The sequence below is a fragment of the Ruegeria arenilitoris genome, assembly GCF_013035425.1.
Taxonomy (GTDB): domain Bacteria; phylum Pseudomonadota; class Alphaproteobacteria; order Rhodobacterales; family Rhodobacteraceae; genus Ruegeria; species Ruegeria arenilitoris_A.
In genome coordinates, this window is the sequence record NZ_WQHX01000007.1 from 115,344 (window position 1) to 282,487 (window position 167,144).

The following is a 167,144-nucleotide window of genomic DNA, read 5'->3' on the forward strand; positions in this document are numbered from 1 at the left end:
TTGCATATGCTGGTTCAGGCCATTCTCACATCAAAGGCTACCGATGGGGTGGTGACGATTGAGCCGTCGGCAACAATTTCCGAAGCCGCCAAAATTCTCGCTGAAAAGAGGATTGGCACGGTCGTAGTCTCAGAAGACGGCGGACAAACGGCAATCGGAATTTTATCCGAACGGGATATAGTACGGGAATTGGCTGCAAGCGGCAGTGGCTGTCTGAATAAAACTGTCAGCACCTACATGACCAAGAAGCTTGTGACAGCCAGTCGTCAAGATTCGGTTCAGGATGTCCTCGCGCAAATGACCGAGGGTCGGTTCCGCCACATGCCAATCGTTGAGGACGGTCAACTCCTGGGCATCGTTACCCTTGGCGACGCCGTTAAGGCGCAATTAACCGAGTTGGCCATGGAGAAAGATGCGCTCGAAGGCATGATAATGGGTCACTGACGCTCGCCCGGCTCATGCCGAACCCTTGCACCTATGACAAAGTTGTGTTTGCTTGCGCCGAAATTTTGCTGCGCTGGAGTGTTTGATGCGCGTTGGATTATACCCCGGAACTTTCGACCCGATCACGTTGGGGCATATTGACATAATTCGGCGCGCAACAGCGTTGGTTGATAAATTGGTGATCGGGGTCGCGATCAATCGAGACAAAGGACCTTTGTTTTCTCTGGAAGAACGCGTGGCGATGATCGAGGCTGAATGCGCATTTCTAACAGAACAGACCGGCACCGAAATTGTTGCATATCCGTTTGAAAACCTTCTGATCGACTGTGCGCGGGACGTAGGAGCACAGATCATCGTACGCGGTTTGCGCGCCGTGGCGGATTTTGAGTATGAGTTTCAGATGGTTGGTATGAATCGGGCATTGGATAACTCGATTGAGACTGTCTTTCTAATGGCCGAGGCCCGGCATCAGGCGATTGCATCAAAGCTGGTTAAGGAAATCGCGAGGCTGGACGGTGACGTTTCAAAGTTCGTTACCCCGCGAGTGAATGATGCATTGCGCGAACGGCTTGGCTAAAACTCCGATCGAGCCTGTAAACGTGGGTGAAAGGTCCGTTAGGTTATTCTCAGCGCCAAAAGGCTAGCCAATCAAGAAAGTCGTACAGTTTTTTGCCCAGAAACAACAAATGTTCGGTTCCTACCAGGGCCACATCCACTACGACGCCCCCAAGAATGAGAACACCTAGCCAGATAGCGATTTGATTGGTCATAGCGGCCCCGAACGAAAACGCCCGCCCAGATAACCTGAGCGGGCAAATAGGTTCAAGCAAAGTCCTTAATTTCAGTTAAGGCGTCCCATTGTAACAGCGACGTCGGCCATTCTTACGGAGAATCCCCACTCATTATCGTACCAAGCCAACACGCGCACCATGCGGTTGTCGACAACACGAGTCTGGTCCGGGGCAAAAATCGAGCTTTCCTCGGTGTGATTGAAATCCGTCGAAACAAGCGGCGCTGGTTCAAAACCTAATACGCGCTGCATGGGCCCTTTGGCGGCTTCTTCGACGATCGCGTTCACTTCTTCAACCGTCACATCGCACGCGGCGCGAAAGCTGAGGTCGACCGCCGAAACATTTGGCGTAGGGACGCGAATTGCGGAACCGTCCAAGCGACCTTTGAGATTGGGGAGAACTTCACCCAGCGCCTTCGCGGCTCCTGTACTCGTAGGGATCATTGACATCGCTGCAGCACGCGCGCGGTAAAGGTCGCTGTGTCTACGGTCCAGCGTCGGTTGGTCACCGGTATAGGCGTGGATCGTGGTCATAATACCGTGTTCGATTCCTATTCCCTCGTCCAGAACCTTGGCAAGCGGAGCAAGGCAATTCGTGGTGCAGGATCCGTTGGACACCATTCTGTCCTCTGTAGAAAGGCTATTGTGATTGACGCCAAACACTATTGTCTTGTCGACATTCTTTCCGGGGGCTGACAGCAAAACCCTTTGAGCGCCCCGCTCAAGATGCGTCTTGGCCTTATGGCCATCGTTGAATTGGCCAGTGCATTCCAGAACGACGTCACAGCCTTCCCAGTCCAGTTCGTTCAATTCGTATGTCGAAAACATCTCCATAGGGCCGCGGCCAAGGTCCATGGTGCTACCGCTGATGGAAATGTCACGAGGAAAGCGCCCGTGTATGCTGTCGTATTTCAAGAGGTGCGCAGATGTTTCAAGGGGGCCGGTTGCGTTGACCTTGATCACTTCAATGTCGTTGCGGGCCGAAGCCGCGATGTGGGAGAGAGTACAACGGCCAATCCGGCCAAAACCATTTATACCGACCTTAATGGTCATACGACGCCTCCAAATTCGCTTGCGTTAATGGCCATATAGCGACGAAACCAATTTCCCAAAAGAGTAAAAACGTCATATTTCTAAGGTGTTAGCGCAAACTTGCGCCGATTGCGCTAACGCTTGCGCTAATCTTTGAATCAGTTAGGGTCCAGATGCGACGGATGAGACGAGGGAAAGCGCAATGAGTGGTCTTTTGGCCCTGTTAGACGACGTGGCAGGAATTGCAAAAGTAGCCGCGTCTTCGGTTGACGACGTAGTAGCGGCGGCAGGTAAGGCAGGGGCCAAGACTGCAGGTGTCATTATTGATGACGCGGCTGTTACACCAAAGTACGTTCAGGGATTTGCTCCGGCACGGGAATTACCGATCATCTGGCGTATCGCTCGGGGCTCTGTCTTCAACAAAATAGTTCTCTTGCTTCCGGTCGCTTTGTTACTTGCTAATTTTGCTCCTTGGATGATCACGCCATTGCTGATGATAGGGGGGTCATATCTATGTTTCGAAGGCGCGGAAAAGATTTTCCACGTCCTATTTCCAAATGGCAGCCATGAAATTGACGAAGATATGAAAGTCCGCGACCCAGGACATCTTGAAGAGCAAAAGGTCAAAGGAGCCATCAAAACAGACTTTATTCTGTCCGCTGAAATTATGACGATAGCACTGGCAGCTATCGAAGCGCCGAATCTATGGATGCAGGCAGCCACCCTCGCGGTAGTGGGAATTGGTGTCACGGTTGCCGTTTATGGATCCGTCGCGCTGATCGTGAAGATGGATGATGTGGGGCTGTTTTTGGCAAAGTCCGCGCATACACCAATTGGCCGCGGCATGGGGCGCGGACTTGTCAAGGCGATGCCTGTCGTAATGAAGGTTCTTTCGGTCGTTGGGACCGCCGCCATGCTATGGGTTGGCGGGTCAATAATAATCCATGGGCTTGAGGTTTTGGGTTTTGGGTGGCTGGGCCACCTTATCCATGACTTGGCTCATGCAATTGGCCATTCGGTCACGGATCAGTGGACCAGGGTTGTCGAGTGGGTTTCCAAGGCGACAATGGACGGTATTTTTGGCCTAGCTTGGGGTTTTGTCCTGATCCCAATCGCGACCAAAGTGGTCGGACCCATGCTGTCCAAGAGGTCCGAGACGCATTGAAAACGGGCGGCCAAAGCCGCCCGTGACCAGTTGAAACTGCTCGTCACAACTTACAGTCCTAGAAGACCCTTTACTTTGGCAACCGCAGACGCAGCTGTAATGCCGAAATGTTTGTATAAATCCCCGGCAGGGGCGGAGGCTCCGAAACTTGACATGCCGATGAAGCCTGCTTTGGCCTCTCGTCCGCGCTCTCCAAGCAGCCATCGGTCCCAGCCTCCGGCCCGAACAGCCGCTTCGATGCCTACTCGCACTGGGCCACCGGGCAGAACGCGCTTTCGGTAGGCTTCCTCCTGCTGAGCGAACAGCTCCATGCATGGCATAGAAACAACGCGGGTGCCGATACCTTCGGCTTCAAGCATCGCCTTAGCTTCTATCGCCAGCGAAACTTCGGAACCAGTGGCGATAAGAATTGCCTGCCGTTTACCTTCGGCTTCAGCCAGAACATAAGCGCCTTGCGCGGTCAGGTTCTTGGCCTTGTGCTGGGTTCTTACCGTTGGAACACCTTGACGCGTCAGTGAAAGAACCGACGGACTTGTTTTGAAGGTTAGCGCCAACTCCCAAGCTTCGGCAGTTTCAACAGTATCCGCTGGCCGGAAAACGTAAGTATTCGGTGTCGCGCGGGAAATTGCCAGATGTTCGACCGGTTGGTGGGTAGGACCGTCCTCGCCCAAACCAATCGAGTCATGCGTCATTACAAAAACAGTGGGCACTTTCATAAGCGCCGCAAGTCTCATTGATGGGCGAGCATAGTCAGTGAACGCCATAAATGTACCGCCGTACGGGCGTATTCCACCGTGCAAGGCCATTCCGTTCATCGCGGCGGCCATGCCGTGTTCGCGTATTCCGTAGTGGATGTATCGACCCTTACGGTTTTCCGGCAGGAAAACGCTCATATCAGCAGACTTAGTGTTATTGGATCCTGTCAGGTCTGCAGACCCACCGATGGTTTCAGGCATGATAGGGTTAACGACATTCAGAACCTTTTCAGAGGATGCTCTTGTGGCCAGTTTAGGCTGTTCCTCAGAAATCTGTTTTTTGAAAGACCGAATAGCCGCAGACAGCTTTTTCGGTGCTTCGAAACTGTAGGCCCGATAAAACTCTTCCTGCTTACGTTCTGACAAAGTGGCAAATCGTTCTTCCCACGCTGCACGTTCAGTCGCGCCCCGGGCTCCAATTGCTTCCCACGCGGTTTTGACGCTTGCCGGAATTTCGAAAGCATCGTGAGGCCAGCCATAGCCCTCTTTCGCAGCTTTCAACTGATCTTGATCCGTCAGCGCGCCGTGGCCTTTTGACGTATCTTGCGCAGCGTGGCCTAAGGCGATGTGACTTTCGCACGCAATCATGGTGGGCTTGCTTGATTTTTTCGCCGCGACGATGGCTGCGTCGATCGCTTGAGGATTGTGACCATCAATTTCGATTACATGCCAACCTGAAGCCTCAAAGCGTTTAACCTGGTCCGTGCGGTCCGCCATATCCACAGTACCGTCGATGGTGATATTGTTGTTATCCCAAAACACAATAAGCTTGCTCAGCTCATGCCGACCAGCCAGAGTAATTGCTTCTTGGCTAACGCCCTCCATCAGGCAGCCGTCCCCGGCGATCACGTAGGTGTAGTGATCCACGACCTTTTTTCCGTAATGCGCGCGCTGAATTTCTTCGGCCATGGCAAACCCAACAGCGTTCGCAATCCCCTGACCAAGTGGTCCGGTTGTCGTCTCGACGCCATCGATCAGAAAATTCTCAGGATGACCGGCGGTTTTGGCGCCCAACTGCCGAAAGTTTTTAATTTCTTCTATCGTCACATCCGCATGACCGGTGAGATACAGCAGAGAGTATACCAGCATCGATCCGTGCCCCGCGGACAGGATGAAACGGTCGCGATCGGGCCAGTTCGGCACCGACGCATCAAATTTCAAGTGCTTTTCAAACAGTACAGTTGCTACGTCGGCCATGCCCATGGGCATACCGGAATGGCCTGAATTGGCAGCAGCGACGGCATCAAGGGTTAAGGTGCGAATAGCCGCAGCTTTGTTCCAATGTTCGGGGTTGGCATTTCGCAGCGCAGTAAGGTCCACGGGCGTTGTTCCTTTGGATTACAAGCAGATCGGGCGCTGAATACCACTCACCCTCCAAAGTGCAAGTGGAACTGGTCGTTCCAAACCGCGAACGCTTGAAGAGTGCAATCCAAACCCTTGAAAGCAAACAGTAGGTATTTTCCAACACATTCAGTTAGACTAGGTCAAATTATCGCCACCCGTGATTCGGTCTGGCGCTAAACAGAACGAACCTTGGTTAAGAGGTGACAGGCGTATGAGCCAAATTGAGGAATTACAACGACGTATCATGGCGGCAATGGAGCGCATTGGCTCTGGAGTTGAGGCGTTGGACAAACCGATCTCACCCAGCGGTGATTATGATCAGGATCTAAAGTCTGCATTGGAGGAAGAGCGTCTCGCTAATGCGCAGTTGGAAGAGCGGTTAAAAGCTCTCAAGGATCGTCACGATCAAGAAACTGACGCTATGCGTGCTGATATCGAAAAGTTACGCGGTCAATCCAACTTAGATGGTGAGAACGCTCAATTGCGTGCTCAACTCGAGGAAGCCACATCCAAGCTGGCAACCGTTGAAGCCGCTCGCGAAGACTTGGCCGAAGCCAAAGCAGCACTGGAAAATACAACAAAAATAGAAGAGTTGACGGCAGAAATTGAATCTTTGCGTTCTCTGAAAGGCGCAGCAGAGGAGGCGGCGGCGCTGAGAAAAGAACTTGAAGAACTGACCCCGCTAGCAGATCGCGCTGAAGAGTTGCAGGCCGAAGTGAAAGCCTTACGTGCGTCTACGGCTGACACGGAGCGGTTAGGCGATTTGAACGCCGAGCTTGCGATGTTGCGCGCAGAACGCACAAGCCATGGCGCCGCCATGTCCCGTTTGGACGACGACCTGCAGCGGCTGCGCAAGGCAAATGAGGAGTTACGAGGCACTGTGGAAGAGTTGCGGTCTGCTGCTCAACAGGGTGTTACAGACGCGGCGCTTTTGAATCGTGCGACGGCTGCGGAGTTGGAAGCGACCAGAGCTGCCCGCGCGTCGGACGCAGCTGAGGCCCATGCTGTTCTGGCGCGACTTGAACCGCTGCTGAACCAGGCCAACTTGGCGGAAGGAGAAGTTGAGTGATGCCCGAAGTGACAATTCATATCGGTGGCCGAGGTTTTGAGGTGTCTTGTAGGGACGGCGAAGAAGCGTTTTTACAAGCGGCAGCAAAGTTGCTGGATGACGAAGCTCAAGTTCTGTCGGACCAAATTGGGCGTATGCCTGAATCGCGCATGTTGCTAATGGCAGGTCTTATGCTTGCCGACAAATCGGCCAGTCAGGAAGATCGCGTTAAAGCGGCTGAAGCCAAGTTGACTGAAGTAGAGGCGGAACTGAACAAAATGCGTAATGTGCCCAAGCCGGAACCCGAACGCATCGAGGTGGCAGTGGTACCACCATCTGTCACTGATACGTTGGCCGAAATGGCGGCACGTGCTGAAGCTTTGGCAGCCGTCATAGAAGAAAAATCTCAAGTATGACGCTCGTGCGCTCGATCGCGGCAAGCTTAATTTTGGCCTCGCTCGGATTTGCGGCCACGGCCCAAATCGACATCTTGTCAGTCACGTTTTCCTGTGAAGACAACACAGAAATCCCAGTTTCATACTTCAATGCCACCGACGGATCTGGTGCTGCGGCCATGGTGATTGACGGTGAACTAATAGCAATGCGCCAAGCCGAAAGCGGCTCAGGCGTTCGCTATATCTCGGAAGGTGCAGAGGGCACCTATACCCTACGTTCGAAAGGCTGGGACGCTTTGATCTCGTATCAGGCGTCCGGCAACACTGCACCAGAACAGCTGTTACTGGCGAACTGCACAAGCCGATAAAGAGGTATCAGGCGTTGGCCTCGCGAATTTTGTCAGCGGCGTCCTTGTTGTAGCTAACGCCATTGTCATCAAACAATGTGTCCAACTCACCCGACAGGGTCATCTCTGTGATGATATCACAGCCACCGACGAATTCGCCCTTTACATAAAGCTGGGGAACGGTCGGCCAGTCGGCATAGTCCTTGATGCCTTGACGTACCTCTTCATCAGCCAGGACGTTAACGTCCGTGTATGCCACACCCATATAGTTCAGCACGCCAGCAACACGTGAGGAAAACCCGCATTGCGGCATTTCTTTAGTGCCTTTCATATAAAGGACAACGTCGTTGGCTTTGACGGTTTCGTCGATCTGGTTTTTCACGTCGGTCATGTCGCGTTTCCTTCATGTCTAGCGTCTGGCGTTGGTGTTTCTAAAATCCCGCCAAGTGTTTTTCGTTTGGGTTCTTTAATAAGGTCAAGCTTGGGCGCCTACATTCCTAACTGCGGGTTCCATCTGTCCCAATGCTTTGCGACCTCATTGGAAAACTTCTTCATTCCGGCACTTTCGTCGTCAGCGCCAATGCATGCAGCTCACCATCTGGGCCATCCATTTTGCCTTTCAAGGCTGCATAGACGGCACGTTGTTGCTGAACCCTGTTCTTGCCGCGAAAGCTTTCATCCACGACCATCGCAGACATATGCACGCCATCATTGCCACCAACCTGAATTTCCGCATCAGGAAAAGCTTCGCGCAGCAGGTGTTCGATTTCGTGGGCGCTCATCGGCATGTAGGTGTCTCCTGAAAAATCTTTTCAAAGATGTAGAGCGATGTGCATGGGCGTGCAAGGTGCGGTTAATGTTCTGAAACAACAGGAGCCGCGACGTGAGAAAGCGCGCGGTCCACTTTCAAACGAGAAACCTATATGCCCTTAGATCAAGCTACCGCTGCAGCAAAACTGGAGCGAAATGTCTGTGCCAGCTCGGACAGCGGTGCCTCGGACGACCCTATCTTCACGCTGTCGCCTGTAAAACGTCCAACTGAAACCATCGGTACACCAGCTTGTCCTGCTGCGATCATTAACGCCTCAGCCTGATCGAAATTGCAGGCGATAAGATAACGAGCCTGATCTTCGCCGAAAAGGAACTCGGCCGGCGCATCGTCCAAGTTTACACCTACACCAGAATTTTCCGCCAATTCAAAGGCCGCTAAGGCAAGGCCTCCGTCGCTTAGATCTGTGCACGCTTTGATCATCTCGCGGTTGGCTCGGATGAAATCGCCATTACGTTTTTCGGCTTCCAAGTCGACGTGCGGGGCGTCACCGTCCTCGCGGTTGAAAACCTCGACCAAAAGGGCTGATTGGCCGAGATGGCCTTCAGTTTCGCCGACGACCAGCGCAACATGACCGTCACGTACTTCGTTGCCAATGATATCATCTGCGTGGTCAAGCAACCCAACTGCACCGATCGTGGGCGTCGGTAAGATCGCCTGACCATCGGTTTCGTTGTAAAGCGACACGTTCCCCGAGACGACCGGCATGTCCAGAGCCGCTACAGCTTCTCCAATTCCTTGAATCGCGCCGACGAATTGACCCATAATTTCAGGTTTTTCAGGATTGCCGAAGTTCAGGTTATCTGTGGTAGCCAATGGTTTTGCGCCCACGGCTGTTAAATTGCGATATGCTTCGGCTACAGCTTGTTTTCCGCCTTCAATTGGATTTGCGCGCACGTATCTAGGTGTCACATCACTGGTAAATGCCAACACTTTGTTTGTGCCATGAACGCGTACCATTCCAGCGCCCAATCCAGGCGTCCGCGAAGAGTCTGCCATTACCATCGTGTCATATTGCTCATAGACCCATTGTTTGGCGGCATAATTTGGCGAGTTGAGCAGGGCGCGAAGCCCATCGATCGGATCAATCTGCGGGACTTCGGCGAGTTCTTCCGCCTTAGGTGTAGGTTGCCATGGGCGGTCATATTCAGGCGCCGTAGAAGCCAGCTTAGATAGGGGTAAATCTGCTTTGATCTCGTCGTTGTGCATGATCAAAAAACGATCTTGGGATATAGTCTCTCCGACGATTGCAAAGTCCAAGTCCCACTTTTCGAACACCGCCCGGGCTTCGGTCTCAAGTTCGGGTTTAAGAACCATCAACATGCGTTCTTGCGACTCAGAGAGCATCATTTCATACGCAGTCATGTTTTCTTCGCGCTGGGGAACGGTTTCGAGGTTCAGACGAACGCCGAGTCCCCCCTTGTCGCCCATTTCGACGGCAGAACAAGTCAGACCAGCGGCTCCCATATCTTGAATCGAGATCACGGCGCCTGTTTGCATCAATTCCAGCGTTGCCTCCATCAGACGCTTTTCTGTGAAAGGGTCGCCGACTTGAACGGTTGGGCGCTTTTCTTCGATAGTGTCATCGAATTCGGCCGAAGCCATAGTAGCACCACCGACACCGTCGCGACCTGTTTTTGCGCCCAAATAGACGACAGGCATACCGACGCCGGAGGCCGCGGAATAAAATATCTTGTCACTATCGGCCAAACCAGCAGCGAAAGCGTTCACAAGACAGTTGCCATTGTATGCCGGATGAAACCGGACCTCTCCACCAACGCAAGGAACACCGAAACAGTTGCCATAGCCGCCGATTCCTTCAACGACCCCGTTGACCAGTTGGCGCGTCTTGTGATGATCAGGCTCGCCGAAAGACAGAGCATTCATTGAGGCGATAGGCCGAGCACCCATAGTGAATACGTCACGGAGGATCCCACCCACACCTGTCGCGGCCCCTTGGTATGGTTCGATATATGAAGGGTGATTGTGGCTTTCCATTTTGAAAACCACTGCCTGACCGTCACCAATGTCAACGACGCCGGCATTTTCACCTGGTCCACAAATCACTTGCGGACCCGAAGTCGGCAGGGTGCGCAACCATTTTTTTGAAGATTTGTACGAGCAATGCTCATTCCACATTGCCGAAAATATCCCAAGCTCTGTAAAGGTTGGCTCACGCCCGATAATTTCGAGGATCATGTCGTATTCTTCGGGTTTTAACCCGTGTGCGGCGATCAGATCCGGGGTAATGGCGGGCTCGTGCATCGTATGTCCTTATCCAGAGTGGCCGGGATTGCGCGCCTTTTAAGCCAAGGGCGCGTCGGTGGAAAGGGTATTGAAGACGCGGTCAGTTCAGAACCGTTGACCGACATAAATATACAGCTGATCTTCGTCCAGATCGTTTCGAGCCCAATCAACTGAAAAGTCCACCGGGAACTTTTTCGAAACACGATAACGCGCACCAAGACCAACTGCTGAGTGGGTGCCCCCGTCGGATAGATCGGAAAAGCTGTCTCCGGTTTGGCCGACACCTCCAAAGGCAACAGCGCCAATCCTTTTTGTGAATTGATGGCGGTATTCAATTTGAAGGGAAGCCGACCTGAAGTCTAAAAACTGGGTTACAGGAAAACCACGGAACGCGTCGGTCCCGCCAAGAGAGCATTGATCGAAAAATGGTGTATCCTGCGAAGCCCCACAGATCGACGCGCGAGCAGCAATTACACCCTTTGCAGTAGGGTTCAGGTAATGCGTGTAATTGACAAACGCTTTCGAGTAGTCCCCGGTTACTCCTTTGAGCGTGTAGCTATGTGAAATTTCGGCCTGAAGGTTCGATCCTCTGGTAGGGTAAATCGTGTCATCCCGCCGATCCCATGCGGCTACCAAAGCTGGAGTAATGATGCGCATGTTCAAAAACTGGTCAAACGGAGGTGGGATTGGCGGCAGCCCAAGACCATCCAAACTGACCGAGGTATCCAGATATCGAACCGAAAGTCCCGCAGAAATTTCCGGCGTAATTCCGTAAGAAAACTCAATCCGAGCCAAGTCGCCGTCCTGTGTCACAGGCAGTTACCCGGTTGTAGTAAACAGGTCGTAGTTGATCGTGGCCTTGGCATACAAAGTCTCGATTTGCCATCGATTGCTGTCAAAGGCAAAATTAGCAGCACCGCCATAAGCCCGTGTACCGTTACTGGAGCCAAGAACGGCTATACCGAACAAGGACGGCTTGGACTCTTCGTCCATTTGATAAAGATACCCAGCACCGAGCGTCAGACCCGACCCAATAGTGGGATTGGAAAACGGGATGGGTACCGCGATGAAGGAACCGTTACGAAATCCGATAGACGCCTCGGACTGTGCTTGGTCGAAACCGTCCACATTTGTTTCCACCGTCACGGAACCCGAAAAGGCAGCGTTCGGCAAGACGCTTAATAATAGTGTTTTTAACGTGATTCCAGATAGTCTCACGACAACAATCTCATGAACAGTAGAACCGGATTTTACCCGGTTCTATTAATGTCAAAGTCAGGCTGGTCCTTGCTCTTTGTTTACCGCATCGCTCGCCGCCGCGCCAATGGCCGCTTTTTGTGGTTCCGAAAGGTGTTCGGCCTCATCCAGTCCTGGGATCGCAACACGAACTTCGCGGCGCGCAAAATCAATTCCGTTTTCTTTGAAAGCGGCTTTTACCCGATTGAAAATTTCCTTACGCAAGGTGAATTGCTTGCCCGGTTTGGCCATGAACTTGCCGCGGATAATCATGCCCACATCGTCAAAGTCAAAAACACCTTGGGATTTGAATGGTTGGAGGAAACCATCCTTGTGAGTCTCGTCCTCCATCATCTCGGCACCGATCTTCTTAAAAATCTTTTTCACTTTGTTCGGGTCCGTGTCGAATGGCACAGTGAATTTAAGCTTCATTATTACCCAGTCGCGGCTGTAGTTGGTCAGCTTTTGGATTTCGCCGTAAGGAATGGTGTGAACTGGCCCTCGGTGATGGCGCAATTGCATCGATCGGATCGATATCTTTTCGACTGTCCCGGTCGTGCCTCCAACATCCACATATTCACCTACACGGAACGCGTCATCGATCAGGAAGAAAATTCCACCAACGATGTCCGAAACCAGTTTCTGGGCACCAAATCCGATAGCAAGACCAAGAATACCGGCACCTGCCAGCAATGGCGTGATATCAAGCCCCAGAGCGCCTAACGCCAACAGCGCGAAGATTACGGCTATCGCGACCTGCGCTGTCACTCGCAATAATGGCAATACGGTCGCTAAACGCGAGCCTCCGGTACCGCCACCTTCGCCAGCTTCTTCGTCAGGGCTTTGTTCGGCAGCGGTTTGTTCTTTGGCCAGACGTCGGTTGATCCACAAAGACACAACCTCGTTTAGGATATAGCCGACAGCGATTATGATGAAAAATTGTATTACTTCACTGCCAGAATCAGATGAGCCACCAGCAATTTCCTGAAGGTCTAAGTCCCAGGCACCTGCAATCATCAGAATCACAAGAATGCCTGCCAAAACGCGTCCGATGCGGATGTAACTACGCTTGGTGGATTTATAAGCTCTTTCCGCCACTGGACCGTCTCCGATCATTGGTGGCTGCAGATGCCGCACCAATCCTCTGATCAAGGTGTCCAAAGCTGGCGCGATAAGCAGCCAGAACATGGTGGTGAAGTGGGCACCATGGGCAAGTAGGGCAAAGACTGTTGGGTTTCTCTGTGATGCCAGATACTCAACAAGCAGCCAGATGCCCGCCGAAACTCCGATTGCGAAATAGGGGTATATCCGCGCTACGTCTTCATCGAACTTTGTACGGTCAGGATCTGTACCGAGCATCATGTCCGACAAACCATCGCGAGCTGTCCATGCGATAACGCCAATGTAGATGTGGATCGCAGTATTGAGCCAGAACCCCAAACGGGATTCACCCGGAGGAACGCCATTGGTTGAGTTGAAGTCCAGGATGAACATTGTGAAACCGATCAGTAGGAACAGACCGATCAGGTTGCGATGCAGATATTTGGCCCAATGGTCATCTACGTTTACCAAGCGCAAGTTGTGCTGTTTCGGGGCCAGAATAAAACGCGAAATAGCCGCGCCCAAGCGGGGAAACCAGATCAGATAAAAGACAAACGGACCGGCCTGAGCGATCTGCTGTTCGTCCAACAATTGCCTGCCCACAAAGACCAGCGTGTAGTAAAAGACGAGAAGGCCCAGAAATTCGAAACAGAAACGCTTGAACAGAAAGGTGACTGCACCGAGCAGGTCGGTCGAGGAGTCGCCATCTACGACCTTCATCCAGCGCCGTGTCCACAAACCAACGATGTTTTCGGCCGCGTAGCCAACGGCCAGGGCAAGGAAAGTAAATCCAAAAAGCGTCATTAAACCACTGGCGCCAAATGAGTTGCCAAAGTTGGAAAATGCCTCGATCTGGGCTGTAATCAGCAATGGAATTTTTCGAATGACGTCCAACCATGAAGCGGTCATGCTGCTGACGGTATCCGATATGGCCTGTACCACGCTACGACTGGTCGGAGCGGCTTCTTCCTGTTTCGCAGCCACAGCGTCCAGCCGTTCTAGCAAAATCGCGCGCACCTGATCGTCAGACATCCTTGCAACGAGGTCGTCGACCTGATCCGGTGTCAGATCTTCGGGGATGGTGACAGGTGCGGTGGAGGTCGTACTTTCCTGAGCCAAGACTGGCAGTGACAGAAAGATTACTGATATGAACGCCAGCAAAAGGCGGAGTGGGTGGAACATTAAATTACCCTCGAAGCCGAATTTTTGGTCTGTTTTTCCGGATCATAGGGGTAGGTGGCTCAATTTGACAGCATGTTGTGATGTAAACGGTGAAAAACCAAAAAAAAAGGCCGAGCACTAAGCTCGGCCGTAGTCCAACAGGGAGGTATGAAAATGATGAGCGTTTCAGCATCACCGCCTTCGAATGCTCATTTAGGGATCACATTGTTGACTATCAAGGGATTTTCCTTTTCTTTGGATCATGTCCGCTATGACGTTACTGCATAGCTAGAGTTTTCCCATTTGTCTCAATTGCTTACGATGCGAAATGATTTCGTCCTGAACAAAATCGCGGAAGGCAGAAATCCTCTTGGAATGGCGCAGTTCCTCGGGGTATGCGAGGTAAACAGGTACTTCGGCACCTTGTATATCAGCTGGAACATGCACCAAATCGGGAAAATCTTGCGTGACATAGTCTGGCAAAACGCCAATACCCAGATCATTTAGAACGCCTTGTAAAACACCAAAGTAGTTGTTGACCGTCAGTAATGAGCCCGGATTGTGGGTCATTAATTGGCGAACCATCGCTGCACTCGCGCCGACTTGCGGGGCAGCTGGTGTCTGACAAATCAACCTGTGTTTTGAAATATCCTCGACCTTTTGGGGTGGCCCGCCATGGGAATCCAGATATCTGCGTGTAGCATACAGTTGCATCTGAACAGTCATTAGACGCTTTCGCACGAGATCCGCCTGGCTGGGTTCCTTCATTCGAATGGCGACATCAGCTTCACGCATGGGCAGATCCAGAACACGCTCTTCCAACATCAAGTCGACATTGAGGTCTGGATATTGTTCGTAGAGTTTTGGTAACCGCGGCGCCAACCATAAAGTGCCAAACCCAAAGGTGGTCGTGACCCGCAAGACGCCAAAAACTTCGTCTTCGCTATCGCGGATACGGGCGGCTGTGGCATCCAGGCGTTTGGACATCGCCGACGTAGCGTCGAATAGCAGTTCCCCTTGTTCGGTGAGAATCAACCCACGAGCGTGACGGTGGAACAGGGTGGCATCCAGCGATTCCTCAAGAGCGCGAATCTGTCGACTAACAGCGGATTGAGACAAATTTAGCTTGTCTCCCGCATGAGTAAGGCTGCCTGCGTCGGCGACCGCGTGAAATATTCTAAGCTTGTCCCAATCCATCGACGCAACTTTCGTTATTCAAGCGCACGCCTATATGAAAGACGTAACAAATTCCACAATCAAACGGGGAAATCGTTACATCTAAGGGGAATTAAGCTATGCAGGTCAGTAATTATGACCTAATATAACAGATATTGGAGCACACTAATCGGACCTGGGAGGCGTCAGATGAGTCAGCCAAAAGTTTCGCTTAATGACAGGTTCGATCTGTCGAAATCACCAGTTTTACTGAACGGGACTCAAGCGCTTGTCCGTCTAATGCTAATGCAAAAAGCCCGCGACGTTGCCGCAGGTTTGAACACAGCTGGCCTGGTAACTGGGTATCGGGGTTCTCCACTTGGCGCAGTAGATCAGCAAATGAGCCGAGCCCAAAAACAGTTGGCCGAAAACGACGTCACATTCCAATACGGCCTAAACGAGGATTTAGCTGCAACGGCGCTGTGGGGAAGCCAGCAAGCCGGCCTGCGAGGAGACGGCAAGTTTGATGGCGTTTTTGGCCTGTGGTACGGGAAAGGCCCCGGTGTTGATCGTTCGGGCGACGTTATGCGCCATTCAAACATGGCGGGAACGGCAAAGTATGGCGGCGTGTTGATGGCCATGGGGGACGATCACACGGGCGAAAGTTCGACCGTTCTACACCAGTCCGAATGGTCGTTGGTCGATATGTATATGCCAGTTGTTAGCCCGGCCGGTGTGCAAGAGATACTAGATTACGGAATTTATGGATTTGCTCTCAGCCGGTTTGCAGGTGTCTGGGTGGGCTTGAAAACCATGAAAGACACGATCGAAGTCACGTCAGTAGTTGATGGATCGCCCGACCGGATGCAACTGGTTACGCCCGAATTCGACATGCCAGAAGGCGGCCTGAACATTCGATTGGGAGACACACCGCACCTGCAGGAGGCTCGGGTAATCGACTATAAACGGTTTGCAGCTGAAACCTTTTCCCATGCTAACAAATTGGACAAAAGGGTCTGGGGCAAACCCGGAGCGAAGATTGGCATCGTCGCTGCTGGCAAGAATTGGCTCGATTTGGTTCATGCAATGTCTTTGCTGAATATCGATGCCAACGAAGCCGAACGGTTAGGCATTACAACCTACAAAGTTGGTCAAACTTTTCCGTTAGATATGAAAGGGTTCCATGACTGGGCTGAAGGTCTTGATCTGATTATTATCATAGAGGAAAAGCGAAAGCTTATCGAAGTTCAGGTCAAGGAAGCAATTTTCGATGATCGTCGTGGGCGACGTGTCTACGGATGGTACAAGGGCGGTGCAGGTACTTTGCATCGAGAAGAATTATTCCCGACCCGAGGGGCCTTGGACCCAATCATGATTGCTGAAAAACTTGGCGGCATCCTGGTCGAAGAAGGTCGAGATACTGACGGAGTCCAAGCCGGGCTTGCTGCTTTGTCCGAAGCCCGCCGCGCAGACAACGCCCAAGAAATCGCTGCACGCCTTCCATATTTTTGTTCAGGATGTCCTCATAACAGCTCAACAAAACTGCCCGAAGGCAGCCGGGCTTATGCAGGCATCGGGTGTCATTACATGGTTCAGTGGATGGATCGTGAAACAACGGGTTTTACACAGATGGGCGGTGAAGGCACCAACTGGATTGGTGAGGCACCATTTTCTACGACTAAACATGTTTTCCAAAATCTCGGCGACGGAACCTACAACCATTCCGGTGTTCAGGCCATACGGGCCGCTTTGGCCGCTGGAACGAATATTACTTTCAAAATCCTATTTAATGATGCGGTTGCCATGACGGGCGGACAGGATAATGAGGGCGGACTGAGCGCGGAACGTATTGTTGCTGAAGTGAAAGCGATGGGCGTTGAACATGTGGCAGTCGTATACGACGAGAAAGAAGACTTAGATATTAAGTCGTTACCAGCCAACGTTGAAACTCATGAACGAGCCGAATTGATCAATGTTCAGGAAAAATTCAGGGAAATTGAAGGTGTCTCTGTCATTGTGTATGTGCAAACTTGCGCTGCCGAAAAACGCCGACGCCGGAAACGCGGCACCTTTCCTGACCCTGACAAACGAGTTTTCATCAACACCGATATTTGCGAAGGCTGCGGAGACTGCGGCGTCCAATCAAACTGTGTTTCAATCGTACCAAAGGATACCGAATTGGGGCGCAAACGCGCGATTGATCAATCAAGTTGCAACAAGGATTTCTCTTGCCTGAACGGGTTTTGCCCGTCTTTTGTCACGTTAGAAGGTGCCATGATCCGCAAAGAAGCGACGACAGACGTTGATTTACCGGATTTGCCTGACCCCGAATTACCACAGATCCAAGGTACTCATAACATCGTGATAACAGGTGTTGGAGGCACCGGTGTCGTGACAATAGGTGCCGTGCTTGCTCAGGCAGCCCAGATTGATGGTAAGGGGGCTGGTATGATGGAAATGGCTGGCTTAGCGCAGAAAGGCGGCGCGGTACACATCCATTGCCGCCTGGCTAACGCACCCGAGGACATTAGTGCGATTCGAGTGGCAACGGGCGAGGCCCACGCGTTAATCGGTGGCGATCTGGTTGTATCAGCCGGCGCCAAGACTCTCGGGTTAACCCGGGCGGGCCATACTGGAGCGGTAGTCAACAAGCACGAAATAATTACTGGTGACTTCACCCGCGACACAGAATTCAAGATCCCAAGCGACCAGTTGGAGTTGGCCTTGCAGGCTCGACTAAAAGAACGGGTCGACCTGTTTGACGCAAGTGAACTTTCACGTGCAGTAATGGGTGACTCCATCTATTCAAACATGATGGTTTTTGGAGCGGCTTGGCAACGCGGGCTTGTACCAATTCACCTCTCTTCGATTTTTCAAGCTATCGAGTTGAATGGAACTGCTATCGAGCGAAACAAACGGGCGTTTCAGGTCGGGCGTTGGGCTGTGCTGTTCCCTGAGGCTGTCTCGGGAATCCTTGGCCAGAATGTGACCGAAATTCCCAAAACATTGGAACAAACTATCGACTTCCGGGCCAGTCACCTGATTCAGTATCAAGGGAAAGGGTTGGCTAATCGATACCGAAAACTGGTTGATTCGATTTCGGATGAAACAGTTCGCGAATCTGTGGCCAAGGGGTATCATAAGGTTCTGTCTTACAAAGACGAATACGAAGTCGCCCGTTTGCTGCTGCAGACACGGGAAAATGCCGTGGCCGAGTTTGACGGCGATTTCAAAATGACTTTCCATCTGGCACCTCCGATACTAGGAGGGAAATCCGCCAGCGGACGACCTAAAAAGCGGGCTTTCAGCGAAAAACTAATAGGACTGCTTAGACTTCTAGCGCGGTTCAAGTCATTGCGTGGTACGCCTTTGGACCCATTTGGTTATAGCAGCGAACGCAGGATGGAGCGCGCGTTGATACGGCAATATGAAAAAGACATGAAAGAGGTGTTACCGAAACTGACACCCGAAACGCGGGAAGCGATTGCAGCGTTGGCAAGGTTGCCCTTAGATATTCGTGGTTTTGGTCCTGTCCTTTCGGAAAACGAGGCAAAGGCGGCCAAACGCCGCGAGGAATTGCTGTCCGTGATCCGCGATGGAGGCCCTGATATTCGGGCTGCGGCAGAGTAAATCGTCACGAGACTGTCATGTTGTCTGGGCAAAATTATTACCTGCAGTAGGTTAACAGACCATAGTCCGGAGTTTCCAATGCCCTCGCGCCGTCATGTCGCCCGTGACATTTCCTATTCCTATTCCGCCGAGACAAAAAGCGGTCGGATGATCATTAAACTGATGGAAAACACGACGGGTCGACTGCGTTTGATAAAACGCGCCGACGGGTACGAGCAGGAGGTGGCAAACGGGCGGAACTTTTGGTCTGTAATGGTCGAACGATATGGTTTGTCATTGGATGTGGTTGGGGGATCCTTGGCCAACATTCCGAAGGAAGGACCGCTGGTTCTCATCGCGAACCACCCCTACGGTATTCTTGACGGGTTGATGATGGGGCACATCCTGTCACAAACGCGTTGCGATTTTAGGATTTTGGCTCACAGAGTTTTTCGAAAAGCCGGCGACCTAAACAGCATCATTCTTCCAATTTCGTTTGACGAGACGAAAGACGCGATCAAGCTGAACCTCCAGACCCGAAAGGCATCACTCGATTATCTTGACCAAGGTGGTGCGATCGGAGTTTTTCCGGGTGGAACAGTCAGTACCGGGGTCAAACCATTCTCTCATCCGATGGACCCGGGTTGGCGCGGATTCACCGCTCGAATGGTTGCAAAATCAAACGCGACAGTCGTTCCGGTTTTTTTTGAAGGCCATACATCGCGCCTTTTCCAGATCGCCAGTCATATGCATTCGACGTTGCGTATGGGTCTATTGATCAAAGAGTTCAAAAAAAGGGTCGATACTCCCGTTGAAGTAGTCATAGGAGAACCGATCGGGCGCGATGTTCTGGACCCGTTGGGAAAGGATACGCGCAAGATGATGGATTTCCTGCGCAAAGCCACGTATGAGCTGTCCCCGAAGCCGCTTAAGTCTTATGACTACGGCTATGAATTCGAGGAACGGCATCGCGCCTGAAGGGGCAAATGGCAGTAGGAATATTTGATTCTGGATTGGGCGGGCTTACCGTCCTGGACGTCGCGCAGAAACGCCTGCCTGACGTTGATTTCCTTTATTTTGCCGACAGCGCGCACGCGCCGTATGGCGTTCGCGATGCCGACAACATCTATGACCTTACCCATAACGCGGTGCACGACCTATGGGCGCGCGGCTGCGATTTGGTGATTCTCGCGTGTAACACTGCCAGCGCCGCCGCACTGCGCCGGATGCAAGAAGCTGGAGTTCCGGATGGCAAGCGTGTGCTCGGTGTATTCGTGCCTTTGATCGAGGCGCTGACAGAGCGGCAGTGGGGTGATAATTCTCCTCCCAGAGAAGTCGAAGTCCAACACGTGGCACTTTTTGCAACACCGGCAACAGTTTCCAGTCGCGCTTTTCAGCGGGAACTGGCGTTTCGCGCGATAGGCGTGGATGTAGAAGCGCAGGCATGTGGCGGTGTAGTGGATGCTATTGAAGACGGGGATATGATTCTTGCCGAGGCGTTGGTTCGGTCACATGTTGATGCGCTAAAGCGCAAAATGCCCACACCGCAGGCGGCTATTTTAGGATGTACCCATTATCCGTTGCTGTCTGAGACATTTCAGCAAGCGCTTGGATCAGAAGTTAAAGTCTACAGCCAAGGTGATTTGGTTGCAGAAAGTCTTGCTGACTATCTAATCCGTCATCCCAACATGCTGGGCAAAGGCGAGGGCGGTTTCCTGACTACTGGAAAACCTAGCGTCGTCAGTGACCGCGCAACTCAATTTCTCCGACGAAAAATCAACTTTGAGGCGGCCTGACCTAGGTCAAGGAAGGCTCTGCGCGAACAATTAAATTATCGGCCGTCTCGTTGGTCGACAAAACACCTGACGTTTAAGTGAAAGAGGTCTGACATGACCCACAAAATCGCAATTCTTGGTTCATCCGGCTATACCGGAGCGGAACTTGTACGGCTGATAGCCGAACACCCGAACATGCAAATCGTTGCCTTGTCGGCCGAACGCAAAGCCGGACAATCCATGGCACAAGTCTTTCCGCACCTCCGCCATTTGGATTTACCGGACTTGTGCAAAATCTCCGAGATCGATTTTTCGCAAGTTGATCTGTGTTTTTGCGCTCTGCCGCATAAAACGAGTCAGGCAGTCATTAGGAACTTACCCAAGACGCTAAAGATTATTGATCTGTCTGCGGACTTTCGGCTTCAAGACCCGCAGGAATACGAGAAGTGGTACGGTAATCCGCATTCCGCTCTTGAGCATCAGAAAGAGGCCATTTACGGCCTTACTGAGTTTTATCGTGACGAAATTCGCGCTGCGCGACTTGTTGCAGGTACAGGATGTAACGCTGCGACTGGCCAGTATGTTCTGCGGCCTTTGATCTCTGCCGGAGTTATCGATCTGGATGACATCATTTTGGACCTGAAGTGTGCTGTGTCTGGAGCGGGTCGGGCGCTAAAGGAAAACCTTCTGCATGCGGAGCTTAGTGAAGGTTCCAACGCTTATGCGGTCGGTGGTTCGCATCGGCACCTTGGTGAGTTTGATCAGGAGTTGTCAAAGCTGGCGGGCCGTACGGTTCACGTTCAATTCACCCCGCATCTGATCCCCGCAAACCGCGGAATTCTTGCAACTTCTTACGTCAAAGGTGACCCACAGTCTGTTTACGAAACCCTGGCAGCCACCTATCAGCATGAAACCTTCATAAGGATGTTGCCTTATGGAGAAACGCCGTCAACGCATCATGTTCGCGGGTCCAACTTTTGCCATATCGGTGTTGTGGGCGACCGGATTGAGCGCCGTGTAATCGTAGTTGCAGCGTTGGACAACCTTACGAAAGGCAGCAGTGGCCAAGCCTTGCAGAATGCAAACCTGATGTTAGGTGAAGATGAGACTACGGGCCTGATGATGGCTCCTTTGTTCCCATGAGGCACCAATGAAAACGCTAAAGAAACGCCGTCGTGTTCAGATCATTCTGGTAGCCATAGTGGCGCTTGCCTTGTCGACCGTGCTCATTGGATATGCGATGCGCGACGGAATTAATTACTTCCGCTCACCCAGTGAGGTGATTGCTGAACCGCCTCAACCTTCGGTCGTATTTCGCATCGGTGGTCTGGTAGAGGAAGGCTCGATTGAACGCGGACAGGGTGAAACTGTGCGCTTTGTCGTGACGGATGGTGGTGAAAGTGTTCCCGTCGCCTTTAAAGGAGTGCTGCCGGACCTGTTTGCTGAAAATCAAGGCATGGTCGGTACAGGAAGTTACGTAAACGGCGTCTTTGAAGCCACTGAAATTCTTGCGAAACACGACGAGACTTATATGCCAAAAGAAGTTGTGGACGCGCTAAAGGAGCAGGGCGTCTATAAGGAAAGTGGCGGCAGCTAAGGAAAAACTCAAAGAAAAGATTTCTGATTAGGCGTTGCGAGGGGAAGCCGCGCAGCGACCTTTGCGTTGTTAATGATTAAATAGATTTTAGGGACAGTTTGTGCAGCAAATGCAGCGGAGAAACGATGCAGACTGTACATCAAATAGCCAAAGAAATTGTCGAGCGTGAAGGTGGTTTCGTGGAAGACCCGGATGATCCTGGCGGGGCTACAAAATTTGGTGTGACCATTCATACCTTACGCCGCCTAGGAATGGACGTAACCGGAGACGGTAAGATCGACCGCTCGGATGTCAAAGCTTTGAGCAAATGGCAGGTGGTTGAAATTTTTGTAACCCACTACTTCGAAAAACCAAAAATAGGGCTGGTTCCTAAAGGACTACAACCTTCCTTATTTGATATGTATGTCAACGCCGGAGGTGAGGCGGTTAAAACTTTGCAGGCGTTGCTCAATCAAATGGGCTTCTATGTCGATGTGGACGGGATCATTGGCCCACAAACGAGTAAAGCCGCCCATACAGCCGCAGACCCCGATCCTCAGATGTTACGAGATGCCTACGGGGTGGCGCGGCGTAACTACTATTTTAGGTTGGCAGATCGTCGGTCTACACTCAGAAAGTTCGCACGCACGCGTTCCGGCGCCAAAGGTGGTTGGATAAAACGGGCCGAGGAATTTCTATCGCCCAAATACCACCTCAGTGACGAAGAATTTCAAAACAGGGTTTCTAAATGGGATTGATTTCTGGACTTTTGAGCTTGTTGTTTGGCGGTGAGCGGAATGTTGTGCGCGAAACAGCTGAAGTTTTTCTTGAAAATGCGGAATCTGCAGCAGCGCGGTCGGCCGCACTGCGCGAGCAGGCTTTAATGCAATTCGGTGCAGAATTCCAGTTGCAGCCCAAAAGTGGCTTCGATCGTTTTATGGATGGAATAAATCGTTTGCCGCGACCCGCGCTTGCATTGGGGACGTTGGGATTATTCGCCATTGCGATGATCGATCCGCTTTGGTTTGCAGAACGAATGCACGGAATTGCATTAGTCCCCGAGCCCCTGTGGTGGTTATTGGGTGTGATCGTTTCATTTTACTTCGGTGCGCGCCACCAAACCAAAGCTCAGGAGTTCCAACGTGAAGTTGGGGTGACATTGGCGCAAGCCCCGAAAGTTATGGAAAATTTGGAGGCCTTAGAGCGCTTGCAAAATCGCAGTTCTAGAGATGCCCGTAAGGAGCCAAGCAAACAACGCGCCAGAGAGGACCGCAACCCAGCATTGGATGATTGGCGACGACTTCGAACCGTTGAATAGGCCGCGACACTATGTGCGCGCCGCATCGATAAATGTTAATGGCGCGCCACTGATGCGAGCGGTATATATGTTTCATGATTACAGAGCTCGGCCATTTTGCACTGATCCTGGCTTTCCTTGTTGCCATCGTACAAAGCGTAGTGCCACTGATCGGGGCCGCCAAAAGGTGGAGCGGATGGATGACCTTCGCAGAACCTGCCGCAATCGCGCAGTTTCTGCTTACAGGGTTTTCATTTGGCGCGCTTACATGGGCGTTTGCGTCATCTGATTTTTCACTACGAATTGTTGTTGAAAACAGCCATTCCCTAAAGCCGATGATTTACAAGATCAGCGGCACTTGGGGAAACCACGAAGGGTCAATGTTGCTGTGGGTATTGATTGTCACGATTTTCGGTGCGATGGCTGCAGCCTTTGGCGCAGGCCTGCCACCGACGCTAAAAGCGCGCGTTTTGGCGGTTCAAGGCGCGATTGGAGTGGCGTTTTTCGCGTTTATTCTGTTCACGTCCAACCCCTTTGACCGCATGGTGGTTCCACCTTTTGACGGGCGCGATCTAAATCCACTGTTGCAGGATCCCGGTCTCGCGTTTCATCCCCCATTTTTGTACTTGGGCTATGTCGGGTTAAGCATGGCGTTCAGCTTTGCCGTTGCTGCCCTTATCGAGGGGCGCGTGGACGCGGCTTGGGGCCGCTGGGTGCGACCCTGGACGTTGGCGGCGTGGGTGTTTTTAACCATTGGAATCGCTTTGGGATCTTGGTGGGCCTATTACGAATTGGGTTGGGGCGGCTTCTGGTTTTGGGATCCGGTTGAAAATGCGTCGTTTATGCCATGGCTGCTGGCTGCCGCCTTGCTTCACTCTGCAATTGTCGTAGAGAAGCGCGAGGCTTTGAAAAGTTGGACAATCCTTTTGGCGATCATCGCTTTTGGCTTCTCGTTGATCGGTACATTTATTGTTCGCTCGGGTTTGCTGACATCGGTACACGCTTTCGCAAATGACCCGGAACGCGGTGTATTCATATTGATCATCTTGGTTATCTTTATTGGCGGGGCGTTGACTCTTTTTGCCGCGAGAGCACAAGCAATGGAGGCAAAAGGCGTGTTTGGCGTTGTCAGTCGAGAAAGTGCGCTGGTGCTAAACAACGTTCTCCTCGCAGTCAGTTGCTTTGTGGTATTCTTCGGAACCATGTGGCCGATGGTGGCTGAAATGGCTTTTGACCGAAAACTCTCGGTTGGTCCGCCGTTTTTTAATGCAGCATTCACACCCTTTATGATTGCGTTGGGTATTTCGCTGCCGATCGGGGCAATGCTGCCTTGGAAACGGGGTAGGATAGGGCGTGCTGCATGGTCTTTGCGTTATGCTTTTCTATTGGCCGTTGCGCTTGCCATTCTCGTCTGGACGCTGCAATCCGGACGCAGCGCTCTTGGCCCGGTGGGTTTGTTTCTTGGCATTTGGATCGTGTTTGGCGCCCTCGTAGATTTGTGGAGCCGAACTGGGCGATCTGGCAGCTTGACGCGCCTGTTTCGTCTGCCTGGTGCCGATTGGGGCAAAGCTGTTGCCCACAGTGGCTTGGGCGTCACTATGTTTGCTATCGCCGGACTGACTGCCTGGGAAGTCGAAGATATTCGAGTCGCCCAACCCGGGCAGCCGTTCCAAGTTGGCCAGTTCACCTTGACTCTCAAGGATGTTCGGCGCGTGCAGGGCCCCAATTACTTCTCAACCACCGCAGATATTAACGTAACGGAAAGCGGCGGGCGTGTTACGACGCTACACCCCGAAAAACGGGACTATCCGGTTGCGCGTATGCCCACCACCGAGGCAGCAATCGACTATCGCTTTTTACGCGATCTTTACGTGGTTCTCGGAGATCAACAAGCTGACGGTGGTTGGGTAATAAGAACTTATATCAAACCGCTGGCCAACTGGATCTGGGGTGGATGTATTCTCATGGCTCTTGGCGGGGCACTTAGCCTATCTGATCGACGTTTCCGAGTTGCTGCAGGCGCACGGAAATCACCGAAGACCGGAGTTCCCGCAGAGTGATACGCTTACTTTTTGTCTTTCTGACGCTGACAAGCCCAGCATATGCGGTTCAACCTGACGAAGTATTGCAGGACCCGGTGCTGGAAGAGAGGGCGCGCGATATTAGTACCGGGCTGCGGTGCTTGGTTTGCCGAAATGAGAGCATTGACGAGAGTAATGCAGAACTTGCCCGAGACCTGCGCATATTGCTACGGGAGAGGTTGGTGGCGGGAGATACCGATCAAGAAGCTGTCGATTTTATTGTCGATCGGTATGGCGAGTATGTACTTTTAAAGCCCACTGCGTCGGGCGCGAACCTGCTGCTTTGGCTGGCCGGGCCAGTCATGTTGCTGATTGCTGGAGCAGTAGGTTTAAATTTTATCCGGAACCGTTCCAAAACGCAAAGCACTGTTCCAAGCGGTAGCGACACTCTGACCCAAGAAGAACAAGCACGGCTACGCCAAATACTTGAAGACTGACGCGTAGTTACGCTTTCACTTTCACTGATTATGCGTAAGGGTTTCGTGGAATTCTGCGCGGGTGAGGTTTAAATGGAATACGAACAGGTCCATCTCGACATAACAAATGACTTGGCGGTTCTGACCCTTGACCGGGCAGACAAAATGAACGCGCTGACTAAACGGATGAGGGCAGAGATAACCCACGCGATGGACCATGCGGCCAAGAACGCTCGGGCCGTTGTTATCACCGGGGCAGGAAACGCGTTCTGCTCAGGTCAAGATCTTGGCGATGCGTCAAGTACTGGCAAAATTGATTTGGGACGAGCTTTGCGCGATGAGTATGAGCCTATGCTTAAGTCCATATATGACTGTCCGGTTCCGACTATAGCGGCTGTTAACGGTCCTGCCGCTGGCGCCGGCGCTAATCTGGCACTGTGTGCGGATGTGGTGATTGCAACCGAAAGCGCTTATTTTATGCAAGCGTTCGCGAAGATCGGATTGATACCGGATGCGGGCGGAACTTGGTTCATGCCGCGTCAAATGGGATTTGCAAAAGCAATGGGCGCCGCGTTGTTTGCTGACAAAATCAGTGCCCGTCAAGCTGATGACTGGGGGCTGATCTGGGAAGCGGTTGCCGATGCTGATTTTGTCACCCATTGGCAAAGGCGGGCTGCTTATTTAGCAAACGGACCCACCGCTGGTTTTTCGGCGATTAAGCAGGCCATTCGCAAAAGCTTTGATCATACACTTCCAGAGCAACTGGAAACCGAGGCCCAGTTACAGGAAAATTGCGGACGCACGCGCGACTTTGCCGAAGGCGTCGTGGCGTTTCTTGAGAAAAGGCCCCCCAAATTTGAGGGCCGTTAAAACCGTCGTTTAGGCCCGGCGACGCCGTCTTGTTCGACGTTCTGGCTGCGCGCCGGTTTCCTCAGTCCCATCAGTTTCGGAAGAAAACGGGCCAAGCGCCGCTGTGATTTGATCCAAGGTCGGGCGAACACCACGCGGAACCGTATCCAACGCCTCGCGCATTTTACGCAAATGTGCAGGCATCGTTCCGCAACATCCACCAATTATCGTGGCGCCAGCGTCTCGTGCCATAGCAGCGTACTGTCCCATCAGTTCTGGTGTTCCGTCGTAATGAATATGCCCATCGACATACTTTGGTATTCCGGCGTTGCCCTTGGAAATAAGCGGGCGTTCTGTTCCTTGCGCGACAAAACCTAGAACAGTACGTAAAATATCCGACGAACCAGTTCCACAGTTCGCACCAAATGCGATCGGTGGGTTAGCCAATGTCTCGACGATCTTTGCCAGATCCGCAGAAGTAACTCCCATCATAGTGCGACCCGCAGTGTCAAAACTCATGGTTCCGCACCATGGCATATCGGCTAGGGCAAAAGCCTCGGCGGCGGCCCGGAACTCTTCCGGCGCGCTGATGGTTTCCACCCAAAGTACGTCGACGCCACCATTTTTCAGGGCGTCCGCTTGTTCGTGGAACATTTCGACCGCATCAGAATGCGACAGACTACCGACAGGTTCCATAATTTCACCTGTGGGCCCCACTGATCCCGCCACGATGACCCGGCGGTCTGCTTGGTCAGCAATTTCACGACCAAGCTCGGCACCAATCCGGTTCAGTTCAGCCACTCGGTTCTGAGCGTCGTGCAGTTTAAGGCGCGCAGCCGTTCCTCCGAACGTATTTGTAAGAAACAAATCGCTGCCAGCATCGACAGAGCCCTTATAAAGTGCCCGGATCTTTTCGGGCGCTTCCACATTCCACAACTCGGGCGCATCGCCCGATTGCAAACCCATGTTGAAAAGATTTGTTCCCGTAGCACCATCAGCCAAAATTGTATCGCTGGTTTCCAATAGTTTACTAAGCGCGTTTGTCATTGGCGTAATCCAAATACGGCCATAAGGGCCAAATCATAAAGAGACGCCCCATGTCCCACGACCAGGGCGTCAAATCAAACTCATTAAACTCATGAAGATCATGAGCGCGGTGAAAATTAACTCAGTCGGTCTCGCTCAGCACCTGCGCTTTGGCTTCTGGCAGCAGTTCTGCCATTTTTGCGCGAATTTCTTCAGCCGTGGACAGGTTCCCCAGATCGCCCGCAACTTTTCGCACGACATCTTCGTGACCCGCTTCCTCAAAATCGGCAATTACCACAGATTTGGCATATTCATCGGCTTCCGCACCGGATTTTCCCAGTTTTTCAGCGGCCCAAAGGCCAAGAAGCTTGTTGCAGCGAGCCTGCGCTTTGAACTGCATTTCTTCGTCGTGAGCAAACTTTGCTTCAAAGGCGTTTTCGCGTTCGTCGAACGTGGTCATTGGTTGAGGACCTCATATCACTAATTTCGTTAAACAGATAAAAAAACCGAAACAGAATGTATAGCGAAAATAGCCCATGCGCGACCAATTGCATCGAGAGGGCAAAGAAGGTTCGCAATGTCGAATTCTGGCGTCAAGACTGGAGCGTAGCAAAGGCTCAAACCGCCATGCTGTGAGTGAAAAAAGGTCCAAAGCCTTTAAATCTGACCGCAAGCGATATCTCTGACGCTTGCGGGCGGGGGCTGGCTGGAATAAGAGGACGACAGCCGCGCGATCAATGCGCGTAACCGTTATGGAAAGGTCGCCAATGGCGCGTCGCAAGAAAATTTACGAAGGCAAGGCCAAAATTCTATACGAAGGTCCTGAACCGGGCACAATCGTGCAATATTTCAAAGATGACGCCACCGCATTCAACGCGGAAAAAAAGGATGTAATCGACGGCAAAGGTGTTTTGAATAACCGCCTGAGTGAATTCTTCATGACAGGCCTGACACAAATCGGCGTTCCCAACCACTTTATCCGCCGTTTGAATATGCGTGAGCAACTGGTGCGGAATTGCGAAATTGTTCCGCTTGAAGTGATCGTGCGCAATTATGCCGCCGGGACAATGTCAAAACGCCTTGGGATAGCTGAAGGCACCCAATTGCCGCGTCCAATAGTCGAATATTGCTACAAAGACGACTCTCTGGGCGACCCACTTGTGACCGAAGAACACATCGCTGCTTTTGGCTGGGCCAGTCAGCAGGACATGGACGACATTCTAAGCATCGCGTTAAGGGTCAACGACTTTCTGAGTGGAGTAATGCTGGCTGTTGGCATCCGTCTGGTCGATTTCAAAATAGAAATCGGGCGAATTTTCGACGGTGATTATCAACGTCTGATTGTCGCAGATGAGATCAGTCCCGACAGCTGCCGTCTTTGGGATATCGAAACCGGGCAGAAGTTGGACAAAGACGTGTTTCGCCGAGATCTGGGCAACCTTACAGATGCCTATTCCGAAGTTGCTCGCCGTCTGGGCGTTCTGCCAAAAAGTAATGTCTCTAAGCCGACTCTGATCAACTGATTGTCATTGCAACATTTTCTAGCAAGGCGTCATGGAAATAACGTGACGCCTTTTTAGTTCAAGATGCGCGTTTGACAGCTTCGACAAGAATACAGCATGCTCTGTGCCGAACGATCTTTTTGGTTTACTGTCAAGGCGATATTCAACATGCTCGATTTGTTTGACCAAGCCGTGTTTCTCAAGTTTTTGGCGGCGATCCTCGCTATTTTCAATCCGCTTTATAATATTCCGATTTTCTTGAGCATGACGAAAAACTGCACGAAGGAAGAGCGTCGGCGGGTCGCTTTGATTGTGTCTGTTTCGGTAACGGTCATTGCCTTGATTGCAGTTGTGATCGGTGAGGAAGTATTGGCCGTTTTCGGCATAGACGTCCCATCGTTCCGAATTGCAGGCGGGATCATAATTTTTGGAATTGGAATGTCGATGTTAAGGGCCGATGACCGCTCTCCGGGCGATCAGGCGGCTGCAGCGGAAGGGCACGAAAGAAAGCTAAACTTTGCAGTCGTTCCCTTGGCAATTCCGCTTACTATTGGTCCCGGCACAATCGCTGTGACGATCGTTTTTTCTCACCAACTCTCGCATGGCTCCGAAGTGGTGACGCTGGGTTCCGCGGTGTTAATCGCGTGTGCAATTGTTGCATTGGGGTTGCTGTTTGCCGACCAAATTTCTCGCCTCGTCGGAGAAACAATGATCAACGTTTTAACGCGCATAATGGCAATCTTATTGGTCGCGGTCGCCGTTGAGATGGTTTTAACAGGTACATTCAATGCAATCGACGTGCATTACCCCGGATTAACAACGCAATCGGGCAACAATTGATAGACAAAAAGTGCCGCCGCACCAAGGGTTGTCCAACAAGGCCAAGCAGGATATTCCCCACCCATCGGAACACGCCAGTTCCATGATCTTCAGGTGGAGTTTACGAAAATGAAGGCACGGGTGCATGTGATGCTCAAAGACGGGGTACTAGACCCGCAGGGCGAGGCGGTTCGGCACGCATTGGGCGCCATGGGCTTTGATAAGGTTGAGGGCGTGCGCCAGGGAAAGGTAATCGATCTTGAATTGGCGGAAGGTGCGACCGAAGCTGATATAACGGATATGTGCGAAAAACTGTTGGCAAACACAGTTATCGAACGTTTTGAAATAGAAATGGTTTAAGTCTTTTCAGAAAACAGAGGGTTAGCCATGCGCGCAGCAGTTATCGTGTTTCCAGGCTCAAACTGTGACAGGGACCTTGCCGTTGCCTTTGAAAGGGCCGGCTTTTCGGTCGACATGGTTTGGCACAAGGACGCCACCCTTCCGGATGGTGTGGATATTGTCGGCGTTCCCGGAGGATTCTCTTACGGTGACTATCTTCGATGCGGAGCGATTGCTGCGCAGTCGCCGATCTGCAAGGCGCTGGTCCAACATACTGAGCGAGGCGGATATGCCATCGGAATATGCAACGGTTTTCAGGTCCTGACTGAAACCGGGATTCTGCCCGGTGCTTTATTGCGCAATGCTGGTCTTAAATACATCTGCCGAACTGTTGGTCTGCGCGTTCAGACCAGCGACAGTGCATTCACCGAAGGATACAACGCCGGTGATGTGATCGATATTCCGATTGCTCATCATGACGGCAATTATTTTGCAGATGATGAAACTTTGGCGACGTTGAAAGATCAAGATCGGGTTGCATTTACATATGATCAGAACCCCAACGGTTCGCGCGACGACATCGCTGGTATCCTTTCTGGCAATCGCCGTGTGTTGGGCATGATGCCGCACCCCGAGCGTGCGGCGGATTCAGGCCATGGCGGTACGGATGGAGCGGCGCTCTTCCGCGCACTGTCCGGTGTTTTCGCACCGGCATGACTTGAGATCAATGTCACTGGCGCGTAGCGTCGAAAAATGAGTTCAGACGTTCAACCAGAGAGCCCCGGTTTTCTGAGCCGTTTTGGAGGCGGCCCACTAGGCTGGCGCCTACGAATTGCCGTTCTGGTTCTTCTTCTCGCAACCGTTGTCACTGTTTGGGTTACCAACAGCTTACTTACCAGCAGGTTTACTGAGTCTACGCGCAATCGGGCCGAGCTTCGGCTGGCACTTTATTCTGGCAACTTGCTTAGCGAGCTGCGCCGTAACGCCATCGTCCCACAATTGCTTGCGCGCGACCCGACCCTGATCGGCGCCTTGCAGTCGAGCGACTATACCTTATCGAGCCAGCGACTGATTTCCTTCGTCGAAGAAATTGGAGCCGCTTCGCTGGTATTGTTGGATGGCGATGGATTGACCGTGGCAGCAACAGACCGAAATCGATTGGGCGAAGGTCACCGCAACACAGCATATTTTGTCGATGCAATCCGCGCGAATGCAACCCTGTTTTCAATTATTCCGCGCGAATCTGGTGGTTACAAGTTCGTGTATTCACGGCGCATCGAGGCGAATTCTGAAGTTCTTGGCGTAATAGTTGTCGAAGTCGACTTACAGAAATTCGAACGAGCTTGGGCGGGTATCTCAGATGCGGTTATGGTGACCGATAGTACTGGCACTATAATTTTGTCGACGGAACCTCAATGGCGTGGATTGGATGAGGGGTCGGCAATGCTTCGGCAACCCCCACAAGGGGCGATCCAAAGGGCCATTCGGGCAACGACAGATTGGACCGCCCTTCCGCCCGACGCTTACCTGCAGGGTGAAGCGGTGATGCGGATGGAAACGCGTATTCCGTTCAGAGGTTGGCAGATGACTTCGTTCACCACCTACTCCTCGATCCGGGAGAAGGTGAACAGCGTTCTGGCCTTGGAAATCATGGGTTTTGCGATTCTCTTGGCCCTTGCGTTCTACGCGCTCAGCCGGCGGGCAACGTCCCGCATGACTTTGTTCCAGCGAGAGTCGGCGGAGCTTCGCGCATTGAACACCAGGTTGCAGCGGGAAATCGCTGAGCGTGAACGGGTGGAAAAGACGCTGGAAGTTGCCGAGCAAACCCTTGCGCAAAGTTCGAAACTGGCCGCATTGGGTGAGATGTCGGCAGCCGTAAGTCACGAATTGAATCAACCTTTGGCTGCGATGAAAACCTATCTTGCAGGTGCGCGCCTTTTACTGCGTCGTGATCGATCAGAGGAAGCATTGGCCAGTTTCGGCAGGATCGATGGATTGATTGAGCGGATGGGCGCAATAACCCGGCAGCTAAAATCTTATGCTCGAAAGGGCGCGGACGCGTTTTCCCCTGTAGATCTTGGCGAAGCGCTGGCTTCGTCTCTATCAATGATGGAGCCGCAGCTGAGGCAACGTCATGTCAAGATTACGCAAATTTTGCCTGAGGAACCTGTGGTCGTGATGGGCGATCGAATGCGGATTGAGCAGGTCATGGTCAACCTCTTGCGAAATGCTCTGGACGCCACCAAATCAATAGATGAACCGGACGTTGAAATCATCCTTGCGGCGGGTGAGACTGCGGTACTGACCGTCCGAGACAATGGGCATGGCATTGAGGATATCGAAAACCTGTTCGAACCGTTTTACACTACTAAACGGCCAGGAGACGGAGTCGGACTAGGCCTTGCTATCTCGTCCGGGATCGTCAACGACCACGGTGGGCGGCTGACCGCACGCAACGGACAAAATGGCGGCGCAGTTTTCGAGATGCAGCTGCCGATACTTGGAAGCGACGGCCTGGAGGCCGCTGAATAACGAGGAATGACTATGGCACAAGCCATGAAGATCGCCATCGTGGACGACGAACAGGACATGCGCCAGTCAATCAGCCAATGGTTGGCGTTGTCAGGTTACGACACCGAGACGTTTGCAAGCGCCGAAGATGCTCTAAAGGTGCTGGGGCCAGAGTATCCAGGGATCGTGATATCAGATATCAAGATGCCCGGTATGGACGGCATCCAGCTGTTGAAGAAACTCATGGGCGCGGACAGCACCTTGCCTGTGATTATGATCACCGGACACGGTGACGTGCCGATGGCTGTTGAGGCCATGCGCGTAGGTGCATTCGATTTCCTCGAAAAGCCTTTCAATCCGGACCGCATGTCGGAATTGGCCAAACGCGCCAGTAATGCAAGAAGATTGACGTTGGACAACCGGGCGCTGCGGCGAGAGTTGTCTGGCGGAACTCAGATTATGAACAAGTTGATCGGCGCCAGCCCGGTTATGGAACGTCTGCGAGAGGATATTCTGGATTTGGGTCAGGCGGATGGTCACGTTTTGATCGATGGGGAAACCGGAACAGGCAAAACACTGGTTGCTCACGCCCTGCACGCCGTCGGTAGCCGTGCGGGCAAGAAATTTGTTTTGGTCTCCTGCGCTGCTTTGGAAGAAGATGCGCTTTCAAAGCGCTTGTTTGGACCGATGATGCCCGAAGACTCGCAACTGCCAGCGATTGAGGAGGCACGTGGCGGAACGCTAGTACTCGAGGATGTCGAGGCGCTAAGCGATACCCTGCAAGCGCGACTGTTGAGCGTGATGAATCAGCAGGGCACTCCGGCAGAGACGAGGATAGTGGCAATCTCGAATTTGCAGGAAGCTGGTAAAACCAGCGAGGATGTTCTGCGGCCCGATTTGTTTTATCGATTGGCTGCACTTCGTATAACAATGCCACCTTTGCGGCAGCGAGGTGAAGATATCCTGACTTTGTTCACCCGCTTAAGCGAGCAATTCGCTGAGGAATACGGCTGCGACACTCCGCAGGTCAGCGCCCAAGAAGCTGCTCAGCTATTACAGGCACCATGGCCGGGGAATGTACGCCAGTTGATCAACATAGCCGAGCGTGCGGTTCTGCAATCGCGTCGTGGGTCTGGTACGATTGCTTCGCTGTTAATGTCCGACCATGAGGAAATGCAGCCGGTTATGACAACTGAAGGCAAGCCGCTTAAGGAATATGTAGAGGCATTCGAAAGGATGCTGATCGACAACACCATGCGTCGCCACAAAGGTTCGATCGCTTCAGTTATGGACGAACTCTGTCTACCGCGCCGGACCTTGAACGAGAAAATGGCGAAGTATGGCCTGCAGCGATCAGACTATTTGTAAGTGCCAATTGTGGCCCCAAATTTCCTGAGCAACCAATTTAATTCACGTTTGCGAATTTTTTACCTAATAGAAGTGCACCCGCGTTAAGTTCGTAGGGTGCAATTCAGTTTGCCCATTGTCTTTTCCGCAGGACTGCTTTTATTGTGTTCGAACGGGCCGGGCATTTTTCCGCTCTTAAGCCCCGGATATTTGAGTTTCGCTGCTTTGCCGCAAGTGAAGAAAAACTTTGGCAGCAAAGCAGACCGATTGTGCCCTGACTGGGCAGTAGAGCACCTGAGCCCGAATGACGGGCGAAAGGAATAAATGGGCAGGCAGCGATAAATCGCGCCTGTCGGAGAAGAACCGCGATGACGCGCGCGCAACGATCGAGTATACGGGCAGGGGGCCATGGCGCCAGACCCTGCCGCGCGCCGTCTGATATCGCCCTGACAAGACACCTCCCCAAATGCGCCCTTCCAACCGGACGGGCCAGGACAATGCGTTTGGCGCGGTGCACCAAGGACAAATGGCCAAGAAAATGCTTATCGATGCCACCCACGCGGAGGAAACCCGCGTCGTGGTGGTCGACGGGAACAAGGTTGAGGAGTTCGACTTTGAGTCCGAAAACAAACGCCAGCTTGCTGGCAACATCTATCTTGCAAAAGTAACGCGGGTTGAGCCGTCTCTACAGGCGGCTTTTGTGGACTACGGTGGCAACCGCCATGGTTTTCTGGCGTTTTCGGAAATTCACCCGGATTATTATCAAATACCGGTCGCTGACCGCGAAGCTTTGATGGAAGAGGAGCGTGCCTATGCCGAAGCAATGAAGGCACGCGATGAAGACGAAGAATCCAAACCGAAAAAACGCCGATCTAGATCGCGCAGCAAAGCTGCGGATGTTAAGTCTGATGATCCCGTTGAAACAATGGACGTGTCCTCTGAACCAACGGGGATGGAGACAATAGATCTGGACGAAGTAGACGAAGGCGACGTTTCAGAGGTCCCCGAAGGGACGTCTCCGATGGAATTGGTTGGAGAAACCCCTGTCGAGGAACCTGAAGAATCCGCAGAAGAAGAAACTTCGGATGACACAGTCGCAGATGACGCAAACGGCGATGGATCAAGCGTAGAAGACCAGTCGGAAACTGCTTCAGAGGAAAAGCATGAGACTGTTACGCAAGAGCCCCCACAGGCAGCGGACGATGCAGACGACGGTCAGGTTAAACTTTCCAACTATACTGAATCCGATGGCTCTGAGACTGAACGGGAAGAGCCCGACAGCGACAACGCTGTCGAAGAAAGCGAAGAGGCTTCAACTGATGCCTCGGACAAAGACGACCAGATTGAGTCAGTTGCCGAGGAAGATGACAGTGAAGACATTCGACCACCCCGCAAGCCGCGTCCTCGTCGCTACAAGATCCAAGAAGTCATCAAGGTTCGCCAAGTCCTGCTGGTGCAGGTCGTTAAAGAAGAACGCGGCAACAAAGGTGCCGCCCTTACTACTTATCTTTCGCTTGCAGGCCGGTATTGCGTTCTTATGCCGAATACAGCGCGGGGCGGGGGAATTAGCCGCAAGATAACAAACGCAGCAGATCGGAAAAAATTAAAAGACATAGCGGCGGAAATTGATGTTCCCGACGGTGCCGGATTGATCGTTCGGACAGCCGGCGCAAAGCGCACCAAATCCGAGATAAAGCGCGATTACGAATACCTGCAGCGTTTGTGGGAACAGATTCGCGAGCTTACTTTGCAGTCGATTGCTCCTGCAAAAATTTACGAAGAAGGCGATTTGGTCAAACGCTCGATCCGTGATTTGTACAATCGCGATATCGACGAAGTTCTTGTGGAGGGCGAAGGCGGGTATCGCATCGCCAAGGACTTCATGAAAATGATTATGCCGTCCCACGCTAAGAACGTGAAGCGTTATGAAGACGCGCTGCCGTTATTCGCGCGATATCAGGTCGAAAGCTATTTGGCGGGGATGTTCAACCCGACAGTTCAGTTGAAGTCTGGTGGCTATATCGTAATCGGCGTAACGGAAGCATTGGTCGCAATCGATGTAAACTCGGGCAGAGCCACAAAAGAAGGCTCGATCGAAGACACCGCGCTTAAGACCAATCTTGAAGCCGCCGAAGAGGTGGCGCGGCAATTGCGATTGCGGGACTTGGCCGGACTGATCGTCATTGACTTCATCGATATGGATGAGCGCAAGAACAATTCAGCGGTCGAAAAGCGCTTGAAGGAAAAGCTGAAAACTGATCGAGCGCGAATTCAAGTTGGTCGGATATCAGGATTTGGCTTGCTGGAAATGAGCCGTCAGCGCTTGCGGCCTGGAATGATCGAGGCAACAACGCAACCGTGCCCGTCTTGCCACGGAACCGGTTTGATCCGTTCAGATGACAATATGGCACTGTCGATACTTAGGCAGATTGAAGAGGAAGGCACGCGTCGTCGCTCTCGCGAGGTTTTGGTTCGGTGCCCAGTAAGTATCGCCAATTTCCTGATGAACCAAAAGAGAGAACATATTGCCCAAATCGAGTCCCGGTACGGGTTGTCAGTTCGGGTTGAGGGCGACGTGCATCTCGTTAGCCCTGACTTTTCAATGGAGAAATTCAAGACAGCCAGCCGGATCGTGCCCGAAGCGACCGCGCCTGTAGTTTCGGTGGACGCCTCACTTATGGATCTGGTGGATTCGACCGAAGAACCCGAAGTTGAAGACGAAAACACCGAGCAAACAGAAGAAGAAGCCAAGCCTAAGCGCAAACGCCGTCGTCGTCGTCGCAAGAAGAGCGGAGTCAATTCGGATGCGACCGAATCCGATGTCGCGGAAGGCGAACCTGTTGAGGTTGCCGGTACTGACGAACAGGTATCTGCAGAAGAAGAAGGCGGTGCTAAGTCCGAACCCGCAGAGGATGAAGAAAAGTCAGCAAAACCCAAGAAACGCCGCGCGCCGCGTCGACGGAAGAAAGACGCAGATGTGCAACCTGCTGCGGAAGTAGAGACACTTAAGAATGCTCAGGATGAAACGGTTGAGAAACCCACCGCCATCGAAGCTGAAGCAGAGCAACAGGAGATCGAGGTCCAGAATACCGAAGGTGACAAAAAGGTATCTGAAGTAGTTGCAGAGCCATCTGGCGTAAACGACGCAGTAACTGCGTCTGAAGTGTCAGAAAATATTGCTGCAACTGAGGAGGCAGACCCCGAACTACCTGAAAAGCTTGGAGAAGCGTCTGAACCGGTACTCGAGACTGTTGCCGAAGAACCCAAGCCAGCTCGGGCCAAACCCAAACGCCGAGGTTGGTGGTCACTAGGGCAATGAAAAAAAGCGGACCTTTTGGTCCGCTTTTTTCGAGTAGATCAAAGGCGTGATCAGGACGATTTTTGGATTAAATAAACCTGATGGTCATTTGCGTCTTCGCGAGAAAGCAATTTGTGGCCTGCCTCGGCGCAAAAATGCGGGACGTCTACAATAGCAGCAGGATCGTCCGCTAAAACGCGCAGCAACGCTCCGGCCGGCATGGACTTTAGCCGCTTTCTTGCCTTTAAGACGGGCAGGGGACACAAAAGCCCGAGCGCGTCCAGTGTTTCATCGGTATCTTCCATTGTTCTGGAAATATGTGTTGTGCGCGACGCTGTCCAGCGCGCAACCACGAGGATGTGACCGAATAGACCCGTGACGCGAAGCATCGGATAACATATGTCCGACTCATGTTCGGAATAGATATCATTGATGCAGGATTACTGCCCGCCATGCTTGTTGCAATGATTGGTGGGCTAATCAGCTTTCTGTCGCCATGCGTACTGCCAATTGTCCCACCCTATCTTGCATATATGAGCGGCGTGACGATTAACGAAATGCAGGATGAATCCCACGCAAGACGCAAAGCCACCTTGTCGGCTTTGTTTTTTGTGCTGGGTTTGTCGACAGTCTTTTTGTTGTTGGGGTTTACCGCTTCGGCTTTCGGGGCGTTTGTGCTGCAAAATCAAGAACATTTCGCAAAGATGTCGGGCGCCATTGTAATCGTGTTCGGCCTGCATTTTTTGAATATTATCCGCATACCTCTACTGGACCGAGAGGCTCGCGTAGAAACCAAGGACTCTGGGGGATCGGTTTTCGGGGCTTACGTCTTGGGGCTAGCTTTTGCATTTGGTTGGACCCCATGCATTGGACCGCAGCTAGGAGCAATCTTGTCATTGGCGGCCTCCGAAGCTTCCGTTGCAAGAGGGACTTTTTTGTTGGGGGTTTATGCAGCGGGTCTGGGAATTCCATTTTTGTTGGCGGCTATGTTTCTAAATAGGTCAATGAAATTCATGAACTGGATCAAGCCGCACATGGGGACCATTGAAAAGGTCATGGGTGCCTTGCTGTTGTTTGTCGGTATCATGCTGATAACCGGCCTGTTTACACAGTTTAGTTTGTGGTTGGTCGAAACCTTCCCCGGATTGGCAGCACTAGGTTAACCCTTTAGCAAATTGGCGATGATGTTGTCGTTGCAGGCCTTACCTTAAAGGCAATGCTACGCTAACTTGTTGACCAAATGAGCAGTAAGAACAGACCTCCGCAAATATTCAAACGCCGGGTATTTTACATTCCGGGATACGATCCATTTCCGCCACGTCGATACCGTGAATTGTACCGTAAAGAGGGGAAAGAACAGGCGGAAATCTCGGGTTACTCGATCAGCGTCTCGGCCGGTTCAGTAAGCGGTTCTAACAATTGGCATGTCACGTCTGTGCAAGAAGGCGTTGAAGTTCAGACCGAATTTGAGGTCCTGCCCTGGTCGGATATCGTTCAACGCAGCATGTCAGGGTCGATCCTGGTAACATATATCCAAATGGCCAGAACCGTTTGGACATATGTGTCGACAGGCGTTTTTTGGCGCTTGATGCGGCTTCGTAAAGGACCAGTTCTGGCGGCGCTTTACCCAGTTGTAATGTTAATTTTGCAATTGTTGATAGCCATTTTGATTGCGTTGTCGATCTACGCATTGATTGATACGTACATGGGCGAACTGGCAATTCTGCCCGCTGCTTTAGGGGCCTATTGTTCCTTATTTTGGTTCCGGCGCATCGATAATCGTTTGTTCGCCTATTACTTGTTGCATGATTACGCATATTCTTCTCGCTTGCGCGGTGTGGTTTCACCGGAGTTGAACGACCGGCTACAACTTTTTAGCAAACGAATAAATGAGGCCCTCAGTGCCGAACTGAATGAGGTTTTGATCGTTGGCCACAGCTCAGGGGCACATTTGGGTGTAATGGCGTTAGCTGACGTCCTGCGAAAGCGCGATGGTTTCCGGAACAGCCCGTCCTTATCACTTTTAACTTTGGGGCAGGTTATTCCGATGCTCGCTTTTTTGCCCAAAGCGCATCGGTTACGAAAGGACCTTCACGATCTTTCCATCGGTTCAAATTTGACTTGGGTGGATGTGTCCGCGCCTGGTGATGGTTGTACCTTTGCCTTATGTGACCCTGTGGCAGTCAGTGGAGTCGCGAGGCAAGGGCAAAAGTGGCCGCTTGTCCTTTCTGCAGCATTTACGCAAACACTTTCTGCTGAGAGGTGGAAAACACTGCGCTGGCGGTTTTTTCGATTACACTTTCAGTATTTGTGTGCCTTCGATCGACCCGGCGATTACGACTATTTCAGAATAACGGCAGGGCCACTAACACTCAGAAAACGGTTCGAGGAACGCGCTCCGTCACAGTCTCGTATCACACGAACTGCTTCAAAATATACTTCGGTAAGTGCATGAAGCCGCCGAAACCAAAATCCCGAGAGGGACGGGTCACGCTGTGGCGATACGCAAAACTTTTCAAACAAGATCTATTGTCCGCTCAGCCAGAGCGGCTTTATCGGGCTTGGATGGCAGAGTTTCGCACACCTTTTTTTCGATCTTTTTTGATCAATCAACCAGAACTGATTGACTTAGTCTTGAAAGAACGCCCGGAGGATTTTCCCAAGTCCAAACGTGTCGGTGAAGGCTTGCGTCCACTTTTGGGAAACTCTGTTTTCCTGACCAATGGAGAAACCTGGAAACGGCAACGTCGCGTGATCGATCCTGCTTTCGAGGGTGGCCGCCTCAAAGACACTTTTCCAGCTATGTTGGCTGCGGCCCAAGCCTGCGTCGATAGACTTCAAACGCATATAAATTCAGACCTCGAATTTGAGGAGTTCACGAGTCACGTTGCGGCCGATGTCATATTCCGAACATTGTTTTCTGTGCCCATCGATAACAAAGTTGCGGCGCAAGTTTTTAAGAAATTCAAGGCATACCAACGAGAACAACCATTGATGAACCTGGCCGCTTTCTTTCCTTTGCCGCATTGGATTCCTAGGTTTTTTTCCCGGGAAACGCGCAAAACAGCGCGCGACATCAGGGAACTGATTCGAATGATGACCGAGGAGCGGGCCAAGTTGATCATTGCAGGTAACGCACCCGACGATCTTGCAACAAAGATAATGACGACGCCCGACCCTGAAACAGGGCTTTGCTTGGAAGAAGATGAAATGGTCGATCAGGTGGCGATCTTTTTTCTCGCTGGCCACGAAACCAGCGCTTCAGCACTCGCGTGGACATTATATTTGGTGGCGCTCAATCCAGAATGGCAAGATCGCCTTGCAGAGGAGGCGCAACATCTGGACGCACCAGACTTCGCCTCGGTTTCCCGCCTACAAATCTGTCGTGATGTTTTTCGTGAGGCATTACGGCTCTATCCGCCTGTTCCAATGATGGTCCGGGAAACAAGCTGCCCTGAGCAATTTCGCGGCCGAAACATAGCTCGAGGGTCTCAGATCATACTCAGCCCTTGGCACCTGCACCGGCACGAACGCTTATGGGAACGCCCTGATGAGTTTGATCCCTCAAGATGGCAAACGGAAAACGGCAGATCCTGTCAGAGGGATGCTTATATCCCTTTTTCCACCGGACCCCGTGTTTGTATCGGTTCTGGCTTTGCTATGATCGAAGGCCCACTGATTCTATCGATGCTGCTGCGGCAGTTCCGTTTCGAAACAATCCCTGTAAAAACCCCTGTACCGGTCGCACATCTTACCGTTCGCTCTAAGGACGGAATTTGGTTAAGGGTACGTGGGCGCTAACAATCTACCATCGGTTTGCAGGTTGCTGTATGCGAAAGATGAATTCGGAATCATTTTGAACGGGAAAGAGTTATGTCCAAGGCAGAACAACGCGCGCAAATGACCAACGGTGCGGGATTTATCGCCGCATTGGACCAAAGTGGTGGCTCGACCCCAAAGGCGCTGGCACTGTATGGAGTGCCTGAAACTGATTACAGCTCGGACGAAGAAATGTTCGGCGAAATTCAAGAAATGCGCGCCCGGATCATTCTTGCAGACGATTTCACCAAGGACAAAGTGATCGGCGCCATTCTATTCGAGCGCACGCTAGGTGAAGAAATCGACGGCCACAAAGTAGCTGACTATCTCTGGTCTGTAAAAGGCATCGTTCCTTTCTTGAAAATAGACAAGGGCTTGGAAGAAACAGCAAACGGCGTTCAACTGATGAAGCCAATCCCTGGGCTGGCGGATACTTTGTCCAAAGCACAAGGTGTATTCGGTACCAAAGAGCGATCAGTCATACACGAAGCAAACGCAGATGGCATAGCGGCGATTGTCGCCCAGCAATTCGACGTAGCCCGAGAGGTCACAGACGCGGGCATGGTTCCAATAGTCGAGCCAGAGGTTAACATCCATTCTGAAACCAAGGCCGAAGCCGAGAATATTCTTAAGGAAGAAATTCTAAAGAATTTGGATCAACTGACCGAAGGGCAGGAGATCATGCTGAAACTGACGCTTCCCAACCAAGCGAATCTTTATGACGAAGTAGCAGATCACCCTCGGGTATTACGTGTAGTGGCATTGTCCGGTGGATATTCGACCGAGCAAGCCTGTGACCTGCTAAACCAAAATAACAAGATGATTGCGTCGTTCTCTCGCGCCCTTACGGAAGGGCTGGCAAAGCAGCAATCGGATGCTGAATTTAACGCTGCTCTGGGCAGCAACATAAACAAAATCCATCAAGCTTCTGTTTAGAAGAATTATTCCGGCTTTATTAGCGAGCGGCGCAACAGCGTCGCTTTTTCCCGCATGATGCAGCCTTCGACGTGATCGTTGACAAGACCCATTGCCTGCATAAACGCATAAACGGTTGTGGGTCCGACGAACTTCCAACCTCGCTTCTTTAGCTCTTTCGATAGAGCAACCGACTCGGGTGAGGTCGATGCCAGGCGGGGCGTCCTTTGGACCTCGGTTTCATAGCGCCAAACAAAGCCAGCCAACGATCCCTCTGCCGCCACCAACTCTTGCATTCGTTGGGCATTGTTAATTACGGCCTCAATCTTGCCGCGATGACGAATAATGTTGGCATCTTGAAGCAATCGGGCGACATCGACTTCGTCAAACAAAGCGATCTTGTTAAAGTCAAATCCGCAAAAGGCACGGCGGAAATTCTCACGTTTATTCAGGATCGTGCGCCAACTCAGGCCTGATTGAAAACTCTCCAGGCAAAGCTTTTCAAATAAACGCCTTTCGTCAAAGACAGGGTAACCCCATTCAGAGTCGTGGTACTCGAAGAATTCAGGCGCTGCCTGACACCAAGCACAGCGCATCCGCCCATCCGGTCCAGAAACTGTATCAGACATTAAAATACCCTTTTTACTTCACAGGGCTTCAGTGGCCCTTTACTTCAAAAGACAAGGATTCAATTTTTTGACCAATACCAATTTAAAACGAATACCCGAATAGCCGATGCCAAACCTGTATCAGGGTTCCGGGCGGCATCAATTTCTGAAGCTAGGACGTTGATAGGAATTGATTTTGATTGTGCGATCTCGCGAAATGCATTCCAAAACTCATCCTCCAGCGACACCGAGGTTCGATGACCCTGCAGCGTAAGCGATCGTTTGATCGGAGGCCCACTCATTTATCCAACTCGTGATTATCCAATTCTTTCTTGGACTTGGAACGCTCAAGATCAGTTGCTTCCTTCTCGGCTTTGCTACGACCATAACAGAAGGAATTCCGATCCGCGCGGGCCTTTTTCTCGGCCCGCGACTTTGCTTTTCTATACCGGTTCAGGTTGACCGGCTTGCCCATCAGTTCTTCGGACCGATCATATGTTCAGGCCGCACAACGGCATCAAAGGTCTCTTCATCCACGAAACCCAGCGCGATTGCTTCTTCTTTGAGGGTTGTCCCGTTCTTATGAGCGGTTTTTGCAACCTTTGTGGCATTGTCGTAACCGATTGTTGGGGCCAGTGCAGTGACCAGCATAAGCGATTCTTTCATCAGTTTGTCGATACGTGGTTCGTTGGCCTGTATCCCAAGCAACATACGTTCAGTGAAGCTGTCGGTGGCATCTCCCAATAACTGAATTGATTGCAGTAGGTTATACGACATCATTGGGTTATATACATTCAGCTGGAAATGGCCCTGCGAACCGGCAAATTTCATAGCTGCATCGTTCCCCATGACATGTGCAGCAACCTGAGTCAGAGCTTCGGCTTGCGTTGGGTTAACCTTGCCCGGCATGATGGAAGAACCCGGTTCATTCTCGGGAAGGATAAGTTCGCCCAAACCAGACCGCGGTCCCGAGCCCAGGAAACGGATATCATTGGCAATTTTATAGCAAGAACCTGCAACCGTTGCCAAAGCCCCTGACAGAAAAACCATCGCGTCATGAGCCGCCAGAGCCTCAAACTTGTTAGGTGCGGTGACAAATGGCAGCCCGGTGATTTCTGCCATGTTACTGGCTACCGCCTCATCCCAACCGCTATGAGTGTTCAAGCCAGTACCAACGGCGGTCCCACCTTGCGCCAATTCGTAAATGGCAGGCATTGCTGAATGAACCCGCGCAATGCCTTGGCGAATCTGATGAGCGTATCCCCCGAATTCCTGCTCGAGCGTAAGTGGCGTGGCATCTTGTGTGTGTGTGCGCCCAATCTTGATGATGCCGGCGAATTCCTTTGCCTTTTGCTCTAACCCACTTGCCAGTTTTTCAAGCCCCGGCAGCAGAACATCACGAACGCTCATCGCGGCGGCAATATGCATCGCAGTGGGGAAAGTGTCATTGGAAGACTGCCCCATATTGCAATGGTCATTTGGGTGAACGGGATCTTTCGAACCAATCACGCCACCCAGTATTTCGATGGCGCGGTTGGCGATCACTTCGTTCGAGTTCATGTTTGATTGTGTTCCCGAACCGGTCTGCCACACGACTAAGGGAAAGTTATCATCGAACTTACCATCAATAACCTCGTCCGCAGCCTGAATCACCGCATCGGCAATCTTGGCATCCAACTTACCTGTAGCTTTGTTTTCCATTGCGCACGCTTTTTTTATAACGCCCAATGCACGAACAATGGCTACTGGCTGTTTTTCCCAACCGATCGGAAAATTCATGATAGACCGCTGGGTCTGCGCGCCCCAGTATTTGTCCGCTGGTACTTCGAGAGGGCCAAAACTGTCGGTTTCGGTGCGGGTCTGAGACATTTGTCACTCCGTTTGGCATGCAATCGTATGCCGTGTAACCTCAGCATCAGCGCAAGGCAATCGGCCAGTTACGCGCACCTTAATCTTTGGCCTAACAAAGGTATAGATACGGCGCGGTTCCATTATTTGTCCGTTAGCGAAAACAGTGCCATTGTGCCCAAGCGAGCTAAAGTTACAATATAAGCGCAACCGCGACGGAGTTTCTTATGCGTGCAGCACACATTGTCCGACCTGTGTATATGTTTATGACCGTGTTTTCCGTGTCGCTATTGCTTTTGGCCGGCACAAATTCCACTTTCGCCGCAGAAATTGAACCATTTGTGGGGGATTATGTTGGGTCCGCTAATGTCGTAGACTCTGACGGCACAGAGACCCCAAGGGATATGAGCGTATCGATTAGCGAGTTAAAAGACGGATTCAACGTAAGTTGGACCACAACCACTTACAAAGGTGACGGTCGCATCAAAGAAGAAGAATATTCGGTCGACTTTAAGACGACTGAGCGCCCTGATGTGTTTTCGGCGGCTATGAAACGAAATGTGTTCGGTCACGAAGTCCCGTTAGACCCGATGAAAGGCGAACCGTTTGTTTGGGGACGGATCGAAGGGGCGACACTGACAGTCTTTTCATTATTTATTGGTCCAAACGGTGGATACGAATTGCAGCAATTCGACCGAACTCTTGCCGATGGCGGGCTAGACCTTTCTTTCTCGCGATTCCGCAATGGTGAAAAATCGAGGTCGGTAGAGACATTTTTGGAGAAAAAATGAACCCGGCTGGTTAGGGGTTAGTTTGGGCAGTTACTTGCGGAAATTGTCCAACGAAACAACATCCGCATCGTGATGATGCTTCTCTTCTTCAGAATCGATTTCGATCGTTTCTTCTTCTGAAAACTCCGCCTCATCCTCATCTTCTGCGCTCTCAAATCGCAATCCGAATTCAACAGATGGATCGACGAAAGTTTTGATGGCCATATACGGGATGTACAACGGCTCCGGCGCGTCGCCGAAGTTCAGTGTGATTGAGAAACCATCGTCACCGACCTCTAGATTCTCGAACCAGTGCTGCATGACTATTGTCATTTCTTCAGGGTAACGTTCTCGCAACCAGTCGGCCAATTCGACACCCTCTTGTTGCGTGTCGAATGTGATGAAGAAGTGGTGTGCACCCGGTAAACCGTTATTTGACACGTCAGTAAGAACAGTCTTGATAAGACCGCGCATTGCCGTGTGCATAAGGTTCCCATAATCTATGTCTTGCGACATTTTCGATCCTCGAGCGTATTTGATGTCAGCATAAGGGATTTGAGCGGAAACGAAAGACTGGGTTGCACAAGTTCAGCTACAAAACCTCAATCGCAATTCCCGCTAGGCTCATCGCTATCAGCGTTACTGTCAAACCTGATTTCATGCGGAATATCAAGATACTCGCTATCAAGATCAAGATCAAAGCTGCGAGGTCCAGCGTGGACGGGACGGGCAGGGGCATTTCGAATGGCCCCCACGATACTCCATCCACCGATCGGAACAGAACATTCATACCGAACCACACCGAGAGGTTTAGAATCACTCCGACAACCGCGGCGGTTACAGCCTTCATCGAAGCTGCCAATCGCGGGCGGGTCGCGATATTGTCTAAGTACGGGCCGGTCAAAAAAATCCAAAGAAAACAAGGTACAAATGTTGACCATAGGGCAACAATACCAGCGGCAATGGCAAGGGACGTACCGCCTGCCATCTGTCCGGTCAGCATAGCAACGAACTGTGTGACAAGAATCAAAGGCCCAGGCGTTGTTTCAGCGAGTCCCAAGGCATCTATCATTTGGTCAGTGCTGATCCAGTTATAGGTTTCGACGACCGTTTGCGTCATATACGCTAGTACGGCGTACGCGCCCCCAAACGTCACAACTGCCAATCGGGCAAAGAACCAACCCAGTTCAGCCAGTAGAGTTTGCCCCGCCCAGCTAAGTAAAATCAGCGGGATCAGCCACAAAGCGAGCCAGACGAAAGCTGTTCGGATGGGACGTGTAAGTATGGGAGAGGGGTCAACGGGCGGTAAAGTTATGTTTTGCGCCGTGCAATACCCCCAAATCGCCGCCGTGAGGATGATCAAAGGAAAAGGCAGATTGAACACAAAAATCGCCAAGAAACCCAAACCCGCAATCAGTCGATATCTGCTGTCTGTTAAGGCTTTGCCGGACAAGTTTCGAACTGCTTGAATTACGATGACAATAACTGTCGCCTTGATCCCTAAAAAGCCGGCCTGAACCAAAGGCAGGTCTCCGTAAGCCGCGTACAAAAAGACAAGCAACGTTATCACGATGGCACCGGGCAATACGAAAAGACTGCCGGCAATCAAACCCCCGACGACCCCTTTGAGGCGCCATCCAGCATATGTGGCTAATTGCATGGCTTCAGGCCCCGGCAGCAGCATGCACAACGATAAAGCACGCAGATAAGTCTGTTCATCCAGCCAAGACCTACGCTCCACTAATTCCTGGTGCATCAACGATATCTGAGCAGCCGGACCGCCAAATGAAAACAGCCCTATGCGCCCAAACACAAGGCAAAGCTCGTTTATGCTCGGTGTCATGAGGTGTGACCGTTCGGCCAATCATGAACTTCATTGAAACCGTCACGAGCCCATCGGTATAGAGCATCGTAAATGTGCATACCGGCTTCAAGCTGTTGATGGTCGTCTTTGTATTGGCGCGATAGACCAACCGAAATTGCTAACAATCCAGCAGCTTCCGGGGCCACCTTATGTTTGTTTGTGTCTGCTGCACGAATAACATCGGCCATGCGATCAAGGGGGGCGGAGTGGATATCGAACTCGTCAAGCATCGTATCGAAAGTACAGTTTTCACCCCGGTGGCTCCAGAATTCACCGTCTTCGTCGAACGCAGTCGCACCAAACTTTGCTACCACACCTTTAACCTCGGACGGCGCTACAAAAAGGAACCGAGCGTTGGGATCCACAAATCGACGAATAAGCCACGGGCATGCAATCCGATCGATTTTAGGTCGATGACGTGTAACCCAAAGTGTTCCTGACCCGACTTCTTCCGGCAAAGCCGAAACTGAAACCAGTTGGCTATCTGGCATGTCCCGCCAAGCAAAGTGACCGCCTTCAAGATACTCGGCCGCGTGCCCATCGCTGCGCAGCCACGAAACCACCCCTTGGCTCAGTTTTTTTCCTTTTTGACAAATAATAACGCAGGGTCGGTTACCGATAAGTGCCCGCAACTCGACGATTTGGTTATGCGGATGTCGTACTGATCCAGGTATGAGCCTGGGATCATCGGCGAAGTCAAAATCTGTGCGTATATCCACTATAATAGGCGCAGATGGCGTCCCGACAATCCGGGCAAGTTGTTTTGGGGTAATAGCGTTTGGGGCAGCCACAGCATGTCTCCTTCTAAATCTCGGATACATGCGAAACTTGGGCTGCCGCCTCACGGGGCGTTCGCAAGCTAACCCCTTAAGGATTTGCTAGCGTGTAAGTAACGTGTTGGTCAAGCGTACTGGACTGTATATTAGGCCCAATCCAACCGCTGACCAGTCATACAGACTGGCAAAGTGTCTTGCGGGAACTGGCCTAGCTGCTCAAACAGAGAAATAAAATCGAACTGGTTGTAGGCCTCAACAATTTTGCCGTCTTTGAACCGCGCCATAACTTGTCCAGTCACTTCCAACGGAGCACCATTGTCGGCTCGAAAAGTTCGTACATGTAAAATCGCAGAAACCCAGTCTTCGTGCTCTACGACTTTGGGCAGATAAAACTTTATGTCGCCAAGCACGTGGCGAAATGCGGTTACAAGGTCACGAAAATCGTCAGCTCCAACTTGCATTTCTGGGATCAAACCTTCGGCCATTACATCCGGAGCAAAGAATTTATTTATTGCGTCCGTATTCCCATTTTCCCAAACCTCGGAGTACCACCTGCGAAGTATTTCTGAATTCGTCATAACGACTCTCCTGTCCTGTTCCGGCAGGATGTGAAACAGAAATAAACAAACTCTGAACCGTTTCGGAATTTGTGGGGCAAACAACAGACATAAAGCGGTAAATGCAGGTTTCTGTTGCCAGGTACCTGCGAACCCCGCCTTACGCGGCTAGGCGCAAGGACTTAGATTTCGGTCTTGTTACTGCTTACGCAGCAACTGCAACCGGAGCACGATTGTCGTTTGCAATTGTACTATTTTCGCCGATAACGGTGGCAGACAGCCGAGACAAAGCTAACCCCTTTAGACGTTCGTCGATCCTATTTCGGCCCCATGATCCCCAAACGAAGGACTTTGGTGGAGCCGCCGGGTACCGCCCCCGGGTCCGATCCGTTTATTACGAGCGCGTTTATGTCCATAGTCCCGAAGGACACATATTATATAGGTGAGGTTTGGCTCGGATGCAAATCGGGAATGATGGGTTCAAGCGCTTTTTATTCCAATGCCTTACACGGACCTGTTCATGTTTGCAGCGATTAGCCAAATTGCCAGGACCAATTCGATTCCTCCGAAAGTCATAGCTTTGGCCAGTGGCGGATTATCAAGAAGGACTGACACGAAACGCCCCAAAGCTGCGCCAGCATAAACAATGCCGAGCATCGCATAGGCCGAGGGTGTATTTAACCAAATCACCGCAACTCCAGTCACAACGAATAATCCGCCTACAGATGCCCGCATTTCGCTTAACCCCATGTTGCTGTCTGTAGGCGCGAGATCCAGCGAAGCCGCAGTCCACGCTGGGGCAAGAAACCCGAACAGACCAAACCCAATCGTCAAAAGCGCGGCTAAAACATTGAATACTGCTGTCATGATGTCCTCGTCGGGTTCAAAAAAGCGATTTGATAGAACCTAATTCGACCAGCTGGAATGAAAAGCAATTAAAGCGCGGACCACAATCCCAAAATACCAACTAAGATCAGGCTCAAGGCCCAAATCAGTTCTAGGTTAAACCAACTGCGGGACAGAAACTGAAGACCAAGCCAGCGATAAACAGCAAAGGCCACAATACCCCCTCCCAAAACCATGGCGGTCGTATGTATGACAGCCACAGCTAAGACGAGCATCCCGTTGGTAGTCATGATCTCGGAAACTGCGCGGTGGCCGGCATCCAGTTCATCAAGACCACATAGTCCAAGATAGATCGGGACCAACATCAATGCGGCACCGTGTGCGAGAGCAACAAGAAACGACCAAAGGGCTAACTTGCTGGGTGGTATGCGAGAAAGAACTCGGGGGTGCCGTCGCGTTATCGCGATGTAAAGACCCATGGTGATGACTATAAGAGCAGCACCAACGCGAATTTCCCGCTGATAGTCGACAAGTAGCGTCATTAATGCGAAGGGAAGCAAAACTCCCAACATTGCCACGAAATGCCCACCAGCCAAAGCAGCTAGTGCGCCCCAAAGCGCAGATTGCCGTTGCTCCATCAGGGCCGACGAAACCGCCAGCGGCCATCCCATCCCTGGATTTAATCCGTGGTAGGCTCCGCTTAGAAAGACGGCCAGCCAAAGGCCAGCCGTCGATGTCATCAGAAACTCCAATTCAGACGGACGGGTAGCAGAAACTGTCAGTTGAACAGTCGCCACCCTCAAGACGGATTTGGTGACTCCGGTAGCCTTTCGGGAAATCCACCCAGAATTTGGGATCAAGCGTCAAGCCACCGTTTTCACCGACATCAGCCTTGACCATAGCGGCTCCACGATCACCGGGGTAGAACTGATCATCCCATGTCGAATACAACGAATTCGTCCAATAAACGCGTTTGCCGTCCCGGCTGATTTCAACCATTTGCGGCCCATAGCCAAATTCCTGACCGTTCGGATGCTTCGTCTTTTTGACGATGCCGCCAATTTCAACCACGCCGGCCAACTTTGGGTTCATTGGGTCTGACACATCGTATTGATGCATTTCGCCTGTTCCCCAGCAGGAGACGTAGAGATAGTTATCATCAAGGCTCAGATCGATGTCCGTCACTAATGGAGGAACCGCCGAGAAACCTTTCAGCAGGTCAGGCAAATCGTCAGGGTCAGCCGGTTGTGGATCAATGGTGATCGTCTTCTTCGCCTCAAAGGTTCCGTCGTCGTTGCGCCACCACGTAAAGATCGCACCCTGCAGGTTAGTGGTATCGACTACGACACCGCAAAATCCATATTGCTTTACGGGATCATGAGCTGGGCGAATCTCCAAAGCCATTTGGTGGTTCTCACCTAAATCAATGGTCTGAATATTGGTGCGATCACGAAGGTTCCAAAAGTGAATCCGATGCCCGTACTTGTTCGAAAGAAGATCCTCGGCCACGATCCCGTTTTCGAATTGCGGTGGTAATCCCCATTCAGAGCTTACCATGTAATCGCGAGGCAGGTTCCACCAGAAATCATAATGCTTGTCTTGAACTCCACGCTCGATCTCGTATCTACCAATTATATCAAAGGTTTCGCAGTCCATGATAAAAATACCCGGAGGACCATCTGTTCCGTCCTTTCCACCACCGCCAAGTGTGCTGACATAGATGCCTTCCGGTCCGCAATGGATCGTGTGTGGGCGGGAATACCCAGTTTTAGCAAAGACTTCTTCGGGTTCGATAATCTTGTGAATTTTGGCTTCCAGCGGATTTTTAACATCAATAATGTAGATTCGGCTTGATCGAATGCCGGGAATTATCAGGTAACGGCGTTCAAGGAATGCATGTCCGCTAAGTGGCGACAGAGAAGACGAGCACGCATTCCAACCAAAATGGTGAAATTCATCCCCTTTTTCGGGCATAATCACCTGATGAACGATTTTTCCGTAATCTCCCGATGTTGGGTCGACGTTCACAACAGCCAAGCCATCTGGCTGTGAAAAATCTGGACTAAGCATAAGCGTGAAAGCCAGTGTTTCCGTCGGTCCTTCCATAGCCAGCTTTGCAGATGGATAAAAGGTTGGGTCCGGTCTTTGGTTCATAACGTCCTCCCGTAAGAAATTGATATTCAACATTTTTGAGAGTTCCGGTCTTGATGCCGGGTGACTGGCTGCCTGCTCGTGTTTCAGTGTCTTCCTTCTGCTGCTCCAATTCCGTTTAAATTCTGCTTCAGGCCGGCTTGCGGCGCTGTTCTGCAACGTCTTGTGCCAGTTGGCGCGTATAAGTTTCCAAATCCGCCAGCGCCGCGTCGACAACATCGGCGTCGCGTGCTTCTAACGCATCTGCGATTTTGCTGTGCATAGCAATTATCGCCTCTCGCGACCTCGCTGTGAAGGTGATCATGTTCATCAACGGCTGCATAGCTTCAACTGCACCAGCTAATTGATAGGACAAAACCGGATTTCCCGCACCATCCACCAATGCTCGGTGAAAAGCTACATCCGACGTACAAAACGCTTCGTCCGTAAGTCCTGGCTGTGACTGTCTGAAAATTTCCGTTCTCATAGTAGCCAAATGGTCAGGCGTACGCCGGTCGGCTGACAAAGCGGCGCACGCTCTTTCCAGCGCGTACCGTGCCTCGCAAGCCGTATCAAAACTGACTGCATTCATAGATAACAACAGCGTCGAGGTTGTGATTTGCTGGGAATAGGCGTCTTCAAAATTAAGCCGATTTACAAATGCTCCACCAGCGGCACCGCGCTGTGTACGGATCAGGGACTGGGCCGCCAACCTCTTTAGCGCCTCGCGGACTGTTGGACGCGAAACTCTGAACAGATCGGAAAGCTCGGTCTCCGAGGGAAGCCGCTCATCAACAATTAACGCCCCCGATACTATCGCGTCCCGGATGGCCTGCGCGATCTGTGCGGAAAGGTCGGCAGGGTTTTGTGGGTCTATTTTCATGTCCAAAGGCCAGCATGTCAGATTTTATTTGTCTGACATTTAAAAGTCTGACATTTGAAAAAGCAAGAACTGAGTCGGGAGGAGAAAATGAGTCGCGCAATGCTACGCAGCGGATTGTGGTTTGGCTTTTACGCCGCCATCCTTTGGGCGTGGTGGACTATGTTCTCGATGAGCCGCGATATGGATCTGGATTGGATCGGTCGTCCGGGTCCGATGGGCGAAGCCATGCGTGTAATGGACCCGCGGATGGACATGTACATGCCCATGGCTGAGTTCGGCCCTTTGTTCTGGATGTGGGCGATTATGATGGCTGCGATGATGTTGCCAACGCTTGTTCCGACTTTGCGCAGCTATGAAGACCTGATCCGCAGCGCTAACGGAAGCCGCGCTGGTTGGATTGGCGTTCTGAGTGGATACTTCCTTGTCTGGGCGGGCTTTGCGGCACTTATCACTGCACTTCAGTTGGCTCTACTTTTTGGTGGTGCAATAGATATGCTGGGGATTGCAAAATCACCTTATCTAGCAGGCGGCTTGTTGGTTTTGGTGGGCGGATTCCAGTTCACTCGCCTCAAAGAAACTTGCCACGGCATCTGCCACGCTCCTATGACCTACTTTTTGGGGCACTGGAAAACTGGTTATTTCGGCGGTGTTCGAATGGGGCTTGGCCTCGGTGTTTTCTGCCTAGGTTGCTGTTGGGGCTTCATGGCCCTGGGTTTTGTTGGCGGCGTCATGAGCCTGCTATGGATGGGTTTGGCGACCCTGTTTATGGTTTTGGAAAAACTTCCCCAAATTGGTCACGCCGTGACCCGACCCATGGGGTTTGCTTTGATCGCGAGCGGAGTGATCCTGCTCGGGCATCACATCGTTTACGGAGGATAACGTGATGGCAAAGAACAGAAAACCAGAGGCGGACAAACTGCCCATAAGCCAGCGGATCGACAGTCGTATGCCCAACCCGAAGCGGCGTGAAATGAGCCCAACTGACTGGGCAATCAAGGGCGAACTGATCTTAAATTGTTCCTGTGATGTCTTTTGTCCGTGCGTTGTCTCGCTTGGCGCGCATCCTCCGACCGAAGGTCATTGCCATGCATGGATGGGCGTGATTATCGACGAAGGCAATTTTGAAGGCGAGGACTTATCGGGGCTAAACGTGGGACTGCTGGTCGATATTCCGGGCCGCATGGGTGAAGGTCAGTGGAAAGTGGCGGCCTATGTGGACGAACGCGCCAGTGGGAAGGCTTACAACGGCCTCTTACAAATTTTCAGCGGTCAGGCTGGGGGAACGACTGGTTTGTTCACAATGCTTGTCAGCGAGATCATAGGGGCAGAGCGGGCGCCCGTTCAGATAGAGCGCGACGGAAACAAACGCCGGATCGTTATTGGACGCAAGATTCAAGGCGAGATTGAGATGTTGGCCGGCAAGGACGCTGATCATCCAGTGATGGTTTCGAATTCAAAGTACTGGATGGGACCAGATATCATTGTTGCCCGCGGAACAAAATCAAAGGTTCGTGACTATGGTCGCGTTTGGGACTTTGGTGGAAAATCCGCTGAGATTTGCCCGATCGACTGGCATGGGCCAAAGTGACGTTCGACCCTGAACCATCTGTAACCATGTAGTTTTTCTGCCTGAAGGATCGGAAAATGGCAGTCATCACTCCTAACCGACGCGTACGTAAAACGCCATTTACACCCGGTGTCGAAGCTGCTGGGGTTGGCGGATACACAGTCTACAACCACACGCTTCTACCCACGTTTTTCGAGAGTGTCGAAGCTGATGCAGCACATCTGAAGCAACACGTTCAGGTCTGGGATGTTTCGTGCGAAAGGCAAGTTCAGGTCAAGGGACCGGATGCTTTGCGCCTTATGAAAATGCTAAGCCCACGTGACATGGACCGTATGCAAGCGGATCAATGTTACTATGTACCGATTGTGGATCACAATGGCGGTATGCTGAATGATCCTGTGGCGATAAAGCTGGCCGACGATCAATACTGGTTGTCTGTGGCTGATGGTGACCTGTGGCAGTTTGCTTTGGGTCTTGCAATCGCATTGGGTCTGGATGTCGAGATCACCGAGCCCGATGTTTCGCCGCTTGCGGTTCAGGGTCCAAAGGCCGACGACCTTATGGAACGCGTTTTCGGCGATCAGGTAAGGGACATAAAATTCTTCCGTTACAAACGTTTGCGGTTCGAAGATCAAGAATTCATCGTTGCGCGCTCAGGATGGTCAAAACAGGGTGGTTTCGAAATCTACGTCGAGGGTTCCGAATATGGAATGCCCTTGTGGGATACGTTATTCGCCAACGGGCAGAATTTGAAGGTCAGAGCCGGGTGCCCAAATAATATTGAACGGGTTGAAAGCGGGCTGCTTAGCTTTGGCTCTGATATGCGGCGCGAAAATACTCCCTATGAATGTGGATTGGCTAGGTTTTGCAACTCGCCGCTCGACTATATCGGCAAATCGGCTTTGGCTGGACAAGCCGAAAACGGTCCGCCACGGCAGATAAGACCTTTGGTGATTGAAGGCGAAATTGGACCGTGCACCCAATCTTGGCCCTTGCTTGCCAACAGCACTCAGGTGGGTCAGGTGGCTTCGGCTGTCTATTCGCCCGAGTTTGGAGTCAACGTGGCAATTGGGATGGTGGACCGAGCCTATTGGGAGCCGGGGACACGGATCGAGTTGATGACGGAACACGGAATGCGGTGGGCGGAGGTTCAGCAAAGTTTCTGGCGATGACCCACGACAAACAGCGGACGAAAATTGAGATCGGATTACGGAGATATAACGATGTTCAATGCATTAGTAGTTGAAAAAGATGAAGAAAGTGGCCTGGCCAGTCCTTCGGTGAAACAACTTTCTGACAGCGATCTCCCACATGGTGAAGTCACGGTGGCAGTTGAGTATTCGACGGTGAACTACAAGGATGGATTATGCATGTCGCCAAAAGGAGGAGGGTTGGTTCGAAACTATCCTCATGTGCCCGGTATCGATTATGCGGGTACAGTCGAATCCTCTTCCGACGATCGATATAAACCTGGCGACAAAGTTGTATTGACGGGCTGGCGCGTTGGCGAGGCTCATTGGGGCGGATACTCGCAAAAGGCAAGCGCACTGGCTGATTGGCTTGTGCCGCTGCCGGACGGTCTAGACACGCGACAAGCTATGGCTGTCGGAACGGCAGGTTTCACGGCCATGTTGGCCGTTATGGCGTTAGAAGACCATGGTTTGAAACCGGGTCACGGTCCTGTTTTAGTTACAGGGGCCGCTGGTGGTGTAGGCTCTGTCGCGACAGCTATTCTGGCTCATCTGGGCTATGAGGTTGCCGCTGTCACCGGGCGCCCTGATACGGCTGACTACCTGAAATCTCTGGGTGCAACGAGTATCGTCCCAAGAGAAGAATTGAATGAAACAACCAAGCGCCCTTTGGAAAGCGAGACTTGGGCAGGTTGCGTGGACGCCGTCGGCGGCGCGATGTTGGCTCGGGTTCTTGGGCAGATGAAATACGGCGCGTCGGTTGCTGCGGTTGGTCTCGCCGGGGGTGCTGCTTTGCCCGCTACTGTAATTCCGTTTCTGCTTCGCGGAGTGAATCTGCTGGGGATAGACAGCGTAATGCAGCCCTACGAAAATCGCGTTCGTGCCTGGCAGCGCATTGCCGCAGACCTGCCGATGAACAAGCTTGAAGCGATGGTCCATCCTGCCACTTTGCAAGATCTGCCAAAACTTGGCGCCGACATACTGCAAGGGCAGGTTAAAGGGCGCGTAGTCGTAGATTTGAATTCCTGACTTAAAAAATCAGCGGCCCACACGATTGGGTCGCTGAATTAATTGGTCAGAAACTTAAAAATGGCCGCTAGAGCTCTGGGAATTGCCACATTTGGCGGCCATGATTGCTATACAACCCTATTCCGATGGCTTATGACCCACGGGAACAGCACTTGAAGACGGGGAGTGAGCAGTATGTCTGACGATTTCGAACTGGACACCGATGATCTGAAGCGCCGAATGGAAGGCGCCATGTCCAATCTCAGGACGGAATTTGCGTCGTTGCGGACAGGGCGGGCGTCTGCATCCATGCTGGAACCCGTTATGGTTGACGCTTATGGATCTATGACACCGATCAATCAAGTTGGAACAGTGAATGTGCCCGAGCCCCGTATGGTGACGGTCAACGTTTGGGATAAGTCGCTGGTCGGAAAGGTTGAAAAAGCAATCCGTGAAAGCGGGTTGGGAATTAATCCGCAACTGAACGGTACGATCATCATGTTGCCCATTCCCGAGCTGAACGAAGAACGTCGTCGGGAACTTGGCAAGGTTGCAGGCCAATATGCTGAAAGCGCGCGTGTTTCGATCCGCAATGTTCGCCGCGATGGCATGGACCAGATAAAGAAAGCCAAAGCTGACGGTATGTCCGAAGACGACCAAAAGTTCTGGGAAAACGAGGTTCAGGAACTGACTGACACAATGATCAAATCGGTTGACGAAGCGCTGGAAACTAAACAAGCAGAGATTATGCAGGTCTGAGAACGTCACATGCCCAAGGACCCTAATATGGAGCCTACGCACGGCCCAAAGCATGTTGCCATCATTATGGATGGCAATGGGCGGTGGGCTCAGGCACGAGGTAGACCCAGGCTTTATGGCCACCATGCTGGTGCGCGTCGTGTACGCGAGGTGGTCGAAGCCTGCCCAAGACTGGGGATCAAGTATCTCACAATTTTTGCGTTTTCGACAGAGAACTGGAAAAGGACCCAAGTCGAAGTCGCGGGATTGATGAGCCTGTTCAAGCGCTACATCATCAAGGAGACTCAGACCCTCAAGGAAAACGGTATACGGGTTCGGTTTATCGGTGACCGCGTAAGGCTCGACAGTAAGCTTATCGAATTGATGGATATGCTGGAACGAGAGACCCAGGACAACGACCTTGTTCATCTGACAGTCGCCCTCAACTATGGCGGCAGGGACGAAGTGGCTCGGGCAACAAAGCGCCTTGCGCGCGATGTAGCAGAAGGCAGGCTGCGGCCCGAAGATGTAGATGAAGAAACACTTCCTAAGTATTTAGATACGCGCGTTTTACCCGATCCTGATCTTGTGATCCGCACGAGCGGCGAAGCGCGTATCTCCAACTTTCTGCTGTGGCAGTCCGCTTATTCTGAATACGAGTTCATAGACACGCTTTGGCCCGATTTCACCGCGGCCGAACTTGAACGGTTGTGTCAAAACTTTGGAGCACGCGAGCGGCGGTTTGGAGCAGTTCCCGCATGAGCAATGACCGCTGGTCTGACCTGACAGCACGAGTTTTGTCAGCTGCGGGCCTGACGGCGTTGGGTGCGGTCGAAGTATGGCTGGGTGGATTGTGGTTCGAAGCCTTCATTGCCGCAGCATGCGGAGTTATGACTTGGGAACTGGTTCGGATGGTCGATTCGGGGCGGCAGAGCGTTGCGTTACAAATTGCGCTTTTGACCGCATTTGCGGTTGTTGTAAGCTACCACCTGCCTCCTTTGTACAAATTACCGGTTCTTTTGGCGCCTGCGCTGGTTGGGGCAGGGCAAATCAAACGCCACCGCGGCATGTTTGTCGGATTTTTAATTTGGATTGCAGCCTCGGGACTGGGATTTATTACCATCCGCGAAAGTATGGGCTTTGGCTGGATGGTTTGGTTAATCGCCGTTGTAGTCGCCACAGACATTGCCGGGTACTTTGTGGGAAAATCCTTCGGAGGACCAAAGTTCTGGCCCAAAGTTAGTCCCAAGAAAACGTGGTCCGGAACAGCCGGAGGTTGGGCAGCAGCAGGCTTGGTCGGCGCTGTTTTTGCTTGGAATGCCGGGTTTGGATTTTTTTTCGTTCTGATTTCCATTCTAACGTCAATGGCCAGTCAGATAGGCGATATTGTGGAAAGCGCAGCAAAGCGCAAACTTGGTGTAAAAGACAGTTCGAACCTGATCCCGGGCCACGGCGGATTTCTAGACCGATTTGACGGCATGATGGGCGCAGCGTTGTTTGTTCTGATCGCGGGACTAATTTATAGGCCCGGAGGAATGTGATGCGAAAGGTGTCCATTTTTGGAGCGACCGGGTCGATCGGCCAAAACACCGTTGATCTGATTTCGCGCGCGCCAACGGAATACGATGTCGTAGCTTTGACTGGCGGCGCAAACATTTCGCAGTTGGCAGAAGACGCGCGAAATACGGGTGCCCAGATTGCGGTGACCGCCTATGAAAGCAGGCTCCAAGATCTAAAGGATGCGTTGTCAGGAAGTGGAGTTGAAGCAGCGGCAGGGCAGGCGGCTCTTGTCGAAGCAGCCTCGCGTCCTGTGGACTGGGTCATGTCTGCAATCGTAGGTTCAGCTGGCTTGGCTCCTGGCATTGAAACACTGAAACAAGGCGCAACGCTGGCGCTGGCAAACAAAGAAACGCTGGTATGTGCGGGTCCCTTGGTTCTTGAAATGGCAAAGGCGCATAACGCGCAGATTTTACCAGTAGACAGCGAACATTCGGCTGTTTTTCAGGCTCTGGTCGGCGAGGATATCCGCTCCGTTGACAGGATAGTAATCACAGCAAGCGGCGGCGCGTTTCGCGATTGGCCAATCGAGGACTTGCCGAGGGCTACTGTCGAACAGGCCTCCAAACATCCCAATTGGGACATGGGGCAACGAATTACGATCGATAGCGCCTCAATGTTTAATAAAGCTCTGGAGATAATAGAAACAAAAGAGTTTTTTGATATTTCACCAAATCAAATCGAGGTGGTGATCCACCCGGAATCCATCGTTCACGCACTTGTGGGTTTCCAAGATGGCGCACTCATGGCGCATTTGGGCGTACCGGACATGCGTCATGCAATCGGATATGCGCTGAACTGGCCGAACAGGCGAGAATTACCGATCCAAAAGTTAGACTTAGCAGCACTTGGCCAACTGCGTTTCATTGCCCCGGACGAAGCCCGTTACCCCGCGTTGCGACTTGCACGGGAAGTTATGGAGAGTGGCGGTCTTTCGGGCGCAGTGTTCAATGCCGCAAAAGAGCGTGCCCTTGATCTGTTTATACAGCGCAGAATTGGTTTTTTGGAGATGACCGACGTCGTATCATCGGTTTTAGACCGGTTTGACGGTGCAAAAGGCCATATTGATGCCGCTTTGACACTTGATAACGTGCTGCAAACGGACCATTTGGCACGTCATTGGGTCGATGAAGCCGTACTAAAACGAGCAGGATAAGAATTTTGGACATATTATCTTTAATCCCACAATTCGGCGGGCTGATATACACTATCGCCGCATTCGTCGTGGCATTATCCGTAATTGTCGCCGTGCATGAATATGGCCATTACATAGTAGGTCGGTGGTCCGGAATCCAAGCAGAGGTGTTCTCTATAGGTTTTGGCCCTGTTCTGTGGAGCCGCATGGATAAACGCGGGACCAAATGGCAAATCGCTTTGTTGCCATTTGGCGGTTACGTCAAATTCTTGGGCGATTCCAACGCTGCCTCGGGAAAAGACGAGGACGCTATGTCAGAAATCGCCGAGCAAAGCCCTGAAGAGTTGCGTCGGACCATGCATGGGGCTCCACTGTGGGCGCGTACGGCAACTGTTGCGGCTGGTCCTGTTTTCAACTTCGTAATGTCGATACTAGTCTTTGGCCTAATTTTCTGGTCACAAGGGGTTTCGCGTGAGCCCTTGACGGTCGAGGCGCTGAATCCACTGCCGGGGACCATACAAGGATTGCAGAACGGGGATGAAATTGTCGCCATTGCAGGTATTGCTACACCGGATTTTGACGATGCAAGCACCTGGTCGGAATTTACCGCGTCACTGCCTGTCGAACCGGTACTCGATTACACTGTTATTCGCGATGACCAGACAATAGATGTAGCCGGGCCATGGCTGTTCCCTCCATTAGTTCAGCAGGTCTCTCCGCGCAGCGCAGCTATGGACATTCAGCTGCAGGCAGGGGACGTGATAACCGCGGTCGATGGCGATCCTATCTTTGCTTTTGCACAGTTAAAAGAAAAGGTTGAGAGTTCAAACGGACGTCCGCTTTTATTGAATGTGTGGCGCGATGGTGCGGATCTTGAGTTCGCATTGGCGCCTCGCAGGACAGATGAGCCTCAACCAGACGGAGGATTTGTCACTCACTGGCGGATTGGAATCGTTGGCGGTATGATGCTCGAGCCTGCGACGGTCCCAGCAAACGTTTGGGATTCCTTGTCTGGTGGCGTCAGCCAGACCGTGCGAATTGTCCAGGGTTCGCTTTCGGGCATGTGGCACATGATCACCGGGGCGATTAGTACTTGCAACATCTCCGGACCTATCGGCATCGCCGAAACTTCTGGGGCAATGGCCAGTCAAGGTGCAGAGAATTTCATATTTTTTATTGCTGTATTGTCGACAGCCGTGGGTCTTTTGAACCTTTTTCCAATCCCCGCGTTGGATGGTGGGCATCTTGTTTTCTATGCATACGAAGCGGTGGCAGGGAAACCGCCTAGTGACAAAGCTTTGCGAGTTCTTATGGCGATAGGCGTGACCCTCATTCTATCGCTGATGCTTTTTGCAATTACTAATGATCTATTCTGCTGAATAAGGCGTGCGCTGCACCTCGAGGACGTAAAATTGCCTCAATTCGGAGGTAATTTAACGTCGAACTTGGTAAGGGATACCGTTGCTATGAGTGACGCGCTTCGTAAATCCTACAGGAGCTTTAGCTACCTTTTCATGCTGAACTGGGACGTGTTGTTAAGTTTCGGCATAACCGCACTTGCGTTGGCTCTTGGCGCCTATTTTGTTGGCTTGTGATTCTCCCTAACATTTCTGAATGATTAAAGGGCGACCCAGTGGGTCGCTTTGCTGTTTTGCGCTTTTGACAAGACTCAACAATCCCGTTACTCAGCAGCTAGAGGCTAAAAATTCTGGGTAGCTAAAAAATGATTGATAGCAGGGGCACGGGCACATTCTGCGGCTCTTACAGGTCGCAAGGCAAGATTTTGTGGCAAACACTAACGTTCCTTTTTCTCTTTGCTGCAGCTAGTTTTGTAACCGTTCCTAAAGTCGCGCAGGCGCAGACCTACACGATCAATTCTTTTGAGGTCGAAGGAAACCGTCGGATTGAATCGTCGACGATTATCGCCCGAACAGGAATTCAACCGGGGCAAACGGTGACGGCCGGGCAATTGAACGACAGCTTTCAACGATTGCTTGACAGTGGCGTTTTTGAAACAGTCGAGCTGACACCCCGTGGAAGTACGTTGGTAATTTCTGTCGAGGAATACCCTACAATCAACCAAATCAGCATCGAAGGGAATCGCCGCGTCAAAGACGATCTTTTGCTAGATGCGATTTCGTCGCAGCCCAGAAGGGTATTTACCCCTCAGACGGCCGAGGCTGACGCCGACCGGATTGCAGAAATTTATTCTGCGCAAGGTCGAGTAGCCGCTACGGTTATCCCACGGATCATCCGCCGCAGCGACAACCGAGTTGACTTGGTATTTGAGGTTGCAGAGGGATCCGTCATAGAAATCGAACGGGTCAGTTTTGTCGGCAACCGCGCTTTTTCCGACCGGCGACTACGTCGCGTTCTTGAAACCAAACAAGCCAACGTATTGCGTACTTTCATTCGTGGCGACACGTTCATTGCAGATCGAATTGAATTCGATAAGCAAGTCATTCGAGATTTCTACCTTTCCCGCGGATATGTCGATTTTCGCGTTAACAGCGCCAACGTGGAATTCACTCGAGAAAGGGATGCGTTCTTTCTGGTGATGAACGTCACCGAAGGGCAGAAGTTTTCTTTTGGCCGAATAACTACTGTCAGCGAGATTCCGGGTGTGGATCCGGCGGCTTATCAGGCTGCACTAAAGATCAAACCCGGGGTAACTTACACCCCGACATTGGTCGAAAACTCAATTGCCCGGCTTGAGCGTCTGGGGTTGAAACAGGGCGTTGATTTCTTACGAGTGGAGCCGCGTGTTACGCGCAATGACCGGGATCTAACGCTGGATGTGCAGTTCGTTCTAACACGTGGTCCGCGGATTTTTGTGGAACGCATTGATATCGAGGGAAATACAACCACTCTGGACCGGGTAATCCGCCGCCAATTCGACACTGTCGAAGGCGACCCATTCAATCCACGTGAAATTCGGCAGAGTGCAGAACGTATCCGAGCCCTTGGGTTCTTTGCGGTCGCAGATGTTGAACCGCGCGAGGGATCCTCACCCAGTCAGGTGATTGTCGACGTGGACGTCGAGGAACAACCCACGGGTTCGCTTAGCCTAGGCGGTAGTTACTCTGTCTCGGATGGTTTTGGTATCGCGATCGGATTGAACGAAAGTAACTTTCTCGGTCGAGGTCAAAACTTGGGTCTCTCACTTTCAACTGCACAGGACGCGGAACGTTACACCATCGACTTCACCGAACCATATCTGTTGGGCCGGAGGTTGCGGTTTGATGTAGGACTGGGTCTGGCCACTACAAACTCCAGCTTTGCCAGCTACGACACCAAAAGTGTTTTCTTCAATCCACAGTTAAGTTACCGCATCGGTGAACTGTCCAGCTTGCGTGTTCGTTATGGTTGGGACCGAAGCGAGATGAAACAGCAGGACAACGAAACCAACGGAGCCGTTATTTCGTCAGAAATCGACCAAGGCAAGCGAACTGCCAGTTCGATTGGAGTGTCCTACATTTATGACAGTCGCATCGGTGGCCTGAACCCCAATGCCGGGGTTCTATTTGAAGTTGGCGTGGATGCAGCCGGTCTTGGCGGGGACAGCGAGTTCATTAAAACAACGGCCCGCGCCATCGCCCAACAGAGGGTTCTAAACGAAGAGGTGGTCCTTCGCGCCACTCTTGAAATGGGCGCGCTCAATTGGACTGGCGACGACTTTAGCCGTACGCTTGATCGTTTTGTACTTGGGCCTAGCACTTTCCGTGGCTTTGAACCTGCCGGTCTTGGCCCCCGGGATCTTTCGAACGGTCAGGATGACGCTATCGGCGGAAATTATTACTGGGTGGCAAGGTTCGAGTCAGATTTTCCACTTGGTTTGCCAGAAGAATTTGGTCTTCGCGGTGGCGTTTTCTATGATGTCGGCAACCTCTACAACATCGACAATGTGAATACGGCAGGGGCAGACATTGTCGGCTCGGGCGGTTCGATCCGACATGTTCTGGGCGTTTCGGTTCTATGGACTACACCGTTCGGACCACTACGCTTCAATTTCTCCACAGCGTTGAAGAAAGAAGAATTTGACAAGGAACAGAATTTTGACCTGACCCTTCAGGCCCGGTTCTGATCAGGCATGGTTAGCTTGAAAAATGCAGTATTGCAGGGCCCGTTACGGGCCCTGTGCATTTTAATGACGTTGGCGGTTGTGCAGCCTGCTTTTGCTCAACAACTGGGCCTTCCGCAATCCGGCATTCTCACCATTTCCAGCGAGAGATTGTTTTCAGAATCAGAATTTGGAAAGCGCGTGTTTCAAGAAATTGAAACGGAAGGCGCTGCTCTTGCTGCGGAAAACGAGCGCATTGTCGAAGAGCTAAGCAAAGAAGAAAAAGACCTGACCGAACAACGGGCGACATTAACAGCCGAAGAATTTCGTCCACTGGCGGAGGCATTTGACGAAAAGGTTCAGTCGCACCGCGAAGGCCAACGTGCCAAGTTGGATGCATTGGCCCGCCGCAGTGAAGAAGCCCGGTCCACCTTCACAAAATTAGCGGAACCGATTTTGATTGGGCTGCTGCGGGATGCAGGCGCGTCAATGATTTTAGAGCGATCATACGTGTTTCTCAGCTCAGACGCTTTGGATATCACAGATGCAGCCATCGACCGCATCGATACTGTGATCGGCGACGGCGGCAACCAAAGGATTGACGGCGGGGAATAGGTTCGCTTGCCCTGAACGGGCTGTATTGTTAACCACGCCATAAAGAGACATCAGAAACAGGACTTCTGCCTCATGACCACGGATACCAAGAGTGCCGACATTCAGCTGATTCAGCGCATACTGCCGCACCGCTACCCGTTTCTTTTGGTCGACAAGGTCATTGAAATCGATGGAATTAATTCCGCTATAGGCGTCAAGAACGTCACAATGAACGAGCCGCACTTTCAAGGGCACTTCCCAGGTACACCGATAATGCCAGGTGTTACGATCGTCGAAGCGATGGCGCAGACGGCTGGCGTTATGTTGGGGGTTGGCATGGATGTGATCGACAGCGATCTGCTGATTTACTTCATGAACATAGACAAGTGTAAATTCCGCCGCAAAGTCGTTCCGGGTGACGTTCTGCAAATGCATGTTGAAACCTTGCGCGGCAAAAAAGGCGGCAAAATTTTCAAGTTCAATGGCCGCGCAACCGTTGATGGTGAGGTTGCAGGAGAAGCAGAATTCTCAGCCTATGTTGACTGGGACATGGAAAAAACGACATGAATGAAATTCACCCCAGCGCAATCATCGAAGACGGGGCGCAGATCGGGGCAGGCTGTAAAATCGGCCCGTTCTGCTACATCGGTCCGAAGGTGAGCCTTGGCGATCGCGTCGAACTGAAATCCCATACTGTTGTAATGGGTGAAACTTCGATTGGCGAAGACAGTGTCGTTTTCAATTTTTCTGTCATCGGGGAAATACCGCAAGACCTGAAGTTTGGTGGTGAAAATACGCGCCTGGAAATCGGAAAACGTAATCGAATCCGTGAGCATGTAACAATAAACGTGGGTACAGACGGTGGCGGAGGTGTGACCCGTATCGGGGATGATTGTCTTCTGATGGCCGGAGTGCACGTGGCCCATGATGTTCAGATCGGTGATCGAGTAATCATGGTTAACCAATCAGGTGCCGCCGGACATTGCATCATAGAAGATGACGCGATCATCGGCGGTATTTCAGGGCTACACCAGTTTGTGCGCGTTGGTCGCGGTGCAATTATCGGCGCCCTCACAATGGTGCCTAAGGATGTCATTCCTTACGGTCTGGTGCAGGCACCGCGCGGCGAGTTGGACGGACTGAATTTGGTCGGCCTAAAGAGGCGCGGTGTCCCGCGTGAGGACATTGCTGCGCTGCGAGCCGCGTTCAAGGAATTGTCCGAGGGGGAAGGCACTTTCATGGACAAAGCAGATCGGCTGAGCGGTTCAACAAGCGACTATGTCCGCGAGATTGTCGAATTCGTGACTGCTTCTTCCGACAGGTCAATCCTGACGCCGAGGAAATAGCTGAATGCTAGCTCTGATTGCAGGCACAGGAACTTTGCCAGATGAGCTGGCGTCTCAATTGAGTGAGCGCCCCCTGATATGTTCTCTGGAGGGTTTAGAACCCGAAAACCTCAAACCAGATCTGGTATTTCCGCTAGAGCACTTGGGAAGCTTTATAGCGGAGCTGAAATCACGTGGCGTGACGGAAATCTGCATGGCAGGCGCAATTGAGCGACCAGCAGTTGATCCTTCACGGATCGACGCTCAGACTTTGCCGCTGGTTCCAATAATTCAAAAAGCTATGATGTCCGGCGACGACGGCGCGCTGCGGGCAGCTATTAGTGTTTTTGAGAGTGTCGGTCTTGATGTCCGATCTGCCCATGAGATCGCGCCAGATATATTTCCGCCGTCAGGCTGCCTGACACAGATTGAACCGTCAAAACGTGACTTGGAGGATGCAGATCGCGCTGCTGCAATAGTGCGCGCCATGGGTGCTGCCGACGTAGGACAAGCGTGTGCAGTTCTCAACGGACAAGCTCTGGCCATAGAGAGCGTTTTTGGCACAGCGTGGATGTTACAGTCATTGTCACAACGCCCTGACGCTGGCGGCGGCGTTCTTTACAAAGGTCCGAAGCCAAATCAAGACATGCGAGTCGATATTCCGACAATTGGTCCCGAAACTATACCTGACGTTGTGGCCGCTGGTCTGGCAGGCATTGTTATAGAAAAGGGTAGTGTCATAGTTCTGGACCGCAAGCGCGTCATTAGTGAATGCGACCGAATGGGAATTTTTCTTCTAGTCCGAGAGCACGCAGCCTGATGCGCGTTTTTCTGGTCGCCGGTGAACCTTCAGGCGACCGCCTTGGTGGCGCCTTGATGGAAGGGTTGAAGGAACTTGTCCCTGACGTAAGTTTTGACGGGGTGGGTGGACCGCTGATGCAGGCTCAGGGCCTTATTAGCCGGTTTCCAATGTCGGAACTCAGTGTTATGGGTTTGGTCGAGGTTTTACCAAAGTTTTTTCACCTAAAGCGCCGTATCTCTGAAACTGCCGAGGCGGTGCTTACGACGGAACCAGATGTATTAATCACTATCGATAGCCCGGATTTTTCGCTGCGGGTAGCCAAGATAGTAAAGGCCGGCAGCGACATCCGTACTGTTCACTATGTAGCACCGAGTGTCTGGGCATGGCGTCCGGGTCGAGCCGACAAGATGGCCAAAGTAATTGATCATGTTCTGGCGCTGCTACCGTTCGAACCGCCCTACATGGAACGCGCTGGGATGGCGTGCGACTTTGTCGGCCATCCGATCGCCAGTGAACCAGTTGCAACCCCACAGGATGTTGCAAGTTTTAAGGAAACCCACGATTTGGGCGACGCGCCAGTCCTAGTGGTGTTGCCCGGTTCGAGACGCGGCGAGATCGAAAGGCTTGCCCCCAGTTTTCGTGGAGCATTAGAAATCTTTCTGTCCGTTCGACCGGAATTCCGCGTAGTGGTGCCAACCGTCGCCCCGACATCCGACCTGATAGATACCATTGTCCAAGATTGGCCTGGTAACCCAATGGTGCTGGACCCGCGAAATGAAAGCACAGATCAGGCTAGCGCCACCAAGCGAGAGGCATTTGCGGCCGCTGAGCTTGCGCTTGCGGCGTCGGGAACTGTGTCTCTTGAATTGGCGGCCCAGAATACACCTATGGTTATTGCATACAAGTTGAATTGGCTGACCCAGAAAATGGCCGAGCGAATGGTCAGGTTGGATACTTTCACGCTCGTAAACTTGGTATCTAAGACACACGCCGTGCCCGAGTGTATGCTGGACGAATGCCGCCCTGACAGAATCGCGGCGGAACTAAACAAAGTATTGGAACAGCCAGACGCGCAACGCGAAGCCATGGAGGTAACCATGGACCAGTTGGGACGAGGTGGCGAACCCCCGGGGCTACGTGCTGCCAGGGCAGTTTTGACCCGGATGAACGCCGGCAATGCTTGATCACATATTGTTTGCTCTATCGGCAGGTATCGCGCAGATTTCGACCAACCTGGACAATCTGGCGGTTCTCTTTGGGCTTATAATTGTCATGGGTCGAGGCCGGCCTGTTACTGGGTTCGCTGTGGCGCAGGCTATTTTGCTTGCTCTGGCAATGGGGTTTGCAGTCGGGTTGAGCCACACCGGTTACCCAGCCGCCATCGGTTATCTGGGGATCGTACCGCTGCTGCTTGGGACGCGAGGAGCGTGGCAACAGATCAGGAAACGAGAACAAGTTGAAACTCGGCCCCAAGGCGCCGTAGCCTCGGTAATTGTTTTGTTTCTAAGTCTGTCTTTTGACAGTTTCGCCGTATTAACCCCGTTATTTGCGGAATCGTCGCCTTCGTACAGATTGGCGGGGCTTATTGGCGCTGTAACCGCTGCAGCTGCAATGAGCCTTTTAGCCGCTTGGGGAGCTCCCAAGGCGCAGAGATTTGCGCCGCAGCTAGTACGGTTTGATCGAATAACACCCTACGTCATGATAGCCGTCGGACTTTATATCCTGTCCAACAGCGCGACCGACATGCTTTAACGTCTCGGTTGTTTATCAATATCCACGCCAAATCCAGCCACCGCCAAATATCCGACTGCCTTCTGGCGCATAGAATACGCACGCCTGACCGGGTGAGATGCCTTCTTCAGGCGTCAACAGCTCAACTTCAGCTGTAGTTTCGGACAACGGCCTTACGATCGCTTCGCGCGGAGGGCGTGTTGAGCGAACTTTGACTGACAAGTTCCATTCGGCCCGAGACGTAAATGGCTCATCACCCAGCCAGTTTATCTCGCGCACCGGAACGGTGCGGGTCGCTAGCATCTCTTTCGGTCCGACCACCACCTGTTTTCTGTCCACGTCCAGCTTTACCACGTACAACGGCTCGCTTAGCCCACCTATTCCAAGACCACGACGCTGTCCGATTGTGTAGTGAATGACACCATTGTGTCGGGCCAAAATTCTTCCGTCCGCATGCACGATCTCGCCAGGTTCCGCAGCGCCTGGGCGTAATTTTTCGATAACGCTGGCATAGTTGCCGTTCGGAACAAAACAGATGTCCTGACTGTCGGGCTTGTCGGCTACTGAAAGCCCATATTTTGCAGCCATTTCACGTGTAGCGTCTTTCGAGGGCAGGTGGCCCAACGGAAAACGCAGAAATTCCAACTGTTCGGGAGTGGTAGAAAACAGAAAATATGATTGATCGCGATTTGCGTCCTCGGCGCTGTGTAGTTCCGGGCCATTCGGGCCCATCTTGCGCTGAATATAGTGGCCAGTCGCCATGCAATCAGCTTCAAGGTCTTTGGCGGTCTCAAGAAGATCTTTAAATTTGACCCGCTCATTGCAACGAATGCAGGGCACAGGGGTCGCCCCCGCCAAATAACTGTCAGCGAATTCGTCTATTACGGCGTCTTTGAAGATGTTTTCATAATCCAACACATAGTGAGGAAAACCTCGTGCCTCGGCCACGCGGCGCGCATCATGGATGTCGATTCCGGCGCAACATGCGCCTTTCTTTGCCAAAGCAGCACCATGGTCATAAAGTTGCAGTGTAACACCCACCACATCGTAACCCTGATCCGCCAAGTCAGCCGCGACGACCGAGCTGTCCACACCCCCGGACATGGCGACAACCACCCGCGTTTCCGAAGGCGGTTTGGCAAAGCCAAGCGAGTTTAACTGGTTCTCAGCGGCGAAGGCCATGTGCGTTCCTGTCCGGGTTAAGAAAGACCGGCAGAATATAGGAAAATTCTAGACACTCTCAAGGGGTGGTTTCACGCCCTTTTAAGTAAGCTTGGTCCAGCCTTATCTAAAATAAGAAAGGGTCAACTTATGTATTTACAAAAAGTAGAGGGGCCGCGATCAGTTACTTTACCCGATGGCACCATTTTGACACGAGCAGATTTACCCCCCACCGAGACGAAAAGGTGGGTCGCCTCCAGAAAGGCGGTAGTCGTGCGTGGCGTGCTTTATGGTCTGATTTCCTTAGCAGATGCGAAGATTAGGTACGGTATCAGCGATGAAGAATTCAATACTTGGGTCGCTGCCGTCGCCAAACATGGCGTCGACGCCTTGAAAGTGACCGCGATGAAAAAATATCGGCAACTTAAAGGAGAAAAAAACTAATTGATTCAACGGTAACGGCAGATTAACCATTTTTGCTCAGGTTCAAAACCAGTTGAAGAATTTGACTAAATTGGAGCAATGAAATGCGCATACTTCTTGTCGAGGATGATCCGACCACGTCCAAAAGCATCGAGCTGATGCTGACACATGCTAATTTGAATGTTTACGCGACGGATCTTGGCGAGGAAGGAATAGATCTGGCCAAGTTGTATGATTACGACCTGATACTGCTGGACCTCAATCTGCCAGATATGAACGGGCACGAAGTTCTGCGCCAGTTGCGCATTGCGCGTGTCGAAACACCAATTCTCATCCTTTCAGGCGCGGACGACACCGACAGCAAGATCAAGGGATTTGGGTTCGGTGCCGATGATTACCTGACGAAACCTTTTCATCGCGAAGAATTGGTTGCGCGAATCCATGCAATTATCCGGCGGTCAAAGGGACACTCTCAGTCCATAATTCATACCGGACAAGTTGCAGTAAACCTCGATGCCAAAACCGTTGAGGTCGAGGGTAAGACTGTGCACTTAACCGGCAAGGAATATCAGATGCTGGAACTTCTGAGCCTGCGCAAAGGTACAACATTGACCAAGGAAATGTTTCTAAATCACCTTTATGGAGGCATGGACGAGCCAGAGTTGAAGATCATCGATGTTTTCATCTGTAAACTGCGTAAAAAACTCAGCAATGCGACCGGTGGAGAAAACTACATCGAAACCGTTTGGGGCCGCGGTTATGTACTGCGTGATCCACAATCCGCAACTGGGGTCGAGACCCGGATGGCGGTCGGCGCCTGATTTTAACCCACCCAACAGGGTCTGAGTAACTAACCAATCTCTTGTCAGTACGACACTGGACCTTGCAAATTCCTCGCCCTATCACTGGTGATTAGAACGACGTGACAGGGCGAGGCCATGAGTAAAATACTTCCCGTATCCGAATTGACAGAAGAGGATGCGCGCAATGAATTGTCCCGCCTCGCCAAGGAAATATTGCGGGCCAACCGTCTTTATCACGCCGAAGACGCTCCGGAACTGTCAGACGCCGATTTTGACGCTCTAAAACGCCGAAATTCAGAGATCGAAGCGAGATTCCCCGCACTGAAACGTCCTGACAGCCCGACGGATATGGTCGGGGCGAAAGTAGCGGATGGGTTTGCAAAGGTCTCTCATGCTGTTCGAATGATGTCGCTGGGCAACGGATTCGACGACACCGATATTGCAGACTTTGACCGTTCAATTCGCAAATATCTGGGCCTAAAGGACGATGCACCATTATCCTATACCGCGGAACCCAAAATAGACGGGCTGTCGCTTTCACTTAGGTACGAGCAGGGGCAGCTGGTGCAGGCTGCAACACGCGGTGATGGCGAGGTAGGGGAAAACGTCACCGAAAATGCTCGCACGGTCAAAGATATCCCGCAAAAAATTGACAACGCACCCGATATTCTTGAGGTGCGTGGCGAAGTCTATATGTCTCATTCCGACTTTGATGATCTGAATTCCCGGCAAGCTGCTTTGGGGGGAAAGACATTTGCCAATCCGCGCAACGCCGCAGCTGGGTCCCTGCGTCAACTGGATCCCGCGATTACCAAGTCTCGGCCTCTTCGCTTCTTCGCATATGCCTGGGGCGAATTGTCCGAACCGCTGGCTGCCACGCAGATGGCCGCAATCCAACGGCTTCGTTCATTTGGATTTCAAACAAATGCCCTAACGAGTTTATGTGGGTCTGTTTCTGAAATGTTGGAGCATTACCGGGCTATAGAGGCTCAACGCTCCACACTGGGATATGACATCGATGGCGTCGTATACAAAGTGGACGATTTGAACCTGCAGGCGCGGCTGGGTTTTCGGTCAACCACGCCCCGATGGGCCATCGCACATAAGTTCCCGGCAGAACTGGCATGGACCCGGTTGGAGTCGATCGATATCCAAGTCGGTCGAACCGGAGCCCTCAGCCCGGTGGCACGGCTACATCCGGTAACCGTTGGGGGTGTCGTCGTTTCCAACGCTACTTTGCACAACGAAGATTATATTGCCGGACGTGATGCCAAGGGAGGCGTAATCCGAGAAGGCAAGGACATTCGTGTCGGAGATTGGGTGCAGGTTTACCGTGCCGGTGACGTGATTCCAAAAGTGGCCGATGTCGATCTGTCTAAGCGCCCAGACGATAGTGTTCCTTACGCTTTTCCAACGCGGTGTCCAGAATGTCAAAGCGATGCCATTCGCGAAGACGGAGATGCTGTAAGGCGATGTACCGGAGGCTTGATTTGCCCAGCTCAAGCTGTTGAAAAGTTGAAACATTTTGTTTCCCGAAAAGCGTTCGACATCGAAGGGCTTGGCGCAAAACAGATCGAGATGTTTCATAATGATCCGCTCCTTCCAATAAACACGCCAGCGGATATCTTTACATTGGAACAGCGAGACGCCGGCAACCTGGATCGTCTCAAAAACCGCGACGGGTGGGGGGAAACTTCGGCCAGCAACCTTTTTGCCGCCATAAATGAAAAACGGACCATTGAGTTGTCGCGCCTGTTGTTTGCACTTGGCATTCGCCACGTGGGTGAAGTAGGTGCGCGCGATCTGGCTTTGCATTACCTCGAATGGGAGGCCATGGCGCAGGCTATTGACGCTGCGCGCCCTGCTGCGCTTGCCCAAAGACGCGCTGATGAGGCGGAGGAAGCAGAACGCATTGCGGCCACCGAGGAAGGCCGCCGTGCTCGTGTCAAAGAAGCACGCGAGGCCGCAGTTGTCCGCTATGATGTGCCAGACTCCGCTGCCGCTGCGTGGAGTGATTTGATCGGAGTTGACGGCATAGGGGCGACACTTGGATTGTCATTATCGGACGCTTTTGCAAACGGTGACGAGCGGCAAGCATTCGACGATCTAATCGGACACTTGACGATTTTATCGCCTGAAGCCCCAGCTTCAGATAGTCCTGTAGCGGGCAAAACTATCGTCTTCACCGGAACCTTGGAAAAGATGACGCGAGCCGAAGCCAAAGCACGCGCCGAAGCACTGGGGGCTAAAGTTTCTGGCTCAGTCAGTCAAAAAACAGATTTGCTGGTTGCTGGTCCCGGAGCAGGTTCCAAAGCCAAGAAGGCCGCTGATTTGGGCATCGACACATTGGATGAAGACGGCTGGCTTCAGCTGATCGGGGACGCATGAGCGGTCGTCCTGAACTTTTATTTCCGCTTTTTGCGGGTTTGGAAACGCTTGAGGGCGTAGGTCCTAAAACCGCGCAACTCTTAAGTCACTTGGGAATAGACTCACCTCGGGACGTTTTGTTTGCCTTGCCTTATGCTGTCGTCGATAGAAGACGACGCGACACAATACTTGGTGCGGATCTGCCCACGACGCTGACTGTTGAGGTTACGGTCGGTGCACACAGGCCTCCTCGGAGTCGTGGCGGGGCTTATCGAATCCATGTTGAGGACAGCCAGACAAAATTCCAGCTTGTGTTTTTTCATGCTCGTGGCGAATACCTCAAAAAACTTCTTCCACAAGGATCAAGTCGTGTTGTCTCGGGGAAGATGGAATTATTCGACGGAATGGCGCAAATGGTCCATCCCGACCACGTAGTCGCCCCTGTTGATGCTGATGACCTGCCAGAATTTGAACCGGTCTACCACCTTACACACGGCGTAACACAAAAAACGGCTTACAAGGCCGCACAGAGTGCTTTGAAGAAGGTGCCTGAGCTTGTTGAATGGATTGACCCCAATCAGGTTTCAAAACAGAAGTGGCCGGATTGGGCGTCCGCGATAAAGGTCGCGCATCACCCAAAGGGTGCTGATGATGTCTCAACCTTTGCTCCCGCACGGGAGCGTCTTGCGTATGACGAACTGTTCGCACATCAACTTACACTTGCGCTCGCGCGACAACGCGAAAAAAAGGCGAGGGGAGTTGTAAGTGTTGGCAACGGTTCGCTGCAGGGCGTCGTTTTGAAAAGCCTTCCATATCGCCCGACCAAAGCACAGCAACGCGCTATTCGAGAAATCTCGGACGATATGGGGTCTGAGGCCAGAATGAACCGATTGCTACAAGGTGACGTAGGCTCAGGAAAAACGCTTGTGGCCTTTATGGCCTTGTTGGTCGCAGTTGAGGCCGGAGGGCAGGGCGTCATGATGGCCCCAACTGAAATATTGGCTCGGCAACACTTAGAAGGCCTGCGCCCGTTAGCAGAAGAGGCTGGTGTGGTGTTAGAGCTACTGACCGGCCGAGATAAGGGCGCCGAGAGGAAAGCCAAACTAGCTGCTTTGGCCCGCGGTGACATTCAGGTTCTCGTAGGCACCCATGCGGTGTTTCAAAGCGACGTTACATTTAAAGACTTACGTCTTGCTATCATCGATGAACAGCATCGTTTTGGCGTGCGTCAACGAATGGAACTGACTGAGAAAGGGCAAAGCGCTGACGTTCTGGTTATGACAGCGACCCCAATTCCACGCAGTCTTGCACTGGCGCAATATGGTGACATGGACGTTTCCGTACTGGACGAAAAACCTCCGGGGCGTAAGCCAGTCAAGACTGCAATCATAAGCGCCGAAAGAATAAATGATGTGGTAGACCATTTGCGGCGCGCCATCGCGGAAGGCAGACAATGCTATTGGGTCTGCCCCTTAGTCGACGAGTCCGAAGTATTGGACCTGACAGCCGCAGAGGAAAGATTCAAACGATTGAGGGCGTTACTAGGCGATGATGACGTCGGACTGGTCCACGGACAGATGCCGCCTTCGGAAAAAGATGCAGCAATGGCAGCTTTTCAGGCAGGGCACACCAAGGTGCTGGTCGCAACGACAGTCATCGAAGTAGGTGTCAACGTTCCCAACGCCACAATTATGGTAATTGAACGAGCCGAGATTTTTGGTTTGGCGCAATTGCATCAGCTTCGTGGCCGCGTTGGGCGTGGTGCGGACGCCTCTACCTGTTTACTTATGTACAAGCCTCCGCTGAGCGATGGCGGGCGGAAACGCTTGGAAGTCTTGCGAGAAACCGAAGACGGTTTCCGAATTGCAGAAACAGATCTTCAAATGCGCGGGGCAGGCGATTTGATAGGAACAGCACAATCCGGTCTGCCAAAGTTCCGAATTGCCGATCTTGAGCGGCAAGCGGGTCTGATGGCCGTCGCTCAGACAGATGCGCGGAATTTGCTGACCGTTGATCCCAAATTGACGTCTGATCGGGGTGAAGCTGCACGCGTCCTATTGTGGTTGATGAAACAAGATCAGGCGATCCGTTTAATTTCAGTGGGTTAAGCAAAAAATTCCGATAAGTTCACAAATGTTCCCAAAAAGTTCTTTACCGACTCGGAAAAATGTGAGAACAAAAGGTCAACAAAGGATTAAAACTCAACCGGAGGTGAAACTATGCTGACCCAGATCAAGACCGCTTTCAGCCGCTCGCAAGCAACTATCTTGCAAGACGCTGCTGGAGCCGTGTCATTGGTGGTGATGCTATTGGTTGCCCTTCACCTTCCGACGGGCTTTTGAGCCTTTCTGCCTGCGATCTCGTGCCGAAGAAACCGCGCATGTCATCCCCATCTCAGTCAAGGGTGACCTGCCTGTCCCAAACCCCTTGAGGGGCCTGCCTCGGCCCCTGCGCGGAATTCCGGATCCCACGCGAGAAACGCAAAACCTAACGCCGCCCTTTCCGCTCGGAAGGAGCGGCGTTCTTTTTTACAACTGCCCGGTTTTCATGATTTCGAGTAAGGCCGACAGCACAGAATTTACTGCGACCGAAGCCAAAATCATTCCCATAACCCGGCTTATTATCGCGGCGCCTGAGTGCCCGATTAGACGGATAATAGGCTCTGCCAGCAACATCAGCACAAAAGCAATTGCTATCACGACAAGCATTACCATGGCGGTAATCCCCTGATCCGCAGCACTGAACCGATGGTTATCCGTAAGAATGACGATCGCCAACATTGCTCCGGGCGAAGCCAAAGACGGAACGGCCAAAGGAAAAATAGCAGGGTTGTGCTGATGCATTTTGTCGCCCCTGTCTTCTTCAGCCTGACGTCTTTCGATTTCTTGTTTGCTTTCGCCAAAAATCATGGTCAGCGCGAATAGGAAAAGGATGATGCCACCGGCGACCTGAAAGGAATTGAGCCCGATATCTAACGCCTCTATTAGAAGCTGCCCAAAAATAAGAAAAAACAACAACACCCCTGCGCTGATCAAAGAAGCGAGTAAAGCCGTTCGACGACGAGCAGCAGCTTCAAGACCAGCGGTCACCGTGATAAAAACAGGGATGGTGCCAATTGGATCAATGACAACCCAAAGGGTGACGAAATGTTCCAATAAATTGTCCAACTGAATTCACTCCGCGATAGCTTGACGGGAGGTTAAACAGAATTCTGCACCAACGCCACGATCAGGCGCAGTTGGCTTGTTCCGCCTGCTCCATGGCTTCGGCTGTCGCCTCCAGCGTCAATAAGATAGACGCGTGCCTGTTTTTGTATTCCCGGGCCGGCATCAGAACCTGCAGCCCATCAAATGGGGCATCCGGGGCAGGACCGTTCTTCTTCAGCATGGTAGCCAGTTGATCACGTGCGGTTTCCACCTGCTTTCGGGTTGAACCGATGATCGAGCTACCAACAACAGACGCGGAGGCTTGACCAAGCGCACACGCTTTTACGTCTTGTCCAAACTCGGCTATCCGACCATCGCGCATTTTGACGTCCACTGTAACGGTTGAACCGCACAATGGCGCACGTTTCTTGACCGTCGCATCTGGGTTGTCGAGACGGTCCAACAGGGGGATATCTGCTGCTAACGCAAGGATGCGTCCGGAATAAAGCTTGATCAGATCGGTTTCGCCAGACATGGGTTTCCCTCGTTGACTGTTCCCCATACATAGTAGCCAAACGAATGGATGCAAAAGGTTTTTACCATGTCGCAAACTGCCAAATTTGATCCAACGTCGATCAAATACAACGAGGCGGGCCTTGTACCCGCCATCGCGCAGGACGAAAGCACAGGCGAAGTTTTGATGATGGCTTGGATGAACGAACAGGCCATACAACGAACAATTGAGACACGGCGTGTAACCTACTGGTCAAGATCAAGAAAAGCGTTTTGGATAAAAGGCGAAAGCTCTGGTCACGTGCAAGAACTTGTCGACTTCCGCATCGATTGCGACCGGGACTGTCTTTTAGTTGTGGTGCGTCAAACAGGAGCTGCTTGTCATACCAATCGTAGAACCTGTTTTTATACTGCCGTGAGGGACGGCAAAGAAGTTGAGTTGATGGTCCCTATGACTTAAATTGCGGGCTGGGCACTTTCCTCTGGCAAAGAAAATCAAAGGCCAACCAGCTTTCTGATGCCTGCGGGTGTCGCGCCGTCGTTTCGATATTTCTCTATGGCACGCGCGTCATCGCGCTTTGCAAGACGCTTGCCGTTTTCGTCCCGAATCAGCTTGTGGTGAATGTAAATCGGGGTGGGTAAGTCCAGCAATACTTGCAGCAAGACGTGTATCCGGGTGGCTTCAAACAAGTCTTGCCCACGTACAACATGTGTTATTCCTTGCTCACCGTCGTCCACCACGACGGAAAGGTGGTACGAAGTACCCATATCTCGTCGAGACAGCACGACGTCACCTATGGTATTTTCCATTTCCTGGGCAGAGAACTCAATAATCCCGGTTTCGCCTCTGGGACCTTGCCCACGTTCTTCAAATCTGGCTATTTCGCCACCTTGAATACTGCGCAAAAGCTTACGCGCCTCGCGAACTGCTTTAGCGATATCCAACCTAAGCACTGTGTCAGTTGGTCGTCTTTGATCCGGGGAAAAATTAGCTGCCCCCTTTGAACGACAGGTTCCAGGATAGATTATACCATCGGGGCCAATTAGAGGCGCGCCTTCCTGAGGAGCGTTGACAGCGGCAGCAATGTCCTTGCGATTGCAAGTGCATGGGTACAGAAGGCCTTTAGCCCACAATCTATCCAAAGCGCCCTGATAAAGGTCCAAACGTTCGGATTGCCGCATCACAGGAGTTGGCCATCGCAGACCTAACCAATGCAAATCGTTGTAAATCTGCTGCTCCCAATGCGGCCGGGCCCGAGATTGGTCAATATTCTCTATCCGCAGCAGGAATTCGCCCCTTTTGGACAGCGCCGTATCATAGGCCAACAATGCCGAATACGCATGGCCAAGGTGCAAAGGGCCCGTAGGCGAAGGCGCAAATCGTGTTCTGAATGTCACGTCTTTTCTAATACATACACGTCAGACTTCATGTCCATACCCTGCAGGTGCGGCCCGTTTTCACGAAACAGCAGACGGGCATGACCCATATCAAGCCAATCACTGAGCCTGGTAGTGTAACTGGGATCTGCCAAAGTCAGATTATTGAACGAAAAGGCCAGAAAACCGCCCTTGGGCAACGCGTTCATCAATAGATCAAAAGTTCCCGGAGGCGCTGCGCCGGTGCCAATTACTCCGATCGCAGTAATTGCGGAATAGGCTCCCTGCTTCAATGGATTGGGATCGGTAATATCGAAATCCTTAACATGACGATACACACCTTTATCTTCAGCGCCTTTCAGCATTTCAGGTGTCGGATCCATTCCATCAATCACATTGTACCCGACCTTGCTTAGCGCCAGTCCAGACAGGCCGGTTCCACAGCCGTAGTCCAGTATAGGAACGTCAGCATCAGGCATTTTGGACCATAACGCTTCGGCAACACGTGCTGGTGTAACGTACCCATTTTCGCCAACATCGTCATCGTAAGACGAGGCCCATTTGCGATAATGCTCTTGGGTATCCTGAGGAGAATTCAGATCGTAAACGTCTTTGAAGTTTTTGTTGCTCATGGCCTCATTTTAGGCGGCGTTAATGCGTCGCGTCCAGCCGCCAATGCGACAACCAATCGGTCCAAGCCGCTTTTGCGCGATCCGTGTAGGCCTTGTAGCGGTCCTTGCGTCCACGGCGTCCACCTTTGAGGCCGTCGACAGGTCGAAATAAACCAAAATTCACGTTCATTGGCTGAAAGGTCTTCGCTTCGGCTCCTCCGGTGATGTGATGTATAAGGGCGCCCATCGCACTGTCCTGCGGAACGGCGGGAATTTGACGCCCCAAAATCTCGGCCGCAGCAAACCGTCCGGCTAGAAGCCCCATTGCGGCGCTTTCGACATAACCCTCGACCCCTGTGATTTGACCGGCAAATCTGATGTTCGGACGGGACTTCAACCGCATTTGCTCATCCAGCAGCGTGGGTGAATTGATAAATGTGTTTCTATGGATACCACCCAATCGCGCGAAACTGGCATTCTCCAGCCCGGGAATCATTCGGAAAACATCTGCCTGTGCGCCGTATTTCATCTTAGTTTGAAATCCTACGATGTTGAAAAGTGTTCCAAGCGCATTATCCCTGCGCAATTGCACGACGGCGTAGGGTTTAATATCCGGATGGTGCGGGTTAGTCAGGCCAACAGGTTTCATCGGCCCATGTCGCAATGTTTCTCGGCCTCGTTCGGCCATCACTTCGATCGGCAGGCAACCATCAAAGTAACCGGCAGTTTCACCTTCGTGGAATTCTGTCTTTTCGGCAGCCAGCAGCGCGTCAATGAAAGCCTCATATTGATCTCGGTCCATGGGACAATTCAGGTACGCTGCGCGCTCCTCTTCGGTTTCACCTTTGTCATAGCGTGATTGCATCCAGGCTTGGCTCATGTCGATGCTGTCTGTGTAGACTATGGGCGCAATTGCATCGAAAAACGCCAATGCGTCAGATCCGGTTTCGGATTTGATTGCCGAACCCAGCGAAGTCGAAGTCAGTGGGCCAGTAGAAAATATCCAATGCCCATCTTCCGGCAAGCAGGATATTTCCTCTGAATTTAATGTAACCCGGGGATGGGCTAGAAGTTTGGCGGTCACCTCTACTGCAAATGGGTCACGATCTACAGCCAGCGCTCCTCCGGCGGGTAAGCGGTGCGCGTCGGCAGTGGTCATAATTAATCCATCAGCAGCGCGCATTTCCCAATGTAGCAAACCAACTGCATTCTGCTCATCATCGTCCGATCGAAAGGAATTCGAACACACCATTTCCGCAAGGTTCCCGGTTTGGTGCGCAAAAGTGCCAACTTTGGGTCGCATTTCATGAACAACAACTTCAACGCCCATTTCCGCCGCTTGCCAGGCGGCCTCGGACCCAGCCATGCCGCCGCCTACAATGTGTAATTTCTGTGTCATGTGCAGCCACATAGGGCACAGACACACTGCGTGCAACGCACGTTTACAGGTAAATTTTTGGGTAATCTTGGGGTCGCCGCTGCGGGAATGTCTACGCCGGTGAGAGAAACCAGCTTGGAGGGACCTTCCGCCGACGGCGACCCAAAAGTGTCCTTAAGGCCTTAGCCTTGTCCCACCTTTGCCACACTGTCGCCCATTTGAAAAGCAAAAAAACACCACGAGCCGCGAAAATCGTTTAAAATAATCGTCTTATTGCTTCCAATTAGGAGGTCTTTTTTCGATAAAGGCGTTTATTCCTTCCTCGGTATCTCTATGAAGCATATTCTGCGCCATCACCTCGGCAGCGTAAGTGTAAGCCAGATCTGTAGGCATTTGAATTTGCTGGTAAAATGCTTCTTTTCCCACCTTTACTGCTGATCCTAACTTTTCAGCAAGGCGTTCCGCCAACGCGTTTGCTTCTTGATCCAGGCTTGACTCAGATACAACCCGATTGATCAGGCCTATTTCAGCGGCTCGACTTGCCGTAATGAAATCACCGGTGGTCAGCATCTCAAAAGCAAGTTTTCGCGGAACGTTTCTACTGAGCGCAACCATGGGCGTAGAACAAAACAGGCCGATATTTACTCCATTAACACCGAAACGCGTACTGTCGGCTGCTATGGCTAAATCGCATGTTGCGACCAACTGGCACCCGGCCGCAGTGGCAATACCATGGGTTTGCGCGATAACTGGTTGCGGAAGACTTTGGATTGACATCATCATCTTAGCGCAGCGGTCAAACAAATCTTGAAAGTATGCAAGCCCCCCGTCTTCCGCTTGCCGACCTTGCGTCATCTGTTTCAAATCATGGCCAGCACAGAAGGCCTTGCCTGCACCACTTAGGATCACAGCACGAATAGATCGATCATCTCGGAGCGAATCGAGTTGGGCTTGAAGGGCCGCCAACATTTCATCACTCAAGGCGTTCAGGCGCTCTGGAGCATTCATAGTCAAGCGCGCCACCGCGCCAATGTCGTTACGTTCCAGAATTGCCATCTTGCCCTCCTGCTGGCTGTTGGCCAACTCTAGGGCGGTACGGCAAGGAGTGAAAGTATGTCATTGGCTCTGAACAAAAAAGAATTGGCTGAATACCTGGTGCAGGTTTTTCCACAGGTTCATCAAGATTTTGTAATCGAGGAACTAACGGAATCGGGTATCACCATGCGCCTTGTCGTGACTGAACGACATCTAAGACCAGGCGGAACGGTGTCGGGACCGTCGATGTTTGGTCTGGCTGACGTAAGTGTTTATGCTATGGTGCTTGCTCGAAAAGGACGTCAATCTCTTGCCGTAACCACCAACAGTTCAATGGACTTTTTGCGCAAACCGATCGGCGGGGTGGACTTAATTGCGAAATGCCGGCTTCTAAAACTTGGCCGCAGTCTGGCTGTCGGAGACGTGCTTATGTTTTCAGAAGGTTCAGATGACGTTGTTGCACGTGCAAGTTTAACCTATTCCATTCCACCGGCAGGTTCAGCTGCAGCGTCATTTGGATAAAAAAGGCCGGGGACAAACCCCGGCCAAGGAAGAGGTCCCAATGAAATGGGACTGGGGACAATTCATTTCATCCAGAAGTAAAGGCCGATTTCGTCATGGGCTTGAAATCGCGTCAATCCGACGTCGCGCAGTAAACGATCGTCTAGTTTGCCAAGGTTCAGGCGACTACGGCGGCGCTGCTCCCATTTTGTGACAGTCGCTGCAAATTGCACGGCCAGGGCTGCGATAAGAGGCAGCCGAGGGCTGTCATTCAGCAGTGCAAGGGCAGGTGTGTGCATTGAGCGTGTCATCTTGAGTATCCTTTCAAATTGTATTGACACAAATATAAGACATTCGGTACAATCATGGGTACATTCAAAATTGTGTCGAAATCAAAGAAAGAATTGTAATGGATACAATTTGGCCGGAGTCGTTGCCTAGGGCAAAGGGTGCAAAATATACGCTGGTTGCCGATACAATTAGAAAAGCAATCGAAAACAAAACACTGGAGGTTGGCGCTAAACTTCCTCCGGTCCGCGAACTTGCGTATCGCTTACGAATAACACCGGGAACCGTAGCGAGAGCTTATACAATATTGACGGACGAGGGGCTGCTTCTGGCCGAGGTTGGGCGCGGTACATTCGTTGCTCCGCCGAAATCTCCGATTTTGGATGATGTTTGGTCTCGACAACTGCATTTACTGGAAGAAAAAAACGAAAATCATGTGAGCCTGTTCAGCCCGCATCTGGCAGATGTGGGGCAGGTGGCCTTGATCCGGGAGTGCCTGCAAAAAGTGGCAAAGGCCGATCCCTGGTTGTTTTTGAACTACCCGACCCGCGACGCGTATAAACCGATGCGGCAGGTGGTAGCCGAGTGGTTGTCTGATTTGCCTCTTGGGGCATTGACCCACGACGATATTGTTTTGACACATGGAGGACAGAATGGTCTGTGCTTAGTATTTCAGACCATCCTACAAGGGGCAAAACCAGTCGTGCTGGTTGAGGACCTGTCCTACGCCGGGTTCCGTCGGGCAGGAGAATTGATGCGCGCCGAAGTCATCGGCATCAGAATGGACAAATGGGGCGTCGATCCCGATGCCATGGATCATGTGCTCCGACAGACCCCCGCGCAGGCGGTCTGCGTTTCTCCAGAGGTGCAAAATCCTACCGGCCTGCACACTCCACTGGAACGCCGTAAAGAAATTGTCGAAGTGGCACGCCGTCATAACGTTCAGATTGTGGAAGACGATTGCTACCGCATGGGTGAAGCACGTGAACCTAGTTTTCGCGCATTGGCGCCCGAGCGCGGATGGCACGTTTCGTCGATTTCAAAAATACTGACGCCTGCCTTGCGTATCGGTTTCGCCATCGCCCCAAGAGAGCGCAGTGCAGATCTGAGGCGATCGGCCGAATACGGTTATTTCGGATTAGCCCAACCTCTTGCTGAGTTGACTCGCCTGCTTTTATCAGACCCACGCACGCGCGAAGTAGCCAGTGATGTGCGCAAGAGGATGGGTGAGTATGTTCGGGTTGCCGTTAATGTTCTGGGTGGTTTTGATCTAAATTGGGCGCCAGACGTTCCTTTCCTGTGGCTCAACCTGCCAGCCGGATGGCGTTCTGCTGCATTTAGCAGAGCGGCAGAAAGAGAGGGTATTCAGTTGCGTTCGGCCGATGAATTCGCGCTTCGAGATGGCCGTGCCCCGAATGCAGTACGCATCGCCATCAATGGCCATGTGTCGTTAAATCGGTTCGAAAATGCGATGGTGCGTTTGCGGACTTTGCTGGACAATCCACCGGAACAAATCAGCGTTTGACATCTCACGCCAAAGGATCCGGATCGCCAAAAAAACCTGCAAGATGCGCTATTTGTCCTTGCTTATTCAATTGAACAAAATCATGTCCTGAAACCATGACGCTACCGTCGGGCGCGATCATGCGCCACGTGAAATGGATGACATCGTGATGAACAGTGGGAGCACTGGTAATTTCAACACGCCCTTTCGTATCCTTAAGGACATTGCCGATGTGCTCACAGAGTTGCTGCCTGCCTCCGACATCAGCCGTGGGGTCCACATATCGTCCATTCTCGGCAAAGCAATGGTCCAACAATTGGGAACGTCTTTCGGGATCGGTTTCCTGCCAGGCTGCGCCGTAAACCGTGATCGTATTATTTATGTCTTGCATCGAAAGCTCCTAAATCCATTGGATGAATTAATAAGGAGATTAGCAGCCCTCGCGTGAATGCAACAACATCCCAAAACTTGGGGTATAATAATACCTATTTTTTATCCATTTGTTATTAAACAATAAAATGACAACAACAGCGCTTGACGTGAAATTCCACTCGATCTAAACACCCTTCATCGAATTTGGACCGGTCTGCGATCAGGCCGGTCTTTCACATCAAACAGGATTGTCCTGACATGAAAACCTTTTCTGCAACTCCTGCAGACATCGACAAGAAATGGATTCTGATCGACGCAGAAGGCGTCGTTCTGGGTCGCCTTGCCTCGATTGTCGCCATGCGTCTGCGTGGCAAGCACAAAGCTTCGTTCACACCGAATATGGATATGGGCGACAACGTCATCGTTATCAACGCTGATAAAATTCAAATGACCGGAAAGAAGCGCGACGAAAACTTCTATTGGCACACTGGCCATCCGGGCGGCATCAAATCGCGCACCAAACAGGAAATTCTTGAAGGTGCGCACCCCGAACGCGTTGTAACTCAGGCAGTAAAGCGCATGCTGCCCGGTAACCGCCTGGCACGCCAGCAGATGACGAACTTGCGTGTCTATGCTGGTGCCGAGCATCCTCATGAGGCGCAATCGCCCGAAGTTCTGGACGTTAAGTCCATGAACAAGAAAAACACCCGGAGCTAATGACCGATGGCTGATCAGATCAATACTCTAGAAGAGCTGAGCGCCGTCGCAGGCGTTGAAACTGTGGCTGAAGAAACTGTCGCACGCGAACCAGTGCGTGACGAACTGGGCCGCTCATACGCAACGGGCAAGCGCAAAGACGCTGTTGCCCGCGTTTGGATCAAGCCGGGTTCCGGCAAAGTCACTGTAAATGGTAAAGATCAGGACAAGTACTTCGCTCGTCCGGTTCTGCAACTCATCCTGCGCCAGCCATTTCAGGTTGCCGGCGTTGAAGGTGAATTCGATGTTGTCGCAACCGTCAAAGGCGGTGGGCTGACAGGCCAGGCTGGCGCTGTTAAGCACGGCATCTCAAAAGCCCTGCAGCTCTATGATCCGAACCTGCGCGGCGCTCTGAAGGCCGCTGGGTTTCTTACACGCGACAGTCGCGTTGTTGAGCGTAAAAAATATGGTAAGCGCAAGGCGCGTCGTTCGTTCCAGTTTTCCAAGCGCTAATTCGCTACGGACTACAAAAAAGTTTAAAGGGCTCGCTGCGCGAGCCCTTTTCTTTTGTTTGACTATTCTTCGTAAACCAGATTCCACGCCCCACCTTCGACCACGTTGACAAATACAGTATCGGCACCTTGGTGATCATCCGGCCCGTAAGTTATATGATTCCCGACTAATTCATCATTGTAATCAAGCGCTTCCATGGCAGCAATAAAGCTATCATGGGTCAAATCTGGACCGGCTGCCTCTAACGCCATGACCATCATTTCAGCAGCGGAATAACCCAGCATCGAAAAGCCAACCGGATCTTCCCCGGTAGCTGCTTTATACTCGGCGATAAAAGCCGCAGGGGCGGGCTCATCGGCTCGCGCCCAAAGATCCAGCCACGATGCAGCTGCATAGAAACCATCAGTAACACCACCAGGAACCTGAGCGACGACAGTCAGAAAGCTTGCTGAAGTGCCAAGGAACTTCATATCGTTAAGTCCCATTTTCTTTGCCGTTCCAACCACGGTGATCGCTTGGCGGACGCCAAGGGCGATAGTCACGATGTCGCAACCTTCGTCCTTTAACTTGCTCAGCGAGCCGACAAAATCCGTTTCGTCAGGTTTATGGGTCGTTTCAGTTCCAAACTTAATCCCGGCTTCTTCCGCTCCCGCCTTACTACCTTCGAGAATTTCCTGACCGAAATCTGTGGGCAGGTACATCGTGCAAACGGTTTGAGACCCGAACTCGTTGGCCAAGTATTTCACGCCGATCCGGCTTTGGTCAAAATAGGTAGAGAAAGAAGTGAACTTGTTGTCCATTGGCTCCTGCAGCATTTGCCGGGCCGCGGTAAGGGGCGCTACATTTGGAATACTCTTTGGGTCCAATAGCTTAAAGCCTGCAACATTCATTGGTGTACCCAAAGATTGGAGCATTGCGAAAACCTTATCTCGGTTCAACAGCTTGTTGTAACCTTGCATCGCCCGAGGCATTTGGTACCCGTTATCTTCGACCACGTAACGGATTTTTCGACCATGAACGCCACCTTCGGCGTTGACGCGATCAAAAACCACGTTCGCGCCTTTGGTTGCTGGCACACCAACCGCAGCAAAAATCCCGCTAAGGTCGCTTACAGAGCCGATGACAATCTCGTCATCTGTTACACCCTGAGTTTCCGCCCATATTGATGTAGTGGAAACTGCCAAAGTGGCGGCTGTCGCCAAACCTTTCGTCAAGTTTCTCATGTCTCTCCTCCCTTTGAACCTCTATCTAATTGTACATGTCATCAATGAGATGTGAGTGTTTCTTTTCTACCAGTCCCCGCTTTAGTTTCATGGTGGCCGTCAGTTCGTCATCTTCGGCGGTTAACAAGACGTCAATCAGCCGAAAGTCTTTTATTTGTTCGACGCGGGCAAATTTTTCGTTCGTCGCAGCGACTTCTGCTTCAATCAGTTTTTTTATCTCTTGCGCAGCGCACAAAGAGGCAAAGTTGGAAAAAGGAACCTTATGATCCTGCGCGAATTTTTCGACATGTTCCTGATCAATCATGATCAGTGCGGTCAGAAATTTGCGACCATCGCCAATGACGACAGCATCCGAAATGTAGAGACTGAATTTCAATCGACTTTCGATCTCGGCAGGAGTGATGTTTTTGCCGCCAGCCGTGATGATAATATCCTTAGATCGCCCGGTTATCGTGACAAAGCCGTCATTGTCCATCTTCCCCAAGTCACCTGTGCGCAACCATCCATCCGCTGTGAATGTCTCGGCTGTCTTTGCATTGTTTCTCCAATAACCCTGGAAAACATTCAGGCCCTTGATTTGAATTTCGCCATCTTCGGCAATCCGAATATCGCTACCAGCAACGGCTTTACCGATGGTGCCCGGTTTGTTGGCTTCAAGTGTGTTTAGCGTCGCGATCCCGGACGTTTCCGTCATTCCGAAACCTTCAATCAAAGGGACACCGATGGCCCAGTACCATTTCAGCAATTCGGGGGAAATCGGCGCCGCGCCCGAGCCACCGCGACGTAATCTGTCCATTCCTAACATTCGTCGCAAGTTTCGCAGAACAAGCTGATCCCAGATCCAAAATCGCACTGCAACGTAGATCGGTATCGGATTGTTTTTCATGCTGTATTCCGCCCGGTCCATCCCTACCTTCAAGGCCATTTCAAAGGCTATACGCCCAGTTACCGAGGCCTCTTGCTTCATTACTTGAACCTGAGAATAAATCTTTTCCCAAACCCGCGGAACAGCCGTAAAGGTCGCCGGAGAAACCTCTTGGAGGTTGGCAAAAACGGTTTCTGGACTTTCCGCAAAATTTACTGTGGATCGCGCCGCTAACGGAAAATAGATCGAAACGTCACGTTCAAGAATGTGACACAGGGGCAGAAAACAAAGCTGCTCATCCGAAGCCAGCGTAGGCAGTGAGTGCGCACCCGCCTCGATTGCAGCCAAGATGTTTTCGTTACTCAACATCGCGCCCTTAGGTTGGCCCGTGGTGCCGGAAGTATAAACAAGGATCGCCGTGTCTTGCGGCGTCGTTTTTTGGATCTCAGACTCGAACCATCCGTTCTCATGAACTTCGACCTGTTTACCAATTGCGTACAGGTCCTGAATCATTAGGCACTTTGGATTATCCAGATCGTGCAAGCCTTCTTCTTCTAGGATTATCACCTTCAACAGGCCAGGGACTTCGTTTTCGATCTCAAAGAACTTGTCTAGCTGCTCCTCGTTTTCAACGATCAAAAACCGGCTGTCGCTGTCGGAGATCAAATATTGAAGCTGACTGGCAGAGTCCGTTGTGTAAACACCCGCGGCAATGCCGCCAACGCACTGTATGCCCATATCGAACCACGCCCATTCCTTGCGGTCCTCAGACAAAATTGAAACGACTTCGCCGCGCTTCAATCCTAATTCTCGCAAGGCGAGACCGATCCACTTTGCATGTTTCCAGTAGTCAGACCACGAATAGGACTTCCAAATACCCAGATCTTTTTCCCGATGGGCTGTTCGGTCACTTAGCTCAGTGCAGCGTTTGTGAAACAGCTCGCCAACCGTTACGCATCCATCAACGCGTAACGGGCGTTGACCGGGTGTTGCGTTGAAACTAACCCCATTGATAATTTTCTGAGCGGGCAGGGTGCTGGCATTCATCTGGTTCATCTCCAGGTCTTTTTCCGCTTCCAACGGCGATTTTCGCGAGCACCTTCTTCTTGAACGCCCAGATAAAAATTCTGGATGTCTTCGGATTTCATCAAATCCTCTGCTGAACCATCCATGACGATCCGCCCAAGTTCCATCACGTACCCATGATGGGCCAATTCCAACGCCGCGTTGGCATTCTGCTCGACAAGCACCATGGTCATTTTTTGCTCGTCGTTTAGTCTCCGCAAAATGCCGAAAATCTCCTGCACGAGTATTGGCGACAATCCCAGTGAAGGTTCGTCCAACAACATGATTTTAGGGCTAGCCATCAAACCGCGACCGATTGCCAGCATTTGTTGTTGGCCACCTGACAGTGTACCTGCCTCTTGCTGCCTGCGCGCTTTTAGAACTGGAAAGTAGTGAAAAACCAGTTCCCGATCCCTTTCGATTAGGGACTTATCGGATATTGTATATGCACCTAGAGTGAGGTTTTCATCCACTGTCATCAAGGGAAAAACCTCGCGTCCTTCGGGAACGTGGACGATGCCCCTTTGCACCACTTCGTGTGGTTCCAATCCCTGAATATCCTTGCCGTTCAGATTGATACGGCCCTTTTCTGGGTCCATAACCCCCGAAACGGTTTTCATTAAAGTAGTTTTTCCAGCGCCGTTGGCACCAAGGATCGAGACAATCTGACCTTCCAGAACATCAAGGGAAACGCCTCGGATCGCTTGGATTGGGCCATAAAAACTTTCAATGTTTCGGATCATAAGGATTGGGTCGTTCATGAGGCTTTCCCAAGATACGCTTCAATCACAGCCGGATGGGATTGCACATGTTCTGGCGGACCAAGCGCCAATTTTGCGCCGTCAGCCATCGCTAAAACTCGGTCCGAAACACCTGAAACGAGCCCCATGTCGTGCTCTACCATCAACACAGTGATACCCATCTGCTTGCGGATATCATCGATCCACCAGCGCATGTCCGTAGTTTCTTCGACCGACAAACCCGAGGCAGGCTCATCCAACAGCAGAAGTTTGGGGTCTGTTGCCAAGGCTCGGGCAACCTCTACAACCTTCCTAACGCCATAAGGTAATCCCGAAATCATTTTGTCGCGAAACGCCTGGAGGTCGAGAAAGTCAATTATTTCTTCGACTTTTTCACGGTTCTTAATCTCTTGCTGCCTTACGGAAGGTAGGAAAAGGATTTCTGAAACCAAGTTCGTTCGGCGGTGCCGATGGCGCCCGACCAATAGATTCTGTAACACGGTCGCGTGCTCAAAAAGTTCGATATTCTGGAAAGTCCTTGCCACTCCGTACGATGCGACACCAGACGGTTTCACCCGCAACAAATCATGCCCATCAAACCGGATTGACCCAGCGAATGGATCATAGAACCGCGATATAAGGTTAAAGACTGTGGATTTACCCGCGCCATTAGGCCCCACAATGGCAAAAACTTCTCCTTCTTCGACTTCGAAAGACAAATTGTCGACGGCCGTGAGACCCCCGAATTTCAGTGTGACACTTTCAAATTCTAGCAAACTCACCTTAGGCGCTCCGTCTTGAGATACGACTTCTGGCGTTTGAACATCTCCTTTCTGTAAAATGGAAATAACTCGAACCAAGTTCGAATTTTCAACCAACGACCGTACATGCCCAAGGGTTCGAAAAGGATGAAGGCGATCAAGATCATGCCAAAGATTCCAAATTCAAGCCCGGGAATGGCTACGGCATTGCCGCCAAATATCGCGCCGACATATTCCTTTGAGATGGAAAGAAATTGCGGCAAGAAGCCAACCACAATGGCACCAAGAAACGCTCCATGGATTGAACCTAATCCTCCAATCACAATCATCATCAGCAGTTGGATCGAAATCAGAACGCTGAACGTTTCGTTGTTGAAAGCTCCGGCATAGAGACCCATCAATGCTCCGGCCCAACCCGTTACAGAACAGGACAAAGCGAACGAAATCATCTTGGTCCGCGCAATGTCCACGCCCATTGCCTGAGCGGAAACTTCTGAATCTCGAACGGCGATAAAACTGCGGCCTAACGGCGCCCTTAACAAATTGATATACCCTATTGTAACCAATAACGTAACACCGAGTACCAGCCAGAAGAACTCAACTGGCGTAGCCCATCGATCCACCAGTTTGCCGAATATCTCGACGCCTCCGACAAATTTACCGGTAACGCCGCCGGTGATCGGCTCAGCCAGCACAATGATGTCGTCCATCAATATTGAGAGAGCCAACGTGAAAATCGCCAGATAAATACCATGCAGCCGCAGAGCAGGGATTGCGACGGTAACACCAGCTATTCCCGTCAAAATACCAGATAAAGGAAAAGCCAGCAGAAAAGGAACGCCAGCTTCGATCAGAGCCACGTTTGCATAACAGCCGAATGCCAGAAAAGCCGCGTGCCCAAGGCTCACCTGACCTGTATGGCCAGTCAAAATCATCAAACCCAGGCCGGCAATTGCCCAAATCAGAACATTGGTCAACTCGCCCAGAAAGAAATCATCCAGCAACCATGGGGCAGAAAAAACCAAAGCCAGAAGAAAAAGATAGAGGCTTAGTTGATATCCATCTTTCCAAGGGCGAATGTCCTGAATGTAATTTGTTTTGAATACAAATCTCATGCAGCTAGACCTTTTTAGCCCGTACTTGGCTGAACAAACCGTTGGGACGAAAAATCAAAACAGCCAACAACAACGCATAGGGCGCAACCTGGCTATAGCCAGCCGCAATATACCGACTGGCAAATGGCTCGATCACGCCAACAATAAGACCGCCAGCTAAAGCACCGGGCAAACTACCAAACCCTCCAATCACTGCAGCAGCAAATGCTTTTATTCCCAGCAAGCCCGTGGTTGGATCAACCGATCCTTTGGCCGCAAAAAGAATGCCTGCAATACACGCGACAACACCGGCCAAGGCCCAGATTACACCCTGAACCTGTTTGACGGGGATACCCATGTAATAAGCAGCCAGTTGGTTTTGTGATGCCGCTTGCATCGCGAGGCCCAGCTTGGTTCGGCTAAAAAACAAGTAAAGCCCAATAGTCAGCAATAAAGTGACGACAATGACGGCAACGTCTTCCAAGCCAAGAACTAGCCCTCCAAAACGGATATCCTTTCCCGCCAGCGGGTTTTGCAAAGTTTGCGGCTCATGCCCCCAGATCAATCCGGCAACAAAACGTATTACAAATCCCATGGCGATGGTAAGAATTACAACCGCCGACTGGCTTTCGCCAAACAGTCTTCGGATGATCAGACGATCCACAAGATACCCGACAGCTGCCATGATGCTTAACGAAATCGGCAAAGCCATCCAGAAGGGCAGCCCCATGTACTCTGTATTCGTCAGTCCGATGGTTACAAAAGCGCCCAGCATCATAAAGTCGCCCTGCGCAAAGTTCACGGCTTCTGTTGCTTTGTAAATCAACACAAAACCGAGAGCGATCAGGCCGTACACGCAGCCATTCGCCAGCCCGCTGATAAGCAGCTGTGCGTTATCCAAGCTTTCCCTCCCGTTGCCTGCGCGCCCGGCGACGTTGGCGCCCCGATCTTGTGTTGGGCTTAGTTTTACTATGGCGTGATAATGACCTTGCCGTCACTCTTTTTCAGCGCACTTGCAAGGTTCGGTACAACTTCGCTCAATCTAAGCCGCTCGGATACATCAGTTTTCCAACGACCATCGGCAAATCGGGCCTGCACCTCGGCAACCACGCGCATTTGCTCTGCAGGGGGCGTCGACATCATCCATCGGGTCAGCCAGAAACCTTCAATTCGTTTACTCATAAAGATCATTTGCCCGGATTGCGTCAATTGAGGCATTTCGCTGCTGAGCTTTCCATATATAACCCAGCGAGCACCGTTCGGCATGGCGCAAAACAGCTGTTCAGACAATTGATCGGCCACTGCATCCAAAAAGACCCGTGGTTTCATATTGGTGCTAATAGACACGAAGTGATCTTTGATCTTTGGATCCGAAGTCACCAATACTTCGACGGCACCAAGTTCTTTCAGTGGTTGAACAGTTTCTGGCCTGCGCACCAATGCGATCGGACTCAATCCTAAATCTCGACCCAGACTACACATCAATTTTCCCAACTGGCTGTTAGCCGCAGAAATCACAAAAGCGTCGCCGTCATTTCGCGCCAAGTCGACCATGGCCATCGCAGTTAATGGGTTCACGATCTGGGATGCTCCATCTTCATCAGAAATGTCGGGCCGCAATGGGATGCACATTTGACCTTGAGTTACGACATACTCTGCCCAAGCCCCTGATCCTGCCGCAACAAAAGCAACACGTTGATCCTGGAGCGTTTCGGCACCAGCACCAGTTGCGACTACATCGCCGCAACCCTCGAATCCCGCCGGAGCGCCTTTTACCCGCGGTTGGCCGTATTCACCCTTAATAAAGTGAATATCCGATGGGTTAACCGAAGCCGCCCGCAACCGGATTAAAACCTGCCCAGGCCCGGGCGAGGGTACCGGCAATTCAGCTTCGGATAGCCAATCAGAAGCATCTTTTATCGTCGGTTCTAGCGCCGTACCGGAATATCCGCCGTGGTTTAGTACAACGGAATACATTGTTGCGGGTAAGGTGTTCATGTGTTGATCCTGTTCAAAATTTATTGAGATATAATCCGTATTGTTCACAAAGGCGCCTTAATGGCAAAAACCAGATAAAATATAACTTATTCAATTTTCAGTTGTTCGAGGAAATAAAATTAGCAACTTGCCCGGCGATGATACCATAACCGGCAGTGGAAGGATGACCACAACCATCGGGCATATATTTCGACCAATCCTGCGGTGTTACAACAACTTTCATAATGTCGGCACGGTTTTGAAATACTATTTTTAGAGTTTCGATCGTATTTTCGTAAATTTCAATATCTTCAGCAGTACCCGGTATCAATACTATGACCGGCTGAATTTGATGTTCTTCTGCAGTAGTTACAAATCGTTCAAGCACAATATTAAGGCCCTTCATGAACGGTGCAAATTCATCAAATCCTTGCGACATTTTGATGAGGGCCCACCTAAATCTGTTAGTTCCAAAGTACTCAATTAGCGAAATTGAGTAAGGAAACTTAGCACGAGGCAGCGATCAATAATCGGTAATAGCCAATCCTTAGACAATTTGGGTCATTTCTTCTTGATCAAATACGGTAGGGTTATTCGGATTTTCCACGAATTGACCAGCGCGGGAATACGGCTTGAAGCCGAAGTGGAAAGTCGGGTTCCCGCGCAGCGGATAATAAGAGTTCAACATTCGGTAAATGTTGTCGCCAATAAAGGCCAATACTGCGATGTCAGCGTCCCGTTGTACTTCAGTCGTCAATTCGAACTTATGCACCGCCTGAAGTATACCACAGCCTGAGACCCCATGACTTATGACTTCGGCATGCAGTTCACTGCTGAGCAGATTTGGAAAGCTGAATGCGTCGCCATGCGTAAAAGAATCCCCGTAAGTTAATATCTTGAGGCCTTCTGCTGACGCAGGTGTCAGCCGACTTCTATCCTTTTTGTATGTAACTTGCACTGGTTCACCAGAACAATCCAACGCCTCATCTTTGCGGCTTGAAGGGTTATTCCATCCAAGCGCTGCATCATAGCGATGTTCGAGCCAATGCTCGTAAGTGCCCCAGTTTGCGATTAGGTCTTGTTTTATCCCTTCTACATCTGAAAACACTCTGCCTTTCGACTCGGATGTCCTCGAAAGAGCGAACCCCAGAACTTCTAAAAGCAAATTGAGAACACAGAAATTTATCAGAACAATCTTTGTGAACCTGAACAATTTCATCCTTGCAGCACCGCAACAAAAACTAACCGTTTAACAATCTGGTTGAAGTTTAAGGCCTTTTTGTTGTCTGTCCAAACGTCAAAAGGTTTTTTGCACTTGGACGTTCGCATCAACCAACAAAATTTGTCTCTTCCGTGTTCCGCGCGGTCAAGATGTGCGGCCACAGAAATGGCCGCATAGGTCAGTACTTAGCCGAGAATTTAAGGTGTTCCGAAACAGGCCTTCCTTATCTCATGCGAAATTTACTGAGTTAACAAAGTCCGCAGTTCTTGGATCTTTTCAGCCACTGTTTCGGGGGCAGCTTTTATTTCGTCGAGAATTGCTACAGCTTGCGCCTTGATCTCCTGTGAAAGGGTGCTGTCTTGGATTGCCTCGACCATAGCGTCATAGTCAAAATTCTGCGCCGTCAACTTCCCTTCTTCGACCCATGAGTTGAAAAGGTCCTGACCCTGATCGGTCAGTGAGGCGACCTGATCGCCGGCTTGCGTAACAGCTTCTTCTGCTTGTTCTGCCGCTGAATTCGCGGCATCGTTGGCCTGTTCCGTCACTGAAGAGGCGGCTTCACTGGCTTGATCTGCAACAGATGAGGCCGTTTCAGTTACCTGGTCAGCTACGGCATCGGCTGCCTCTCCAGCGGCTTCTTTGACTGCAGATGCCGCTTCACTTACGGCTTCGCCAGCCTCTTCGGCCGCAGACTGCAGTTTTTCGGCAGGTGTAGGTTCTGGTTGACTCAGGTAGAAGTAGGCGCCGAAACCGACAACGACGACCACTAGAACAAGTAATAGGCGGGACATTGGGATCTCCTTTGAGTTCTGCTTTTCGTCGAATTGAGAGAAAACTAGCCACTTGCAAAGGGGAAAACCGGAGTATTTCGGTCAAAGAACAAGATTGAGCCACACAGCGCTGATCGGGTACGTTTGGGACGGCGACTTCATGCCACTTCGAAAACGAACAGTTACAAAACGCTTGTCACTGCCGAAGGAGAAATTGAGTTTTTGAAAAAGTTGTGGCGGAGAGACAGGGATTCGAACCCTGGGTGGGCTTGCACCCACAACGGTTTTCGAGACCGCCCCGTTCGACCACTCCGGCACCTCTCCGCGGGGGTCTGTGAGGCGTCGATTTAGTGAGGATCATGCAGGGGTGCAAGCAGAAAATTCTCGATTTCCCGCTAGCCGGGATTTTCCATTGCTTGCGGGCGGAAAACGCCTAGGCTCACATTTATGACTTACTCAAAGCGCTATACCATTCTTCCGTACTTATTGTCCGTCGCAATTCTTTGCCTGACTGCAGCATGCGCATCGGCGGCCAGCCGTGACAGGATTGAGGCGTTTTTGACAACGACTGGATTTGACGTCGCATTAGAGAGCATCGCACTTGCGAGCGCATCGGCGCCACAAATGCTGGGGATCGATCCCGACGGCTTTGGCTCTGACTGGACACGCCTGACCGAAGAAGTGTTCGACACTGAGGAAATGCACGAAACAGCCGTTTCTATACTTGAACAGACGCTAAGCGAAGAAGCTTTGTCCCATGCGGTTGAATTTTATGCTTCCGATCTTGGTCAGCGTCTGGTCGAGGCCGAAAACGCCTCCCACATGGATGAAGATGAGGACGAAAAACAGGACCAAGGGCAGGAGATCGTTTCGGATTTGATCAAAGAAGGCTCGATGCGTGTTGAAAGCCTTAAGCGCATGAACCGAGCTGTCGACGCTAGTGGAACATCCTTGAGGGCATTGCAGGAAATTCAGGTCCGTTTCCTGCTTGCGGCCAGTGCTGCCGGCGTAATCGAACTTCAAATGAGTGGCGACGAGTTACGCCAGATGATGAAACAACAAGAACCCGAGATGCGGCGCGCACTTCAATTGTCTGCCTTGGCAGGGGCGGCTTACACGTACAGAGACTTTTCCGATGAAGATGTCGATGCATATGTTTTGGCCCTCGAACAGCCTTTGATGCAGGAGGTCTACGAGCTGTTGAACGCAATTCAATATGAAATCATGGCCATGCGATTTGAGGTTTTGGCTTCAAGAATGTCCGAACTGCGGCCTGCTCAGGATATTTGATGCGCCGCTTGTTTTACAATGTGTTGGCCATCGCTTCTTGGTCTTCCCCGCTTGCAGCCGATGAAAAGTTGGATCGGCTGATGCAGGCCATGCAGTTGCAAGAGGTAATAGAAATAATTGGAAAAGAAGGCCGTGAGCAGGGCGAAGTATTGATCGACACCGTGCTCGACGGCAACGGTGATTCATACTTTCAGGCAGAGGTCGAAGACATCTACGATCCGGTCTGGATGCACGATCAGATGATCAGAACGGTCGGAGAATATCTGAATGAAGGACAAATAGAACAGGCGACCGTTTTTTTCGAAAGTGAATTGGGGCAGACCATTATTTCACTCGAAAATTCGGCACGAATGGCCCTTATGGACGATGCCATAGACGATATGGCACGACAGGCCTATCGCCAATTCGACCGCGAAACTGAATTCTACTTACTAATCGACGAATACGTTCACGTTAATGACTTGATTGAGCAGAACGTGCAGGGATCGCTTAGCGCGGACTACAATTTCTTTCTCGGCATCTCGAATAGTCAAGGCTTTCCAATGGAAAACGACTTGCTGTTGAACCAGCTAATGGAACAAAAAGGCGAAGTGGCTGTCGAAACCGAGTCCTGGGTGTATTCCTTTCTGCTTTTGGCCTACCAGCCTCTGAGCAAAGCGCAAATGCGAGAAAATATTGCCTTTTCGCGAACCGAAACTGGGCAGGCGCTTAACGAAGCGCTGTTCAAGGGGTTCGACTTCATGATCGACGGAATTTATTATCGTTTGGGCGAAGCCGTAGCTCGCGCGATTGACTCATCAGAGCTTTGAACTCGAAATCGGTTGACATTTAATTGCAATGCTTAGATAAGCCTGCATCCCGGCCGGAATAACCGCGCCGGGTATCGTTATTATTTGACCCGAAAGGCGTGTCCTCAGGGTCATCCACACAGCCCGAAAAGGGCGCGCAGTTCGAGGTGGCAGCGGCCAAAACTCCCGTAAATCGGGGACCATAGAACGCGGTTTTGAAAAGGATTAACACATGTTTGCGGTCCTGAAGACCGGCGGCAAGCAGTACAAGGTTCAAGCGGGCGACATGCTCCGCGTTGAAAAACTTGCTGCAGACGCAGGTGAAACAGTTCAATTCAACGACGTTCTGATGCTTGGGGGTGAGGCTCCCGTAGTAGGTGCGCCGTTCATTGATGGTGCGGCAGTTCAAGCCGAAGTGATCGAACAAGTTAAAGGTGACAAGGTCATCAAGTTCGTGAAACGCCGTCGTAAACACAGTTCGAAGCGGACGGTCGGACATCGTCAGAAACTGACGTTGGTCAAGATCACCGACATCTTGTCGTCGGGCGCGGACAAGTCGGGCGTTAAAGCTGCAACAGGTACAGCACCTGCAGGCGAGGCTGCTCTGGCAGCGAAAAAGCCTGCGAAGAAAGCGGAGGCCAAGGCTGAAGCTCCGGAAGCTGGCGCTGCTGACGATCTGACCAAGTTGAACGGCGTTGGCCCTGCTGCCGCTAAGAAATTGGCAGAAGCAGGCATCGAGAGCTTTGCTGCTTTGGCCGCCTTGTCGGACGAGCAGATTGCTGCTATCGAGGCCATCAAAGTGAAACCCGAATGGGTTGAACAGGCCAAAGAACTGGCCAAAGGCTAAGGAGAGAGAGAATGGCACATAAGAAAGCTGGCGGTTCCTCCCGTAACGGTCGCGACTCAGCGGGTCGTCGCCTTGGCGTAAAACTTTATGGTGGTCAGTCCGCCATCGCGGGCAACATCATTGTACGCCAACGCGGCACCAAGTTCTGGCCGGGCGAAGGCGTAGGCATGGGCAAGGACCACACAATCTTTGCAACCGTGGATGGCGCCGTGAAGTTTCATAAGGGACTAAAAAACCGCACATTTATTTCGGTCTTGCCAGTAGCGGAGGCCGCAGAGTAAGCCGAAACCCAGAAGGTTTAAGAAAAATTCATGGGGGACCGGCAGAAAGTGCCGGTCCCCTTTCTCGTTTTAACGCATTCCTGATTGAACACCCAGATGACAGTCGCAACCACCAGCTTTCTTATCTTTGCTGCCAGCCAGGTTGGTACGCCCGGGCCTGCCAATATGGTCCTGCTTGGAACCGGCGCGCGCTACGGCTTTCGCGCTGCGCTGCCATTTGTGGTCGGTGTCATCTTGGGCAAGCAGCTGATCATCTGGCCAGTAGGATTTGGCCTTATGCAAGTGGCAGATAAGGCTCCAATTGTTTTTACGATCCTGAAATATGCTTCTGCGGCATATATTTGTTGGCTGGCTTGGAAAATCGCGAACTTACGCCTGTCACGCTCTGATGCCGATGGAAACGTGCCGGGATTTTGGGCCGGATTGATCGTCCATCCGCTTAATCCAAAAGCCTGGGCTATGATAATTGCAGGATTCACGGGCTTCGTTGCCGCCGGTACTCCCAGCTTTAACGCGACGTTAACAATCGCTCTTTGTTTGTTGATTTGCCAAGTTGTTTTGCACCCGGTCTGGACTTTTGCTGGCGATAGAATAGCCCATGCGGTTGAAGGACGACCGGTTGAAAAATATCTGATGTGGACGTTGGCCAGTCTTACTGTTGCGTCCGTACTTTTTGTGTTGTTCGGAGGAGGAACGAACTCATGAAACTTGAGACAATAATAAACCAGCCGGTCATCGAAACCGAGCGGTTCGATCTTCGCCCCTTGCGCAGATCGGATATGGGTCTCATTGAACACTACGCGGGTGATGAACGCGTGGCGCGTATGACCACGTCTATCCCTCATCCGCTTCCACCGGGCTCGATCGAGGCCTTTGTTAACCGTTCCATGGCTGAAGAACGGGACGAGGATGTTTGGGTGATGGATGCAACCAAGGATGGCGGTCCTGAGCTGATCGGTCTGATCTCGTTGGAAAAGCTGGATCGCAATCAGTCCGAAGTTGGTTATTGGGTCGCACCGATCTATTGGAACACAGGGATTGCGTCCTTGGCCGTCGAAGCACTGGTTCTCGCTAATCCGTTACAGAACGCAAACATGTTCGCCAGTGTTTTTCAGGATAACCCTGCCTCAGCCCGAGTATTGACGCATTGCGGGTTCCAGTATCTTGGCGATGCCGAAAGTTATTCGGTGGCACGCGACGCGAATGTGCCCACCTGGACTTACAGTAAAAAACTCTGACTTGTGGCCGATGGGGCCTTTGCAGTAGGGGACAGTCATGAAATTTCTTGATCTCGCAAAGGTCTACATCCGGTCAGGCGCCGGAGGCAATGGCTGCGTCAGTTTCCGACGCGAAAAGTACATTGAATATGGTGGGCCTGATGGCGGCGACGGCGGTACGGGTGGATCGGTTTGGGCCGAAGTGGTGGATGGGTTGAACACGCTCATCGATTTCCGCTATCAGCAACATTTTTTCGCAAAAAACGGTCAACCAGGACGTGGGCAGCAGCGCACTGGTAAAGACGGTGACGATATCATCTTGCGTGTGCCGGTCGGCACCGAAATTCTTGATGAAGACGAAGAAACTGTCATTTGTGATTTAACTCAGGTAGGTGAGAGATTTCTGCTGGCCAAAGGTGGGAACGGCGGCTTCGGAAACCTCCACTTCAAGTCCGCAACCAATCAAGCGCCTCGCCGCTCCAATCCCGGTCAGGCTGGGATCGAACGAACGATCTGGTTACGCTTGAAGCTGATCGCTGATGTTGGCTTGCTGGGCCGGCCGAATGCCGGCAAATCAACCTTTCTGGCTGCCACATCGAATGCCCGCCCAAAAATCGCTGACTATCCCTTTACGACACTTCACCCCAATTTGGGTGTTGTTGGCGTAGACAATGTCGAATTCGTCGTGGCCGACATTCCGGGCTTGATTGAAGGTGCTCACGAGGGGCGAGGAATTGGAGACCGTTTTTTAGGTCATGTCGAACGCTGCTCGGTACTGCTACATTTGGTTGATGGAACCTCTGAAGCCATTGCCGAGGATTATCACACCATCATCCGAGAGTTGGAAGCTTATGGCGGCGCCTTAGCTGAAAAACCAAGGATCACGGTTTTGAACAAGGTCGATGCATTGAACAATGAGGAACAGAAAATTGCCGTTGCAGTATTGCAAGAGGCGGTCGGTGGTCCTGTAATGACCATGTCCGGAGTTGCTCATTTGGGAGTCACCGACGTTTTGCGTGCTTTGCGCGCCCAAATCGACGAAAACAGGTTGCGCCAGAAACCCTCTGAGGAGACACTGCCTTGGCAACCCTAAGCAAAGCCCGACGTCTGGTCGTCAAGATCGGATCAGCTCTGTTGGTGGACCGCAAAACTGGGTTGTTGCGAGGCGATTGGTTGCAGTCACTGGCACAAGATGTAGCCTGGATAAAGGGGCAGGGTGCAAACGTCATTCTAGTTTCATCCGGGTCAATCGCGTTGGGACGCGGGGTTCTTAATCTCCCGCTGGAAAATCTGCCATTGGAGCAGTCTCAGGCTGCTGCGGCCGTCGGTCAGATCCGGTTGGCCCGCGCATATGAAGAGGCGTTGAATCCCTACAGCATCACAACCGCACAGGTTTTGGTAACCTTGGAAGACAGCGAAGATCGCCGACGCTATTTGAATTCACGGGCTACGCTGGAAACTCTACTGGGGCTGGGCGTCGTTCCAATTGTCAACGAAAACGATACTGTAGCTACAGACGAAATCCGGTATGGCGACAATGACCGATTAGCGGCGCAAATAGCTGTGACAGTGGGCGCTGACCAGCTTGTTTTATTGTCAGACGTGGATGGATTTTATACCGGAAATCCAAACGAAAATGCGGCCGCGACGAGATTTGATGTGATTGACGAAATCACTCCCGATATCGAAGCCATGGCTGGCGACGCTGGTTCAGGATTGTCCAAGGGCGGTATGAAAACGAAACTTATGGCCGCAAAAATGGCGACAGCCGCAGGTTGCGCGATGGCTATTACTGAAGGATCGGTTCTTAATCCTCTGAAATCTTTGGAAAATGGGTCAAGCAGCACGTGGTTCACTGCTAAGCTGGATCCGCACGCTGCTCGTAAACGCTGGATTTCGGCGATGAAGCCCCGAGGTCGGATTGTGGTCGATGATGGTGCAGCAAAGGCACTTAAAAACGGGAAAAGTTTGTTACCTGCTGGGATCGTCGAAGTCTCTGGTGACTTCGGACGCGGCGATCCGGTGGCAATTCTTGACCCTTCCACACGACGGTTGGCACAGGGCCTGAGCCGGTACACTGCGCAAGAAGCTGATGCCATAAAAGGCCGTAAGTCTTCTGAGATTGAAGCAACGCTAGGGTATCCGGGCCGAGCTGCCTTAATTCACCGCGACGATCTGGCGCTCTGACGGCTGCACCTGCTAGAATAACACAAAGAAGACCTGAAAGGTTCATGAGATGAAGGACTTTAGCACCATTACCGCAATGATGGCCGATCTTGGAAAGCGCGCCAAAGCGGCTTCGCAGGAGCTTGCCTTTGCCTCTGCTGAACGTAAGCACGCTGCTTTGATCGCTGCGGCCGAGGCTGTCTGGAGCAATCGCGCTAAAATCATCGAAGAAAACAAAAAAGATCTAGAATACGGACGAGACAAGGGCCTGAGTCCAGCTATGATGGATCGCCTGATGCTGGATGAAGCACGCGTTCAAAGCATGGTCGACGGGTTGCGAACTGTCGCAGATCAACCTGACCCTGTGGGTGAAGTTCTGACGGAATGGGATATGGCCTCAGGCCTCAACATTCAACGTGTCCGAACTCCGCTAGGTGTTATCGGTGTTATTTATGAGAGTCGCCCCAATGTAACTGCCGATGCGGGTGCCTTGTGTTTGAAATCGGGCAATGCAGTAATATTACGCGGTGGATCTGAAAGCTTTAATTCTTCTAAGGCTATTCACGCATGCCTCGTCCAGGGGTTAAAGGCCGCGAACCTGCCGGAAGATGCGATTCAATTGATACCAACGCGGGATCGGACCGCTGTGCAGGAACTCCTGACCATGACCGATTACGTGGACGTCATTGTCCCGCGTGGCGGAAAAGGCCTGGTCGGCCTTGTACAACGCGAAGCAAGGGTGCCAGTGTTCGCGCATCTTGAAGGCATCGTTCACATCTATGTGGATAAATCGGCCGACCCCAAAAAGACATTGGATGTGGTCCTGAATGCCAAAACTCGTCGCACAGGAATTTGTGGTGCTGCCGAATGTCTGTTGGTACATCAGGACATTGCAGACACCCTAGGCCGAGATTTAATCGCTGCCCTTTTGGCTGCCGGTGTCGAGGTTCATACCGAAGGCACATTGGTAATTGATGGATGCATCGCTGCTTCGGAAGACGATTGGGGCAAGGAGTTTCTAGACAGTATCATCGCCGCAAAACCGGTCGCTAACATCGACGCGGCCATCGATCATATTCGAGCCTTTGGTTCAAATCATACGGATTGTATTATGACCGAGGACGCCAAAGCGGCTGAGCGTTTCTTTGAACGCCTGGACAGCGCAATTCTCATGCACAATGCCTCGACCCAATTCGCAGATGGCGGAGAGTTTGGAATGGGCGCAGAGATCGGCATCGCAACTGGAAAGATGCACGCCCGAGGGCCGGTAGGTGCAGCTCAGCTTACGAGTTTCAAATATTTGGTGCGTGGGAACGGTACAACCCGCACCTAAAATCGAATTGCGACACGGGTCGAGCTTGTCTCGACCGTGACCTTGCTGCCGTGCGATGCAGCTGCTTTCAGCAGCATCGCAAACTGAACTTGCGATGGCATGATCTTATGGGGAAGGCGCCCAGTGCAAAGGTACTTCCACAGATCTGAGTCCAGATGCAACTTGTCGGCCATTCCCCATACGGTCCAGCCGTTATCTTGTTTTTCAACTGTGGCTTCTCCGCCCAAGGGCATTGCGCTTTCAATACACATAAGTGCAAGAAACACTAGTTTCGCCTGATTACGCGGTACAGCATTCGCCACCAACCAGTGAACCCGCAAACGCCCTGCGTTTTCGACATCCTTCAGCAAACTGCCGATTTCCGATTTGCCCAATGGCTGATCGCTAGCTGGCCCGAAAGCGACGCGAAAAAACCGAATCTTCGCCGCAGCATTACCGACGCTACCCGAGATCAGCTCCATCTCAGGACCCTGCACTGAACCGACCATATCCAACAATTCCAGACCGTTAGTGATCGCACCTACAGGGCTGATCAGATCATGACAGATCCGGGACCCGACCAATTCGGCCAGGTTGACGTCGATGTCACCCATGCGTAACTCCTGTTAGACCTGCCATTGCCGGACCGGAGACACCGCATGACAGATTTTAATGCTATTCTTGCACCGGGCATGTATGTCCGTCACCCCGATTTTCCCGATTGGGGCGTTGGACAGGTTCAGTCCAACATCGCGGGTAAGATCACCGTAAACTTTCGCGAGCAGGGGAAAGTGGTGATTGACGGGACACGCATAGCCCTGATGCCGGTCTTTGATCCGTGAAACTGGTTTAGAAAAGGTTAACAACTTTCACCAGACACCCGTATGTTGCTTTCGCTGAGAAAACTGAAGTATCAGCGTATAATTTGAACGACGGACAGACCAAATGCCCGATGCCGGCCCTTCATTCACTGTCAAACTCGCCGAAACCGATGCGGAGATCAAAGCGGCGCAACGCCTTCGCTATGATGTTTTTGTACGTGAACTCGGCGGTGGCGGAGAAATGGTTGATCACTCTGAAAGGTTGGAAAAGGATCGGTTTGACCCGTATTTTGATCATATGTTGGTTTACGATGACGTGACAGGAGAAGTTGTCGGTGTTTATAGGCTGTTACCGGATGATCGTGCAGTAGACATAGGTCAATTCTATTCAGAGGATGAATACGATCTGACCGTGCTAAAACAAGGCGGCCGGAAACTTTTGGAACTTGGGCGATCCTGTCTGCACAAGGACTATCGGGGGGGAACAGCCATGTACCATTTGTGGAATGGATTGGCTAAATATGTGGCTGAACGAAAGATCGAGGTCCTTTTCGGCGTAGCCAGTTTCCACGGAACCAATGTTCAGGAATTGGCGCAACCTCTTTCCATGTTGTATCACAACCATCTGGCCCCTCCTGATTTGCGGGTCAGGGCGCAGGCCGGTGTGTTTCAAAACATGAATATCGTCGGGCCGGAAGCGCTGGACCGACGAGCATCTATGCTACAAGTGCCTTCGCTGATCAAAGCTTATTTACGTTTGGGCGGTTTCGTGGGCGAGGGCGCCTTTATCGACCACGCCTTCAACACGACAGACGTTTGTTTAGTGTTGGATACTGAACGAATGAACGAACGCCAGCGACGTATTTACGGTGGAGCCTGATCGGGTGAACGCACCTTTATGGAACAGTGACGATGCCCCGGAACCTGTTGAGCTTGGCCTACTGGAATGGGCTCTAGTTTTTTTGCGCGGCCTTCCCCTAGCGATTTTGGTGTTTGGCGGCTTGCTCATTTTGCTGGCCGTGCGTTTGATCGAACGCCCGTTTTTCGGGGTTCAGCGCCCAATCACGCCTCATATTTCCCAGTTTGTCTGTCGAAACGCAATCCGAGTTTTGGGAATCGGGTTCTCCAGCACTGGGCAATTGATGGCTGAACGCGGCGCAGTTGTCGCCAATCATTCATCATGGTTGGATATTTTTGCGTTAAACGCCCGCAAGCGGGTCTATTTTGTTTCCAAAGCCGAAGTGGCGAATTGGCCTGGTATAGGATGGCTTGCCCGCGCGACTGGCACAGTTTTTATCGAAAGAAACCCTAAGAAAGCCAGGGAACAAACTCAGATTTTCCGGGAGCGCCTTACAGCCGGACACAAACTACTGTTTTTCCCCGAAGGCACTTCCACAGATGGATTGCGCGTTTTACCCTTTAAAACAACACTTTTCGCGGCATTCTTCACTGAAGAACTACACGATTTCATGCATGTTCAACCCGTCTCGGTTGTTTTTCACGCGCCGGTTGGGCAACCCAAACGATTTTACGGCTGGTGGGGGGACATGGACTTTGCACCCCATTTGCTCAAGACGCTTGGCGCACGAAAGCAAGGTTCGATTGAACTGATTTACCATTCACCGGCAAAGGTCAGCGACTTTGCGGACCGCAAGGCGCTGGCTGCTCACTGTGAGCAAGCTGTGCGTCACGCGCATGCATTTGCAAAGCTCGAAAAATAAGGCTGATTGCCACTTGCGCAGCATTAAATCGTACCTTATACGCGCGCTATTCAAAACCGCAGGCGGGGTTTGGCCTTTTTGAGGGAGACATCCTCACTAAGACCGCCGGTTGGAGCATCCGCTTCTTTCACCCCCGCCGAGGCGTAAACCGGAAAAGGAATAAATAGCATGGCTCTTCCCGAGTTCACTATGCGTCAGTTGCTTGAAGCTGGCGTACACTTTGGTCACCAGACACAGCGCTGGAATCCGCGCATGGGCCCGTTCATCTACGGCTCGCGCAATGGTATCCACATCATGGACCTGACTCAGACCGTTCCAATGCTGGATCAGGCTCTGCAAGCTATTCGTGACACCGTTGCAAAAGGTGGCCGTATTCTGTTCGTCGGCACCAAGCGCCAGGCAGCTCAGCCAATTGCTGACGCCGCCGAAAAGTCGGCTCAGTACTTTATGAACCATCGCTGGCTTGGCGGCACCCTGACCAACTGGAAAACTGTTTCTCAGTCGATCAACCGCTTGAACCAAATCGACGAAGCCATGGAAGCGGGGGCCGAAGGCCTAACCAAGAAAGAGCGTCTGGGCATGGAACGCGACCAACAGAAGCTGCAGGCTTCGCTAGGTGGTATCCGTGAGATGGGTGGCGTTCCGGATCTGTTGTTCGTCATCGACGTCAAGAAAGAAGCTCTGGCAATTGCTGAGGCCAACAAGCTTGGAATTCCGGTTGTGGCGGTTGTGGACACGAACTGTTCGCCTGACGGTGTGGACTACATCATTCCTGGAAACGACGACGCAGCCCGTGCGATCGCCCTATACTGCGATCTGGCGGCTCGTGCTGCGCTTGACGGTATGACAGCACAGTTGGGCGCCGCTGGTGTAGACCTGGGTGAGTTTGAAGAAGCTCCGGTTGAGGAAGCAGTCGCTGAAGAAGCTTCTGCGGAACCTGAAGCCTCGGCCGAAGCATAAGCTGCCCGTCACGTAACTGACATATGGGGCAGGGTATGACCTGCCCCAATTCCGTTTGAATTGAGGAGAGCCAAAAGATGGCAATCACAGCAGCAATGGTTAAAGAACTGCGCGACTCGACTGGCGCAGGCATGATGGACGCGAAAAAGGCGCTGACTGAAACCGGCGGCAACATGGACGAGGCCGTGGATTGGCTCCGCACCAAGGGTTTGGCTAAAGCGGCCAAAAAATCCGGTCGCACCGCCGCTGAAGGTCTTGTTGCGGTTCACGTCGACGGTGGCAATGGCGTTGCTGTCGAAGTGAATTCAGAAACCGACTTCGTTGCAAAAAACGGCGAATTCCAAGAAATGGTTGGAAAGATCACTTACGCGGCAGAGGGCGTTAACAACGTCGAAGAGTTGCTGGCCGCTGACCTGGGCGGGAAATCGGTTGCGGACACACTGACTGACAAGATCGCCACCATTGGCGAAAACATGTCAGTCCGCCGCATGTCAAAGCTGTCTGGCGAAACGGTCGTATCTTATGTCCACAACGCTGCAACAAACGGCATGGGTAAAATCGGTGTTTTGGTCGCGCTTACAGGTGGAGACGAAGCAATCGGCAAACAGGTTGCAATGCACATTGCCGCTGTGAACCCGGCCGCTTTGTCTGAAGCAGACATGGACCCAGCCGTTGTCGAAAAAGAAAAGCAGGTTCAGATGGACATCGCCCGTGAGTCCGGAAAGCCGGAGCAGGTCATCGAAAAGATGATCGAGGGACGCATGAAGAAGTTCGTGGCCGAATCGACTCTGTTGAACCAACAGTTTGTCGTTAACCCGGATCTGACCGTCGAAGCAGCTGCAAAAGAAGCAGGAGCGACCATCACCGGTTTCATTCGCATGGAAGTTGGCGAGGGAATCGTGGTGGAAAAAGAAGACTTCGCTGCTGAAGTCGCAAAAGCGGCACAAGGCTAAAATAGCTTCCGGTCCTACCAGAACCGCGATGCCAGATAGACCGGTCACTTTCTAAGTGGCCGGTTTTCTTTTGTCTTTCACAAAGGTTTCAATGCTTTAGAAATGGAAAAGGGGAGCCCCGCATGATGGGGATGGACAGGGCTCCCCGGGATTCCAACGAAACGACGCGGACGAATAGACGCCGTTCAATCAGAGCGATCAGAGAGCTTTGGTATAGCAAAGATCCGATCAAAACGTTCCCTGGCTAAAGCCACCACTCACGGAACATTATCAATCTGCAATTTTTCTATAAGATTTGGAAGTCATGATTTCCTTACCTAAGGTAAACTTGCGCGTTGGGCTTTAAAAACCCTTTAAACTTCCATTACAAACATCTGATTTTGAAGCGATGCCTTTAATACAGCCTGAGCCGTTGTCTCAACACTAAGTGCTTCGCGCGCTAGACGAAGGTGTTTTTCGACTGTGGCAGACGTCAGCCCCATCAAAACAGCGATATCTTGCGTCGTCTTGCCATCGCCGACCCACTGAAGGGCCTCCCTTTGGCGCTTTGTCAGCGCGCGGTTGGGTGCGTTGTAGGGAAGGGTCAGGATTTTCAAATGGGCGATGTTGTTCATCAACAGAATATCATCGCCATGATTACTCCAAATTTCATCGACTTCATCCTGCGTCTGGTTTCCATACGACGCCATGGAGATCGCGCCTTTTGACCGCATCGAAACCGAATTAAAGCTGATCGTGAATCCAGCCGTCACACCTTTGGATTTGTTGAATTCATAAACCTGACGCTCTTTTTCGGTCATCGCGCCGCTGGACGCCATCTCTTGAATCATGCGCCAGCTGGCTGCTCCCTCGTTCTTCAAGGCCCATTGCAACATGGGAGCATGAAAATAAAGGCCCGAGTGCACAAATCCTTCGAGGTAGTCGTTACTGTGGTTGGTCAGGATCACAAAATCCTCAGGATCACCCAGCGATGTTTCGGTTCGGTATAGTGTGTGCCCGTACAACAGGCGATCGAAACCATAGTTGGACATCTGCCGGCAATGAGCATCCCAAAGCTCTTCAAGCGTTTTTGTGTAGCTGAGAAAGTTGAGATACTCGGTTAAATTCATCCCACATTGTCCTTCGACAAATATGCCGCCAAAGCATCCAATGCCATAACATAGCTTTGCGCGCCAAAGCCGCAGACCTGTCCGATAGAAACTCGGGCGATATATGACGTGTGCCGAAAAGTCTCACGTGCGTGAATATTTGACATGTGTACTTCGACAACGGGGACCTCTGCTGAGGCGATCGCATCCATCAACGCGACCGAAGTGTGAGTATAAGCACCGGCGTTCAAAACAATTCCGTCCTGAACGCCACGCGCCGCATGAATTGCGTCGATCAACACTCCTTCGTGGTTGGACTGAAGATGCGACACACTTTGGCCCAGCGTTTCGCCATGCGAGACACAGAGGTCTTCAACCTCTTTTAGTGTAGTCCGGCCATAGAACTCTGGTTGTCTCATGCCTAGCATGTTCAGATTTGGGCCGTTCAGAACCAGTATCTTCGTCATTTACAAACCATCCCCATTTTTTTCGTGATAAACCCGAAACGTGGGGGCGTCCAGCAGGCAGTTGGCTATAAGGTCGGCACGATTTTTTTCATTCTGGATCAATGCGCCACGCGTGACTGTGAACAAATTCACACGCTGTCCATCGTGACGACGACTTTTCCAAGAACAGAGCGGCTCTCAAGGGCTTCCAATGCATTACCGCCCTGGCTTAGCGGGAAGGTCGCGCTGATTTGAGGTTTGATTTTTCCAGCTTGATACAGATTGAATAACTCTTTCATGTTTTCAGCATGTCCTTTTGGATCCCGAAAAACAGAAGCGCCCCAAAACACTCCAACGATCTGGCAGCCTTTCAAGAGAGAAAGGTTTAGCGGAATACGGGGAATACCCGCTGGAAAGCCGACGACCAAAAATCGCCCGCTCCACGCCATCGCGCGCAAGGCCGGTTCAGAATAATCTCCTCCTACGGCATCATAGACTACATCCACTCCGTCACCGCCAGCCAACGATTTGATTTCAGAAGAAAATGCTTTTTGGGCGTCTTTGTCCAAATCACGAGCGTAGACTAGCGTTTCATCCGCGCCCAGCTTACGACAGAACTCAGCCTTTTGGTTGGATGAGACTGCAGCGATCACACGCGCGCCTGAGGCTTTAGCAAGCTGAATTGCCGCAGACCCAACTCCCCCAGCGGCACCCAAGACCAAAAGGGTTTCGCCCGATTTCAATCCGGCGCGATCCTTGAGCGCATAATATGATGTGCCGTAAGTAAAAATAAAACAGGCAGCATCTTGGTATGACATATCAGGCGGGATCCTTACCGCCATGGAAGCGTTTAATGTTAGGTGGGTTGCAAACCCTCCGTGTCCCGTCAATGCAAGTATCCGGTCGCCGCGAGTATATCCCGTTACATCTTCGCCAAGCTCAATTATTTCCCCTGCAATTTCACCACCTGGAGCAAAAGGGCGGGGTGGTTTGATCTGATACAGATCACGGATCATCAAAGTATCGGGAAAGTTGACGCCCGTGGCGTGAACACGAATCAATAGCTCGCCTTTGGCTGGCTTCGGATCGGGCAGGGTGGTCAGCTCCAGCGTTTCAGGTCCGCCCTTTGTGACGCTCAGTAATGCCTTCATTAGTCCCTCTTGCCTCTTGCCTCGTTGGAAATGAAATCGTTGGATTACTGTTGAGCGTTGTCAAGTTAGATGCTTGCATTGTGCCGCAAGGACCTTCAACGCAAACGCTAAAGAAATGGAGTAACCATGACGCCCGAGACCCTGTTTTCACTCAATGGAAAAACAGCCCTTGTAACTGGCGGGGCGACCGGAATAGGTCGAATGGCGGCCGAGGCGTTAGTGCATTCCGGAGCGCATGTTTTGATAGCTTCACGCAAAGGCGACGCCTGTGAGGCAGTCGCAGCTGAGTTAAATGCGCTCGACGCGCCGGGATCGGCAGAAGGATTTACCGGAGACATAAGCAGTGAGGAAGGCATCGCTGCGCTGGTGGATGAGATCAACAAGCGCACTCAAAAGCTTGAGATACTTATGAATAATGCCGGTGTTAGTTGGGGCGCACCTATGGGGCAGTTCCCATATTCCGCATGGGACAAAGTAATGTCAGTAAACGTAGCAGGGATATTTGAACTAACCCAACGGCTGCTTCCTTTACTTATGAGCTCTGCTACAGAAGACGACCCTGCGCGTATTTTGAACGTAGGTTCTGTCATGGGTGAGGTGCCTATGGGTGACGGAGCATACAGTTATTCTGCGTCCAAAGCGGCAGTGCTGCACCTTACAAAAATCATGGCCAAGGAATTGGCTCCTTACCGGATCACCGTTAACGCGCTTGCTCCAGGGCCGTTCGTTTCCCGAATGACCGCTTTTGCCACAGAAGATGAGGACAAGAGGGAAAAGGTCGGCCAATCTGTGCCATTGGGAAGGGTCGGGCACCCCGAAGATATCGGCGGCTGCGTGTTGTTTCTGTGCGGACGTGGCGGCGGCTATGTAACCGGAGCGGTCATTCCGGTTTCGGGCGGTATTAATGTTCAGACCGCAGACAACATCTTTGCTGCTGCCCTTTGATGGCAAGTGGATTTTTTCAAGTTAAGAGGCTGACATGAATCCTCAGGAAAATACACTTAATATCAAAGCAGTAGAAGGTTATCTTGAGAAAAACCTGAGTGGTTTCAAAGGGCCGTTTTCTGCAGAGAAGTTCGATGTCGGTCAGTCAAACCCAACTTATTTGTTGCGAACTCCTGACCAGTCTTTTGTTCTGCGTCGCAAACCTGCTGGCGTACTTCTTAAATCCGCCCATGCAGTAGATCGTGAATTTCGCGTGCAATCTGCTTTGGCGGACAGCAAAGTTCCCGTGCCAGAGATGTACTTGCTGTGTGAGGATGACGCAGTCATAGGATCAGCCTTTTATGTGATGGAATACCGTGAAGGGCGCAGTTTCGTCGACCCAACCATGGATGGAGTAGACAAGGCCACCCGCACTGGCATTATGGATGAAATGAACCGTGTTTTAGCTGAGCTGCACATGGTCGACATCGACGCTGTGGGGCTATCCGACTTTGGACCACCCGGAAATTACTTTGAACGACAGATTTCCCGATGGACACAACAATACCGTGCAACGCAGACCGAACAGATCGGGGATATGGATCTCTTGATCTCTCGGTTGGACCACGAACTGCCCCAAGATGATGGACAGCGTACATTGGTCCATGGCGACTACCGGATCGACAACTTGTTGTTTCAGCAGGACGGCACAGATTGTGTGGCAGTTTTGGACTGGGAGCTATCTACCATCGGCCATCCTTATGCAGATCTGGCGGCGGTGATTATGCAATGGCAATTGCCACCCGGAAAGGAAGGGCGCGGGTTGGCAGGTGTAGACCGCGAGGCGCTTGGCTTGCCATCAGACGCAGCGTTTGTTGCGGACTACTGTAAGCGTCGTGGGCGTAAGGAGATCGAACACTTTGGCTTCTATCTGGCATTTAATTTTTTTCGAATGGCCGGGATATTACAGGGAGTCTACAAAAGGTCGCTTGATGGCAACGCATCAGACCCTGTCCGGGCCCAGAAGTTTGGCGCATATGTGCCGATTTTTGCAAAACATGGCTTGGCGGCACTGGACAGCTAGTGAACGTGAAGCCGCATCATATTAGATGCGACCCAGTCATCTTGTTGCCATCAGCTCTAATTCAAGGTTTCCCAAACTATTCTTCCCAAAGAACATTTCGTTTCTTGAAAACAGAGTTGGCACTCCGAACACACCCCGGCGCACAGCGGACTTGCTTTGATCCTTCAGCGCTTGCTTGATTTCGGAATTGGTGACCGCCTCTCGAATCTTGCGGGCAGGCAAGTCTGCTTCTTGCACGACCTCTATCAAGACATTTATGTCGTCCAATTTTTGTCCGTGCACCCATATTGCATCAAAAACAGCGTCTATATACCTACTTTCCCAAGATTTTCCTTGAGCATACCAGGCCCCACGCATGGCAAATTTGGTGTTTATTGGAAAGTGTGGACTCATATGAAACGTCAACCCTCGTCGACGCGCAAAGCGATGTAGATCATGGGTCAGGTAAGCCGTTTTCTGACGGTTTTCCGAAAAGGCCTCAAACGGGTTTTGATTGTTTGTGGATTTGAACACCAAGCCCAGAAGGATCGGTGTAAATCGCAGTTCCACGGCATTACGTCGGGCCAATTCCGGCAATACTTTGTATGCGAGAAATGCGTTGGGGCTGCAAAAATCGTAAAGGAACTCAATCTTATTCGCCATGATCTGACTCCGTCTTTGCGGTAGGTGCTGGGGAATCGCTCCGATATTTAAACTGACTTGGAGCCACCATATCAGGTCAGCAATACGTTACCTGAATATATCCGGTCATTGTTTGAATTTGCTGTCACTATTTATCGTCACGCGGCAAGATTATCTCAAACGGCTAACGACGGGGGCACAAAGTATGGCGCTTGATGCATCAAGGCTAAATCAAATTCAAAACTGGATGCAACGCTATGTAGATGAACGGAAATATCCCGGATGTTCAATGTTGGTGCTGCAAGCTGGCAACGAGGCATTTTTTCATTCCTGCGGTAAACGAAATGTCGAGCAGGGTTTGGTGTTCGCCCGCGACAGCATAGTGCGCATCTATTCGATGACCAAACCTGTTACTACAGTTGCGCTGATGATGTTGATAGAACGCGGGCAACTTCATCTTGATGCGCCAGTATCGGAGTTTTTATCGCAGTTTCAAGCGATGCGAGCACTCGTTGCGGGCGCAAAAGACATAAATCAGACCGAGGCGGCGCCTACTCCAACTTTGCATCAATTACTGACTCATACCAGTGGGCTGAGTTATCCGTTCAACCCGGGTATCCTACCTGAGGCGATGAATGAGCAAGATCTGATATTTTCACCGGATCAAGGATCTCTTGCGACACGAATCGAGGCTTTAGCCTGCTTACCGCTTGCGTTTCAACCGGGCGCACGCTGGGAGTATTCGGTCGGTATCGACGTTATTGGTCGCGTGATCGAAGTTGTTTCAGGGCAAACATTGGAACACTTTTTTGCCGAAAACATATTTGAACCATTGGGAATGAACGAGACTGGTTTCTCTGTGCCAAAAGGGGCAGGGGACAGGTTTGCATCACTCTACACGCCACTCGAAGGTGATGCGATGGCGTTGAACGCAGCCAGTTCTGGTTCAGAAACGCTTAGATTGGTCGACGAGCCCGGCTCATCGCCTTTTCAACGTGCAACTACATTTTCAGGAGGAGGCGGGCTTGTCAGCACTATCGACGATTTCGCGATATTCGCAGAAATGCTGCGTAACAAAGGCTCGGTCAACGGAATTCGTCTTCTAGCACCTTCCATCATCGACTTCATGATGCGCAACCACTTGCCCGGAGATATCGCCTCTATGGGTCCACGTAGTTTCGCGGAACAACCCATGGACGGCACAGGGTTCGGTCTGGGTGGCGCCGTCGTTTTAGACCCGGCACGAATTCGAGTTCCCGGATCGGTTGGCGACTTTGGTTGGGGAGGAATGGCTTCGACCTATTTCTGGATCGATTGGGTTCACAACCTGACAACCATTTTCTTTACCCAATTGTCGCCGTCCAGTTCTTATCCATCGCGCGCTGAAATGAAAGCACTTGTCCATGCAGCTTTGATTGATTGATCATCCTCCAGGTGTTACCGACGGATCAACTAATTCGGAGAGTAACGAATGACCGAAGCCGAACGTACCCTGTTGAATTTGCTCGACATTGAGTCACTTGAGGTCGACCTATTTCGAGGAACAGGATCGGGTGGGGAAACACCTACCCGGATATTCGGCGGCCAAGTCATAGCACAAGCGCTGGCAGCGGCCTACAGAACAGTAGATGATCGTACCTGCCATTCGTTGCACGCGTATTTCATACGACCCGGAGATCCATCTATTCCTGTTATTTATCAAGTTGATAGAGCGCGAGATGGAGGTTCTTTTACCACACGTCGCGTGATCGCTGTTCAGCATGGAAAGCAGATTCTCAACATGTCAGCTTCCTTTCACTGCCAAGACCAAGGTTGGGATCACCAACATCCTATGCCATCTGTTGGCCCACCAGAGTCACACCCTGCCAGGACTGAATTACGCCAGGCTTATCTGGACCGTGTTCCCGAAAAATTACACAAAGAACTTTTGCGTGATCGTCCGATCGAAGTCCGCGAGGTCGGGCCATTGGATATCTTGACACCCAAAGTAGCCGCCGATCATCATCACATCTGGTTTCGCATGGTGGCCGCTTCCGAAGTCGATCAGGTAACACAGCATCTGCTTTTGGCATACGCCTCGGACATGGCGTTATTGGGATCTGGATTGCGCCCGCACGGGCTGTCCATGTTCACAGGAGAGGTAGACATGGCGAGCCTTGATCATGCAATATGGTTTCACGCCCCCATCCAATTTGAAAACTGGCATCTTTATTCAATGGACGCGCCCTGGACAGGGCAGGGGCGCTGTTTCAACCGAGGGTCAATTCATTCACAAGACGGTGTTTTGGTTGCCTCGGTCGCGCAGGAAGGTCTGATGAGGAAGAAAAGAGTTAGACTTTAGATTTAGCGATTAAACTTCTGATTTATTTTAGACATTCCGTCTATCCAGCGATCGTAGTTCACGGCCTTAAACTGAAAATAATCCATTACTTGCTCATGAGGCAGCACAAGGAACCGCTCTTCAGTTATTGCCTCTACACAGGCACTTGCCACTTCTTGAGGTTCGAGTATTCCATCAATTGCGGCGACTGAATCTTCGTGACCTCGGATCATATCCGTCCGCACAGCCTGCGGACACAGCACTGAAACTCGAATACCTTGGTCTCTGTATGTTAGAGCGACCCATTCGGCAAAGCCGATCGCGGCGTGCTTTGTAACCGCATAAGGTGCTGCGCCCGGTTGATTTAAAAGCCCAGCAGCAGATGCCGTTATCAAAATATAACCAGACCCTCGCGCCGTCATTCGTGGGATCAGATGTCGCGCCGTCCAAACATGAGACATCACGTTGATCTTCCAAATACGGTCCCATTCATCATCGGGAACATCGACGCCACCCAGTGTTAAAACTCCTGCATTCCCGCAGAACAGATCGATCGTGCCGACTTGATCCTCTGTGGCTTCAATCAAATTGTTAATAGAACTTTCGTTGGACACATCACAAAAAAAAGCGTGACCGCCAATTTCAGAAGCGAGTGAGTTTGCGCCAGGCTCATCGATGTCAGCACAGACGACTTTTGCGCCATCAAATGAAAAGCGCTGCGCCAAACTTTTGCCAATTCCAGAGGCGGCACCGGTTACCACAACAGTTTTACCGCTCAACTTCATGAAATCATTTTCTTTTCCATGTGATTCAACAGGTTAGTTTGAGCAGTGTACAAGTTTAGGATACATCCTTTTTTAACATAATACTGATTACGCGAATTGTTGTCGCCTCAATAGAAAGCTTGCAGCCCGGTTTGCGCACGCCCCAGTATCAACGCATGAACGTCATGTGTGCCCTCATATGTATTCACAGTCTCTAGGTTGACCATGTGACGCACGACATGGAATTCCAGCGAAATTCCGTTACCGCCATGCATGTCCCGAGCCATCCGCGCGATGTCCAAAGCCTTGCCGCAATTGTTGCGCTTGATGATCGAGATCATTTCTGGCGCAGCTTCGGCCTGGTCCATCAACCGACCAACCCGAAGGCTTGACTGCAGCCCAAGTGCGATTTCAGTCTGCATATCCGACAACTTGCGTTGGTACAGCTGAGTCTGCGCCAGCGGCCTATTAAACTGCTTCCGGTCAAGCCCATATTGAAGCGCAGAGTGCCAACAGCCTTCCGCTGCCCCCATCGCACCCCAGCTAATCCCATATCGCGCACGATTCAGACACCCAAATGGCCCCTTCAGACCTTGGACGTTTGGCAAAAGCGCATCCTCACCAACTTCGACGTTGTCCAGCACAATTTCGCCAGTGACAGAAGTACGAAGGCTCAGTTTATTTTGGATCTTAGGCGCACTCAGCCCCTTGGTTCCTTTTTCCAGAACAAAGCCCCGGATTTTACCGTCATGCGCGTCAGACTTGGCCCAGATTACGAAAACATCAGCGATCGGCGCGTTTGATATCCACATCTTGCTGCCTGTTAATCGGTATCCATCGTCGATCTTTACCGCTCGGGTTTTCATGCCTGCGGGATCCGAACCAGCCTCGGACTCGGTTAATCCGAAACATCCGATCCATTCGCCACTGGCTAATTTCGGAAGGTATTTCCGGCGTTGTTCTTCATTGCCATACGCATAAATAGGATACATCACCAAAGAGCTTTGTACCGACATCATCGAACGGTAACCGGAATCAACACGCTCGATTTCCCTGGCGACAAGACCATAGGTAACATAGCCTGCTCCGATCCCTCCGTACTCTTCTGGTATCGTCGTGCCCAACAAACCCATTTCACCCATTTCACGGAAGATGTTTGGGTCGGTTTCCTCAGTCTGGAAGGCTTGCGTGACGCGCGGTTGCAACTTGTCCTGCGCATAAGCGCGCGCGCTCTTTGCAATCAGGCGTTCATCTTCTTGCAATTGATCGGCAAGTCGAAACGGATCATCCCACGTAAAAACGCCAAGCTCAGGTGCATCTTTAGCGCGCAAAGTTGGTTTCGGGTCGGGCGCGTTCATGTCACATCTCCGCAAATCAAAAGGCTTCCAACAGTCTAATCTGAGATTTCCTCAAAAAACAGCGAGACATTCTCATGTTTTCATGACTAAAACGCATAGATGATCAAAGTTGGGCGCCCTATCCTACCCTCAATTTCCGCCTTGCGAGCACTCGAAGCACTCGACAGGCTTGGTTCCGCATCTGCTGTTGCAGAGGAAATGGCCTTAACGCAAAGCGCGATAAGCCGGCAACTGCAAACACTTGAGACGCTCCTTGGCGCGGATCTGGTACGTCGCGACCGCAAGCGTTTGATGCTGACGAAAGCGGGGCAAGACTACGTCCAACAAATTAGACCAGCGTTGTCGCAGATCGCTCAAGCGGCGCTAAAATTACATGTCGCGCCTGTTGGCGGCACCATTAACCTTGCCATTTTACCTACATTCGGAATGCGCTGGCTGGTTCCAAGACTGCCGGACTTTGCACGTCTGCATCCAGATGTAACGATAAATATGTCGACGCGTTTGCGGCCGTTCAATTTTGCCTCGGAACCCTTTGATGCTGCTTTGCATTTTGGCGAACCGGATTGGCCAGGAACAGATCGGTTGTTATTGCAGATGGAGCGTGTTCTGCCTGTGTGTGCACCCGAACTTCTGCCAAACGGCACACCTGCGGCGCCAAAAGACTTGCTGAAATTACCATTATTACACATTCAGACCCGGCCAAAGGCTTGGCAGGAGTGGTTTGCTCAAATGGGTGTGGATGCCCCCCACCCTTTGCCCGGAACGGTCCATGATCAGTTTTCAACAATTAATCAGGCTGCCCTTCATGGTCTTGGGGTCGCCTTGATACCGAACTATGTAGTCGAACAAGATCTGGCCACAGGAAAACTAATTGCGGCTTTTCCAAAGGCGGTCGACACACTCGGTTCATATTACTTGGTCTGGCCGCGCGAAAAGTCTGAAAATCATTCTCTGCGGCAGTTCCGGCACTGGTTGGCATCCCAGGCACAAACCGAAGACGCCCTGCCCCGCTAGTTTTCAGCCAAGAGCGTAGCCAGCCCCACGAACCGTGCGTACGGGATCTTCACCACCATGCTGCGTCAGCGCCTTGCGGAGTCTTCCGATATGCACGTCCACTGTGCGAGTATCAACGTAAATATCGCGCCCCCAAACTCGATCCAATAGTTGCTCGCGACTCCACACACGACCGGGTTTTTCCATGAACGTGCTCAATAGTCGAAACTCGGTAGGACCCAGTTTCAAGGGTTTGTCACCCCTGCTAACTTTGTGGGTTTCAGAATCCAGAATGATATCATCAAATTCAAGTCGCAATCCTACTGTGGCCGGACGCACCCGTCGCAATTGCGTCCTCACTCGGGCCATCAATTCAACTACGGAATAAGGTTTGACCACATAGTCGTCAGCACCCGTTTCCAATCCACGAACCTTGTCGACTTCTTCAGAACGCGCCGAGAGCATGATAATTGGGATCGACCGAGTATCCGGTCGGGTTTTCAACCGGCGACACACTTCGATGCCGCTCAGGTTTGGCATCATCCAATCCAAAACGATAATATCTGGGTTATCTTCATCGACCAACAATAGCGCTTCGTCACCGCTGGCCGCCTTTGACACGCTGAAGCCTTCGGCTTCGAGGTTGTAGGCCAAAACTTCGCGTTGGGCCAATTCATCTTCTACAACCAAAACAGTTGGCTGATCCGCGGACATCGTCCTGTACTCCTAAAAAGTTTGCGAAGTCACGTCGGCTTTGGGGCGCGGCTCGGTGCGAGTTTCCCCTGTCACAAGATAGATGACTTGCTCTGCGATTGCGGTCACGTGATCACCCATGCGTTCGATATTCTTTGCAATGAAATGTAGGTGCATGCAGGCGGAAATATTCCGCGGGTCCTCTGCCATGAATGTCAAGAATTCACGGAAAAGACCGTTATACATTTGATCGACTTCTTCGTCTCGATCGATCACATCTCTGGCAAGTTCTGCATCGCGCTGAATATAGGCATCAAGAGCATCTCGCAGCATGCGCTCGACCTCGCGAGCCATACGCCGCAGTGCAGCCGCACTGCCGTTAATCTCGGAGGTATTCACAAGCACCGAGGTACGTTTGGCAATGTTCTTGGAATAATCACCAATACGTTCGAGGTTAGCAGAAACCTTCAAAACCGAAAGGACCAGACGCAGATCGCTGGCGGTGGGTGCACGCAATGCGATTAGTCGCGCGGTTTCCTCATTTATTACCTCTTCCAGATCATCAATGGCCTTGTCGCCTTGCTTAACCTCTTGAGCAAGCTCTTCATCTCGCATCTCCAACGAGCGCGCAGCACCCATGATGGCTGCTTCGACCAACCCACCCATCTTCATAATATGAGCCTGGATCGCTTCAAGGTCGCGGTCAAAAGCTGATGCTATGTGTTGTTCGGTCATATCCAAATACCTATGTTCAGCCAATACGGCCAGTGATGTAACTTTCGGTGCGAGGGTCTTCGGGGTTGGTAAAAATCTGCCCGGTTTCACCGAATTCCACGAGATTGCCAAGGTGGAAAAACGCCGTCTTTTGACTGACACGCGCTGCTTGCTGCATCGAGTGCGTCACGATGACAACTGAGTAACGCGACCGCAAGTCATCGATCAGCTCCTCCACCTGCGCTGTCGCAATCGGATCCAGGGCCGAGCAGGGTTCATCCATCAACAGAACTTCGGGTTCGGTTGCTACAGCCCGGGCGATGCATAGACGTTGTTGCTGACCACCTGACAGACCGGTGCCAGGAGCATGCAGCCGATCCTTAACCTCTTCCCAAATTGCACCGCGCCGCAAAGATTTCTCTACGATTTCATCAAGTTCCGCTTTGTTCTTGGCAAGGCCATGAATTCGTGGGCCATATGCGACGTTATCGTATATCGATTTGGGGAACGGGTTTGGTTTTTGGAAGACCATGCCGACTTTGGCGCGCAACTGCACCGGGTCGACCCGCTTGTCGTAAATGTCTTCGCCATCCAGTTTGAACGAACCTTCAACACGGGCAATATCAATTGTGTCGTTCATCCGGTTCAAGCAGCGCAAGAAAGTCGATTTACCGCAACCAGAAGGGCCGATGAATGCGGTGACCGTTTTGTCTTCGATATCGACATTAACATCTTTTATGGCGTGGTTGTCACCGTAGTAAACTTGGCAGTCTCGGCACTCCAATTTAATTTCTTTGGTGTCCACTTGTCTCTCCACTCGCGACATGTCGTTCATTGGGATGGCCCTTTTTACCAGCGGCGTTCAAAACGGCGGCGTAGGATAATTGCGATGATGTTCATGCTGAGCAGAAAAATCAAAAGAATGATGATCCCGCCCCAAGCTTTCTCGTAAAAACCGACATCTGCGCGGGCTGCCCAGGTATAAATCTGTGCTGGCATGGCCGAGTTTGGCTCGGTGAAGCCAGCAAGAAAACCATCCGGATAACCACGCGCTACAAATCCGACCATTCCGATCAAAAGAAGAGGCGCGGTTTCACCCAAGGCTTGAGCAAGTCCGATGATAGTCCCAGTCAGGATACCTGGTGCTGCAAGCGGCAGCACGTGATGAAAGACTGCCTGCATTTTTGATGCCCCTACCCCCAACGCCGCGTCTCGGATCGACGGTGGCACCGCCTTAAGTGACGCGCGGGTAGAGATGATGATTGTCGGCAAAGTCATCAGCGTAAGCACCAGACCACCAACTAAGGGTGCTGACTGTGGTAGGTGCATGAACTGAATAAAGACCGCGAGACCCAGAATGCCGAATACGATGGATGGCACGGCCGCAAGGTTCGAAATGTTCACCTCAATCAAGTCAGTGAAGCGGTTCTGCGGCGCAAACTCCTCCAGATAAATCGATGCTGCAACTCCGATCGGCAGCGAAAGGCCAAGGACGACCAGCATCATGAAGAACGAGCCGACAACCGATGCGCCAATTCCTGCGCCACCGGGGTTATCCACGCCCGAGTCAGCACCGGTAATAAACGGCCAGTTGAAAACCTGTTTGATTATGCCGGCTTCTTCCAACACGTCTACAAGGTCCAGATCGCTTTTTTGAAGAAACCGACTGTCTTGAATAGTATCTCTGGACACCCTGCCTTTGAAGTATCCGTCCACACGGCTTGAAGCAGCCAGATCGAATTCTATTGGTTCACCCAATTTGTCCGGATTTTCGCTGTAGAAAGTCCGGATCGTACCGCCGACTTTGCCAAGAAGACGCTCAATTGCCGCTTCGTCAAAATCAACCTTTATTCCGTTTTCCGCCAATTCGTTGTTCAGTGATCTGATAAAAAGATCTGAATATGCTTTGGTCTTGAACAAAGTACTTTCTGCTTCGTCGCGTTCCGCAGGAGACAAAGTGAATTCAACACTAATCACAGTCCTTGTGAACGCAGGTATCCCCTGCGAAAGGATCGAAGCAAAGAGCACAATGAGAAAGAACAAACCGGTGGCGATGGCCGCAATTCCGTAAGCGCGAAACCTTTTTTCCGCATTGGCTCGTTTACGAGTGCGGGCATCGGCAGCGGTCAGAGAAACACCATGTCCACCCGTTTTAGGGTTCTGCATGCTTGCATCAGTCATTCGTACTGCTCCCGGTACTTACGCACGATGTAAAGGGCGAAGATATTCAAGCCCAGCGTTAGGATGAAAAGTGTCATACCCAGCGCAAAAGCAACCAGCGCCTCGGGCGAGGCAAAGTCGGCATCACCAGTCAACTGGCTTACAATTTTGGCGGTGACGGTTGTCATTGCTTCAAACGGATTGAGGCTGAGCCTTGCAGCAGCACCTGCACCAAGAACAACGATCATCGTCTCACCGATTGCACGCGAGGCAGCCAGAAGAATCGCGCCTACAATACCCGGCAACGCCGCTGGCAGAACAACCTGCCGAATTGTTTCAGATTGCGTAGCGCCAAGGCCATAAGACCCGTCCCTCATAGCTTGGGGAACGGCGTTGATGATGTCGTCGGACAGGGAAGAAACAAAAGGGATGAGCATGATGCCCATGACAAGGCCAGCTGTCATGACCGCAGTTCCAGCCTTCATCCAACCTAAGCCCTCATCACCAAAAACGCCAAGCAGCAACGGTCCGACAGTCAGCAACGCAAACAAGCCGTAAACAATGGTTGGGATGCCTGCCAAAACTTCAAGCATCGGTTTAGCAAAAGAACGAACACGCGGAGACGCATATTCACTTAAGTAGATCGCGGCAAACAGGCCGATCGGCACCGCCACCAATAACGCAACAAGCGAGATATAGAAGGTGCCCCAAAGCAAAGGAATGATACCAAGTGATGACGATCCACCTCGACCTGAAAAACTTGGCGCCCAAGTCGTACCAAAAAAGAACTCGGTCGCGGGGTACAGTTTGAAGAATTCCCAAGTGTTAAACACAAGTGAAAGCACGATACCAATCGTTGTGAGGATGGCGATTGAGGCGGCCCCGAAAAGAAGCACGCTGACCCCTTGTTCCACAACGTTTCTGGCCCGGTATTCAGAACTGGTTTGCAGCCAACCGGCACCTGCACCCAACAATGCGACCAATATTACACCGACATTCATGATCGAATAGCCAGTCGAGGTCAGAGTTCGATAGCTTTGAGCCGCTCGCAAAACGGGCTGGGTGATTTCAGCGGTCACGACTTGCCCGGCGTCCTTCAGGCGTTGGGTCATGTCGGTAATATCTGCACGCGCGTTATTTACCATGTCCTCGGTCAGGTGACCTTGCGCAATCGCATTGTTCAAGCCCGATGCAGTTCGGCGAACTTCGGCCATTACCAAACTGCGGGACGAGCCCTCTTTGACAGCAGAGTCGGGGATCATCTCCGACACTTGAGAATTGACATATAACGGCTGAACCAACAGCCAGATGATCATAAGACCAAATGCGGGAACCGCGGTTTTTAAGGCTACATTTGCGCCGTAATAAAAGGGAAGCGAGTGCAAGCCCCGGCTGTCGCCTCCGGAACTGTGCAAAGCGCGGGACCGCCCAAGAAAAAAACCGACTGCCGCGATCGCGAAAACGATCAGAATAAGCCAAAGTATCGGCATGGCACCCCCACAGGTCAATTTGGGAATTATTCATGAAGTTTGGGGCGGCACGCACGCCGCCCCTGCATTTTTAACCAATGTCAGGCTTAGCTGCCCGAGCCCATGGTAACTTCGTTGGCGATTGCGTCCTGAGTTTTTGCAAGCTCAGGATCAGCCACCAGTCCATAGTTGGCCAAAGGACCAGAACCGCCAGCGATTTCATCAGCGACGAAGAACTGAGCGTATTCTTTCAAACCCGGGATCACGCCGATATGCGCCTTCTTCACGTAGAAGAACAGCGGACGCGAAACAGGGTATTCGCCCGACGCGATGGTTTCAGTTGAAGGAGCGATGCCACCCATCGTTGCAACTTTCAGCTTGTCGGTGTTGTTCTCATAGAACGCCAGTCCAAACACGCCGATACCGTTCGGGTTCGTGTCGATGCGAGCCAAAGTTTCGGTGTAGTCACCGTCGATGTCGACCGATTTTCCGTCGGCGCGAACATCCAAGCATGCGTCTTCAGCGTCGTCTTCGCTCATGCCGCCTGCGATCATAGCTTCCATAGCACCAGTCGATTCGCAGCCGGCCAGCAAAACCTTGTCTTCGAACACTTCACGAGTACCGTGCTTGGTACCGGGGATGAACATCGCAATTTCAACGTCCGGCAAATCGCTGTTGAATTCAGCCCAAGTGTTAAAGCTGTTGTCAACCAGCGCACCGTCTTTCATGACCTTGGCACCGATGGCATTGTAGATGTCTGAAGGTTGGAACGCTGTGAACGCCGGGCCGGTCTGCTGGCTTGCGAAAACAATGCCGTCATAGCCGATGCGGACTTCCATGATATCAGTCACGCCATTGTCAGCACACGCCTTGATTTCTTTTTCACGAATTGCGCGCGATGCGTTTGCCACGTCGATGGTGTTTTCGCCTACGCCCTCGCAAAAACGCTTAAGGCCTGCTGATGAGCCACCCGATTCCACAACAGGTGTCGGGAAGTCAGTGTTTTCACCAAACAGCTCAGCAACAATAGACGCATAAGGCAGAACAGTCGACGAACCGGCAACTTGAACGTTGTCACGTGCAGCAGCAGTGGTGGCCGAAACAGCAGCAATCGCCAGCGCGGAAGCCGACAGTTTTACAAAGGACATTACAGTCTCCCTGAAAGTTTGAAGGTGATCACCCCCATGATGATCTCGAGCGAACCCCTATGAGTCGTCCGTAAGGGTTTTGTGACACTGATGTAACAGTATTATGACACTGCGGAATTTTGCTGAGATTCACTTTTAATATTTGACCGGAGTCCAAATTGCACAAAATCAGCGTGGCAAAATGACGGTAAAAACCGATCCCTTGCCCAGGTCGCTTTCTACACGCAAACGTCCGCGATGCCGGTTCACAATGTGTTTTACGATCGCTAATCCCAAACCCGTTCCCCCCAATTGTCGGGACCGATGATTGTCGGCCCGATAGAACCTTTCGGTCAGACGAGGTAGATGGACGGCGTCTATGCCAGGACCCTTGTCAATAACCTGCACCCTTACCGCAGGTCCTCGAATAGCGATGTTTCTTTCAGATGGGATTAACTTAATCTCAACGCTTCCGCCGCTACCCCCATATTTTATTCCGTTTTCCACCAGATTGGTAAAAACCTGCCGCAATTGGTCGCTGTCACCAGTCACCATCACCGGCCCTTCCGGCGCGGTCAGTGATAATTCGACCGAGGCGTCGTCACTCAATGGTCGCAGTGCATTCAGGATCGACTGAAGCAACCCGTTTATATCAACTTGCTCAGTCGGCCTTACACGCTCTTCGCTTTCGACTCTGTTTAACGACAACAAGTCGCCGACCAAACGATTCATGCGATAAGCTTCGTCTGTCATAATCTTGAGGAAACGCTCCCGTGCGGCCGCGTCGTCCCGAGCAGGTCCACGAAGTGTTTCTATAAACCCCATCAGTGCCGTAAGAGGCGTGCGAAGCTCGTGGCTAACGTTGGCAACAAAATCCCGACGCATCTGACTGGCTTGCTCTAAATGCGTAACATCCTGAAACACGACCAAAACCGCACCACCCGATACGGCTCCAATTCCGTTCATATATCGGCATTCTACTTCAAAGGTGGTGTCCTGTGCTCCGTCATTGGACAGATGTCGGGTTTTAGTGTGACCTTTGCTGCGAAGACTGTTTTCGATGGTGTCTATAACTTGCGGTTGCCGAAGAATAGTCGCGAAATGGCGCCCTTGAATATTCGGTCCCAGCAAAGTTTTGGAATCAGTGTTTGCTGCAATGATACGTTCTGTCTGATCAACCATTAGTGCGGGCATGGGCACCGCGGCAATGAACTCGTCAATCAACTCGCTGGACATTTTCCGGCCTGCTACTTCAGATCAGCGGACGAAACGGGTGCCATCTGATCCCGGAATTTCCGCATATTGTCCTGATAGTGCAGGGCACTCAACGTTATGCTTTTTGCCGCGGCTTCGTCCAGTTGACGCACCACCTTGCCGGGCGCGCCCATGACTAGTGAATTGTCTGGAATTTCCTTGCCTTCCGTTATCAAAGCACCGGCGCCGATAAGACAATTCTTACCAATTTTAGCTCCATTCAGAATGATCGAACCCATTCCGATCAAGCTGTTTTCACCGATCACACAACCATGCAACATCACCTTGTGTCCAATCGTACAATTCCGGCCGATGGTCAGCGGATAACCTGGATCGATGTGCATGACGCAGTTTTCCTGAACGTTACTTCCAGCGCCCACTCGAATTTCTTCATGATCGGCCCGAATAGTAGTACCGAACCAAACCGAGGCGCCCTGTTCGAGTACAACTTTACCGACGAGGTTGGCGTCCGGCGCCACCCATGTGTCCTCATGAATCTGCGGCTTCTCGTCGCCCAGTGCATAAAACGTCATCTATTGATCCTCAAATTCAGCCTGCAAAGTTCGAATATGTTCCTGCAATCCTGGCTGCTGAATGCGGCGCATTCGTTCTGCACTGACAATTGTCTTTAGCTTTTCCTCGGTTGCATCCAGATCGTCATTAATCAGTACGTAATCGTAATAGCCCCAGTGGCTGATCTCATCCCAGCTTTTCAGCATCCGTTTCGCAATTACATCGTCGCTGTCTTGACCACGAACCTCCAAACGTCGTCTCAATTCGGGGATCGAAGGCGGAAGAATGAAGATCGACAAAGCGTGCTTACCCAGATCAGAGTTGCGAATCTGGACTTCCCCTTGCCAATCAACATCAAACAAAACGTCCCTGCCCTGATCAATCGAGTCACGCACCGGACCAGCGGGAGAACCATAGAAGTTCCCAAAAACATGAGCATGTTCAAGCATCTGACCGTCTGCAACCTGTTGTTTAAACGCGTCTTCAGAAAGGAAAAAATATTCGCGCCCGTGTTCCTCACCCGGTCGCGGGGCTCGGGTCGTGGCAGAGATGGAAAACTCTAAATTCGAGTCCCATTGCATCAACCGGCGAGCCAGCGTGGACTTTCCTGCGCCTGATGGCGAGGACAGAATGATTAATAGGCCTCGGCGATCCGCCATGATGTAGTTCCCGTCACTATTCTACGTTTTGCACTTGCTCGCGCATTTGATCGATCACTGCCTTCAACTCCAGCCCCACCGACGTCAAGTCAGCATTTTGGGATTTCGAACAAAGGGTGTTGGCCTCGCGATTGAATTCCTGTGTCAGAAAATCCAGTTTGCGGCCGACAGGCCCGTCCTGCTGCAACAAACCGCGCGCGGTTGAAACATGAGCTGCCAAACGATCGATCTCTTCTGTGATGTCTGCTTTAACGCTTATCAAGGCTAGCTCTTGCGCAACCCGGTCGGGGTCAGCACCATGAGAGTTATCCAAGACACGCGCCAGATTTTCTCGTAGCGCCTGCCCCATTTCTTGACGCCGTTTTTCTGCGAATGCCGCGGCGCGCTGAGTCAAGTTTTCAATGCTTTCCAGTTGGTCCCTTATTATCGCTTCCAGCGCCAAACCTTCGGTCCGACGCATTTCCAGAAAATCAGACAGTAAAGCGCTGAAATCGGACTTGAGAAATTCCACCAGCGGACCCGCATCATCAACATCAGGTCCAGCTTCGATCATTCCTTTTAACGACAAAAGTTCACTGGCCTTGGATTGCGCAAGTGACAAACCTCGTTTCGACGCCATCGCTTCTGCTGCAACCAAAGCATCCAAGGCTGCCTCCATCGCCGGCACGTTCAGTTTAATGTCTTGCGAAGATTCTTCCCGACTCAATCGCAAGGAAAGTATGACATTCCCTCTACCCAAAGTTTTTGACAGATCGGATCTTAGTGCCGCTTCAAGACCGGTTAACCAATCCGGTACTCGCAAGCGTAGGTCCAGCCCCTTACCATTGACGCTGCGCAGTTCCCATCCCCAACTATGAGGGCCGTGCTCCCCTTTTCCCGAGGCAAAACCGGTCATGGATTTGATCATGCCTGTCCTTTCCAAAGTTGCCTGCCGCACCTAATGCTATCCGTTGCTGTGGGGCAAGGCCTTGCTTATTCGTCAAATCTTCGGACAAGTTAACCATTAGTTAAATATTTCCTCCAAAATTGATTAAACCCGTGTCAGTCTTACGAGCACAGAGGCTATCAGGCCGACGATCCGCCATTTAGATGGCATTTTAGGAAAATCCTGGCTAATCGGCGTTAGGGTAATGAAAATGAAAACTTTTTTTGGAACGGACGCCAACTCCGACTTTGGAAAGATCATTGCAATGGACCGCTTTGACAGTGGGCGCAGCTTGTCCCCTATCCGTCAGGCCGAAGCATACTGGACCGCTCTCTTAACTGGCGGTGAAGTTCCGATGCGGTCTCAAATCGATCCGCGCGGGCTTGAGAATATCCTCGAGTATACTTTCGTTCTGGAAAGGATCGCACCTGGTTTGGCGAGGTTTCGACTGGCGGGAAGCCATTTGACGAAACTCGCGGGTATGGAGGTTCGAGGAATGCCTCTGACAGCCTATTTCGAGCCCAGCGCTCGCGGCGCTGTAATGAGGCATTTGGATAGGGTTTTCTCCCAACCCGCAATTGCAGAATTGGGCCTTGTTTCATCTGGCAAACTTGGGCGCGCAAAGCTTCAGGCGAGAATGCTTTTGCTGCCGCTGAAAAGCGATCTTGGCGATATTAGCAGAGCACTGGGTGTTCTGGTTAGTGATGGCCCAATCGTATCGACACCCCGCCGATTTACCATAGCGGAAAACAAGATAAGGACCGTGCACGATATCCAAAAGCCACCGGTGCGGTCCGGCTTGCAAAACATGGGGCTGGCCGAGGAACAGGCTGAATTCAAATCGGCTCCACCTCACCTGAGGCTCGTTTCGTCACGGGACGACTGATCAGAAAGTAAAAAACGGCGAGCACCCGGCCCGCCGTTTTGGTTCAGCAAAACCTGCACTTAGCTCGCGGCGCGTTTAGAGCCATTGCTGCGCAAGTTAGTGAGTTCTTCGGCCACGAGGAACGCCAACTCCAACGACTGCGACGCATTGAGGCGGGGGTCGCATGCCGTGTGATACCGATCCGATAGGTCTTCTTCGGTCACCGCTCGGACACCGCCAGTGCATTCTGTTACGTCCAAACCGGTCATTTCGAAATGTACACCACCCGGCACTGTTCCTTCAGCCTGATGGACGCCAAAGAAATCACGTACCTCACGTAGAACCGAGTCAAACGGTCGCGTTTTATAACCCGTCGCCGATTTGATGGTGTTGCCGTGCATCGGATCACAGACCCAGGTTACCTTAGCGCCTTCTTCTTTAACTGCCTTGATCAGGCGTGGAAGATGCTCGCCAGCTTTTCCTGCACCAAAACGTGCGATCAGCGTCAAACGACCCTCTTCATTGTCCGGATTCAGCTTGGACATCAAAATCTTCAGGTCCTCGGCGGTAGTAGTAGGTCCGCACTTCAATCCAATCGGGTTCAAAACGCCGCGACAAAATTCGACGTGAGCGCCATCAGGCTGCCGGGTACGGTCACCGATCCAAATCATATGACCTGACCCAGCCAACCAATTTCCCGAAGTCGAATCCAACCGCGTCAGGGCTTCTTCATATTCCAGAAGCAACCCTTCGTGGCTTGTGTAGAACTCGACGGTCGAAAATTCATGTGTGGTGTCTGCAGTGATTCCCGCGGCATCCATGAAATCGATGGTGTCTTGAATTCGATCTGCTATTTCAGAATATTTTTGTACATCCTGTTCGTCAGTGAAACCCAGAGTCCAAGAATGCACGCGGTTCATGTCTGCAAAACCGCCTGTTGAAAACGCGCGCAACAAGTTCAGCGTTGCGGCCGCCTGCGTATACGCTTGCAGCATCTTAGCTGGGTTCGGAACTCGAGCTTCTGGCGTAAAAGCCAGCTCATTAATAATGTCGCCGCGATAGCTGGGTAGTTCTACACCATCCACAACCTCGGTTGGCGCACTGCGTGGCTTGGCAAACTGACCCGCCATACGGCCAACTTTAACCACAGGGACTTTTGCCCCATAGGTAAGAACCATCGCCATTTGCAGCATCACCTTAAAGGTGTCGCGGATAGCATCCGCACTAAATTGGTCAAAACTCTCGGCACAGTCTCCGCCTTGCAACAAGAAAGCCTCGCCACGGCCAGCGGCGCCCAAATGCTGCTTGAGGCGTCGTGCCTCACCCGCAAAAACCAGCGGGGGATACTGCGAAAGCTGAGCCTCGACTTTGGCCAGCGCGGCCGCATCGGTATACTCGGGCATCTGAACACGGGGCTTGTTGCGCCAGTTCGATTTTTGCCACTCGGTCATAGCTTTGATCTCCGCTGAGGTAATTCAGGGTGTCTCTATACAAAAAGCTGCGAAGAGTGACCATATCCCTTTTGCGCCTCTTGACGCCGCAAATAAGCTTTGAGCATGGTTGCGGGCAGACCAGCCGCCGCCAAATTCACGGCGCGCTCCGAATCAAGGACAGTTCGCCATGCAAGAGCAACGCCAAGTTGTCACTGTGGACAGCAACACTGACAAGCCAAAAAACTTTGTGTTTGTTTTGTTGGAGAAGTTTTCGCTTCTGTCTTTTGCATCGGCTTTGGACAGCTTGCGCATTGCAAACCGAATGGCCAACCGCGAGCTTTATACCTGGCAATTGGCCGCCGAAGGTGGCGAAACTGTCAAATGTTCGGCAGGCACGACGTTCACCGTCGATTGCGATCTCGTCGAACTACAGCGTGACGACGTAATTCTGATTTGTGGTGGCGTTGACGTACAGGCCGCCACCACCAAGCGTATTCTGAACTGGATACGACGCGAAGCACGCAAGGGTCTTAGGATCGGCGGTCTATGCACAGCAGCTTATACCTTGGCCAAAGCTGGGCTGCTGGAAGGCAAACGTGCGACAATACATTGGGAAAACTCAGACAGTTTTGCTGAAGAGTTTGACACTGTAGAACTTACGAAATCTGTGTTTCAGATCGACGGAAATCGAATGACCACCGCTGGCGGAACCTCATCCATTGACTTGATGCTAAAGCTAATTGCGGACGATTACGGCGAGGATTTGGCCAACGCGGTGGCAGATCAGATGATCTATTCCTCTATTCGTACTGACCAGGACACACAGCGTCTGTCCACGCCAACTCGAATTGGTGTTCGCCACCCCAAGCTCAGCCAAGTCATTCTCATGATGGAAAAGAATATCGAAGAGCCGATTTCCCCTTCTATCCTGGCCAAGGATGTAGGAATGTCGACCAGACAGCTTGAAAGGTTGTTTCGTCGTTACCTCAGCCGCTCGCCCAAGAGGTATTATATGGAATTGCGTCTGCATAAGGCACGAAATCTACTTATGCAGACGGATATGAGCGTCATAAACGTGGCACTGGCCTGCGGTTTTGCCAGTCCGTCGCATTTTTCGAAATGCTACCGTGCACACTACAACACTACGCCATATCGCGAGCGCGGTGCGCAAAGCGGAAGGTTATCTGTCTAACTCGCTGGCACCATCCGGTATATCGCGCCCTGCCCGACAGAAATAAACCAAATTGAACCGTCTGGTGCCTCTACTATATCCCTGACGCGCTCGGTTTCCGGGCCTTTGATCTGCTCGACCTCTCGCAAATTGGATCCTGACAGCCGGGCGATATAATCGAATTTGAGCGATCCCACGAACAGATTGCCTCGCCACTCTGGCCACAATTTGCCCGAGTAAACCACTAAGCCCGACGGCGCTATTGATGGATCCCAATAGTGTTCGGGTTGTTCCATGCCCGGCTTAGATGTGCCTTCGCCGATTTTGTCGCCGGAATAGTGGACACCGTAGGAAATTACCGGCCATCCATAATTTGCGCCCGGCTTGATCCGGTTCACCTCGTCTCCACCGCGCGCGCCGTGCTCGGACAGCCAGAGGTTTCCCCGCCCGTCAAGGCCAGCTCCCTGAGGATTTCGATGACCATAGCTCCAGATTTCAGGTCGTATATCTGATTGACCGACAAATGGATTATTCGCTGGCACCGTTCCATCGCGATTTATGCGGATAACTGTACCCATATGATTTGACCTGTTTTGAGCCTGCGGTCTGTCACCGCGATCTCCAATCGTTACGAACAGTTTCCCGTCTGGAGCTTCAACGACCCGCGATCCGAAATGGCGCCCGCCGCTACCGCCGGGGACTGCTTCAAAAATCACACGTGAATTTGTAAGGCGATCACCAGCTTCTGACAGACGAGCAACAGCCAAAGCCGTTCCTGCACCTCCTTTTTGTGGCTTGGAAAAAGTCAGAAAAATCTCGCGGGTTCGTTGGAAGTTTTTTGCCACAGTAACATCAAGCAAACCGCCCTGCCCGTTCGCGGCGACTTTTGGCGCTCCTTTCACGCGCCGTGCCTTGCCTTTGCTGACGTACAGCAAGTCTCCATCCCGTTCCGTTACGAGGAACGATCCATCCGGCAAAATCCCGACTGCCCAAGGTGTGTCCAGACCTTCAGCCACCTTTGAAACTTGTACGGGGCCGGCTGAAGTTTGCAAAACATCGGCGCTGAGCGATCCAGCCCAAAGGCAAAGAAATACCGTTGCAAGGAATTTGGACATGATGCCGCTCCATCATTTGACACGTGACAGCGGGAACAACCGCTATCCCGATAAAACAGATAGGTTCCTAATCAGAGAAAACACAGTTTCGTTAGTACTTTTCTTTTTCCGATAGCTTGCCTAGGGTCTTGCTCAGAACAAAAAAGTTCAAAACAGGGAGTAACCAAATGAAAAAGCTGCTTACTGCAACTGCAGCAACCGCATTGCTGGCCGGTTCGGCCATGGCCGAGGATGTCACGCTTGGCGTTCTCTTCGGTTTTACCGGCCCGATTGAATCACTTTCTCCAGCCATGGGAACTGGTGCCGAACTGGCGATGGCCGAAGTAACAGAGTCCGGCAAACTTTTGGATGGCGCCACCGTCACAAGCATGCGCGCAGACACCGGCTGTATTGACAACGGATTGGCAACAGCGAACGGCGAACGCATGATCGCGGAAGGTGTCGCAGGCATCATCGGGGGCGATTGCTCGGGTGTTACCGGTGCAATACTTCAGAACGTGGCGATACCAAACGGCATGGTCATGATTTCACCCTCAGCCACATCACCTGGTCTGTCGACCATGGAAGATAACGGGCTGTTTTTCCGCACGGCACCGTCGGACGCACGTGAAGGTCAGGTCATGGCCGACATCCTGCAGGATCGCGGGATCAATTCGATCGCGTTGACTTATACAAACAATGACTACGGCAAGGGTTTGGCTGACGCTATTCAAACGTCTTTTGAAGCTGTCGGTGGTGAAGTCACGATTGTTGCTGCCCACGAGGATGGCAAAGCGGACTATTCAGCAGAAGTTGGCGCTCTTGCGTCTGCAGGCGGCGACATTCTTGTTGTTGCAGGTTATCTTGATCAGGGCGGACTGGGCATCATTCAATCAGCGTTGGATAGCGGAGCTTTTGACACATTCGGATTGCCCGGCGGTATGATCGGTGACTCGTTGCCAGCCAACGTCGGCCCCGACCTCAATGGATCGTTCGGTCAGATTGCTGGTTCGGGTGGCGAAGGCGCAGAGAAATACTTCGCTATGGCCGAAGCCGCGGGATTTGACGGTTCATCGCCGTACTCACCGGAATCTTATGATGCAGCAGCGCTTTTCATGCTGGCAATGCAAGCGGCGGGTTCGACAAACCCAGCGGACTATGTCGGCAAAGTGCTGGAGGTTGCGAACGAACCCGGCGAAAAGATTTATCCGGGTGAACTGGCCAAGGGTCTAGAACTACTGGCTGCCGGACAAGACGTCGATTATGTCGGTGCATCTGGAGTCGAATTAATCGGCCCCGGTGAAAGTGCTGGCTCCTACCGTGAGATCGAAGTGACAGACGGTGAAAACAAGACCGTTAACTTCCGTTGATCCCATTCAAATATGTATAAAGCAATCAGCCCGGGCCTTGCTCCCGGGCTGATTCAATGAAAAAAGACTGCACTTTTTGGGGATGGAACAAAAACAACGCCGACAACGGCGGCTAGGGGATAAGATGATCGTCGTTGAAGACGTGCATAAGCATTTCGGCGGTTTCCACGCAGTGGACGGGGCGACACTGGAGATCGAAAAGGGCTCGGTCACGGGCCTAATCGGGCCGAACGGAGCCGGCAAAACAACGCTGTTTAATGTCATCGCCGGGGTGCTGCCGCCCACAAGCGGCAAAGTGTTTATGGATGGCGAAGATATTACCGGCTTGCCTCCGCATGACCTGTTTCACAAGGGCTTGCTGCGCACGTTCCAGATCGCGCATGAATTTTCGTCGATGACTTGTCGGGAGAACCTCATGATGGTTCCTGGCGCGCAATCGGGTGAGTCACTTTGGAATACTTGGTTCGGACGCAAACGTATTGCTGACGAAGAACGCGCTTTGCAGGCCAAAGCTGACGAAGTGCTGGAATTTCTGACAATCGAGCATCTGGCCGATCACAAGGCCGGTCAAGTTTCTGGCGGGCAAAAGAAGTTGCTGGAACTGGGTCGCACCATGATGGTTGACGCCAAAATCGTATTTCTGGATGAGGTCGGCGCAGGCGTGAACCGCACTCTGCTGATGACAATTGCAGACACGATCCTGCGTCTTAACAAGGAACGCGGTTATACTTTTGTGGTCATCGAGCATGACATGGATTTTATCGGAAAAATCTGCGACCCCGTCATCTGCATGGCCGAAGGCAGAGTACTGGCCGAGGGAACGTTAGATGAAATAAAGGCGAACGAACACGTGATCGAAGCCTATTTAGGTACAGGTCTGAAAAATAAAGACAAGCTGGAGGCCCATACATGAGCCGCAGCTCTAGTGACAACCCTTATCACGATGATAAGGGCAACAAGGACGCCTCGATCACCAACAAGGCCGGGATCGGAACCATGACGCCCGCGTACAAAAAAAGCGGGCCTGTCACCAAGGTCGAAGGTGGACCCTTTTTAATCGGCGATACTATGACAGGCGGCTACGGCAAGGGGCCAGATATACTTCACGACTGCACGATTGCGGTCGACAACGGGGAAATTGCGGTCATTGTCGGCCCGAACGGAGCAGGCAAATCTACTGCGATGAAAGCTGTTTTCGGAATGCTGGATGTTCGCGCCGGATCTGTGCGGCTGGACGGTGAGGATATAACATCGCTCACCCCGCAAGACCGCGTTATTAAAGGTATGGGTTTCGTACCGCAGACCCAGAACATTTTTACCTCGATGACCGTCGAAGAAAATCTGGAAATGGGCGCATTCATTCGCCGGGACGACATCTCTGAAACGATGGAACAAGTTTTTGAGCTCTTCCCGATCCTGCGCGAAAAGCGTAATCAAGCTGCTGGGGAGTTGTCAGGGGGCCAGCGCCAACAAGTCGCCGTCGGCCGCGCACTGATGACCCAGCCCAAGGTTCTAATGTTGGACGAACCGACCGCTGGCGTATCCCCTATCGTTATGGACGAGCTGTTCGACCGGATTATCGAAGTTTCGCGTACAGGTTTGCCGATTCTAATGGTCGAACAAAATGCCCGCCAAGCACTTGAAATCGCAGACAAAGGCTATGTGCTTGTGCAAGGGCGCAACGCCTACACCGGTACAGGCAAGGAATTGTTGGCTGATCCCGAAGTACGCAAGAGCTTTTTGGGGGGATGAAATCAATGGCCTCCAAAAGTTACTTTAGATTACCTTTGGAACGTTCTCTATTTTTTGTTCCAAAGTTGCGTCGCTTTACAAAATTCCCAAGCGAATTTTTTAGTCGAACGTATATCACCCTGATAGACCATTTGACGACTAGAGTCTCTAATTTGCGCAAGATTTCATTTAAATCTATTTCTTGGCATTCCAGAAACAATAATTCCCAATGTTTGAGAAGTTCCCCATGGTCCACAAAAAATCTTAGAAAATCTTCAAGCAAGATCAACGCTCCTTTTGACATTGCGACCTATCAGGTCGATGAAAAAGAAGCGCACATCTTGCGCGCTGATGCGGTTAAAGTACGAAATGTGGGGCCTTCTTTCAACCCCGCGAAACAATATTTTCGAAAAATTTTGAGGCAAATCTGATGGACTTCCTCAACGCCCTTGTCGCGCTCTCCAACTTTGTCATCGTTCCCGCGATTGCCTATGGCAGTCAACTGGCGCTGGGTGCGCTCGGAGTCACGCTGATTTACGGCATTTTGCGGTTTTCGAACTTTGCGCATGGTGACACGATGGCCTTTGGCGCGATGATCGCAGTTTTGGTCACTTGGGGATTCCAAGCAGCCGGAATTGGATTTGGCCCTCTTCCCACGGCGCTGTTGGCTTTGCCTTTCGCCATCTTGGGTTGCATCGTTTTGGTTCTTATCACAGACCGAATTGTTTATCGCTTCTACCGCGAACAAAAGGCTAAGCCCGTGATACTGGTGATCGTCTCGATGGGCGTCATGTTCATCATGAATGGGCTCGTGCGTTTCATCATCGGCCCTGATGATCAAAGGTTTTCCGACGGCGCCAGATTTCTGATTTCTGCGAGGGATTTCAAAGCCATAACTGGCTTACGCGAAGGCCTTGCAATCAAAACGTCTCAGGGAATTACTGTCATCGTGGCTGTGGTTGCAGTTGCTTTGTTGTTCTGGTTTTTGAACAAAACGCGCACTGGAAAATCCATGCGCGCCTATTCAGATAACGAAGATTTGGCGCTGCTATCCGGTATCAACCCTGAACGGGTCGTGATGATAACTTGGATAATAGTCGCAGCGCTGGCAACGACTGCTGGAGTACTGTATGGGCTTGATAAAAGCTTTAAGCCGTTTGTCTATTTTCAACTCCTGCTGCCAATCTTCGCTTCGGCCATAGTAGGAGGATTGGGCAACCCAATAGGCGCAATCGCAGGCGGCTTTATTATTGCATTTTCAGAAGTAACAATCACCTACGCGTGGAAGAAGGTACTCACTTATCTGGCACCAGAGAGTTTGGAGCCGTCAGGATTGGTGCAATTGCTGTCTACCGATTACAAGTTCGCCGTTAGTTTTGTGATCCTGCTGATCGTCCTTCTGTTCAAGCCTACAGGCCTGTTTAAAGGAAAAGCGGTATGAGCGAGACGACTAAAAACGCGTTTCTGTTCGCGATCGTCGGCGCGCTTATTCTTGTTACAGGCGTGCTTCAAGGATGGAATGCTGCAATCCTCATTCTGAACATGGGTTTGATCTCGGCCATCATGTCAATCGGAGTGAACCTTCAATGGGGATTTGCTGGTTTGTTCAACGTGGGTGTCATGGGTTTTGTCGCTTTAGGTGGCTTGGCAGTGGTCCTTGTATCGACACCGCCTACACCAGGAGCCTGGGCTGCAGGAGGCTATGGCGTAGTTCTGTCTCTTTTGCTAGGTGCTGCAACTGTTGTTGCCGCGGTCATGATTGCCAAAAAAGTTCCAAAGGGTCGTGCACAGACACTTTCAATTATTGGTGTTCTCGTCGTCGGTTTCTTTGTTTATCGGGCGATTTTCGATCCCAGCATTGCTGCAGTCGAAGCTATTAATCCAGCAGTTGAAGGTAATTTAGGTGGGATGAACCTACCCGTACTTTTTGCCTGGCCTGCAGGAGGCTTGTTAGCGGCGGGGGCTGCTTGGCTGATTGGAAAAACGGCGTTGGGTCTACGGTCGGACTACTTGGCTATTGCGACACTTGGTATTGCCGAAATCATCATTGCGGTCCTAAAAAACGAAGATTGGTTGGCGCGTGGCGTCAAGAATGTCTATGGAATACCACGCCCGACACCCATTGTGGGTTACGAAGTAGATCTTCAGCAGGATCCGGATTTCATCGCCCGGGCAGAATGGTTGGGGCTGGACCCGGTGACGGCGTCGACCTTGTCAGTAAAGCTGGGTTATTCGCTGCTTTTCGCAGTTATTCTGGTAATTTTACTGTGGATGGCCCAGATGGCGCTGCGCAGTCCTTGGGGCCGGATGATGCGCGCGATCCGCGACAATGAAGTCGCCGCCGAAGCCATGGGTAAGGATGTAACCCGCCGCCACTTGCAGATTTTTGTACTGGGTTCAGCAATCTGCGGAATAGCCGGCGCAATGATGACGACGTTAGATGGACAGCTTACGCCCGGAGCCTATCAACCGCTGCGCTTTACATTTTTGGTTTGGGTGATGGTTATCGTTGGCGGATCGGGGAACAATTTCGGTGCTGTCCTCGGGGCTTTCGTCATCTGGTTCCTTTGGGTGCAGGTCGAGCCGATGGGCGCGTATGCCGCAACTTTGATGCAAAACGGGTCAGCGTCACTGCAAGCTTCCCTTTCCGAGAACTCGTCTGGTCTGTTGCAATCCATCGCTTCTGGTCTTGTTTTAATGAGCGACCACATTCAAGCGAATGTTCAGCACATGCGGATGCTTACAATGGGTTTGATTTTGCTGATTGTACTTAGGTTCAATCCAAAAGGCCTGATCCCGGAAAAATAGTCCTGACCAAGAGGTTAAAATCGCACACCGCGCTGTAAACACGGTGCGGTTTCTTGCACGAAAGGTAAAAATTTTATAAACGCTTTCTCTACTGCTCACGCGAGAGAACAAATCGGATCATCATGTATGGATTGATTGGAAGATTTGGAGCAAATCGAGTGACAACGATTACTGAAGGTTGGTGACTGAAATGAATATCCCATATAAATTCGCTACCCTGACAGTTCCGTTAGTTGCCGTTTTATCCGGGTGCATACCGACACCCGAAGACCTTGAAACCACGCCGGTCACGGTTCAGACCCCCAAAGGCGAAGTTACCTGTCAGCTCTATCGTCAAGACCGTGTCTCGTGGGACCGGGCAATCAATTTTCCTGCGACAAAGATGTCGGTGCCCGAGGCGGATGCATATTGCAGACAAGAAGGCCAGCGTAGACTTAAAAATTAGTTTCTTGTCTTGCGCTGAATTTCTGTGGCGCTGACACCAATCCTTGACTTAGCGGTTTTTGAACAAACTTCCCAGAATTCCTCGAACCATGCGCCGTCCGGTCGTTCCTTTTAGTTCTTTTATGACCGCCTCACTCATCGCAGACGCAAACGTGTCTTTTTTTCGCGTCGTGCGCGCAGTTGACCGACCAACACGGCTACCGGAATAACGTCTGGCGGCGCTAAACTCTCGTTCCATTGGTGATTGGTTTTCAATGACTTCGTCTGCTTCGGCTTGTTCAGCGGCTTTTGCAGCGGCACTCGCGCGGGCTTGAAGAATTTCGTAGGCTGATTTTCGATCTACTGGGATTTTGTATTTGCCCGCCATTTCGGAAGCGGCCATCAGAGCCTTGCGTTCACTTGCGCTAATCGGCCCCAATTGCGATCCCGGCGGTCGAATAAGGGTACGTTCGACAATACCTGGCACCCCTTTTTTTTCGAGTAGCGAAGTCACCGCCTCTCCCACGCCTACCTCGCGAATGGCCGTTTCTGTGTCAAAACTCGGGTTTTCCCGATAGGTTTCGGCGGCCAACCGCAAATTTTTGCGATCCTTTGCGGTAAAGGCACGCAAAGCGTGCTGAACTCGATTACCAAGCTGTCCCAAGATATCCTCGGGAATATCAGCCGGATTTTGTGAGATGAAATAAACGCCCACGCCTTTAGAGCGGATAAGGCGCGCAACCTGTTCGACCTTGTCGACAAGAATCTTGGGCGCATCATCGAACAGCAAGTGAGCTTCGTCAAAAAAGAAAACCAGTTTGGGCTTGTCTGGATCACCAACCTCCGGCAATTCCTCAAACAATTCGCTAAGCAGCCAAAGCAGGAAAGTGGCGTAGAGCCTGGGTGCTCCCATCAGCTTGTCCGAAGCAAGGATATTCACCATGCCCTGACCGTTTTCGTCTTTGCGCATCAGGTCGGACAAATCCAGTGCGGGTTCACCAAAAAGATTGTTGCCGCCCTGATTTTCCAGAACTAGCAAGCGCCGCTGAATGGCACCAATGGAGGCGGTTGAAACATTGCCGTACCGAAGCGATAGTTCCTCGCGGTTTTGGCCGATCCAAACCAGCAGAGATTGCAAGTCCTTGAGATCCAAGAGCGGCATCCCTTCTTCGTCTGCTACCCGGAAGGCAATATTCAAGATACCCTCTTGTGCCTCGCTCAACTCCAGCAGGCGTGACAACAACAGCGGTCCCATCTCGGTTACTGTAGTGCGGACTGGGTGCCCTTGGTCACCAAACAAATCCCAGAAAGTCACAGGGCAGGCAGCGTAGCTAAACGTGTCGAACCCGATCCGAGCAGCGCGTTCAGAAAAAGCCTGATGCAGTTTGTGCTCGTCACTACCGGCAAGAGCCAACCCGGAAAGGTCACCTTTGACGTCGGACAAAAAAATAGGAACTCCGGCCTGCGAGAAGCCTTCGGCCAAAATCTGAAGTGTCACTGTTTTACCGGTACCGGTCGCCCCGGCAATCAGCCCGTGTCGATTGGCATAGTTCAAAGCCAATCCTTGTGGCTGGCTGTAATCTGCTCCCGCGCCGCCTAAAAAGACCTTATCGTTCATTGATAACTCGCCCCTGCTTCCACCGATCTTTCCAAAGCATATAAAGTTAACCTTTAAGTGCGATAGTCAATCTGCTTTCCATGTGGGTTTTCTGCGGGGAAGCAAACTTCCTCCCTGTCGACTGGCCGTGCCTTAGGGCACGGCTTTTTTAGGTTTCGACTGCTTATCACCCGATTCAGATCACTTTTTTACGTTAACAGTTGACCACCGGGTTCCCCTCTCGTAACGTCGCGCCATAACTAAGTCGGCCAGTCCGACGGGGAGAAACCAAACAAAAAGGGAGCCGATCAAACGGCTCCCTTTTTTGTTGGGCGGGATCGGCAAAAAATTGACGAATTAGGCGAAAATACGATCAATTTCAGATGTTCTAGTCGGATTAAACCTGACACGGTAAGGTTGGGATGCTAGATGGAAAAAAAAGCTGGATCAGCACAACGAGGCATTCATGATCAGGAAACTTGTTCCACTAAACCTGTTGGCAGCCACCCTTTGCTGTGGCGCAGTGTTCGCCCAGGAAACAACTGAAGCGCAGCCGACGGAATCACCACAAGCTGACAGTGGGCAAACAGCCCAAGGCGATCTGGATTTAGGCGAAACTGGCCCGCGTATTGGTGAGCAATACGTCGAAAAACAATCTGGCGACTGGGAAGTATCCTGCATAAAGACTGAAAGCGGCGATGATCCTTGTGCGTTGCGCCAAATTCTAACGGGCCAACAGGGCCAACCGATTGCTGAAGTTACTATCGAGAAGTTACCAGAAGGAATCGCAGCGGTTGCCGCCGCAACGGTTATCGTCCCTCTGGAAACCCATATCCCGTCGCAACTTGCTGTTTCTGTCGATGGCGCCCCTGGCAAACGCTACAACTATCACCACTGCAACCCAGTTGGATGTATCGCTCAACTCGGATTTACCGAAGGCGATGTGGATGCAATGAAGGGCGGCAACAAAGCGATTTTGTCGATTGTGTCGGTTCTTGCGCCCAACCAGGTTTTGGAAATCGAAATGTCGCTGGCAGGATTTACATCCGGGTTCGATGGCTTGACCCCGAACCAAAACTAATCTTCGATCGAATTGTCGAACACCGCCGTTTTGAATTCGGCGGTGTTTTGTTGTCAAACTCGTTTAAGCGCAAGAACCGCGTTTAGGCCACCAAACGCGAACGCATTGCTAAGCGCCACGTCAACACTTGCTTCTCTCGCCTCATTCGGCACCACGTCCAGAGCGCATTCTGGGTCCGGTTCCTCATATCCGATAGTGGGCGCAATAACACCATCACGCACAGCCATGATACACGCCAACAGCTCGACTGCTCCAGTTCCACCGATCAAATGACCATGCATAGATTTGGTCGAAGAGATCATTAGTTCATCCGCGTGCTGACCAAAGACATCGGCAACTGCCGAACACTCGGTTTTATCGTTCGCAGCGGTTCCTGTTCCATGTGCGTTTATGTAGCCAACATCACTAGCGTTCAGACGTGCATCTGACAAAGCGCCTGCCATAGCGCGCGAGGCGCCTTGTTTGCTGGGCATCACGATGTCGGATGCGTCCGAGGACATGGCAAAACCAACGACTTCGCAAAGAATATCAGCACCTCTAGCACGGGCATGTTCGAATTCTTCAAACACGAAAATACCCGCACCTTCGCCTTGCACCATGCCATTCCGGTTTGCGCTGAAAGGGCGACATGCATCCTTGGACATAACACGCAGGCCTTCCCAGGCTTTAACCCCGCCAAAGCATAGCATCGATTCAGATCCACCAGTGACCATTGTTGGTGCGGCACCACTGCGAACCATTTGAAATGCCATCGCCATCGCATGATTCGAAGATGCGCAAGCTGTCGAAACGGTGAAACTTGGCCCTTTTAGGTTATACTCCATTGAGACATGGCTGGCTGCGGCGTTGTTCATTAACTTTGGAACGACAAAAGGATGCACCCTGTTTTTTCCGTCCTCATAGACCGACCGATAGTTGTCGTCCCAAGTGGATACACCGCCGCCAGCAGTTCCCAGAACGACTCCGGATCGAGCTGCAAGTTCACCATGGAAAACGAGCCCGGATTGTTCGATAGCCTCTTTGGTTGCCGTCAAGGTAAACTGCGTAAAGCGATCATACAGCGTCATCTGCTGCCGATTGAACCGACCTTCGGCCCCAAAACCGCGAACTTGGCCACCGATTTTTATGGCCAGCCTTTCCACATCGCGAAATTCAAGCTCTGAAATACCACACCGACCTTCGCGCATTGCTTCGAGTGTATCGGGAACCGTGTGGCCCAGCGAGTTGATGGTACCAGCACCCGTGATGACAACGCGTTTCATGCGAGTGTCAGACCTTTTCCGACACGAGTTTTTCAATTCCCGCGATAATGGCGGAAACATTCGAGATATCGAAGTCGCCGGCAGTTGGCTCATTTGCGTTGAATGGCACGGTGATATCGAATTCTTCCTCGATTGCAAAAATGCTTTCGACCAAACCCAGGCTGTCGATACCTAAATCTTCTAACGTGCTGTCGGGTGTTACATCGGATGGCTCCAGAACGGCCTGCTCTGCAATTATTGCTATGACGCGGTCGCTGATGCTCATGTCGTTCCCCTGATTATCGCGTTGGGGATGATTTAATCACTTGGAGGCTATTTGAAAACAGCCTTTTTGATAGCCGCAACGTCCCGTGCCAACCGCGGCAAACGCCGCTGCGCTTTGTAGATCTCAGTATGAGTTTCCATTTTTACAGCCGGATAACCCATAACAACACGACCAGCAGGCACGTTTGACAATATTTTTGAGCTTCCGCCAGCAATCACACCATCGCCAATAAATACATTGTCCGAAATACCACTCTGCCCACCAATAACCACATTGTTTCCCATTACGACCGAGCCAGAAAGTCCCGACTGGCCACACAGCAAACAGTCATTTCCGATCTGCGAATTATGGCCGATATGAACGAGGTTATCCAATTTCGAACCTGTGCCAATAACCGTGTTACGGACCGTTCCGTTATCAATAGTGCAGTTTGCACCAACTTCGACATCATCGCCGATTTCAACTGCGCCTAATGAATGGATTCGCAGCCAGCTCTGGGCCTTGGCGTCACCCTGATCACCCAGTGTTTTACGCGCGATTTCAACACCTGAAACCTCAGGTGTTACAAAGCTGAAACCGTCACCTCCGATGCGTGCACCGGGCTGCGCTATGAACCTATCCCCGATTTGCGACCTTGCTCCGACGCTGACCATTTCACGAAGATACGCGCCCTGACCGATCGAGGCATCCATACCGATTACGCAATGCGGTCCAATTACGGAACCCATGCCAATTTTTGCCCGTGCTCCGATAACGGACAAAGGACCAATTGAAACACCGTCTTCTATTTCGGCTGTTGGATCAATCACTGCAGAGGGGTGAATGCCTTCCGCGACGCCCTGGCCGCGGTCAAGCATAGCTGTGATACCGGCCATTGCCATGCGAGGACGTTTTACAAAGAGCGCTGCATCCAAGCCAAACCCGCGCCAATCCGCTCCTTCCCACAGCACCGCCGCACGCGCGGTGCCCGCATTCAAATCCTCGGCATATTTCGGGGCCATTGCCATCGCAAGGTCGGTCGGCCCTGCATCCTTTGGTTCGGCGGCGCGCAGAATTGTAAGATCAGTCTGACCCTCGGCTTCGACGCCAAGCGACTGAGCGATTTGTTGAATGGTGTACTGCATGGCGGGCTTCCTTATTCCAGGATTTGCCCTGTGATTAACCCTGAACGTCTGGCAGGACCACCCCTGCTTTCTGCAACGCGTCCCAGATTTTCTGATCCCGGTTGTAAACGTCGCGACGATACTGAACTTCGCCCCTAGGTCCGATATAGGCCGTGCGGTAAATCAAGTGCACCGGAACTGGTTGCTCCAGCTCGACCTTGGTTTCCTTGCCCGTATTCAGGACACCGTGGAAAAAGGCCTTTGGATCCTCTTCCTGACGGGCCAACAGAGTGTAAGCAAACTCGAAAGGATCGGCCAGTCGAATGCACCCATGTGAGAAAGCTCGAACCTCGCGCGCGAACAAACTTTTCTGAGGTGTATCATGCAGATAGATGTTGTGTTTATTTGGGAACATGAACTTTACAAGACCCAGAGCGTTGCTTTGACTAGGTGGTTGGCGCATTGAAAAGGGAAAATTGCGCGCGGTGAACTGAGTAAAGTCGACAGCCTCACGATTAACCCGGCGCCCGCTGCGATCTGTTATCTGAATATGGCCCACCGCATTTGGGTTCGCACGCAGTTTGGGCAGATACTCCTTAGTTATGATTGAGCGTGGAACGTACCAACTGGGATTGATAACCATATGTTCCATTTGGTCTGAAAACTCGGGGCTGCGGCGATCGTGTGTGTTCTTTCCAATAACAGCTCGGGTTTCAAAGGTCACGCGACCATCGTCGACGATCTTGGCTGAGAAATCTGCTTGATTGACCAAAATGTGCCGCTCACCACGCTTTTCCGGCAGCCAACGCTCGCGCTCAAGCGCGACCAAAACGGCCTTAAGGCGGTCCGAAACTGGTCTGTTTAGCTCTGCGATTGTTCCTTGGCCGGCGACCCCATCGGCTTCCAGCCCATGCGCTGTTTGAAATGCCTGAACAGCTGCGACAAGCGCATCATCAAACGTGGGGCTGGCGGTCGGCTTTAGGTAACCCATTGCGACAAGCCTGTTGCGCAACCTGACAACGTCAGTTCCTGAGTCCCCGCGTTCCAGCTTGGTATCTGGTACTTTCTGCCCCCATCCGCCTTGGGCAATAAGGTTTTCCAGCAGCATCTTCTGCTTCATCAATGCCCGATATTGAGGCGACTGTGGTGCAACTTGATGGATGTATGTATCCCCACCATGGTCTAACAGCGCCTGAAGATGTTCCTGTGACGAAAGGCGGTCCACCTCTCGCACCAAACCGCCATCAATTTGTTCGGGATTAACGGTTCCAGAATGCATGTCTTTGGCATATTTCACAAAAATGCTGCTCAACTCTGCCTCGACCGCCCCGAGATCGCGGGTGGTTTTGGCAGTTTCCATCTTGGCAACTAAACCCTGCGGATCGTATCGCCCATCGGGTAATCCATGCTGATCTGTATTCAACAAAGCCCGCACCAGAGTGGCGCGACGAACCGCGTGCTCAACGTGGTTTCCAACCCAAACGGGCTCATACCCGTTTTGGCGATAAAATGCCGCAAGGGCCGGATCCGAAGCCGTGTTTTCCGCCAAAGCCATCTGAAACGCGGTGTTGTCCGTGTCACCGGTGGCGACGGACCCTGAGATCGCAATGCATGCCGCAAGTAAAAATTTGGCAGTAGAACGTAGAACCGATTGCATAGATTGGCCTTGGTTTTTCAATAACTTGAAGGCACTCTAGAAAGCGCCCAAACCTGATACTGTTTGTTTGCTTCGAGGATGTCTATTCACAAATATATCATCGAGCCGCATCTTTGGAAAATTGATGCGTGTTTGCATCTGGTCGACTGATCCTGCCGGAAATATCGGCAAGCCTGTGTCAATTGCGCAAAAATTTGCCGAAAATTCCCCTTGGATTTCGACTAAGCGAAAGACTGCTTGGCTCACGATTCTGGCTGTGTCATAAAATCCGCGTCTGGGATGGGAAAAAATTAAGATCGCGCGCGTAACATCGTGTGCAGGCAGGAACAGTACGGGACGAAACTAGAAATGAGCAAGAGCAGTACATCGGGACTAACCCGGCGTGCCCTATTGGGTGCATTTGCCGCTACAGCCGTTGTCGCGGCACCATCCTACTCAAAAGCAGCTGGTTTTCTTCGCGGCGGTGGCGACATCCGCAGGATTCGGATGTATTCCGGTCGCACGGGCGAACGTATCGACATGGTCTATTGGGTCGATGGTAAGTACATTAAGGACGCCGTGAAAGAAGTTAACCACTTCATGCGCGATTGGCGCAATGATCAGGTTAAAGATATGGACCTGCGCACCATCGACATCATGGCTGCATCGCATAACTTGCTGGATGCAAGTGAGCCTTACATGCTGTTGTCTGGCTACCGTTCGCCTAAAACGAACGCAATGCTTCGTTCACGGTCGCGCGGCGTCGCGCGGAACTCATTGCATGTGAAGGGTCAGGCCGCTGATCTAAGGCTGTCATCCCGTTCGGTTTCTCAAATGGCCAAAGCGGCGATGTCCTGTCGTGCAGGCGGCGTCGGCCAATACTATCGATCAAACTTTGTACATATGGATTGCGGTGACATTCGTACTTGGCGCGGCTGAGCAAGCGATCTGATACTCGCGCTACTTTAAGCAAACTCAGTACTGTGCGATTGAGTTGGGCGTATTCGCACCAATTTTCTTGCGAATCTCACTGATCTCAGTTCTGAAACGTACCCCCAAGACTTTTCGCCGCGCAAAAAAATTAGGCTGCGCTATTCGGTCCCGCTCCAATGTTTTACGTGCATTTCCGAAAAATCGACCAGTCAGTCACAATGAAATGGCGCACCTGAGAAGCGCCATCAAGCTTTCCGATAAGTTCCAGTAAGTTCCTTTTTCTAAAATAGAATCAATTAATTATTGACACATGTAATCCGCTAAGGCTTGTTGCTTTCCGATAAATTCCCACTCTTTGTATGGGAATAATCGTGGGAACTTTTATGGTAGCGTTAAAATCATCCAAACCGTCGAGCCTTTCTGCCGCTTTCGTTAATTCGATCAAAGAGCCGGGCAAGTATTACGACGGCAAAGGTACGGGCCTATTTTTATGGGTGAAACCTGATGGTGGCCGCTTCTGGGTGCAGCGCGTGACCATCCGCGGCAAGCGGCACGATCTTGGATTGGGCAGCTCGCCGGTAGTTAGCCTTTCGAATGCACGCGACCAAGCATTGGAAAACAAGCGGGTTATCAGAAACGGTGGAGACCCCATTGCAAACAAACGAAGCGCAAAGTCGGTATTGACGTTTGCTGAAGCGGCTCGAGAAACACATCAAGAACTTTCTCCAACTTGGAAGAACCCGAAAGATCGTGCTGCGTTTTTAAAAACCTTGGAGACCTACATTTTCCCTCGTGTCGGCAACAAGCCAATACACGAAGTAACCAGCGCGGACATCCGACAAGCTATTTTGGCTGTTCGAAACAAAGCTCCTAGTGTCGCGAAGAAACTTATCTTCAGGGTCTCTTTTGTTTTCAAGTGGGGCATCGCAGAGGGATTATGTTCGCAAAACCCAGCGACGGCCGAAGCATTGGCCTTACCGCGCGATACCCGGAAATCGGTGCCACGGAAGTCATTGCACTATTCGAAAGTGGCAGAATGCGTTGAGACCATCCACGCATCGGAAGCATGGCAGTCCACGAAGCTGGCACTGGAGTTCCTGATACTGACCGCCAGTAGGTCCGCCGAAGTTCGATTGGCGCAGTGGGGAGAAATCGAATTACCGGGCGGCGACACGGCGACATGTGCGACATGGACAGTCCCTGCGGAACGGGCGAAACAGAAGCGGCCCCACCGCGTTCCATTAACCACACGCGCGGTTGAAATCCTGCGCGCAGCCAAAACGCTGGATAATGGCAGCGGATTTATCTTCCCTAGCATTCGTGGACGCACACTGTCGGACATGACGCTTTCAAAACTGGTTAAAGAACTTGGCTATGACGCTGACGTACACGGGTTCCGAACATCATTTCGTACTTGGGTACAGGAACAAACGGAGTATCCGCGAGAGGTGGCGGAAGCTGCATTGGGTCATAAACTCGGGGATGCAGCTGAACAGGCTTACGCCAGATCAGACTACTATGAAAAGCGCCGTCAAATGATGGAGGACTGGGCGAATTACCTCAGTACAGAAACTCAACCGTAGGCAATGTTGAAAGGGCTAGATTGACATGATTGTGCCAAAACGCTGGATTAGGCTCTCCGAAATCCACCAACGTATTTCAACAAGCCTCCTCGAAAACGAAGACAAGAAAACACCTACCCAAAATCTAGAGGTTAAAGCAAATGAGTTGTGCTGGAACTTTTGCGAAAGTTCCAAAAAGGTATTTCTGCATAGGTCCGGCGACAAGGTAGATGAGATGACCAAAAACTATGTGGAGCCTCCCAAGGCCGGGACGCATCTTCGCGCCAACGAACTTGTAGACCTCGCCGTCGGAGTTCCAGGCAGCGGTACGAAAAAATACGTTGCTATCGGTGGAGGTCCAAAAATCTACAACATATCCGGGCCCTATATCGGAAGTCCTATACTTTTTGAGCGAAAAGAGTTTGAGAAGTTCTTTCTCAAAATTTTTGGGGACGCTACCGGTTCTTCAGGACTTTCCCTAATCGGCGTCAAAAACGCGCTTCTACAGAAGCACAAGGCAGGCACGTACAAAAACAAAGAAGAAGAATGGGACCATTACAACGGGTTGGTCCCTAAAAGCATTTTTAATAAAGCCTTCAAAGCCGCAAAACAAGAAGACCCAAGCTTTGGAAAAGTCGGTAAACCGCCCGCCAAAAACAAAAAATAATTCCGAACGTTTAATCAGAACGGTTTTGTCCCGATCGGTTTTGTTTGCCCTCGATCTGCTCGGTTAGCTTCCAGAGCATGACTAAACAATCCAAGAGGGCATGTAATGCAAAACAAAATACTAAGACGAAACGAAGTGGAGAAGCTCACCGGTCTTTCTCGATCAACTATCTATGCTATGATGAAAAGCGGCGAATTCCCTCGCCCAATCCGGCTGTCGGCCCGCGCGGTCGGATGGATGGCTTCCGACATAGATGCCTGGCTTCAAAATCGGCTTGAGCAAACTGCGCGGAGGACGATCCTATGACTGACGCGCGTAAAACTACGGAAGATTTGGGTGGCAAATGGTACGGCCACTATGGTCTTTGCCATTGCCCCGCACACGCTAACACCGACACACCTGCGCTCACTGTCACTAACGCCGACGACGGCAAATTCCTCGCGCATTGCCACGCAGGATGCTCATTCGAAGAGGTCATGGCAGGCCTTGGTGAACGAGGGCTCTTCAATGGTCATTCAGACAGCTCAATAAAAAATTGCGATACCGGCAATAAGTCAGTGAACTTAAGTTCACTAGATTACCGGCAGAAGCGCGCTCGAAACCTTTGGAACAGTGCATATGATCTCAAAGGAACACCAGCAGAGCAATATTTGCTATCGCGGTGCATTGAATGCCACGACATACACAACCTTCGATATGCGCCAATTTGCGAACATCTATCAGGGGAGTTGCTCGCTGCACTAGTTGCTCGAATTGAAGGCAGCGAAGGATCGGCAGTTCATCTCACATATATCGACGAGATGGGCGAGAAAGCAGATGTGGAGCCACAAAAAGTCATGCTGGGCCCCACCAAAGGCGGAGCTGTTCGTCTTATGAAAGGCGAAGATGGCCTCATAGTCGCCGAGGGCATTGAGACCTGCCTGTCGATTCAATCAGGTATCTCGCCTCCTCCGTTCAGTGTATGGGCGGCGCTTTCAGCGTCAAACATGCGGTCTCTTATCCTACCACCCAGTCCATCCAAGCTAATCATAGCGCCTGACGGTGATACTACCGGGCGGCAAGCTGCGCATGAGCTGGCTGTACGTGCACATGCATTGGGCTGGCAAGTTTTGGTCACCAACACTCCCGATGGCATGGACTGGAACGACGTACTTCAGGAGGGCAAATCATGGTCGTAAAAATACAAGCCATATCTAGCGCCGAGCCCTTTCAGCCTGAAGGCCCGCAGCCGCTTGTCTGCGAGCCACCTGAAGGTCAGCCATATCCGGTTGAAGCATTGGGCGCATTAAAAGGTATCGTAGAGGCAGTGCAAGGCGAGACACTTGCACCTGTCGCGATAGCCGCCCAGTCCGCTCTCGCCTGCGCGTCTTTGGCAGTTCAGGCACATGCGGATGTGGAAACCCTAGGTGGCAATGCACCGTGCTCTTTATTCTGTTTGACGGTTGCCGTCTCGGGAGAACGCAAATCTACCGTCGATGACCACTTAATGAAACCAATCACCAAATTTGAACACGAGGCCGCAAAGTACCATGTCGCCGAAATGGCCGACTTGGAAAACGACGTTGCGATCTGGGTGGCGAAACATCAGCAAGCTTTGGAAAAGGTGAAAAAGGCTACCGGATCAAGCGTGGAGGTGGCCAAGGAAGAACTCGATGGCCTTGATCCTCGGCCCCAGCCGCCCGCAAACCCGGAACTGACAGTAACCGAGCCGAGCATTGAAGGCCTGTGGCTGGCGTTCGTTCAAGGGCGTCCAAGCCTTGGCGTGTTCTCGGACGAAGGCGGCCAGTTTCTCGGCGGGTATGCCATGAATAGCGACAATCAGCAGAAATCTCTCGCAGCCGTTAACAACCTTTGGTCCGGCAAACCCATTAAACGGACTAGAAGAGGCGATGGAGTGTCCACGCTGTATGGCCGGAGATTAGCAATTCACTTGCTAGTACAACCCATTGTCATGCAACGATTTATAGCTGGCGGTCTTGCTGACGATACTGGCTTCTCAGCTCGGCTTCTGATTTGCCAACCGAAGTCAAGCATAGGTGAACGGTATTACTGCAACGTAAAATTCGACCCCTCTGCCAAGGCAGAGTATGAGGCACGAATGAACTCTATCCTGATGGTCCCGCTGCCGATCGACGAGCATACAGGCGCCTTGAAGCCACGTCTCATGCCCCTGAGCCCGGCAGCCAAGCAGCTATTGGTTACCTTCGCTGATGAACTTGAAGAACGACAGGCTCCACATGGTGATCTTTCCAGTGTCACAGCCGCTGCTTCCAAAGCCCCTGAACAGGCTGCGCGTATCGCGGCCGTGATGACGCTGTGGTCCAATCTGGAGGCTGCTGAAGTCGAGGCCGACGTCATGACGGACGGTATCGCGCTTGCCCGCTACTACCTCGAAGAGGCCGTTAGACTGTCATCCGCGGCGACAATGACGCGGGAGTTGGCCAACGCAGAAACACTGCGTGTATGGCTGCTGGAACGCTTCGAACACGATGAGGTCGTGACGCGCGACGTGCAAAAGGACGGTCCAAGCCGAAGCCTGCGCACCAGTTCTGCCGCACGGGCGGCGCTGACGGTCTTGGAAAAGCATGGTTGGCTAATACGGCTCGAACCCGGGGCCTTGGTCAGGGGGAGTAATCGCAAGGAGGCGTGGAGGATCGTGAAACCTAACCACTCCGCTAGTCCTGGGTTCAGCTCCTATTAGCCCAAAGCGCAATATCTAAAAGAAATTGAGGAAAGCCCACATGTATATTGAACCATTACAACGCCCAGCAGTGCAGACCTACCTAAGCGAGATCCAGTCTGATCCTGTATTTGAAGAGTTGTTCCTGACGGACCGCGATGAGTTTGTTGGTCTTGATACAAACCCTAAAGGTTGGGATTGGGCAGACCACTATGGCTCACGCATTATCGACGGCCACTGGCTGGAAGCGTCAGAGCCAGATGAACAGTTGCGCCTGGCGCGGATTTGCCATCTGCGGGCTCTGGCTTGGGAGGCCGCTATTCAGCACATAATGCGAGCATCGTAGTTACTGACTATCGCTGAGTTTGCCGACGGTAAAAGATTGTGCCACTAGCATGACCCGAGTGAACTCAAGTTCACTTGTTCGCACGATATCAAAATTGCCGATCAGTTTGTGGGTTGATGCCCAACTTCCTAAGAATAAGGGTTTCTGCTGCAAGACGGACTTTATGGTGCGGCTTGAGTTTTTAGGTAAACTATGCTTACCTTTTATCGAGAAAACGATCAATTGTCGACACTATGAAATCAAAACCGGAGCCTGAAAAGACAGGTTTGAAACAGACGCACCCCGAGACAGCGGGGAAATTTGCTAAAGGCAAAAGCGGTAATCCGAAAGGAAGGCCAAAAGGCGCTCGCAACAAAGCTACGCTCGCAGCCGAGGCATTGATGGATGGTGATGCGCAAGCCATCACTGGGAAGGCGGTAGAACTGGCAAAAGCAGGTGACATGACCGCGATAAGACTATGTCTCGAGCGTATTCTACCTCCGCGCAAATGCCGGCCGCTGAAAGTCAGCTTATCGAAGATCGAAGGGCCTGAAGATATTTTGAAAGCCGTTAATTCTGTTCTTTTAGCGGTGTCATCAGGAAAAATCGCGCCGGACGAGGCTGATGCTCTTTTGCGCACCATTGAGGCTGCGAGAAAAGCAATGGAGACCGAGGAACTACATCGTGAATTAAATGATTTACAGACCAGATTGGATTTGATCGGTGCCTGATAGCTCGAAGGTCCGTATCGCCAAGCTTAAGAAGCGAATGGCAATTCCGCGAGAGCGATACATCGCAGCGGTCGAACGCCACGAGCATCGAGCCTGGGCCTATCGGACGGACCCGCGCTGGCACGCGGAAATGCGTACTAATCTGATCAAGGCTAAAAACCATATCTTGATTTCGGAAGGCAAGGTTCCGGATCCTTTGCCCGAACCGGAATCTATTGAAGAGCCCGACCCAGCAGTATTCGACACCGAAGACCAAATCAGGAAAGACGACGCTCTCATAGAGGCATACCTGTCAGACACTCCGGATGAACGGCGCCTTCCTAATGCGCGTGGTCACAACCACGCAGAACTTCTCAAATACTGGCACTCCAGTCCGGAAGGGAAAAAGTGGCACGAACACCTCGACCGCGAACTGAAGCCGAAGCTCACCGCAATCCGAGACCGCATTCTCGCAGAGGGCTGTTGAACAGGCTAGAGGAATGGACAGAAGCGAATTTTTGTAAACTTCGCATGCGCCTGAAACGTTGCACAGCGCGTTCTCTTCGTCGAAATGGCAAGTGCGAATTCTCAACTCGGTTGTTGAGCCACCTGCCCGTCTGCTGCTTTTCGGTAGCACCAAGTTCTCTGAGAGCGGCTCTGTATGAGGCGAAGCGATCCGTGACGACGTTTTCCGCTTTTCCGTGCCGCTTCATCAATTTCTTGAGGAATTTCAGTGCCGCCTGCTTGTTTCGGCGTTTGGTGACAACGACTTCCAGCACCTCGCCTTCGTCATCAACAGCCCGCCAAAGATAATGCCGCTTGCCATTCACCTTCAAGAATACTTCGTCTATGTGCCACTTCCATCTCGAGAATGCGCGCAGTTGTTGCACCCGCTTTCTTCGGATCTCAGAGGCAAACATCGGACCGAACCTGTTCCACCAGTAGCGGACGGTTTCGTGGCTAACGTCAATACCTCGCTCGTGCAGCAGGTTTTCGACATTCCGAAGCGAGAGCGGAAATCGGATGTACAGCATCACCGCCAGGCGGATGATCTCAGGGCTGGTTTTGAAGTATTTGAACGAAGCAGGTTTGTTCATTCCTAAATGCTACGCAACGGCCCTGCCCAGCTCAACCCAAGTTCTTCTGACAAGACCAAATCACACGTCAAATGGCGCAAAGTCGTTAGCGCGCGATCGTTTCCATCGATCCAGATAACCAAATTTATCAGCCTCGTCGCTCAGTAGGAACCCTTCCGGCAAATAAGGATAGACCTCTTCGCCAGTTACCATATCGCGGTCACTTTCGCGCATGATCAGGTGGTGAGGCAGGAATTCCGAAGGATGCGAAAGCCCAGCAGCCCCGGTCATCTCAGCTAGCGCGGAAAGCGTACCATGGTGAAAACGCTTCACACGTTCCGACTTGTCTTTAACATTGAGGGCCCGCATTCTCAGCTTGTCCTGAGTGGCTACGCCAACCGGACAATGATTGGTGTGACACGCTTGGGCATGTATGCACCCCACAGCGAACATGAATCCTCGTGCTGAGTTAGCCCAATCGGCGCCCAATAACATCGCCTTCGCGATGTCGAAAGCGGATATCAGTTTAGCTGAAGCGCCAATTTTTATGCGATCCCGAACCCCGGCCCCGCGGAGCGTGTTGTGCGCAAACGTCAGACCCTCGACCAACGGCATGCCCATATGATTGGCAAATTCAAGCGGCGCGGCGCCAGTACCCCCTTCTTTTCCATCGATGACGATGAAATCCGGTGTCACTTCTGTCTCAAGCATTGCCCTCACAATGCACATGAACTCACGACGGTGGCCGATACAAAGTTTAAAGCCCACCGGTTTACCCCCTGAAAGCTCACGCAGTTGCGCGACGTATTCCATCAGTTCGATTGGCGTAGAAAAGGTAGAATGTGACGCTGGTGATATGCAGTCGACCCCCATAGGCACGCCTCGAGCTTCCGCGATTTCCTGAGTTATTTTAGAAGCTGGCAACATGCCGCCATGGCCCGGTTTGGCGCCTTGACTCAGTTTAATTTCGATCATCCTGACCTGGTCATCGGCTGCCTTTTCCGCAAATTGGGCCGGATCGAAATTTCCGTTGTTGTCACAACATCCAAAGTAGCCTGAACCAATCTCCCAGATCAGGTCACCCCCGCCTTGACGATGATAACGAGAGATGCCGCCCTCGCCTGTGTCATGGGCGAAACCACCCATCTTCGCACCCTTGTTGAGGGCGAGAATGGCGTTGGGCGACAGGGCCCCAAAGCTCATGGCCGAGATGTTGTAGATGGACGCGTTATACGGTTGCGAGCAGTCGGGACCGCCAATAATAACGCGGAAATCGCTATCCACGATGTGGACAGGCCGCACTGAATGCGTCAACCACTCGTAGCCCGCCCCATAGACATTCCGCTTTGTGCCATAGGGCAGTTTATCTTCGTCTCCCTTGGCGCGCTGATAAACCAAGGACCTGTCCTCCCGTGAAAACGGGTTCTCATCTTGATCATTCTCAAGCAAGTATTGGCGCAGTTCGACCCGAAATCCTTCAAAGAAGAAACGCATATGTCCGGCGACTGGATAATTGCGCAAGATAGAATGCTTGGCCTGGATGACATCGTGGAGACCCAGGAGCATCAGTGCCCCGAATATCACCACACCTGCCCACGCCCAGGGCGTCAGGAACGCGAGCCCCAAGAAAACAAGCGTTAGGGCGAAAGTCGCGCCCCAGATGCCGAACCGCTCAATGTCTCCAATACGTTGCATTGGCCCGCCTCCAAGTATGTCACTTCAATGGTACTGGTGTTTTGACGATTATTCCAATAGCCGCAGCCTGCCAGCTTTCGCGACCGATACCTATGTCGCTCAGTCGCCTTCCGAGATTACGAGGGCAATAGCAGACCGGCGGCGCCTATTCTTCGAGACGAAGGATCAATGACAGCGTTCGCAAGTTGTCAGCGAGCCGCTCTGAAACATACTCTAGTGCATACGTCTGGAATTTCAGCGCCAAGTCCGGATCTTCGGATTTCATGCGTTCGAATGCGGCATCCGTCAAAACATGCGCGGTTCCGTGGCTGTCCGCTATGGCCAGCGCAAGCGCCCCGACATTTCCTTGTCTAAAGAAGCTCGCCACACCGACCATCGAACCTGAACCCGTACTTCGTATTCTATGGTTTTCGCCGTCTAACTCGCGGAGATAGATCGAAATGGTACCTTGTTCGATGAAAAGCAGCATGCGCCGCTCATTGCCAGGTTCTGAAACAACGTCATCTTCCGCGAATTTCATCTCCTTCAAGTAACTCCTAAATCCTTCAACATCGGATTTGATTTCGAAAATTTTTTCCAACTGATCATCTATCAGCAGTGACTTTATGTTTGGATCAATACCCGCCGTTCTTAGAAGAAAATCTTCACACCACTCCAACGCACTATCTGCGTCCTTGAAAATAGGTTCAATAACAGCATCGCCATCGAGAAATTCTTCTTCATGCAGCAATTGATTAATTTCTTCAGGGACGTGAGCCAAAGCGAGCTGCGTTCCGACTTCTAGTGCCTTTTTCTTGATTTTGACTAGGCCATGAACAGCGGATGTGTCTAAACCAGAAACTTGTTGAAAATCCAGAATTATGAACTCGGGCGCGCCTTCTTTTCTGAGCAAAGCCCCAACCACTTCCTCGTAAAGTTTAATTGAGGATGCAAAGAAAATGAAACCGTGAAGTTTAAGATATAGAATCTTTTGGCCTTCGGCGCTCAGAACTTTTCGATGGTCATCCGGACGGTCGACGTTGCTCCCAAAACTACTCCCCTCCATGGCCAAGCGAACAACATTAATTTTGCTGTAGTTAATGACGAAAAGGACCAAAGCTGCGGCCACGCCGGTCGCAACGCCCTCCAGAAACCCGATAAACTCTACGACAAAAAGGATCGCAAAAATTATCGCAATATCACCGCGCCGTAGGTTGGACCAGCTTTTGACAACCCAGTCATAAAGGAAGCCCAACCCTATAAACATTACTAATCCACCAAGCACAAATTTGGGAAATACAGAAAGAGCACCTGCTCCAACTGTCATCGTCAGAAGGCAGAACACGGCGACTACCAGCCCGACGAGCCGACTATCCCCACGCATGCGCTGTCCAAGAGTTGACAAACTTACGTAATGATAGCCAACAAGGCTTCCACCCGGCGCTGCAAGAATGTTGGCGAGCCCGGCCACACGCATCTCGCGATGGACGTCGATATCACGATTAAACGCAGACTCGAGCGCTGTAAGGTTAAGAAGAACAGAGATGAGTGCTATAGAAAGAATTGTGGCCAGCCCGGTAAACTCTGTCACGAACAAAGTCCAGTCGGCAGAGAGATAAGTTGTTAGAGGCACAGGCTGCCACAATGCACCGTCCCCGAATGGTTGCAGCAACCAGCCTTGATCAATGGCTTCCTCACTCGAAGTGCCCGTGAGGAAGAGAATTGCATGAAAGAGAGCCACTGCGCCGATAATTAGGCCAGGCATTATGAAGACATTGGTATATTTCAGAGACACGAACAGTGTCACAAGAGCAAATACAGTTCCGGGCAACCAGAGATGTGCAACTTCGGCAAGCGCACTCAGCCGGGCAAAATCGAAAGTTTCTTCAGCCATTACGCTGAAGGAACCTTTAAAGAGAAGCCAACCCGTGGCCGCTAGGAAACCGGCAACCACTGGATACGGGATAAGCTGGACAAACGCCGCCAGCCGCCACCGTCCCACGAGGTAAAAAATCACCCCAGCAAGCGCAGTCGACAGCACCATTATCACCACTGCCTGGGCAAAAAGCATTTCATTAGAGAGGGCACCGCCAGGAAGTTGGGATAGCGTCGCAATCATAACGGCGATTATCGCTGTTGGATTGTCTTGCGGTAGAGCCACGACTCCACGGAGCTCGCTGAACAGACCAATGACGAGAGCTATTACAACACCACCAAAAAGGAGTTGCCCCGTCGCTCGCGGCACGTACCCGGATAGTTCCCCGGTAAATATGACTGCCGAATATGAAAACATGAAAGTAACCGTCAAGACACCCGCAACCAGTCCAGCGGTGATACTTGGGAGCACGACAGGACCCGTGAAGTTTTCGCTCAGTTCTTTTCTCCAACCAGACTGCATAAATGCTGTTCCTTCTTGTAGTCTGAGCGGCTTATTTTGCCTGGTCGCAAAGCTGCCCATCAAAGCCGCCTGCATCTTGTATGCAGACGACTTTTCTGTGCTCAGAACGCCGACCTCAATTTAAGTCCCGGCATCTCATTTTGGTTGTTGGGCGTAGCTGTACGGTGTGGGTTGCGATCAGAAGAACTCTAGCTTCGATTCCAGGGCAAGGTTTCCTTCCGCATCAATAACGTGGAACTGCTCGTCTATCCTCCAGCCAAGCTTCTCGGCGAGAGCCTTCATCCCGCCGCCGGTCAGATGCGCCGCATCTGTTACGGGTGCACGGCCGGAAACGTGCACCTCCTTCCCGTCTACGAACATTGTCTTCTGGATCTCGATCCTTGCCATACCGTACTCCAATCCTCCTAATCACACAGCCTTAATCGCCTCTTCGTGAGCCACTTTGACGGTTCGCATTATGCGGTCGACAACGAGATAAGGATCGGCATCGGATGCCGGTCGACGATCTTCCAAGAAGCCTTTCCAGTCGTGCGTGGTCGTATAAATCGGAATACGGATTGATGCACCTCTGTTAGACGCGCCAAAGCTGAACTGATCGATTGAGGCCGTTTCATGCGACCCCGTCAACCGGCGTTCGTTTCCCGCGCCGTAGACCGCGATATGATCTTTATGGAACGGACGGAAGCCCTCACATAGCGCTTCAATATAATCCTGGCCGCCGACGTCACGAAGGTAGTCGAAGGAAAAGTTAGAGTGCATGCCAGACCCGTTCCAATCTCCAGATATCGGTTTCGGGTCAAGGGTAGCGATAAGGTTATACTTCTCGGATATCAGGTGCAGGAGAAACCGTGCAACGATCAGGTCGTCAGCCGCACGCAAAGCGCCCTTGCCAAAACACTGAAATTCCCACTGACCCAACATCACTTCTGCGTTGACGCCGGTCACGCCAAGATCGGCTGCAAGGCAGGCGTCCCAGTGCTCATCAACCATCTCTCTTGCTTCTACCCGATGGGCGCCGACTGCGCAGTAATAGGGTCCTTGTGGCTCTGGAAACCCACCATCGGGAAATCCAACCGGTCGACCGTTGGAGGTCATCAGGATGTATTCCTGCTCAAATCCGAACCAGAATTCGGCCTCGTTCTCGTGATCTATAAGATTTCGCGTGTTGGTTTCATGAGGACTTCCATCTCGGTGGAATACCTCGCACAGAACGAGATAGGCGTTTGGCCGGAAAGGGTTAGGATAGACACGAACCGGCTGGAGGATGCAGTCAGAGTCGTGGCCCTGGGCTTGTTGCGTAGAACTGCCATCGAAGCCCCACTTTGGCGTGTCTTCTACGGCGCCGGTATATGCACTGTCGGGATGGATCTGCGCTTTCGTCCGGATATTTGAGGTTTCGTAGCCATCCAACCAGATGTAGTCGAGTCGAGCATTTCCCATTCTTCTCCTCCCTTTTAATGAGTTGTCTTCATTCAGCACCCGTTTGAGTGCTTAGTCGGTGGCGCGTTAATTCGGTGGGTGTAAAGGCCCACGGATCATACGCACGGCAACCGCCATAGCATGACGCCGGATGTGTTTGTGTTCGTCGATGCCGCTGAGCGAGACATCAAGCCACTCCTCGACTGCCTTTTCAGTCACCGGCATCTTTTGTGCTGCGAGACCAAGCACCGCTTCGATGGCTGCAGCGTAACCTGCCTTGGTTTCATCCTCGTCATCCCAGTTGAACATTCCCGACCCCCTTCGCCTAACCTGCTGATAAATTGGATTTACCAACGCGCCCAAGGCTGTTCCTTGACACATATCAATCCCTGAATAAGATATTTTTCGCAATTATAAATGCGGGTAAGCGCGAGAGAGAGGGGGGCTAAATAGAAACTTTTCAGAAAGTTATCCCTGCTCTTGGTCTGTTTGCGATCCTCGCATGCTCAGCATTCTTGGTTGTGCGCGTAGCAACTGTCTATGTTTCCGGTCGGGTACATCGAGTCCGCGCCTCGGGAGAACTCTTAGTCTTTCTGATCTTCTTCTACCTACTGATCGGCCCTGCTTTGGGCGTCATAGGGCTTGAACATCTCGCAGAAGCCGCAAATAAGGCCGTTCTAGCCACTACTGCAATCTGCGTTGCATTCCTTTTGAACGGCGTGATCAGAGTCGTCCTCTGGGATGGCCTTTTGTCCGATCACGGGCAGAGGAAAGTTCCCATAATCGTGTCAGAAGGTGTTGGGATTACGATCTATTTAGCGGCGATCCTGTTGGTAATGCATTTTGTTTACGACGAGCCAGTAGGAGGTCTTCTCGCGACATCGGGAGTGGCCGCTCTGGTTTTCGGGTTTGCTGCCCAATCGACACTTAAAGAAGTGTTCTCCGGTGTTGCCCTGAATGCCACACAGGCATTGCGCATCGGCGATTTTGTCGAGATCGACGGTGTATACGGCCAAGTTTACGAGATCAACTGGCGTTCTATCTCCATCAAGAACCCCCACACGGACTCGCTATACATTTTCCCGAATAGCGGCGTCGCCGATCGGACGATCCTAAACTTCAGTGAGCCCACGGGGCGGTTCAGATACTTCGTTCACTTTACGTGCGAACTTTCAGCCCCTCCGGAGCTTGTCATACGCGCTATCGCCGAGGAACTTGAGCACTCCAGGTTCGTACGTCGTGATCCCAAACCGAACTTCAATTTGCTCGGATTCAGCAAGGAAGGGATCGATATTCGTATCCGCTTCCACTTCAACGGCGATGACCCGTGGTGGGACGCTCAGAACGAAGTCATCATGGCAATCTGGAGTGCGATGAGAAAGCACCGCCTTCGCATAGCAATTAACCGTCACTGGCTTGGCTCGAGCGATGAATGGAGCGAGCTCGACAATAGGAGAGATGAGGACTTCGGAGTTGATAGGGTGATGGAAGAACTTCGGAAATCGTGGATCTTTTCAGTATGCGCAGAGGAAGATCTCTCCCGACTCGCTGACGCAGCTAGTATTATTTCGCTCAACCCGCCCGGCTGCTTCTATGAACCAGATGAGCCCTCGGATGGCCTTTATCTCGTCCTCGAGGGAAATACCGCGCTATACCGTCAGATCGACGAAAACTCAGCCAACGAGATCAAGATTGAGATCTGCCCGCAGGGTGAACTCTTTGGTTTGCGGAGCTTCCTTGACTCGACGCCTCGGAAATACCTTGCCCAGGCCGAACAATACACCGTCGTCGCGCATTTGGCTGAAGATACAATGCGGAGTTTGATGCTCAGCCAGCCTGATCTAGAGACCAACCTTCGCGAAAACCTCAAGTCGCGCGCGCTGCAGCGCGAAGAGAACGCTGAGCTGGCACGTAAAGACCTACTGTCATCCCTTCATGCCGAAGAGCGTCGCAAGCTCTCTGAAGAACTGCGACAAAACGTGAGCGCCATATTGGAGCGCCCAGCTTTTCACCACTTCATGAGCCTTCTGTCATCGAAGCTACGCCACGAAGATATTCTGAATGCCGCGATGGCAGGGGCTGCGATCATCGCAGCTTGCAGAGGAGACGTTGATAACGATGAAGAAGAATTCCTCAAACGAACTATGGCGGAAGCGGACTTGCTGAGGCACATGGATTTTGGCCAAGCGTTGGAGCTGTTTCACGCGTTTGCAGGTTCTGGTGACGTTTTGAACAGGGAAGGACAGGTCTTTAGGAAGCTTGACCGTGCCGGCGAGGTCAAGGGAGGACCGCAAATCGTCCAGGCGATCGCCGTTGGAATGACGGGTGTTCACGGGATACCGACGGCAAAAGAGCGCGAGGCGCTCACGGACATTTCCGAGCGGCTTGGCCTGAAGGTGCCGAAATGGGCGCTCGAAATTAATGGAGCGCTGAATGGGTGACGAATTGGCAAAGTCAGGGTTTGTGTTCACGATTGGTCTCACCGGGCACCGGGACATTCATTCTGATGCCGTTTCCGATGTACGCGCGGCGCTCCGGAATGAACTCGAGGCTCTCAGAGAACGGTTTTCGGCTCTTCCAGTCGAACTCGTGACCGGACTGGCTGACGGCGCCGATACGCTGGCGACCGAGGTTGCCCTTGAGATTGGCTTTCCGGTGCGTGCCGTTCTTCCAATGCCTAGAGCTCTTTATGAGACCGACTTTGAGGGCGAAGCGCTTGCGAACCTCATTCGGCTTTTGAATGACGACCGCGTCACTGTGCAAGAGCTGCCTCTCCCCACCGGCAGTATAGATAGTGATTTCAAAGACGCAGCGTCTCGCGATGTCTGTTACGCACGGCTGATGGATTACCTTGTAAGGCGGTCAAATGTCCTTATTGCACTTTGGGATGGAGAGGTAACCGGGCTTACTGGTGGGTCTTCTGACGTCGTCGTTCGTTATCTATCCGGGTCGAAGCCGCGTTCGGGAACCGCCAAGACTTACGAAGCAATAGATAATGCCGAGCTTTCCGAGGATACTTCGGATCTAATCATCTGGATTGAAACACCGCGACAATCCGGGAAAAGTGGCCCCGGAAAAATAAGCACAAGTTATCTGGTTCAGGCGGGTGCTAGCGGCTTCATTTGTCGCCTGCAGCATATCCCTGATTTCGTATTGGAGCGCTGGCGCGAGTTTGACCAGTTTGCCTTCGAGCGCGACACTACAACCGGCACCGATCTGACCGCCTATCCGATCTCTACCCCCGATGATATCAAGATATCAGAGGTCGCTTCCTCGATCGATGTGGATTTCGTGCGTGCAGATCAACTTGCCCTCGCAAATCAGCGTCAATCCGATCGTCTCTTTAAGCTCTTCGGCCTCATGGCCGCCCTGATGGGACTTACATTTCTCCTTTATGCAAAGATTGCCGCACTGAAACTGTTTCTGATCGCTTACGTGGCGCTGTTTGCGGGAGGTTTCGTACTGTTTGCCATCGGGTCAAGGCGCGGGTGGTTCGGACGTCACCTCGCTTTTCGCGCGCTAGCCGAGGCACTGCGCATTCGATTCTTCCTCGTCTTGTCCGGAGCCGGCACGACAGGCCAGACACGGCGTCTCCTGCGACTGACCAGTATTGAGCGTTTCAAAGGCTTCGGATGGATTGAGGATGCAATCCGCTGCACAGAACCATTGACCTACGAAAGTACTGTCTCCACACAAGAGAGAGTCGCGGCAGTATCGGAAAGATGGGTCAAGGATCAGGCGGCATATTTTTCACGAAAACATCACCAGTTGCACGGCGAGCATGAGCGTCTCGAAACAGTAAAGAAATTCCTGTTTCTCGCGGCTTTTGTCGGTGCCGTGTCACTGCTTCTTTTCAAGAAGTCTCTCTACGATTTCCATATCAGCGATCTTGATGGGAAAACGCTGGTCGTCTTCCTCATGGGGCTTTTGCCGCTTTGGCTTGCAATATGGGAAATCTACCAAACGAAAATGGCGACGCGTGAGCTGCTCTGGCAGTACGCAAATCAGGGAGAGCTGTTCGAGCTTGCCGAGCGGCGTCTCGGAGCGATTTCCGATCCTATCCACGCCCAGGATGTGATTTCAGATTTGGCCGAACGTTCGCTGATGGACGTGGTCCAGTGGAGCACGCACCGCTACCACCGCGAACATGAACCGCCATCAGCCGGATGATTAAGAAAGTGGAAGATCGCAGCGATTTCAAAGCACAACTTTCAAAGTTGCGCCACGACCTTCGCACACCTATCGGACACATCATCGGCTACGCCGAGATGATCGAGGAAGATCTGTCCTCCGATCTTCTAAAGACATTTTCCGGAGACCTGCAGGCAATCCAGAATGCAGGCCACAAAATGCTGGCTCTTATCGAGGACTTCTTAGGCGCGACGACGGTATCACCCGATGAAATCAATGTTAGCGAGGCGCAGTTTCAGTTTCGGATGCAGCTCAACCACATAACCGGTTACTCGGAGATGATCTTTGAGGAGGCGACCGATCTCGGTGAAGCCGAGTTCATCTCTGACCTGGAACACATTGCCGAAGCAGGTCGGAGAGCTCTGAGTCTGGTAGATGCGATCCCGCAGCGGTTGCTCGAAAAAAACGCCGAAAAAGAAAGTAGTCTAAAGAAAAATAACATACCCACTACTGAGCAGAACACTCATGTTATCACCAGCGAAATCGGACAAGGCGGAGAAATTCTGGTCGTCGACGATGACATTTCCAACCGAGAATTACTCAAGCGGCGCGTAAAACGCATGGGCTACTCCGCACGGGTAGTTTCCAGCGGTGAGGAGGCTCTTGCCCTACTTGAAACTGAGCGATTTGATCTCGTCCTGCTCGACTACATGATGCCCGGCTTGTCGGGTCTTGAGACCCTGCAACGAATGAAGTCGTCATCTCGCCTACGCACCATACCTGTCATCATGTTATCTGCGTCTGACGATATCGGGATGATGGTCGATTGTATCCTGCAAGGTGCAGAAGACTACATCTTCAAGCCTTTCAATCCAATTTTGCTTCAAGCTCGAATCAGCGCATGCTTAGAAAAGGTGCGTCTTCGTCAGAACATCTCAAGGCAGTTCCGGATTTTTATATCCTCACCAGGCGACGTCATTCCTGAGCGGCGAGTGGCAAAGACCGTAATTGGGCGTCTCAACGAGGAGTTTTTTGGGCGTGCCTATCTGATCCCAATCCTTTGGGAAGAGGAGCCCATGCTGGCTTCTGAAACCTTCCAGGCTCAGATCCACCCACCGCATGATACGGAAATCTACGTTGGTATTCTTTGGTCGCGCATCGGCTCGCCTCTACCCGACACGATCCTGAGACCCGACGGTACCAGGTACGAGTCCGGTACGGCATTCGAATTCGAGGACGCACTGGGCGGTTTCAAGAAGCAAAGCTCTCCGGAGATGCTTCTCTACCGAAAGCAGGGCGCGCCGACACTGTCGCTCGAGGATCGCGATGTGGTTCTCGACAGACTCGACCAGATCGACAAACTCAACCAGTATCTCGATCGCTGGCTTATCGACGAAGACGGCTCCTATATTGGAGCCTTTCACATGTTTGAAACCGAGGAACAGCTCGACACGATGCTCGAGATGCATCTGCGAAAACTCGTTGAGGCTCGGCTAGCAGAAGATACATCGTCGCGAACAGACGCCGCTTACGGCGCCGTTCCGATAACCCGGTGACGAAGAAAAGGAAGGGAAGACAAGATGGCAAAAATTCTTCTGGTTGAAGACAATGAGATGAACCGAGACATGCTGTCTCGCAGGCTCAAGAAGAAGGGCTACGACGTCGTCATGGCGTTTGACGGCCAGCGCGGTGTCGAGATGGCCTCAGAGGAAAGCCCCGACATTATTCTGCTCGATATGAGCCTTCCGGTGATGGATGGCTGGGACGCAGCACGGCACCTCAAAGCCAGCGACCAAACAAAGAGCATTCCGGTTATCGCGCTGACTGCACATGCTATGGCTGGTGATCGCGATAAGGCTTTGGGTGCTGGCTGCGACGACTATGACACCAAGCCGGTCGACATAAAGCGACTTCTAGAAAAGATTGAAGGGTGGCTGAACGCGTGACGAGGCAAGGTTCTCATAGGCGCAAGCTCTGGCTGATTGCCTAATGGCGGACGTCGATCTGCTCTGGGTCATTTTTGCCAGCGCCCTGGTCTTTTTGATGCAGGGTGGTTTCTTGTGCCTAGAGAGTGGGATGACGCGCTCAAAAAATAGCATCAACGTCGCGATCAAGAACCTCGCGGATTTCTGTCTGTCTACGCTTGTATTCTGGACGCTCGGCTTTGGGTTTATGTTTGGGCTGAGCTATCAAGGGTGGATCGGATCGGATCTGTTCTCCCTCGACTTTGCAAAGGCCTCCCCGCCTCTTGCTGTCTTCTTCTTGTTCCAGGTGATGTTTTGTGGTGCCGCGGTCACGATCCTCTCGGGGATTGTCGCGGAGCGGATGAAGTTCGGGGCCTATCTTTTTGTCGCGGTTATCGTATCGGGGTTTCTCTATCCGGTTGCCGGACACTGGGTCTGGGCCGAGCGATTGTCCCGGAGGTCGGGCTGGCTTGCAGAGTTGGGTTTTGTGGATTTTGCCGGGTCGACGGTGGTTCACAGCGTTGGGGGTTGGGCGGGCCTCGCGCTCGTCTTGATTGTGGGCCCGCGCTTGGGGCGCTTTGATGACGGCTCTGGCGCCCACACTATCACCCCTTCGAACATGCCCACCGCCACACTTGGGGCTCTTCTTCTCTTCATCGGCTGGCTGGGCTTCAATGGCGGAAGCACATTGGCGCTGGACGAAACTGTACCTTCTATTCTCATCAACACGGTCGTCGGAGGATGTGTCGGTGCTATCTCGGCCGGGGGGCTTCGCTACGCGGTCAATCAGCGGCTCGACGTGGATCAGTTCATCAATGGCGCACTAGGCGGACTTGTTGCGGTTACCGCGAACTGTTTCGCCGTCTCGACAGGGTCCGCCGCCCTGATTGGCTTGGTTGGTGGCATGATTGTCGTCTTCTTCAGCCAGATCCTCGAAACCCTGAAGATCGACGATGCGGTCGGAGCAATCCCTGTGCACCTTGGGGCCGGGATATGGGGCACTCTGGCGACTGGCCTCTACGGCGATCTCGAAACCCTTGGCACAGGGCTGAGCCGCCTCGAACAGATCGGTGTTCAAGGTCTGGGCGTGCTTGTCTATGGCATCTGGACCTTCGGAGTGGCCCTTCTCGTATTCTCGGCTGGTAACGCGGTTTTCCGATTCAGGGTAACCGAAGAGGAAGAGATCGCAGGGCTCAATATCTCAGAACATGGGATGCAGCACGAAAGTGAGTTGCCGATTGTAGAGAGACATTTCTTGGAGAGCGCTAGATGAAACTTCTTAAAGCTCGATATTTCGCGAATGTAAAGCCGCTGCAAGGCCCTCGCTTTTTCCAGAAGAGGATCGATTGATGGAGGGCATTGATCTGCTTTGGGTGGTCATCGCCACTACGCTATTGTTCTTGATGCAAGCGGGCTTTCTTTGCCTCGAAACCGGAATGACCCGGTCGAAAAATAATATCAACGTCGCCATCAAGAACTTCTGTGACTTCTGTGTTTCGGCTCTGGCATTCTGGCTCGTGGGCTTCGGACTGATGTATGGTCTGAGCTATCAAGGGTGGATCGGATCGGATCTGTTCTCCCTCGACTTTGCAAAGGCCTCCCCGTCTCTTGCTGTCTTCTTCTTGTTCCAGGTGATGTTATGCGCGACGTCGGTCACGATCCTCTCGGGGATTGTCGCGGAGCGGATGAAGTTCGGGGCCTATCTTTTTGTCGCGGTTATCGTATCGGGGTTCATCTACCCGATTGCAGGACACTGGGTCTGGGCCGAGCGATTGTCCCGGAGGTCAGGCTGGCTTGCAGAGTTGGGTTTTGTGGATTTTGCCGGGTCGACGGTGGTTCACAGCGTTGGGGGTTGGGCGGGCCTCGCGCTCGTCTTGATTGTGGGCCCGCGCTTGGGGCGCTTTGATGACGGCTCTGGCGCCCACACTATCACCCCTTCGAACATGCCCACCGCCACACTTGGGGCTCTTCTTCTCTTCATCGGCTGGCTGGGCTTCAATGGCGGAAGCACATTGGCGCTGGACGAAACTGTACCTTCTATTCTCATCAACACGGTCGTCGGAGGATGTGTCGGTGCTATCTCGGCCGGGGGGCTTCGCTACGCGGTCAATCAGCGGCTCGACGTGGATCAGTTCATCAATGGCGCACTAGGCGGACTTGTTGCGGTTACCGCGAACTGTTTCGCCGTCTCGACAGGGTCCGCCGCCCTGATTGGCTTGGTTGGTGGCATGATTGTCGTCTTCTTCAGCCAGATCCTCGAAACCCTGAAGATCGACGATGCGGTCGGAGCAATCCCTGTGCACCTTGGGGCCGGGATATGGGGCACTCTGGCGACTGGCCTCTACGGCGATCTCGAAACCCTTGGCACAGGGCTGAGCCGCCTCGAACAGATCGGTGTTCAAGGTCTGGGCGTGCTTGTCTATGGCATCTGGACCTTCGGAGTGGCCCTTCTCGTATTCTCGGCTGGTAACGCGGTTTTCCGATTCAGGGTAACCGAAGAGGAAGAGATCGCAGGGCTCAATATC

General features: G+C 51.9%; 171 protein-coding genes, 1 tRNA gene, 1 other RNA gene and 1 pseudogene. 98 read left to right on the plus strand and 76 right to left on the minus strand.

Annotated elements, in window-relative coordinates:
• The first annotated feature begins 6 nt into the window (after positions 1-6).
• Together GOV45_RS17985 and coaD are read left to right on the plus strand one after the other, a co-directional pair.
• Positions 7-444, plus strand: a complete 438-nt coding sequence (locus GOV45_RS17985; protein ID WP_170480345.1) for a CBS domain-containing protein — start codon at positions 7-9, stop codon at positions 442-444.
• 85 nt (positions 445-529) lie between these two features.
• Positions 530-1,021 (plus strand): pantetheine-phosphate adenylyltransferase, encoded by a 492-nt coding sequence (gene coaD, locus GOV45_RS17990; protein WP_170480347.1) that lies wholly within the window; start codon positions 530-532, stop codon positions 1,019-1,021.
• 49 nt (positions 1,022-1,070) lie between these two features.
• Here coaD and GOV45_RS17995 read toward each other — a convergent pair whose 3' ends face one another.
• On the minus strand, positions 1,071-1,214 hold the full coding sequence (locus GOV45_RS17995) for a hypothetical protein (RefSeq protein WP_170480349.1): 144 nt from the start codon (positions 1,212-1,214) through the stop codon (positions 1,071-1,073).
• A 71-nt stretch (positions 1,215-1,285) separates the two neighbouring features.
• Positions 1,286-2,287 (minus strand): type I glyceraldehyde-3-phosphate dehydrogenase, encoded by a 1,002-nt coding sequence (gap, locus tag GOV45_RS18000; protein WP_170480351.1) that lies wholly within the window; start codon positions 2,285-2,287, stop codon positions 1,286-1,288.
• Between the two features lie 181 nt (positions 2,288-2,468).
• On the opposite strand from gap, the gene GOV45_RS18005 reads away from it, so the two are divergent.
• The gene (locus tag GOV45_RS18005; protein WP_170480353.1) at positions 2,469-3,431 is read left to right on the plus strand and encodes a DUF808 domain-containing protein; all 963 of its coding nucleotides are present in this window, start codon (positions 2,469-2,471) and stop codon (positions 3,429-3,431) included.
• Positions 3,432-3,481: 50 nt separating this feature from the next.
• Here the strand turns inward: GOV45_RS18005 and tkt are convergent, their stop codons facing one another.
• Positions 3,482-5,506: a transketolase gene (gene tkt / locus GOV45_RS18010; protein ID WP_170480354.1), complete on the minus strand. Its 2,025-nt coding sequence runs from the start codon at positions 5,504-5,506 to the stop codon at positions 3,482-3,484.
• A gap of 235 nt (positions 5,507-5,741) precedes the next feature.
• Between tkt and GOV45_RS18015 the strand changes: the two genes are divergently transcribed.
• From GOV45_RS18015 to GOV45_RS18025, 3 genes are read left to right on the plus strand one after another with little or no spacing between them, the layout of a single operon-like run.
• A complete protein-coding gene (locus tag GOV45_RS18015; RefSeq protein ID WP_170480357.1) occupies positions 5,742-6,599 on the plus strand; it encodes a hypothetical protein in 858 nt (285 codons plus the stop codon).
• Positions 6,599-6,994, plus strand: coding sequence for a cell division protein ZapA (locus GOV45_RS18020; protein WP_170480359.1), 396 nt, complete (start codon positions 6,599-6,601; stop codon positions 6,992-6,994). The genes GOV45_RS18015 and GOV45_RS18020 overlap by 1 nt, the downstream gene beginning before the upstream one ends.
• Entirely contained in the window at positions 6,991-7,341 is a 351-nt protein-coding gene (locus tag GOV45_RS18025; RefSeq protein ID WP_170480361.1) for an MliC family protein, read from the plus strand. Before GOV45_RS18020 ends, GOV45_RS18025 begins: the two co-directional genes overlap by 4 nt.
• A gap of 7 nt (positions 7,342-7,348) precedes the next feature.
• On the opposite strand, the gene grxD is transcribed toward GOV45_RS18025, so the two are convergent.
• From grxD to GOV45_RS18060, 7 genes are all read right to left on the minus strand, one after another.
• Positions 7,349-7,711: a Grx4 family monothiol glutaredoxin gene (grxD, locus tag GOV45_RS18030; protein ID WP_170480363.1), complete on the minus strand. Its 363-nt coding sequence runs from the start codon at positions 7,709-7,711 to the stop codon at positions 7,349-7,351.
• Between the two features lie 160 nt (positions 7,712-7,871).
• Positions 7,872-8,108 (minus strand): BolA/IbaG family iron-sulfur metabolism protein, encoded by a 237-nt coding sequence (locus tag GOV45_RS18035; RefSeq protein WP_152457878.1) that lies wholly within the window; start codon positions 8,106-8,108, stop codon positions 7,872-7,874.
• A 146-nt stretch (positions 8,109-8,254) separates the two neighbouring features.
• Complete coding sequence (purL, locus tag GOV45_RS18040) at positions 8,255-10,414, minus strand: phosphoribosylformylglycinamidine synthase subunit PurL (protein ID WP_170480364.1); 2,160 nt, start codon at positions 10,412-10,414, stop codon at positions 8,255-8,257.
• Positions 10,415-10,501: 87 nt separating this feature from the next.
• Positions 10,502-11,209, minus strand: a complete 708-nt coding sequence (locus tag GOV45_RS18045; protein WP_170480366.1) for a BamA/TamA family outer membrane protein — start codon at positions 11,207-11,209, stop codon at positions 10,502-10,504.
• 6 nt (positions 11,210-11,215) lie between these two features.
• On the minus strand, positions 11,216-11,569 hold the full coding sequence (locus GOV45_RS18050) for a hypothetical protein (RefSeq protein WP_170480368.1): 354 nt from the start codon (positions 11,567-11,569) through the stop codon (positions 11,216-11,218).
• A gap of 102 nt (positions 11,570-11,671) precedes the next feature.
• Entirely contained in the window at positions 11,672-13,915 is a 2,244-nt protein-coding gene (locus GOV45_RS18055; protein ID WP_170480370.1) for a mechanosensitive ion channel family protein, read from the minus strand.
• 267 nt (positions 13,916-14,182) lie between these two features.
• Positions 14,183-15,091, minus strand: coding sequence for a LysR family transcriptional regulator (locus GOV45_RS18060; protein ID WP_170480372.1), 909 nt, complete (start codon positions 15,089-15,091; stop codon positions 14,183-14,185).
• Between the two features lie 168 nt (positions 15,092-15,259).
• On the opposite strand from GOV45_RS18060, the gene GOV45_RS18065 reads away from it, so the two are divergent.
• The 10 genes from GOV45_RS18065 to GOV45_RS18110 all read left to right on the plus strand — a co-directional run bounded on the left by GOV45_RS18065 (position 15,260) and on the right by GOV45_RS18110 (position 26,673).
• A complete protein-coding gene (locus GOV45_RS18065; protein ID WP_170480374.1) occupies positions 15,260-18,679 on the plus strand; it encodes an indolepyruvate ferredoxin oxidoreductase family protein in 3,420 nt (1,139 codons plus the stop codon).
• A 78-nt stretch (positions 18,680-18,757) separates the two neighbouring features.
• Positions 18,758-19,636: a lysophospholipid acyltransferase family protein gene (locus GOV45_RS18070; RefSeq protein ID WP_170480376.1), complete on the plus strand. Its 879-nt coding sequence runs from the start codon at positions 18,758-18,760 to the stop codon at positions 19,634-19,636.
• An 8-nt stretch (positions 19,637-19,644) separates the two neighbouring features.
• The gene (locus tag GOV45_RS18075; RefSeq protein ID WP_170480378.1) at positions 19,645-20,454 is read left to right on the plus strand and encodes a glutamate racemase; all 810 of its coding nucleotides are present in this window, start codon (positions 19,645-19,647) and stop codon (positions 20,452-20,454) included.
• 93 nt (positions 20,455-20,547) lie between these two features.
• A complete protein-coding gene (gene argC, locus GOV45_RS18080) occupies positions 20,548-21,576 on the plus strand; it encodes an N-acetyl-gamma-glutamyl-phosphate reductase (RefSeq protein WP_170480380.1) in 1,029 nt (342 codons plus the stop codon).
• Between the two features lie 7 nt (positions 21,577-21,583).
• Complete coding sequence (gene ccmE, locus GOV45_RS18085) at positions 21,584-22,030, plus strand: cytochrome c maturation protein CcmE (protein ID WP_170480382.1); 447 nt, start codon at positions 21,584-21,586, stop codon at positions 22,028-22,030.
• Between the two features lie 125 nt (positions 22,031-22,155).
• Positions 22,156-22,767 (plus strand): holin-associated N-acetylmuramidase, encoded by a 612-nt coding sequence (locus GOV45_RS18090; protein ID WP_170480384.1) that lies wholly within the window; start codon positions 22,156-22,158, stop codon positions 22,765-22,767.
• Entirely contained in the window at positions 22,758-23,327 is a 570-nt protein-coding gene (locus GOV45_RS18095; RefSeq protein WP_170480386.1) for a holin family protein, read from the plus strand. Before GOV45_RS18090 ends, GOV45_RS18095 begins: the two co-directional genes overlap by 10 nt.
• A 74-nt stretch (positions 23,328-23,401) precedes the next feature.
• The gene (locus tag GOV45_RS18100) at positions 23,402-25,366 is read left to right on the plus strand and encodes a heme lyase CcmF/NrfE family subunit (RefSeq protein ID WP_170480388.1); all 1,965 of its coding nucleotides are present in this window, start codon (positions 23,402-23,404) and stop codon (positions 25,364-25,366) included.
• Positions 25,363-25,824, plus strand: a complete 462-nt coding sequence (locus tag GOV45_RS18105; protein WP_170480390.1) for a cytochrome c-type biogenesis protein — start codon at positions 25,363-25,365, stop codon at positions 25,822-25,824. Before GOV45_RS18100 ends, GOV45_RS18105 begins: the two co-directional genes overlap by 4 nt.
• A gap of 72 nt (positions 25,825-25,896) precedes the next feature.
• The gene (locus GOV45_RS18110; RefSeq protein ID WP_170480392.1) at positions 25,897-26,673 is read left to right on the plus strand and encodes an enoyl-CoA hydratase-related protein; all 777 of its coding nucleotides are present in this window, start codon (positions 25,897-25,899) and stop codon (positions 26,671-26,673) included.
• 9 nt (positions 26,674-26,682) lie between these two features.
• Here the strand turns inward: GOV45_RS18110 and bmt are convergent, their stop codons facing one another.
• Both bmt and GOV45_RS18120 read right to left on the minus strand, forming a co-directional pair.
• Positions 26,683-27,699: a betaine--homocysteine S-methyltransferase gene (bmt, locus tag GOV45_RS18115; RefSeq protein ID WP_170480394.1), complete on the minus strand. Its 1,017-nt coding sequence runs from the start codon at positions 27,697-27,699 to the stop codon at positions 26,683-26,685.
• Between the two features lie 121 nt (positions 27,700-27,820).
• Complete coding sequence (locus GOV45_RS18120) at positions 27,821-28,138, minus strand: DUF1476 domain-containing protein (RefSeq protein WP_170480396.1); 318 nt, start codon at positions 28,136-28,138, stop codon at positions 27,821-27,823.
• A 307-nt stretch (positions 28,139-28,445) separates the two neighbouring features.
• On the opposite strand from GOV45_RS18120, the gene purC reads away from it, so the two are divergent.
• The 7 genes from purC to GOV45_RS18155 all read left to right on the plus strand — a co-directional run bounded on the left by purC (position 28,446) and on the right by GOV45_RS18155 (position 37,515).
• Entirely contained in the window at positions 28,446-29,201 is a 756-nt protein-coding gene (gene purC, locus GOV45_RS18125; protein WP_170480672.1) for a phosphoribosylaminoimidazolesuccinocarboxamide synthase, read from the plus strand.
• 147 nt (positions 29,202-29,348) lie between these two features.
• Positions 29,349-30,020 carry a MarC family protein gene (locus GOV45_RS18130; protein ID WP_170480398.1) on the plus strand — a complete coding sequence of 224 codons (672 nt, stop codon included), beginning with the start codon at positions 29,349-29,351 and terminating at the stop codon, positions 30,018-30,020.
• 108 nt (positions 30,021-30,128) lie between these two features.
• Positions 30,129-30,359, plus strand: coding sequence for a phosphoribosylformylglycinamidine synthase subunit PurS (purS, locus tag GOV45_RS18135; protein WP_170480400.1), 231 nt, complete (start codon positions 30,129-30,131; stop codon positions 30,357-30,359).
• A gap of 27 nt (positions 30,360-30,386) precedes the next feature.
• A complete protein-coding gene (gene purQ / locus GOV45_RS18140; protein ID WP_170480402.1) occupies positions 30,387-31,055 on the plus strand; it encodes a phosphoribosylformylglycinamidine synthase subunit PurQ in 669 nt (222 codons plus the stop codon).
• Positions 31,056-31,091: 36 nt separating this feature from the next.
• Positions 31,092-32,870, plus strand: coding sequence for a sensor histidine kinase (locus tag GOV45_RS18145; protein WP_170480404.1), 1,779 nt, complete (start codon positions 31,092-31,094; stop codon positions 32,868-32,870).
• 12 nt (positions 32,871-32,882) lie between these two features.
• Positions 32,883-34,217: a sigma-54-dependent transcriptional regulator gene (locus tag GOV45_RS18150; protein WP_170480674.1), complete on the plus strand. Its 1,335-nt coding sequence runs from the start codon at positions 32,883-32,885 to the stop codon at positions 34,215-34,217.
• A 505-nt stretch (positions 34,218-34,722) separates the two neighbouring features.
• Positions 34,723-37,515 (plus strand): Rne/Rng family ribonuclease, encoded by a 2,793-nt coding sequence (locus GOV45_RS18155; RefSeq protein WP_170480676.1) that lies wholly within the window; start codon positions 34,723-34,725, stop codon positions 37,513-37,515.
• Between the two features lie 50 nt (positions 37,516-37,565).
• Here the strand turns inward: GOV45_RS18155 and GOV45_RS18160 are convergent, their stop codons facing one another.
• On the minus strand, positions 37,566-37,799 hold the full coding sequence (locus tag GOV45_RS18160) for a sulfurtransferase TusA family protein (RefSeq protein ID WP_170480406.1): 234 nt from the start codon (positions 37,797-37,799) through the stop codon (positions 37,566-37,568).
• Positions 37,800-37,904: 105 nt separating this feature from the next.
• On the opposite strand from GOV45_RS18160, the gene GOV45_RS18165 reads away from it, so the two are divergent.
• The 4 genes from GOV45_RS18165 (at position 37,905) to GOV45_RS18180 (ending at position 42,249) form a co-directional block, all read left to right on the plus strand.
• Entirely contained in the window at positions 37,905-38,657 is a 753-nt protein-coding gene (locus tag GOV45_RS18165; RefSeq protein WP_170480408.1) for a cytochrome c biogenesis CcdA family protein, read from the plus strand.
• 77 nt (positions 38,658-38,734) lie between these two features.
• Positions 38,735-39,949: a hypothetical protein gene (locus tag GOV45_RS18170; protein WP_170480409.1), complete on the plus strand. Its 1,215-nt coding sequence runs from the start codon at positions 38,735-38,737 to the stop codon at positions 39,947-39,949.
• Positions 39,946-41,295: a cytochrome P450 gene (locus GOV45_RS18175; RefSeq protein WP_170480410.1), complete on the plus strand. Its 1,350-nt coding sequence runs from the start codon at positions 39,946-39,948 to the stop codon at positions 41,293-41,295. The genes GOV45_RS18170 and GOV45_RS18175 overlap by 4 nt, the downstream gene beginning before the upstream one ends.
• A 72-nt stretch (positions 41,296-41,367) precedes the next feature.
• Positions 41,368-42,249, plus strand: a complete 882-nt coding sequence (locus GOV45_RS18180) for a fructose bisphosphate aldolase (protein WP_170480411.1) — start codon at positions 41,368-41,370, stop codon at positions 42,247-42,249.
• A 5-nt stretch (positions 42,250-42,254) separates the two neighbouring features.
• On the opposite strand, the gene GOV45_RS18185 is transcribed toward GOV45_RS18180, so the two are convergent.
• The 4 genes from GOV45_RS18185 to fumC are packed head-to-tail and all read right to left on the minus strand — an operon-like array spanning position 42,255 to position 44,705.
• Positions 42,255-42,857: a DNA-3-methyladenine glycosylase I gene (locus GOV45_RS18185; RefSeq protein ID WP_170480412.1), complete on the minus strand. Its 603-nt coding sequence runs from the start codon at positions 42,855-42,857 to the stop codon at positions 42,255-42,257.
• 59 nt (positions 42,858-42,916) lie between these two features.
• Positions 42,917-43,138 (minus strand): ribbon-helix-helix domain-containing protein, encoded by a 222-nt coding sequence (locus tag GOV45_RS18190; RefSeq protein WP_170480413.1) that lies wholly within the window; start codon positions 43,136-43,138, stop codon positions 42,917-42,919.
• Positions 43,135-43,311, minus strand: a complete 177-nt coding sequence (locus GOV45_RS18195) for a DUF4169 family protein (protein ID WP_170480414.1) — start codon at positions 43,309-43,311, stop codon at positions 43,135-43,137. Before GOV45_RS18195 ends, GOV45_RS18190 begins: the two co-directional genes overlap by 4 nt.
• Positions 43,311-44,705, minus strand: a complete 1,395-nt coding sequence (gene fumC / locus GOV45_RS18200; RefSeq protein WP_170480415.1) for a class II fumarate hydratase — start codon at positions 44,703-44,705, stop codon at positions 43,311-43,313. Before fumC ends, GOV45_RS18195 begins: the two co-directional genes overlap by 1 nt.
• Before the next feature lie 206 nt (positions 44,706-44,911).
• Here fumC and GOV45_RS18205 point away from each other — a divergent pair, with 206 nt between their 5' ends.
• Positions 44,912-45,475, plus strand: a complete 564-nt coding sequence (locus tag GOV45_RS18205; protein WP_437436531.1) for a hypothetical protein — start codon at positions 44,912-44,914, stop codon at positions 45,473-45,475.
• A 30-nt stretch (positions 45,476-45,505) separates the two neighbouring features.
• Here GOV45_RS18205 and GOV45_RS18210 read toward each other — a convergent pair whose 3' ends face one another.
• The 9 genes from GOV45_RS18210 to GOV45_RS18250 form a co-directional block, all read right to left on the minus strand.
• Positions 45,506-45,970: an SspB family protein gene (locus tag GOV45_RS18210; RefSeq protein WP_170480417.1), complete on the minus strand. Its 465-nt coding sequence runs from the start codon at positions 45,968-45,970 to the stop codon at positions 45,506-45,508.
• A gap of 76 nt (positions 45,971-46,046) precedes the next feature.
• Positions 46,047-47,297 carry a chromate efflux transporter gene (gene chrA, locus GOV45_RS18215; RefSeq protein WP_170480419.1) on the minus strand — a complete coding sequence of 417 codons (1,251 nt, stop codon included), beginning with the start codon at positions 47,295-47,297 and terminating at the stop codon, positions 46,047-46,049.
• Positions 47,294-48,109: a chromate resistance protein ChrB domain-containing protein gene (locus GOV45_RS18220; protein WP_170480421.1), complete on the minus strand. Its 816-nt coding sequence runs from the start codon at positions 48,107-48,109 to the stop codon at positions 47,294-47,296. The genes chrA and GOV45_RS18220 overlap by 4 nt, the downstream gene beginning before the upstream one ends.
• A gap of 131 nt (positions 48,110-48,240) precedes the next feature.
• Entirely contained in the window at positions 48,241-48,672 is a 432-nt protein-coding gene (locus tag GOV45_RS18225) for an ester cyclase (protein ID WP_170480423.1), read from the minus strand.
• Positions 48,673-48,772: 100 nt separating this feature from the next.
• Positions 48,773-49,119, minus strand: a transfer-messenger RNA (tmRNA) gene (gene ssrA / locus GOV45_RS18230).
• A gap of 36 nt (positions 49,120-49,155) precedes the next feature.
• Entirely contained in the window at positions 49,156-49,518 is a 363-nt protein-coding gene (locus tag GOV45_RS18235; RefSeq protein ID WP_170480425.1) for a DUF4345 family protein, read from the minus strand.
• A 68-nt stretch (positions 49,519-49,586) separates the two neighbouring features.
• Positions 49,587-50,237, minus strand: a complete 651-nt coding sequence (locus GOV45_RS18240; RefSeq protein WP_170480427.1) for a hypothetical protein — start codon at positions 50,235-50,237, stop codon at positions 49,587-49,589.
• Between the two features lie 13 nt (positions 50,238-50,250).
• The gene (locus GOV45_RS18245) at positions 50,251-51,651 is read right to left on the minus strand and encodes a selenium-binding protein SBP56-related protein (protein ID WP_170480429.1); all 1,401 of its coding nucleotides are present in this window, start codon (positions 51,649-51,651) and stop codon (positions 50,251-50,253) included.
• A gap of 127 nt (positions 51,652-51,778) precedes the next feature.
• Positions 51,779-52,510, minus strand: coding sequence for a FadR/GntR family transcriptional regulator (locus GOV45_RS18250; RefSeq protein WP_170480431.1), 732 nt, complete (start codon positions 52,508-52,510; stop codon positions 51,779-51,781).
• An 87-nt stretch (positions 52,511-52,597) separates the two neighbouring features.
• Here GOV45_RS18250 and GOV45_RS18255 point away from each other — a divergent pair, with 87 nt between their 5' ends.
• From GOV45_RS18255 to GOV45_RS18330, 17 genes are all read left to right on the plus strand, one after another.
• The gene (locus GOV45_RS18255; RefSeq protein ID WP_170480433.1) at positions 52,598-53,389 is read left to right on the plus strand and encodes a DUF2182 domain-containing protein; all 792 of its coding nucleotides are present in this window, start codon (positions 52,598-52,600) and stop codon (positions 53,387-53,389) included.
• Between the two features lie 4 nt (positions 53,390-53,393).
• Positions 53,394-54,098 carry a DUF1326 domain-containing protein gene (locus GOV45_RS18260; RefSeq protein ID WP_170480435.1) on the plus strand — a complete coding sequence of 235 codons (705 nt, stop codon included), beginning with the start codon at positions 53,394-53,396 and terminating at the stop codon, positions 54,096-54,098.
• A 56-nt stretch (positions 54,099-54,154) separates the two neighbouring features.
• Positions 54,155-55,249, plus strand: a complete 1,095-nt coding sequence (locus tag GOV45_RS18265; RefSeq protein ID WP_170480437.1) for a dimethylsulfoniopropionate demethylase — start codon at positions 54,155-54,157, stop codon at positions 55,247-55,249.
• 51 nt (positions 55,250-55,300) lie between these two features.
• A complete protein-coding gene (gene acuI, locus GOV45_RS18270) occupies positions 55,301-56,296 on the plus strand; it encodes an acryloyl-CoA reductase (protein WP_170480439.1) in 996 nt (331 codons plus the stop codon).
• Positions 56,297-56,470: 174 nt separating this feature from the next.
• Positions 56,471-57,034 carry a ribosome recycling factor gene (frr, locus tag GOV45_RS18275; RefSeq protein ID WP_170480441.1) on the plus strand — a complete coding sequence of 188 codons (564 nt, stop codon included), beginning with the start codon at positions 56,471-56,473 and terminating at the stop codon, positions 57,032-57,034.
• Between the two features lie 9 nt (positions 57,035-57,043).
• Positions 57,044-57,775: an isoprenyl transferase gene (locus GOV45_RS18280; RefSeq protein ID WP_170480444.1), complete on the plus strand. Its 732-nt coding sequence runs from the start codon at positions 57,044-57,046 to the stop codon at positions 57,773-57,775.
• Positions 57,772-58,554, plus strand: a complete 783-nt coding sequence (locus GOV45_RS18285; RefSeq protein WP_170480446.1) for a phosphatidate cytidylyltransferase — start codon at positions 57,772-57,774, stop codon at positions 58,552-58,554. Before GOV45_RS18280 ends, GOV45_RS18285 begins: the two co-directional genes overlap by 4 nt.
• Positions 58,554-59,726: a 1-deoxy-D-xylulose-5-phosphate reductoisomerase gene (dxr, locus tag GOV45_RS18290; protein WP_170480448.1), complete on the plus strand. Its 1,173-nt coding sequence runs from the start codon at positions 58,554-58,556 to the stop codon at positions 59,724-59,726. Before GOV45_RS18285 ends, dxr begins: the two co-directional genes overlap by 1 nt.
• Positions 59,727-59,731: 5 nt before the next feature.
• A complete protein-coding gene (gene rseP, locus GOV45_RS18295; protein ID WP_170480450.1) occupies positions 59,732-61,084 on the plus strand; it encodes an RIP metalloprotease RseP in 1,353 nt (450 codons plus the stop codon).
• Between the two features lie 87 nt (positions 61,085-61,171).
• Complete coding sequence (locus GOV45_RS23505) at positions 61,172-61,300, plus strand: hypothetical protein (RefSeq protein WP_302477839.1); 129 nt, start codon at positions 61,172-61,174, stop codon at positions 61,298-61,300.
• 128 nt (positions 61,301-61,428) lie between these two features.
• Positions 61,429-63,789 carry an outer membrane protein assembly factor BamA gene (bamA, locus tag GOV45_RS18300; RefSeq protein WP_170480452.1) on the plus strand — a complete coding sequence of 787 codons (2,361 nt, stop codon included), beginning with the start codon at positions 61,429-61,431 and terminating at the stop codon, positions 63,787-63,789.
• A gap of 6 nt (positions 63,790-63,795) precedes the next feature.
• On the plus strand, positions 63,796-64,380 hold the full coding sequence (locus GOV45_RS18305) for an OmpH family outer membrane protein (RefSeq protein WP_170480453.1): 585 nt from the start codon (positions 63,796-63,798) through the stop codon (positions 64,378-64,380).
• Positions 64,381-64,452: 72 nt separating this feature from the next.
• Entirely contained in the window at positions 64,453-64,926 is a 474-nt protein-coding gene (gene fabZ / locus GOV45_RS18310) for a 3-hydroxyacyl-ACP dehydratase FabZ (RefSeq protein ID WP_170480455.1), read from the plus strand.
• Positions 64,923-65,705 carry an acyl-ACP--UDP-N-acetylglucosamine O-acyltransferase gene (gene lpxA / locus GOV45_RS18315; RefSeq protein ID WP_170480456.1) on the plus strand — a complete coding sequence of 261 codons (783 nt, stop codon included), beginning with the start codon at positions 64,923-64,925 and terminating at the stop codon, positions 65,703-65,705. The genes fabZ and lpxA overlap by 4 nt, the downstream gene beginning before the upstream one ends.
• 4 nt (positions 65,706-65,709) lie before the next feature.
• A complete protein-coding gene (locus tag GOV45_RS18320; protein WP_170480457.1) occupies positions 65,710-66,504 on the plus strand; it encodes an LpxI family protein in 795 nt (264 codons plus the stop codon).
• Positions 66,504-67,670, plus strand: a complete 1,167-nt coding sequence (gene lpxB / locus GOV45_RS18325) for a lipid-A-disaccharide synthase (protein ID WP_170480460.1) — start codon at positions 66,504-66,506, stop codon at positions 67,668-67,670. Before GOV45_RS18320 ends, lpxB begins: the two co-directional genes overlap by 1 nt.
• Positions 67,663-68,238 carry a hypothetical protein gene (locus GOV45_RS18330; protein ID WP_170480462.1) on the plus strand — a complete coding sequence of 192 codons (576 nt, stop codon included), beginning with the start codon at positions 67,663-67,665 and terminating at the stop codon, positions 68,236-68,238. Before lpxB ends, GOV45_RS18330 begins: the two co-directional genes overlap by 8 nt.
• A 15-nt stretch (positions 68,239-68,253) precedes the next feature.
• Here the strand turns inward: GOV45_RS18330 and mnmA are convergent, their stop codons facing one another.
• The gene (mnmA, locus tag GOV45_RS18335; RefSeq protein WP_170480463.1) at positions 68,254-69,399 is read right to left on the minus strand and encodes a tRNA 2-thiouridine(34) synthase MnmA; all 1,146 of its coding nucleotides are present in this window, start codon (positions 69,397-69,399) and stop codon (positions 68,254-68,256) included.
• 129 nt (positions 69,400-69,528) lie between these two features.
• On the opposite strand from mnmA, the gene sciP reads away from it, so the two are divergent.
• The 5 genes from sciP to GOV45_RS23510 all read left to right on the plus strand — a co-directional run bounded on the left by sciP (position 69,529) and on the right by GOV45_RS23510 (position 75,313).
• Entirely contained in the window at positions 69,529-69,822 is a 294-nt protein-coding gene (gene sciP, locus GOV45_RS18340; RefSeq protein WP_170480465.1) for a CtrA inhibitor SciP, read from the plus strand.
• A gap of 83 nt (positions 69,823-69,905) precedes the next feature.
• Positions 69,906-70,622: a response regulator transcription factor CtrA gene (ctrA, locus tag GOV45_RS18345; RefSeq protein ID WP_170480467.1), complete on the plus strand. Its 717-nt coding sequence runs from the start codon at positions 69,906-69,908 to the stop codon at positions 70,620-70,622.
• Positions 70,623-70,739: 117 nt separating this feature from the next.
• Complete coding sequence (ligA, locus tag GOV45_RS18350; RefSeq protein WP_170480470.1) at positions 70,740-72,992, plus strand: NAD-dependent DNA ligase LigA; 2,253 nt, start codon at positions 70,740-70,742, stop codon at positions 72,990-72,992.
• A complete protein-coding gene (recG, locus tag GOV45_RS18355; RefSeq protein WP_170480471.1) occupies positions 72,989-75,079 on the plus strand; it encodes an ATP-dependent DNA helicase RecG in 2,091 nt (696 codons plus the stop codon). Before ligA ends, recG begins: the two co-directional genes overlap by 4 nt.
• A gap of 111 nt (positions 75,080-75,190) precedes the next feature.
• Positions 75,191-75,313, plus strand: a complete 123-nt coding sequence (locus GOV45_RS23510; protein WP_302477840.1) for a hypothetical protein — start codon at positions 75,191-75,193, stop codon at positions 75,311-75,313.
• Positions 75,314-75,499: 186 nt separating this feature from the next.
• Here the strand turns inward: GOV45_RS23510 and GOV45_RS18360 are convergent, their stop codons facing one another.
• Positions 75,500-76,138 carry a MarC family protein gene (locus GOV45_RS18360; RefSeq protein ID WP_170480473.1) on the minus strand — a complete coding sequence of 213 codons (639 nt, stop codon included), beginning with the start codon at positions 76,136-76,138 and terminating at the stop codon, positions 75,500-75,502.
• Between the two features lie 61 nt (positions 76,139-76,199).
• Positions 76,200-76,652 carry an iron-sulfur cluster assembly scaffold protein gene (locus GOV45_RS18365; protein WP_170480475.1) on the minus strand — a complete coding sequence of 151 codons (453 nt, stop codon included), beginning with the start codon at positions 76,650-76,652 and terminating at the stop codon, positions 76,200-76,202.
• A gap of 48 nt (positions 76,653-76,700) precedes the next feature.
• On the opposite strand from GOV45_RS18365, the gene hisI reads away from it, so the two are divergent.
• Entirely contained in the window at positions 76,701-77,090 is a 390-nt protein-coding gene (gene hisI, locus GOV45_RS18370; protein ID WP_170480477.1) for a phosphoribosyl-AMP cyclohydrolase, read from the plus strand.
• Positions 77,091-77,125: 35 nt separating this feature from the next.
• Here hisI and gluQRS read toward each other — a convergent pair whose 3' ends face one another.
• From gluQRS to GOV45_RS18390, 4 genes are all read right to left on the minus strand, one after another.
• Positions 77,126-78,028 carry a tRNA glutamyl-Q(34) synthetase GluQRS gene (gluQRS, locus tag GOV45_RS18375; RefSeq protein ID WP_170480479.1) on the minus strand — a complete coding sequence of 301 codons (903 nt, stop codon included), beginning with the start codon at positions 78,026-78,028 and terminating at the stop codon, positions 77,126-77,128.
• The gene (locus tag GOV45_RS18380) at positions 78,025-78,639 is read right to left on the minus strand and encodes a class I SAM-dependent DNA methyltransferase (protein WP_170480481.1); all 615 of its coding nucleotides are present in this window, start codon (positions 78,637-78,639) and stop codon (positions 78,025-78,027) included. The genes gluQRS and GOV45_RS18380 overlap by 4 nt, the downstream gene beginning before the upstream one ends.
• 19 nt (positions 78,640-78,658) lie before the next feature.
• A complete protein-coding gene (trmFO, locus tag GOV45_RS18385) occupies positions 78,659-80,017 on the minus strand; it encodes a methylenetetrahydrofolate--tRNA-(uracil(54)-C(5))-methyltransferase (FADH(2)-oxidizing) TrmFO (protein WP_170480483.1) in 1,359 nt (452 codons plus the stop codon).
• Between the two features lie 249 nt (positions 80,018-80,266).
• Positions 80,267-81,079, minus strand: a complete 813-nt coding sequence (locus GOV45_RS18390; protein WP_302478480.1) for an enoyl-CoA hydratase — start codon at positions 81,077-81,079, stop codon at positions 80,267-80,269.
• Between the two features lie 30 nt (positions 81,080-81,109).
• On the opposite strand from GOV45_RS18390, the gene GOV45_RS18395 reads away from it, so the two are divergent.
• On the plus strand, positions 81,110-81,553 hold the full coding sequence (locus GOV45_RS18395) for a PaaI family thioesterase (RefSeq protein WP_170480486.1): 444 nt from the start codon (positions 81,110-81,112) through the stop codon (positions 81,551-81,553).
• Between the two features lie 62 nt (positions 81,554-81,615).
• On the opposite strand, the gene GOV45_RS18400 is transcribed toward GOV45_RS18395, so the two are convergent.
• The gene (locus GOV45_RS18400; RefSeq protein ID WP_170480489.1) at positions 81,616-81,843 is read right to left on the minus strand and encodes a DUF1127 domain-containing protein; all 228 of its coding nucleotides are present in this window, start codon (positions 81,841-81,843) and stop codon (positions 81,616-81,618) included.
• A 98-nt stretch (positions 81,844-81,941) separates the two neighbouring features.
• On the opposite strand from GOV45_RS18400, the gene GOV45_RS18405 reads away from it, so the two are divergent.
• Positions 81,942-83,345, plus strand: a complete 1,404-nt coding sequence (locus GOV45_RS18405; protein ID WP_170480491.1) for a PLP-dependent aminotransferase family protein — start codon at positions 81,942-81,944, stop codon at positions 83,343-83,345.
• Positions 83,346-83,349: 4 nt separating this feature from the next.
• Here GOV45_RS18405 and GOV45_RS18410 read toward each other — a convergent pair whose 3' ends face one another.
• On the minus strand, positions 83,350-83,715 hold the full coding sequence (locus GOV45_RS18410) for a nuclear transport factor 2 family protein (protein ID WP_170480493.1): 366 nt from the start codon (positions 83,713-83,715) through the stop codon (positions 83,350-83,352).
• 239 nt (positions 83,716-83,954) lie between these two features.
• Here GOV45_RS18410 and rplM point away from each other — a divergent pair, with 239 nt between their 5' ends.
• Both rplM and rpsI read left to right on the plus strand, forming a co-directional pair.
• Positions 83,955-84,413, plus strand: coding sequence for a 50S ribosomal protein L13 (gene rplM / locus GOV45_RS18415; RefSeq protein WP_170480494.1), 459 nt, complete (start codon positions 83,955-83,957; stop codon positions 84,411-84,413).
• A gap of 6 nt (positions 84,414-84,419) precedes the next feature.
• On the plus strand, positions 84,420-84,905 hold the full coding sequence (rpsI, locus tag GOV45_RS18420; RefSeq protein ID WP_170480496.1) for a 30S ribosomal protein S9: 486 nt from the start codon (positions 84,420-84,422) through the stop codon (positions 84,903-84,905).
• Between the two features lie 62 nt (positions 84,906-84,967).
• Here rpsI and GOV45_RS18425 read toward each other — a convergent pair whose 3' ends face one another.
• From GOV45_RS18425 to GOV45_RS18475, 11 genes are all read right to left on the minus strand, one after another.
• Entirely contained in the window at positions 84,968-86,128 is a 1,161-nt protein-coding gene (locus GOV45_RS18425) for an ABC transporter substrate-binding protein (protein ID WP_170480498.1), read from the minus strand.
• A 25-nt stretch (positions 86,129-86,153) separates the two neighbouring features.
• Positions 86,154-88,040, minus strand: coding sequence for an AMP-dependent synthetase/ligase (locus GOV45_RS18430; protein WP_170480500.1), 1,887 nt, complete (start codon positions 88,038-88,040; stop codon positions 86,154-86,156).
• A gap of 5 nt (positions 88,041-88,045) precedes the next feature.
• Positions 88,046-88,819: an ABC transporter ATP-binding protein gene (locus GOV45_RS18435; RefSeq protein ID WP_170480502.1), complete on the minus strand. Its 774-nt coding sequence runs from the start codon at positions 88,817-88,819 to the stop codon at positions 88,046-88,048.
• Positions 88,816-89,580 carry an ABC transporter ATP-binding protein gene (locus GOV45_RS18440; RefSeq protein WP_170480504.1) on the minus strand — a complete coding sequence of 255 codons (765 nt, stop codon included), beginning with the start codon at positions 89,578-89,580 and terminating at the stop codon, positions 88,816-88,818. The genes GOV45_RS18435 and GOV45_RS18440 overlap by 4 nt, the downstream gene beginning before the upstream one ends.
• Positions 89,577-90,674: a branched-chain amino acid ABC transporter permease gene (locus GOV45_RS18445; RefSeq protein WP_170480507.1), complete on the minus strand. Its 1,098-nt coding sequence runs from the start codon at positions 90,672-90,674 to the stop codon at positions 89,577-89,579. Before GOV45_RS18445 ends, GOV45_RS18440 begins: the two co-directional genes overlap by 4 nt.
• Positions 90,675-90,678: 4 nt before the next feature.
• The gene (locus tag GOV45_RS18450; protein ID WP_170480508.1) at positions 90,679-91,554 is read right to left on the minus strand and encodes a branched-chain amino acid ABC transporter permease; all 876 of its coding nucleotides are present in this window, start codon (positions 91,552-91,554) and stop codon (positions 90,679-90,681) included.
• A gap of 68 nt (positions 91,555-91,622) precedes the next feature.
• Complete coding sequence (locus GOV45_RS18455) at positions 91,623-92,651, minus strand: alcohol dehydrogenase catalytic domain-containing protein (protein WP_170480510.1); 1,029 nt, start codon at positions 92,649-92,651, stop codon at positions 91,623-91,625.
• A gap of 97 nt (positions 92,652-92,748) precedes the next feature.
• Entirely contained in the window at positions 92,749-93,069 is a 321-nt protein-coding gene (locus tag GOV45_RS18460; RefSeq protein ID WP_170480512.1) for a hypothetical protein, read from the minus strand.
• Positions 93,070-93,177: 108 nt separating this feature from the next.
• On the minus strand, positions 93,178-93,849 hold the full coding sequence (locus GOV45_RS18465) for a hypothetical protein (protein ID WP_170480514.1): 672 nt from the start codon (positions 93,847-93,849) through the stop codon (positions 93,178-93,180).
• A gap of 242 nt (positions 93,850-94,091) precedes the next feature.
• Positions 94,092-94,643: a hypothetical protein gene (locus GOV45_RS18470; protein ID WP_170480516.1), complete on the minus strand. Its 552-nt coding sequence runs from the start codon at positions 94,641-94,643 to the stop codon at positions 94,092-94,094.
• 213 nt (positions 94,644-94,856) lie between these two features.
• A tRNA-Ser gene (locus GOV45_RS18475) sits at positions 94,857-94,946 on the minus strand.
• A gap of 123 nt (positions 94,947-95,069) precedes the next feature.
• Between GOV45_RS18475 and GOV45_RS18480 the strand changes: the two genes are divergently transcribed.
• The 9 genes from GOV45_RS18480 (at position 95,070) to GOV45_RS18520 (ending at position 102,544) form a co-directional block, all read left to right on the plus strand.
• Complete coding sequence (locus GOV45_RS18480) at positions 95,070-95,912, plus strand: DUF2059 domain-containing protein (RefSeq protein ID WP_170480518.1); 843 nt, start codon at positions 95,070-95,072, stop codon at positions 95,910-95,912.
• Positions 95,912-96,721 (plus strand): DUF2059 domain-containing protein, encoded by an 810-nt coding sequence (locus tag GOV45_RS18485; RefSeq protein WP_170480520.1) that lies wholly within the window; start codon positions 95,912-95,914, stop codon positions 96,719-96,721. Before GOV45_RS18480 ends, GOV45_RS18485 begins: the two co-directional genes overlap by 1 nt.
• A 211-nt stretch (positions 96,722-96,932) precedes the next feature.
• Positions 96,933-97,547, plus strand: coding sequence for a 50S ribosomal protein L21 (locus GOV45_RS18490; RefSeq protein WP_170480522.1), 615 nt, complete (start codon positions 96,933-96,935; stop codon positions 97,545-97,547).
• A gap of 11 nt (positions 97,548-97,558) precedes the next feature.
• Positions 97,559-97,828 carry a 50S ribosomal protein L27 gene (gene rpmA, locus GOV45_RS18495; RefSeq protein ID WP_170480523.1) on the plus strand — a complete coding sequence of 90 codons (270 nt, stop codon included), beginning with the start codon at positions 97,559-97,561 and terminating at the stop codon, positions 97,826-97,828.
• A gap of 96 nt (positions 97,829-97,924) precedes the next feature.
• Positions 97,925-98,533, plus strand: a complete 609-nt coding sequence (locus tag GOV45_RS18500) for a LysE family translocator (protein WP_170480525.1) — start codon at positions 97,925-97,927, stop codon at positions 98,531-98,533.
• Positions 98,530-99,066 (plus strand): GNAT family N-acetyltransferase, encoded by a 537-nt coding sequence (locus GOV45_RS18505; protein ID WP_170480527.1) that lies wholly within the window; start codon positions 98,530-98,532, stop codon positions 99,064-99,066. The genes GOV45_RS18500 and GOV45_RS18505 overlap by 4 nt, the downstream gene beginning before the upstream one ends.
• Before the next feature lie 37 nt (positions 99,067-99,103).
• Positions 99,104-100,138, plus strand: a complete 1,035-nt coding sequence (gene obgE, locus GOV45_RS18510) for a GTPase ObgE (protein ID WP_170480529.1) — start codon at positions 99,104-99,106, stop codon at positions 100,136-100,138.
• Entirely contained in the window at positions 100,126-101,232 is a 1,107-nt protein-coding gene (gene proB / locus GOV45_RS18515; protein WP_170480531.1) for a glutamate 5-kinase, read from the plus strand. The genes obgE and proB overlap by 13 nt, the downstream gene beginning before the upstream one ends.
• A gap of 49 nt (positions 101,233-101,281) precedes the next feature.
• A complete protein-coding gene (locus GOV45_RS18520; protein WP_170480533.1) occupies positions 101,282-102,544 on the plus strand; it encodes a glutamate-5-semialdehyde dehydrogenase in 1,263 nt (420 codons plus the stop codon).
• Here the strand turns inward: GOV45_RS18520 and GOV45_RS18525 are convergent.
• Entirely contained in the window at positions 102,541-103,137 is a 597-nt protein-coding gene (locus tag GOV45_RS18525; RefSeq protein WP_170480535.1) for a histidine phosphotransferase family protein, read from the minus strand. The genes GOV45_RS18520 and GOV45_RS18525 overlap by 4 nt on opposite strands.
• A 45-nt stretch (positions 103,138-103,182) precedes the next feature.
• Here GOV45_RS18525 and GOV45_RS18530 point away from each other — a divergent pair, with 45 nt between their 5' ends.
• From GOV45_RS18530 to tsf, 5 genes are all read left to right on the plus strand, one after another.
• The gene (locus tag GOV45_RS18530) at positions 103,183-103,365 is read left to right on the plus strand and encodes a DUF3553 domain-containing protein (RefSeq protein WP_170480537.1); all 183 of its coding nucleotides are present in this window, start codon (positions 103,183-103,185) and stop codon (positions 103,363-103,365) included.
• A 103-nt stretch (positions 103,366-103,468) separates the two neighbouring features.
• Positions 103,469-104,224: a GNAT family N-acetyltransferase gene (locus tag GOV45_RS18535; RefSeq protein WP_170480539.1), complete on the plus strand. Its 756-nt coding sequence runs from the start codon at positions 103,469-103,471 to the stop codon at positions 104,222-104,224.
• Positions 104,225-104,228: 4 nt separating this feature from the next.
• Entirely contained in the window at positions 104,229-105,065 is an 837-nt protein-coding gene (locus GOV45_RS18540; protein WP_170480541.1) for a lysophospholipid acyltransferase family protein, read from the plus strand.
• A gap of 168 nt (positions 105,066-105,233) precedes the next feature.
• Positions 105,234-106,025, plus strand: a complete 792-nt coding sequence (gene rpsB / locus GOV45_RS18545; protein ID WP_170480543.1) for a 30S ribosomal protein S2 — start codon at positions 105,234-105,236, stop codon at positions 106,023-106,025.
• A gap of 77 nt (positions 106,026-106,102) precedes the next feature.
• Positions 106,103-106,978, plus strand: coding sequence for a translation elongation factor Ts (gene tsf / locus GOV45_RS18550; RefSeq protein ID WP_170480545.1), 876 nt, complete (start codon positions 106,103-106,105; stop codon positions 106,976-106,978).
• Between the two features lie 353 nt (positions 106,979-107,331).
• Here tsf and GOV45_RS18555 read toward each other — a convergent pair whose 3' ends face one another.
• The 3 genes from GOV45_RS18555 to GOV45_RS18565 form a co-directional block, all read right to left on the minus strand.
• Complete coding sequence (locus tag GOV45_RS18555; protein ID WP_170480547.1) at positions 107,332-108,087, minus strand: autoinducer binding domain-containing protein; 756 nt, start codon at positions 108,085-108,087, stop codon at positions 107,332-107,334.
• The gene (gene aroQ, locus GOV45_RS18560) at positions 108,084-108,533 is read right to left on the minus strand and encodes a type II 3-dehydroquinate dehydratase (protein WP_170480549.1); all 450 of its coding nucleotides are present in this window, start codon (positions 108,531-108,533) and stop codon (positions 108,084-108,086) included. The genes GOV45_RS18555 and aroQ overlap by 4 nt, the downstream gene beginning before the upstream one ends.
• Before the next feature lie 128 nt (positions 108,534-108,661).
• Entirely contained in the window at positions 108,662-109,663 is a 1,002-nt protein-coding gene (locus GOV45_RS18565; RefSeq protein ID WP_170480550.1) for an NADPH:quinone oxidoreductase family protein, read from the minus strand.
• Between the two features lie 126 nt (positions 109,664-109,789).
• Between GOV45_RS18565 and GOV45_RS18570 the strand changes: the two genes are divergently transcribed.
• Positions 109,790-110,608, plus strand: a complete 819-nt coding sequence (locus tag GOV45_RS18570; protein ID WP_170480552.1) for an SDR family NAD(P)-dependent oxidoreductase — start codon at positions 109,790-109,792, stop codon at positions 110,606-110,608.
• A 34-nt stretch (positions 110,609-110,642) separates the two neighbouring features.
• A complete protein-coding gene (locus tag GOV45_RS18575; RefSeq protein ID WP_170480554.1) occupies positions 110,643-111,671 on the plus strand; it encodes a phosphotransferase family protein in 1,029 nt (342 codons plus the stop codon).
• Positions 111,672-111,707: 36 nt separating this feature from the next.
• Here the strand turns inward: GOV45_RS18575 and GOV45_RS18580 are convergent, their stop codons facing one another.
• Entirely contained in the window at positions 111,708-112,313 is a 606-nt protein-coding gene (locus GOV45_RS18580; RefSeq protein WP_170480556.1) for a 2-hydroxychromene-2-carboxylate isomerase, read from the minus strand.
• 184 nt (positions 112,314-112,497) lie between these two features.
• On the opposite strand from GOV45_RS18580, the gene GOV45_RS18585 reads away from it, so the two are divergent.
• Positions 112,498-113,715 carry a serine hydrolase domain-containing protein gene (locus tag GOV45_RS18585; protein ID WP_170480558.1) on the plus strand — a complete coding sequence of 406 codons (1,218 nt, stop codon included), beginning with the start codon at positions 112,498-112,500 and terminating at the stop codon, positions 113,713-113,715.
• Between the two features lie 48 nt (positions 113,716-113,763).
• Positions 113,764-114,633: an acyl-CoA thioesterase gene (locus tag GOV45_RS18590; RefSeq protein ID WP_170480560.1), complete on the plus strand. Its 870-nt coding sequence runs from the start codon at positions 113,764-113,766 to the stop codon at positions 114,631-114,633.
• 2 nt (positions 114,634-114,635) lie between these two features.
• On the opposite strand, the gene GOV45_RS18595 is transcribed toward GOV45_RS18590, so the two are convergent.
• Together GOV45_RS18595 and GOV45_RS18600 are read right to left on the minus strand one after the other, a co-directional pair.
• Positions 114,636-115,397 (minus strand): SDR family oxidoreductase, encoded by a 762-nt coding sequence (locus GOV45_RS18595; RefSeq protein ID WP_170480562.1) that lies wholly within the window; start codon positions 115,395-115,397, stop codon positions 114,636-114,638.
• Between the two features lie 107 nt (positions 115,398-115,504).
• Positions 115,505-116,734 carry an acyl-CoA dehydrogenase gene (locus GOV45_RS18600; RefSeq protein WP_170480564.1) on the minus strand — a complete coding sequence of 410 codons (1,230 nt, stop codon included), beginning with the start codon at positions 116,732-116,734 and terminating at the stop codon, positions 115,505-115,507.
• A 99-nt stretch (positions 116,735-116,833) separates the two neighbouring features.
• On the opposite strand from GOV45_RS18600, the gene GOV45_RS18605 reads away from it, so the two are divergent.
• Positions 116,834-117,748, plus strand: a complete 915-nt coding sequence (locus tag GOV45_RS18605) for a LysR family transcriptional regulator (protein ID WP_170480566.1) — start codon at positions 116,834-116,836, stop codon at positions 117,746-117,748.
• Positions 117,749-117,751: 3 nt separating this feature from the next.
• Here GOV45_RS18605 and phoB read toward each other — a convergent pair whose 3' ends face one another.
• The 10 genes from phoB to GOV45_RS18655 form a co-directional block, all read right to left on the minus strand.
• Complete coding sequence (gene phoB, locus GOV45_RS18610) at positions 117,752-118,441, minus strand: phosphate regulon transcriptional regulator PhoB (RefSeq protein WP_170480568.1); 690 nt, start codon at positions 118,439-118,441, stop codon at positions 117,752-117,754.
• Positions 118,442-118,453: 12 nt separating this feature from the next.
• Entirely contained in the window at positions 118,454-119,155 is a 702-nt protein-coding gene (gene phoU, locus GOV45_RS18615) for a phosphate signaling complex protein PhoU (protein ID WP_170480570.1), read from the minus strand.
• Between the two features lie 16 nt (positions 119,156-119,171).
• Complete coding sequence (gene pstB / locus GOV45_RS18620; RefSeq protein ID WP_170480572.1) at positions 119,172-119,969, minus strand: phosphate ABC transporter ATP-binding protein PstB; 798 nt, start codon at positions 119,967-119,969, stop codon at positions 119,172-119,174.
• Positions 119,970-119,983: 14 nt separating this feature from the next.
• Complete coding sequence (pstA, locus tag GOV45_RS18625; RefSeq protein ID WP_170480574.1) at positions 119,984-121,315, minus strand: phosphate ABC transporter permease PstA; 1,332 nt, start codon at positions 121,313-121,315, stop codon at positions 119,984-119,986.
• Positions 121,312-122,784 (minus strand): phosphate ABC transporter permease subunit PstC, encoded by a 1,473-nt coding sequence (gene pstC / locus GOV45_RS18630; protein WP_170480576.1) that lies wholly within the window; start codon positions 122,782-122,784, stop codon positions 121,312-121,314. Before pstC ends, pstA begins: the two co-directional genes overlap by 4 nt.
• Positions 122,785-122,870: 86 nt before the next feature.
• Positions 122,871-123,911 carry a substrate-binding domain-containing protein gene (locus GOV45_RS18635; RefSeq protein ID WP_170480578.1) on the minus strand — a complete coding sequence of 347 codons (1,041 nt, stop codon included), beginning with the start codon at positions 123,909-123,911 and terminating at the stop codon, positions 122,871-122,873.
• Between the two features lie 168 nt (positions 123,912-124,079).
• A complete protein-coding gene (locus GOV45_RS18640; protein WP_170480580.1) occupies positions 124,080-125,126 on the minus strand; it encodes an ATP-binding protein in 1,047 nt (348 codons plus the stop codon).
• Positions 125,127-125,137: 11 nt separating this feature from the next.
• Positions 125,138-125,677 (minus strand): gamma carbonic anhydrase family protein, encoded by a 540-nt coding sequence (locus GOV45_RS18645; protein ID WP_170480582.1) that lies wholly within the window; start codon positions 125,675-125,677, stop codon positions 125,138-125,140.
• The gene (gene gmk / locus GOV45_RS18650; RefSeq protein WP_170480584.1) at positions 125,678-126,316 is read right to left on the minus strand and encodes a guanylate kinase; all 639 of its coding nucleotides are present in this window, start codon (positions 126,314-126,316) and stop codon (positions 125,678-125,680) included.
• Between the two features lie 16 nt (positions 126,317-126,332).
• On the minus strand, positions 126,333-127,223 hold the full coding sequence (locus tag GOV45_RS18655; protein WP_170480586.1) for a YicC/YloC family endoribonuclease: 891 nt from the start codon (positions 127,221-127,223) through the stop codon (positions 126,333-126,335).
• A 229-nt stretch (positions 127,224-127,452) separates the two neighbouring features.
• Here GOV45_RS18655 and GOV45_RS18660 point away from each other — a divergent pair, with 229 nt between their 5' ends.
• Positions 127,453-128,127: a PAS domain-containing protein gene (locus GOV45_RS18660; protein WP_170480588.1), complete on the plus strand. Its 675-nt coding sequence runs from the start codon at positions 127,453-127,455 to the stop codon at positions 128,125-128,127.
• Positions 128,128-128,186: 59 nt separating this feature from the next.
• Here GOV45_RS18660 and GOV45_RS18665 read toward each other — a convergent pair whose 3' ends face one another.
• Entirely contained in the window at positions 128,187-129,557 is a 1,371-nt protein-coding gene (locus tag GOV45_RS18665) for a class II 3-deoxy-7-phosphoheptulonate synthase (RefSeq protein WP_170480590.1), read from the minus strand.
• 169 nt (positions 129,558-129,726) lie between these two features.
• Here GOV45_RS18665 and GOV45_RS18670 point away from each other — a divergent pair, with 169 nt between their 5' ends.
• Positions 129,727-130,731 carry a GlxA family transcriptional regulator gene (locus GOV45_RS18670; protein WP_170480592.1) on the plus strand — a complete coding sequence of 335 codons (1,005 nt, stop codon included), beginning with the start codon at positions 129,727-129,729 and terminating at the stop codon, positions 130,729-130,731.
• Here the strand turns inward: GOV45_RS18670 and GOV45_RS18675 are convergent.
• Complete coding sequence (locus tag GOV45_RS18675) at positions 130,728-131,825, minus strand: PQQ-dependent sugar dehydrogenase (RefSeq protein WP_170480595.1); 1,098 nt, start codon at positions 131,823-131,825, stop codon at positions 130,728-130,730. The two genes, GOV45_RS18670 and GOV45_RS18675, sit on opposite strands and share 4 nt — an antisense overlap.
• 167 nt (positions 131,826-131,992) lie before the next feature.
• Between GOV45_RS18675 and GOV45_RS18680 the strand changes: the two genes are divergently transcribed.
• The 6 genes from GOV45_RS18680 to GOV45_RS18705 all read left to right on the plus strand — a co-directional run bounded on the left by GOV45_RS18680 (position 131,993) and on the right by GOV45_RS18705 (position 138,158).
• Positions 131,993-133,174 (plus strand): ABC transporter substrate-binding protein, encoded by a 1,182-nt coding sequence (locus GOV45_RS18680; protein WP_170480597.1) that lies wholly within the window; start codon positions 131,993-131,995, stop codon positions 133,172-133,174.
• A gap of 124 nt (positions 133,175-133,298) precedes the next feature.
• Positions 133,299-134,087 carry an ABC transporter ATP-binding protein gene (locus GOV45_RS18685; RefSeq protein WP_170480599.1) on the plus strand — a complete coding sequence of 263 codons (789 nt, stop codon included), beginning with the start codon at positions 133,299-133,301 and terminating at the stop codon, positions 134,085-134,087.
• Positions 134,084-134,926, plus strand: a complete 843-nt coding sequence (locus tag GOV45_RS18690; RefSeq protein ID WP_170480601.1) for an ABC transporter ATP-binding protein — start codon at positions 134,084-134,086, stop codon at positions 134,924-134,926. The genes GOV45_RS18685 and GOV45_RS18690 overlap by 4 nt, the downstream gene beginning before the upstream one ends.
• A gap of 409 nt (positions 134,927-135,335) precedes the next feature.
• Positions 135,336-136,346 (plus strand): branched-chain amino acid ABC transporter permease, encoded by a 1,011-nt coding sequence (locus GOV45_RS18695; RefSeq protein ID WP_170480603.1) that lies wholly within the window; start codon positions 135,336-135,338, stop codon positions 136,344-136,346.
• Positions 136,343-137,713, plus strand: a complete 1,371-nt coding sequence (locus GOV45_RS18700; protein WP_170480605.1) for a branched-chain amino acid ABC transporter permease — start codon at positions 136,343-136,345, stop codon at positions 137,711-137,713. Before GOV45_RS18695 ends, GOV45_RS18700 begins: the two co-directional genes overlap by 4 nt.
• 190 nt (positions 137,714-137,903) lie before the next feature.
• On the plus strand, positions 137,904-138,158 hold the full coding sequence (locus GOV45_RS18705; protein WP_170480607.1) for a hypothetical protein: 255 nt from the start codon (positions 137,904-137,906) through the stop codon (positions 138,156-138,158).
• Positions 138,159-138,206: 48 nt separating this feature from the next.
• Here the strand turns inward: GOV45_RS18705 and GOV45_RS18710 are convergent, their stop codons facing one another.
• Positions 138,207-139,754 carry a helicase HerA-like domain-containing protein gene (locus GOV45_RS18710; protein WP_170480609.1) on the minus strand — a complete coding sequence of 516 codons (1,548 nt, stop codon included), beginning with the start codon at positions 139,752-139,754 and terminating at the stop codon, positions 138,207-138,209.
• Positions 139,755-140,199: 445 nt separating this feature from the next.
• Between GOV45_RS18710 and GOV45_RS18715 the strand changes: the two genes are divergently transcribed.
• On the plus strand, positions 140,200-140,814 hold the full coding sequence (locus GOV45_RS18715) for an invasion associated locus B family protein (protein ID WP_170480611.1): 615 nt from the start codon (positions 140,200-140,202) through the stop codon (positions 140,812-140,814).
• A gap of 53 nt (positions 140,815-140,867) precedes the next feature.
• Here the strand turns inward: GOV45_RS18715 and GOV45_RS18720 are convergent, their stop codons facing one another.
• Genes GOV45_RS18720 through GOV45_RS18735 form a run of 4 tightly spaced genes read right to left on the minus strand, consistent with a single transcriptional unit; the run spans position 140,868 to position 145,101 of the window.
• Positions 140,868-142,076, minus strand: coding sequence for a beta-ketoacyl-[acyl-carrier-protein] synthase family protein (locus tag GOV45_RS18720; RefSeq protein ID WP_170480613.1), 1,209 nt, complete (start codon positions 142,074-142,076; stop codon positions 140,868-140,870).
• A 7-nt stretch (positions 142,077-142,083) separates the two neighbouring features.
• Positions 142,084-142,341, minus strand: a complete 258-nt coding sequence (locus GOV45_RS18725; protein WP_170480615.1) for an acyl carrier protein — start codon at positions 142,339-142,341, stop codon at positions 142,084-142,086.
• A gap of 47 nt (positions 142,342-142,388) precedes the next feature.
• Positions 142,389-143,465, minus strand: a complete 1,077-nt coding sequence (lpxD, locus tag GOV45_RS18730) for a UDP-3-O-(3-hydroxymyristoyl)glucosamine N-acyltransferase (protein ID WP_170480617.1) — start codon at positions 143,463-143,465, stop codon at positions 142,389-142,391.
• A 34-nt stretch (positions 143,466-143,499) separates the two neighbouring features.
• A complete protein-coding gene (locus tag GOV45_RS18735) occupies positions 143,500-145,101 on the minus strand; it encodes a L,D-transpeptidase family protein (protein WP_170480621.1) in 1,602 nt (533 codons plus the stop codon).
• A gap of 348 nt (positions 145,102-145,449) precedes the next feature.
• Between GOV45_RS18735 and GOV45_RS18740 the strand changes: the two genes are divergently transcribed.
• The 9 genes from GOV45_RS18740 to GOV45_RS18780 all read left to right on the plus strand — a co-directional run bounded on the left by GOV45_RS18740 (position 145,450) and on the right by GOV45_RS18780 (position 152,444).
• Complete coding sequence (locus GOV45_RS18740) at positions 145,450-146,019, plus strand: YcbK family protein (RefSeq protein ID WP_170480622.1); 570 nt, start codon at positions 145,450-145,452, stop codon at positions 146,017-146,019.
• A gap of 377 nt (positions 146,020-146,396) precedes the next feature.
• Positions 146,397-147,596: a tyrosine-type recombinase/integrase gene (locus GOV45_RS18745; protein WP_170480624.1), complete on the plus strand. Its 1,200-nt coding sequence runs from the start codon at positions 146,397-146,399 to the stop codon at positions 147,594-147,596.
• A 25-nt stretch (positions 147,597-147,621) separates the two neighbouring features.
• A complete protein-coding gene (locus GOV45_RS18750) occupies positions 147,622-148,242 on the plus strand; it encodes a hypothetical protein (protein ID WP_170480626.1) in 621 nt (206 codons plus the stop codon).
• A gap of 105 nt (positions 148,243-148,347) precedes the next feature.
• A complete protein-coding gene (locus GOV45_RS18755; protein ID WP_170480628.1) occupies positions 148,348-148,548 on the plus strand; it encodes a helix-turn-helix transcriptional regulator in 201 nt (66 codons plus the stop codon).
• A complete protein-coding gene (locus GOV45_RS18760; RefSeq protein WP_170480630.1) occupies positions 148,545-149,420 on the plus strand; it encodes a DUF7146 domain-containing protein in 876 nt (291 codons plus the stop codon). The genes GOV45_RS18755 and GOV45_RS18760 overlap by 4 nt, the downstream gene beginning before the upstream one ends.
• Positions 149,411-150,943 (plus strand): YfjI family protein, encoded by a 1,533-nt coding sequence (locus tag GOV45_RS18765; RefSeq protein ID WP_170480632.1) that lies wholly within the window; start codon positions 149,411-149,413, stop codon positions 150,941-150,943. The genes GOV45_RS18760 and GOV45_RS18765 overlap by 10 nt, the downstream gene beginning before the upstream one ends.
• Before the next feature lie 40 nt (positions 150,944-150,983).
• Entirely contained in the window at positions 150,984-151,268 is a 285-nt protein-coding gene (locus GOV45_RS18770; protein ID WP_170480634.1) for a hypothetical protein, read from the plus strand.
• Between the two features lie 233 nt (positions 151,269-151,501).
• The gene (locus GOV45_RS18775; protein ID WP_170480636.1) at positions 151,502-151,978 is read left to right on the plus strand and encodes a DUF5681 domain-containing protein; all 477 of its coding nucleotides are present in this window, start codon (positions 151,502-151,504) and stop codon (positions 151,976-151,978) included.
• On the plus strand, positions 151,971-152,444 hold the full coding sequence (locus GOV45_RS18780; protein ID WP_170480638.1) for a hypothetical protein: 474 nt from the start codon (positions 151,971-151,973) through the stop codon (positions 152,442-152,444). Before GOV45_RS18775 ends, GOV45_RS18780 begins: the two co-directional genes overlap by 8 nt.
• 7 nt (positions 152,445-152,451) lie before the next feature.
• On the opposite strand, the pseudogene GOV45_RS18785 reads toward GOV45_RS18780, so the two are convergent.
• The 6 genes and pseudogenes from GOV45_RS18785 to GOV45_RS18810 all read right to left on the minus strand — a co-directional run.
• A pseudogene (locus tag GOV45_RS18785) lies at positions 152,452-153,054 on the minus strand (IS6 family transposase); the annotation flags it as partial.
• 60 nt (positions 153,055-153,114) lie between these two features.
• Positions 153,115-154,728 carry an FMN-binding glutamate synthase family protein gene (locus GOV45_RS18790; RefSeq protein ID WP_170480642.1) on the minus strand — a complete coding sequence of 538 codons (1,614 nt, stop codon included), beginning with the start codon at positions 154,726-154,728 and terminating at the stop codon, positions 153,115-153,117.
• A gap of 145 nt (positions 154,729-154,873) precedes the next feature.
• Positions 154,874-157,180, minus strand: a complete 2,307-nt coding sequence (locus GOV45_RS18795; protein ID WP_367648696.1) for a SulP family inorganic anion transporter — start codon at positions 157,178-157,180, stop codon at positions 154,874-154,876.
• Between the two features lie 102 nt (positions 157,181-157,282).
• Positions 157,283-157,492: a hypothetical protein gene (locus tag GOV45_RS18800; RefSeq protein WP_170480646.1), complete on the minus strand. Its 210-nt coding sequence runs from the start codon at positions 157,490-157,492 to the stop codon at positions 157,283-157,285.
• Between the two features lie 21 nt (positions 157,493-157,513).
• Positions 157,514-158,545 (minus strand): glutamine synthetase beta-grasp domain-containing protein, encoded by a 1,032-nt coding sequence (locus GOV45_RS18805; RefSeq protein ID WP_170480648.1) that lies wholly within the window; start codon positions 158,543-158,545, stop codon positions 157,514-157,516.
• A gap of 66 nt (positions 158,546-158,611) precedes the next feature.
• On the minus strand, positions 158,612-158,833 hold the full coding sequence (locus GOV45_RS18810) for a hypothetical protein (protein ID WP_170480649.1): 222 nt from the start codon (positions 158,831-158,833) through the stop codon (positions 158,612-158,614).
• 212 nt (positions 158,834-159,045) lie between these two features.
• On the opposite strand from GOV45_RS18810, the gene GOV45_RS18815 reads away from it, so the two are divergent.
• From GOV45_RS18815 to GOV45_RS18840, 6 genes are all read left to right on the plus strand, one after another.
• Positions 159,046-160,965 carry a mechanosensitive ion channel domain-containing protein gene (locus GOV45_RS18815; protein WP_170480651.1) on the plus strand — a complete coding sequence of 640 codons (1,920 nt, stop codon included), beginning with the start codon at positions 159,046-159,048 and terminating at the stop codon, positions 160,963-160,965.
• Positions 160,958-162,694, plus strand: a complete 1,737-nt coding sequence (locus tag GOV45_RS18820) for a hypothetical protein (RefSeq protein WP_170480653.1) — start codon at positions 160,958-160,960, stop codon at positions 162,692-162,694. Before GOV45_RS18815 ends, GOV45_RS18820 begins: the two co-directional genes overlap by 8 nt.
• Positions 162,691-164,211: a response regulator gene (locus tag GOV45_RS18825; protein WP_170480655.1), complete on the plus strand. Its 1,521-nt coding sequence runs from the start codon at positions 162,691-162,693 to the stop codon at positions 164,209-164,211. The genes GOV45_RS18820 and GOV45_RS18825 overlap by 4 nt, the downstream gene beginning before the upstream one ends.
• Positions 164,212-164,235: 24 nt before the next feature.
• Complete coding sequence (locus GOV45_RS18830; protein ID WP_085641541.1) at positions 164,236-164,601, plus strand: response regulator; 366 nt, start codon at positions 164,236-164,238, stop codon at positions 164,599-164,601.
• 43 nt (positions 164,602-164,644) lie between these two features.
• The gene (locus GOV45_RS18835) at positions 164,645-165,892 is read left to right on the plus strand and encodes an ammonium transporter (protein ID WP_170480656.1); all 1,248 of its coding nucleotides are present in this window, start codon (positions 164,645-164,647) and stop codon (positions 165,890-165,892) included.
• 76 nt (positions 165,893-165,968) lie between these two features.
• A partial coding sequence (locus tag GOV45_RS18840; RefSeq protein WP_170480658.1) for an ammonium transporter occupies positions 165,969-167,144 on the plus strand: 1,176 nt, incomplete at its 3' end.

Excerpts from the sequence above, each read along its gene's own strand:
- GOV45_RS18500 (WP_170480525.1), top strand. The coding sequence starts at position 97,925 with ATGACAGTCGCAACCACCAGCTTTCTTATCTTTGCTGCCAGCCAGGTT.
- GOV45_RS18150 (WP_170480674.1), top strand. The coding sequence starts at position 32,883 with ATGGCACAAGCCATGAAGATCGCCATCGTGGACGACGAACAGGACATG.
- GOV45_RS18170 (WP_170480409.1), top strand. The coding sequence starts at position 38,735 with ATGAGCAGTAAGAACAGACCTCCGCAAATATTCAAACGCCGGGTATTT.
- GOV45_RS18380 (WP_170480481.1), bottom strand. The coding sequence starts at position 78,639 with ATGAGCAACAAAAACTTCAAAGACGTTTACGATCTGAATTCTCCTCAG.
- GOV45_RS18210 (WP_170480417.1), bottom strand. The coding sequence starts at position 45,970 with ATGTCGCAAGACATAGATTATGGGAACCTTATGCACACGGCAATGCGC.
- GOV45_RS18700 (WP_170480605.1), top strand. The coding sequence starts at position 136,343 with ATGAGCGAGACGACTAAAAACGCGTTTCTGTTCGCGATCGTCGGCGCG.
- aroQ (WP_170480549.1), bottom strand. The coding sequence starts at position 108,533 with ATGACGAAGATACTGGTTCTGAACGGCCCAAATCTGAACATGCTAGGC.
- GOV45_RS18005 (WP_170480353.1), top strand. The coding sequence starts at position 2,469 with ATGAGTGGTCTTTTGGCCCTGTTAGACGACGTGGCAGGAATTGCAAAA.
- GOV45_RS18485 (WP_170480520.1), top strand. The coding sequence starts at position 95,912 with ATGCGCCGCTTGTTTTACAATGTGTTGGCCATCGCTTCTTGGTCTTCC.
- purS (WP_170480400.1), top strand. The coding sequence starts at position 30,129 with ATGAAGGCACGGGTGCATGTGATGCTCAAAGACGGGGTACTAGACCCG.
- GOV45_RS18455 (WP_170480510.1), bottom strand. The coding sequence starts at position 92,651 with ATGAACACCTTACCCGCAACAATGTATTCCGTTGTACTAAACCACGGC.
- GOV45_RS18280 (WP_170480444.1), top strand. The coding sequence starts at position 57,044 with ATGCCCAAGGACCCTAATATGGAGCCTACGCACGGCCCAAAGCATGTT.
- GOV45_RS18035 (WP_152457878.1), bottom strand. The coding sequence starts at position 8,108 with ATGCCGATGAGCGCCCACGAAATCGAACACCTGCTGCGCGAAGCTTTT.
- GOV45_RS18555 (WP_170480547.1), bottom strand. The coding sequence starts at position 108,087 with ATGAATTTAACCGAGTATCTCAACTTTCTCAGCTACACAAAAACGCTT.
- recG (WP_170480471.1), top strand. The coding sequence starts at position 72,989 with ATGAGCGGTCGTCCTGAACTTTTATTTCCGCTTTTTGCGGGTTTGGAA.
- GOV45_RS18235 (WP_170480425.1), bottom strand. The coding sequence starts at position 49,518 with ATGACAGCAGTATTCAATGTTTTAGCCGCGCTTTTGACGATTGGGTTT.
- GOV45_RS18465 (WP_170480514.1), bottom strand. The coding sequence starts at position 93,849 with ATGAAATTGTTCAGGTTCACAAAGATTGTTCTGATAAATTTCTGTGTT.
- GOV45_RS18185 (WP_170480412.1), bottom strand. The coding sequence starts at position 42,857 with ATGTCTGATACAGTTTCTGGACCGGATGGGCGGATGCGCTGTGCTTGG.
- GOV45_RS18820 (WP_170480653.1), top strand. The coding sequence starts at position 160,958 with ATGGGTGACGAATTGGCAAAGTCAGGGTTTGTGTTCACGATTGGTCTC.
- GOV45_RS18575 (WP_170480554.1), top strand. The coding sequence starts at position 110,643 with ATGAATCCTCAGGAAAATACACTTAATATCAAAGCAGTAGAAGGTTAT.
- grxD (WP_170480363.1), bottom strand. The coding sequence starts at position 7,711 with ATGACCGACGTGAAAAACCAGATCGACGAAACCGTCAAAGCCAACGAC.
- GOV45_RS18165 (WP_170480408.1), top strand. The coding sequence starts at position 37,905 with ATGTTCGGAATAGATATCATTGATGCAGGATTACTGCCCGCCATGCTT.
- GOV45_RS18260 (WP_170480435.1), top strand. The coding sequence starts at position 53,394 with ATGGCAAAGAACAGAAAACCAGAGGCGGACAAACTGCCCATAAGCCAG.
- lpxA (WP_170480456.1), top strand. The coding sequence starts at position 64,923 with ATGAATGAAATTCACCCCAGCGCAATCATCGAAGACGGGGCGCAGATC.
- GOV45_RS18025 (WP_170480361.1), top strand. The coding sequence starts at position 6,991 with ATGACGCTCGTGCGCTCGATCGCGGCAAGCTTAATTTTGGCCTCGCTC.
- GOV45_RS18195 (WP_170480414.1), bottom strand. The coding sequence starts at position 43,311 with ATGGGCAAGCCGGTCAACCTGAACCGGTATAGAAAAGCAAAGTCGCGG.
- GOV45_RS18395 (WP_170480486.1), top strand. The coding sequence starts at position 81,110 with ATGTCATTGGCTCTGAACAAAAAAGAATTGGCTGAATACCTGGTGCAG.
- GOV45_RS18565 (WP_170480550.1), bottom strand. The coding sequence starts at position 109,663 with ATGAAGGCATTACTGAGCGTCACAAAGGGCGGACCTGAAACGCTGGAG.
- GOV45_RS18070 (WP_170480376.1), top strand. The coding sequence starts at position 18,758 with ATGCCCTCGCGCCGTCATGTCGCCCGTGACATTTCCTATTCCTATTCC.
- GOV45_RS23510 (WP_302477840.1), top strand. The coding sequence starts at position 75,191 with ATGCTGACCCAGATCAAGACCGCTTTCAGCCGCTCGCAAGCAACTATC.
- pstC (WP_170480576.1), bottom strand. The coding sequence starts at position 122,784 with ATGCCGATACTTTGGCTTATTCTGATCGTTTTCGCGATCGCGGCAGTC.
- pstA (WP_170480574.1), bottom strand. The coding sequence starts at position 121,315 with ATGACTGATGCAAGCATGCAGAACCCTAAAACGGGTGGACATGGTGTT.
- GOV45_RS18770 (WP_170480634.1), top strand. The coding sequence starts at position 150,984 with ATGTATATTGAACCATTACAACGCCCAGCAGTGCAGACCTACCTAAGC.
- GOV45_RS18480 (WP_170480518.1), top strand. The coding sequence starts at position 95,070 with ATGACTTACTCAAAGCGCTATACCATTCTTCCGTACTTATTGTCCGTC.
- GOV45_RS18765 (WP_170480632.1), top strand. The coding sequence starts at position 149,411 with ATGGTCGTAAAAATACAAGCCATATCTAGCGCCGAGCCCTTTCAGCCT.
- GOV45_RS18205 (WP_437436531.1), top strand. The coding sequence starts at position 44,912 with ATGCGTGCAGCACACATTGTCCGACCTGTGTATATGTTTATGACCGTG.
- GOV45_RS18110 (WP_170480392.1), top strand. The coding sequence starts at position 25,897 with ATGGAATACGAACAGGTCCATCTCGACATAACAAATGACTTGGCGGTT.
- GOV45_RS18580 (WP_170480556.1), bottom strand. The coding sequence starts at position 112,313 with ATGGCGAATAAGATTGAGTTCCTTTACGATTTTTGCAGCCCCAACGCA.
- GOV45_RS18400 (WP_170480489.1), bottom strand. The coding sequence starts at position 81,843 with ATGACACGCTCAATGCACACACCTGCCCTTGCACTGCTGAATGACAGC.
- GOV45_RS17985 (WP_170480345.1), top strand. The coding sequence starts at position 7 with ATGCTGGTTCAGGCCATTCTCACATCAAAGGCTACCGATGGGGTGGTG.
- GOV45_RS18470 (WP_170480516.1), bottom strand. The coding sequence starts at position 94,643 with ATGTCCCGCCTATTACTTGTTCTAGTGGTCGTCGTTGTCGGTTTCGGC.
- ctrA (WP_170480467.1), top strand. The coding sequence starts at position 69,906 with ATGCGCATACTTCTTGTCGAGGATGATCCGACCACGTCCAAAAGCATC.
- GOV45_RS18285 (WP_170480446.1), top strand. The coding sequence starts at position 57,772 with ATGAGCAATGACCGCTGGTCTGACCTGACAGCACGAGTTTTGTCAGCT.
- bmt (WP_170480394.1), bottom strand. The coding sequence starts at position 27,699 with ATGACAAACGCGCTTAGTAAACTATTGGAAACCAGCGATACAATTTTG.
- GOV45_RS18600 (WP_170480564.1), bottom strand. The coding sequence starts at position 116,734 with ATGAACGCGCCCGACCCGAAACCAACTTTGCGCGCTAAAGATGCACCT.
- GOV45_RS18710 (WP_170480609.1), bottom strand. The coding sequence starts at position 139,754 with ATGAACGATAAGGTCTTTTTAGGCGGCGCGGGAGCAGATTACAGCCAG.
- GOV45_RS18505 (WP_170480527.1), top strand. The coding sequence starts at position 98,530 with ATGAAACTTGAGACAATAATAAACCAGCCGGTCATCGAAACCGAGCGG.
- dxr (WP_170480448.1), top strand. The coding sequence starts at position 58,554 with ATGCGAAAGGTGTCCATTTTTGGAGCGACCGGGTCGATCGGCCAAAAC.
- coaD (WP_170480347.1), top strand. The coding sequence starts at position 530 with ATGCGCGTTGGATTATACCCCGGAACTTTCGACCCGATCACGTTGGGG.
- rplM (WP_170480494.1), top strand. The coding sequence starts at position 83,955 with ATGAAAACCTTTTCTGCAACTCCTGCAGACATCGACAAGAAATGGATT.
- GOV45_RS18435 (WP_170480502.1), bottom strand. The coding sequence starts at position 88,819 with ATGAACGACCCAATCCTTATGATCCGAAACATTGAAAGTTTTTATGGC.
- GOV45_RS18095 (WP_170480386.1), top strand. The coding sequence starts at position 22,758 with ATGGGATTGATTTCTGGACTTTTGAGCTTGTTGTTTGGCGGTGAGCGG.
- GOV45_RS17995 (WP_170480349.1), bottom strand. The coding sequence starts at position 1,214 with ATGACCAATCAAATCGCTATCTGGCTAGGTGTTCTCATTCTTGGGGGC.
- GOV45_RS18605 (WP_170480566.1), top strand. The coding sequence starts at position 116,834 with ATGATCAAAGTTGGGCGCCCTATCCTACCCTCAATTTCCGCCTTGCGA.
- ligA (WP_170480470.1), top strand. The coding sequence starts at position 70,740 with ATGAGTAAAATACTTCCCGTATCCGAATTGACAGAAGAGGATGCGCGC.
- GOV45_RS18720 (WP_170480613.1), bottom strand. The coding sequence starts at position 142,076 with ATGAAACGCGTTGTCATCACGGGTGCTGGTACCATCAACTCGCTGGGC.
- sciP (WP_170480465.1), top strand. The coding sequence starts at position 69,529 with ATGTATTTACAAAAAGTAGAGGGGCCGCGATCAGTTACTTTACCCGAT.
- pstB (WP_170480572.1), bottom strand. The coding sequence starts at position 119,969 with ATGAACGACATGTCGCGAGTGGAGAGACAAGTGGACACCAAAGAAATT.
- GOV45_RS18305 (WP_170480453.1), top strand. The coding sequence starts at position 63,796 with ATGGTTAGCTTGAAAAATGCAGTATTGCAGGGCCCGTTACGGGCCCTG.
- GOV45_RS18835 (WP_170480656.1), top strand. The coding sequence starts at position 164,645 with ATGGCGGACGTCGATCTGCTCTGGGTCATTTTTGCCAGCGCCCTGGTC.
- GOV45_RS18665 (WP_170480590.1), bottom strand. The coding sequence starts at position 129,557 with ATGACCGAGTGGCAAAAATCGAACTGGCGCAACAAGCCCCGTGTTCAG.
- phoB (WP_170480568.1), bottom strand. The coding sequence starts at position 118,441 with ATGTCCGCGGATCAGCCAACTGTTTTGGTTGTAGAAGATGAATTGGCC.
- GOV45_RS18020 (WP_170480359.1), top strand. The coding sequence starts at position 6,599 with ATGCCCGAAGTGACAATTCATATCGGTGGCCGAGGTTTTGAGGTGTCT.
- obgE (WP_170480529.1), top strand. The coding sequence starts at position 99,104 with ATGAAATTTCTTGATCTCGCAAAGGTCTACATCCGGTCAGGCGCCGGA.
- tsf (WP_170480545.1), top strand. The coding sequence starts at position 106,103 with ATGGCAATCACAGCAGCAATGGTTAAAGAACTGCGCGACTCGACTGGC.
- gap (WP_170480351.1), bottom strand. The coding sequence starts at position 2,287 with ATGACCATTAAGGTCGGTATAAATGGTTTTGGCCGGATTGGCCGTTGT.
- GOV45_RS18750 (WP_170480626.1), top strand. The coding sequence starts at position 147,622 with ATGATTGTGCCAAAACGCTGGATTAGGCTCTCCGAAATCCACCAACGT.
- GOV45_RS18585 (WP_170480558.1), top strand. The coding sequence starts at position 112,498 with ATGGCGCTTGATGCATCAAGGCTAAATCAAATTCAAAACTGGATGCAA.
- GOV45_RS18075 (WP_170480378.1), top strand. The coding sequence starts at position 19,645 with ATGGCAGTAGGAATATTTGATTCTGGATTGGGCGGGCTTACCGTCCTG.
- GOV45_RS18805 (WP_170480648.1), bottom strand. The coding sequence starts at position 158,545 with ATGGGAAATGCTCGACTCGACTACATCTGGTTGGATGGCTACGAAACC.
- GOV45_RS18695 (WP_170480603.1), top strand. The coding sequence starts at position 135,336 with ATGGACTTCCTCAACGCCCTTGTCGCGCTCTCCAACTTTGTCATCGTT.
- GOV45_RS18685 (WP_170480599.1), top strand. The coding sequence starts at position 133,299 with ATGATCGTCGTTGAAGACGTGCATAAGCATTTCGGCGGTTTCCACGCA.
- GOV45_RS18490 (WP_170480522.1), top strand. The coding sequence starts at position 96,933 with ATGTTTGCGGTCCTGAAGACCGGCGGCAAGCAGTACAAGGTTCAAGCG.
- GOV45_RS18735 (WP_170480621.1), bottom strand. The coding sequence starts at position 145,101 with ATGCAATCGGTTCTACGTTCTACTGCCAAATTTTTACTTGCGGCATGC.
- GOV45_RS18145 (WP_170480404.1), top strand. The coding sequence starts at position 31,092 with ATGAGTTCAGACGTTCAACCAGAGAGCCCCGGTTTTCTGAGCCGTTTT.
- GOV45_RS18160 (WP_170480406.1), bottom strand. The coding sequence starts at position 37,799 with ATGGAAGATACCGATGAAACACTGGACGCGCTCGGGCTTTTGTGTCCC.
- GOV45_RS18065 (WP_170480374.1), top strand. The coding sequence starts at position 15,260 with ATGAGTCAGCCAAAAGTTTCGCTTAATGACAGGTTCGATCTGTCGAAA.
- rpsI (WP_170480496.1), top strand. The coding sequence starts at position 84,420 with ATGGCTGATCAGATCAATACTCTAGAAGAGCTGAGCGCCGTCGCAGGC.
- GOV45_RS18100 (WP_170480388.1), top strand. The coding sequence starts at position 23,402 with ATGATTACAGAGCTCGGCCATTTTGCACTGATCCTGGCTTTCCTTGTT.
- ccmE (WP_170480382.1), top strand. The coding sequence starts at position 21,584 with ATGAAAACGCTAAAGAAACGCCGTCGTGTTCAGATCATTCTGGTAGCC.
- GOV45_RS18410 (WP_170480493.1), bottom strand. The coding sequence starts at position 83,715 with ATGCAAGACATAAATAATACGATCACGGTTTACGGCGCAGCCTGGCAG.
- GOV45_RS18670 (WP_170480592.1), top strand. The coding sequence starts at position 129,727 with ATGCAAGAGCAACGCCAAGTTGTCACTGTGGACAGCAACACTGACAAG.
- GOV45_RS18015 (WP_170480357.1), top strand. The coding sequence starts at position 5,742 with ATGAGCCAAATTGAGGAATTACAACGACGTATCATGGCGGCAATGGAG.
- GOV45_RS18705 (WP_170480607.1), top strand. The coding sequence starts at position 137,904 with ATGAATATCCCATATAAATTCGCTACCCTGACAGTTCCGTTAGTTGCC.
- GOV45_RS18640 (WP_170480580.1), bottom strand. The coding sequence starts at position 125,126 with ATGTCCAGCGAGTTGATTGACGAGTTCATTGCCGCGGTGCCCATGCCC.
- GOV45_RS18530 (WP_170480537.1), top strand. The coding sequence starts at position 103,183 with ATGACAGATTTTAATGCTATTCTTGCACCGGGCATGTATGTCCGTCAC.
- GOV45_RS18445 (WP_170480507.1), bottom strand. The coding sequence starts at position 90,674 with ATGAGATTTGTATTCAAAACAAATTACATTCAGGACATTCGCCCTTGG.
- fabZ (WP_170480455.1), top strand. The coding sequence starts at position 64,453 with ATGACCACGGATACCAAGAGTGCCGACATTCAGCTGATTCAGCGCATA.
- GOV45_RS18245 (WP_170480429.1), bottom strand. The coding sequence starts at position 51,651 with ATGAACCAAAGACCGGACCCAACCTTTTATCCATCTGCAAAGCTGGCT.
- GOV45_RS18425 (WP_170480498.1), bottom strand. The coding sequence starts at position 86,128 with ATGAGAAACTTGACGAAAGGTTTGGCGACAGCCGCCACTTTGGCAGTT.
- GOV45_RS18775 (WP_170480636.1), top strand. The coding sequence starts at position 151,502 with ATGAAATCAAAACCGGAGCCTGAAAAGACAGGTTTGAAACAGACGCAC.
- GOV45_RS18830 (WP_085641541.1), top strand. The coding sequence starts at position 164,236 with ATGGCAAAAATTCTTCTGGTTGAAGACAATGAGATGAACCGAGACATG.
- GOV45_RS18790 (WP_170480642.1), bottom strand. The coding sequence starts at position 154,728 with ATGCAACGTATTGGAGACATTGAGCGGTTCGGCATCTGGGGCGCGACT.
- GOV45_RS18155 (WP_170480676.1), top strand. The coding sequence starts at position 34,723 with ATGGCCAAGAAAATGCTTATCGATGCCACCCACGCGGAGGAAACCCGC.
- lpxB (WP_170480460.1), top strand. The coding sequence starts at position 66,504 with ATGCGCGTTTTTCTGGTCGCCGGTGAACCTTCAGGCGACCGCCTTGGT.
- GOV45_RS18535 (WP_170480539.1), top strand. The coding sequence starts at position 103,469 with ATGCCCGATGCCGGCCCTTCATTCACTGTCAAACTCGCCGAAACCGAT.
- argC (WP_170480380.1), top strand. The coding sequence starts at position 20,548 with ATGACCCACAAAATCGCAATTCTTGGTTCATCCGGCTATACCGGAGCG.
- GOV45_RS18660 (WP_170480588.1), top strand. The coding sequence starts at position 127,453 with ATGAAAACTTTTTTTGGAACGGACGCCAACTCCGACTTTGGAAAGATC.
- GOV45_RS18060 (WP_170480372.1), bottom strand. The coding sequence starts at position 15,091 with ATGGATTGGGACAAGCTTAGAATATTTCACGCGGTCGCCGACGCAGGC.
- GOV45_RS18675 (WP_170480595.1), bottom strand. The coding sequence starts at position 131,825 with ATGTCCAAATTCCTTGCAACGGTATTTCTTTGCCTTTGGGCTGGATCG.
- rpmA (WP_170480523.1), top strand. The coding sequence starts at position 97,559 with ATGGCACATAAGAAAGCTGGCGGTTCCTCCCGTAACGGTCGCGACTCA.
- GOV45_RS18320 (WP_170480457.1), top strand. The coding sequence starts at position 65,710 with ATGCTAGCTCTGATTGCAGGCACAGGAACTTTGCCAGATGAGCTGGCG.
- hisI (WP_170480477.1), top strand. The coding sequence starts at position 76,701 with ATGCAAAAGGTTTTTACCATGTCGCAAACTGCCAAATTTGATCCAACG.
- purL (WP_170480364.1), bottom strand. The coding sequence starts at position 10,414 with ATGCACGAGCCCGCCATTACCCCGGATCTGATCGCCGCACACGGGTTA.
- GOV45_RS18825 (WP_170480655.1), top strand. The coding sequence starts at position 162,691 with ATGATTAAGAAAGTGGAAGATCGCAGCGATTTCAAAGCACAACTTTCA.
- purC (WP_170480672.1), top strand. The coding sequence starts at position 28,446 with ATGGCGCGTCGCAAGAAAATTTACGAAGGCAAGGCCAAAATTCTATAC.
- GOV45_RS18365 (WP_170480475.1), bottom strand. The coding sequence starts at position 76,652 with ATGTCTGGCGAAACCGATCTGATCAAGCTTTATTCCGGACGCATCCTT.
- GOV45_RS18595 (WP_170480562.1), bottom strand. The coding sequence starts at position 115,397 with ATGAAGTTGAGCGGTAAAACTGTTGTGGTAACCGGTGCCGCCTCTGGA.
- GOV45_RS18240 (WP_170480427.1), bottom strand. The coding sequence starts at position 50,237 with ATGACATCGACGGCTGGCCTTTGGCTGGCCGTCTTTCTAAGCGGAGCC.
- gmk (WP_170480584.1), bottom strand. The coding sequence starts at position 126,316 with ATGGCGGATCGCCGAGGCCTATTAATCATTCTGTCCTCGCCATCAGGC.
- chrA (WP_170480419.1), bottom strand. The coding sequence starts at position 47,297 with ATGACACCGAGCATAAACGAGCTTTGCCTTGTGTTTGGGCGCATAGGG.
- mnmA (WP_170480463.1), bottom strand. The coding sequence starts at position 69,399 with ATGGCCTTCGCCGCTGAGAACCAGTTAAACTCGCTTGGCTTTGCCAAA.
- GOV45_RS18745 (WP_170480624.1), top strand. The coding sequence starts at position 146,397 with ATGGTAGCGTTAAAATCATCCAAACCGTCGAGCCTTTCTGCCGCTTTC.
- GOV45_RS18175 (WP_170480410.1), top strand. The coding sequence starts at position 39,946 with ATGAAGCCGCCGAAACCAAAATCCCGAGAGGGACGGGTCACGCTGTGG.
- GOV45_RS18645 (WP_170480582.1), bottom strand. The coding sequence starts at position 125,677 with ATGACGTTTTATGCACTGGGCGACGAGAAGCCGCAGATTCATGAGGAC.
- GOV45_RS18655 (WP_170480586.1), bottom strand. The coding sequence starts at position 127,223 with ATGATCAAATCCATGACCGGTTTTGCCTCGGGAAAAGGGGAGCACGGC.
- GOV45_RS18715 (WP_170480611.1), top strand. The coding sequence starts at position 140,200 with ATGATCAGGAAACTTGTTCCACTAAACCTGTTGGCAGCCACCCTTTGC.
- GOV45_RS18120 (WP_170480396.1), bottom strand. The coding sequence starts at position 28,138 with ATGACCACGTTCGACGAACGCGAAAACGCCTTTGAAGCAAAGTTTGCT.
- GOV45_RS18405 (WP_170480491.1), top strand. The coding sequence starts at position 81,942 with ATGGATACAATTTGGCCGGAGTCGTTGCCTAGGGCAAAGGGTGCAAAA.
- bamA (WP_170480452.1), top strand. The coding sequence starts at position 61,429 with ATGATTGATAGCAGGGGCACGGGCACATTCTGCGGCTCTTACAGGTCG.
- GOV45_RS18460 (WP_170480512.1), bottom strand. The coding sequence starts at position 93,069 with ATGTCGCAAGGATTTGATGAATTTGCACCGTTCATGAAGGGCCTTAAT.
- GOV45_RS18225 (WP_170480423.1), bottom strand. The coding sequence starts at position 48,672 with ATGACGAATTCAGAAATACTTCGCAGGTGGTACTCCGAGGTTTGGGAA.
- lpxD (WP_170480617.1), bottom strand. The coding sequence starts at position 143,465 with ATGCAGTACACCATTCAACAAATCGCTCAGTCGCTTGGCGTCGAAGCC.
- GOV45_RS18795 (WP_367648696.1), bottom strand. The coding sequence starts at position 157,180 with ATGCAGGCGGCTTTGATGGGCAGCTTTGCGACCAGGCAAAATAAGCCG.
- GOV45_RS18265 (WP_170480437.1), top strand. The coding sequence starts at position 54,155 with ATGGCAGTCATCACTCCTAACCGACGCGTACGTAAAACGCCATTTACA.
- GOV45_RS18430 (WP_170480500.1), bottom strand. The coding sequence starts at position 88,040 with ATGAATGCCAGCACCCTGCCCGCTCAGAAAATTATCAATGGGGTTAGT.
- purQ (WP_170480402.1), top strand. The coding sequence starts at position 30,387 with ATGCGCGCAGCAGTTATCGTGTTTCCAGGCTCAAACTGTGACAGGGAC.
- GOV45_RS18190 (WP_170480413.1), bottom strand. The coding sequence starts at position 43,138 with ATGAGTGGGCCTCCGATCAAACGATCGCTTACGCTGCAGGGTCATCGA.
- GOV45_RS18180 (WP_170480411.1), top strand. The coding sequence starts at position 41,368 with ATGTCCAAGGCAGAACAACGCGCGCAAATGACCAACGGTGCGGGATTT.
- GOV45_RS18800 (WP_170480646.1), bottom strand. The coding sequence starts at position 157,492 with ATGGCAAGGATCGAGATCCAGAAGACAATGTTCGTAGACGGGAAGGAG.
- GOV45_RS18635 (WP_170480578.1), bottom strand. The coding sequence starts at position 123,911 with ATGTCCTTTGTAAAACTGTCGGCTTCCGCGCTGGCGATTGCTGCTGTT.
- GOV45_RS18330 (WP_170480462.1), top strand. The coding sequence starts at position 67,663 with ATGCTTGATCACATATTGTTTGCTCTATCGGCAGGTATCGCGCAGATT.
- fumC (WP_170480415.1), bottom strand. The coding sequence starts at position 44,705 with ATGTCTCAGACCCGCACCGAAACCGACAGTTTTGGCCCTCTCGAAGTA.
- phoU (WP_170480570.1), bottom strand. The coding sequence starts at position 119,155 with ATGACCGAACAACACATAGCATCAGCTTTTGACCGCGACCTTGAAGCG.
- GOV45_RS18055 (WP_170480370.1), bottom strand. The coding sequence starts at position 13,915 with ATGTTCCACCCACTCCGCCTTTTGCTGGCGTTCATATCAGTAATCTTT.
- GOV45_RS18090 (WP_170480384.1), top strand. The coding sequence starts at position 22,156 with ATGCAGACTGTACATCAAATAGCCAAAGAAATTGTCGAGCGTGAAGGT.
- GOV45_RS18570 (WP_170480552.1), top strand. The coding sequence starts at position 109,790 with ATGACGCCCGAGACCCTGTTTTCACTCAATGGAAAAACAGCCCTTGTA.
- GOV45_RS18590 (WP_170480560.1), top strand. The coding sequence starts at position 113,764 with ATGACCGAAGCCGAACGTACCCTGTTGAATTTGCTCGACATTGAGTCA.
- GOV45_RS23505 (WP_302477839.1), top strand. The coding sequence starts at position 61,172 with ATGAGTGACGCGCTTCGTAAATCCTACAGGAGCTTTAGCTACCTTTTC.
- GOV45_RS18255 (WP_170480433.1), top strand. The coding sequence starts at position 52,598 with ATGAGTCGCGCAATGCTACGCAGCGGATTGTGGTTTGGCTTTTACGCC.
- GOV45_RS18680 (WP_170480597.1), top strand. The coding sequence starts at position 131,993 with ATGAAAAAGCTGCTTACTGCAACTGCAGCAACCGCATTGCTGGCCGGT.
- GOV45_RS18690 (WP_170480601.1), top strand. The coding sequence starts at position 134,084 with ATGAGCCGCAGCTCTAGTGACAACCCTTATCACGATGATAAGGGCAAC.
- GOV45_RS18810 (WP_170480649.1), bottom strand. The coding sequence starts at position 158,833 with ATGTTCAACTGGGATGACGAGGATGAAACCAAGGCAGGTTACGCTGCA.
- GOV45_RS18525 (WP_170480535.1), bottom strand. The coding sequence starts at position 103,137 with ATGGGTGACATCGACGTCAACCTGGCCGAATTGGTCGGGTCCCGGATC.
- frr (WP_170480441.1), top strand. The coding sequence starts at position 56,471 with ATGTCTGACGATTTCGAACTGGACACCGATGATCTGAAGCGCCGAATG.
- rpsB (WP_170480543.1), top strand. The coding sequence starts at position 105,234 with ATGGCTCTTCCCGAGTTCACTATGCGTCAGTTGCTTGAAGCTGGCGTA.
- acuI (WP_170480439.1), top strand. The coding sequence starts at position 55,301 with ATGTTCAATGCATTAGTAGTTGAAAAAGATGAAGAAAGTGGCCTGGCC.
- trmFO (WP_170480483.1), bottom strand. The coding sequence starts at position 80,017 with ATGACACAGAAATTACACATTGTAGGCGGCGGCATGGCTGGGTCCGAG.
- GOV45_RS18130 (WP_170480398.1), top strand. The coding sequence starts at position 29,349 with ATGCTCGATTTGTTTGACCAAGCCGTGTTTCTCAAGTTTTTGGCGGCG.
- GOV45_RS18755 (WP_170480628.1), top strand. The coding sequence starts at position 148,348 with ATGCAAAACAAAATACTAAGACGAAACGAAGTGGAGAAGCTCACCGGT.
- GOV45_RS18760 (WP_170480630.1), top strand. The coding sequence starts at position 148,545 with ATGACTGACGCGCGTAAAACTACGGAAGATTTGGGTGGCAAATGGTAC.
- GOV45_RS18250 (WP_170480431.1), bottom strand. The coding sequence starts at position 52,510 with ATGAAAATAGACCCACAAAACCCTGCCGACCTTTCCGCACAGATCGCG.
- GOV45_RS18520 (WP_170480533.1), top strand. The coding sequence starts at position 101,282 with ATGAAGGACTTTAGCACCATTACCGCAATGATGGCCGATCTTGGAAAG.
- GOV45_RS18725 (WP_170480615.1), bottom strand. The coding sequence starts at position 142,341 with ATGAGCATCAGCGACCGCGTCATAGCAATAATTGCAGAGCAGGCCGTT.
- GOV45_RS18740 (WP_170480622.1), top strand. The coding sequence starts at position 145,450 with ATGAGCAAGAGCAGTACATCGGGACTAACCCGGCGTGCCCTATTGGGT.